The sequence below is a fragment of the Bacillus sp. E214 genome (genome assembly GCF_008087365.1).
GTDB lineage: Bacteria > Bacillota > Bacilli > Bacillales > Pradoshiaceae > Pradoshia.
In genome coordinates this window covers 57,672-288,357 of the sequence record NZ_VENN01000003.1, presented here as the reverse complement: position 1 = coordinate 288,357, position 230,686 = coordinate 57,672, and the positions used below count along the sequence as shown (strand labels likewise).

Annotated in this window: 242 protein-coding genes, 5 pseudogenes, 3 riboswitches and 2 other annotated features (2 of these 252 only partly in view); of the genes and pseudogenes, 71 read left to right on the top strand and 176 right to left on the bottom strand. The window is 36.9% G+C overall.

Annotated features, from left to right (window positions below; all coding sequences use genetic code 11):
• Window positions 1-1,360 carry the 3' portion of a UvrD-helicase domain-containing protein gene (locus tag FHY47_RS13925; protein ID WP_148630894.1) on the top strand. The gene continues 953 nt to the left of window position 1, outside the view, so only the last 1,360 of its 2,313 coding nucleotides appear in the window; the start codon falls outside the window, past its left edge; its stop codon occupies window positions 1,358-1,360.
• A gap of 68 nt (window positions 1,361-1,428) precedes the next feature.
• Here the strand turns inward: FHY47_RS13925 and spoVIF are convergent, their stop codons facing one another.
• Together spoVIF and FHY47_RS13915 are read right to left on the bottom strand one after the other, a co-directional pair.
• Window positions 1,429-1,686: a sporulation-specific transcription regulator SpoVIF gene (spoVIF, locus tag FHY47_RS13920; protein ID WP_066101365.1), complete on the bottom strand. Its 258-nt coding sequence runs from the start codon at window positions 1,684-1,686 to the stop codon at window positions 1,429-1,431.
• 188 nt (window positions 1,687-1,874) lie between these two features.
• Window positions 1,875-2,015 carry a YjcZ family sporulation protein gene (locus tag FHY47_RS13915; protein ID WP_148630917.1) on the bottom strand — a complete coding sequence of 47 codons (141 nt, stop codon included), beginning with the start codon at window positions 2,013-2,015 and terminating at the stop codon, window positions 1,875-1,877.
• A 170-nt stretch (window positions 2,016-2,185) separates the two neighbouring features.
• On the opposite strand from FHY47_RS13915, the gene FHY47_RS13910 reads away from it, so the two are divergent.
• A complete protein-coding gene (locus FHY47_RS13910) occupies window positions 2,186-2,872 on the top strand; it encodes a GNAT family N-acetyltransferase (protein WP_148630892.1) in 687 nt (228 codons plus the stop codon).
• Window positions 2,873-3,358: 486 nt separating this feature from the next.
• Here the strand turns inward: FHY47_RS13910 and FHY47_RS13905 are convergent, their stop codons facing one another.
• From FHY47_RS13905 to mgtE, 13 genes are all read right to left on the bottom strand, one after another.
• Entirely contained in the window at window positions 3,359-7,111 is a 3,753-nt protein-coding gene (locus tag FHY47_RS13905) for an AAA domain-containing protein (RefSeq protein WP_148630890.1), read from the bottom strand.
• Window positions 7,112-7,417: 306 nt separating this feature from the next.
• Window positions 7,418-7,774 (bottom strand): stage V sporulation protein AE, encoded by a 357-nt coding sequence (gene spoVAE, locus FHY47_RS13900; protein WP_066101378.1) that lies wholly within the window; start codon window positions 7,772-7,774, stop codon window positions 7,418-7,420.
• 22 nt (window positions 7,775-7,796) lie between these two features.
• Window positions 7,797-8,813 carry a stage V sporulation protein AD gene (gene spoVAD / locus FHY47_RS13895; RefSeq protein ID WP_066101379.1) on the bottom strand — a complete coding sequence of 339 codons (1,017 nt, stop codon included), beginning with the start codon at window positions 8,811-8,813 and terminating at the stop codon, window positions 7,797-7,799.
• 1 nt (window position 8,814) lies between these two features.
• Complete coding sequence (gene spoVAC, locus FHY47_RS13890) at window positions 8,815-9,294, bottom strand: stage V sporulation protein AC (protein ID WP_066101382.1); 480 nt, start codon at window positions 9,292-9,294, stop codon at window positions 8,815-8,817.
• A 12-nt stretch (window positions 9,295-9,306) separates the two neighbouring features.
• Window positions 9,307-9,777, bottom strand: coding sequence for a sporulation protein (locus FHY47_RS13885; protein WP_139891419.1), 471 nt, complete (start codon window positions 9,775-9,777; stop codon window positions 9,307-9,309).
• 364 nt (window positions 9,778-10,141) lie between these two features.
• Window positions 10,142-10,720 (bottom strand): hypothetical protein, encoded by a 579-nt coding sequence (locus tag FHY47_RS13880; protein ID WP_139891420.1) that lies wholly within the window; start codon window positions 10,718-10,720, stop codon window positions 10,142-10,144.
• A 192-nt stretch (window positions 10,721-10,912) separates the two neighbouring features.
• Complete coding sequence (gene nikC, locus FHY47_RS13875) at window positions 10,913-11,770, bottom strand: nickel transporter permease (RefSeq protein ID WP_066102359.1); 858 nt, start codon at window positions 11,768-11,770, stop codon at window positions 10,913-10,915.
• Between the two features lie 57 nt (window positions 11,771-11,827).
• Entirely contained in the window at window positions 11,828-12,835 is a 1,008-nt protein-coding gene (locus FHY47_RS13870; protein WP_066101395.1) for an ABC transporter permease, read from the bottom strand.
• 75 nt (window positions 12,836-12,910) lie between these two features.
• Window positions 12,911-14,509: an ABC transporter substrate-binding protein gene (locus tag FHY47_RS13865; RefSeq protein WP_066101398.1), complete on the bottom strand. Its 1,599-nt coding sequence runs from the start codon at window positions 14,507-14,509 to the stop codon at window positions 12,911-12,913.
• A gap of 13 nt (window positions 14,510-14,522) precedes the next feature.
• On the bottom strand, window positions 14,523-15,518 hold the full coding sequence (locus FHY47_RS13860; RefSeq protein WP_139891422.1) for an ABC transporter ATP-binding protein: 996 nt from the start codon (window positions 15,516-15,518) through the stop codon (window positions 14,523-14,525).
• Window positions 15,496-16,515, bottom strand: a complete 1,020-nt coding sequence (locus FHY47_RS13855) for an ABC transporter ATP-binding protein (RefSeq protein ID WP_373925457.1) — start codon at window positions 16,513-16,515, stop codon at window positions 15,496-15,498. Before FHY47_RS13855 ends, FHY47_RS13860 begins: the two co-directional genes overlap by 23 nt.
• A 287-nt stretch (window positions 16,516-16,802) precedes the next feature.
• Window positions 16,803-17,582 carry an enoyl-ACP reductase FabI gene (gene fabI, locus FHY47_RS13850; RefSeq protein ID WP_066101403.1) on the bottom strand — a complete coding sequence of 260 codons (780 nt, stop codon included), beginning with the start codon at window positions 17,580-17,582 and terminating at the stop codon, window positions 16,803-16,805.
• 108 nt (window positions 17,583-17,690) lie between these two features.
• A complete protein-coding gene (gene mgtE / locus FHY47_RS13845; RefSeq protein WP_066101407.1) occupies window positions 17,691-19,052 on the bottom strand; it encodes a magnesium transporter in 1,362 nt (453 codons plus the stop codon).
• A gap of 132 nt (window positions 19,053-19,184) precedes the next feature.
• Here mgtE and prpE point away from each other — a divergent pair, with 132 nt between their 5' ends.
• Entirely contained in the window at window positions 19,185-19,931 is a 747-nt protein-coding gene (gene prpE / locus FHY47_RS13840) for a bis(5'-nucleosyl)-tetraphosphatase PrpE (RefSeq protein ID WP_148630915.1), read from the top strand.
• Between the two features lie 90 nt (window positions 19,932-20,021).
• On the opposite strand, the gene FHY47_RS13835 is transcribed toward prpE, so the two are convergent.
• From FHY47_RS13835 to yjbM, 4 genes are all read right to left on the bottom strand, one after another.
• Window positions 20,022-20,345: a hypothetical protein gene (locus FHY47_RS13835; protein WP_139891423.1), complete on the bottom strand. Its 324-nt coding sequence runs from the start codon at window positions 20,343-20,345 to the stop codon at window positions 20,022-20,024.
• A gap of 98 nt (window positions 20,346-20,443) precedes the next feature.
• Entirely contained in the window at window positions 20,444-21,331 is an 888-nt protein-coding gene (locus tag FHY47_RS13830) for an RluA family pseudouridine synthase (RefSeq protein WP_066101416.1), read from the bottom strand.
• A 121-nt stretch (window positions 21,332-21,452) separates the two neighbouring features.
• The gene (locus FHY47_RS13825; RefSeq protein ID WP_066102367.1) at window positions 21,453-22,247 is read right to left on the bottom strand and encodes an NAD kinase; all 795 of its coding nucleotides are present in this window, start codon (window positions 22,245-22,247) and stop codon (window positions 21,453-21,455) included.
• Window positions 22,248-22,269: 22 nt separating this feature from the next.
• Window positions 22,270-22,893, bottom strand: coding sequence for a GTP diphosphokinase (yjbM, locus tag FHY47_RS13820; RefSeq protein ID WP_066101419.1), 624 nt, complete (start codon window positions 22,891-22,893; stop codon window positions 22,270-22,272).
• A gap of 270 nt (window positions 22,894-23,163) precedes the next feature.
• Here yjbM and FHY47_RS13815 point away from each other — a divergent pair, with 270 nt between their 5' ends.
• The 4 genes from FHY47_RS13815 (at window position 23,164) to FHY47_RS13800 (ending at window position 25,932) form a co-directional block, all read left to right on the top strand.
• Window positions 23,164-23,760: a CYTH domain-containing protein gene (locus FHY47_RS13815; protein ID WP_066101421.1), complete on the top strand. Its 597-nt coding sequence runs from the start codon at window positions 23,164-23,166 to the stop codon at window positions 23,758-23,760.
• A 5-nt stretch (window positions 23,761-23,765) separates the two neighbouring features.
• Window positions 23,766-24,437, top strand: a complete 672-nt coding sequence (locus FHY47_RS13810; protein ID WP_066101424.1) for a lytic transglycosylase domain-containing protein — start codon at window positions 23,766-23,768, stop codon at window positions 24,435-24,437.
• A gap of 216 nt (window positions 24,438-24,653) precedes the next feature.
• A complete protein-coding gene (locus tag FHY47_RS13805) occupies window positions 24,654-25,058 on the top strand; it encodes a globin domain-containing protein (RefSeq protein ID WP_148630888.1) in 405 nt (134 codons plus the stop codon).
• Window positions 25,051-25,932, top strand: coding sequence for a ClpXP adapter SpxH family protein (locus FHY47_RS13800; protein WP_066101430.1), 882 nt, complete (start codon window positions 25,051-25,053; stop codon window positions 25,930-25,932). The genes FHY47_RS13805 and FHY47_RS13800 overlap by 8 nt, the downstream gene beginning before the upstream one ends.
• A gap of 587 nt (window positions 25,933-26,519) precedes the next feature.
• Here FHY47_RS13800 and FHY47_RS19315 read toward each other — a convergent pair.
• The 8 genes from FHY47_RS19315 to FHY47_RS13765 all read right to left on the bottom strand — a co-directional run bounded on the left by FHY47_RS19315 (window position 26,520) and on the right by FHY47_RS13765 (window position 34,240).
• A complete protein-coding gene (locus FHY47_RS19315) occupies window positions 26,520-26,747 on the bottom strand; it encodes a GyrI-like domain-containing protein (RefSeq protein ID WP_262366022.1) in 228 nt (75 codons plus the stop codon).
• 77 nt (window positions 26,748-26,824) lie between these two features.
• A complete protein-coding gene (locus FHY47_RS19310; RefSeq protein ID WP_262366018.1) occupies window positions 26,825-27,001 on the bottom strand; it encodes a hypothetical protein in 177 nt (58 codons plus the stop codon).
• Between the two features lie 146 nt (window positions 27,002-27,147).
• The gene (gene pepF / locus FHY47_RS13790; RefSeq protein ID WP_066101435.1) at window positions 27,148-28,959 is read right to left on the bottom strand and encodes an oligoendopeptidase F; all 1,812 of its coding nucleotides are present in this window, start codon (window positions 28,957-28,959) and stop codon (window positions 27,148-27,150) included.
• A 50-nt stretch (window positions 28,960-29,009) separates the two neighbouring features.
• Window positions 29,010-30,155, bottom strand: a complete 1,146-nt coding sequence (locus FHY47_RS13785) for a competence protein CoiA (RefSeq protein WP_066101438.1) — start codon at window positions 30,153-30,155, stop codon at window positions 29,010-29,012.
• Window positions 30,156-30,277: 122 nt separating this feature from the next.
• Window positions 30,278-31,795 (bottom strand): cardiolipin synthase, encoded by a 1,518-nt coding sequence (cls, locus tag FHY47_RS13780; protein ID WP_066101441.1) that lies wholly within the window; start codon window positions 31,793-31,795, stop codon window positions 30,278-30,280.
• A gap of 193 nt (window positions 31,796-31,988) precedes the next feature.
• Window positions 31,989-32,648, bottom strand: coding sequence for an adaptor protein MecA (gene mecA, locus FHY47_RS13775; protein ID WP_066101444.1), 660 nt, complete (start codon window positions 32,646-32,648; stop codon window positions 31,989-31,991).
• 259 nt (window positions 32,649-32,907) lie between these two features.
• Window positions 32,908-33,303 carry a transcriptional regulator SpxA gene (gene spxA / locus FHY47_RS13770; RefSeq protein WP_066101447.1) on the bottom strand — a complete coding sequence of 132 codons (396 nt, stop codon included), beginning with the start codon at window positions 33,301-33,303 and terminating at the stop codon, window positions 32,908-32,910.
• A 355-nt stretch (window positions 33,304-33,658) separates the two neighbouring features.
• Complete coding sequence (locus FHY47_RS13765; protein WP_139891428.1) at window positions 33,659-34,240, bottom strand: GNAT family N-acetyltransferase; 582 nt, start codon at window positions 34,238-34,240, stop codon at window positions 33,659-33,661.
• 293 nt (window positions 34,241-34,533) lie between these two features.
• Between FHY47_RS13765 and FHY47_RS13760 the strand changes: the two genes are divergently transcribed.
• A complete protein-coding gene (locus tag FHY47_RS13760) occupies window positions 34,534-34,722 on the top strand; it encodes a hypothetical protein (protein ID WP_066101454.1) in 189 nt (62 codons plus the stop codon).
• 253 nt (window positions 34,723-34,975) lie between these two features.
• Here FHY47_RS13760 and FHY47_RS13755 read toward each other — a convergent pair whose 3' ends face one another.
• From FHY47_RS13755 to FHY47_RS13730, 6 genes are all read right to left on the bottom strand, one after another.
• Complete coding sequence (locus tag FHY47_RS13755) at window positions 34,976-36,163, bottom strand: putative glycoside hydrolase (protein WP_373925466.1); 1,188 nt, start codon at window positions 36,161-36,163, stop codon at window positions 34,976-34,978.
• A 183-nt stretch (window positions 36,164-36,346) separates the two neighbouring features.
• Window positions 36,347-37,294, bottom strand: a complete 948-nt coding sequence (locus tag FHY47_RS13750) for an ABC transporter ATP-binding protein (RefSeq protein WP_066101457.1) — start codon at window positions 37,292-37,294, stop codon at window positions 36,347-36,349.
• A gap of 1 nt (window position 37,295) precedes the next feature.
• Window positions 37,296-38,366 (bottom strand): ABC transporter ATP-binding protein, encoded by a 1,071-nt coding sequence (locus FHY47_RS13745; protein WP_139891429.1) that lies wholly within the window; start codon window positions 38,364-38,366, stop codon window positions 37,296-37,298.
• Window positions 38,367-38,384: 18 nt separating this feature from the next.
• Window positions 38,385-39,413: an oligopeptide ABC transporter permease gene (opp3C, locus tag FHY47_RS13740; RefSeq protein ID WP_066101462.1), complete on the bottom strand. Its 1,029-nt coding sequence runs from the start codon at window positions 39,411-39,413 to the stop codon at window positions 38,385-38,387.
• Window positions 39,413-40,342, bottom strand: a complete 930-nt coding sequence (opp3b, locus tag FHY47_RS13735; RefSeq protein ID WP_066101463.1) for an oligopeptide ABC transporter permease — start codon at window positions 40,340-40,342, stop codon at window positions 39,413-39,415. The genes opp3C and opp3b overlap by 1 nt, the downstream gene beginning before the upstream one ends.
• A gap of 125 nt (window positions 40,343-40,467) precedes the next feature.
• On the bottom strand, window positions 40,468-42,123 hold the full coding sequence (locus FHY47_RS13730) for a peptide ABC transporter substrate-binding protein (protein ID WP_148630886.1): 1,656 nt from the start codon (window positions 42,121-42,123) through the stop codon (window positions 40,468-40,470).
• Window positions 42,124-42,482: 359 nt separating this feature from the next.
• On the opposite strand from FHY47_RS13730, the gene FHY47_RS19525 reads away from it, so the two are divergent.
• Together FHY47_RS19525 and trpS are read left to right on the top strand one after the other, a co-directional pair.
• A complete protein-coding gene (locus FHY47_RS19525; protein ID WP_077247957.1) occupies window positions 42,483-42,863 on the top strand; it encodes a DUF3899 domain-containing protein in 381 nt (126 codons plus the stop codon).
• A 47-nt stretch (window positions 42,864-42,910) separates the two neighbouring features.
• Window positions 42,911-43,149 (top strand) — a binding site (T-box leader).
• 46 nt (window positions 43,150-43,195) lie between these two features.
• Entirely contained in the window at window positions 43,196-44,185 is a 990-nt protein-coding gene (gene trpS, locus FHY47_RS13720; RefSeq protein WP_148630884.1) for a tryptophan--tRNA ligase, read from the top strand.
• A gap of 529 nt (window positions 44,186-44,714) precedes the next feature.
• Here the strand turns inward: trpS and FHY47_RS13715 are convergent.
• The 4 genes from FHY47_RS13715 to FHY47_RS13700 form a co-directional block, all read right to left on the bottom strand.
• Window positions 44,715-45,476, bottom strand: coding sequence for a YjbA family protein (locus FHY47_RS13715; RefSeq protein ID WP_066101471.1), 762 nt, complete (start codon window positions 45,474-45,476; stop codon window positions 44,715-44,717).
• A gap of 105 nt (window positions 45,477-45,581) precedes the next feature.
• Entirely contained in the window at window positions 45,582-46,352 is a 771-nt protein-coding gene (locus FHY47_RS13710) for a DUF2268 domain-containing putative Zn-dependent protease (protein WP_066101474.1), read from the bottom strand.
• Between the two features lie 121 nt (window positions 46,353-46,473).
• Window positions 46,474-47,715, bottom strand: coding sequence for a beta-ketoacyl-ACP synthase II (gene fabF, locus FHY47_RS13705; RefSeq protein WP_139891431.1), 1,242 nt, complete (start codon window positions 47,713-47,715; stop codon window positions 46,474-46,476).
• A gap of 33 nt (window positions 47,716-47,748) precedes the next feature.
• A complete protein-coding gene (locus FHY47_RS13700) occupies window positions 47,749-48,684 on the bottom strand; it encodes a beta-ketoacyl-ACP synthase III (RefSeq protein ID WP_066101479.1) in 936 nt (311 codons plus the stop codon).
• 185 nt (window positions 48,685-48,869) lie between these two features.
• Between FHY47_RS13700 and FHY47_RS13695 the strand changes: the two genes are divergently transcribed.
• Complete coding sequence (locus tag FHY47_RS13695) at window positions 48,870-49,115, top strand: hypothetical protein (RefSeq protein WP_148630882.1); 246 nt, start codon at window positions 48,870-48,872, stop codon at window positions 49,113-49,115.
• 7 nt (window positions 49,116-49,122) lie between these two features.
• Here FHY47_RS13695 and FHY47_RS13690 read toward each other — a convergent pair whose 3' ends face one another.
• The 3 genes from FHY47_RS13690 to FHY47_RS13680 form a co-directional block, all read right to left on the bottom strand.
• Window positions 49,123-49,311, bottom strand: a complete 189-nt coding sequence (locus tag FHY47_RS13690) for a ComZ family protein (protein ID WP_066101485.1) — start codon at window positions 49,309-49,311, stop codon at window positions 49,123-49,125.
• A gap of 76 nt (window positions 49,312-49,387) precedes the next feature.
• Window positions 49,388-50,140, bottom strand: coding sequence for a Rossmann-fold NAD(P)-binding domain-containing protein (locus FHY47_RS13685; RefSeq protein WP_066101488.1), 753 nt, complete (start codon window positions 50,138-50,140; stop codon window positions 49,388-49,390).
• A gap of 59 nt (window positions 50,141-50,199) precedes the next feature.
• The gene (locus FHY47_RS13680; protein WP_077247958.1) at window positions 50,200-50,922 is read right to left on the bottom strand and encodes an alpha/beta fold hydrolase; all 723 of its coding nucleotides are present in this window, start codon (window positions 50,920-50,922) and stop codon (window positions 50,200-50,202) included.
• Window positions 50,923-51,186: 264 nt separating this feature from the next.
• Here FHY47_RS13680 and FHY47_RS13675 point away from each other — a divergent pair, with 264 nt between their 5' ends.
• Window positions 51,187-51,378: a YjzD family protein gene (locus FHY47_RS13675; RefSeq protein WP_066101490.1), complete on the top strand. Its 192-nt coding sequence runs from the start codon at window positions 51,187-51,189 to the stop codon at window positions 51,376-51,378.
• Window positions 51,379-51,403: 25 nt separating this feature from the next.
• On the opposite strand, the gene FHY47_RS13670 is transcribed toward FHY47_RS13675, so the two are convergent.
• The 7 genes from FHY47_RS13670 to FHY47_RS13640 form a co-directional block, all read right to left on the bottom strand.
• On the bottom strand, window positions 51,404-51,589 hold the full coding sequence (locus FHY47_RS13670; RefSeq protein ID WP_066101493.1) for a YjzC family protein: 186 nt from the start codon (window positions 51,587-51,589) through the stop codon (window positions 51,404-51,406).
• A gap of 46 nt (window positions 51,590-51,635) precedes the next feature.
• Window positions 51,636-52,598, bottom strand: a complete 963-nt coding sequence (gene argF, locus FHY47_RS13665; protein WP_140461155.1) for an ornithine carbamoyltransferase — start codon at window positions 52,596-52,598, stop codon at window positions 51,636-51,638.
• Window positions 52,599-52,655: 57 nt separating this feature from the next.
• Window positions 52,656-53,819 (bottom strand): acetylornithine transaminase, encoded by a 1,164-nt coding sequence (locus tag FHY47_RS13660; protein ID WP_066101497.1) that lies wholly within the window; start codon window positions 53,817-53,819, stop codon window positions 52,656-52,658.
• Entirely contained in the window at window positions 53,819-54,589 is a 771-nt protein-coding gene (gene argB, locus FHY47_RS13655; protein WP_139891437.1) for an acetylglutamate kinase, read from the bottom strand. The genes FHY47_RS13660 and argB overlap by 1 nt, the downstream gene beginning before the upstream one ends.
• 14 nt (window positions 54,590-54,603) lie before the next feature.
• Window positions 54,604-55,830 carry a bifunctional ornithine acetyltransferase/N-acetylglutamate synthase gene (gene argJ, locus FHY47_RS13650; RefSeq protein WP_066101503.1) on the bottom strand — a complete coding sequence of 409 codons (1,227 nt, stop codon included), beginning with the start codon at window positions 55,828-55,830 and terminating at the stop codon, window positions 54,604-54,606.
• 25 nt (window positions 55,831-55,855) lie between these two features.
• Window positions 55,856-56,893: an N-acetyl-gamma-glutamyl-phosphate reductase gene (argC, locus tag FHY47_RS13645; protein ID WP_148630880.1), complete on the bottom strand. Its 1,038-nt coding sequence runs from the start codon at window positions 56,891-56,893 to the stop codon at window positions 55,856-55,858.
• A 535-nt stretch (window positions 56,894-57,428) separates the two neighbouring features.
• Entirely contained in the window at window positions 57,429-57,635 is a 207-nt protein-coding gene (locus FHY47_RS13640) for a twin-arginine translocase TatA/TatE family subunit (RefSeq protein ID WP_066101510.1), read from the bottom strand.
• A 220-nt stretch (window positions 57,636-57,855) separates the two neighbouring features.
• Between FHY47_RS13640 and FHY47_RS13635 the strand changes: the two genes are divergently transcribed.
• Window positions 57,856-58,524: an MOSC domain-containing protein gene (locus FHY47_RS13635; RefSeq protein WP_077247959.1), complete on the top strand. Its 669-nt coding sequence runs from the start codon at window positions 57,856-57,858 to the stop codon at window positions 58,522-58,524.
• Window positions 58,525-58,641: 117 nt separating this feature from the next.
• On the opposite strand, the gene FHY47_RS13630 is transcribed toward FHY47_RS13635, so the two are convergent.
• The 4 genes from FHY47_RS13630 to FHY47_RS13620 form a co-directional block, all read right to left on the bottom strand.
• The gene (locus FHY47_RS13630) at window positions 58,642-59,112 is read right to left on the bottom strand and encodes a GNAT family N-acetyltransferase (protein WP_254654683.1); all 471 of its coding nucleotides are present in this window, start codon (window positions 59,110-59,112) and stop codon (window positions 58,642-58,644) included.
• A gap of 183 nt (window positions 59,113-59,295) precedes the next feature.
• A complete protein-coding gene (locus tag FHY47_RS19305; protein WP_257468970.1) occupies window positions 59,296-59,430 on the bottom strand; it encodes a hypothetical protein in 135 nt (44 codons plus the stop codon).
• 222 nt (window positions 59,431-59,652) lie between these two features.
• A riboswitch (TPP riboswitch) is annotated at window positions 59,653-59,755 on the bottom strand.
• A 65-nt stretch (window positions 59,756-59,820) separates the two neighbouring features.
• Window positions 59,821-59,922: riboswitch (TPP riboswitch) on the bottom strand.
• Window positions 59,923-60,072: 150 nt separating this feature from the next.
• Window positions 60,073-60,381 (bottom strand): metal-sulfur cluster assembly factor, encoded by a 309-nt coding sequence (locus FHY47_RS13625; RefSeq protein WP_066101520.1) that lies wholly within the window; start codon window positions 60,379-60,381, stop codon window positions 60,073-60,075.
• Between the two features lie 71 nt (window positions 60,382-60,452).
• Window positions 60,453-61,217, bottom strand: a complete 765-nt coding sequence (locus tag FHY47_RS13620; protein ID WP_066101523.1) for a prolyl oligopeptidase family serine peptidase — start codon at window positions 61,215-61,217, stop codon at window positions 60,453-60,455.
• A gap of 130 nt (window positions 61,218-61,347) precedes the next feature.
• Between FHY47_RS13620 and FHY47_RS13615 the strand changes: the two genes are divergently transcribed.
• The 3 genes from FHY47_RS13615 to FHY47_RS13605 all read left to right on the top strand — a co-directional run bounded on the left by FHY47_RS13615 (window position 61,348) and on the right by FHY47_RS13605 (window position 62,579).
• Window positions 61,348-62,166, top strand: coding sequence for a Cof-type HAD-IIB family hydrolase (locus tag FHY47_RS13615; RefSeq protein ID WP_066101526.1), 819 nt, complete (start codon window positions 61,348-61,350; stop codon window positions 62,164-62,166).
• A 77-nt stretch (window positions 62,167-62,243) separates the two neighbouring features.
• Window positions 62,244-62,384 (top strand): competence protein, encoded by a 141-nt coding sequence (locus FHY47_RS13610; protein ID WP_066101530.1) that lies wholly within the window; start codon window positions 62,244-62,246, stop codon window positions 62,382-62,384.
• Window positions 62,385-62,579 carry a DUF3813 domain-containing protein gene (locus tag FHY47_RS13605; protein ID WP_066101532.1) on the top strand — a complete coding sequence of 65 codons (195 nt, stop codon included), beginning with the start codon at window positions 62,385-62,387 and terminating at the stop codon, window positions 62,577-62,579. It begins immediately after the preceding gene.
• 47 nt (window positions 62,580-62,626) lie between these two features.
• Here FHY47_RS13605 and FHY47_RS13600 read toward each other — a convergent pair whose 3' ends face one another.
• The 14 genes from FHY47_RS13600 to FHY47_RS13535 all read right to left on the bottom strand — a co-directional run bounded on the left by FHY47_RS13600 (window position 62,627) and on the right by FHY47_RS13535 (window position 78,086).
• The gene (locus FHY47_RS13600) at window positions 62,627-63,766 is read right to left on the bottom strand and encodes a glycosyltransferase family 4 protein (RefSeq protein WP_066101536.1); all 1,140 of its coding nucleotides are present in this window, start codon (window positions 63,764-63,766) and stop codon (window positions 62,627-62,629) included.
• A gap of 27 nt (window positions 63,767-63,793) precedes the next feature.
• Complete coding sequence (locus FHY47_RS13595) at window positions 63,794-64,957, bottom strand: NAD(P)-dependent oxidoreductase (protein ID WP_066101538.1); 1,164 nt, start codon at window positions 64,955-64,957, stop codon at window positions 63,794-63,796.
• Complete coding sequence (locus FHY47_RS13590; protein ID WP_066101539.1) at window positions 64,954-66,390, bottom strand: O-antigen ligase family protein; 1,437 nt, start codon at window positions 66,388-66,390, stop codon at window positions 64,954-64,956. The genes FHY47_RS13595 and FHY47_RS13590 overlap by 4 nt, the downstream gene beginning before the upstream one ends.
• 45 nt (window positions 66,391-66,435) lie before the next feature.
• Window positions 66,436-68,097 (bottom strand): right-handed parallel beta-helix repeat-containing protein, encoded by a 1,662-nt coding sequence (locus tag FHY47_RS13585; protein ID WP_066101542.1) that lies wholly within the window; start codon window positions 68,095-68,097, stop codon window positions 66,436-66,438.
• Between the two features lie 59 nt (window positions 68,098-68,156).
• Entirely contained in the window at window positions 68,157-68,801 is a 645-nt protein-coding gene (locus FHY47_RS13580) for a CatB-related O-acetyltransferase (RefSeq protein ID WP_066101544.1), read from the bottom strand.
• A gap of 66 nt (window positions 68,802-68,867) precedes the next feature.
• Window positions 68,868-69,785, bottom strand: a complete 918-nt coding sequence (locus FHY47_RS13575; RefSeq protein ID WP_066101547.1) for a glycosyltransferase family 2 protein — start codon at window positions 69,783-69,785, stop codon at window positions 68,868-68,870.
• A 13-nt stretch (window positions 69,786-69,798) separates the two neighbouring features.
• Window positions 69,799-70,557 carry a WecB/TagA/CpsF family glycosyltransferase gene (locus tag FHY47_RS13570; RefSeq protein ID WP_066101550.1) on the bottom strand — a complete coding sequence of 253 codons (759 nt, stop codon included), beginning with the start codon at window positions 70,555-70,557 and terminating at the stop codon, window positions 69,799-69,801.
• A gap of 84 nt (window positions 70,558-70,641) precedes the next feature.
• A complete protein-coding gene (locus tag FHY47_RS13565; protein ID WP_066101553.1) occupies window positions 70,642-71,394 on the bottom strand; it encodes a sugar phosphate nucleotidyltransferase in 753 nt (250 codons plus the stop codon).
• Between the two features lie 24 nt (window positions 71,395-71,418).
• Entirely contained in the window at window positions 71,419-72,873 is a 1,455-nt protein-coding gene (locus FHY47_RS13560) for an oligosaccharide flippase family protein (RefSeq protein ID WP_066101556.1), read from the bottom strand.
• An 87-nt stretch (window positions 72,874-72,960) separates the two neighbouring features.
• Window positions 72,961-73,632, bottom strand: coding sequence for a sugar transferase (locus FHY47_RS13555; RefSeq protein WP_066102381.1), 672 nt, complete (start codon window positions 73,630-73,632; stop codon window positions 72,961-72,963).
• A 275-nt stretch (window positions 73,633-73,907) separates the two neighbouring features.
• On the bottom strand, window positions 73,908-75,278 hold the full coding sequence (locus FHY47_RS13550) for a sugar phosphate nucleotidyltransferase (RefSeq protein WP_148630876.1): 1,371 nt from the start codon (window positions 75,276-75,278) through the stop codon (window positions 73,908-73,910).
• A gap of 18 nt (window positions 75,279-75,296) precedes the next feature.
• Window positions 75,297-75,986: a CpsD/CapB family tyrosine-protein kinase gene (locus FHY47_RS13545; RefSeq protein WP_077247960.1), complete on the bottom strand. Its 690-nt coding sequence runs from the start codon at window positions 75,984-75,986 to the stop codon at window positions 75,297-75,299.
• A complete protein-coding gene (locus tag FHY47_RS13540) occupies window positions 75,976-76,785 on the bottom strand; it encodes a YveK family protein (RefSeq protein WP_066101564.1) in 810 nt (269 codons plus the stop codon). The genes FHY47_RS13545 and FHY47_RS13540 overlap by 11 nt, the downstream gene beginning before the upstream one ends.
• 458 nt (window positions 76,786-77,243) lie before the next feature.
• The gene (locus FHY47_RS13535) at window positions 77,244-78,086 is read right to left on the bottom strand and encodes a YitT family protein (RefSeq protein ID WP_066101567.1); all 843 of its coding nucleotides are present in this window, start codon (window positions 78,084-78,086) and stop codon (window positions 77,244-77,246) included.
• A gap of 135 nt (window positions 78,087-78,221) precedes the next feature.
• Here FHY47_RS13535 and FHY47_RS13530 point away from each other — a divergent pair, with 135 nt between their 5' ends.
• The 3 genes from FHY47_RS13530 (at window position 78,222) to FHY47_RS13520 (ending at window position 79,922) form a co-directional block, all read left to right on the top strand.
• Window positions 78,222-79,079, top strand: coding sequence for a DegV family protein (locus FHY47_RS13530; protein ID WP_066101572.1), 858 nt, complete (start codon window positions 78,222-78,224; stop codon window positions 79,077-79,079).
• 91 nt (window positions 79,080-79,170) lie between these two features.
• A complete protein-coding gene (locus tag FHY47_RS13525) occupies window positions 79,171-79,305 on the top strand; it encodes a DUF3941 domain-containing protein (protein WP_077247962.1) in 135 nt (44 codons plus the stop codon).
• 125 nt (window positions 79,306-79,430) lie between these two features.
• Window positions 79,431-79,922, top strand: coding sequence for a YajQ family cyclic di-GMP-binding protein (locus FHY47_RS13520; RefSeq protein ID WP_066101573.1), 492 nt, complete (start codon window positions 79,431-79,433; stop codon window positions 79,920-79,922).
• Window positions 79,923-80,005: 83 nt separating this feature from the next.
• On the opposite strand, the pseudogene FHY47_RS19300 reads toward FHY47_RS13520, so the two are convergent.
• A pseudogene (locus tag FHY47_RS19300) lies at window positions 80,006-80,186 on the bottom strand (hypothetical protein); the annotation flags it as partial.
• Window positions 80,187-80,395: 209 nt separating this feature from the next.
• Between FHY47_RS19300 and FHY47_RS13510 the strand changes: the two are divergent.
• Window positions 80,396-81,268: an SDR family oxidoreductase gene (locus tag FHY47_RS13510; RefSeq protein WP_066101576.1), complete on the top strand. Its 873-nt coding sequence runs from the start codon at window positions 80,396-80,398 to the stop codon at window positions 81,266-81,268.
• A 211-nt stretch (window positions 81,269-81,479) separates the two neighbouring features.
• Entirely contained in the window at window positions 81,480-82,346 is an 867-nt protein-coding gene (locus FHY47_RS13505) for an SDR family oxidoreductase (RefSeq protein ID WP_139891448.1), read from the top strand.
• Between the two features lie 66 nt (window positions 82,347-82,412).
• Here the strand turns inward: FHY47_RS13505 and FHY47_RS13500 are convergent, their stop codons facing one another.
• The 6 genes from FHY47_RS13500 to FHY47_RS13475 all read right to left on the bottom strand — a co-directional run bounded on the left by FHY47_RS13500 (window position 82,413) and on the right by FHY47_RS13475 (window position 90,382).
• The gene (locus FHY47_RS13500) at window positions 82,413-83,432 is read right to left on the bottom strand and encodes a LacI family DNA-binding transcriptional regulator (RefSeq protein ID WP_066101581.1); all 1,020 of its coding nucleotides are present in this window, start codon (window positions 83,430-83,432) and stop codon (window positions 82,413-82,415) included.
• Window positions 83,433-83,450: 18 nt separating this feature from the next.
• Complete coding sequence (locus FHY47_RS13495; RefSeq protein WP_148630874.1) at window positions 83,451-85,130, bottom strand: glycoside hydrolase family 13 protein; 1,680 nt, start codon at window positions 85,128-85,130, stop codon at window positions 83,451-83,453.
• Window positions 85,131-85,207: 77 nt separating this feature from the next.
• Window positions 85,208-86,749 (bottom strand): alpha-amylase family glycosyl hydrolase, encoded by a 1,542-nt coding sequence (locus tag FHY47_RS13490; RefSeq protein WP_139891449.1) that lies wholly within the window; start codon window positions 86,747-86,749, stop codon window positions 85,208-85,210.
• 36 nt (window positions 86,750-86,785) lie between these two features.
• A complete protein-coding gene (locus FHY47_RS13485; RefSeq protein ID WP_066101590.1) occupies window positions 86,786-87,631 on the bottom strand; it encodes a sugar ABC transporter permease in 846 nt (281 codons plus the stop codon).
• A complete protein-coding gene (locus FHY47_RS13480; protein ID WP_066101593.1) occupies window positions 87,631-88,920 on the bottom strand; it encodes a carbohydrate ABC transporter permease in 1,290 nt (429 codons plus the stop codon). Before FHY47_RS13480 ends, FHY47_RS13485 begins: the two co-directional genes overlap by 1 nt.
• A 196-nt stretch (window positions 88,921-89,116) precedes the next feature.
• A complete protein-coding gene (locus FHY47_RS13475) occupies window positions 89,117-90,382 on the bottom strand; it encodes an extracellular solute-binding protein (protein WP_066101595.1) in 1,266 nt (421 codons plus the stop codon).
• A 334-nt stretch (window positions 90,383-90,716) separates the two neighbouring features.
• Here FHY47_RS13475 and FHY47_RS13470 point away from each other — a divergent pair, with 334 nt between their 5' ends.
• The 3 genes from FHY47_RS13470 (at window position 90,717) to FHY47_RS13455 (ending at window position 94,109) form a co-directional block, all read left to right on the top strand.
• On the top strand, window positions 90,717-92,459 hold the full coding sequence (locus FHY47_RS13470) for a glycoside hydrolase family 13 protein (RefSeq protein WP_066101596.1): 1,743 nt from the start codon (window positions 90,717-90,719) through the stop codon (window positions 92,457-92,459).
• A gap of 794 nt (window positions 92,460-93,253) precedes the next feature.
• Window positions 93,254-93,637: a hypothetical protein gene (locus FHY47_RS13460; RefSeq protein WP_066101598.1), complete on the top strand. Its 384-nt coding sequence runs from the start codon at window positions 93,254-93,256 to the stop codon at window positions 93,635-93,637.
• Window positions 93,627-94,109, top strand: coding sequence for a hypothetical protein (locus tag FHY47_RS13455; protein WP_066101599.1), 483 nt, complete (start codon window positions 93,627-93,629; stop codon window positions 94,107-94,109). Before FHY47_RS13460 ends, FHY47_RS13455 begins: the two co-directional genes overlap by 11 nt.
• A gap of 122 nt (window positions 94,110-94,231) precedes the next feature.
• Here FHY47_RS13455 and FHY47_RS13450 read toward each other — a convergent pair whose 3' ends face one another.
• The 4 genes from FHY47_RS13450 to asnB all read right to left on the bottom strand — a co-directional run bounded on the left by FHY47_RS13450 (window position 94,232) and on the right by asnB (window position 97,859).
• Complete coding sequence (locus tag FHY47_RS13450) at window positions 94,232-95,158, bottom strand: aminoglycoside phosphotransferase family protein (protein ID WP_254654684.1); 927 nt, start codon at window positions 95,156-95,158, stop codon at window positions 94,232-94,234.
• A gap of 109 nt (window positions 95,159-95,267) precedes the next feature.
• Entirely contained in the window at window positions 95,268-95,675 is a 408-nt protein-coding gene (locus tag FHY47_RS13445) for a hypothetical protein (RefSeq protein WP_066101603.1), read from the bottom strand.
• The gene (locus FHY47_RS13440; protein ID WP_066101605.1) at window positions 95,672-95,878 is read right to left on the bottom strand and encodes a helix-turn-helix transcriptional regulator; all 207 of its coding nucleotides are present in this window, start codon (window positions 95,876-95,878) and stop codon (window positions 95,672-95,674) included. The genes FHY47_RS13445 and FHY47_RS13440 overlap by 4 nt, the downstream gene beginning before the upstream one ends.
• A gap of 130 nt (window positions 95,879-96,008) precedes the next feature.
• Complete coding sequence (asnB, locus tag FHY47_RS13435; protein ID WP_139891453.1) at window positions 96,009-97,859, bottom strand: asparagine synthase (glutamine-hydrolyzing); 1,851 nt, start codon at window positions 97,857-97,859, stop codon at window positions 96,009-96,011.
• Window positions 97,860-98,080: 221 nt separating this feature from the next.
• Here asnB and FHY47_RS13430 point away from each other — a divergent pair, with 221 nt between their 5' ends.
• A complete protein-coding gene (locus FHY47_RS13430) occupies window positions 98,081-98,650 on the top strand; it encodes a DUF2777 family protein (protein ID WP_066101611.1) in 570 nt (189 codons plus the stop codon).
• 176 nt (window positions 98,651-98,826) lie between these two features.
• On the opposite strand, the gene FHY47_RS13425 is transcribed toward FHY47_RS13430, so the two are convergent.
• The 9 genes from FHY47_RS13425 to FHY47_RS13385 all read right to left on the bottom strand — a co-directional run bounded on the left by FHY47_RS13425 (window position 98,827) and on the right by FHY47_RS13385 (window position 106,354).
• Complete coding sequence (locus FHY47_RS13425; protein WP_066101614.1) at window positions 98,827-99,363, bottom strand: DUF1572 family protein; 537 nt, start codon at window positions 99,361-99,363, stop codon at window positions 98,827-98,829.
• A 228-nt stretch (window positions 99,364-99,591) separates the two neighbouring features.
• Window positions 99,592-100,062 (bottom strand): DinB family protein, encoded by a 471-nt coding sequence (locus FHY47_RS13420; protein ID WP_066101617.1) that lies wholly within the window; start codon window positions 100,060-100,062, stop codon window positions 99,592-99,594.
• 31 nt (window positions 100,063-100,093) lie between these two features.
• The gene (locus FHY47_RS13415; protein ID WP_066101621.1) at window positions 100,094-100,600 is read right to left on the bottom strand and encodes a DNA topology modulation protein; all 507 of its coding nucleotides are present in this window, start codon (window positions 100,598-100,600) and stop codon (window positions 100,094-100,096) included.
• A 182-nt stretch (window positions 100,601-100,782) separates the two neighbouring features.
• Entirely contained in the window at window positions 100,783-101,343 is a 561-nt protein-coding gene (locus tag FHY47_RS13410; RefSeq protein WP_066101624.1) for a DUF2238 domain-containing protein, read from the bottom strand.
• A 442-nt stretch (window positions 101,344-101,785) separates the two neighbouring features.
• Window positions 101,786-102,499, bottom strand: coding sequence for a copper homeostasis protein CutC (locus FHY47_RS13405; RefSeq protein ID WP_066101628.1), 714 nt, complete (start codon window positions 102,497-102,499; stop codon window positions 101,786-101,788).
• Between the two features lie 246 nt (window positions 102,500-102,745).
• Window positions 102,746-103,573, bottom strand: a complete 828-nt coding sequence (locus FHY47_RS13400; RefSeq protein WP_187393493.1) for a GNAT family N-acetyltransferase — start codon at window positions 103,571-103,573, stop codon at window positions 102,746-102,748.
• A gap of 144 nt (window positions 103,574-103,717) precedes the next feature.
• On the bottom strand, window positions 103,718-104,074 hold the full coding sequence (locus tag FHY47_RS13395) for a YisL family protein (RefSeq protein ID WP_066101632.1): 357 nt from the start codon (window positions 104,072-104,074) through the stop codon (window positions 103,718-103,720).
• Window positions 104,075-104,154: 80 nt separating this feature from the next.
• The gene (locus FHY47_RS13390) at window positions 104,155-105,039 is read right to left on the bottom strand and encodes a fumarylacetoacetate hydrolase family protein (protein WP_148630870.1); all 885 of its coding nucleotides are present in this window, start codon (window positions 105,037-105,039) and stop codon (window positions 104,155-104,157) included.
• Window positions 105,040-105,163: 124 nt separating this feature from the next.
• Window positions 105,164-106,354, bottom strand: coding sequence for a DUF418 domain-containing protein (locus FHY47_RS13385; RefSeq protein ID WP_148630868.1), 1,191 nt, complete (start codon window positions 106,352-106,354; stop codon window positions 105,164-105,166).
• Between the two features lie 188 nt (window positions 106,355-106,542).
• On the opposite strand from FHY47_RS13385, the gene FHY47_RS13380 reads away from it, so the two are divergent.
• The 6 genes from FHY47_RS13380 to FHY47_RS13355 are packed head-to-tail and all read left to right on the top strand — an operon-like array spanning window position 106,543 to window position 108,423.
• Window positions 106,543-106,764 carry a spore germination protein gene (locus FHY47_RS13380; RefSeq protein WP_139891460.1) on the top strand — a complete coding sequence of 74 codons (222 nt, stop codon included), beginning with the start codon at window positions 106,543-106,545 and terminating at the stop codon, window positions 106,762-106,764.
• 11 nt (window positions 106,765-106,775) lie between these two features.
• Window positions 106,776-106,997 (top strand): spore germination protein GerPB, encoded by a 222-nt coding sequence (locus FHY47_RS13375; RefSeq protein WP_139891461.1) that lies wholly within the window; start codon window positions 106,776-106,778, stop codon window positions 106,995-106,997.
• On the top strand, window positions 106,994-107,611 hold the full coding sequence (gene gerPC / locus FHY47_RS13370; RefSeq protein WP_139891462.1) for a spore germination protein GerPC: 618 nt from the start codon (window positions 106,994-106,996) through the stop codon (window positions 107,609-107,611). Before FHY47_RS13375 ends, gerPC begins: the two co-directional genes overlap by 4 nt.
• Before the next feature lie 5 nt (window positions 107,612-107,616).
• On the top strand, window positions 107,617-107,796 hold the full coding sequence (locus FHY47_RS13365; RefSeq protein ID WP_066101647.1) for a hypothetical protein: 180 nt from the start codon (window positions 107,617-107,619) through the stop codon (window positions 107,794-107,796).
• Between the two features lie 13 nt (window positions 107,797-107,809).
• Complete coding sequence (locus FHY47_RS13360; protein WP_148630866.1) at window positions 107,810-108,205, top strand: spore germination protein GerPE; 396 nt, start codon at window positions 107,810-107,812, stop codon at window positions 108,203-108,205.
• Window positions 108,205-108,423 carry a spore germination protein gene (locus tag FHY47_RS13355; RefSeq protein ID WP_066101652.1) on the top strand — a complete coding sequence of 73 codons (219 nt, stop codon included), beginning with the start codon at window positions 108,205-108,207 and terminating at the stop codon, window positions 108,421-108,423. Before FHY47_RS13360 ends, FHY47_RS13355 begins: the two co-directional genes overlap by 1 nt.
• Window positions 108,424-108,427: 4 nt before the next feature.
• On the opposite strand, the gene FHY47_RS13350 is transcribed toward FHY47_RS13355, so the two are convergent.
• Entirely contained in the window at window positions 108,428-108,730 is a 303-nt protein-coding gene (locus FHY47_RS13350; RefSeq protein ID WP_148630864.1) for an HNH endonuclease signature motif containing protein, read from the bottom strand.
• A gap of 243 nt (window positions 108,731-108,973) precedes the next feature.
• On the opposite strand from FHY47_RS13350, the gene FHY47_RS13345 reads away from it, so the two are divergent.
• Complete coding sequence (locus FHY47_RS13345) at window positions 108,974-109,882, top strand: 3-hydroxyacyl-CoA dehydrogenase (protein WP_066101657.1); 909 nt, start codon at window positions 108,974-108,976, stop codon at window positions 109,880-109,882.
• Between the two features lie 133 nt (window positions 109,883-110,015).
• Window positions 110,016-110,432, top strand: a pseudogene (locus FHY47_RS13340) (SMI1/KNR4 family protein).
• A 119-nt stretch (window positions 110,433-110,551) separates the two neighbouring features.
• On the opposite strand, the gene addA reads toward FHY47_RS13340, so the two are convergent.
• The 7 genes from addA to FHY47_RS13310 form a co-directional block, all read right to left on the bottom strand.
• Window positions 110,552-114,295, bottom strand: coding sequence for a helicase-exonuclease AddAB subunit AddA (gene addA, locus FHY47_RS13335; RefSeq protein WP_316246007.1), 3,744 nt, complete (start codon window positions 114,293-114,295; stop codon window positions 110,552-110,554).
• Window positions 114,285-117,764: a helicase-exonuclease AddAB subunit AddB gene (gene addB / locus FHY47_RS13330; RefSeq protein ID WP_148630862.1), complete on the bottom strand. Its 3,480-nt coding sequence runs from the start codon at window positions 117,762-117,764 to the stop codon at window positions 114,285-114,287. Before addB ends, addA begins: the two co-directional genes overlap by 11 nt.
• 493 nt (window positions 117,765-118,257) lie before the next feature.
• On the bottom strand, window positions 118,258-118,671 hold the full coding sequence (locus FHY47_RS13325) for a GNAT family N-acetyltransferase (RefSeq protein ID WP_066101664.1): 414 nt from the start codon (window positions 118,669-118,671) through the stop codon (window positions 118,258-118,260).
• Between the two features lie 32 nt (window positions 118,672-118,703).
• Window positions 118,704-119,876, bottom strand: coding sequence for a beta-carotene 15,15'-monooxygenase (locus FHY47_RS13320; RefSeq protein ID WP_262366017.1), 1,173 nt, complete (start codon window positions 119,874-119,876; stop codon window positions 118,704-118,706).
• 101 nt (window positions 119,877-119,977) lie between these two features.
• On the bottom strand, window positions 119,978-121,870 hold the full coding sequence (gene abc-f, locus FHY47_RS13315; protein ID WP_066101673.1) for a ribosomal protection-like ABC-F family protein: 1,893 nt from the start codon (window positions 121,868-121,870) through the stop codon (window positions 119,978-119,980).
• Between the two features lie 129 nt (window positions 121,871-121,999).
• Entirely contained in the window at window positions 122,000-122,119 is a 120-nt protein-coding gene (locus tag FHY47_RS19520) for an RAxF-45 family protein (protein ID WP_368072416.1), read from the bottom strand.
• Between the two features lie 99 nt (window positions 122,120-122,218).
• On the bottom strand, window positions 122,219-122,830 hold the full coding sequence (locus tag FHY47_RS13310) for a TVP38/TMEM64 family protein (RefSeq protein WP_066101678.1): 612 nt from the start codon (window positions 122,828-122,830) through the stop codon (window positions 122,219-122,221).
• Window positions 122,831-123,043: 213 nt separating this feature from the next.
• Here FHY47_RS13310 and FHY47_RS13305 point away from each other — a divergent pair, with 213 nt between their 5' ends.
• Window positions 123,044-123,418, top strand: a complete 375-nt coding sequence (locus tag FHY47_RS13305; protein ID WP_066101681.1) for a YhjD family protein — start codon at window positions 123,044-123,046, stop codon at window positions 123,416-123,418.
• 12 nt (window positions 123,419-123,430) lie between these two features.
• Here FHY47_RS13305 and FHY47_RS13300 read toward each other — a convergent pair whose 3' ends face one another.
• Window positions 123,431-124,027 carry a competence protein ComK gene (locus FHY47_RS13300; protein WP_066101684.1) on the bottom strand — a complete coding sequence of 199 codons (597 nt, stop codon included), beginning with the start codon at window positions 124,025-124,027 and terminating at the stop codon, window positions 123,431-123,433.
• Window positions 124,028-124,285: 258 nt separating this feature from the next.
• Between FHY47_RS13300 and FHY47_RS13295 the strand changes: the two genes are divergently transcribed.
• The gene (locus tag FHY47_RS13295) at window positions 124,286-124,516 is read left to right on the top strand and encodes an IDEAL domain-containing protein (RefSeq protein WP_066101689.1); all 231 of its coding nucleotides are present in this window, start codon (window positions 124,286-124,288) and stop codon (window positions 124,514-124,516) included.
• A 112-nt stretch (window positions 124,517-124,628) separates the two neighbouring features.
• Here the strand turns inward: FHY47_RS13295 and FHY47_RS13290 are convergent, their stop codons facing one another.
• The 5 genes and pseudogenes from FHY47_RS13290 to FHY47_RS13270 all read right to left on the bottom strand — a co-directional run bounded on the left by FHY47_RS13290 (window position 124,629) and on the right by FHY47_RS13270 (window position 128,423).
• Window positions 124,629-125,444 carry an aminoglycoside adenylyltransferase domain-containing protein gene (locus FHY47_RS13290; protein ID WP_140461140.1) on the bottom strand — a complete coding sequence of 272 codons (816 nt, stop codon included), beginning with the start codon at window positions 125,442-125,444 and terminating at the stop codon, window positions 124,629-124,631.
• 22 nt (window positions 125,445-125,466) lie between these two features.
• Window positions 125,467-125,924, bottom strand: a pseudogene (locus FHY47_RS13285) (GNAT family N-acetyltransferase).
• A gap of 46 nt (window positions 125,925-125,970) precedes the next feature.
• The gene (locus FHY47_RS13280) at window positions 125,971-126,435 is read right to left on the bottom strand and encodes an NUDIX domain-containing protein (protein ID WP_308810514.1); all 465 of its coding nucleotides are present in this window, start codon (window positions 126,433-126,435) and stop codon (window positions 125,971-125,973) included.
• Between the two features lie 65 nt (window positions 126,436-126,500).
• Window positions 126,501-127,037 carry a DinB family protein gene (locus tag FHY47_RS13275; RefSeq protein WP_066101702.1) on the bottom strand — a complete coding sequence of 179 codons (537 nt, stop codon included), beginning with the start codon at window positions 127,035-127,037 and terminating at the stop codon, window positions 126,501-126,503.
• 129 nt (window positions 127,038-127,166) lie between these two features.
• Window positions 127,167-128,423: a M48 family metallopeptidase gene (locus tag FHY47_RS13270; protein WP_148630860.1), complete on the bottom strand. Its 1,257-nt coding sequence runs from the start codon at window positions 128,421-128,423 to the stop codon at window positions 127,167-127,169.
• A 197-nt stretch (window positions 128,424-128,620) separates the two neighbouring features.
• Between FHY47_RS13270 and FHY47_RS13265 the strand changes: the two genes are divergently transcribed.
• A complete protein-coding gene (locus FHY47_RS13265) occupies window positions 128,621-129,214 on the top strand; it encodes an SCO family protein (protein ID WP_139891472.1) in 594 nt (197 codons plus the stop codon).
• A 166-nt stretch (window positions 129,215-129,380) separates the two neighbouring features.
• Here the strand turns inward: FHY47_RS13265 and FHY47_RS13260 are convergent, their stop codons facing one another.
• Window positions 129,381-130,283: a patatin-like phospholipase family protein gene (locus tag FHY47_RS13260; RefSeq protein WP_148630908.1), complete on the bottom strand. Its 903-nt coding sequence runs from the start codon at window positions 130,281-130,283 to the stop codon at window positions 129,381-129,383.
• A gap of 541 nt (window positions 130,284-130,824) precedes the next feature.
• Window positions 130,825-131,095: a binding site (T-box leader), on the top strand.
• 64 nt (window positions 131,096-131,159) lie between these two features.
• Here FHY47_RS13260 and FHY47_RS13255 point away from each other — a divergent pair.
• Window positions 131,160-132,365 carry an MFS transporter gene (locus FHY47_RS13255; RefSeq protein ID WP_148630858.1) on the top strand — a complete coding sequence of 402 codons (1,206 nt, stop codon included), beginning with the start codon at window positions 131,160-131,162 and terminating at the stop codon, window positions 132,363-132,365.
• Window positions 132,366-132,435: 70 nt separating this feature from the next.
• Here FHY47_RS13255 and FHY47_RS13250 read toward each other — a convergent pair whose 3' ends face one another.
• From FHY47_RS13250 to FHY47_RS13240, 3 genes are all read right to left on the bottom strand, one after another.
• On the bottom strand, window positions 132,436-133,248 hold the full coding sequence (locus tag FHY47_RS13250) for an alpha/beta fold hydrolase (protein ID WP_066101718.1): 813 nt from the start codon (window positions 133,246-133,248) through the stop codon (window positions 132,436-132,438).
• A gap of 154 nt (window positions 133,249-133,402) precedes the next feature.
• Window positions 133,403-133,792 carry a hypothetical protein gene (locus tag FHY47_RS13245; protein WP_148630856.1) on the bottom strand — a complete coding sequence of 130 codons (390 nt, stop codon included), beginning with the start codon at window positions 133,790-133,792 and terminating at the stop codon, window positions 133,403-133,405.
• 259 nt (window positions 133,793-134,051) lie between these two features.
• Window positions 134,052-134,810, bottom strand: a complete 759-nt coding sequence (locus tag FHY47_RS13240) for an SDR family NAD(P)-dependent oxidoreductase (RefSeq protein ID WP_066101722.1) — start codon at window positions 134,808-134,810, stop codon at window positions 134,052-134,054.
• 136 nt (window positions 134,811-134,946) lie between these two features.
• Between FHY47_RS13240 and FHY47_RS13235 the strand changes: the two genes are divergently transcribed.
• The gene (locus tag FHY47_RS13235) at window positions 134,947-135,375 is read left to right on the top strand and encodes an RrF2 family transcriptional regulator (protein ID WP_066101725.1); all 429 of its coding nucleotides are present in this window, start codon (window positions 134,947-134,949) and stop codon (window positions 135,373-135,375) included.
• A 120-nt stretch (window positions 135,376-135,495) separates the two neighbouring features.
• Here the strand turns inward: FHY47_RS13235 and FHY47_RS13230 are convergent, their stop codons facing one another.
• From FHY47_RS13230 to FHY47_RS13180, 11 genes are all read right to left on the bottom strand, one after another.
• Window positions 135,496-136,482 carry an ABC transporter substrate-binding protein gene (locus FHY47_RS13230; RefSeq protein ID WP_139891476.1) on the bottom strand — a complete coding sequence of 329 codons (987 nt, stop codon included), beginning with the start codon at window positions 136,480-136,482 and terminating at the stop codon, window positions 135,496-135,498.
• Between the two features lie 14 nt (window positions 136,483-136,496).
• On the bottom strand, window positions 136,497-137,165 hold the full coding sequence (locus FHY47_RS13225; RefSeq protein WP_187393492.1) for an ABC transporter ATP-binding protein: 669 nt from the start codon (window positions 137,163-137,165) through the stop codon (window positions 136,497-136,499).
• A 25-nt stretch (window positions 137,166-137,190) separates the two neighbouring features.
• Window positions 137,191-137,952 (bottom strand): ABC transporter permease, encoded by a 762-nt coding sequence (locus tag FHY47_RS13220; protein WP_148630851.1) that lies wholly within the window; start codon window positions 137,950-137,952, stop codon window positions 137,191-137,193.
• Window positions 137,945-138,568, bottom strand: a complete 624-nt coding sequence (locus tag FHY47_RS13215; RefSeq protein WP_066101735.1) for a hypothetical protein — start codon at window positions 138,566-138,568, stop codon at window positions 137,945-137,947. The genes FHY47_RS13220 and FHY47_RS13215 overlap by 8 nt, the downstream gene beginning before the upstream one ends.
• A 381-nt stretch (window positions 138,569-138,949) precedes the next feature.
• Entirely contained in the window at window positions 138,950-139,300 is a 351-nt protein-coding gene (locus FHY47_RS13210) for a hypothetical protein (RefSeq protein ID WP_066101738.1), read from the bottom strand.
• A 194-nt stretch (window positions 139,301-139,494) separates the two neighbouring features.
• Window positions 139,495-139,839: a DUF2178 domain-containing protein gene (locus FHY47_RS13205; RefSeq protein WP_066101743.1), complete on the bottom strand. Its 345-nt coding sequence runs from the start codon at window positions 139,837-139,839 to the stop codon at window positions 139,495-139,497.
• On the bottom strand, window positions 139,829-140,056 hold the full coding sequence (locus FHY47_RS13200) for a helix-turn-helix transcriptional regulator (RefSeq protein ID WP_066102397.1): 228 nt from the start codon (window positions 140,054-140,056) through the stop codon (window positions 139,829-139,831). The genes FHY47_RS13205 and FHY47_RS13200 overlap by 11 nt, the downstream gene beginning before the upstream one ends.
• A gap of 200 nt (window positions 140,057-140,256) precedes the next feature.
• The gene (locus FHY47_RS13195; RefSeq protein ID WP_139891480.1) at window positions 140,257-141,135 is read right to left on the bottom strand and encodes an SMP-30/gluconolactonase/LRE family protein; all 879 of its coding nucleotides are present in this window, start codon (window positions 141,133-141,135) and stop codon (window positions 140,257-140,259) included.
• A gap of 408 nt (window positions 141,136-141,543) precedes the next feature.
• Window positions 141,544-142,731, bottom strand: a complete 1,188-nt coding sequence (locus tag FHY47_RS13190) for an MFS transporter (protein WP_225983657.1) — start codon at window positions 142,729-142,731, stop codon at window positions 141,544-141,546.
• 285 nt (window positions 142,732-143,016) lie between these two features.
• Window positions 143,017-143,517 carry a GNAT family N-acetyltransferase gene (locus FHY47_RS13185; protein ID WP_175354226.1) on the bottom strand — a complete coding sequence of 167 codons (501 nt, stop codon included), beginning with the start codon at window positions 143,515-143,517 and terminating at the stop codon, window positions 143,017-143,019.
• A gap of 100 nt (window positions 143,518-143,617) precedes the next feature.
• Complete coding sequence (locus FHY47_RS13180; RefSeq protein ID WP_262366016.1) at window positions 143,618-143,977, bottom strand: GNAT family N-acetyltransferase; 360 nt, start codon at window positions 143,975-143,977, stop codon at window positions 143,618-143,620.
• Between the two features lie 362 nt (window positions 143,978-144,339).
• On the opposite strand from FHY47_RS13180, the gene FHY47_RS13175 reads away from it, so the two are divergent.
• Both FHY47_RS13175 and FHY47_RS13170 read left to right on the top strand, forming a co-directional pair.
• The gene (locus FHY47_RS13175; protein WP_066101753.1) at window positions 144,340-144,663 is read left to right on the top strand and encodes a hypothetical protein; all 324 of its coding nucleotides are present in this window, start codon (window positions 144,340-144,342) and stop codon (window positions 144,661-144,663) included.
• Window positions 144,664-144,756: 93 nt separating this feature from the next.
• Window positions 144,757-145,032: a hypothetical protein gene (locus tag FHY47_RS13170; RefSeq protein WP_066101756.1), complete on the top strand. Its 276-nt coding sequence runs from the start codon at window positions 144,757-144,759 to the stop codon at window positions 145,030-145,032.
• A 114-nt stretch (window positions 145,033-145,146) separates the two neighbouring features.
• On the opposite strand, the gene FHY47_RS13165 is transcribed toward FHY47_RS13170, so the two are convergent.
• The 6 genes from FHY47_RS13165 to FHY47_RS13140 form a co-directional block, all read right to left on the bottom strand.
• A complete protein-coding gene (locus tag FHY47_RS13165) occupies window positions 145,147-145,761 on the bottom strand; it encodes an FMN-binding negative transcriptional regulator (protein WP_066101757.1) in 615 nt (204 codons plus the stop codon).
• Between the two features lie 79 nt (window positions 145,762-145,840).
• Window positions 145,841-146,551 carry a B3/B4 domain-containing protein gene (locus FHY47_RS13160; protein ID WP_066101760.1) on the bottom strand — a complete coding sequence of 237 codons (711 nt, stop codon included), beginning with the start codon at window positions 146,549-146,551 and terminating at the stop codon, window positions 145,841-145,843.
• Window positions 146,552-146,602: 51 nt separating this feature from the next.
• A complete protein-coding gene (paiA, locus tag FHY47_RS13155; RefSeq protein ID WP_066101763.1) occupies window positions 146,603-147,121 on the bottom strand; it encodes a spermidine/spermine N(1)-acetyltransferase in 519 nt (172 codons plus the stop codon).
• A 24-nt stretch (window positions 147,122-147,145) separates the two neighbouring features.
• Window positions 147,146-147,598, bottom strand: coding sequence for a MarR family winged helix-turn-helix transcriptional regulator (locus FHY47_RS13150; RefSeq protein WP_066101766.1), 453 nt, complete (start codon window positions 147,596-147,598; stop codon window positions 147,146-147,148).
• A 184-nt stretch (window positions 147,599-147,782) separates the two neighbouring features.
• Complete coding sequence (locus FHY47_RS13145; RefSeq protein WP_148630849.1) at window positions 147,783-148,682, bottom strand: alpha/beta fold hydrolase; 900 nt, start codon at window positions 148,680-148,682, stop codon at window positions 147,783-147,785.
• Window positions 148,683-148,877: 195 nt separating this feature from the next.
• The gene (locus FHY47_RS13140; protein WP_148630847.1) at window positions 148,878-149,264 is read right to left on the bottom strand and encodes a nuclear transport factor 2 family protein; all 387 of its coding nucleotides are present in this window, start codon (window positions 149,262-149,264) and stop codon (window positions 148,878-148,880) included.
• Window positions 149,265-149,470: 206 nt separating this feature from the next.
• Here FHY47_RS13140 and FHY47_RS19000 point away from each other — a divergent pair, with 206 nt between their 5' ends.
• Both FHY47_RS19000 and FHY47_RS13135 read left to right on the top strand, forming a co-directional pair.
• The gene (locus FHY47_RS19000; RefSeq protein WP_180349926.1) at window positions 149,471-149,608 is read left to right on the top strand and encodes a hypothetical protein; all 138 of its coding nucleotides are present in this window, start codon (window positions 149,471-149,473) and stop codon (window positions 149,606-149,608) included.
• Window positions 149,609-149,643: 35 nt separating this feature from the next.
• Window positions 149,644-149,925 carry a hypothetical protein gene (locus tag FHY47_RS13135; protein ID WP_066101781.1) on the top strand — a complete coding sequence of 94 codons (282 nt, stop codon included), beginning with the start codon at window positions 149,644-149,646 and terminating at the stop codon, window positions 149,923-149,925.
• A gap of 30 nt (window positions 149,926-149,955) precedes the next feature.
• Here FHY47_RS13135 and FHY47_RS13130 read toward each other — a convergent pair whose 3' ends face one another.
• The 10 genes and pseudogenes from FHY47_RS13130 to FHY47_RS13085 form a co-directional block, all read right to left on the bottom strand.
• On the bottom strand, window positions 149,956-150,795 hold the full coding sequence (locus FHY47_RS13130) for a phosphotransferase family protein (RefSeq protein WP_187393491.1): 840 nt from the start codon (window positions 150,793-150,795) through the stop codon (window positions 149,956-149,958).
• Between the two features lie 136 nt (window positions 150,796-150,931).
• Window positions 150,932-151,396, bottom strand: coding sequence for a GNAT family N-acetyltransferase (locus FHY47_RS13125; RefSeq protein WP_066101788.1), 465 nt, complete (start codon window positions 151,394-151,396; stop codon window positions 150,932-150,934).
• A 79-nt stretch (window positions 151,397-151,475) separates the two neighbouring features.
• Window positions 151,476-152,369, bottom strand: a complete 894-nt coding sequence (locus FHY47_RS13120; protein WP_066101791.1) for a DMT family transporter — start codon at window positions 152,367-152,369, stop codon at window positions 151,476-151,478.
• 206 nt (window positions 152,370-152,575) lie between these two features.
• The gene (locus tag FHY47_RS13115; protein ID WP_066101794.1) at window positions 152,576-153,112 is read right to left on the bottom strand and encodes a GNAT family N-acetyltransferase; all 537 of its coding nucleotides are present in this window, start codon (window positions 153,110-153,112) and stop codon (window positions 152,576-152,578) included.
• Between the two features lie 45 nt (window positions 153,113-153,157).
• Window positions 153,158-153,595: a GNAT family N-acetyltransferase gene (locus tag FHY47_RS13110; protein ID WP_148630841.1), complete on the bottom strand. Its 438-nt coding sequence runs from the start codon at window positions 153,593-153,595 to the stop codon at window positions 153,158-153,160.
• An 85-nt stretch (window positions 153,596-153,680) separates the two neighbouring features.
• Window positions 153,681-154,377 (bottom strand): annotated as a pseudogene (locus tag FHY47_RS13105) (nucleotidyltransferase domain-containing protein).
• 138 nt (window positions 154,378-154,515) lie between these two features.
• Complete coding sequence (locus FHY47_RS13100; RefSeq protein WP_066101801.1) at window positions 154,516-155,052, bottom strand: GNAT family N-acetyltransferase; 537 nt, start codon at window positions 155,050-155,052, stop codon at window positions 154,516-154,518.
• 114 nt (window positions 155,053-155,166) lie between these two features.
• A complete protein-coding gene (locus FHY47_RS13095; RefSeq protein ID WP_148630839.1) occupies window positions 155,167-155,922 on the bottom strand; it encodes an SDR family oxidoreductase in 756 nt (251 codons plus the stop codon).
• 192 nt (window positions 155,923-156,114) lie between these two features.
• Window positions 156,115-156,420, bottom strand: coding sequence for an AzlD domain-containing protein (locus FHY47_RS13090; RefSeq protein ID WP_066101807.1), 306 nt, complete (start codon window positions 156,418-156,420; stop codon window positions 156,115-156,117).
• The gene (locus FHY47_RS13085) at window positions 156,417-157,139 is read right to left on the bottom strand and encodes an AzlC family ABC transporter permease (RefSeq protein ID WP_066101810.1); all 723 of its coding nucleotides are present in this window, start codon (window positions 157,137-157,139) and stop codon (window positions 156,417-156,419) included. The genes FHY47_RS13090 and FHY47_RS13085 overlap by 4 nt, the downstream gene beginning before the upstream one ends.
• 218 nt (window positions 157,140-157,357) lie before the next feature.
• Between FHY47_RS13085 and FHY47_RS13080 the strand changes: the two genes are divergently transcribed.
• Entirely contained in the window at window positions 157,358-157,792 is a 435-nt protein-coding gene (locus FHY47_RS13080; RefSeq protein ID WP_192796831.1) for a hypothetical protein, read from the top strand.
• A gap of 61 nt (window positions 157,793-157,853) precedes the next feature.
• Here the strand turns inward: FHY47_RS13080 and FHY47_RS13075 are convergent, their stop codons facing one another.
• The 6 genes from FHY47_RS13075 to FHY47_RS13050 all read right to left on the bottom strand — a co-directional run bounded on the left by FHY47_RS13075 (window position 157,854) and on the right by FHY47_RS13050 (window position 164,552).
• Entirely contained in the window at window positions 157,854-158,648 is a 795-nt protein-coding gene (locus tag FHY47_RS13075; protein WP_066101815.1) for an ABC transporter ATP-binding protein, read from the bottom strand.
• Window positions 158,614-159,660, bottom strand: coding sequence for an ABC transporter permease (locus tag FHY47_RS13070; RefSeq protein ID WP_148630837.1), 1,047 nt, complete (start codon window positions 159,658-159,660; stop codon window positions 158,614-158,616). The genes FHY47_RS13075 and FHY47_RS13070 overlap by 35 nt, the downstream gene beginning before the upstream one ends.
• Before the next feature lie 45 nt (window positions 159,661-159,705).
• Window positions 159,706-160,695 carry an ABC transporter substrate-binding protein gene (locus tag FHY47_RS13065; RefSeq protein WP_066101818.1) on the bottom strand — a complete coding sequence of 330 codons (990 nt, stop codon included), beginning with the start codon at window positions 160,693-160,695 and terminating at the stop codon, window positions 159,706-159,708.
• A 270-nt stretch (window positions 160,696-160,965) separates the two neighbouring features.
• Window positions 160,966-162,519 carry a fatty acid--CoA ligase family protein gene (locus tag FHY47_RS13060; protein WP_066101819.1) on the bottom strand — a complete coding sequence of 518 codons (1,554 nt, stop codon included), beginning with the start codon at window positions 162,517-162,519 and terminating at the stop codon, window positions 160,966-160,968.
• A 287-nt stretch (window positions 162,520-162,806) separates the two neighbouring features.
• Complete coding sequence (lplA, locus tag FHY47_RS13055; protein ID WP_148630834.1) at window positions 162,807-163,796, bottom strand: lipoate--protein ligase; 990 nt, start codon at window positions 163,794-163,796, stop codon at window positions 162,807-162,809.
• 18 nt (window positions 163,797-163,814) lie between these two features.
• Complete coding sequence (locus FHY47_RS13050) at window positions 163,815-164,552, bottom strand: MBL fold metallo-hydrolase (protein ID WP_066101825.1); 738 nt, start codon at window positions 164,550-164,552, stop codon at window positions 163,815-163,817.
• A gap of 349 nt (window positions 164,553-164,901) precedes the next feature.
• Here FHY47_RS13050 and yhfH point away from each other — a divergent pair, with 349 nt between their 5' ends.
• Both yhfH and FHY47_RS19295 read left to right on the top strand, forming a co-directional pair.
• Window positions 164,902-165,036 carry a protein YhfH gene (gene yhfH / locus FHY47_RS13045; RefSeq protein WP_077247967.1) on the top strand — a complete coding sequence of 45 codons (135 nt, stop codon included), beginning with the start codon at window positions 164,902-164,904 and terminating at the stop codon, window positions 165,034-165,036.
• A 994-nt stretch (window positions 165,037-166,030) separates the two neighbouring features.
• A complete protein-coding gene (locus FHY47_RS19295; RefSeq protein WP_257468976.1) occupies window positions 166,031-166,165 on the top strand; it encodes a hypothetical protein in 135 nt (44 codons plus the stop codon).
• Between the two features lie 303 nt (window positions 166,166-166,468).
• Here FHY47_RS19295 and FHY47_RS13040 read toward each other — a convergent pair whose 3' ends face one another.
• The 4 genes from FHY47_RS13040 to hemE form a co-directional block, all read right to left on the bottom strand.
• Entirely contained in the window at window positions 166,469-166,999 is a 531-nt protein-coding gene (locus tag FHY47_RS13040) for a GNAT family N-acetyltransferase (RefSeq protein WP_066101830.1), read from the bottom strand.
• A gap of 228 nt (window positions 167,000-167,227) precedes the next feature.
• Complete coding sequence (hemY, locus tag FHY47_RS13035; protein ID WP_140461129.1) at window positions 167,228-168,661, bottom strand: protoporphyrinogen oxidase; 1,434 nt, start codon at window positions 168,659-168,661, stop codon at window positions 167,228-167,230.
• Window positions 168,662-168,690: 29 nt separating this feature from the next.
• Entirely contained in the window at window positions 168,691-169,629 is a 939-nt protein-coding gene (hemH, locus tag FHY47_RS13030) for a ferrochelatase (protein ID WP_139891495.1), read from the bottom strand.
• On the bottom strand, window positions 169,629-170,690 hold the full coding sequence (gene hemE, locus FHY47_RS13025; RefSeq protein WP_148630832.1) for a uroporphyrinogen decarboxylase: 1,062 nt from the start codon (window positions 170,688-170,690) through the stop codon (window positions 169,629-169,631). Before hemE ends, hemH begins: the two co-directional genes overlap by 1 nt.
• Before the next feature lie 287 nt (window positions 170,691-170,977).
• Between hemE and FHY47_RS13020 the strand changes: the two genes are divergently transcribed.
• Both FHY47_RS13020 and FHY47_RS13015 read left to right on the top strand, forming a co-directional pair.
• The gene (locus FHY47_RS13020) at window positions 170,978-171,472 is read left to right on the top strand and encodes a hypothetical protein (protein ID WP_066101844.1); all 495 of its coding nucleotides are present in this window, start codon (window positions 170,978-170,980) and stop codon (window positions 171,470-171,472) included.
• 205 nt (window positions 171,473-171,677) lie between these two features.
• On the top strand, window positions 171,678-172,862 hold the full coding sequence (locus FHY47_RS13015) for a M20 metallopeptidase family protein (protein WP_139891496.1): 1,185 nt from the start codon (window positions 171,678-171,680) through the stop codon (window positions 172,860-172,862).
• Window positions 172,863-172,971: 109 nt separating this feature from the next.
• On the opposite strand, the gene FHY47_RS13010 is transcribed toward FHY47_RS13015, so the two are convergent.
• The 3 genes from FHY47_RS13010 to FHY47_RS13000 are packed head-to-tail and all read right to left on the bottom strand — an operon-like array spanning window position 172,972 to window position 175,649.
• The gene (locus FHY47_RS13010) at window positions 172,972-173,697 is read right to left on the bottom strand and encodes an EcsC family protein (protein WP_066101850.1); all 726 of its coding nucleotides are present in this window, start codon (window positions 173,695-173,697) and stop codon (window positions 172,972-172,974) included.
• 19 nt (window positions 173,698-173,716) lie between these two features.
• Entirely contained in the window at window positions 173,717-174,916 is a 1,200-nt protein-coding gene (locus FHY47_RS13005; RefSeq protein WP_066101853.1) for an ABC transporter permease, read from the bottom strand.
• The gene (locus tag FHY47_RS13000) at window positions 174,909-175,649 is read right to left on the bottom strand and encodes an ABC transporter ATP-binding protein (protein WP_066101856.1); all 741 of its coding nucleotides are present in this window, start codon (window positions 175,647-175,649) and stop codon (window positions 174,909-174,911) included. The genes FHY47_RS13005 and FHY47_RS13000 overlap by 8 nt, the downstream gene beginning before the upstream one ends.
• 520 nt (window positions 175,650-176,169) lie before the next feature.
• Here FHY47_RS13000 and FHY47_RS12995 point away from each other — a divergent pair.
• Window positions 176,170-176,592, top strand: coding sequence for an HIT family protein (locus tag FHY47_RS12995; protein ID WP_066101859.1), 423 nt, complete (start codon window positions 176,170-176,172; stop codon window positions 176,590-176,592).
• Window positions 176,593-176,919: 327 nt separating this feature from the next.
• The gene (locus tag FHY47_RS12990; protein WP_139891498.1) at window positions 176,920-177,786 is read left to right on the top strand and encodes a glycosyltransferase family 8 protein; all 867 of its coding nucleotides are present in this window, start codon (window positions 176,920-176,922) and stop codon (window positions 177,784-177,786) included.
• A gap of 279 nt (window positions 177,787-178,065) precedes the next feature.
• Here FHY47_RS12990 and FHY47_RS12985 read toward each other — a convergent pair whose 3' ends face one another.
• Entirely contained in the window at window positions 178,066-179,052 is a 987-nt protein-coding gene (locus tag FHY47_RS12985; RefSeq protein ID WP_262366015.1) for an alpha/beta fold hydrolase, read from the bottom strand.
• A 349-nt stretch (window positions 179,053-179,401) separates the two neighbouring features.
• Here FHY47_RS12985 and serC point away from each other — a divergent pair, with 349 nt between their 5' ends.
• Entirely contained in the window at window positions 179,402-180,481 is a 1,080-nt protein-coding gene (gene serC / locus FHY47_RS12980) for a 3-phosphoserine/phosphohydroxythreonine transaminase (protein WP_066101865.1), read from the top strand.
• 114 nt (window positions 180,482-180,595) lie between these two features.
• Window positions 180,596-181,111, top strand: coding sequence for a tryptophan transporter (locus FHY47_RS12975; protein ID WP_066101867.1), 516 nt, complete (start codon window positions 180,596-180,598; stop codon window positions 181,109-181,111).
• 60 nt (window positions 181,112-181,171) lie between these two features.
• Here FHY47_RS12975 and yhzF read toward each other — a convergent pair whose 3' ends face one another.
• Complete coding sequence (gene yhzF / locus FHY47_RS19575; RefSeq protein WP_066101870.1) at window positions 181,172-181,357, bottom strand: membrane protein YhzF; 186 nt, start codon at window positions 181,355-181,357, stop codon at window positions 181,172-181,174.
• 258 nt (window positions 181,358-181,615) lie between these two features.
• Between yhzF and FHY47_RS12970 the strand changes: the two genes are divergently transcribed.
• The 3 genes from FHY47_RS12970 (at window position 181,616) to FHY47_RS12960 (ending at window position 183,078) form a co-directional block, all read left to right on the top strand.
• Window positions 181,616-181,981: a YtxH domain-containing protein gene (locus FHY47_RS12970; RefSeq protein ID WP_139891499.1), complete on the top strand. Its 366-nt coding sequence runs from the start codon at window positions 181,616-181,618 to the stop codon at window positions 181,979-181,981.
• Window positions 181,982-182,104: 123 nt separating this feature from the next.
• On the top strand, window positions 182,105-182,680 hold the full coding sequence (locus tag FHY47_RS12965) for an HTH-type transcriptional regulator Hpr (RefSeq protein WP_066101876.1): 576 nt from the start codon (window positions 182,105-182,107) through the stop codon (window positions 182,678-182,680).
• A 209-nt stretch (window positions 182,681-182,889) separates the two neighbouring features.
• Window positions 182,890-183,078 (top strand): hypothetical protein, encoded by a 189-nt coding sequence (locus FHY47_RS12960; protein WP_066101879.1) that lies wholly within the window; start codon window positions 182,890-182,892, stop codon window positions 183,076-183,078.
• Between the two features lie 81 nt (window positions 183,079-183,159).
• Here the strand turns inward: FHY47_RS12960 and FHY47_RS12955 are convergent, their stop codons facing one another.
• Window positions 183,160-183,246 carry a YjcZ family sporulation protein gene (locus tag FHY47_RS12955; RefSeq protein ID WP_066101882.1) on the bottom strand — a complete coding sequence of 29 codons (87 nt, stop codon included), beginning with the start codon at window positions 183,244-183,246 and terminating at the stop codon, window positions 183,160-183,162.
• Window positions 183,247-183,280: 34 nt separating this feature from the next.
• The gene (locus FHY47_RS12950) at window positions 183,281-183,367 is read right to left on the bottom strand and encodes a YjcZ family sporulation protein (protein WP_066101885.1); all 87 of its coding nucleotides are present in this window, start codon (window positions 183,365-183,367) and stop codon (window positions 183,281-183,283) included.
• A 282-nt stretch (window positions 183,368-183,649) separates the two neighbouring features.
• Here FHY47_RS12950 and FHY47_RS12945 point away from each other — a divergent pair, with 282 nt between their 5' ends.
• Window positions 183,650-184,498, top strand: coding sequence for a peptidylprolyl isomerase (locus FHY47_RS12945; RefSeq protein WP_066101888.1), 849 nt, complete (start codon window positions 183,650-183,652; stop codon window positions 184,496-184,498).
• A gap of 38 nt (window positions 184,499-184,536) precedes the next feature.
• On the opposite strand, the gene FHY47_RS12940 is transcribed toward FHY47_RS12945, so the two are convergent.
• From FHY47_RS12940 to FHY47_RS12915, 6 genes are all read right to left on the bottom strand, one after another.
• On the bottom strand, window positions 184,537-184,707 hold the full coding sequence (locus tag FHY47_RS12940; RefSeq protein ID WP_066101891.1) for a sporulation YhaL family protein: 171 nt from the start codon (window positions 184,705-184,707) through the stop codon (window positions 184,537-184,539).
• A gap of 109 nt (window positions 184,708-184,816) precedes the next feature.
• Window positions 184,817-185,755: a 3'-5' exoribonuclease YhaM gene (gene yhaM / locus FHY47_RS12935; protein ID WP_066101894.1), complete on the bottom strand. Its 939-nt coding sequence runs from the start codon at window positions 185,753-185,755 to the stop codon at window positions 184,817-184,819.
• A gap of 65 nt (window positions 185,756-185,820) precedes the next feature.
• Complete coding sequence (locus FHY47_RS12930; RefSeq protein ID WP_139891500.1) at window positions 185,821-188,799, bottom strand: ATP-binding protein; 2,979 nt, start codon at window positions 188,797-188,799, stop codon at window positions 185,821-185,823.
• Window positions 188,800-188,817: 18 nt separating this feature from the next.
• On the bottom strand, window positions 188,818-190,065 hold the full coding sequence (locus FHY47_RS12925; RefSeq protein ID WP_139891501.1) for a metallophosphoesterase family protein: 1,248 nt from the start codon (window positions 190,063-190,065) through the stop codon (window positions 188,818-188,820).
• A gap of 192 nt (window positions 190,066-190,257) precedes the next feature.
• A complete protein-coding gene (locus FHY47_RS12920; protein WP_139891502.1) occupies window positions 190,258-191,496 on the bottom strand; it encodes an ABC transporter permease in 1,239 nt (412 codons plus the stop codon).
• On the bottom strand, window positions 191,489-192,388 hold the full coding sequence (locus FHY47_RS12915; protein ID WP_148630830.1) for an ABC transporter ATP-binding protein: 900 nt from the start codon (window positions 192,386-192,388) through the stop codon (window positions 191,489-191,491). Before FHY47_RS12915 ends, FHY47_RS12920 begins: the two co-directional genes overlap by 8 nt.
• 152 nt (window positions 192,389-192,540) lie before the next feature.
• Here FHY47_RS12915 and FHY47_RS12910 point away from each other — a divergent pair, with 152 nt between their 5' ends.
• Entirely contained in the window at window positions 192,541-192,726 is a 186-nt protein-coding gene (locus FHY47_RS12910) for a YhzD family protein (RefSeq protein ID WP_139891504.1), read from the top strand.
• 46 nt (window positions 192,727-192,772) lie between these two features.
• Here the strand turns inward: FHY47_RS12910 and FHY47_RS12905 are convergent, their stop codons facing one another.
• The 5 genes from FHY47_RS12905 to FHY47_RS12885 form a co-directional block, all read right to left on the bottom strand.
• On the bottom strand, window positions 192,773-193,564 hold the full coding sequence (locus FHY47_RS12905) for an enoyl-CoA hydratase (RefSeq protein ID WP_139891505.1): 792 nt from the start codon (window positions 193,562-193,564) through the stop codon (window positions 192,773-192,775).
• 154 nt (window positions 193,565-193,718) lie between these two features.
• Window positions 193,719-195,221 (bottom strand): coproporphyrinogen III oxidase, encoded by a 1,503-nt coding sequence (locus tag FHY47_RS12900; RefSeq protein ID WP_066101923.1) that lies wholly within the window; start codon window positions 195,219-195,221, stop codon window positions 193,719-193,721.
• Window positions 195,222-195,894: 673 nt separating this feature from the next.
• The gene (locus FHY47_RS12895; RefSeq protein WP_066101926.1) at window positions 195,895-196,764 is read right to left on the bottom strand and encodes an HAD hydrolase family protein; all 870 of its coding nucleotides are present in this window, start codon (window positions 196,762-196,764) and stop codon (window positions 195,895-195,897) included.
• A gap of 171 nt (window positions 196,765-196,935) precedes the next feature.
• The gene (locus FHY47_RS12890; protein ID WP_066101929.1) at window positions 196,936-197,286 is read right to left on the bottom strand and encodes a YlbF/YmcA family competence regulator; all 351 of its coding nucleotides are present in this window, start codon (window positions 197,284-197,286) and stop codon (window positions 196,936-196,938) included.
• A gap of 93 nt (window positions 197,287-197,379) precedes the next feature.
• The gene (locus tag FHY47_RS12885; protein WP_066101932.1) at window positions 197,380-198,516 is read right to left on the bottom strand and encodes a DUF445 domain-containing protein; all 1,137 of its coding nucleotides are present in this window, start codon (window positions 198,514-198,516) and stop codon (window positions 197,380-197,382) included.
• A 199-nt stretch (window positions 198,517-198,715) separates the two neighbouring features.
• Between FHY47_RS12885 and FHY47_RS12880 the strand changes: the two genes are divergently transcribed.
• The 4 genes from FHY47_RS12880 to FHY47_RS12860 all read left to right on the top strand — a co-directional run bounded on the left by FHY47_RS12880 (window position 198,716) and on the right by FHY47_RS12860 (window position 201,965).
• Window positions 198,716-198,931: a YheE family protein gene (locus FHY47_RS12880; RefSeq protein ID WP_066101936.1), complete on the top strand. Its 216-nt coding sequence runs from the start codon at window positions 198,716-198,718 to the stop codon at window positions 198,929-198,931.
• Between the two features lie 31 nt (window positions 198,932-198,962).
• Complete coding sequence (locus FHY47_RS12875) at window positions 198,963-199,862, top strand: PucR family transcriptional regulator (RefSeq protein ID WP_066101938.1); 900 nt, start codon at window positions 198,963-198,965, stop codon at window positions 199,860-199,862.
• Window positions 199,863-199,997: 135 nt separating this feature from the next.
• Window positions 199,998-201,098, top strand: coding sequence for an ABC transporter ATP-binding protein (locus FHY47_RS12870; RefSeq protein WP_066101941.1), 1,101 nt, complete (start codon window positions 199,998-200,000; stop codon window positions 201,096-201,098).
• A 651-nt stretch (window positions 201,099-201,749) separates the two neighbouring features.
• Window positions 201,750-201,965 (top strand): alpha/beta-type small acid-soluble spore protein, encoded by a 216-nt coding sequence (locus tag FHY47_RS12860; protein WP_066101945.1) that lies wholly within the window; start codon window positions 201,750-201,752, stop codon window positions 201,963-201,965.
• A 67-nt stretch (window positions 201,966-202,032) separates the two neighbouring features.
• Here FHY47_RS12860 and fumC read toward each other — a convergent pair whose 3' ends face one another.
• Entirely contained in the window at window positions 202,033-203,421 is a 1,389-nt protein-coding gene (fumC, locus tag FHY47_RS12855; RefSeq protein ID WP_148630828.1) for a class II fumarate hydratase, read from the bottom strand.
• 427 nt (window positions 203,422-203,848) lie between these two features.
• Between fumC and FHY47_RS12850 the strand changes: the two genes are divergently transcribed.
• Window positions 203,849-204,145, top strand: a complete 297-nt coding sequence (locus tag FHY47_RS12850; protein ID WP_066101953.1) for an HPr family phosphocarrier protein — start codon at window positions 203,849-203,851, stop codon at window positions 204,143-204,145.
• A 100-nt stretch (window positions 204,146-204,245) separates the two neighbouring features.
• Here the strand turns inward: FHY47_RS12850 and FHY47_RS12845 are convergent, their stop codons facing one another.
• Together FHY47_RS12845 and FHY47_RS18995 are read right to left on the bottom strand one after the other, a co-directional pair.
• A complete protein-coding gene (locus tag FHY47_RS12845; RefSeq protein ID WP_148630826.1) occupies window positions 204,246-206,243 on the bottom strand; it encodes a transglycosylase domain-containing protein in 1,998 nt (665 codons plus the stop codon).
• Between the two features lie 111 nt (window positions 206,244-206,354).
• Window positions 206,355-206,519 carry a hypothetical protein gene (locus FHY47_RS18995; protein ID WP_175354229.1) on the bottom strand — a complete coding sequence of 55 codons (165 nt, stop codon included), beginning with the start codon at window positions 206,517-206,519 and terminating at the stop codon, window positions 206,355-206,357.
• 300 nt (window positions 206,520-206,819) lie between these two features.
• On the opposite strand from FHY47_RS18995, the gene FHY47_RS12840 reads away from it, so the two are divergent.
• Entirely contained in the window at window positions 206,820-207,320 is a 501-nt protein-coding gene (locus FHY47_RS12840) for a universal stress protein (RefSeq protein WP_066101960.1), read from the top strand.
• A gap of 152 nt (window positions 207,321-207,472) precedes the next feature.
• Here the strand turns inward: FHY47_RS12840 and FHY47_RS12835 are convergent, their stop codons facing one another.
• The 4 genes from FHY47_RS12835 to FHY47_RS18990 all read right to left on the bottom strand — a co-directional run bounded on the left by FHY47_RS12835 (window position 207,473) and on the right by FHY47_RS18990 (window position 210,884).
• A complete protein-coding gene (locus tag FHY47_RS12835; RefSeq protein WP_066101963.1) occupies window positions 207,473-207,934 on the bottom strand; it encodes a helix-turn-helix domain-containing protein in 462 nt (153 codons plus the stop codon).
• Window positions 207,935-208,235: 301 nt separating this feature from the next.
• Window positions 208,236-208,826: an energy-coupled thiamine transporter ThiT gene (thiT, locus tag FHY47_RS12830; protein ID WP_066101964.1), complete on the bottom strand. Its 591-nt coding sequence runs from the start codon at window positions 208,824-208,826 to the stop codon at window positions 208,236-208,238.
• Window positions 208,827-208,939: 113 nt separating this feature from the next.
• Window positions 208,940-209,040: riboswitch (TPP riboswitch) on the bottom strand.
• A 64-nt stretch (window positions 209,041-209,104) separates the two neighbouring features.
• A complete protein-coding gene (locus tag FHY47_RS12825; RefSeq protein ID WP_066101967.1) occupies window positions 209,105-210,364 on the bottom strand; it encodes a dicarboxylate/amino acid:cation symporter in 1,260 nt (419 codons plus the stop codon).
• 349 nt (window positions 210,365-210,713) lie between these two features.
• Entirely contained in the window at window positions 210,714-210,884 is a 171-nt protein-coding gene (locus FHY47_RS18990; RefSeq protein WP_175354230.1) for a hypothetical protein, read from the bottom strand.
• Between the two features lie 474 nt (window positions 210,885-211,358).
• On the opposite strand from FHY47_RS18990, the gene FHY47_RS12820 reads away from it, so the two are divergent.
• A complete protein-coding gene (locus FHY47_RS12820) occupies window positions 211,359-212,720 on the top strand; it encodes a hemolysin family protein (protein WP_077247972.1) in 1,362 nt (453 codons plus the stop codon).
• Between the two features lie 186 nt (window positions 212,721-212,906).
• On the opposite strand, the gene FHY47_RS12815 is transcribed toward FHY47_RS12820, so the two are convergent.
• Window positions 212,907-214,004, bottom strand: coding sequence for an AI-2E family transporter (locus tag FHY47_RS12815; protein ID WP_148630824.1), 1,098 nt, complete (start codon window positions 214,002-214,004; stop codon window positions 212,907-212,909).
• 167 nt (window positions 214,005-214,171) lie between these two features.
• On the opposite strand from FHY47_RS12815, the gene FHY47_RS12810 reads away from it, so the two are divergent.
• The 3 genes and pseudogenes from FHY47_RS12810 to FHY47_RS12805 all read left to right on the top strand — a co-directional run bounded on the left by FHY47_RS12810 (window position 214,172) and on the right by FHY47_RS12805 (window position 214,961).
• The gene (locus tag FHY47_RS12810) at window positions 214,172-214,378 is read left to right on the top strand and encodes a hypothetical protein (RefSeq protein ID WP_066101973.1); all 207 of its coding nucleotides are present in this window, start codon (window positions 214,172-214,174) and stop codon (window positions 214,376-214,378) included.
• Window positions 214,379-214,425: 47 nt separating this feature from the next.
• Window positions 214,426-214,641: pseudogene (locus FHY47_RS19290) on the top strand (hypothetical protein); the annotation flags it as partial.
• Window positions 214,642-214,721: 80 nt separating this feature from the next.
• Window positions 214,722-214,961 carry a hypothetical protein gene (locus FHY47_RS12805; RefSeq protein WP_148630822.1) on the top strand — a complete coding sequence of 80 codons (240 nt, stop codon included), beginning with the start codon at window positions 214,722-214,724 and terminating at the stop codon, window positions 214,959-214,961.
• Window positions 214,962-215,122: 161 nt separating this feature from the next.
• Here the strand turns inward: FHY47_RS12805 and FHY47_RS12800 are convergent, their stop codons facing one another.
• Both FHY47_RS12800 and FHY47_RS12795 read right to left on the bottom strand, forming a co-directional pair.
• Complete coding sequence (locus FHY47_RS12800; protein ID WP_066101980.1) at window positions 215,123-216,346, bottom strand: aminopeptidase; 1,224 nt, start codon at window positions 216,344-216,346, stop codon at window positions 215,123-215,125.
• Window positions 216,347-216,463: 117 nt separating this feature from the next.
• Window positions 216,464-217,381, bottom strand: a complete 918-nt coding sequence (locus FHY47_RS12795; RefSeq protein ID WP_148630820.1) for a LysR family transcriptional regulator — start codon at window positions 217,379-217,381, stop codon at window positions 216,464-216,466.
• Between the two features lie 122 nt (window positions 217,382-217,503).
• Here FHY47_RS12795 and FHY47_RS12790 point away from each other — a divergent pair, with 122 nt between their 5' ends.
• Window positions 217,504-218,793 carry an NCS2 family permease gene (locus FHY47_RS12790; protein WP_066101987.1) on the top strand — a complete coding sequence of 430 codons (1,290 nt, stop codon included), beginning with the start codon at window positions 217,504-217,506 and terminating at the stop codon, window positions 218,791-218,793.
• Between the two features lie 138 nt (window positions 218,794-218,931).
• On the opposite strand, the gene FHY47_RS12785 is transcribed toward FHY47_RS12790, so the two are convergent.
• The 4 genes from FHY47_RS12785 to FHY47_RS12775 all read right to left on the bottom strand — a co-directional run bounded on the left by FHY47_RS12785 (window position 218,932) and on the right by FHY47_RS12775 (window position 221,924).
• A complete protein-coding gene (locus FHY47_RS12785) occupies window positions 218,932-219,825 on the bottom strand; it encodes a cation diffusion facilitator family transporter (RefSeq protein WP_262366020.1) in 894 nt (297 codons plus the stop codon).
• A gap of 200 nt (window positions 219,826-220,025) precedes the next feature.
• The gene (locus tag FHY47_RS12780) at window positions 220,026-220,964 is read right to left on the bottom strand and encodes a magnesium transporter CorA family protein (protein ID WP_066101990.1); all 939 of its coding nucleotides are present in this window, start codon (window positions 220,962-220,964) and stop codon (window positions 220,026-220,028) included.
• A gap of 18 nt (window positions 220,965-220,982) precedes the next feature.
• Window positions 220,983-221,105, bottom strand: a complete 123-nt coding sequence (locus FHY47_RS19285; protein ID WP_258187980.1) for a hypothetical protein — start codon at window positions 221,103-221,105, stop codon at window positions 220,983-220,985.
• 294 nt (window positions 221,106-221,399) lie between these two features.
• Entirely contained in the window at window positions 221,400-221,924 is a 525-nt protein-coding gene (locus tag FHY47_RS12775; RefSeq protein WP_066101994.1) for a YusW family protein, read from the bottom strand.
• 232 nt (window positions 221,925-222,156) lie between these two features.
• Here FHY47_RS12775 and FHY47_RS12770 point away from each other — a divergent pair, with 232 nt between their 5' ends.
• The 4 genes from FHY47_RS12770 to FHY47_RS12755 all read left to right on the top strand — a co-directional run bounded on the left by FHY47_RS12770 (window position 222,157) and on the right by FHY47_RS12755 (window position 226,887).
• A complete protein-coding gene (locus FHY47_RS12770) occupies window positions 222,157-224,304 on the top strand; it encodes an MMPL family transporter (protein WP_066101996.1) in 2,148 nt (715 codons plus the stop codon).
• Window positions 224,305-224,384: 80 nt separating this feature from the next.
• A complete protein-coding gene (locus FHY47_RS12765) occupies window positions 224,385-225,173 on the top strand; it encodes a TIGR00266 family protein (RefSeq protein ID WP_066101999.1) in 789 nt (262 codons plus the stop codon).
• 548 nt (window positions 225,174-225,721) lie between these two features.
• Window positions 225,722-226,324 (top strand): tetratricopeptide repeat protein, encoded by a 603-nt coding sequence (locus FHY47_RS12760; protein ID WP_066102001.1) that lies wholly within the window; start codon window positions 225,722-225,724, stop codon window positions 226,322-226,324.
• 185 nt (window positions 226,325-226,509) lie between these two features.
• Complete coding sequence (locus FHY47_RS12755; protein WP_066102005.1) at window positions 226,510-226,887, top strand: GtrA family protein; 378 nt, start codon at window positions 226,510-226,512, stop codon at window positions 226,885-226,887.
• 105 nt (window positions 226,888-226,992) lie between these two features.
• On the opposite strand, the gene glpX is transcribed toward FHY47_RS12755, so the two are convergent.
• From glpX to FHY47_RS12735, 4 genes are all read right to left on the bottom strand, one after another.
• Window positions 226,993-227,967: a class II fructose-bisphosphatase gene (gene glpX / locus FHY47_RS12750; RefSeq protein WP_066102008.1), complete on the bottom strand. Its 975-nt coding sequence runs from the start codon at window positions 227,965-227,967 to the stop codon at window positions 226,993-226,995.
• A gap of 295 nt (window positions 227,968-228,262) precedes the next feature.
• Complete coding sequence (locus tag FHY47_RS12745; RefSeq protein WP_140461124.1) at window positions 228,263-229,366, bottom strand: iron-containing alcohol dehydrogenase family protein; 1,104 nt, start codon at window positions 229,364-229,366, stop codon at window positions 228,263-228,265.
• A gap of 204 nt (window positions 229,367-229,570) precedes the next feature.
• Window positions 229,571-230,395 carry a MetQ/NlpA family ABC transporter substrate-binding protein gene (locus FHY47_RS12740; protein WP_077247973.1) on the bottom strand — a complete coding sequence of 275 codons (825 nt, stop codon included), beginning with the start codon at window positions 230,393-230,395 and terminating at the stop codon, window positions 229,571-229,573.
• 20 nt (window positions 230,396-230,415) lie between these two features.
• A protein-coding gene (locus FHY47_RS12735; protein ID WP_066102014.1) for a methionine ABC transporter permease crosses the window boundary here: on the bottom strand, window positions 230,416-230,686 show its 3' portion. The gene runs 401 nt beyond the window's last position; only the last 271 of its 672 coding nucleotides appear in the window; its start codon lies off the right edge, out of view; the stop codon is at window positions 230,416-230,418.

Sequence of the window (230,686 nt, the reverse complement as noted above, 5' to 3'; positions counted from 1 at the left end):
TTTTGATGATATGCAAACAGGCTGTTATCAACTTTTAAAAGAGAATGAACAGATTCTTAATTTTTATCGAAACCGGTTCAAACACTTTCTAATCGATGAGTTTCAAGATATTAATAAGGTACAATATGAGATTGTTAGACTGCTTGCTTCAAATGCAGAATCTGCATGTTTTGTAGGCGACGATGATCAGGCCATTTATTCATTCCGTGGCAGTGATTCTGCCTTTTTACAAAACCTGAAGCTTGACTACGATTATCTCGAAACCATAATCTTGTCAGCTAATTACCGTTCTGGGCATAAAATCATTCAAACAGCCAACAAGATTGTTTCTCAAAATAAAACAAGAACACCAAAAAAAATGGTGGCTACACATGATCAATCACCTTCTCCGGTTTTATTTTATCCATTTGATGAAGAATCTGAGGCAATCATGATTATGACCGACATAACCGAAAAAATAAGGCATGGAGCAAACCCAGAGGATTTTGCGATTCTTTATCGTACCAATACAATGAGCCGTGCTATTTTTGAAAAGCTTGCATCTTCAAGTCTTCCATTTCGGGTGGATTCTGACTATGATTCCTTTTATACAAGAAAGACTGTGCGCAGTATTTTGGCCTTTATGAAAGCAAGTATAAATCCAGATGATCCGGGAATGCTACAGGATTTATTACCGCCGCTATATTTGAAAAAGTCGGCAGTCCAGGATGCTAAAGCTCTATCCATCCTGAATGATTGCACTTTGCTCGAGGCACTTCGATTCCTCAATAATTTAAAACCGTTCCAAATGCGAGCAATAGATAAAGCTGTCTCTGTCATCCATTCACTTAAGGATTTGTCTCCATCAACTGCTATCGAGATGATAGAAAAAGAACTCGGTTTTGGGGCCTACCTCAAAAAGCGGGGGAATGAAGGCAATAAAATGGACAAAGGGTCGGACGATATCAAGGATGTGAAAATTGCTGCAAGACGCTTTGATACAGTGCTGGAATTTATTCTTCATGCGGATCATATGACAGCCATGTCAAAAGAGATTAAATCAATGTCTAAAAAAACAATAAATGCTATTCAGCTGAGCACCATCCATCGTTCAAAAGGACTTGAATATAAATATGTTTATATTCTTGGCTGCGTAGACGGAAACATGCCTCATGATTATGCTCTGGAATCTTGGCGTGACGGTGACAGGAAACCTATGGAGGAAGAAAGACGGTTATTATATGTAGCGGTAACACGCGCATGCTCGGGATTATATATTTCCATACCGGAAAATAGACGTTCAAAACGGGCAAGATCTTCCCGTTTCTTAACGATTTTAAAAGGGGAGCCCTCTTACAAAGAAGAACTGATTACCAAATAACCGAGTAATACAGATCGGCAGTTTGAGTCAAATCAAATGTTCTTCATATGTAAAGGTGGCTCCTTTACTCATTTTTTATTATTCATCATATTGGCAATTGTATTAAAATCTAATGATTTCCCATCCTTAATGATTGATTGTACCAACTGGTCCTCTACATCCTTCGGTACAGGCTTGTTTGCAATTTGCGAAACCCTCTTAATGACGTTGCGGACTGTTTTTTCATCTTTAAAATTTGCATTTTGTAAGGAATTAGCCAGCTCCATTACATCTTTCATATTTACGCCTGTTTTCTTTTCCATATTTTTAAAGAATCCATTATCCATAATTCAGCCTCCTTATCGTTACTGCTATCATATGAAAGAAAATAGGAAAGGTGAGACTCATTTCTCCATGCAAAAAAGGGATTCAGTATAGACTGAAATCCCTTTCTTTCATTTACTAATTGTAAATACTTAATTAACAGTAGGGCATAGAAGAGGTTTTAGGTCTCTTCTATGCATTTCAATTATTATTAGCAGAAGCTAGCGCCAACAATAATTAACAAGATAAATAGTACAACGATTAGTACGAAAGTAGAACCGTAGCCACCGCCGTATCCATAGCCGCCACCGCAGCTGCTTCCGCCGCCGCCGTATCCATAACAACCAAACATGTAAGTCACCTCGCTTTCGCTTAGTACACTCATAACATATGTTAAAAGTGTTTCCTCGGTTTGGGCTAATCTCCATATAAGAATACCCAAATATTAAAATCGGCAATAATACCTTGAATTACTGTAAATATATCTTTTACACTAAAAGAAAACAGTAAGGAGTCATACACATGGCTATAGAGTGGAAAGAAGTAACAGAATTAGAGGATGAACTATTAAGGAAAGCATTATCTTTATATCATGATTGTTTTCCTGAATACGTGCGTGAAGATGAATGCGTATTTTACGAGTCCATCAGACAACGTGAGAAAAACACACCAAATAATTTCCATTTTTTAGTTGGAATCGTAGACGATAAAGTAATCTGTTTCTCAACTGCCCATTATTTAGCTCAAGTAAATAGCGGTTATATTGTTTATATAGCAGCCGATCCGAAAGAACGCGGGAAAGGCTTAGGGAAACAAACACTTTTAAAAATGGAGAAACTACTTAAAGAAGATGCCGTACATGCTGGGTACCCATCCTTAAAGGGAATCTTCCTCGAAACTGAAAGAGAAATTGATGCGCAAAACGAAGAAGAATACAAAGAAACCATAAATCGCCTTCAATTCTTTAACCATCTTGGCTTTTCACCTATAAAAGGATACCAGTATGTCCAACCACCACTATATACTGGACAAACTCCGGTGCCTTTATATCTCGCATTTAAAAAGTTAACTCGCGGAGAAGATATTAATTATGATCAAGTTGTTACAGCAATCTATCATGAAAAATATCATAAAATGAATAAAATTTCCTTAGCTGTACTTGATGAATGCATAACGTCTCAGAGGAATATTTCGGAAACCATCCAATAGCGGAAACCAAAAAAAAGTTTCTTTGGGGGCACAGGTCCCTGAAAGGTGGTCGGTAGGTGTTTGATAGTAGAACTTTCCACTGGACTTCACCCACCTTTACCCCGGTATGTCCCGGGCATAGGTGCCTCATAGGTCGGTTATAGCTGCTTTTCCCAGGACTTCACCTACCTTTCACCCGCCTATCCCCCGGTATAGCCCGGGCATAGGTGCCTCATAGGTGGGGTATAGCTGCTTTTCCCAGGACTTCACCTACCTTTCACCCACCTATCCCCCGGTATAGCCCGGGCATAGGTGCCTCATAGGTGGTGGGGCATAGCTGCTTTCTCCTGGACTTCACACACCTATCGCACACCTTTGGAGCACCTTTGGCGCATACACAAATACCCCGGCTATCGCCGGGGTATTGCTATTCAATATTTAACTCATTAATGCCAGCCTTTTCATCTGTTATCAATGATTCGCAGCAAAATAAGCAACCTGGATTAATCAGATTGCATTAACTTTCTTTTTTAATTCTTCGTTTCTTAATAGTTCTTTCACCTTTTGATCCATTCTTTCGATTTCTTGAGCAGGGGTTTTCCACCAGTTTCTACTCCAGATTCTTTCGATTGTCCATCCTCGGCTTTCAAGGAATCTTTGACGATAGATATCCCGTTCTTTTGCATTGGCCGAGCTATGGTACATCGCTCCATCACATTCAATCCCTAAAATATATTTGGAAGAATCATTAGGATGGACGATGGCCATATCGATTCTGTACCCGGACATTCCTACTTGTGTGTGGACTTCATACCCTAAATTTCTTAATTGAGTATAGACCTGTTCTTCAAAGGGGGAATCAAAATGCAGTGCCAGTTCTTGTACATGTGTATTTACATTATCATTAATTTCCTGGACAACCGACTGTATTTCCTCCCTGTTAGTACGTGAAACAGCTCTTACATATTTTAAATATGATTTAAGAAGCTTTGGTCCAATTTGTGCTGTGCCCGCAACATTCAGTTCTTCCGGCTCGATACTAGATACTACAATAATACGTTCCTTGGCTCTTGATACGGCTACATTCAATCTATTTTCTCCACCATATTGGTTAAGCATTCCGAAGCGATTATAGACCTTTCCTTCTTCATTTTTAGCATATCCTATGGAGAAAATAATGATATCTCGTTCATCACCCTGAACATTTTCAATATTTTTTACAAATACTCTTTCATCCAGTTCTTTTGCCATCACTTGATTATAAGCAACATTGAATTCTTGATCGCTTGCAGCTGAATTTTCAATGATATCCAGTATTTTTGTTTGCTGTTTGGCATTAAAAGTTATAATACCAACAGTTTTATCGGGCTGCTTAATCAATGTTTCTTTTAATAGTCTATAGACCTCAAGTGCTTCTACTTCGTTTGATTGATTGATCCATCTGCCATTCACTTTTTTCCATTGGATAGCTGGAGGATCTTTTAAAGGCTCGACATTGGGAGCAATCTGAACATGTCCATTATAAAAAGCATGATTAGAAAAGTTAATGAGTTCCTCAAATTTCGAACGATAGTGCCACTGAAGAATTTTTTCTGGGAACCTTCTTTTCGCTAGATTTAATAAACTTTGCGATTCATCAACATCATATTCTTCTTCATCATCTTCATTTACAAAAGATGACTGGAACATATTAAATGGCGGCAATTGCTTTTCGTCTCCAGCGACAATTAATTGTTTTGCTCTAAAAACTGCTGGTAGACCGCTCTCCACTGTACATTGAGAAGCTTCATCGAAAATCACCAAATCAAATAAATCATCATTTAACGGGAAAATCGAAGAAACTATTTCGGGTGATGCCAACCAAACCGGCATTAAATCCACAAGACCCTTCTCAGCAAATTCATTCACCAATTTGCGCAGTGGCCAAATCATCCTCTTTTTCCCTGCCTGATGTTTAAGATCTCTCATTTCCCTCGGGTAAGCTTTCTTAAGCTCCTCGACTGATTGTGTCAATTGATGAATTAAATATTGGTTAGCAACTTCTCTTTTTCGGTCAACCAGTTGACTAAACTTTTCCCGTATCCTTGAAAATTCGCTCGTTGAAATCTTCTTAACTTCAGGATATTTATTTTCCGTTTCATCAATCCAATGAATATATGCCGAGTTTTTAAATAACTGGACCCAGTACTCCGGTAGAGCTTGTTCAGAAGCAGGACTTTTCACGCTGAGTTCTTGAATGATTTTCTTCGTGACCTCTGAACACTCTTCCCAATATGAATCCATTTGCTGTAAGTCCTCAAAATCTTGATGAATATACTCTAATAATTGATCTAATTCCTGTAATGGAATATCTCCATCCGCAATTCTGCTTTGATAATTTTCGATCATTTTCTCATCGAAATATTTTTTTAGCTGGTTGATTTCATTAGACATTTTCTTTGTTTCTTTACCTAATTGATTCATGATTATAAGGGCTTGCTTAATTTTGACCCAGTCCGCAGAACTTGTTCCTTTAAATTTTCCGCCCTCTAATAACTCCTCGATAATTGCTTTACCTGAAAAAGAGGTCCACCACCATATTCTCAAGCCTTGTAGTGTCTTTTTACCAGTACCCTCTAAATCAGGATAGATACTATCTAACTTGCCACCTACTAGCCATGTATACGCAGGTGTAATTTTTTTGTAATCCAAGGAATCCAAATAATCAGAGGCGTTCTTCGCTTTCACAATTAAATCATTTAGAAGTTCTACTAGGTTAAGCTTATCTTTAATGGAAAATTGAGCGAATGATTTACGCTTTTTCAATTCGTAAGACTCGCTGCCGAATCGCTCGTACCATTCAGCATAACTGTAGATTTTTCCGCCAATCTCATCTAGTACATCTTTATTTAACTCACTTAACACAGGTTTTAAATTTAGCATTTTGTCCATATGATCTAATGGTGTTGCTTTTCCGTATAAATCATATAAACGATACCCAAAATCCTGGTACTCATAAAGCCCTTTAGCAATATCATTTAACAGCTTTTCATGAGTAAACAAGCTATTTGATGTGGATTTTAAATCTTCAAGTGACCGATCAAATAATACTTTATTAGTCTCAAGAACAGCACTAATTTTATTATAAAGCGGCTTTCGATCTGTTTTTTCATCATGCACCAAAGCTATATGATTGGATAATCTCAGCCCGTCTAAGCGTTGGTATACTACATCTAGAGCAGCCCTTTTCTGACAAACTACTAATATTTTCTTTCCCTGACTAAGTGCGTCTGTAATTAAATTAACTATAACCTGGGATTTTCCTGTTCCTGGCGGTCCGTGAACAACAATCCCTTTCTTATATCTCGCTTCTTTTAATATTTCCTCCTGTGACCCATCCGTAACAAGCAAATTCATTATATCCGGTTCTTCATTAGTCTGATTATCTTCATTGTTTATATCTTCTGCTGACTCAAACTCTTGTGGTTCTATCAATTCACTGACTAACGATGATAGATTAGATTCTTCTGAAAGGTCTATCAAGGCATCAAAGTCTTTAACTAGTGAAGAACCCCCTTGTGGAAAGTTCCCGATAATCGCATTTTCCAATAGTACAATTCCAGTGGATTCAGGAATTTCATCCCTCTTATATTCTTTTAACTTTGTGAGTCCTTCATTAGAAAATGAAAGATTAATATCATGCGCTTGGAAGAAAGTATCCCATTTTTCCCTCTCATAAGACTTAGCGATTTCTGCAGCCTCTTCGAAAAATTCTTCGGTAAACTGGACACTATTTAATTTCTTAAACGCCAAAAATAAAGTTCGATTGATTTGCGGACCACCTTCTTCCACACGAATGATCCATCTCTGTGTATTTACCTTACTTTTTTCTAAACGAAGTGGATATAAGAATAGGGGAGCCTGAAAAAAAGTCCCATCAGAGAGGCTTCCTGATATAAAGGGGTAGCCTAAATAAAAGTCGTGAATACCTGTTTCTTCTTCAATTCCTTTTATATTTCGCAATAAATCTGTGAGTTTTTTCGAAATGACCATTGAATCTTCATTCTCTATTGTTGGCTTAAGTAACGTAATTTCACCTTTAGACTGCATGACGATTTTCTTTACAATAGCTTCACTGATTTTTTCATTATTGTTTGATAACTTATCTAGTTCAGTTAAATCGAAACTCCATTTATTGTAGATTTTCAATAATCGAATAGAGCGATTACGACGACTAATATCATTCAATTTATCTCTCATATGAATTAGTTTTTCTTTCACCGTTTTACCTTCTTTCCAGATAAAAAATTCTACACCTCAAAAAGGAAGAGCATGCGCCCTCCCCATAACTTATTGTTTTAATACAGAATATATTCAACGGAATTGGAGTGTTAGATCTTCTAAACAGGTATCAATTATCGGCTTTTTCAATTTTATAATACCATGAAAATGGAATTTTTCTTCCAAGTTACACAAATTACCAATCATACATTCCACATGCTGTTACTAGCCCTCTCCAGCCCTCTTACAACCGCTTTTGCATCCATCCATTTAAATTTTAGAATACAATTAATGGGTTCTCTTTCATTAACCTTTTGGTTTAAAAATCAAGGCTGCGATAAATCCAAAGACTATCGCTGCCGTTATGCCTGATGATGTAATTTTAAACATTCCGGTTAACACGCCAACGATGCCATGCTTCTCTGCTTCCTCTAAAGCACCGTTTACAAGCGAATTCCCAAAGCTTACTATCGGAATAGATGCCCCAGCACCTGCAAAATCCAATAATGGTTCATACCATCCAAAACCACCCAATATAGCGCCAATGACAACAAATGTCGAAAGAGTATGGGCAGGCGTTAATTTTGCTACATCAAATAGAAGCTGTCCAATCACACAAATAATGCCTCCTACAACAAAGGCCCAAAAAAACATTGCCAGCATATATGCTCCTCACCTTTCAACGCTATAGTCTTTCAATAGCAACTGCGTGTGCTATACATGGAATGGACTCCCCTTGCTGGAAGGTCAGCGGAGAAAGAAGCGCTCCGGTTGCTGCCAGTAAGATGCGTTTATATGTACCCTTTCTCATTTCATTAAGTAAATGGCCATATAGAACAGTCGCGGAGCATCCTGCACCGCTTCCACCTGATCTTACTGGTTGATCGTCTTTATAAATCATTAAACCGCAATCCCTAAATTTTTCTTTATTTAGCTTTAAGCCCTTCTGCTCCAGTAAGTCAATCGCAGTGTCATGACCAATTTTCCCAAGGTCACCTGTAACAACAAGGTCATAATAGTCCTCGTCAAGGTTTAAATCCCTGAAGTGATGATAAATCGTATCTGCTGCAGCAGGTGCCATCGCGCCTCCCATATTAAATGGATCCTTCAATCCCATATCAACAACTTTACCGATGGTTGCACTGGTTACAACGAGCTTACTTTCAGATGAGTTATCATTCTTCTCCACCAAGGCAACTCCCGCCCCCGTTACGGTCCATTGGGCAGTTGGCGGTTTTTGACCGCCATATTCTGTTGGATACCTGAATTGCTTTTCTACGGTTGTATTATGGCTTGAGGCACCAGTCAATATCTTGTTGGCACCGTCATAATTAATAATAAAGGATGCCAGTGCAAGGCCTTCCATAGATGTTGAGCATGCACCAAACAGCCCAAAATATGGGATGGCCAATGTCCGGGCTGCAAAGCTAGTAGGTGTGATTTGGTTAATTAAATCTCCCGCAAAGAAAAATTGAATATCACGAGTTTGCAATTTCTTTTTATCCAAAGCTTTTTGAACCGCTTCCTCAATTAATACACGGTTCGCTTTCTCATATGTTTTCTGATTTAGCCAAAGATCATCATGAATAATATCAAAATCATCAGCCAAACGGCCATTGCCTTCAAAAGGACCGACAGCTACGCCTGTAGAGGAAATGACAGGATGATTATGCAGCACCCAGGTTTGTTTACCAGTTAGCATATTAACCTCCTATAACCATTAGATAGATTTGCTTTACTAATGCAACGACAAATGCTGAAAAAACACCATATAGGATTACAGTTCCAGCCAATTTAAATATATTTCCTCCTACCCCAAGCACAAATCCTTCTGTTCTATGCTCAATCGCTGCTGAAATGACGGAATTACCAAATCCCGTAACTGGAACAGCACTTCCCGCTCCAGCAAATTGGCCAATTCGATCGTAAACCCCAAAGCCTGTTAATAACATAGCTAAAAATATCATCGTTGCTACAGTTGGGTTACTGGCTGTTTGCTCAGTAAAATTAAAATAAAATATATACATATACGTAATAACTTGTCCTAGTAGACAAAATAGCCCACCTACAAAAAATGCCTTAATACAATTCTTTACAACAGGACGTTTTGCTTCATATTTTTGTTCCAGCTCTTTATATTTTTGTTGTTCAGGGGTTAGTTTTTCATTCTTTTTATTTGCCATATGTACACCTGCCTATGCCATATCCTTCTGTAGTTTCATTATTTTATCAAACCATTTTCCAGCTTTTTTCTTGGAGTAACCTTTATCCTTCACATTCACGATTAACTCGACTGTTTCAAGAAATATTTTCATATCACTTGATACAGTAAAATCAAAGGATTTAAAGTTTTTCTTTAACTCCTTATCTAATTTACTTTCGATACTTTTCATTCGAAAGCGTTGCATATGTTTAACCTTGTACGCAACCAAAATATCTTTATCCTTTTGGACAACAGCCACATCGTAGATTTCTTTATGGGAAGCTACTTTCTCTTTTATTTTCTCTAATGGTGCCTTTGAATGATCACCAAGATAAACGGGATCTTGATCCACGGATTGAATAAGTGACATCTTGGCTTCTTTACTGCTTGAGTCACCGGAACATCCGCTTACTATTGTGAAAAACATAGCTATAATTAAAAATACAGAAATCCTTTTATTCATAGCACCATCACCCCCTCATTACAAATTGAAATTATTATCCTGTATTGTTTGTTAAACACGGCATTTTATCCAATTTATTTGGAATAACATTAGATGTAGCTTAATTGCTGCATAACAACCTAAAATAAAAAAAACTGCTGACTAAACAGCAGGTTATGGTTGTAAACGACCTTTTTTATTATTTTTTGTACATCCACAGTTTTTTTTCTTTTGCTTGGAAGGCGTTCTCTTGATTTGGCTTGCTTTTTGTTTTGGTATCTTCATAAAAGGGGTCCTCCTTCCCTGATTAGGACTCATACAGTATAAGTATGTAGGAAGGTTTGGTTTGTCTAATACAGATAACCAGATCCGATACAGAAGTATTTTAAAAACGAACTATTTTTATTTCTTTTATTTGCTGCAATGTATATTTAATCCATTTCTTCCCAAACGCAACTTTAATATAGACATAATCCCCCTTTACTTTTTCAATCGTTCCCCTCAGCCGCTTCCCATCTTCCACTATAAAATCGCAGACCGGGCTCGACATGAGCGACGGCATTTTGGAGAGATAGGTGACTAATTCCTCCTTCGTCATATCCTCTATACGTTTACGCTTTGTTTTTCCATTCGCTTCACTTACATCCAATAAATCAGGCTCCCGTTCTTTCAGCAAATCAGTATATTGTTTCTTTTCTATCTCAAAGCTTAATAATGGGGGCTGCTGCTGCAAACTATCATCACTATTTCCCTCTTCAAGTCCTTCACGCGAATTATCTTTATCAGCAATATGTTGTTCCCATTCCTGTTGCTGATTAATTTTATGCATCAATTCTTTAGTCGCAGCATTTGTAAAAAAGTCATCTATTTCCACTATTTCTTCTTCACGCAATCGTCTCATTATTTGCTCCTTATCAAGCCAAGCATTTGCTGGCAGTGCACTATTAATCTCATTATGGCTCATATAGTTACCTCCTTAGCTTCTATCTGCTATATATATGTGCAAAAGACTGTAGATATATCTGAGCTCCCCTCTTTGCTGAAAGCGTTAATTATGGTTTATCATGACATTGCCTGCCCATAGCCAATTTTTCACAAAAAAAACCGCTCTCTAACAATTGCAGAGGAGCGGTTCATACTATTTTTATTTTCTTATTTAACGCTGTTTCATTTTTGGATCAAGGGCATCTCTCAGTCCATCACCCAATAAATTAAATCCTAGGACAGTTAACATGATAGCCAATCCTGGGAAAAAGAGCGTTCCGGGAGCCTGTACTAAAAAACCCTTCGAATCCGCCAGCATTTTTCCCCATTCAGGTGTCGGTGCCTGTGCTCCCAAACCGAGGAATCCAAGCGCCGCTGCTTCTATAATTGCTGTTGCAATTGCCAATGTTGCCTGAACAATAATTGGTGTCATACTGTTTGGAAGGATATGACGAAAGAGAATTCTTGAATCCTTCATACCAATTGCGTTGGCTGCCATAATATATTCCTCTTGTTTAACACTCAGTACTCTAGACCTTATGAGGCGGCCAAAATTCGGAATATTTATAATGGCGATTGCAATCAGGGCATTTTGCAGAGATGGCCCTAAAATAGAAATAATCGCGATTGCCAATAAGATACTTGGAAAGGCAAGAAGGATGTCAAAAAAACGTGAAATAATTGTATCAATCCATCCGCCATAATATCCAGCTACAAGCCCCATTATTGAACCTACTATAACAGAACCCAGTACAGAGAAAAATCCAACGGATAAGGATATACGCGCACCATATAATATTCGTGAAAGAATATCCCTCCCAAAGTCATCTGTTCCAAACCAATGTTCAGCAGATGGCGGTTTTAAACGGTCTGTCAAACTAACCTCCTTATATCCATAAGGAGCAATAATCGGAGCTAATAATGCCAATAATATAAAGAATAAGACGATACCAAGGCCCACCATTGCCAAACGATTACGTTTAAAGGCAGCCCATGATTCCCCCCATGGAGAAACCACTTTTTCATCCATTACCAATGGTGTCTCTTCTGTATTTCGTACTAATTCCCCCAATGTCTACACCACCCTTTATTTGGAGTATTTAATTCGTGGATCGACCAATGCATAAAGGAGGTCGACAACTAAGTTAATGAATACAAAAGCAGCCGCAATCAGTAAAATACCAGATTGAATAACCGGATAGTCACGATAGCCGATTGCTTCATATAAATAACGCCCTATGCCCGGCCAAGCAAAAATAGTTTCTGTCAGAATAGCCCCTCCAAGAAGTAATCCTGTTTGCAGCCCTATGACAGTTAAAACCGGAATAAATGCATTTTTCAAAGAGTGCTTGTACACCACCCAAAACATACTGACACCTTTTGCACGTGCTGTACGAATAAAATCTGATTTCATAACTTCAAGCATAGTCGATCTTGTCATCCTAGCAATAATGGCCATTGGAATAGTTGCTAAAGCGATACTTGGCATAATCAAATGCTTAACCGCCACAAAAAATTGATCGAAATCACCTTGCAGCAACGTATCCACCAAATACAAATTAGTTATCGCATTGATTGGATCTCTGATATCTTCACGTCCCGTTGTCGGTAACCAACCCAGCTGAAGGGAAAAAGCCCATTGCTCCATTAACCCCAGCCAAAAAATAGGCATGGATACTCCAATTAAGGCTAAGATCATAGCTAAATAATCAAACCAGGAATTTGAAAACCACGCACTGATGATGCCGGCGTTTACACCAATAACGATGGCAATAATCATCGCAACTAGCGTTAATTCTAGCGTAGCAGCAATATATGGCCATATCTCACTAGTAATCTCTGCATTGGTTCTAATGGATGTACCCAAATCACCGGTAAACAAATTCTTAATATAATCTATGTATTGAACATACCAGGCTTTGTCCAATCCAAGCTCTTGAGTTAAAACTGCAATGGACTCTTTTGTTGCCCTTTGCCCTAAAATAACCTGTGCCGGATCTCCAGGAATGGCTCTGACAATGGCAAATACAATCAGCGTCATTCCAAACAGAACCGGTATAACAGACAGAATCCTTTTCATTGTATAAGAAAACATCTGTATGCACCTCCATAATAAACAGGCGCCCCTATATGAATCATCCATGTAAAGGCGCCCTTACTTAACACAGTTTTACTTGAATTCTACATTCTTTAAAATATCTGATCCGGTCGGATGCGGTACAAGTCCTGTTAAATCAGCTGATGCTGCCAACAAAGGCGTTGAGTGAACGAGCGGAATCCACGGTGCATCTTCATGGATAATTTCTTGAGCCTGTTTATATAGCTCATTCCGTTTGTCTTGATCAACAATTGTTTGCGCTTCAATTAAAATGTCGTGGAGCTTATCATTCGCGTAATAGGAATAGTTGTTAGATCCGATTGAATCTTTATCAAGCAATGTATAGATAAAGTTATCTGGGTCTCCATTATCACCTGTCCAGCCCAGCATATAGGCCGGGAACTCGCCAGCTGCTGCCTTTTCAAGGTATGTAGCCCATTCTACAGTTTGAATTTCTGCCTTAACTCCAATTTTTTCAAAATTTGCCTGAATCGCTTCTGCAATTTTCTTTCCTTCTGGTATATATGGACGCGGAACTGGCATAGCCCAAAGATCCATTTTAAATCCATCCGGATAACCAGCTTCTTTTAATAATTCTTTTGCTTTATCTAAATCAAATTCATAATCCTGAATTTCATCGTTATAGCCTTCCACTGAATCCGGCAGAGGATTTTTCGCTGGTTTTGCCATTCCTAAATAGAAAGCATCAATGATAGCTTGCTTATCAACGGCATGGCTTAAAGCCTGACGGACTTTTGGATTATCAAATGGTTTTTTCGTTACATTAAAGCCAAGATACCCAACGTTCATGGAAGGACGTTCAATAGCCTGTAAATTTGCATCTCCTTTAATTGTTTCAAGGTCTGATGGGTTTACACCGTCCATCACATCAATCTCACCAATCTTTAATGAATTCAAACGTGCCGAGTTATCAGGAATCGTACGGAAAATAATTGTTTTTAATTTTGGCTCTCCGTCTACATAATAATCTTCATTCTTTTCAATAACGATTTTGTCATTTGCTTTTTCTTTAAATTTATACGGACCGGTACCAACTGGATTTTCCCGGAACTTATCACCATCTTTTTCAACTGCAGTAGGGCTGGCAATTCCAAAACAGCTCATTGCAATATTTTTAAGGAAGGTCGCCTGAGGTCTTTTCAAAGTAAATTGAACAGTCGATTCATCAACCGCTTTTACTTCCTTAATGACATGCCCTTCATCTTTTTTATAGCCGCCAAACATGCTGTAATATGGATACTGATCAGCATCGCCATTCATCCATCTGTTAAAGTTGAATACTACTGCTTCTGCGTTAAAATCAGTACCATCATGAAACTTAACGCCTTTTTTCAATGTAAATGTATATGAAAGACCATCATCAGAAGCCTCCCATTTTTCAGCCAATCCAGGTTGCAGCGTCGTATCCTGTTTACCGTAAGTTAGCAGTGTATCAAAAATATTAATCGTGACTTTAAATGACTCTCCTTCGGTTGTCGTGATTGGATCTAACGAAGTGGAATCACCGCCACGCCCAAAAACAAGTGTATCCTTTGTATTTCCTTTCTCTTCACTGCCTCCACCTTCAGTCTCCTTGTCGCCAGAATTACATGCTGCCAGTACAACGCTTAGCATTAGAATACTGACCATAGCCAATAAAAGCTTTTTCATATGAAACCCCCTCTTATATTTGTTTATTATCATTGCTGTCATGTTCACCATGGAGATGACATGCAGCATAATGATCCCCTTTTATTTCTTGGTATACTGGATTAATAGTCTTACAAACTTCCATTGCATGCTGACATCTAGTATGGAATGCACAACCACTCGGTGGATTGGATGCGCTTGGGATGTCTCCAGTTAAGATGATGGATTCACGTTTAATATCAGGGTCTGGTATTGGTACTGAAGATAATAAAGCTTGTGTGTACGGGTGAAGAGGGTGTTCGTATAACTCTTCGCTGCCCGACAATTCTACCATTCTCCCCAAATACATGACTCCAACGCGATCACTAATATGCCTGACAACCCCCAGATCATGTGCTATAAAAATATAAGTAAGTCCAAATTCTTTTTGGATATCCTTTAACAGGTTTAGTACCTGGGCCTGTATGGATACATCAAGCGCAGAAACAGGCTCATCTGCAATAATTAATTTAGGTTTTGTCATTAGGGCTCGGGCAATACCGATCCGCTGACGCTGACCGCCACTGAATTGATGGGGATAACGTTTTAAATGATAGGAACTGAGTCCCACAACATCTATCATTTCTGCTACCCTATTTGCCCGCTCCTTCTTATTGCCAATGCCATGAACAATTAAAGGTTCTTCTAATATTTGCTGGACGGAATGCCTCGGATTTAATGACGCATAAGGATCCTGAAAAACCATTTGAATATCACGTCGCACTTGTCTAAGCTGCTTTTTTGACATAGACATGATTTCCTTATCTTCGAAGACAATACTTCCTTCTGTTGGGTCAATCAATCTCATTAATAATCTGCCGGTTGTTGACTTTCCACAGCCACTTTCCCCAACAATCCCAAGAGTTTCCCCTTTTTTCACATGAAAGGATATATCATTGACGGCTTTTACTTCACCAATCTTCCTGCTCAAAACTCCTCCATTAATAGGGAAAAATTTCTTCAGGCCTTCAACTTTTAATAGCTCCGTCATGATGGATGCCTCCTTCCTGTCCCTGATATAATAGGCACCTTACCCATTGATATTGGGGAGACACCTTTTGTAATTCCGGAGTCATTGTGGCACAGGCAGGCATGGCATATTCACAACGCGGAGCAAATACACAGCCATTTTGAATCATTCCTGGTTTCGGAACATTACCTGGAATGGAATATAATTTACTATCTTTCTGCCGGATGTCGGGTACAGATTTCAGTAATCCTTTTGTGTATGGATGTTTAGGATTTTTAAATATATCCCTGACCGTTCCTTTCTCAACAATTTTTCCTGCGTACATAACAAGAACGCGATCGCATATTTCAGCCACCACTCCAAGATCATGAGTAATGAGAATGATTGATGTTTCAGTTTGATTATTTAAATCTTTCATCAGCTTAAGAATTTGGGCTTGAATGGTAACATCAAGTGCCGTAGTCGGTTCATCTGCAATCAATATGTTTGGTTTGCAAACCATGGCCATCGCAATCATAACCCTCTGTCTCATACCGCCTGATAACTCATGTGGATAATTTTTCATTAAATCAGCAGCCCGAGGCAGCCCTACCTGCTTTAACATTTCCATACATTCAGTACGCGCCTTAACTTTATTACTGTTTCTATGCAGCCTGTATGCTTCAATCATTTGTTGGCCGATTGTAAACAAAGGATTAAGAGAAGTCATCGGTTCCTGAAAGATCATAGATATCCGATCCCCGCGAATTTTCCTCATTTTTGATTCGGATTTTTTTAATAAATTGTCTCCCTCAAAATTAATGACTGCCTGGGGATCAACAATAGCCGGCGGTTGTGGAAGCAGTCCCATAATGGATAAAGAGGTCAAACTCTTCCCACTTCCTGATTCACCAACAATACCAAGAATTTCTCCTTTATGAAGTTGGAAATCGATATTCTCAACTGCAGGAACCAATTTTCCATCATCCATAAAAGAAACGGTTAAATGGTTTACATCTAAAACCACAGTGTCATCCAAGCCATTCCCTCCTGCGTAATATTATTATGTAATTTATTAAAATATTTAAAATATTATGATTTATTATGTCACAGCTTTTCCCAATTGACTATCATTTTATTAGAAATTTATAACATTTTTATTGTATAGGAGAATAATATTGGATCTTAACACAATAATGAAGGGGGAACAGTTCCACTTTATTTAGGTGATTGATTGACTGATTTACACAGTAACACTTTTCATAAAAAAACTCTCTATTTCAAAAGCGGTTATCAAAGCCACCTTGCAATAGAGAGTCATTTTATTTATAAGCTTAAGATGTGATACCCTGAATCCACATGGATATTTTCCCCCGTAATTCCCCGGGACAATGGACTGAACAGGAATAGGGCTGTGTCTCCCACTTCCTCCTGGGTTACTTGTCTGCGCAAAGGTGCACGCTCTTCAAATACTTTTCGAATTTCATTAAAATCGCCGACTCCTTTGGCCGACAAGGTTCTGATTGCTCCTGCTGAAATAGAATTTACTCTTACGCCGTTAGGCCCAAGATCATTAGCCAAATATTTCACACTTGCTTCAAGTGAGGCCTTGGCCACACCCATGACATTATAGTTTTGGACTACTCGTTCACCGCCAAGATAAGTAAGAGTAACGATACTAGCCCCTTCATTCAGGATTTCTTTTGCTGCTTTTGCAACAGCTGTTAATGAATAAGAGCTAATATTTTGGGCCAATAGGAACCCGTCCCTCGTCGTGTTCATATACTCACCTTTAAGCTCTTCCTTATTGGCAAAAGCAATACAGTGCGCAATCCCGTCTATCTTTCCATATTTTTCTCTAATCGTAGCAAAACATCCTTCGATTTCATCATCTTTTGTAACATCACATGGCAGGACGAAGGTCTCTTCTCCACCCTCTAAGCTGTTTACAAGGTCATAAACACTCTTTTCCATTCGTTCCCCTGCATATGTAAAAATTAATCTAGCACCAGCCTGGTAAAGTGAATTAGCTATACCCCAAGCTATACTTCTTTTATTTGCCACACCCATTACAACAATGGTTTTCCCATCCATACTTAAGTTCATAGGAAGGATTCCTCCTTAAATAATTAACACAAGTTATTAGTACCTACTACTAATTTAAACTAAGTAAAGAAGAATCGCAACCATTTTCTGTTTTTTCAGCTAAATATATCATGTGAGATAACCCATAAAGAGAGTAGCCATTCCAAAGTAAATAAGAATACTTATTAAGTCATTAATGGTCGTAATAAATGGTCCTGAGGCTACAGCAGGATCAATATTCATCTTATGCATCAATAAAGGCACAAGGCTACCCGCTAATGTGGCGACAATTAATGTTACCAGTATGGAAATACCAACGAGGGCAGCAAGAATTAGTTCACCTTTCCAAACATAAACGATAATGGTAACCACGATTCCACATGATATTCCGGTTATAAGTCCTGTTCCCGCTTCACGCCAAAGGAGCTTTAGCTTGTTTTCATCCTCAATTTGCCCTGTAGCAATTCCTCTCACTATAACAGCCAAGCTTTGTGTACCTGTATTCCCAGCCATCCCTGCAATTAAGGGGATGAACACCGCCAGAATTGCCTTTTTCGATAAAGTTTCTTCAAATTGACCGATTAAATTAGCGGTAATCATGCCTAGAAATAATAATATAATCAACCACGGGAGTCTTTTACGGGCAGATGAAAAAGGACTTTTATCTATGTATTCCATATCGGATACCCCTGCTAATTTGGAATAATCATCGGAAGCTATTTCATACATAACATCAATCATATCGTCAAATGTTATAATGCCGACCAGATGATGCTGAAAATCAACAACCGGCATCGCAACGAAATCATAGTCTCTCATTTTTCGAGCTATTTCTTCCTGATCATCGCTTACTTTCACCGAATAGACCTGTTTGTTCATTAATTCAAAGACCATTGTATCATCATCTGCCACAATCAAATCACGCAGGGATAGTACCCCTGTTAATTTTTGCTTTTCATCCATAACATAAATATAATAAATTAATTCAGCATCCTGTGCTTCCTTCCTCACTAGTTTCATGGCAGATCCTACTGTTTGATTCTCTGCAATGCTTATAAATTCAGTCGTCATGATACTTCCTGCAGTTGATTCCTCATAGTGAAGCAAATGCATGATATTTTGCGATTGTTCTTCATCCATTAAAGACAAATAACTGATTATTTGTTCCTTATCCAAATTACTGAGCAAATCAACAGCATCATCCGGATGCATTTCAGCTAAAATAGAGGCGGCATATCGAGGATCCATTTCTGCTAAAATTCTCTCTACAATCTCTTCTTCATATTCATAAGCAAGATTCCCTATTAGCTCTGCCATTTCATCCGGTGAGAGAAAGTGATGAACAGTTGCCCGTTCTTTTTCTTCTAAATTCGCATAAAACTTTGCCTGATCATAGGGGTGAATATCTAAAAATATAATCCGAAACTGTTGGAGGTTCTCTTCTTTTAATAAACGCAGTAAATCTCTTTGCTTGCTTTCCTGAATTTCCATTTTAGAGGTCACCATACCTTTTTTTATGTCGTTTAAGGCGTATCTATCATACCCTTTACAATTTCCTAAATAGATATAATTGAAACCCTTTAAAAAAGGGTAATATAGAGGTAATAGAAGGAAGTGATGCAAATGATCTATGATTGTATAGGCGATGTACATGGTTGTTATGGGGAATGTATCGAATTATTCCACAAACTGGGTTATCAATTTAATGAGGATAATATTCCTGTCCATCCAAACGGAAATACCCCTGCCTTTATAGGCGATATTACTGATCGAGGACCTAATTCTATAGAGATGATTAACCTTGTATGGTCATTAACCATACAACGGAAAACTGCCTTATATATACCGGGTAATCATTGCAATAAACTATATCGTTATTTCCTAGGCAATAAAGTAAAGGCTGTACATGGCTTAGAGACAACGATTGCTGAACTTGAGGCTTTATCTAAACCAGTAAGAAAGAAGGTGCGCGACCATTTTATGCAATTATACGAGTCAGCTCCTCTTTATCTTGTCTTAGATCAAGGTAAGCTTGTCCTTGCACATGCCGGTATCAAAAAAGAATTTATAGGAGCAACACATAAGGGTGTTAAAACATTTGTTTTATATGGGGATATAACCGGAAAAACACTGCCGGATGGAAGACCAGAACGAAGGGACTGGGCACTTCGACATCCAGGTGATCCGATTATTGTCTATGGGCATACGCCTGTCCGCGAACCAAGAATTAAAAATAATACGTACAATATCGATACAGGAGCTGTATTTGGAGGAAAATTAACTGCTTTGCGTTACCCAGATATGGCCCTTTTCTCAGTAACCTCCTCTCAACAGCTTGTTCCAGAAAAATTTCATACTTATGACAATTAATTCTAGTAATTAAAGGTGTCTGATTGTCCTATTATGCGACATTCAGCACCTTTTTATTTTCCAAGAAAACTTTTGGTTAAAAAAATCGAATTATCCTCGATCCAGAAGTAACTCATTACATAGGTCAACACATACTCCTTGTGAAAGGTATTGATTGAGCATGGTCTCCAAATCAATTGATATGTCATTGTCTATCAGGATTTTCTCAAGTTTTTGGTATGTTATTTTTGGAGTTATTTCAGCTCTTTTATCAGGAAACATGGTCCTGATCGCCTCATTCATAGCTGTCTTTTTATGTTGGAGATGCCTTACTGTAGAAGCAAAGGTAAGGATTGTTTCAATAAAACCAACTTCGGTTGGATTCAAATGATTATCAGCAATCCATTCATCTATTGTTTTGATGTTATTTACCATTATTTTCACTCCTTTTAAAATACTTATTTGCAAAACTTTATTTATCCTCAGTTTATTTATTTTAAAAATAGATATATCTGCTCAAATACTCATAAGCCCTATATTAATTGCATCATATCTTCTGGTAATTCACTCTCAAACGAAAGTTCTTTCCCCGTTATTGGATGAAGAAATTTCAACGAATAACAATGTAATGCCTGCCGCTTAATCAGTTGTCTGCTTTCCCCATATAAATCATCACCTATTAGCGGATGCCCCAAATGTGCCATATGTACTCGTATTTGATGCGTTCTTCCGGTTTGCAGCTTTAATTCCACAAGTGAATACCGTTCAAATAATTGCAGCGTTTTATATTCCGTGCATGCATATTGGCCATCTTCCCGTACCTCACGTTTAATAATGCTGGTATCCATACGGCCAATAGGTTCTTCCACTGTTCCAGCCAAGGGTGTAATCACACCGGTGACGATTGCTTTATATTTTCTCTCCACCGTTTTTATAGATTTAGACAAACTTAATAAATGGTGTATATGGCGATGCTTGGCTATTAAGACCAAGCCAGACGTATCCCGGTCCAATCTTGTGACAATATGAACGGTCGCTGAATGGCCAATTTGTTCATAATGGCCAATGATTGCATTGGCTAAGCTACCGGCTGGATGCTCTCTAGATGGAATTGTAGACATGCCGGCCGGTTTTTCGACGACCATTACATAGTTATCCTCATAGATAATAGAAAGAGGTATCTTCTCACCTATCAGCTGCTCACTTCCCACCTCTTTCGGGAAGATTACGGTAACCTGATCACCAGTTTTTAATATGTATCGCACCGTCACTTCTTGCTGATTAACAAAAATATAACCACCCTTAAATTTAATATCTGCCAACGCTGATTTTGATATTTTTTTATCCGCCAAATATTCTCTCAAAACTTTATTGCTTTCCTGATTTTCTACTGTCCACTCTAATGTAAATGGCTTCACCATGGAGACCTTCCTTTTCATTATTCATATTTATAGCTTTTTAAGCTAAAGGATTATTTATTCAGTAAAAAAGGTGACCAAAAGACAATTGCATTCTTTTAGGTCACCTACTATAACTTTCTTTTTATTCTGTAACAAAAGAATCACGAACTCTTTTCCAAAATGGGAAAGGTCTAAAACGAGCAAAACGAATTCGTTCATCTGCCACTCTGAATTGAATCGATTTTACCTCTTTATGCAAAAGACTTAAATGGTCAATTGTAATTTGAAAATCATCATTTGTTACTGGTTTCATCATACAGGTATGATGACCTGGCAGTATTAGAGGAGATCCAATTGTACGGAACACTCTATTATTGATTGAAGCCATTTCCGTCAATTGCACAGCAGGGATGGAAGGATGAATAATAGCACCACCAAGGGCTTTATTATAAGCAGTACTGCCTGAAGGAGTAGATACGCACAAACCATCTCCTCTAAACCTCTCAAAGGATTGCCCTCTAATTTCTACGTCCATCACCAATGTGCTCCCCACACTTTTAACAGTTGATTCATTCAAGGCTAAATATTTTGACTCTCTGCCACCGTGACTGTATCGAACAGTAACCTCCAGCAGTGGGTACTCAACAGTTTGGTAAGGCGTCTTAGCTATAGCATTAGCTAGCTTTGTAATCTCTTCAGGTCTCCAGTCAGCGTAAAAACCTAAATGACCCGTATGTACACCTATAAATGCTGTTTTATCAAGACGTGAGCTATAACGATGAAAGGCATATAACAATGTTCCATCACCGCCGACAGATATAACAACATCAGGTTGATCCTCATCATAAATAACACCCAGACTATCCAATTGATCCTTCACTTGCTCCATAAAATGATTGGATTTGGTATCTCCTTTAGACGTAACTGCATATTTCATCATAATCCCCACCTGTAAAGTGTTATTTCCCCCTCTTCTTAAAGACATATTGCTGCGCTTCCTGGATTTCCATTTTGATCTGTGTCATTTCTTCATCCATATGGAAAGCTGCTTCAGCTAATCTCTCTAAGCGATTGCGTAATGTTTCCGGGAACTGTCCGTTATACTTATAATTAAGTGAATGCTCTATCGTAGCCCAGAAATTCATGGCAAGGGTACGAATTTGTATTTCCGCTAATATTTTTTTCTCTCCGTGAATCGTTTGAACCGGATATTCAATAACTACATGATACGAACGGTATCCACTTGCTTTTTTATTTGTAATATAGTCTCTTTCTTCAATAATTACAAAGTCAGTTCTTTGTCGTAACAGCATAACTACCTGTTTTATATCATCCACAAATTGGCACATAATTCGAAGACCGGCTATATCCTGTAATTCCAGTTCAAGTCTTTCCTCAGGAATTTGCTTTTGGTAAGCCTTATCCAGGATACTTGCGATCGGTTTAACGCGACCTGTAACAAACTCAATTGGTGAATGTTCTTTTTCTAAGTCACATTGGGTTCTTATACCCCTTAATTTGATCTTTAACTCATCAACCGCCTGTTTATAGGGGGCTAAAAATTCATCCCATTTTCTACTCATGGATTCCACCACCTGAAATACTTTTCAATATTCTTGTTATTGAGAGCAAGGGAAAACTCAGAATCGAAGACATTATCATGTAATTAGTATGTATTTTATGAATTAATCGTCTTTATTCAACCATGCTAATGAATACATTTAGTACTAATTATTACCCTAAATTGCTCAAACCCATTTTAACACAAAGATTATACGGATATCTAAGATTGATGTTATCTATTCAAAAAGTCATAATAGTTATACATAAGTTTATCATGGAGGAATGTACATATGAGCGAACAAATCGAAATTGAATTCAAAAATTTGCTGACATTTGAGGAATTTAACCACCTCATGCAACGTTTTAAAATAAAGCCAGAACATTTTACAGTACAAAAAAATCATTACTTTGACACAGTTACATTTGACTTAAAAAAATATACCTCAGCTTTACGTATACGTGAAAAAAATTCATCCTATGAGATGACCCTTAAACAGCCTCTTGAAAATCAAAAAGGCTTATTGGAAACCAACTGGGATATAGACCCTGATACAGCTAATAAAATCATAAAAGATGGTGGTATCCCTGATAGCAAAATCTCTGAAAGAATTAAAAATCTAAAAATCAACCCACAAGAAATTCGTTATTTTGGTACCTTGACAACGAAACGGGTTGAGCTTCCTTATAAGAGCGGCTTGCTCGTTTTAGATAATAGCTCCTATTTCCAAATAGAGGATTATGAGGTAGAATTTGAAGTGGACAACTTTGATCAAGGAAAGAAAGAATTTGACCTGCTTTTATCAGAATCTGGCATTCCGGTTCGTCCAACTGAAAATAAAGTTCAACGTTTTTATAATCAAATGATACTATACCTTACTAAGGAGTGAACATAATGAACGTAGGAGACATCAATACGATTATTCAGCTTCAAGCTCTCGGATCCCTGAGGCCAACAGATAGTAATTCTGTAACTCAGGCACCTTCTTCTGCCAATTTATTTCAGGCTCTGCTGAATGAAGTTCTTTCATCCGTCAGCCATCCTACGAATAATGCACTTGCTGCCAATCCGGGATTAGGTACATTGGCTACTATAATCAACAGCAGCATTCCGTCTTCTCCGTCCATTGCGTACAATCCAGTCCCAATTACTAATCAATCAACTACTGGTACAGCAATTATGAATCAGAATACAGAATACGATGACATTATAAAAGAAGCTTCCAATAAATATCACGTCCCTGAAAAATTAATCAGATCCGTCATACAGCAGGAAAGCGGCTATAATTCAAATGCCATTAGCTCAGCCGGGGCATCAGGCTTAATGCAGCTAATGCCCAAAACGGCTTCATCTCTTGGCGTAAACAATATCATGGACCCCTATGATAATATTATGGGTGGAACCAAGTATCTTAAATCCATGATGACTAAATATAATGGAAATATCGAATTGACCTTAGCTTCTTATAATGCAGGTCCAGGAAATGTTGATAAATACGGTGGTGTACCGCCTTTTAAAGAAACGCAAAACTATGTAAATAAAGTCATGACTTCCTATTACGCATAAAATAACCAAACCTGCAAAACTGTTCATAAAATGAACAGTTTTTTATTTCCCCTTATATATGCAAATTGAAGAACTATCAATAACCTTCTACTAAGCTTCTCTGCTAGCATCTACCCTTCAAAATCTTATAAAATCAGGAAAAAAAGCAGTATATTGGATAATTCAAGTCTTGCTTGTTAAAATTATTCTTATCAACTCATGGAGGGAGAATAATGTATGGCAGAAAATCCAACTCCATATGATGCATTAGGGAAAGAGCGGTTATCTGAATTAATAGATGCATTTTATGATCATGTGGGTTCGCATCCGCTGCTAGCTCCTATTTTTCCAGATGATCTTACAGAGACAGCTCGTAAACAGAAACAATTTCTTACTCAGTTTCTTGGTGGACCTTCTTTGTATACTAAGGAACATGGTCATCCCATGCTGAGAGCAAGACATCTTGCTTTTGAAATTACACCTATGCGTGCAAAAGCCTGGCTGAGCTGTATGGAGAAGGCTATGGATAGTATTCAGTTAGATTCTCCTTTAAGAGAGTATCTGCTGGGCAGACTTACCATAACAGCTGAGCATATGATAAATACAAACGATATCCAGCAAAAAGGTGATAGTTATGAATAAGCATGACTCTTCAATTCCAAAATGGCAGGATTGGCTGTCTGTCCATCAATATTTTAAACCGTTGGAAAAACCATTAGAAATCTATTTATTTATAGATCCTACTTGTTCAATTTGCTTTGAGCTGGAACGAATTATAAAACGACTGAAATTAGAATATGGACATTACTTTGCTTTAAAGTATGTGTTTAGCAAAAAAGTGGAAAGAAAGCATACAAATGCTAAGCACCCATTTCCATCATTCCTTTCAGCTGCAAACAGGTCGGGTATTTCCTGTGATGATAATATCTGGATCAACAATCCTGAAAGCTCGTTATATATCACCCCTATCGCGATTAAAGCTGCAGAAATGCAAGGAAAGAAGGCTGGATATCGTTTTTTTAAGAAAATTCAGGAGGCTTTATTTCTTGATCAAAAAAGTGTATCTAATTGGCATACATTGTTAGCCTGCGCTCATAAAGCCAAGATAGATTGTGATGAGTTTTCACGTGATATCAATTCAGAAAGTGCCATAAAAGCTTTTCAATGTGATTTAAAAATCTCATCAGAAATGGATGTCACTGACCTGCCTAGCCTGGTCTTCTTTAATCAAAAGATGGAAGATGAAGGTATAAAGGTAACAGGGGCTTACCCTTATGAAGTTTATGTTCAAATACTTGAGGAGATGTTAGGATTTCCGCCTAAAGCACAATCACTCCCCTCTTTAGAGGACTGTATTAAGGATTTTCAAATTATTAATACTCATGAGATTACATTTATTTACCGAATGGATAAGCAAGAAGTTGAAAGGGAAATGAAAAAATTACTCTTGAAGCGTACGGTTGAGAGGATACCATCATCCAACATAACGTATTGGAGATATGCAGAAAACGATTAAAAACCGTCATTATAATTATTATCCTAGAATATTTTTCCGTATAAATAAGAATAAGACTCTGTAATCGGACAGAGTCTTATTCTTCATACGAACAAAGGGGATGGGAGAAATTTTTCACGGTCAAACAAAGGGGTAAATGTTTGCTAGTGATCAACTTCACAATAGTAATATAACAAATTCTCTTCACATATGCAAGCACTTTGTTCATTAATTCACATTTCTGACATTTTTACTGCATACTTGGTTATCCTCTGCCATATTCTTTAGAAATCAGTACAAATTATCTTATGTAATAAAGGATGATTTCTATGAAAAAAATTTATATTTGCAGTTTAATCCTATTAGTTTTATTTTCTATTCCCCTGCAGCTGTTTGGGATTATGCGGATCATTCCTCTCTATGTATCGTCACCTATTTTGTTTCTCTCTTTTTTCATCTTTATCTATAGTCTTGGTTATCAAAAAAAATTCAAGGGATTCTAAAAGCCTTAAGTTGGCCTAAAACTACCGGTTATAGTTATAAATTAAAGTGAGAGCTCGCAGAAAATTGGCGAGTTCTCTTGATTGGCCTGCACTTACTTTTAGAGTTTAAGATTCTGTAATAGTATCCAATAACTCAATAATTAGATTATCTTTATTATTCCAACTATGATACCTCTCTAAATGCCATTTATCTAATTGTCTTTCATATCCGTTTTTTTCAATCCAAGCGTGTAATCTTGCATATGTATCTCTAATACTATAATTAGCTCCATTATGTTTGCCTACAGCATATCTTTGAGGCGGAATCGTTAAGCAAACCATATCATCCGGTATATCCTCGTACTCGTTAACTTGAACACATATCCAATAACCATCTTCAGTTTCTGAATAGTTATCAACAACAAATGCCCCTATTGTACAGATGAATTGGTAACCTGTTGAATTTCATTCATACGTTCATTAAGAAGTTGTGCTGCTTTTGGAATTTCATTTAGATATTGTTCGCCATCGCATAAAACTCGAAAACCTACTAATTTAATTTCACTAAGATCCTCAATTTTTGGATTGTGTAAAACTTTTTCCTCCAAGGGTTATTTCCCTCCTCTAGAGTTACTAGTACTGGAATCATTAAGTTTAATTTCAGCATTTAATTCCATTTTAAAAAAACCGCCCCTTAAAAGTTAAATTGGTGTCTAACTTCTAAGGGGTGGTTTAAAAAATCCTCGAATTATTTTTATTTATCTAAAAGAGCTTCCAGCTCATTTAATTTATCCTCAAAAACTTTACAAGCTTCTTCAACCGGATTCGGTGAAGTCATGTCTACACCTGCTTTTTTAAGAACCTCAATTGGGAAATCACTTGAGCCTGCTTTTAGGAATTCAATATAGCGCGTAACAGCCGGCTGCCCTTCCTCTAAAATCTGTTTACTTAACGCTGCTGCTGCACTGAATCCAGTTGCATATTGGTATACATAATAATTGTAGTAGAAATGAGGGATTCTTGACCATTCCAAACCAATCTCCTCATCAATAACAATATCATCACCAAAGTATTTTTTATTAAGCTCATAATATTTTTGTGTTAGGCTTTCAGCAGTCAGAGCTTCTCCATCCTGTGCCATCTTATGAATAATGTGTTCATACTCCGCAAACATCGTCTGACGGAATACTGTTCCTCTAAAACCTTCAAGATAATGATTTAATAAATAAATTTTCTTGCTCTCATCATCTATTGTTTTAAGCAAATAATCATTCAACAGGGCTTCGTTTGTAGTAGATGCTACTTCAGCTACGAAAATCGAATAATTACCATATGGATATGGCTGATTTTTGCGTGTGTAAAAACTGTGTACAGAATGGCCGAATTCATGAGCTAATGTGAAAAGATTATTCACATTATCCTGCCAGTTCATTAGAATATATGGATTAGTTCCATATGAACCTGAGGAGTATGCGCCGCTTCGTTTACCGCGATTTTCGTGAACATCTACCCAACGGTTTTCGAACCCTTCTTTTAATACATTGATGTATTCCTCACCTAAAGGCTCAAGCCCTTTTAGAATATATTCTTTAGCCTCATCATAGGAAATATCCATCTTCACGTCTTTCACTAAAGGTGTATATAAATCATACATATGCAATTCATCCACACCTAAAAGTTTTTTACGAAGCTTCACATAACGGTGTAGTAAATGCAGATTGTTGTGAATGGAATTGATTAGATTTTCGTATACGGTTTCCGGAATATTATTATTGCTTAAAGCTGCATGTCTTGCAGAATCATAATGACGTACCTTTGCATAGAAATTATCTTTCTTCACTGTCCCGGATAATGTACTTGCGAACGTATTTCGGTACTGTCCATATGTCTTATACATCGCTTTAAAGGCTTCCTCACGAACTCTACGATCACTGCTCTCCAAAAATCTGCTGTACCTTCCATGAGTCAGTTCAACCTCTTCCCCGTTCTCATCTTTAATTGTAGGAAAACGAAGGTCGGCATTATTTAACATGCCAAAAGTATTGGATGCAGTTCCCATCACTTCTGATGCCTGAGCCAATAAAGCCTCTGCCTCTGCTGATAGAACGTGGGGTCTTTGCAGATTGATCTCTTTTAAAGTTTGTTCATATAAGGAAAGCTCCTTTTTCTCTTGCATGAACCGATTAATTGTTTCTTCTTTAATTGCAAGGATTTCAGGTAAAATATACGAAAAAGCACTGGCAGCCTGAGAATATAAATTCCGGGCGCGGTCGTCCATTCCCTGATAAAATGTATTACCGGTATCCTGGTCATATCTCATGTGAGAATATGTATATAAACGTCCAAGTCTTTCAGTAATCATATCCTGAAATTGCAAAGCCTGCCATAAGGTATCAGCACTCTCATCTAATTTCCCTCTATATTGATCGCCTTTTGGCAATTCAGCCAAAATGCCCTTGAACTCCTTCTCCCATGCTTCATCGCTTGGGAAGATATCCTCCAGTCTCCAAGTATCTTCTACAGGTATATCTTTTCTTTCAGGTAATTGTTTAATATCTGCAGCCATGCAGTTCCCTCCAATCATTTGCTTCTTTCATAAAGTTCTTCATAATACCTTTAATTCCCTTCATAAAAATCGAATAACCTCAATTTGATTATCTCTTCAAAATGATCGTCTAAAATGAAGTCTTCTCTTATTATATAATGATTTACATCTATTTTTTCCAAATAATCAATTTTTTCAAGGAATCTCAGATATTCTTTCAATGCGGTAAATATATCCTGGCTCATTAAAGGGCATTGATTTAAAATTATATCCTTCTTCTTTATTCTTTCCAAAAATCTTGACCGAATCCATGCTTCACTGATTCTTCCATGCAGGTTAAAGCAATTCAGTAAATCGATATAGATTAATCCTTGCCAGACAGTCGCCGGCATTCCATACATACAGCCGCTTAACAATGGAACACCAACAAATTCAGGGATTTTAAACGGAGATATCCCAACCTGATATAATTCTTTAATCAGCTTACTTTGCAAGCCTTTAAAACGGATTTCATTCATAAGTTGCAGAGTACGTTTTTTAAACCAATCGTTTAAATAAGGGATTTCTTGCTTGGGTGGAGATAAGATACTTTCCAGATCCATTCCCTCAGATAACAATACCATCTGACCGAAGCATTGTTCTATTGAGACAGGTATAATATTCACAAATGCCAGTATGGAATTTGCTTGCTTGGGGTTGTGAAAGAGGAGAAAAGGTGATGAAGATTTTCTAAGAGCAGATTTAAGGAGTGAATTTAGCCTCCACAGATAAACTCCGTTTCTTTTAATGAAGTGGCTGTGAAAAATCCAGATAGGCACAACATCTGCATCCAAGTATCCTTTTGTTCTTTTCAAAAATAACTCTTCATGAATAGATGAACATTGATATTCGATTGCATAATATTGATTTTTCCTCTTTACATAAATGTCAGGTCTTTGCTTTATGATAGCTATATATTTCTCCAGTTCAACATCCAACTGACAGCTTCTTAACCAACGGTATAAATTATTTTTCCCTGATAGATGATCTGCTGTTTCAGATTCAGTTGCTGCTTGGCAATTCCCCTTTGTTTGATGAGCAAAATGGGGAATCGTCCGCGGGCCGGAACGGTATATCACACGTTTCCGGCAAGCAGGACAGCGATACTCTTCCTCGTGTCTCTTTATAATTTGGTTGGCATGAATTTGTTTATCTTCTTTATTAATTGCAACCAGCATGTACAGGCTCCTTTTCCTATAGGATACCTATCAAATTCTCGTTATCTATTTAATAAACCTTCATTCTAAATGAACTCTATATGTCCATCTGTTGAACTTTTCAACTAGGCGGAGCTTTTTCATCATAGCATCGGTGATAGTAGTCTAAATAATGATTCCATCATTCTCATACCGAAATGTCTACCTTTAAATACCTCAATATGCAGCTCATTCGAAACTAATAAGTCATGTAGATAATCATTTACTAATGTTTGTACACTATCGGTCTTATAGAGAAACGCATTGACTTCAAAGTTCAAGTGAAAGCTTCTCATATCCATATTTGAGGTACCTATAGATGCAAGTTCTCCATCTACAATGATGATTTTTGAATGCAAGAAACCCTCACGATATTCATAGACTTTAACTCCTGTCTCCAATAAATCAGGATAATAGGACCTCGAAGCATGGAAGACAATTCTCTTATCCGGATTACTAGGTACTAATAAGCGAACATCAATACCACTTAGAGCAGCAATTTTCAAGGCAGAAAATATGTCTTCATCTGGGATAAAATAAGGGGAGGCAATCCAAACTGATTTTTTTGCCGAAACAATCATAGAAAAGAATATATTTTTAATGGTACTGTATTCATTATCAGGCCCACCTGCAATTATTTGTACTCCCCCATGATGCCCTTTTTCATGATCTGTTGTTACAGGAGCAAGATACTCATCTGTTAAGAAACTGTGATTGGTCATGTAATACCAATCCTGCAAAAAGATTAATTGTAAACTGCGGACTCCTTCTCCATTTAACCTCAAATGGGTATCACGCCAAAATCCAAAGTTCTCATCTTTACCCAAATATTCATTACCGATATTTAAACCACCAACAAAGCCAATATCTCCGTCCACTACAACAATTTTTCGATGGTTTCTAAAGTTAAATTTATTATTTAAAAAGGGGAGCTTAACAGGGCCAAACGCCACTACCTCAATCCCCCATTTTCTCATTTCCTTAATATATTCCCCTGAAAGAGTCCATGATCCGACTGCATCATAAAGAAATCTAACTTTCACCCCGTTTTTCGCTTTATTAATAAGTATGTCTTTAATTTCATTCCCCAAGGTATCATGGCGAACAATATAATATTCCATATGTATGTGATGTTTTGCTTGCAATAAAGCTTCTTTAATAGAATTAAATGTTTCTTTTCCATTTGTAAGAACTTTAGTCTCCGTAGATAAAGAGATAGGGGTGTTGGCAATCTGATCAGCTAGATTAAACAATTGGCTATAATCATGATTCTCATTATCTAATCTTAATAATCTTTTCTCACTTTCCCCTGTAATATCCATATACTTTTGCTTATCTAAAAAATATTTTTTCTTAAATATCTTTTCTTTTCTAAAATTCCTTCCAAATAACAAATAAAACAAGAATCCAACTACCGGAAAAGCACCCAAAACGATTAACCATGCTAGTGTCTGTGCAGGATGACGATTTTCCAGGAATATAATAAATCCAATAAAAACAACAGTTATTGTAAATAATATACTTCCATATTGAATATAATCCCCATCGAAATTTTTCTGATATATAAATCCCACAATCCCTAAAATTGCGATAAATAAAAGAACATTAATAAAATTCTTCATAATCCTCACCTTATCCATTTTTCATTGAAAACTTTCATTATCTATACCCCAATATGGTCTGAATGACGCAAACCCTCGATTAGTTTTTCAATCACACTTTCTAAATAGGGGGTCCTCAATGTGGTGATTCCAGACCAATTTAAGAACTAAAAAGCCGACTTCCAAGTGGAAATCAGCTTTCAATTAATGAGTATTAAGAAAAGTATTGGCTTACAGTCGAGAATACATCTTTAGGTATAATGACTTTTCCATATTCTTCAAGACGATGGATTGTAACAGGAGATTCATCAGCATATTCAAGTATAATTGATAGCTTATTATCAATCTCTTCTTCCACAAACTCTCCATCTGGAAATTCTACATACAAATAATATATATTTTCAAAGGAGTATAACTTGGTCACAACTCCTTGAATTCCGTTCGTTTTACTTAATGCAATGACATCTTCAAAGTCTTTAAATGAAAGGACAAATTCCAATGTATCATCCTCTGTTATTTGCTCATCTATTGCTTGGTTAGTTTGAAAATGCTCTTCAAGCATAGACTCTATCTTCACATCAACGGAATTGGCGGGATCATCAATTGGCAAATCGAATTTATGGCCATCCTTGGATAGATGCGCTCGAGTAACTAAAATCTCCAACCCTTTTTCAAGTGCTTGGATTTGAATCCAAAGTGGGCCTTCAACAGTAAAATCCTCTTCTTCATGCACTTCATCCATCATTTCCCAGAAAAGTTCCTCACTTCGATCACGATTATACCAGATCTCTTCTCGATCGAAGCCTCGCTTTTCAATATCCCCATATGAAATGTAGAATTTTACAGTATTCTCATTAATACGTTCGATTTCCATGATTCACTCTCTCCCTTCTGGTTTGAGGTAATTGAAGGGATATACCCCCAAACTAGGTTGTTATATCTTTTCCCTGTTTTTAAAAATGTTAATCATGGATGTTCTTTTTATAAAGCAGGTGGTAGTTATATTTTATGATAAATAGTAAATAGTGGGAAACAAAAAGCCTATATTTCATAAAATAATTATGTCTAATAATTTAAGATACACCAAAACCCCCTTCGCTGTCCAGGAAGGGGGTTTATGAACAATATAAAAATTAATTAACTAAGCGCTGTGCTTCTCGAAGTTGAAATGTTCTTACTTTACGAGGTAAAAATCGTCTGATTTCATCTTCGTTGTAACCAACTTGCAGACGTTTTTCATCAATGATAATTGGTCTTCTTAATAATCCGGGATTCTGTTGGATGATATTAAACAATTCCTGTAAAGGTAAATTATCAAGATTTACATTTAACTTTTGAAAAGTTTTCGAGCGTGTTGAAATGATTTCATCGGTACCATCTTCAGTCATACGTAAAATCTCTTTTATTTCATCAAGACTTAATGATTCAGAAAAAATATTACGTTCTTTATATGGAATATCATGTTCTTCTAACCAAGCTTTTGCTTTTCTACATGACGTACAGCTAGGTGATGTGTAAAGTGTAACCATTCCCTGTCACTCTCCCTATTCTTTAAGTTCCCTTATCCCGTTAGAGCTATATATTTAACATTTCACAATGCTTATGATACTATCTAAATTAAAATAATTATAATTAAGGAACATATAAAATTATTATACATGATTAATAATGGAATGTGTAGAGATTTTTTAGAAAATGTTTCCGGGTTTACTAAACATTAACCTTACTATCATATTATTGAAATAATTGTTATATTACTCCATTCCTTTGCCCTATTTCATTTGGCCTGTGTCTCTTTTTTTAAATAATTTCTATTATTTATATACCCTAGAGCGAAGCCGTTAAACATTTGAGGTAAAAAGAAAACAAGCTGAAGTTAAATCTTCAGCTTGTTATTTCATCTAAAATATCAGATTTATTTTCTTTTATTTTCAAGGCTTTCTCAGTTGGCCGGTATTTCCCTCCATATAATTCTTCATCCTTATAAGTATGCAAATCACGATAGATTTCTTTCATTCCATCTAATACCTCTTGATCCATATGCTTATCTGCTTCCGGACTCCAATAAAGAATCTCCAATTCTACATCTTTATTTGTAGCGAGTGAATTTTTAACATAGGAGACGGTATTCGCATGCTTAAAACCCTCTCGTTTATAAAATCGTAATCTTTTCTCTGAATCCTCTTCCGACTCATTTATCGGCTCTACTTCTAAAAAGATTGGTTTTCCCTTCAATTTCAGTTTGTCCAAAACCTTTTTTCCTGTACCATTTCCTCTTGCATTACCCATCACATATAAGTAATCAACAAAGATAAAGTTCTCTTTCTCTGCATATAATAAAATATGATTTTTCCCATTATCAAGGAAGTAGTCCTTTTGGCCATGATTTAACAGCATGTTTATATGTTCTTCTGATTTCATTTCCTCTTCCGGAAAATATTCACGCAATCTTTTATACCAACTCATCTGATGTATCTGCTCCTTTGTTTATCTAGTTCGTATCTAGTAATTTTGATTTTACATTCATACATATTCTTATAGGTTGTTAAATGATAGGTGTTACCTATCTCATGGATTAATAGTTTAGAACAAGCATCCTGCCTATTCGTATGATTTTTTCTATCTTCTAAAGTGATATATTTTATTAAATGTATAAAATTTAGCAACCAAGTTACCTTTTCCCTTTTCTCCCACTTCTTAATCTATTACAATAAAAATGTAAAGAAATTTACACAGTCGAAATATAAAAGGAGGAACGAATGAGCGAATATATCCTTGATTTTATATTGGTATCCTTTTTAATTATTGGTCTAACTGCTTTTATGGGTCCATTAACAAATGGTATTGGAAATCTGATTTTCGGCAGGCACAAGCGTTCTGAGTTTGTGATACAAACGAACAGATCAACAACCGGATTTAATAAGGTTGGCGGCAAGAAAAACAAATAACCTTTTCAATTTCTTAACCTTCCTAACAGAGCTGTATTCGCGTAGCGAAATAAACTTCATAATCATCACTGGCTTTAAACATTATTATAAATGGCGGATGCAGCCAGTATTCTACTTCTTAAGAACCTGTTGATAAAATTCCCCAAATTATACATTACTAATAAAAATTCTCACCCGATTGGAGTATGAAATAAGCTAAAGAAAAGGATTGGCTTTTTTTAGCCAATCCTTTGTTTCAGCTTATATGATTTTATTATTGTTTATAGTCTACTCCGGAGGTATAACGGTTTCCTGAGTTCCATAATAAATACTCATTGATTCCTTCTTCTTTTAACGCTCTAATTTGATCTTCTACTTCTTTTTTTCCGTATTGCTTATAATTTCCTTTACCTAGCCATGGTGCCGTAAAATCCTGAATCCAAGGCCTGGAGATTGGCGGACTCTCTAAACTGCTCAATTTTTTATTCTCTAGTTTTGCGTATTCTTTTACAAGTTTATATGGTTCTAAATCTGGCTTGGCAATTCCAAAATAGGATGTCCAATGACTCGGATAGATCATAGAAGAAATGACATCAACATGCTCAGATATCTTAGAGAAGTTTTGTCCTATCCCAGGCGCTTCTGGAAGAGTAGCAGAGTAGCCAAAAATATCAACTGATACCTTTACTCCATATGGCTCTAATTCACTCTTAGCATACTCTACAAAGTCTGTAACAGCATTTACTCGATGCTGAACATTATCTACAGCTTTATCTCCGTAATTACCCACTGAGTATTTCAATTCTTTATCGCGATTCTCAAATCCTTCGGGAAAGCGAACATAATCAAATTGAATTTCCTGAAAACCCATTTCAGCTGCTTCTTTTGCAATCTCAACGTTATATTCCCATACATCTTTTACAAATGGGTTAACAAATGATTCTCCTCTGCCATTTTTCCATACTTCTTTTCCATCTAAAAATGACCATTCAGGTTTTTTATTTGCCAAATAACTATCCTTAAAAACCGTCACTCTGGCAATCGGATAGATTTCTCTTTTTTCCATATCCTTTAATAATTTATCTGGATCTTTAATTAGATTTGTTCCAGCTTCAGCATATGGCTTAGATGCATCGGGTTTATAGGTTAATTTACCGAAGTCATCTTTTATATCAATAACCATCGCATTCAAATCTGTTGTATCCACTAATTTTGCCAGTTCTTTATATTTACTGCCCCCTGCAGAATTTCCTGTCACATAGATGCCTCTTACTGCATCAGGATATGTAAATGAATATTTCGATTCTTTTATAAATCGTTGCATCCCATCAGGAAGTTCCTTGTTTTCTAGAACAATACTCTGTCCACTATGTAGTAAAAACTCTTTTTCAGCCTCTGTAGCAGCATATGATACCTCTGTAAACAGTGTCCCTATCATTAGGATTGACATTAACACTGCCATTTTTTTAACCAATTTCATCCCCCACATCACTCCTTCATGTCACTATTATTATACCTCCTATAAATATGAAAAAACATCTCACTTCCCTCTTTTTCCAAAAATACATCAAAAAGGCTATCCACAGAAGGATAACCTTTTTGCTACATATTCCAAATAAGACTCGTGAACCACAAACGGTTCATACTAATTTTTTTTGATATATGTTTTTTTATATTGCTCAAATTCATTTAATGAACACAATACATGATGTCCTGGTGCAATCTCACGCATTTCTAGTTGTTCATTTTCATCATAACCATGAACGTCCGGATTATACGGTTTTCTTCTGCGCGTGCGTTCACTTTCCGGATCCGGCAGAGGAATCGCAGAAAGAAGAGATTGTGTATATGGATGCATTGGGTTTTTATATAGATCTTCACTGTCTGCAACTTCTACCAATTTACCATAATACATAACACCAATACGGTCACTGATGTATTTCACCATTGACAAGTCATGCGCGATGAACAAATATGTTAACCCTTTTTCTTTTTGAAGCTTTTTCAGAAGGTTAACAACCTGTGCCTGAATGGAAACATCAAGCGCTGAGATTGGCTCATCGGCAATAATAAATTCAGGATCCACTGCGAGTGCTCGGGCAATCCCAATCCTTTGACGCTGACCACCAGAGAATTCATGCGGATAACGACTCGCATGCTCACGGTTAAGTCCAACCGTTTCAAGAAGATCGTATACGCGTTTCATACGTTCTTCCTTATTTTTCGCTAATCCGTGTATATCAATGCCTTCAGCAATAATATCGCCCACAGTCATACGAGGATTTAATGAAGCATAAGGATCCTGAAAGATCATTTGCATACCTCGGTTAAATTGCTTTAGATCCTTACCTGATTTTCTGCCATGGACTTCTTTCCCTTTAAAAATGACTTCTCCGCCACTCAAATCATATAAACGGATAATGGATCGCCCTGTTGTAGATTTGCCACATCCAGATTCTCCCACCAGACCGAATGTTTCACCTTTATAGATTTCAAAAGATACATCGTCCACCGCTTTAACCATATTCGGTTTACCAACATTAAAATATTGTTTAAGTCCTTTGACTTCGATAATTTTTTCTTTTGTAGCCATATTAGTTAACCCCTCCTACTTGTACAGGTTTTTCAAAATTGGAGGCCATATGGCGAATACGCTGTTGGACTATCTCCGGTGGATTTACTTTTGGTGCATCAGGATGTAGGAGCCAAGTTTTTGCAAAATGAGTATCTGAAATCTGGAACATAGGCGGTTCCTTTTCATAATCAATTGCTAAAGCATAGGGATTCCTTGGTGCAAATGGACACCCCTTCGGTGGATGAATCAAATCCGGAGGAGTACCAGGAATCGCTGTAAGCTCAACATCCCCACTATTATCTAGGCTAGGCATTGAGGATAATAGCCCCCATGTATACGGATGGCGCGGATCATAGAAAATTTCATCTACCGTTCCAGTCTCAACAATTTGTCCTCCGTACATAACCGCTACACGATCAGCTACGTTCGCAACAACTCCTAAATCATGTGTAATAAAGATAATGGATGTATCAATTTTATTTTGTAAATCCTTCATTAATTCTAGTATTTGGGCCTGAATGGTAACATCCAAGGCTGTTGTTGGTTCGTCTGCAATCAGCACTTTTGGATTACATGAAAGAGCAATCGCTACAACTACACGCTGTCTCATTCCGCCTGAGAATTGGTGAGGATATTGGTTCATACGAATTTCAGGCTGGGCAATCCCTACTAATCTTAAAAGCTCGATAGCTCGCTCACGGGCGGCTGCTTTGCTTAAATTTTGATGCTTGATTAACCCTTCCATAATTTGCTTACCGACTTTCATGGTTGGGTTTAAAGAAGTCATCGGATCCTGGAATATCATTGACATTTCTTTACCGCGAATTCGTTGCATTTCTCTTTCAGTCATTTTAACAAGGTCACGATTTTCTCCAAAAAGTATTTGTCCCTCTTTTATACGTCCTGGAGGATTCGGAATTAATCTCATTAATGCCTTTGTTGTAACGGATTTTCCGGAACCGGATTCTCCAACAATTGCCAATGTTTCTCCTTTGAACAAGTCAAAACTAACTCCACGTACAGCTTTAACCTCACCACCATAGGTATCGAAGGAGACATGCAAATTTTTTACTTCAAGTAATTTCTCCATTATAATTCTCCTTCCCTATTATTTTCGCATTTTTGGATCAAGCGCATCACGGAGACCATCAGCCAATAAGTTAAAGCTTAAGATTAGTATACTGATAGCTAAGGATGGAATGATCAATAAATATGGATATGATTTTATATATCTAAAACCGTCATTTACTAAAGAACCCAAAGAAGCTTCAGGTGCAGCAATTCCCAGACCAATAAAGCTTAGGAATGCCTCGGTGAATATGGCTCCCGGAATTGTAAACATCGATGTAACAATAATGGGTCCTAATACATTTGGTAGTAAATGCTTGAATATTAAGCTTCTATTTGAAGCACCTAGCGTTTTCGAAGCCAAAACATACTCCTGATCTCTTAATTTCAGGAATTGCCCCCTAACCATCCGAGCCATTCCTATCCAACCGGTTATAACCATGGCGAGTGTAATCGAAATTACCCCAGGTTTTTCGAAAATTAGGATCATTAAAATAACAACAATTAGATATGGAATACCGACGAGCACTTCAATAATACGCTGCATGACAGCGTCAATTCTGCCTCCAAAGAAACCGGATATCCCTCCATAGGTTACACCAATGAAAAACTCAATTACGGCTGCCAATATAGCGATATACAAGGAAATCCTTGCGCCGTACCAAACCCTTGTCCATTGGTCACGCCCTAAATCATCTGTACCAAACCAGTGATATCTGTCTTCAATACCATTTTTTTCATAGACATTCACACCATTTTTATCTGTACCATCAAATGGAAGCCAGCTGATATTTTCCAACCCCTGAACACGAGGCGGCAATTTAGAATTTGCTATGTCCTGTTGCTTATATGTGTAACCAGACGTCATTGGTGCAAAGATTGCTAAAAGACCGAAGATCACAACCATGACAAGTCCAAAAATTGCACCTTTATTTTTAAGTAAATGTCTCCATGCATCCTGCCAAAATGTTAGGCTGGGGCGAACGATTTTCTCTGCTTCATGAGATTCTTGCCCTACAACCTTAAATAATTCTGGAGAAAGGTTTTCTGTCTTTAGATTATTTTCCATTATTTTTTCCCCCCAGCAAGGCGGATACGAGGATCAACAATTCCATACATGATGTCCACCAAGAAGATTACAAGAATAAATAGTGCACTATAAAAAATCGTAGTACCCATAATGGTTGGATAATCATTCATATTAATAGAGTTAACAAATTGTTCCCCTAATCCAGGAATAGCAAAGATTCGTTCAATTATTAGTGTTCCAGTCATAATATTGACAGCCATTGGTCCAAGAATCGTAATAATTGGAATCAATGCATTTCTTATACCATGCTTAAATACTACAGCTACACCGGATAAACCCTTTGCTTTTGCAAGAGTAATATAATCCGATCCCATAACTTCTAGCATTTCAGACCTCATAAAACGAGCGATGCTTGCTATAACCCCAGCGGAAAGCGCCAGTGTTGGCAAGATCGTATATTCGAATCCATCCCAGAAAGCAACCGGGAAGATTTGATTTTCTACGGCTAAGAAATACTGTAAAAATCCTGCAAAAACGAAGGATGGGATCGAAACACCCAGGACAGCAATAACAGTGGCACCATAATCTATCCATGTATTATGACGCAGTGCAGCAGCTATTCCTAACATTAGGCCAACAATCGTTCCAAACAGCAAAGCTTGAAAACCCAAATGGGCAGAATTTGGAATACGTGTAGCAATTAATTCTGTAACCGGTCTGTTGTCATATTGGAAAGAAGTACCTAAGTCCCCTTTAACTAAGTTTGTCATATAAGTGACATACTGCTTCGGCACTGGGTCATTCAGTCCATATTTTTCATAAATAATCTCTTTTTGTTCAGCAGTAAGCTTTTCCTGATTTTTCAGCGGAGATCCCGGCAGCATTTTCATCAAGAAAAAGGTAGCAGTTGTAATAACAAATAAAGTAATAATCATATAGAATATCCGTTGTAATGTATATCGCAGCATTATTAGCCCCCCTTTTTCAGTTTATCACAATTATTTTTTTATTCTGAATTTTATTCCATAACTAGGGAAAAGGAGAGCACATGGCCATTTAAGGCATGCACTCTCCCATTCAGGCACACGAGCTATTATTCCTCGATTGATACCCACTTGTAACTGTAATCTCCGCCAAAGGCGTGGTTATATAGATTTTTAACTTTTTCCTTCGATAGGAATGAAAGTCCGCGTTGATAAAGTGGGCTGATGGCCGCATCTTCTTCAATTAGGATTTTTTCTGCTTTTAGAAGAGCTTCCCAACGTGCTGGCAGATCACTTAATAATGTAGATCCAGCTTCTTTAACCAATTTGTCATACTCAGGATTTGAGTATCCCATTTGGTTATGAGCTCCATCAGTTACGAACATATCGATGAAAGTCATAGGATCTTGGTAATCTGGACCCCATCCAGCATAAGAGAAGTCATAATCACCTTTAGATTCTAATTCAAGTTTTTGCTTGAATGGTTGTTGCTTAAGGCTAATTGTAAGTCCTGGAAGAGTAGTTTCAAGCTGTTCTTTGATATACTCACCAGTTTTCTTAGCAGAGTCACCATCATAATTTAGCAATTCAAGTTCAACTTTGGATTCGCCGATTTCTTTCAAACCTTGTTCCCAAAGCTTTGCAGCTTCTTCTTTATTTGTAACGTTCATATCTCCGTTAGCGTCACGGAAATCTTTTCCGTCCGGACCTTTAACAAAATCACTTGGTACCAAGTAGTATGCAGGTACAGATCCGTTATTTAAGATTGTTTTTACAAAAGCATCCTTGTCATAAGCCATATCAATTGCTTTACGGATATTAACATTTGCTAATGCTTTGTTCTTCTGGTTATAACGAATGAAGTATACAGAAGTATCTTTTTCTGTACCGAATTCTTCGCTATCTTTGTAGTTATCAACGTTTTCAGCAGTCAATCCTACACGATCAATTTTACCTGTTTCATATAAGTTTACGGCTGTATTAGTATCTTTTACGATTTTAAAATTGATTGTTTCGAGCTTTACAGTATCTTTATCCCAGTATTGATCATTTTTAGAAAGTGTGAAACTTTCTTCATGTTTCCACTCAGACATCGTGAATGGTCCATTATAAAGTGTTGTATCTGCTTCAAGACCAAATTTTTCGCCTTGTTCTTCAACAAATTTTTGATTTTGTGGCATGAATGTTCCGAAAGAAAGTAGAGATTGGAAATAAGGGATAGCATTTGTTAGTTTAATTTCAAGAGTGTAATCATCAAGCGCTTTAGCACCTAACTCTTCCACTTTCTTTTTACCAGTGTTGATTTCTTCTGCATTTTCAATTACATACATCATGTATGCATATTCAGCAGCAGTATCAGGATTTACAGCTTTTTGCCAAGCATAAATGAAATCGTGAGCTGTTACAGGATCACCATTTGACCATTTAGCATCTTGGCGCAGTTTGATAGTGAAAGTTTTTCCATCTTCACTTACTGTTGGATCTCCCTCAGCAACACCTGCAACAACTTTATCTCCCTCACCTAAACGGTAAAGACCTTCCATCGTATTGTTCATAACGTTGAAAGAAACAGAGTCAGTAGCCATTACAGTGTCCATAGACGGAATTTCAGAAGTTTCCACTAAGTTAAGTACTTGTTCAACGTCTTTCTTGCCTTCACCTTTATCATTGCTACCTGTCTCTTCGTCTCCGCCGGAACAAGCTGCAAGGAAAGTGCTCAAAGCAAGAATCATTACAAGAAATAATGAGATTTTTTTTGCTTTCATACTAGTAAATGACCTCCCTATTTTTTACTCTTCTAATTTTCAGAAGATTTCGTAACCAATCATAAAACGTTTCAGAATTTTTTGCAATCATTTTTTTACATTTTGTTTACGAACATATGTCATTTCGAATACAAGAATTAACAACAAACCTTGATACACCAATGTCTGGGTAAAATATCCTATAAAAACAAAAAAATTATATTTTTCAGATAATTCCAACCAGAAAAGCATATTTAATTAAAATGAAACGTTATGAATATAATAAAATTTTATAAATAAACTTGCAACTTTTAATTTTTAAATTATTGGTATAAAATTTAAATACACTTTATAAAACAACTTATATTCGGAGGAAACCCATGAAGTCTTCACAAAAAAAATTTCTTTTATTAAACGGTATCAGCCTTCTAATTTCAATTATCTATTCAATTAATATAAAAAGTCCCTTTCTGCTTTCATTGATTGATAGCTATTTTATGATAGGCCTCTTTTATGTTTGTGCCGGCGCTCTCCTATATGTAATAGGAGGAGGTTTCTTTTCTTTCTTTTCCTACTCGTTTAAAAAATTCTGGAAAATCAATTCAAAAAAAGAAGAATATATATCTGAACTAGAAGGCGATTCTAAAGATAAAGGCCCGAATATGGAGGTACTTACCTTTTCCTGGACTAGCCCTTTACTTTATGCAGGTATCTTTTCATGTGTCATTACCTTTATTTGCTCAATTATTTTCTTTGGATAGTTGCTTTTCTAATCAGGTTTAAGTAGAATATCATTACTTAATATTTATTATAGGCTATGACAAAGAGTAGTAAGGTAGTACAAGGTTTTCAGAGAGTTTGTGGTTGCTGCGAACAAACAGCCCGTATACCTGAATGGACTTTTAAGCCTCCTGTAGGAAAAATGACAGTATGACAGGACGTTTGCCCGCGTTACTGGGCAAGAATATCTTTTTGGATATTCCTGAGTGGTTTATGTATAGAACGTAAACAATTAGGGTGGTACCGCGAATCCCATTCGTCCCTTTTAATAGTGGAGACGAATGGGATTTTTTATATTGAAAGGAGAATGAAAATGAGTATTATTTTTTCTGGCATTCAGCCAACCGGTCTGGTGACCCTTGGTAATTATATAGGAGCATTACGGCAGTTCGTAGAATTGCAAAATGATTCCCATTGTTACTTTTGCATAGTTGATCACCATGCGATTACGGTTCCGCAGGATCGCCTCGAACTAAGAAAGAACATTCGAAATCTTGCAGCCCTTTATCTGGCTGTTGGGATTGATCCTGAGAAAGCGACAATTTTTATCCAATCTGAGGTTCCCGCTCATACAGAAGCCGGATGGATTATGCAATGTAATACTTCTATTGGTGAACTTGAGCGAATGACTCAATATAAAGATAAATCTAAATCACAGGTATCTGTTTCAGCCGGTCTTCTGACTTATCCTCCATTGATGGCTGCTGATATCCTTTTATATCAAACCAACATTGTTCCAGTAGGCGATGATCAAAAACAGCATGTTGAATTGACACGTGATATTGCTGAACGCTTCAATAAAAAATATGGAGATGTCTTTACAATCCCTGATATCCAACTACCTGCTTCAGGGGCGCGAATCATGGCTTTACAGGAGCCAACCAAAAAAATGAGCAAATCCGATCCAAATAAAAAATCAACTATTTCTTTATTAGATGATCTAAAGCAGGTTGAGAAGAAAATCAAGAGTGCGGTTACGGATTCAGAAGGAATCGTGAAATTCGACAAGGAAAATAAACCAGGTATTTCAAACCTTCTATCCATTCACTCTGCACTAAGCGGTGAAAGCATAGAATCCATTGAAAAACGCTTTGTAGGTAAGGGATATGGAGATTTTAAAGCAGAGGTTGCCAATGTAGTGGTTGAAACACTACTACCTATTCAGGAACGTCATCAGGAATTACTGAATTCCCCTGAATTGGATGAAATCCTCGACAAAGGAGCTCTCGAGGCAAATAAAGCTGCTAATAAAACATTACGAAAAATGAAAAACGCAATTGGTTTAGGTCGTAAAAGAAGATAAAGATTGTTCTAAATTAAAGTGCTGAAGCTAGATTTGTATTGAATCTAGCTTCAGCACTTTTTTATTATATTCGGCTTCAGGGCCTAGGAACTCGAGTCATAAGCAAATACTCTGCGGAGGCCAACAGGATGTTGGTCACAAAGACGTTGCCACACGATGTGGCGCTTTTAGTCTTCGTTCCTTAAGTTAGTTTCAGCTTTTATTCAATCTAGCTTCGGCTCCTAGCTCCTCGAGGTCATAAGTGTAGCCACTACGGAGGCCAACAGCATGTTGGTCACAAAGACGTTGCCACACGATGTGGCGCTTTTAGTTTTCGTTCCTTAAGTTAGTTTCAGGTTTTTATTCAATCTAGCTTCGGCTCCTAGCTCCTCGAGGTCATAAGTGTAGCCACTACGGGAGGAAAGAGCGCCTCCCTACGTGCCTCCTCTTATGCTTGTCGGAGCTGAACAGTCGCCTCAGCTTTTTACTTAATCTAGCTTCGGCTCCTAGGAGCTTGAGTCATAAGCTTTTTATATAAAAAAACCATCCATTACAGCATGGATGGTCGATCTCCTACTTCTATTTCCCAGAGCTTTTCGAAAAATGGTTGGCCTTTTATTAAACGTTCACATAACATGGCGTGTTTTTCTGACCAGCCTATCTTCATTTCCGAGTATAGCTTGTGCCATATTTCATCAAAATCCATTTTTAAAACTGTTGAATATTGTTCAGGCGCCCATTCTGTATACCAATAACGAATTTCAGCTGTATTGCTTGAACTTTTTAATTGATCAAGTACCATGAACAATAATTGCTTTAATTGACGTTCCTTGCGTGTTAACCCCAGCATAAAATCAGGAGATGGGGAAAGGATATGATACTCTTTCTTCTGATAATCTGTAATCATTGACTGATAGTCATACTGATGCGCATCCACATTACGTACCATATCATAAGCCAATTGCTCCTGCCTTGGAATTAATCTACTCTTTCGGATTGGTATGGTGTATCCTATCGTATCAATAGCAATGATGCCTGTCCCATCTGTAGCAACAAAACAATAATCCATCGGAAGTCTTTCATGATTCTTCCGAATATACGCCTTCTTATAAACATCCTGTAGAAGACTTGAAGGCAATTCCAATAAATCATTTTCAATGTAGTGAAAAAGAACCGGCTCCAACTTCAAAAGCGGAACCTGGTCAAGTAACTCAACCGTATCCTCTTTCCTCCACTCGTGAAAGCTGCAAATGTTATAACTGTTTTCTTCACCTTCAAACCAATTTACCCAAACATCATGGAGATACAACATTCCCGAATATCCCTCACTTCTATCCTATTTGTCAATCATTATAGGCAAGTTTCCTGTAAAATATTCCTTGTATGAGTGGCAAATTGATTTTCTTTGCATAGTGAATTATCCATTGATTATTTTATCAGTAGAAAGACCAATCATATCCCTAGTCTTCATGGAATGAAGATCTGCATAATCCTTTACAAGTTTGTAACCTGCCGCATATCCGGCCATTTTTGGCATTGTACCATGCCCAAATAACAACTTATCATGAAGGGGATCAGATCGCTTCATATCAAAGTTCGGTTTGAATTTTTCTGTAATCAGTTCTTCGATTTCCTTCGTTTGATAATTGGTTATCCAAGGCGCCAAATACGATTCACCGCAATATTCTGATACCGCAAATTCTGCAAGACCCTCCATAATAATAGAGTCTGCCAATCTATGCTTAACCTGCCCCCCCAGGGATTCCAATCTCGTTGTATGATGATATTCATGGACAAATAGAGCTTCCAGTTCTTTATCCTTCACCTTCTCCGATATAAATAAAAACAATTTATCAATGAAAGCAATCCCTGATTTATGTTTATTGGGAGAGCGAAATAAGCTGAACACTTCACTTGCCATCGGAAATAGGAAAATAGGAATATCCGGACCATCCCATGCTTTTTTATATTTTTTATGATAAAGTGCGATTCTATGCCACACCTTCCGTTCCTTCATATTTTGATATGTCTTGTTTGTTTTTAGGTTGGGCTGGTATAGGCCAATTCTATTTAAAACTTCAATTAGAACATGTTCTCGCATATTTACTGTGTCTAAAATATTCTCTTCTATTTTTAACCGATCATTAAAGGACTCCTCCAACCATTTATCCGTTCTGATAACTCCCATCCCATTCACCTATCCTGTTTATATTTGAATAGAGCATTATATGAAAGGATATATTTTATGGGAATCAAAATAGCCTCCCTTTTTGGTAGATGAACCAAAAAGAGAGGCCGCTTGAAGTTTTCTATCCGTTATATTTTTTAAAAACGATTGTGGCATTGTGGCCGCCAAATCCAAGTGAATTACTCATCGCACAGTCAACTTGGCGTTTTCTTGCTTCACCCGGGACATAATCAAGATCACACACGGGATCCGGTGTTTCAAGATTAATAGTCGGTGGAATGATACCATTCTTGATTGCCAAAACCGTATAGACTGCTTCAACGCCACCTGCTGCTCCCAATAAATGACCGGTCATCGATTTTGTTGAACTTACTGCCAGTTTATAAGCGTGATCACCAAAGACTGTTTTAATGGCCATCGTTTCATAGGAATCATTGTATTCTGTGCTTGTTCCATGAGCATTAATATAATCAATCTGTTCCGGATCAAGACCTGCATCATCAATAGCCATTTTCATCGCTCTTGCGCCACCTTCTCCTTCAGGGGCTGGAGCGGTTATATGATGGGCATCCCCTGTTGATCCATATCCGACAATTTCAGCATATATCGGCGCATTTCTCGCAATTGCATGTGATAATTCCTCAAGTACGAGAATGCCTGAACCTTCTCCAATAACAAATCCATCTCGATTTTTATCAAATGGACGGCTTGATGTTTTAGGATCTGGGTTAGAGGATAAAGCAGTATTCGCACAGAAACCAGCTACAGACATTTTCGTGATAGGGGCTTCCGCACCTCCTGTAATCATCACATCCGCATCACCGCGCTGGATAACTTTAAACGCATCTCCGATTGAATTCGTTCCTGTAGCACATGCTGTCACCGTACAGGAATTTACCCCTTTAGCTCCGAGAAGTATGGATACTTGTCCTGCAGCCATGTCCGGAATAAGCATCGGCACAAAAAATGGACTGACCCTACGATAGCCTCTTTTTTGAAATGTTTCATATTGCTGTTCGAATGTCTCCATGCCGCCAATTCCGGAACCAATCCATACACCAACACGATTTGCGTTCTCAGGAGTAATCTCCAATTTAGCATCCTCAACTGCCATTTTTGATGCTGCAATCGCATAATGGGTGAACCGGTCCATTTTTCTAGCTTCTTTCCGATCAATAATATCTGTTATCTCAAAGTTTTTTACTTCCCCCGCTGTCTTAGCAGGGTACTCATCCGCATTAACTCTGGTTAATGGCCCGATTCCTGAAACTCCGGCCACTAAGTTTTCCCAGTTCTCCCGGATAGTATTGCCTAAAGGTGATATGGTCCCCATACCTGTCACAACTACACGTTTACTCTCCATTACAATCTCTCCTTGAGTTAATCTCGGCTTTTCTTATTTGCCCCATCGCATCGCAACTGCTCCCCATGTTAAACCGGCTCCAAAACCAACTAATACGAGCAAATCACCGTCTTTTATTTTTCCTGCTTCCACTTCTTCAGCAAGCGCAATCGGAATAGTAGATGACGATGTGTTGCCATATTTATGAATCGTTTTGGACATCTTTTCAATTGGAAGCTCCAATCTTTGTCTCGCAGCTTCCATAATTCGTATATTTGCTTGATGCGGAATTAAAAAGTCTACATCCTCTTTTGTCAAACCTGCTTTATTTAAAACATTGATGGATGATTCACCCATTTGTCTAACTGCAAACTTATACACTTCCCGGCCATTCATCGTGAGATAATCTTGCTTTTTCTCTAAATGAATGCCACCAGAACCGTCCGCTCCAAGCTCGAAAGATAGAATGCCCTTTCCATCACTGACAGGACCCAATACTGCTGCTCCTGCTCCGTCTCCGAATAGTACAGCCGTATTACGGTCATTCCAATCCGTAATTTTTGAAAGCTTTTCCACACCTACTACCAAGATTGTGCGATAGCTGCCTGTCCTAATAAATTGACTTGCAGTTACAATTCCATAGGTAAATCCTGCACAGGCTGCACTAATATCCATAGCTGCTGCATTAACTGCGCCCAATCTTTCTTGAATCATACAGGAAACTGTAGGAAAGGATTGGTCCGGTGTGACAGTTGCCACTAGAATTAATTCAATTTCCTCAGCAGTCACTCCAGCATTCTCCATCGCCCTGACTGCTGCCTCGTAGGCCATATGTGAAGAATCAACGGTATCATCGGCAATTCTTCTTTCTTCTATTCCAGTGCGTGTTCGGATCCATTCATCTGACGTATCAATCTTTTTTTCCAAATCAAAGTTTGTTACCACGTTTTCAGGAAGATATTTGCCAATTCCGATTATGCCAGCATTCATCCTTACACCCCTCTTGCTATATTCATCTGATTATATTATTTGATATTATGACTTGGTACTAATTCTAAAAGAAATCAATCCTTATTGCAACAAATTTTCCGAAAAAGATGAATGAATGTCCATACAAGCCAGCAATATCAACATACATTAATTAGTAAGAATATGTGAAAAACGAGGTGAATGTCTTGAACAATGATCATAGAAACAGGTCAGACAATCAGGAGGCTTTTATTCGATTTATGTTTGGTGATCGTCATACGAAAAATCAGGCGAAGGAAGATCCTCCCCCTGAAGAACAGCAAGCATCCAATATTGATTTCACTAGACTGATGGAACAATCTGATGTTCTAATGTCCACTATCAGCGAATTGAGTCCTTATTTCAAAAAGATTCCATCCCTTATAAGTAAATTTACAAATTTAATCAAGTGAAGGACTTTCACTCACCTTTTTTTAAACGACCATCTTTATATCCTTTTTCATAAGCCTCATCCATAACCGTAAAGAAAATGTCCATAAATGGCTGTAATTGTTGACGATCTATATCTAAGCCCGCTTCACTTAATTTCTTTTTGATTTCTGAATAGTGTTTCATGCCCATTGCCATATATTCAAGCTTCCTCTTCATGTTAACCACCGCCTTTCCAAATAATTGTAAAAACCCCTTAATCATGGTAGAAAGGGGCGATTATATAAAAAGTATTCTAATAGCTCATGAGGTTCCTAATCCTTATATGCTGCTTAACTAAATTGATCCCCACATGCGGGGATATTTTTGTTACCGCTAAATATTCCCTAATGTTCAGCTTTTGAAGGTCAGGATTTCGCTTTTCACCAGTTTCTGCGATAATCCGATAACCAAGCTCTTTTAATAAAAGGTGCCAATGTTCTTTTATATCAGATTGAACCTGGTAGATTCCATGCTCAAATTTTGATATTTCAAAAATAGCTGTAATGGCATCGCTTATATAGATAGCATCTCTTTTGTTTTCTAAATCATATAGCTCAAAAGGAAATTGAGATTGACTAAGACAATTGTAAAAGACGGTATTTTCCGGCTGCCATGGACCGTATACGGTTGGCAATATGATAGTGGTATCCACTCGATTAGGAATATCCTTGTTAACCAATCCCTCTTTATCCATACCTACATAAATAAACGTATCCTCAATTTTTTTAGGGATTTTTTCTACATATTCAAGCCATTTTTCACACTCATTATCCATATCAGTAATATAAAAAAAATAGCCATCCTTTATTTCATTAATAACCTGATCATGTTTCTTTACTTTGAAATTTGAATTTCTACCTAAAAATAATTCTTTTTCTTCCTTTTCTTTTGGATCGACCAAAACAGGTAGATCCACCCCAATAACCTCTACACCCTCTTCCATTAACCTATTGCATATCTCAAATCCAACAAAGGAATACGGAGACAGAACAATATGTTCAGGCATATAAAAACCCCCTGTCGGTTTATATAAATGTATTAAACCAACCCGAGGGTTATTCAGATTTATAAATCTTTTTCATGGTTTTTAAAAAAGGAATTGATTTGATAAGGAATAATATATCTTTTTTCCGGTGTAATATACTTAATTTCTGATGAAGGATGATTGTTAATGAATGAGCTATATTTAACCGGCAGGTTGCTTTCCAGCCTATCGAGGACGTGCACGATTAAGACCGGCATATCTTTTCCTAATGTCGTATCCGGCTTCTTCTCCATCCATTCTTTAAATGTATGATCATCCAAATGGTAGGCTTGGTACAATTCTTTTTTCATTTTCTTAAAGAAAAATTTATTTATTTCTTCTTTTTCATAGCTCTGTTTTACGGATAATATGGGATTTAGTAATACAACAGATCGTACTTTTTCTTTTAATTTATGACAAATTGTATCTAACACCAACGCGCCAGTTCCTTCCGCTATGATATGAATTCTTTCGTTTACGATTTCCTTGCGGATAAAAAATGCATACATTTCCATAGCTAAATCTGCAGCTTCAGCATTACCCCAATGCGCACCGGATAAATAAGAGCTAAAAACCGTATACCCTCTCTTCAACAGATACTCAAGCATTTGTTTTTTGCCTGGATGATCCAGCCAAAAATTAGCTTTTTCATTTATATAATGCTTATCTCCACCGAGTAACATAATGGCAAAGCCACTCGGTTGTTCCGGGTAAAAAATGGTTGTCCATTCTTTATTCAGTTGAAACGTTTTGTGATTTATCATAGCTTTCCCCTCAAATAACCTTAGTCCATGTTAATGTATGTCACTATAAATCAATTTGTCCGGGCTATTTATCTCTCTGATTGCTTAGAATAACCATTTATTTTTTAACTTGTATTCATAATCAATTGCATTTTGGGCTATGTTATGATAAAACCCAAAGTAATAAAGTACAAACCATATTTACCTAAATAATTTAAATTGTTTCCAGTGTTACGTATGGTATGATAAAATAATAACGGATTGTAGATGAACGGGGTGAGAAAATTGAAATATATTTTGACATTTATATGGACATTTGCATTAACACATATGGTGATTTATGTAACAAGCTCAATGGTTGAAGGCGGTAAATACGATTTCAATACAGCTTCCATTCTTAGTGTGGTCATTACCCTATTAATTTTAGTGGTTTCAGCTGTAATACCAAATGATCCGGTACAGGAATCCGGACATTAATTCATTTTCAAAAAAGGGCCGCTAATTAGCGGCCCTTTTTTGATACATATGTCCAATGACGATCATCATTGGTTGTCTCAGGAAAATACTCTCCTGCTTTCAGCTTAATCTTCTTTGGGTTAACGACATTGCTGCCAGTCTCCCCTATTTCGATATATTCACCATTATTTGGTGCCTTTTGTCCATGTTTAAAATGACGATTCTGTCCCAAAAAAATCCCTCCTTTTGTTCTAGAATCCCCAATTATTGTTCAACTATTAGTTAGGTTTGACCATTAAATCAACCAAAAGTGCTTTTTGAGCATGTAAACGATTTCCCGCCTGTTTAATGACAATGGAATTAGATGAGTCAATAATGGAAGATGTCACCTCTTCACCGCGATGTGCTGGTAAGCAGTGCATAAATAAATAATCGAGTTTGGCGCCAGCAGCCAATTGCTCATTTACCTGAAATTTTTTAAAATCTTCCAGCCTTTTTTCATTTTCTTTTTCTTGGCCCATGCTGGTCCAAACATCACAATAAATAACATCAGCTTCCTTAACAGCAGCCTCTGGATCGTGAAACAGTTCTATTTTCCCTCCATTGATTATTGCTTCAGTCATAGCTTTCTCGACCAAAAGAGGATCTGGTTCATAACCAGGAGGCGTTGCAATCGCAATTTGCATACCCGATTTAACAGCAGCCATCATCAAAGAATTGGCAACATTATTCCCATCACCGATATAAGCGAGCTTGATTCCCTGGAGAGTTCCTTTCTCTTCCTTAATCGTTAACAAGTCAGCCAATGCCTGGCATGGATGCTCAAGGTCAGTCAATCCGTTAATAACCGGCACACTGGAGCTTGTTGCCAATGTTTCCGCTCTATCATGGCCAGTAGTACGTATCATGATTGCATCCACATATTCTGATAACACTTGTGCTGTGTCTGAAATCGGTTCACCTCTGCCAAGCTGCGTGTCATTTCTACTTAAGAAAATGGCATGACCCCCTAGCTGAAGCATGCCTGCTTCGAAAGAAACCCGTGTCCTTGTTGAATTTTTTTCAAAGATCATCCCCAATATTTTCCCCTTTAATGGGGTATCCAAATATCCTTTATTTAGCCTTTCTTTTAAATCCATTGCGAGCTCCAATAATTCATTCAATTGCTGCGCCGTAATGGCTTCCATGGATAAAAAATCTTTTTGACTGATTATTCGTTTAGTTCCATACAGTAGTTTCATATCTGCCTTTCCTCTCACTTGAAATTTATAGACTATACGAACGAGGCATCAGATAACTTAGGCCTTCGTCATTGTTAGATTGGTTTTGCATACTTCCTTTAAAATGGCTAAAGCTAATAAAAGCTCATCTCGTGAAACAGTCAACGGAGGAAGCAAACGAATCACATGCGAGCCGGCTTGTAAGACAAATAATTGATGTTCAATTATTTGTTTAATATAGGGAGCTACTTCTTCCTTTAATTCAATCCCGATCATCAGACCCTCTCCCCTGATCTCTTTTATAACCGGGATATCCTCGGCTGCTATCTTCAGTTCACTAATAAACCACTCAGCTTTATCTCTGATTTCTGCTAAAAATTGAGGATTGCTTATTTGATTCAACACCACTTTGCTTGCCGCCAATGATACTGGATTTCCGCCAAAGGTAGAACCATGAACACCTTTGCCGAATGATTCTTTCAGCTCTTTTTTGGCTACCATCGCACCTATGGGCAGACCATTAGCAAGACCCTTAGCTGTGGTCACAATATCCGGTTTGATTCCCTTATACTTTAAATAAGCATAAGGATAGCCTGTTCTCCCATTTCCCGTTTGAACTTCATCAATAATCAGCAATATATTGTTCTCATTGCATAGTTGGTTAATACTCTTTAAAAAGCCCTCATCAATAAGAATAATCCCGCCTTCACCTTGAATGATCTCTACCATAATAGCCGCTACATCTTCATCTATAGCCTTATGGACTGCATCAATATCATTAAATGGAACATAAACAAAGCCTTCCAGTAATGGGCCAAATCCATCATGGATACTACTTTGTCCAGTAGCAGCCATTGCTCCAAATGTACGACCGTGAAAAGATTGTTGGAATGTAATGATTTTCGTTTTTCCAGTTGCTCTTCTGGCCAGCTTTAGTGCCGCTTCATTTGCTTCTGCACCGCTATTGCAAAAGAAAACACCATCCAATCCGGTAAGCTCGTTCAGCTTTAATGCCACTTCTTCCTGGATGGGAAGCTGAAACAAATTGGACGTATGCCAGAACAGTTCCATTTGTGCCTCGACAGATTTTTTGACTTCATCATTTTTATGCCCGAGATTAACCACACCAATACCGGATGTAAAATCAAGATATTTCTTTCCGCCCTCTGCTTCAATCCATGAGCCATCCGCTTTTATTGGTGTGATATCCCATTTTTTGTAGACCGGTAATAGCGCAGACATCACATCACCCTCTCCTCAGCTCCAAGGAATGTACCCTGCCATTTTTCATCAGCAAAGAATCTGGATACACCGCTTGTAATTAATATTGTTGACGCACCTTGCTTTTTAGCAGATAAAGCAGCCTGCACTTTTGGAATCATCCCACCATATATCGTTCCCTGATCAATCATTTGGGTGATTTCTGATTCTGTTATATGCTCAATGGTTTTTGTACCATTCCTTATTCCATTGACATCCGTTATAAAAATGCACATTTCAGCTCTTAGGGCTGCCGCAACAGCACCAGCAGCGGAATCTGCATTTACATTAAGCTTTCGTCCTTCTTTTGACATGGAAATCGGGGTGAGTACGGGATAGACCCCATTCGATAACAGACTCTCTAAAAGATGGCTGTTTACCTTTTTAATCATTCCTACCTCACCAAGCTCTGCTTTATTAATATACTCCGCCTCTAATATGAATCCGTCCGACCCATTTATTCCGATTGTTTGAAACCCTTTTGATTGTAATTTATGCACAAGCTGCCTATTCGTCTTCCCAGCAAGGACAAGCTCTGCTATCTCAAGGACCTTGACAGATGTTTTTCTTAAACCCTTTTCAAACTGAACAGGGATCTCAAATTTAGCGAGCATATCATTTATATCTGGTCCGCCCCCATGGACGAATACAAAGGAATATCCTTTATCCTCCAGTTCCCTTAAACTATTGAAAAAATGATCGGTTAATTGATCAATAATGCTTCCCCCGCATTTGACAACAATTATCTTCATCCAAACATCTCCCCTTAAGTTCGATAGCTTGCATTAATTTTTACATAATCATACGTAAGGTCGCATCCCCATGCAGTTCCGGTGCCGAGTCCATCTGTCAATTCGATTCTGATTTGGACTTCATTGCCTAGTAAATAATCACGAGCTTTTTCCTCATCAAAAATAATGGGTGCACCAAAATGGAGAACCTCCACCGGTCCGAAAAAAATGCTTACCCGGTCCTGATTAAAAGGGATATTGCTTCTCCCCATCGCTCCGACAATCCTGCCCCAATTGGCATCGGCCCCATAAACAGCTGTTTTCACTAAATTTGATCCTATGACTGTTTTTGCAAGTGCTTGAGCCTCTTGGTCTGTTTCTGCTCCTTTTACAACCACTTCAACCAGCTTGGTGGCACCTTCACCATCACGCGCGATTTGTTTTGCCAACGATTCGGAAACCTCTTTTAATAAATATACAAAGCGATTCCACTCCGGATGCTTTTCAGAGAGCATTTGATTTTCTGCCATTCCATTTGCCATAACAACAACCATATCATTGGTTGAAGTATCTCCATCGACTGTAATTTGATTAAACGAAACATTTGTCACAGTTCTTAATGCTCTTTGCAAGGAACTCTGTTCCACATTTGCATCCGTTGTAATAAACCCAAGCATCGTTGCCATATTAGGATGAATCATGCCAGATCCCTTTGCCGCTCCTCCCATTGAAACGACAACCCCATCGATTATAGTTTGAAAAGCACAGCTCTTGGTCTTTGTATCCGTTGTCAGAATAGCCTCTTCAAAATGTTCAGCTCCCGCCTCCTGATCTGTCAGATGAATATTTTCAATTCCAGTGCATATCTTATCAATCTCTAAAAATTCACCAATCACTCCAGTAGAAGCAACCGCCACGTAGGACGGAGGTATGTGTAATTTATCCGCTACATGTGATCGCATACAATAGGCATCCTTCAATCCACGTTCTCCGGTACAAGCGTTAGCGCACGCACTATTTACTACGACTGCCTGCAGTTTTCCTTCTATTTTCAAACTTTCCTTAGTAACAAGGATTGGAGCTGCCTGGTAAGTGTTTAACGTATATACGGCTGCTGCATTCGCTGGAACAGTCGAATATAAAATAGCTAGATCATTACGCGCGTAGCGTAAGCCTGCATGGATTCCTTCTGCCTGATATCCTTTTGGTATAAGAATACCTCCTTTTACTGCCTTAATGTCCCCATTCATTAGCACCTTCATAGATTATCTCCACTCCCTTTGTTCCTTAAGGATAGACTGGATAAAAACGTAAACCTTCTGTTTCTTCAAGTCCCATCATAATATTTGCGTTGTGAATCGCTTGGCCTGCTGCTCCTTTGACGAGATTATCAATTACAGAAACGACGGTGACTCTTCCTGTCCTCTCATCCATTCTGAAACCTATATCGCAAAAATTGGAGCCATACACTTCCTTTGTCGATGAAAAGCTATTTTCACCCCTATAACGAATAAAGAATTCATTTTGGTAAGCTGTTAGAAAAGCATTATGAATATGTTCAGCTGTTACTTCAGGCTTTACCTTTGCATGCATCGTCACCATTATTCCACGTGTCATAGGAATGAGATGAGTAGTAAACATAATAGGCGCCAGCTCAGAGTCCCATTCTGATAATTGTTGCTCTATTTCAGGTACATGCTGATGTTGATGTACTTTATAGATTGATAGGTTATCATTTACATGGGCATAATGTTTCGAATCATTACTCTTTTTACCTGCTCCTGAAACACCTGATTTAGCATCAATAATAATGTCAGATGATTCAATTAATTCATTTGATAAAAGCGGAACCAATCCTAACAAAGTAGCTGTCGGGTAACAGCCAGGATTTGCGATTAAACGGCTCTCACGGATTGCTGCCCGATTCCATTCAGATAGTCCATACACACTATTTTGTAATAAATCGTTTGATGGCGGTGATCCTTTATACCACTTTTCATATAATTCTCCGCTTTTCAACCTATGATCTCCGGATAAATCTATAATTTTCAAGCCTTTCTTATACAGTTCCGGAACAAGTTCCTTTGATACGCCACTGGGCATTGCCAAAAATACAAGTTCACTTTGTTTAGCAATTAGCCCTGGATCCACTTCACTTAAAACATGGGGAATCAGTCCAAAATGCTGTCTATTTTCATGATCAAGTCGATTACCTGCACTCGAAGATGAATATACAGCCGTTAAATGGAATGTTGGATGACTCGAAAGTAAACGTATTAATTCCATTCCACTATATCCTGTAGCCCCTACAACAGATACATTCATGTTTCCACCCCATCCATTGATTGTATATTCTGTAATATCTATCTATTATAGTATGTATATTTATAAAATCAAATGTATTTTTATTTATTTTCAGAAAAATAGTCATCTGCCTAATGTATATAGTTCAAAATATATAACTTCATCATCATTAAACTATGTCAAAGGTAGTATTATGACCTTGATTACTTTTCCATAAATTTTTCAAACAATTACCCCTTACCTTTCATTTTATAGTCTACAAATGCTGTTATTCACTGCCAGACAGGTTAAATAATGACCTAATTATTTATTCGTCGCTTTAAAAGCTATTCATTTAACAAAAAAATAAAAACTCCATTTTGAAAAAAGATTCAAAATGGAGTTTCCTTTATACATAGTTATATAAAAAGATTGTCTTTTACTACTATATCCTCATTACCGTGTACTCTATATATTGCTGCATCTTTGGGCACTACTCTAGGAAGAAACTAAAAACCACCCCTGCCTGCAAAATAAAGGGTGGTTTATCATAGTACTTTTTAATTTTTATGAAACATTAAGGATTTGGCGTTTTCTCAATATTGACCTTATTGTTCTTTTTAACTTCATCATCATCTTCTATTATATCTTTTGTAGCATTTTTAAACTCTTTTAATGTTTTCCCAAATGCCCTTCCTATTTCAGGAAGCTTTGATGGCCCAAATATCATTAATGCGAGAACTAATATAAGAATAAGCCCAGGTACTCCAATATTTGAAAACATATTATTCTCTCCCATCTCAATCTATCTCTACTAAACATTAGCATGTTCACATAGCTATCCTACCATTCTCTTCATTGAAAAACAAATAATGGAATTTCCTTATTATTAGTTTGCCAGGTATACTTTTCCCTAAGGGTATGGCACTATTTTTAATTTTGTAATAAGTTGCGTCTATGCGGAATAGACTGTCTTTATTTTTGCTATTATTAAAGAAATAAAGATGAGAGAGGGGATTAGCTTGATCAGCGGAACAATCGAGTCAATACGTGTAGGAAAACCTGCATCTCTGCATTATAAGAGTAAAATTGTACAATCTGCTATCTATAAAGATGAAGTCCACCATCCCATACATGTTTCAAAGACCAACTTAGAAGGTGATAAACAAAGTGACCTTAATCATCACGGAGGTCCTGATAAAGCAATATGTGTATATCCCTCAGAACATTACCCTTACTGGTCAGAGAAAATCGGACAATTATTTAAAGCAGGGGATTTTGGAGAAAATTTAACTATATTTGGATTAACGGAGGATAAGGTTAGGATTGGCGACATTCTTAAGGCAGATGGCTGCCTATTTCAAGTTACCCAACCACGGGAACCCTGTTATAAAATTGCCGCTCGGCATAATATAGACCAATTACCTTTTTGGATTAGAGCAAGTGGCTATTCGGGCTATTATTTACGAGTTTTGGAGGAGGGTATCCTTACTAAAGGTTCTGTCATTGAAATTATCGATCGAGCCCCACAGAGCATTACGATTGCATATGCCAATCAAATTATGCATCATGACTCCAGCAATAGAGAGGCCATCCAAAGTATCCTTTCCGTCGATGCTTTATCAGAAAGCTGGAAAGAGAAATTTAGTAGGGTCTTAGCTTCGGCTAAATAATATACATCTTTTATGGAGACTGGCCGTCACATTCATATGCCCAGTCTCTAATTCTTCATTTTATAGATAAACTGCAAATATGAAATCACTTCCCAAAATGATATGCGCTACTACCTACTACTTATTTAATTGAAGTTTTCTTTCTAAACGAATCATGTCCCGGCATAACATACCATTTTCATAGATTGGCTCAGGATAATTCCTACTAAAATAATCATGATCGATACCCATAATTCTAAAACCAACCTTTTGATAGAGTGCAAGTTGATAGATACTGGAATTTCCAGTACCTATTTCTGCGATGCGATACCCTTTGGCAGCTGAAAACGAACAAGCATACTCAATCAGGGCCTTCGCATATCCTCTGCCCCGCCATTTTTCATCTACGGATAGATTCATAATTTCTACTCGTTCCGTTGTTTTGGGAGTTACAATAATAATTCCTGCTATATCATCATCACTAAGAAGTTCAAAGGTATAGCCTGTATCGCTATATTTTTCGATTTGCTGTCTTGAAGGATCTGCCTCCATTAACAACCGCCAGTGTTTTTCGGTAATTTCCGTACATATGCGAATATTCCCTATCACTCTTCTCTATCCCTTCTTCTATCCTTCTCTTCTGTGCATGGTTTTAGGATTCATAAATACCTATATTAACTGTAAACCATCTATCTATAATCTTCCTATATTCTTGATCAATTCACCAAATCTTTTTTCTAATATGTAAAAAGGCGATTCATTGCTATATAGCTGATCGCCTTTTTACAGGAATTAAATGCTTTCCTCCTCATCATGATAAGCAATCAGAATAATATCTTGGCCTAATTGCTCGCTGAGTTTTTCCTGGTACTCATTTAATTGCCTTACCTGTTCTTCATTTAATTGGACTAGGTCATATTCACGCATGTTTGTTATGCCTCCTATCAAGAATAATAGCGGAAGAGATTCTCACTCTTTCACTTTTATCCTTCCCATAAACCCTAATTCATTTCATGATACTTAACATACAAACTGCTGCTTAAACGATTCGACCGCTTGAAGTGGATAATCACTTAAAGCAATAGCAGAAACAACAGCCACTCCATCTGCACCAGGTATTTCCTATACTAAAAAAGGGTCTCGCATCAACAAAGTGATGTTATCGCTCCCTACGTCAGTATTAACTGTACAGGTTCAAAGGGTCAGGTTTTAACCTTCTCAACTCGCAATTTGAGTCCCCCCGCAATCAACTATTTAATTGGAAACAAAAAAGCTCTTCTATACATCTTAAAAGAGCTTTTCGCACATATCGAGTAGACTTATGTACTTCATGCTCCCTGCGCCAGTATTAACTGACAGGTTCAAAGGGTCAGGTTTTAACCTTCTCAACTCGTAACAAGAGTCCCCCTGCAAATAATTTGATTATTTTAACTTTATCAGAAATAAAAACCAATTCCAATAGGACCAACCGATTCTATTAACCCAGTTGATATTTGAATATCTTAAAGATATTTTTTTTCATAAAAAAGAGAGCCTTAAACTCAGCTCTCCAAATATATTCAATCTTTATTATTGTATACCCAAGGCAATTTTCGCATAACGTGACATACGATCCTTTGTCCATGCCGGTGTCCAAACAATGTCTACTTCTACGTTTTTCACTTCAGGCAATTCCTTTAATGCATAACGTACTTGATCGACAATGGTACCTGCCAATGGACAGCCCATCGCGGTTAAGGTCATCGTTACTGTCACATCGCCTTCGTCGGTCATATCGACATTATAGACTAGGCCTAGGTTTACTATATCAATTCCCAATTCAGGGTCCAAAACTTCTTCCAATGCACTCATAAGGCTATCTTTCATATCTTGATCCATGTTAAATCTCCTTCCTCAACGTTCTTGTTTCAATCCTACCAAATTTCACTTAATCTGACCATTCTTAATCCTTATACAAGATTCTCTTCTATCCAGTTAACGGCCTGCAGTAATCCACTTCTAGTAACAGCATGACCGGCCGTCTTATCAGATATGTAAGTAATTCTGCCAGAATCTACTTTTTCCTGGAGGTTTTCAACAAACGCACGGCCACCTGCAATCGGTACAATAGGATCCTTTTCCCCATGCCAGAAGAAAAGAGGGCGATTATTTAGTTTATCGGGCTGCAAGGATAAATCAAGTTCTTCAAGAGTACTGAATACTTTCAATTTCTCTTCCTCCGTAAACCCTAAATCAATCCCCTGTTTTTCAAATTCCTCCACTTGATACTGCGCAAACTCTTTATATTCCGGGTTTCCCATCAGACTGACTCCCACACGAATCCAATCATATTGAGTTAGTGCGCCAAGTGTCGTGATTGCACCCATAGATGTACCGCCAAGACCAATACAATCATAAATCGCTAATCCATGCTCTGTAATATATTTTTTGATCATATGCAATTCTTTTATAGAGGAAATAACAATTTTCCAAAATGAACTCGATAAATCCTTCTTCATGTCCCGTTCCTCTCGTTCACCGTGCAAGTATGCTTCAGGCAAAAATACTCTAAACCCCTTTTCCGCCAGAAGATAAGCATAGTGCAGATTATGCTCTTTTGCACTGGTAAAACCGTGAAGAAAAATAAATCCGGGGAGAGGTACATTATTCATATCCTGCTTACCTACTATAAGCATTGGAATATGTTCAACATATACTTTCTCTACTTGTATCATTATTATTCCCCTTCTCTATATATTTTTTTACAAACCAAACGATACCATTAAACGGCTATACTTGTTATGATATATAAAATAGGAATCTAAATGGAATTAATTCAACTTATAATTTTAGAAGGAGAGCCATATGTCAGATAAACATTTAATTGTACTTGATCTAGATGGAACATTATTGAAAGATGATAAAACCATTTCTCCACGTACTAAAAAAGTATTGCAAACATTACAAAATAATGGTCATGAAGTGATGATTGCTACTGGGAGACCATACCGATCCAGTGAACCTTATTATCGTGAAATGCAATTTAAAACCCCGATTGTGAATTTTAATGGAGCTTTTATTCACCATCCCCTCCATACAGGCTGGGGCATGCATCATTCGCCGCTAGATATAAAAGTGGCAAAAGACATTGTGGAAGCTATGGACGATTATCGTTTACACAATATTATTGCCGAGGTAAAGGATGATGTGTATTTCCATTACCATGATGAAAAATTAATTGATATTTTGCATCACGGCAGCAGCAATATAACTACAGGTGATCTACGCCAATTTCTACAGGCTTCCCCTACTTCGATGCTTATTCATTCCGATGAAAATGATGTCGCCGGAATCAGGAAACACCTTTCGGATGTCCATGCTGAAGTCATTGATCACAGACGCTGGGCAGATCCATGGCATGTCATCGAAATCGTTAGAAATGGAATGAGCAAAGCAGTTGGTGTTGATTTGGTATCAAAAGATTTAGGAATTTCCAGAAAAAATATTATCGCATTTGGCGATGAAGATAATGATCTAGAAATGCTTGATTATGTAGGAACCGGCGTAGCCATGGGAAATGGTATTGAACAGCTGAAAAATGTTGCTAATCACATTACATTATCAAATGAGGAAGATGGAATTGCAGTCTTCCTTGAAGAGAAATTTAATATAAAATCTGCGTGACTAACATAATCTCCGTCTGGTTATGATAGATATGACTCTTCCTTTCGAGTCACACCTTGAATGCAGGAGGTACTTCCATGGGAAAAAGAAATAAATCAAAGCGCTTTGTTCAACAAGGTAAAACGGCTGTGTCTAAACATAGTGAGCGATTCCCATATCGTTTAACGATGGCTGAGGCTGAAGAGAATCAAGATTCTTCTACCTGTGGAGGACTGTAAATGCGCAATGAATTATTTAGTCGGGCTCAAAAAGCTGTGGAATTGGCACAGATAGAAAGCTCTAATCAACAGGAACTAATCACTAAAGCACGCAATGAGCTATCTTCTGCATTTGCGAATTCAACACTGGCTGAGCAGGCGCAACTCCATCAAATGCAAGATGTGCTTGACTCCCTAGAAAACAGCATTCAATAATAAAAAGAGAGGGCACCAAGGTACACTCCTTGCGCCCTCTCTTTATTTCACTTGCTTGCCAATTTTGAATGGGTATCATTTGCCTCTTTATGAATAGATTCATACAAATCAATGAACCTTTCCACTACTGCTCCCCAAGAATTTTGCCTAGCCTTCTCTACTCCTGCCCGCCTGACTTTTTCCATATCTTTGTTGAATAAAACTTCCTTAACCTTTTGTTCAACAGAATCGACATCATCGAAAGACAACAAATAGCCATTCTTGCCATCCTGAATCATTTTTTCAAAGGAGGGGATATTGTTCAGCAATGCTACCCTTCCCGCTGCCATCGCCTCTAATGAAGATAACCCAAAACCTTCATATTCGGAAGCGGATATAAAATAGGACGCCTTGGCCATTTCCTTGAGGAGTTCCTCTTCAGATAATGCCTCACAAATAGCCACATGATTTCCAATTTCATATTCATCGATAAGTTTCTCTAACTCTCCCTTTAAGTTATCATAATCCCTTCCCACAATGGATAGGTGCACATCTGGGAATTCTACCTTCAGCTTCTTAATCAAAAGCAGAAGCTTGTCTATTCGTTTGTTCTTCGAGAATCTTCCAACAAAGATAAACCGATTCGGGTACCCATTTTCCTCTGCAATCGTATGATAATGGTCAAAGTTTATTCCGCATTCAATCAAATCTAGCCTCTCAGGACAGATTGGTCGAAATGATTTATAATCATTTTCACTGACAGCGACAATCCATTTCATATTCTTCAAACTATACTTCGTTACAGTATGGAAGTGAAGCTTTTTATAAAGGTAAAACTTCTTCGTGTGAAAGAACCCGCCATGTGTAGAGAGAATCATCGTTTTTTTATGAAATGGTTTTAATCCAGCTAAGTAATCGAGCAGGAAATCAACCCCATGGATATGAATTAAATCAAATTCAGAGATATAGTTGACAGCAGATAACGCAATCGGATATCTCCGCGAACCGAAATAAGGAATTCTCTTGATTTTAATCCCATTTATAATGGCAGAATCGGAAAATTTTTCACCATTTGAAAAATCTGCATTTAACGTTAATACTTCCGAATAAATCCCTCTTTCTTTTAGGTGGACGGCCAAGTTTTCCACATAATTTTCCATACCTCCAATAACTGGTTTGTATTGTCTGATGACATGGAGAACTCTCATGATGATTCACATCCTCTCATATATTCATTAAATTTCCTGCAATAATATGGACTGTTCTTTTATTTCCATCCATGCCCTATAGGCCAGACTATCGTCTATTTCAACATGTGAGAAGGTCAGTATTTCCCCTTCTTCTACAGGTTTTATAATCCTTACCGAATCTAAGAGTCCAATTGGTATATGGTTAGGCTCATCTTCAATCTTTAACGCTTTCCCTCTCACTTCAAAACTTCCAATGCCTCTATTGATGACAGTTCCAATATTCAGCTTCTTCTTAGCAATCGATCCCATGCTATAGGATGGAAAACAGCTATTATTTAATAATACTTCTTTCTTTTCAAAAACCCTTCTTATTGTTTTGACCACTTCAAGATGGCATAAATGAAAAGGCTGGATAATCGTATAATAAGGACCATCCCCTAGCTTCATATATTGAAGTGCATTACGCTGCCCCTGCATATCCAAATGCTTAGCCGTAATAAATACCCCAGCAGGAGCCTTTGACGACAGAACATAATCGCTGATTGGATATCCTAATTGATCGGCTTCTAATGCGAGTGCATTAGCCCCCTCCTGTAAATCTTCCGCGCTTATTCCCATTATCCCTGATGGCAAAAACTTTGTATTAAGCCCATTTGCCACAAGTGTTTGTTCAAACTCCACTTTCGTTCCATCAGTAAACGAGGTAACCATCTCTAAGCTGATTTTATTTCTATTCGACCAATAAAGCATATCCTTGGGTGAAGGATTAGGATTTAAAAATCCTTTTATATTGCCAAAAACCATTGGTTCAAATCCCATCTGAAGAACATTTTCTCTTAAAGCCGCCAAACAACCAGGCTGGTCTCCTTCTGCTTCTGTAATGTAACCTCGTTTGGCAAAATAGGAGCCTGTTGTAACTTGCAGCTCCGTATTCATTGTCACGACAGGAATTCCTGCTTCCATCACCTTAGCAATCATATCGGTGCCAAACAAAACATCCCCTGTACACTCAACAATTACATCTGAATGCTCAATCACCTCATCGACTGAATGGGTCAGTAAATCAGGATATCGGTAATCTCCTCGAGTATCTACCCTACTTCTTGTTAATACCTTTGTCACTTCTATATCATTAAATAAATGTAGTGCATTTACTAAACCTTTCCCAATAAACCCGCTTCCGATAATGCCCACTCTTTGTTTCATCATCTATCCAATTCTCCCCCCGGTATGGTATTAAGTCTTCTCTTTTCTTTTCTTATGAGAAGGAAATAGCTTGCAATTAAAGCAGCATGAAACCACACGAATCCCATTCTAAATCCATTATTGAAATTGAAATCAACTAAGATAAAAATACTAGCTGCTAAAAAGCCAAGAGGTATGAAATTAGATTTATGATAAACAGACAGAATCATCCAGGCGGCCCTTCCAAGAATCAGCAGGAAAATAATCAGACCAATGATACCCGTATCAAACAATACGGTTAAAAAAATATTGGCATTCCCTTTCCCAGCGTTTAATTCCCCTCCATAAATATACTCCTGCCTAATATCATCTCTCATTGATAATTCCGACATTCCGCCGCTGCCATTGCCGACTAGCGGATGCTTCGGGATATAATCAAGCATCAGCTGGATTGATGCAAACCGGCTGTCTGCTGCTCCCTGGTCGGTTTCAAGACTTGTGCTTGGATTGAAGCGATCATATACCTTCATGAAAATGTCCTGGTTTATGATGAAGAGTACCATCGCCCCCACAATCATAATAATGGCTGAACTCGCAAGCAGTTTAATCGCTCTCATATTTTTTGTGATAATTAAAATAAAGAGTATTGCTACAATTAAGGATAGAATGCTTGCTCTGGCCATACTGATAAATACACCTACAAAACACATAAACATGCCAATCAAAATAAAGAGCTGTGAAAATAAACGGGAATCCTTTCTTAAATACATCACGACAAACCAGACAGCGGAATATCCGGCAAATAAGCCATACCAGTCAGGTTCATGGGCAAATGATGAAGGTCTAGGAATTCCTATCTCTTCATAATGGCTGAGCCCAAATTCAAATCCAAAAAAGAATCCAATCCATTGCAGGATTCCGACAAAAGTTACAATAACACCCGAAATAATGGTGTATTTCAAAATCTTGTCAAAGTAAGAAAGTCCTTTACTATAGATGCATTGCACAGAAATAAAATAGAATAGGTTCAAAAATAGTTGCCCAACGACAGATTCCCAGAAATCCCCCACACTGATTAAATGGCCAATACTAAAAAAATAGCTGAAGACCCATAAATTAATCAGGATAAATAAGGGGGCATGTACAATTTCCCGTCTAGAGAGCAAATATTCAATCGCAAACTTTAAAAATAATGCTAGAAACAATATTTGAAAGATCCGTATATATGATCCCTGAAAGGTAATAAACGATCGGTCAATAAAAATGGACAGGGCAATGAAGGTGAAAATTCTCTCAACTGATAATGGAAAGAAAAAAATGACCGCTATAATCAATATGATGATAGGTAAATAGACAAGCGGTAAGGCAGCAAAGACTCCAACGACCATCGCAAGAATGACCGCCATTGCTATTTGAATAAACTGCCGATTATTGGTGTTCATGAGCAAGCTGTTCACCGATCCCCCTCCTTTTAGGAACTCCACCGTTATGATTTCCAATGACTATTCTAAGTAATGGGCCGTACTATTTCTTAATCTTGGATTAGTACCAATGAAGTCCATATTTTCTTGACTGACTGTTGCTGTAGCTTCTGCTATCTGTAAATAATATTTCTGCGTCGGCAATTTTTGGTCATCTTCATATGTATTTTGATTGAGGTTGCCATTTCCAACATGAGAGAGAACGACTGCAGATCGGTTCTTCAGTTCCTCGGATTTTTTTCCATTATTTTTTAAATAATTCCCTTCAAGGAGAAAATCCTCCTGGCTATACATTTCAATCCCAGCCAGCCCATTTTCACTTATTTGATTTTTTCTTACTTCAAGACCAGAGCTCATTACGTTTAAATTTGCAATGAAGAGTCCCGTCGACTGGTTATGGCTGATTTCGTTATCAGAAATGCTGATTCCGTGCGCCTTATAACCTTGGATGTGGATTCCTTCCTTACGCCCATCAGCAATCCGATTACCCTGAACAGTAATGTCATTGAATTGCCTGATTCCATCTGGAAAATCTCCTGTCTGCTTTCCAATCTTGGATGCTTGAATGAATAAACCTTTCCCTCTGCTGGCGATGATTTCATTATTTTCAATGATTGTATTGTCCATTCCTGTCACGTAAATAGCATTGGCATCACCAGTGTTATATGTTTGCTCAACCCTATTATTCAAAACTTTGACATTTACGGACTTATTCTTCCAGCCTTCTACAAAGATGCCATCTCCACCGTATCCGCCTGTTTTTCCATAGCCTTTAATTGTATTGTTTTCAATTACCCCATCGCTGACTGTGCGAAAGGCAATCCCTGAATTCCGTGAGCCAGTTACTTCATTATTTCGAACAACAATATTTTCATGCTGCTCATGGCCGTCTTCAACAAGATGCCCGACTTCAATCCCAAAATCACCGGCATCATCGACCTTATTTCCCTCAATGGTGATATTATGACTGGACTTTCCTTCCTGATAACTGATGAATATACCATTTTGATGATCGGTGTGGTTGATGATATTATTCATGATTTGGACATTTTCCGTACTCTGCAACCCGATTATTCCATTTGAGCCCCCATCAATGATTCTTGAATCTCTGACCTTTCCGTTTTTCGTATTAAAGAGCATGATAGAGGCACTAGGAGAACGAACAACTTCAACCTCGCTAATATCAAAGCCATCCACAAATTGCAAAACAACTGTATGAGAATATCCGTCATTAATTTGCTTTTCCCGTTTTTCCTTCTCCCCATTAAATGTTAAAGCACTGATTTTAATATTTTGAGCATTCGATTCTGATACGAGAATAGAAGAATCATCCGGTGTACCTTTACTCTTTTCTAGATTTAGCTTAAGAATGGTTTTTCCTATCCCTGCACCTTTTAAGTGGACATTTGACTTTAAAATAATTTTTGTATCGACTTCGTAAACGCCTTTAGGCACGTTAACAATCCCTCCCCCATTGGCACTCACCTGGTCGATCTCCTCTTGAAGGTCGATTGACTTGGCCACCTCATCAACTGATGATTCTGGCAATCCATCTGTCTTATCAGGGGGCTTGATTTGGACAGCTAGAAAAAAAAGAGCACTCATAACAATCAAGATAACTAACCAAAATTTCGTATCCTTCAATAGTGAAGTCAAACGAACTTGTATAAGTATGGGCATCATTTAGTCTACTCCCTTTTAGTGGATTGCCATTTAATAAATTCAGTCAAATCTTTGTATTCTTAAATTATTGATTTCGTCTTAGTGACTTCCTTATTTAGCAATTCTTCCGGTGTAATGGCACCGCATAAATTTTCCTTAAGCCATTCTTCACTTCTTTGGTATAATCGTAACTCTAGCAACTGTTCAATCGTATTGGCATCAAAGCGATATTTTAATACTTTTGCAGGTATTCCTCCCACTATGGAATAAGGTGGAACATCCTTTGTAATGACAGAACCTGCGGCACAAATCGCTCCTTCACCTATCTCGATATCATTCATAATAAAGACATTTGCCCCAATCCAGACGTTATCTCTAATATTCACTTTCTTAAATTCCACATGGTAATCCCGATCTACCCAATTGATATTATTAACCACCTTTGAGGTGGAATAAAAAATGGGAGATGTCGATATGAAGTCAGTCGGATGACTGCCGAGACCGATTTTACTGTCTGGACCTATCGAACAAAAGGAACCTATATTGGCATGCATGATACTACAGTTAGCAGAAAAATAGGTGTAATCACCAATAGTTGTCTTCGAAATACTTGTGTATAAATTTATTGCGCAATTTTTTCCGACCTTTGTTGTTGCCGGATCTATTTCAACATAAGGACCAATAAATACTGACTTATTATTCTTCTTAAATATATAGACTCTCAATCCCCTTTTCAGCGAATGGGGGATCAGACCATATAAAAATTTGATAATGAGCTCCTCCTTTATTTATTACATAAAAGGATATTCACGTTTTCCGCTTGCTGACGCAGCAAAATCGGAGAATGCTTTTTGGATGGCAAACGCAACCTTTTTAAATTGTTTGCCCCTTAAAATATACCAACAGTATTTAACAAAATTTTTGCCGATAAAGAACATTAAAAATAGAAGAAAATTTAACTTGTTGGCATAAATGGACATAAACAGCAAATTATTTCTTGTTCCGTAATAATTGGAGAGAGGTGAACGATAGCCGGTAGTTGCTGAGATTTTGTGAAAAACAAGTGAATCAGGGACATATCGTAATTTATATCCAGCCTTTCTTATTTCAAGACTATAGGCTGCATCCTCATAATAAAGAAAATAATCTTCATTCAAGTACCCAACTTTATCAAGAATGTCCACCGGAAATAAAAACACACAACCAGTTAGAAAATTCTCATCACTAGCTATTTTTCCATTCCTCTCCAATGTTTTATGCAGTACTCGTCCTGTTAACCACTTTATATCTCCGCCCCCATACCATGTTTTATTGCGTTTACTGTGGTAATTGATATGGGAACAACAAGCACCAACTTCTTTATCCTTCTCACATTCAGCTACAAGCGGTTCAAGAAAATAGGGATCAACTTCTGTATCATTGTTTAGTAAGAGAAAGTAGTCAATATCAGCAATATGGCTAAGCGCATAGTGAATCCCTTTGTTATTCCCAGCGGCGAATCCGTGATTCCCACCCAGTTCAAGAAAATGGAACCTGGACTCTTCTATAAATTCTTTTAAACTAGCATTCTCTTTTGAAGCATTATCTACGACAACTACTTCATGATTGGCATATGTTATATTGTTCAGTGATTTCAAACAAGCAATCGTATCTTGCGTACCATTAAAATTCACAATTATCGTACAAACCTTTGGCTTCATACGCACCATATTCCTTCCTCTATTAGCGTTGGATCTCCGCTTCCTGATTAACTAACAACTTATTTTTGACGGTGTAATAAAAAAACTGGAAATTGCCAATCAAATATCTCCTCCACATGCGTCTCGGTTCTAACATAAGACGGAACACCCATTCCATCTTCAAGGTCCTTATAAGCTTAGGAGCACGCGGGATCCGACCTGATGCAAAATCAATATAAGCGCCAACGCCAAGTATGACTCTAGCATCAAGTGCATCTTTATTCCGGTCAATCCATTTTTCTTGGATAGGCACTCCTCTGCCAACAATTAAGATATCTGGCGATACATCGTTAATCTGCTGAATAACTTCTTGATTCTCTTCATCACTAAAATATCCACTCCGTTGTCCAACAATCTTAATATTCGGCATGACTGCCTGTATATTTTGTTTAGCTAGTTCAGCAACGCCAGGACCTGCTCCAAGCAAAAACACACTGTACTCTTTTTCGCTCGCTAATTGCAACAGCATTGGGATAAAATCAGTTCCATTCAAATTTTCCTTAAGCTGGATACCGAACAACTTAGCTCCTAATCTAATCCCAAAGCCGTCATTCAGCAAAAAGTCAGCTCTATTGATGATTTCCCTGTAATCATTGTCCCTTTGCGCGATATTATAACAATGGGCATTTAAGAAATAGATTGCTGCTTTCTTTTTGTTTATGAGACGGGATTCTATCACACATAAGCCTTCCTTTATATTAAAGATATCCATTGCAACATTGCCCAAATGGGACTTTTTCATTTGGATCAGTCTCCTTAACCCCTATTTTCAGTCCATTTATCTGCTCATTATAAACTCAATGAATCTATCTATGATTGCTGAATTTTATTTCATGAGCACTGCTTCTTTTTCAAATAAATTGCTGAAATCCATATTTTGAGCCATTATATTAGCCTGTGCATAAGAAGAATGTGTACCAGCATCTGTCCACCGCCCTCTCAGCACATCAAATTTCAGTAAACCCTCCTTAATATAGTGATTATTGACATCTGTAATTTCCATTTCACCTCGCGCTGATGGGGTAAGCTGGTCAATTATCCTATAAACGGTCGAATCGTACATATAAATGCCCGTCACTGCATAGTTCGATTTTGGTACCATTGGTTTTTCTTCTATCGCGATGATTCTGCCGTCATATATAACCGGAACACCGAAACGTTTTGGATCCTCAACCTCTTTAATTAAAATTTTCGCGCCACTCTCCTGTTGCGCAAAATGCTGCACATAAGGTCGAATTGTATCTGTGAAAATATTGTCTCCAAGAATGACGACCATTTTCTCATTTTCAGTGAAATCGCGAGCAAGTCCAAGAGCCTCTGCTATACCGCCGGCCTTTTCCTGCACCTTATAAGAAAATTCAACTCCAAATTCAAAGCCGCTGCCAAGCAAATCAACTACATCCCCCATATGTTCTCTGCCCGTTACAATTAATATTTCTTCAATTCCGGACTCCTTCAGTTTATAAACTGAATGATAAATCATTGGATATTTTCCGATTGGAAGCAGATTTTTATTGGTGACCTTTGTTAAAGGATAAAGCCGCGATCCGGTACCTCCAGCAAGGATAATTCCTTTCATTTACAACACTCCCTATTAAGTTTTTTATCTCCTAACCTTTAAAACAATCGGTTTATTGAATAAGAAGGGAATAGATACTTCTTTTCTCACTAGCGCGATCCCTATGCATAACAGCATGGTGATTATGCCGCCAGAAAAAAAATGGATAAATTGATGACCAGGCAAAAAGGAGATAATTAAATAGACCACTCCTGCGGTGAAACCTGAGGTTCCAAATGTCATCAAAATTGACCTGTAGGGTAGAAGCTCCCTTTGCCGAATTTCAAATACTTTGCATACATCTCTTTGCTGCAGGTAAATACTAATAAAACATGAGATAACAGAAGCTATAGCTACCCCGATGTACCCAAATAACCCCATCAATGCTAGTCCTAGAACGATATTGCAAATAACCGTGATAAGCGCGTTTTTTAAAACTAGCTTTTGATTACCGGATATAAGTAAAGGCGTGTAAAAAACTGTAAAGCGAAGCGGGAATTTCATTAAATATATTAAAAAGATGATGGATCCGCTTAAATAAGTATCAGAGTATAAAAGATCGATAAACTCTTTATGATAGAAAAATAGAATCCAAAAAATAGGGAACATGACTAATGATAGTAATCGGCTTGATTCTGACCAGAGATTTAAGGCTTCTAGCTTCCGCCTTTGTATGCTGTATAAACGACCTAGTCTTGGTAGCATCGCTGTTATAACAGCTACAGTAATAATAGACATGAAAGGAATCTCTTTTGATGATATTGAATAAATTGCAAACAATTCTATTGAGTAGAATAACCAAATGATGACTTTATCACTTGTCTGTGTAATCACATCGATGGCTGTTACTGCTCCAACTGCCGCTGTATATTTAAGCTGCTGTTTTAATAATGGCAGATCTCCTTTTAAAGACATGCCATGAATCTTATGGAAAAACAGATGCAAAATGATGACTCTAACGATTTCAAACAGGGCAATCAGTTTAATTGTTAAGAGTAGCTCCTTTGTCGCATATAATGTATAGCCAATAATCAGGAAATAGGCAAAATAATAAGATAAATTAATAAAGCTATAAATTTTAGCCCTCTTAATAGAAACAAACAAATTTTCTAAATAACAGCCCATTATGGTTGCAAAGCTCCAAAATCCAATCCAAATCTCATATTTGCGCAATGGGCTATCCTTTAATAAAAACTCAATATTGTATAGAGTATACAGGCCGAAAATCATCAGTACACCAAGAATGAACAAAACCCAGAACGTATTGGTTATCACTAATGATTTTTCACGTTCATTATCCGTTTTGTTAAAGAAATAACTGAACGTTGTATGCATCTCAAACGGAATAAAAGCACCTACCATTACTGCAATCAAAAAGATTTGCTGATAAAGGCCCATTTCTGTTAAGGTCAGTAATCTGGCTATAAGAATAGTTAAAAAAACTTGGACAATTGATTTGGCAAATCGATTAATTGATAACAACATTGATTCTTTAATCATCAGTAACTCCCACCGTACGATTTAGAATAAGTCGATATAAAACATAAATATTATTTATGACTATCACTTCTTTCTTATTGTTCTTTCCTAATAAGCATTATTAGGAAAGAACATTACGATAAACGTTTTGCAAATGATTTTTATATCATAAAAGAAATGGCGCTTACGAATATAATAAAGGTCCAGCTCAACCATTTTTTCAAAGCCGACACTGCTTCTACCAGTAACCTGCCATAATCCTGTACAGCCGGGAATAACGGACAAACGCTGTTTATGATAGTCAGAGTAACTTTCTACCTCTCTCGGCAATGGCGGCCTGGGACCGACCAAACTCATCTCTCCTTTCAAAACATTCCACAGTTGTGGCAATTCATCAATACTCGTCTTGCGAATAAAACGTCCTATTTTTGTAACCCTAGGATCCTCTTTCATTTTAAAAATAGCCCCACTGGACTCATTTTGATTGAGCAGTGTCTCTATCAGTTGCTCTGCGTTCATCACCATAGATCTGAACTTATACATACAGAATGTTTTTCCATCCTTGCCTACACGTATTTGTTTAAAGAACACAGAAGCCTTAGGATCTTCAATTTTTATCAAGACGGCTACAATAAAAAATACAGGAATTAACAGCAGAAGACCCACTACAGCTAGAATAATGTCTAAGTATCTTTTAGATACTAGATATAATTTCTTGTTATCAAGCTCATTCGGTTCTGCGAACGCTTCCTGTGCAGTCCCTGCCTTAGAAGAAATCAATGAATTCACTCCTTTTTCCCCTGATATATGGTGGCTTTTACTTTTGGTTTGAGTTGTTCCAGTCCTTTAATTATTTTTCCATTCCAGCCCCCTTTTGTTCTCAATAACGAATTTTATAGGTATACTAAAGAGTGATTGAATTAATCAGAGAAAGAATTTCATTCACTCTTTTTCCCATGAATATGCTTACTTTTACTTTTGGCTTGAATATTCAGTCCTTCTATTACGTTTCTATATAGCTCTCTTTGTTCTTAATAACGAACTATATAAATGTACTAAAGAGTCACTGAGCTAATCATAGGAAGAATTTCATCCCATTCCATGCTAATTCTATGCACATCTTCCTCCGTCAGCGAACTACCTTTTTGAACTTCAATTAATTCCAAGTCGGAAATAGCTTTCAATGCATGTCTTGTGCCAGCTGGAATTTCAATTACGCTTCCCGGCTTCACATCGTATATATATTCATTCAGTACCAAAGAACCCTCACCTTTGAGAATAGTCCAAACTTCCTTTCTCTTATTATGCTCCTGATAGCTTAAATTGCTGCCGGCATGAATGGTTATTCTTTTTGTGAGCACTTCTGTCCCATTATCATAGACGGTTTGATCAAGGACTTTATACGACCCCCATCGTCTCTCTTCATACATCGGCCTTTGATTAAAATGAAATATGAATTTCTTAAGATCATGACTCAAACCTTTATTGGCAACTAAGATGCCATCGGGGCTCGCGACAACCACCGCATCTGGCATACCAAGAACCGCAACTGGAATGTCCAGCTCATTGATGATATGGGTATTATGAGATTTTGGGCAAATAACACCTAAGCCTTGAACAGTCTCGATCATTTGCTCAGTTAAGGTGCTCCAAATCCCCAGGTCCCTCCATATTCCTTTATAGGGGAGAGCGACAATATTCATCGTTTTCTCGACAACTTCAAAATCAAAACTAATACTAGGCAGGAGTTCATAGACATTTTGTAGCTGTTCGTACTCTATAGGCAAATTCATTTCTTCTAAAATCGAAATCATAAAACCTAACTTAAATGCAAATACACCACAATTCCATAATGCCTCTTCCTTTATCAATCTTTGTGCATACTCTTCTGTCGGCTTTTCTACAAAATGGCTAACAAGAACTAGCCCATCATTTTTCTTTTCTGGAACGATGTAGCCAAAACTAGTAGAAGGATAGCTTGGTTCCACTCCCATTAAAGCAATACTGCAATCTGTTGTGTTTAGCGTATCCTCCAATTTTTTCACAGATTCATAGAAATCATTTTCCACGTAAGAATCAATGGGCAAAACGGAAACTACTTCATCTAGGCTAATTCCTTTGATCGAATATAGGTAGGAGGCAGCAAGAGCAATTGCCGGAAAAGTATCCCGCCGCTCTGGCTCAATAATAAGGGGAACGTTTGAGCCGAGCTGATTTTTCAGGATATCCACTTGTTTCTTACTCGTCGCAATAACTGCCGACTTCATTAGTCCTACTTCATCCATTTGTCGCCATACTCTCTGAGCCATTGATTCGTTTGTCTTATCATGCCCTTCCAATACTTTCAGAAATTGCTTTGAACGTGAATCATTAGATAAAGGCCATAATCTTTGCCCCGATCCTCCAGATAAAAGGATAACCTGCATTTAACCACTCCTTAATAATCAGTTATATTGATAAGCCTTTGGTTTTATTGGATTTCCATTTAATGAAGCTCCCAATAATTCCGCTTTGGAATCTTGTAAAACATTTACTGCCTTTCTTGCATCTTCTTTTAATGTCTGACCGCTTTTCACGACCAGCATGGAAGCTTCACAAAGATTAGCAAGTATTTGCGTTTCAGCGGTATACAAGATAGGTGAAGTATCAAATATTATGGTGTCATATTGCTGGCTTAGAATCGAGATAATGTCCTCTATTCGATTTGCTGTTAAGAGCTCGTACGATGTTTTGGTTACGGGACCGCTCTGGATGATATGGAGATTTGGTATATCTGAAATGCATATAGCTTCATCCACAGTCGCTTTGCCAGCAAGAATAGCTGTTAAGCCATCAGATTGTTTAAGGTCAAATAATTTATGAATCTTCGGTCTTCTTAAATCAGCATCAATGACGATGACTTTTTTATCATGCTGGGCCAGCACGATACCCAGATTTGCGGCGGTGGTCGTTTTGCCGTCCCCGTGGTTTGGAGATGTGACAAGCAGAGTCTGGATGTCTTTACCAATTCGAGAAAACGTTATGCTTGAGCGCAGCAATCTGTACTGCTCACTCACAATCGATTGTTTATAAATTTGTGCATATTTCGCTCTTTCCTTGCTCACCAGCAAGTCTTTATTTCTATTACGACTCAAATGTACGTCCTCCTATTTTCACCCGGCTGTCCTCCATCTGCCTTTCCATGCTTTTGCTGCTAACTTTAATTTCCGGGATATTTCCGATAACCGGTATACCTAATTCATAAAGGATATCTTTTTCATCTCTGATTGTAGGGTCGAGGTACTCCAACAAGAAAGCTACCCCAATAGCACAAAATAAGCCTAATGAAAAACCAATCAGTACATTTCTAATCATATCTGGATTAAATATCCCATAAGGCTCTTCAACATTTGCATTCGCGAGAATATGAATATTATCAATATTCATTAATGTAGTAACCTCTTGCTGGAATACTGTCGCAATACTATCGGCCATTTTCGCTGCCAGAACAGGGTCCTGATCCTTGACGACTATTTCAACAACTTGAGAATTTTGAGTCGTGTTTACTGTGACTTGCTCATTTAATTTATCGATGCTTCTGTCAAGGCTGAGCTCACTAATTACATCTGCTAGAATAGCCTGGCTCTTGATCAACATACTGTATGTATGAATCAATTCAATATTCGCACGGACTTGATTAGGGTCGATTAAATTAGTTTCATTGCTATCAGTTTTGGCGTCCTCTTTTTTTGTTTTCTTATCCTGATTTTGTTGTTCGTTCGTGTTCATAGTGTCGTTGACAAGAATTTGTGTGGATGATTCATACGAAGGAGATAAAAAGAGATAGGAAATAATGCCACTGGCCAGAGCCGCTATTAACGTCATCAAAATAATAAGTACTAACCGTCTCTTTAATACACTTAAAATATCCTTAAAACTTACTGTATCTTCCATCCCAACCTCCATACATTTCTTTTTTTGTTCTCAAAAGAGAACTTATTGTTGATTGTAGTATAGAACCTAGAATTAGAAAAGGGTTTAAATTGTCAAAATTTGTATTTTGGTAAAATTTATTTATTTTAGGGTATTTCAGTTTATATTGATTCTAAATAATGAATGTAAGCCTTTTCGTATTTTTATATACTTATCCACCAGTCGATTTAATAATCAAAGGTAATAATTTATAATGAACAGCCCTTGGCCATGTTTTCTTAACACCATTTCAAAATAATTTAAATTACTTTACCTTCGCTTTTTTATAAGATAAATGTTTTTCGCAAAAAAAAGCATTTATTGTAAGCGCTTTCTATATTGAGGATAGTTAGTTCTCTATGCATCTTCATTCTTATCCTACATTCAAAAATAAACCCTTTCCGTTCGCTCTAAAGCACACGGAAAGGGTTTATTCCTTGTCAATCTTTCCGGAAAGAACCGATAACTCCGGTAGATTGAACGATATTTGTAAATGCATGTGGGTCTACTTCCTGAATAACACTTTGTAAATCATATAGCTCATAACGGCTTATCACAATCATTAGCATATTTTTATCTTCGCCCGTAAAGGCTCCAACAGCAGGAATCATTGTTATTCCGCGTACCAGCTTGGAATGAATCGCCTGCTTCAATTCATCTGCATGTCTTGTTACAATCATAGCTGTAACTTTTATATGTCTTGTATGAATAGCATCAATTACTCTCGTAGAAACATATAATGAAATTAATGTATAAAGTGCCTGTTCTTCTGAATACATAAGCCCCGCAATGGCTACAATAGCTCCATTCAGCATTAAAAAGTAAATGCCGATTGGCTTATCATTGATTCTAGAAAGAATCATTGCCACGATATCCATACCACCAGTGGAAGCACCGAATCGCAGTGTGATTCCCACACCGGCCGCTCCAATTACACCGCCGAAAACAGCATTTAGGATAATATCATCTGAATAGGATTGTACCGGTAATATTTCTAAGAATAATGACATTAATACAACAGCTAAAAAGCTGTACACTGTGAAAGACCTTCCAACCTTAAACCATGCAAGAATAGCAATCGGAATATTAAGAGCAAGTAATAATATACCTGTAGATAAATTAATATTCGTAAACATGTCCAATGCTGCTGATATAATTTGGGCTGTACCCGTGAACCCACTCGCAAACACGTTTGCAGGTATCAAGAAATAATTCATTGCGATTGCATTTAATAAAGCTCCAACCACAACAGCCAGTATTTTTTTTGTTTCATTCCAAACCAAATTTAGCTCCTCCTTAAGTTGACAACTGAAAATAAATTCCCCATGATAGATAGATATGTGAACAATTTTTGTTTTCTATAAAAGATAATAGACTTATAATTAAACTAAGTAAATTTTAAAAAAGTAGGTGTCTATATGAGTGTACAAATTTTGGCTGATAGTGCAAGCGATTTGCCATTAGAATACTTCCAGGATAACAACATCATTCTTTTTCCATTAAAAGTACATCTTGATGACAATGAATATGATGATCAAGTTACAATCAAACCAAAAGTAGTCTACGATGCCATGCGCGAAGGAAAAGCACCCAAAACATCACAGGTGTCTCCACAAAGTTTTTACGAAAAATTCGAAGAGCTGGCAAAAAATAAACAACCCGGACTTTATGTCGCATTTTCTTCCGAATTAAGCGGTACCTATCAAACAGCTGTTATGATGAGAGACGAAGTTAAAGCTGAGTACCCGGATCTTCAATTAGAAATTGTCGACAGTAAATGCGCGTCTTTGGGCTATGGCCTAGTCGTCATGGAAGCCGTACGCAAAGCTGCTAAAGGAGCCAGTCTTGAAGAACTGAAAGAAACAGCACAGTTTTCAGCCTCCCATATGGAACATTTATTTACGGTAGACAATTTGGAATACCTGGCTCGAGGTGGCCGAATTTCCAAAACATCTGCTTTTTTCGGCGGGTTATTGAATATCAAGCCACTGCTAAATGTTGAAGATGGCAAACTGGTTCCACTGGATAAATTCCGCGGCCGCAAAAAACTGATGCAAGCCGTCATCGATGTAATGAAAGAACGAGGAGACCAATTAGATAAACAAATAATTGGAATCAGTCATGGCGATGATATCGAAAAAGCTATGGAATTCAAGCGATTAATTGAAGAAAATTTCCAACCAAAATCCGTATATATTTCATCTGTCGGTGCAACTGTTGGCGCTCATGCCGGTCCAGGTACCATTGCGATATTTTTCTTAAATAAACTATCCTGAAATACATTCTGATGTATACATATTTTCCCCTACTTGCAGCATACTACACATATTCGTAGTAAATAATTTGCAAAGGGGTAAGTAAGCACACATGGGATATCATACTTCAGATAATGATAAAAAAGCCAGAGATAACCAAGCTAAAAATGAAATTAAAAATATTCAGGAAGAGAAAAACCGAAAAGCCGGAAAAAAATCTTTTTCAAAAAAGACTGATCACTTATAAGTAAAATCTCCATTTCAACATATTAACTGTGTATAAAGAGGATTTCAATAAAAAATCCTCTTTTTTACTTGTAATTGAACTTATATAGTGCTTTTTTTATAATAAAATAAAAACGGAGGGATCGTATGGCTAAAGAAAGCTCATTTGACGTGGTGTCAAAAATCGATTTATCAGAGGTAACAAATGCTGTAACGATGGCAATGAAGGAAGTAAAAACACGTTATGATTTTAAAGGTAGCAAAAGTGATATTAAGCTGGAAAATGAGGAACTCGTGCTTGTTTCTGACGATGATTACAAAATGGGGCAGTTAAAGGATGTTTTGATGAGCAAGCTCATAAAACGCGGCGTTCCCATCAAGAACCTTGATTATGGAAAAATGGAAGGCGCTTCAGGCGGCACAGTTCGTCAACGAGCTAAATTAGTTCAAGGAATAGATAAAGACAACGCAAAGAAAATTAATTTAATTGTTAAAAATGTGGGTAACAAAGTTAAATCCCAAATACAGGACGATCAAATCCGTGTGACCGGAAAAAGCAAGGATGATCTTCAGCAAGTTATTGCAGCCATTCGGGAAGCGGATCTTTCTATTGAAGTTCAATTTATCAACTTCCGCTAGTAGTTACATAGGTTTGAAGAGCTACTTATAGAGGCATATTGAATTGCATCTAAAAAGCCATCGGCTACACGATGGCTTTTTTTCTATTTTTCAGGTTTAATATAGGGAACTATTTGTGCAGTGATGCCCACTGAAGCCCAGGAATAAAACTCTTATTCTCTAATGCTTTAAAATTTTCAGTCCATCCAGTGAGCATTACCCTTAATAGCCCAACCTTCTCAAAGGGTTTATTTTTAATTCGGTTAAAAAATCCTGAATTTCTTCACTATCACTACTTGGATCCTATTGTTTTGAGCATTAACAAAACGACATTAAAATCAGCAAATCATCACATTTTTTTACATACACCTTATTTTCCAGTGCTTTTTTTGTAAGTAATAAAACATCCTTAACTTTAATCCTATTTCCATGTTTCTTTTTCCATAAATGAGGAATAACAATAGGGAAACATTAATTGGAAAGGATGTTGTGAAATGAATGAAGATATAAAAATCGGTAAAGATGGATTTCCAGCCCAAGAACAGGATACTCAACCTGGTGTAACAAACGAAATGCATCCTGAACCAAAAGAAGTCGATGAAAATTATAAAGGCAGCGATAAATTAAAAGGAAAAGTAGCGATTATCACAGGCGGAGACAGTGGGATTGGCCGATCTGTTGCCCACTATTATGCTAAAGAAGGCGCCAATGTTGCGATTGTGTATTTGAATGAACACGAGGATGCGAATAAAGCAAAAGATTTAGTGGAAAACGAAGGCGTACAATGCATGCTATTGGCTGGAGATATAGGTGACAGTGCTTTTTGCCGCGAAGTCGCCGAAAAAGTTAAAAGTGAATTCGGCAAAATTGATATCTTAGTCAATAACGCAGCTGAACAGCATCCTCAGGAGAGCCTGTTGGATATCAGTGATGAACAATTAGAAAAAACATTTAGAACCAATATCTTTTCACAATTCTATTTAACAAAAGCTGTCCTTCCTCACTTATCTAAAGGAAGCTCCATCATTAATACAACTTCTGTAACAGCCTATCAAGGTAATGCACAATTGATTGATTATTCTTCAACGAAAGGTGCCATTGTATCCTTTACACGTGCGCTTTCCAATAGTATTGCCAGCAAAGGAATCCGCGTGAATGCAGTAGCACCGGGACCAATTTGGACACCATTAATTCCTGCTACATTCGAGGCTGATAAAGTGGCTGAATTTGGTAAAAACGTTCCACTTGGACGTGCTGGACAACCATCCGAATTAGCCCCAACTTATGTTTATTTGGCAAGTGATGATTCCAGCTATGTCAGCGGACAGGTCCTTCATGTCAATGGCGGCTCTGTTGTGAATGGGTAATTAACGATTCTAGATCATATACACAAAGACAGGGTAACACTCTCAATTGAGGGTGTTACCCTTTTCGATTTTCTTTCTATATAGTTTATCGCCCCTCACTTGACGCCGACTATATAATCTTATTCAGCGACCTTCATGACGAAAAATGTTTTGTTTCAACAAACAGTGGAAAAGTATACACATAGATGAAAAATATAGGAGGTATTCAGTTATGAGTGAAAGATTTAATAATGCGCCAGGACAAGAGCAAGAAGTACAACCGGGATTGCAGTATAAAATGGATCCCGAACCTATTACCGTTACTTCTTCCTATAAAGGCAGTGGGAAATTAAAAGATAAAGTGGCTATTATTACTGGCGGTGACAGCGGAATTGGCCGATCAGTTGCAGTCTACTTTGCCAAAGAAGGCGCCGATGTAGCTATTCTTTATGTCGATAGAGAACAAGAAGATGCCGAAAAAACAAAAGAGCTTGTAGAAGCGGAAGGCCGAAAATGCCTGTTAATCACAGGCGATGTTGGATATGAAGATGTTTGCATAAATGCTGTAGAAAAGACCGTTGAAACATTCGGTAAACTCGATATTCTTGTCAATAACGCTGCAGAACAGCATGTTCAAAAAGAATTTACTGACATAACGTCAGAACAATTGGAACGCACATTCCGAACCAATATATTCGGATATTTTTATATGGCAAAAGCAGCCATGAAACATCTTCCGAAGGGCGGCAAGATTATCAATTCTGCCAGTGTAACAGCTTACCAGGGTAATCCATTGTTAATTGATTACTCATCTACAAAGGGAGCGATCGTATCCTTTACCCGTGCCCTTTCCAATAGTGTTGCTCCTAAGGGAATCTATGTGAATGCCGTTGCACCGGGCCCTATTTGGACACCGTTAATTCCCGCATCCTTCTCTGCTGAGCAAATTGAAGAAAGCTGGGGTCAAAATACACCGCTTGGCCGTATTGGGCAGCCTGATGAATTGGCTCCTACTTATGTTTACCTGGCAAGTGATGACTCGTCCTATGTTTCTGGACAAACCTTGCATGTAAATGGCGGCAGTGTCGTTAATGGATAATGGATAAAGATAGAAAACGGTGAAGACACCTTTAAGATGTCTTCACCGTTTCTTTATAAAAGTACCTTATTTTTTTGTAACAGATGATCGAATAATGAATTGATGCGGAATAATCATACGCATTGTTGGTCCCTGAGGGTTCTTTATTTTGGAAATCAGCAATTTGACTGCCTGATACCCCAATTTCTCTATATTGATATCCACAGAGGAAAGAGGAGGCTTTGACAATTGAGAAATTAAGACATTATTAAAGCTTACTACTGAGATATCCTCTGGAACACTGATATCCATTTCATCAAGCATGTTCAGTACACCAAGTGCCATAAAATCATCAGCAACTATCAATGCTGAAGGAGGTTTTTCAAGATTCATTAATTGCTTGACTGCTTCTTTACCGCCTTCAAGCATGAAATCTTCATGAATCGCATATTCTTTTAAAATAGGTATTCCAGCTTCCTTCAATGCTTCCTCGTACCCTCTCATCCGTTCAATCGTGACGACCAGATGGGCACTCCCTCCAATAAAGGCGATATCCTTATGCCCGTTCGCAAGTAAATAATCGGCTACATCCTTGCCGGCCTGAAAATTATCGTTATCCACATACGTAATACTGCTGTCATGCATTGGTGGTTTTCCAATAACAACAAATGGGAAATTTATTTTATATAGATAGTTCAATACGGTATCGTCAACTTTAGAGTAAAGCAAAATAACTCCGTCCACTCTGCCGCCATGTACCATTTTTTCAACTTCATTAAATATTCCTTCATCCGATATCCCCGTAGTAATATGTAAGCCATACAAGTCTTCATGCGCAGCCTGGCTTAAACCCTTCATAACCGTAGAGAAAAATGGATTTAAAAAAGATCCATCTCCAGACTTGGGCATAACGATTCCTAAAACCTCACTTGACTTGTTTGCCAAGCTTCTCGCTATAAAATTTGGATGATAGCCGAGTTCTTCCATTGCTTCTCTTACTTTTCTTTTTGTCTTCTCGCTTATTCTTGGATTGTTGGCAATTACTCTGGAAACTGTCGAAGGTGCCACATTTGCCAATTTCGCTACGTCTTTTATCGTTATCGCCATACGATTGTTCCCCATTTCCTATTCAGCGATCTGTTTGAAGAGATAGACTCTTGATTCATATGGTGATAAATAGATATTACCCTGTTCGTCTGTTTCTTCACTATGATTATTATAATTACTAAGGATTAGCTCCCCTGTCAACCCATTGAACACCGGTAAAGTAATAGCTTCACTATCTTTATTGAAATTACAGATTACTAAAGCGGTTTGTTCATCTGTATATCTGGAGTACATGTACACATTAGGATCATCTTCAAGGTAAAGCTTATATTCACCATAAACAAGACAATCATACTGCTTGCGCAAGCGAATCATTTTTTTATAAAAGGAAAGAATCGAATTGGAATCCTGACGCTGATGCTTTACATTAATCTCCTGGTAATTTGGATTCACCTTCATCCAAGGTATTCCTAATGTAAAACCACCGTTTAACGAATCATCCCATTGCATTGGTGTTCTGGAATTATCACGTCCGTTTTTCCATATTACCTTCATAATTTCAAGATGGTCTCTTCCTTTGGCAGTTTCTAACTGATAGTAATTCTTCATGCTAATATCATCGTAATCATTAATAGAAGGAAAGGCTACATTTGTCATGCCAATTTCCTGCCCTTGATAAATAAAAGGGGTACCCTGCATGAAGAAATACATAGTTCCTAGCATCTTAGCGCTTTCTTGCCAATACTCCTGATCGTTTCCCAGTACGGATACAATACGTGGTTTATCATGATTTTCAATGAACAACGCATTCCAGCCTTTACCATGTAATAAAGTTTGCCATTTTGACAGGATTCTTTTTAATGATACAAGGTCGAGATCAACTTCAGTTTCTTTTTCCCATAGGCTCAAATGCTCGAATTGAAATACCATATCAAAAGCACCTTTTTGCTCTTCTACCCAGGGGTCTGCATCTTCGGCTCTTACCCCACTTGCTTCTCCCACCGTCATAATGTCATAGTTTGAGTATGTTTTCATCTTTAATTCTTGAAGGAAATCATGAATCCCATCCTGGTCCGTATACATCTTGAAACCTTTTATCCCGTTATCATCTAATCCTGCTGCATCTGGAAAACCAGCCTTCTTTTTTATATGGCTAATAGCGTCAATACGGAATCCGTCAATCCCTTTATCTAACCACCAATTGACCATATTATAAACGGCCTCTCTCATATCCTTGTTCTCCCAATTCAAATCAGGCTGTTTTGTTGCAAATACATGCAAATAATATTGCCCACTTTCCACATCATATTCCCATGCACTGCCGGAGAAAATACTCTCCCAATTATTCGGTGGGCCACTAGGGCTTCCATCACTCCATATGTACCAATCTCTTTTAGGTGAATCTACTGATGTTTTGGATTCTAAAAACCACGGGTGCTCATCACTTGTATGGTTAACAACCAGATCCATTATTAATTTCATACCCCGTTTATGAACTTTCTCCAGTAATTCGTCAAAATCCTTCATCGTTCCAAACTCGTCCATGATTGCTTGGTAATCACTGATATCATAACCATTATCCGCATTGGGGGATTGATAAATAGGGCAAATCCAGATAACATCTATCCCCAGTTCGGTTAAATAATCAAGTTTATTAATTACCCCTCGTAAATCTCCAATCCCATCTCCATTGGAATCTTTAAAACTCTTTGGATATATTTGATAACAAACTGCTTCCTTCCACCATTTCTTATTCAAGCACTTTCATCCTCACTTATGCTAGTCTATGATTATTATTAAAAAAAAGGAGAGAAATAACATCCCTCCATTTTCGTTCAATTATGATTGTTTTGCCGTTTGCCTTTTCTTCGTGCCAAATAAAGGAACCCAAAGAACAAGATATTAACTAAAACGATTACAGCAATGAATACATAATTTACGCCGCTTTTTTCTGCTGCCAAATAGACTTCTGATGTTTCACGATCCAAAGTAATTGAATAGGTATCATTACTTTTTCTGACCATATCTGCATTAAGCCTGCCACGTAACTCTTCACTTGCTGGAAGATTAGCTGCATCAAGTTGAATGGTTTTTGTTTTCGAGCTATTATTAATCGCAACTATCATTATTTGGTCTTCATACTCTCTTTTGTAGACGGCCATTCCATCCTGCTCGTTCAAAAGTTCAAGAGTTCCTTTCCTTAAAGCAGGATATTCTTTACGCAGTGCAGCTATTTTACCAATATATTCAATTAAATCCTTATCTGTTCTGAAATCCATCATACGGCGATTATCAGGTATCTCATTACCATTCATGGCTATTTCGGATCCGTAATAAACCATTGGGATACCAGGCATGGTATACATATGGGTCATTAGTAATTCCCATCTCGTTCCAGGGAATTGATTATGATCCTGCATTGACTTAGTGAATCTAGGTATATCTTCTGTATCAACCATAACTCCCAACTGATGTGGCTGACTCATCGTTTGCATTCGTTCATTCCAGATAGTGAATAATGAATTCATCTTCTGATCCGGTTTAGCAAATACCTCTCTCAACGCTTCCATTTGTTGTTTATCTAGTACACCATCAATGCCTGATTCCTGAAGGCCAACCAAATCAGATGTATTTTCTATAGTACCATTACCAAGTAGAAAGAAATCATTTTTAACCGATTTCATTTCTTTACTGAAATTACTCCAAAAATCAACAGAAACATACTCCAAATCATTCAAGCGATAGCCGTCAATATTGGTTTCTGTAATCCACCACTTCGCAGCATCCAGCAAGTAAGCAGATACTTCAGGATTTTCCTGTGCTAAATCTGGTAATCCATCTATCCATCCAGCCTGCTTCCCTTCCTGGTTACTTGCAGAGGTCACATCTTTTCTTTCATGAAACCAATCTTCTTTTGCCGAATCCTTAAGCCATGGATGATTAGGTCCGACATGATTCGCATTAAAGTCAACGATCACTTTCATATTACGTTTATGAGCTTCTTGCACTAACTGTTTAAATTCCTTTAATGTTCCATAATTCGCATTGATCTTTCTATAATCCAGAGCCCAATCTCCATGATAGCCTGATTCTGTGTTTTCAACGATTGAATTCAGTGCAATAGTGGTAAAGCCCATTTCCTGCAAATAATCTAACTTTTGCATAATACCGGCAAAATCCCCGCCTTGGTATGTATTAAGATTATCAAGGTCCACACTATGATCGTTTTTCGTATTACCATTATAAAATCTGTCCACCATGATGAAGTAGATGGACTCATCCTGCCAATCTCTTCCCTCTATTTCCTCCGCAGATACTGGAATTGTCGAAAGTAAGATAAACGGCGCCAGCAGAATGGCCATTACTTTTTTTAACATACTAATTTCCCCCTTATTTCTCCCATCAAAATAACCTTATCCCTTTGTACCGCCAGCCGTCAATCCGGAAACAAAGTATTTTTGGAAGAATAGGAAAAGGGTAGCAATTGGAATAGCAATTAAAACCGAACCTGCTGCAAACTTGGTGAATTCTGCTCCAAATTTCTTACCAACCAGTTCATATAAACCAACTGCAATCGTATACTGATCACTTGAGCTAATTAATATTTTCGCTAAAATAAAATCTCCGAAAGGAGCAACAAAAGCGAATAACGCTACAACCGCTATGATTGGTTTTGCCAAAGGCAGGACGATTTGGAAGAAGATACGTAAATGACCAGCTCCATCCATCTTCGCACTTTCATCGAGTTCACGTGGAATGGTATCAAGATACCCCTTCATCAACCACGTATTCATCGGAATTTGTCCACCCACATACAGTAAAATTAAGCCGATATGTGTATCCAGCAATCCTGTCCGAACGGCCAATACATAAATGGCAATCAAGGCTGCAAAGTTCGGGATCATTTGTAAAATCAAAAAGGTCATTAATCCATTTTTTCTCCCAACAAACCGATATCGTGAAAACGCATAGGCTGTAAAAGAAACCGTAATAACCGTTAAAATCATTGTCATAATACTAATTTTAAGAGAGTTAAAGTACCAAATCAGATAATCACTGTTTTTCATATCAAATAGCTCTTTATAATGGTCGAGCGTTGGATTTTTGGGAAACATCGTTGAACCGGACAAACTGTTCCCCGGATTAAAGGATGAGCCTATAATCCAAAGAATTGGATAGATGACAATGGCAAACATGATGGCTATGACTATATAAGATAAGGTTAAGCGGATCATTTTATTCTTTTTTGAACTCTTCATTACATCATATCCTCCTCTTGGAAAGACTTAGTCCGTTTGAATTGCCATAATGCTACAGACATGACAATTAGTGAAAGAATCATCGTAACTGCGGCAGCTTTTCCATATTGAGCCGATGTCATTGTCAATCTATAAATCCACGAAATTAATATATCCGTACCCCACGCATTTTGACCCGGTATGGCAGGGCCTCCGTTATTAAATAAAAAGATTAAATTAAAGTTATTAAAATTAAACGTATACTGTGTGATTAGTATAGGCGCAGTGGCAAACAAAACGAGCGGTAAAGTAATTTTTCTGAATTTCTGCATCAAGCTAGCCCCATCTATCGTGGCCGCTTCATATAAATCCTCCGGTATAGATTGAAGGACTCCTGTTGTCATGGCAAAAATAAACGGAAATCCTAACCAGCCCTGTATGAGAATTAAAGCAAGTCTTGTCCAGTTTGCTTCCGTCATCCAATCCACTGGAGGTAATCCAAGAGCCGGAAGAATCGTCGTATTGATAATACCAAATGATTCATTAAACATACCTGAAAATACAAGGATGGATACAAAGGCAGGAACGGCCCAAGGCAAAATCAGGACGGTTCTAATGATAGCCTTGCCCTTTAAATCTTTCTGATTAACCAATACTGCCAGAAAGACTCCGAGTGCAATTTGTAAAGTCGTTGCTGTAAATGTCCATACAATAGTCCAGCCAAACACTTTAAAGAATGTGGTTCTCCATATTTCTATTTTAAAAATATCAATAAAGTTCTGAAATCCAATCCAATCGACCAGATTTGCAGGCGGGGAATGATACAAATCATAGTTTGTGAATGCCAAAAGGAAAGAGAAGATAATCGGAAATATAACAACGAAAATTAATAACAAAAATCCCGGAGAAACAATTAGATAGGGGAATCCATTATCAATTAAATTTTGATATTGCTCGCGTATAGAATTTAATGCAATCTCTTGGTCTCTCTTTTTACCATTGTTATAAGCATCGTAAATATTAAAAGCGTAAATACCTAAACCAATAATCGTTACAATTAACGTTAGAATGCCGTCTATCAATAAAATAACAGAATGATCAAGCTTCGGAATTTCACCTAAAGTGACCAATCCCCAAAATCCAATATTTAACATATCTGCAAAAGCAATAAAAAAAGAGGCTGTCAAAATAAGAAAGATAATTCCTTTTATGTATTGTTTATTAAAAAACTGTCCAAACCCTGGAATAATCGAAAATAAAGCAGCCTTTTTAGCATAGTTGGTTTTTGTTTGAGCAGGAATTATATCCATCGTGGGTTTTTCCCCTTTCTACGAAAAGAATTGGCTATATTCTGTGAAAGCCCAGAAACAAACTTTCTAAAGGGAAGATGAACAAAGAGAAAGTCTCTTCCCGAGTTTTCACTAAAATGCAATATAACCAATACCTTGTTATAAAAGGATAGGCCATATCCAGAATAATTGGATACCGCCTAACCCTTACCTAGCATTATTTTTTATGGTTGGTATCAATATTTGTTTTGATTGTCTTCGCTGCCTCATCCATTGCAGATTTAGCATCTGCTTTACCAGTTGCGATTGTCTCTAAAGCCGCTGCCATCGGGGACCAAACTTCTCCCATTTCTGGTATATTAGGCATTGGAATCGCATATTGGGATTGCTCTGCTACTGCTTTAGAAAATTCATTGTCAGCAATAATTGGATCTTCAATCAATTTTTTAACCGGAGGAATCTCCTGTGTTTTTTCATAACGAACTTTCGCGCTATCATAATTAGTTAAGTGTTCAACCAATTTAGTAGCCCAATCTGTATTTTTAGAGTAAGCTGACACGTGCCATCCTTTAACACCCATGAAGGTTTTCATGTGTTCTCCATTTGGAAGTGTCGGCAATGCAGTTGCTCCAATATCTATACCTGCATCTTTATATCCTTGGAAAGCCCAAGGTCCATTTTGTACGGAAGCCAGTTTTCCTTCATTAAATAAACCATCCTGTGCTGAACCGCCGCTTTCTCCAATAATCCCTTTAGGGAACAGGCCTTCTTTATACCATTTAGCAATAAATTCAGCGCCTTCAATTGCACCTTCATTATTTAGTCCTAAATCATCACGGTTTAGAGATCCATCTTTTTCTCCAAACACATAACCACCCATACCGCCAATTACACCATATGCATGATAAAAATCATCCCATTTAGCTGTAAATCCATATGTTTTGCCTTTTGTGTTCTCTTTTGCAAATGTATATAATTCATCCATTGTTGCAGGCGGTTTTTCCATAAGTTTCTTGTTATAAATAAAGACTGGTGTTTCAGTAGCTTTTGGCAAGCCATATAATTTACCATCATAGGTTTGTGCCTGAACAGAAGATTCTGTAAAAGTATCGATTACACTTTGGTCTACTTTTAGTTCAGCTAATACACCTTCAATAGCTAATTGACCAATTTGATCATGCGGCAATGTGATAACATCCGGACCTTTTCCAGCTGGTCCATCCAATCTGATTTGTTCACGAATCTTATCTGCCATACCCATTTCTTTATATTCAACTTTAATTCCATGCTCTTTTTCAAATGCTTTTATAGCCGGCTCTAAGCCAGGTCCTTTATCTGTATCTTCCCAAATGACTAGTTTTTCAGGTTTATCCGTATTCGTATCTTCCTTACTGCCTGTTTCTTTCTCTCTGTCTGGTCCACAAGCAGCCAGTACGCCAATTACGAGCATGAGCACCATTAACATGGAGTATGCTTTTTTCATGGGTCAACCCCTCCTCTTATAATATCGCTAAGTAAACAAACGTTTGCACATAAGAATGCACTTGATGTTCAAATATAATAATTTTTGTATTAATTTTCTAATGAAAACGATTGCAGACTCAACACCTTTATTATACTTATTTATCAAAATTTAACAATAATAAAATTGTGAATTATTTATTAAGTTATTTTACATCGTTTTATGGGTAAAAACACATTGTTATTATCTGAAATTTTCGATATTGAAAATTTATCATTAACTGATATAGTTAATGAATAGAAGGCGCAAGCGTTTGCATTAATATTCACTTGTATATTGAGAGGAGAAAGGTTACATGGAAAAAGCATCTGTTATTCACTTTGCAAGAGATCAATTTATGTATAGTTCATCATTAAACTCCATTACGATTATGATCATGAGTAAAAAAGATGATATTGAAAAGATGGAGTTACTATATGGTGATCCCTATGATTTTCAGGGCAGTGAATGGATTTACAAAGCAAAAAATATGGACTATACCGGCAGTGATGAACTGTATGATTATTGGCGTTCTACCATTGATCTTCCCCACCGCCGAGCTCGCTATACTTTCCGTTTAACAGATAAGAATGCTAAAACAGCCTATTATTCTGAAAAAGGTTTTTACGAGGAACTTCCTAAAGTCGGCCTTCTCTTTGCTTTACCATATCTTCATCATACAGAAGTATTCAGCGCACCAGAGTGGGTTAAAGATACTGTTTGGTACCAAATCTTCCCCGAACGGTTTGCAAACGGGGATGCAAAATTAAATCCTAAAGGTACTTTGCCATGGGGAAGTGCCGCACCGACACCAACCAATTTCTTTGGCGGTGACTTGGCAGGGGTCATCGATCATTTAGATTATCTCAAGGATTTAGGCATTACTGGAATTTATTTCACCCCTGTATTTCATGCTTATTCCAACCATAAATATGACACCATTGATTATATGGAGCTTGACCCACAATTTGGAACGAAGGAAACATTAAAACGACTCGTTGAAGAAAGCCACAAGCGCGGTATAAGGGTCATGCTTGATGCGGTATTTAATCATAGCGGCTATCATTTCAAGCCATTCCAGGATGTATTAGAAAAAGGAGAAGATTCCAAGTATAAGGATTGGTTCCATACGCGCAGCCTTCCAATGGTTGAAGAAAATCTCAACTATGATGCCTTTGGTTTTGTAGAAACAATGCCAAAATTAAATACAAAGAATCCAGAAGTAAAAGAATACTTGCTAAATGTGGCTAAGTATTGGATCCGTGAATGCAATATTGATGGCTGGAGACTAGATGTAGCCAATGAAGTAGATTTTGATTTCTGGCGTGATTTCCGTAAAGCAGTTAGATCTGAAAAAGAGGATGCATACATACTCGGCGAAATTTGGCATGATTCCATGCCGTGGCTGCGTGGAGACCAATTTGATGCTGTAATGAACTATCCATTCTTAACTGCAATCTTGGAAATTTTCGCCAAAAACACCATCACACCTACACAGTTTGCTGAAAAAATGACGAAGGTTTATCATATGTATCCACATATTGTGAATATGGCGGCCTTCAATTTAATCGGAAGCCATGACACACCTAGGATTTTAACAGAATGTGAAGGTAATCTTGATAAAATCAAACAAATTTTCACGATATTACTTACCTTTACGGGAACGCCATGCATTTATTATGGCGATGAAATTGGACTAGATGGTGAAGATGATCCGGGCTGCCGTAAATGTATGCCTTGGGAGGACAAAAATCAAGACCTCGAGCTTCGTAAGCATGTGCAATCCTTAATTAACTTACGTAAAGATCATAAGGTCCTCGCCAATGAAGGTGATCTTCTCTTTGTAGCTCATGATCCTGATGTAGTTATGTATAAAAGAGAAAGCTCTGAATCTCTTGCCTATGTGTGCATTAATCTTGGCAAACAATCAAAGTCTATTTCTTTGAAAGAATGGAAGAGTGCTAAGCCACTTTACATGGATTCTAAAAGTCAATGGAATGATAAAGGTCAGCTTACACTTTCTGAAGACGGATATACGATTCTTTCTGTTTCTAAATAAAGTATCTATAAAGCCGCCTGTTTTTGGGCGGCTTTTTTCAACAAAATGCTTTCCATTCTTCAGCAATTATCTCCATAAAACTTACCATAGATACAAATAATCCACTTAAGGACTGTTTTTATCTTAATTTTTTCCTCATGATAATATCCGTTTCTATATATCCTAATTTCTCATATAAATCTCGTGCCCACTTATTGTGACCAAAGACGTGAAGCCCTATATAGTTAAGACCCTGATTTTGGGCGAAGATTTTAATTTCTTACATTGCCTCTTTTCCATAACCAAGTCCTTGATTATCCTTCCAAATATTAATCGTTGAAAGCTGAGCAAGCCAAATCATACCTACTTCTCTCTCTTCCTCACGAATAGAGAATAGGTGATGATTAGCGGTATCTTTTCCATCAGGTAATAACCTTTTAAATTCTGCAGCAGCCTGATCAATTGCTTCTGCCTCCTTCCAATTACCAGCCTTTACGTGTTCATTTGCATAGTTTTTAATTGCATAACTTGATAATTTTGAAACTCATCTGATTTCATTTCTTCCAATCTAACCATTGCCTTCCTCCTATTAAATGAAACTTATCTATAACTTACCTACTTTAACTCACACCTAAATATTTACTATATTACCAATAAAATAACAAGTTATGTATAACAGTCATCCATATCGCTTGTTAAAGAGCACTTTTTTTGAAAAGAAGATTACAAATTTTTTTCTTTTGGGCAATTTCTGTCGTAAATGCTATTTTTATATGTATAATAAATAGAGGATTTTTATAGGAGGATATAAACAAATGAATATAGCTTTAATTATCTTATTTAGTACAGCTGTCGTTTTACTTCTTATTGCATTTATGAAAATGAAGAAGCAAACGAAAGAGGAAAAAAGGCAGTTAGAAAGTTATTATGCAGTCATGCTCGATGAAACGAACAAACTGCAGGAGCAAATCAATAGACTAGAATTAAATGCAGAGGTTACTGCTCAGGAAGCTGGTATCATGACTCATCACTCTGAAGAACGCCAAGCTATGGTGAAAATGCTAGACTTATATAAGCGCGGCTATTCCACTAAAAGTATTGCCTCTATGCACAAACTTACGGAGGAAGAAGTAGTAGAATTGCTTGCTCCATACGAAGGCCCTAGCCAAAGAAGGAGGAAAGTAGCCAATGACGCCTAAAGTTCTAAGTAGCTTTGCTGCTGGGATCATTGTGGCAGCAGGTGTGTGCGGCGCCGTATATTATTCCTCCTCTGAGGAAGAAACGGTTACTCAAGCTGCAGAATCTCCCAAAAATACCATCACTAAAGAAATGACAGAAAATGAAATGAAAGATGAGCTATCTTCTTTGGGATATGTTATAAAAACAGAGGATGAATATTCCGCTGAACTGAAAGAAGCAGAGCAAACTGCAAAAGAAACCTCTGAACAGCAGGATCAAAAAGTTATCTACAAAACAGTAATAAATGTAGCTAGCGGAATGACCAGTATTGATGTTGCTCAAGCGTTGGTTAAAGGAAAAATCATTAATGATGCTTCTAGCTTTACGAAAACAATTGAAAGCAGAAAGCTGGAAAACAAACTGAAGCCTGGCGTATTTGAAGTTGATAGTACAATGTCCATGGATGAAGTCATTAACCATATATTCAAGTAATATAATGGCCGGGAGCCTTGGAGACTAAATTTACTCTGAAGGTTTCCGGCTTTATATATATTGTTTCATTCTGTTTTTCTTCTAGTATAATGGATTAATCCTCCAATAACTTTCTATTTAGTTCAGAGATTTAAAGAGCAGCTATTCAACAAAGCTTCTGCTAATATAATATCTTTCTTAACACTTGAATATTCTCCACCATCCTCTATACACCAACACACGCTCATAAGAGTTTCGACATATAGGCATTGCCTTATAATAGAATCTGGGATAGTAAGCTCTTTTTCTAAAACTTCAATGATATTGTTTATTTTCTTATACGTTTCCCTATCTTTTTTATTATCAAATTCATTTAATATAAAACGCGGAACATCAAACACTGGGTCACCGATGACACCCTTAGGATCAATAATTATATATTCTCCATCCATACCAAGAAGGATATTATCATGATGTAAATCACCATGAAGCAACGCCTTTTCAGAATACATAGCTGAAATCGATAAATAAATATTCCTCGCTTTTTTCATATATAAATATAGCTCTCTACAATCTTTTTGTTTGCTCATGTATTCTGTTATTCGATCGACCCATTGCATATAACTAGGATAAACCACAGATTTAGATGGGGAGATATGAAGTCCTTTGTAAAAGTGACAAAAAACAGATAATCTTTTTTCAAGTGAATTCTCTTCTCTCAAAGATGTACCAGGCTGTATACGGGCTTCAAGAATGACACCATTTTCAATGTCCGCTTCAATCACTCTACAAAATCCCCGCGCATGATATTGACATAATGTATGATATTCTGAAATAATCTCTCCTAAAGAAGGATCACCTAGTTTCAGGACCACATCACCATATTTTTTAGATTGACACTTAAACACTACCTTTGCGGAATAAGACGGAATGAATTGAATAGCTGTTAAACTCCACTTGTCAGCATAATATACAAGATCTAACAAGACCTTCTTATAAAAATCCAACCCAAAGCGATTAATTATTTTTTCACTTTCGGTTTGACTGAAGCAAAAAGAGAAATCGATCAATATACTACCTCCGTCTCATGTTTTTTTATGTAGAATCACTTTTTTCTTAGACCTTATAAAGCTGCTAAACCATATCTCTATATACTTATTCATCTACAAAATTATTTCCTTATTTCATTCTTAACCGGTAAACATAATACAAAGGTGTAAGACCACAGATAAAAATAACACCTCCTACAAGCAGACCTTCCCCCCATCCATAGCCAGGTGTAATTGAAATGAGAGAGGCAGAAATGACTACAATAGCTGTCAATACTGTTAAACTTATCATAAATGATTTTTTAGGATTAATGTTTTCTTTCTCATGTTCGATACTTACACTCATTGATAAATAAGCAGACACAACAGAAGTTAATATAAATAAAAACCAAAAAGGATTTGAACGCATTTGTTCAAGGCCGCCCTGAAAAAAATCGTATCCAAGTATACATAGAATACCAAGTGTTTGTATGGTATAAGCTATTTTAATATTTTGTAAATTTTTGAAGATAAGCCTCTCATCTGTAATCTTTTTCATTCAATATCCTCCTTTTCAATCCAAAAGATTTCATCTAATTTTGTATTTACTGTATAGCAAATTTGCAAGCATAGCTTTAATGATGGGTTGTATTTCCCTTTCTCAATAAGACTAACCGTTTGCCTTGTAATACCAACAGCTTCAGCCAATTGCTGTTGCGTCAAACCTACTCTTACACGAGCAACTTTTACTAAATTTTCCATAATACACCTCGATGTTAAAGTAACATATATATTCCATAATGTAAAATATAAATTACATAACGAGATTCTTCAGTTATACCGTATTTTGCACGAGAAAAGGCTGCCATGATATAGGCAGCCTTAGTTTTACTTATGAATCCTCCAAAGTAATATTGTAATGCTTAAACCATAAATGTACTTGAATCAAATAAGCAAGTAATTGCGGACCGGACATCAATTGCCCAAACCATGGCTTTTTAAATGAAGATCCTCCAGTATCAACAAGGGCTTTCAGCTGATCTTTATCGAAGAATTCGAATAGGGGGGAATCCCCATCCTCTAATAATTCCTCAAGCCAATCCTTCACAAGCTTTGTATAAAGAGGATTATGCGTTTTCGGATATGGGCTTTTCTTTCTGTATAAAACATCTTCCGGTAGGATTCCCTTCAAGGCTTTCCTTAGAATTCCCTTTTCCCGGTTACCTGCCATTTTCATATCCCACGGTATATTCCAGGCATATTCCACTAGACGATGATCTGCAAATGGAACACGTACTTCTAAACTTGCTCCCATACTCATTCGGTCTTTACGATCCAACAGATTGGTCATAAACCAGGTCATATTTAAATAAAATAACTGCCTTCTTTTTGTTTCTAAGTCAGATTCTCCCGAAAGCAAAGGCGTCTCCTGTAGACTTTCTTGATATTTATGCTTTACATACTCTTCAAGAGATAGCTTTTTTCTCCAGTCTTGTCTAAGTAATTGATTTCGTTCATGGATAGAGCGCATCCATGGAAAAGTATCGTTTGATAATTGTTCAGGATTATGAAACCATGGATAGCCTCCAAAAATCTCATCCGCACATTCTCCAGAAAGACCGACGACATAGTCCTCTTTGATTTTTCTGCAAAACCAAAGCAAAGAAGAATCGATATCTGCCATACCCGGTAAATCTTTTACGATTACGGCCTCTCCCAAATTATTAATCAGTTCTTCCTGACTGATGACACAATAGTGATGTTTCGTGCCAAATTCCTGATTCATTAGTTCAATCCAATGACCATCCGCATTGGGCTGGAATTCATTCGCTTGAAAATGAGCAGCATTATCCTCATAATCAATCGAATACGTATTAAGAGCAGGTTTCCCGTCCATCTGATATTGCTTGGCAGCAATTGCTGTAATGGCACTTGAATCAAGTCCGCCTGATAGGAATGTACATAATGGAACATCTGAAACCAATTGTCTTTTTACAGCATCCGTCACTAGAAAACGGACCTTTTCCACGGTTTCATCTAGACTCTCCTGATGTGTTTCACTCTTCACATTCCAATATCGGTTAATTTTAAGTCCATCTCTATTAAAGGTTAAGGTATGTCCTGGGCGGAGTTCATGAATATTTTTAAAAACCCCTGAACCAGGTGATCGTGAAGGACCAAGTCCGAATATTTCTGCAAGTCCTTCTCTTGTCAGAACCGGCTTGACTCCCGGGTGAGCCATAATAGCTTTTATTTCAGAACCAAATAAAAATTGGCCATTTTGTAGGGAATAAAAAAAAGGTTTTACCCCTAATCGATCTCTTGCCACAAATAATTGTTGTTTGGCTTCATCCCAAATCGCAAAGGCGAATATCCCATTAAAAAAATCCACGCATTTTTCTTGCCATTCCATATAGGCAGTTAACAGAACTTCAGTGTCCGAATGGCCAGTGAATGAATATCCTTTTAATAATAGTTCTTTTCGTATATCTTCTGTATTGTAAAGTTCACCATTATAGCATAGTACAAATTGATTCCCATTTTTTTCACGGATCATAGGTTGTTTTCCACAGAGCGGATCCACCACAATGAGCCTTTTATGTCCCAAACCGACATGTTGGCTATCCCAAATATTCGTGTCATCCGGTCCACGTTTTGAGAGTGTATTTGTCATTTTAATGAGAATCTCTTTCTCTTGATCAATAGATCGATTAAATTCAACCCAGCCAGTAATACCGCACAAAATGCATCATCCTTTCAAACAAGCAAATGGCCCATTCCTGCTAACATGATATGCATCTTACACAAAGTTGTTAATTGTCCAACTTTAAGGGGTGGGGTTATAAAAGAAGATGCTTATGTTAAGAAATAGAAAACAGTGCCATAAATTTTATCATTACAAAACGGATATGCAGTAATTTGAGTTCTACATAGACTCTTTTATCTGCACTTGGAGGCGCACAAATGAAAAATCAACTTAGAAATCAACTATTAAGTAAACAGCTGCGAGCATATACAGAAGGAATCTTTGAAAACATCAATGATCAATGGGTCTTCTTCGATGAAGAAACAGATGAGGCATACCCACTTGAGGAATATATGAATAATGAGATATCCATTTATCGTAATAATCGTTGGAGAAAAGGGACATTAGTAGAAGACGGGAAGCTTTTATCGGGCAAAGAGCTTATTTTTATAAAAGATGAAGACCAGGTTCGTATTAAAAAAAATTTACAATACTCTTTGGAACGTTTACTGGAGGAATTAAGGGATGATGCTTTCTTTCAATTCATCACGACGTTAAACAGCATGGATTTCTCTGCTTATGACTGTATCTATGGCTATAACCAATTATCCTTTTCATCTACAGCCCAGTCATCAGGCACGAACTTTTTCATTTTTGATAATGGTGATTATATCTGCTCTGTCCACCACCATTTTAACGAGCACAACAAAGAACAAAACCGCTTTGAATTTACCCTGAATACTGGAAAACGAATGATCATTGAAAAATTAGTAAAGAACAAGGATTAAGGACACTGGCAGCTCATTTCATTTTCACACATCTCCAATCCATTTTAAATCGTGATAACCTAAAGTACTTTCAGCTCGTGAGCACTTTAGGTTATATACTGTTTACTTCAAGTGAAAGGCTGTCTGCTATAGGCAAATTACTTTTTAGAGGGGTTTTATTAGGAGGATACCCTATTTCAGGATTGATGTTTTTTCAGCATTTGCTGCAAATAAGCTTCTGATTGGCCTTTTGGTATACTAAGACTTTCCCACTCTTTACTCTTTATTTGTTTACCTATATAGACGATTTGTCCAATGTGATACGCATAATGAGCTAATTGTCTCTCAATAGCGTCTATTACCAAATGGCTTTCCGCACGTATATATACTTTCTTTAATAAATCTTCACCGCCTAAATTATGTAATGCTTTAAAGAGAGTATTCCATCCGTCTTCTAAAATACCGATCATTTCATCCTTTGTTAAAAGATGAGTTATAAATTCCTGTTCCCGATTCCGATTAGGCTTCTCTCCATCCGAATTCAAGAAATCGGTCCATCTAGATACCATATTGCCGCTTAAATGCTGTACGATAACAGCTACACTATTGGATTCCTCATTTAAAGCCCAATGTATATCTTCTTCTGATAATTGTGAAATTGCTTTATCTCCAAGACTTTTAACACTTTTAAATCGTTCCTTAATAATCCTTAAATACTCATTCTCCATACTCATCAGTATCCTCCCACATCATAAGTCAGGAAATTTTATATCATTAACCGTAAACAGTTCTTGTTTAAAATCTACTTTGAACAATTTAACCAATATCAATAAAAAAAGTTTTCTATGCTGCGGAAAGAGAATAGACACCCTCCTATCCATCCAACTTTTACATATAAGCTATTCAGTATCATTTTAATTACTGCACTTACAGATACCGACTAAAGTAAATTCAATTTGAATTCATGAAAGACCCCGTCCAATAAGGTTTGCAGAAACCGGCGTTTTTCCGATTCCTCTTGCCCAAATTGATAATTGTCCCATATGGTGAATTTCATGGGCAATGGTATGTCTCATGATTTCTCCCCAAGTATCTGTTACAACTTTTCCATCATATGAGGTACCATACAATAACCGATTTTCCATTGTAGCATTCCAGTTATTCACAAAGCTTGCCACTTCCAGATGAAATTCTGCGTCCAATTTCCGGACCTTATCCAAACTTCTATAACCCTCAAAACTCTCCTGAAATTCTATTTTACCTTCCAATAAACGTATCCAGCTCCATTCAACATCAACTATATGGAAAAGTGTATGTAATATACTTCCCATTCCACCCGTTCTTTTTTGCAGAAGTTCCTGTTCACTTACCCCTTCGCACCAACGATACCATTCTTCTCTTACCATCCAGTTATATTTAAAAAAGATTTGCAAAAAAATCCTCCCCCTTTTTCAGTAAATATAATCATTTAATCTTTTCATAGAACCTTTCAACTTCTCCTTTTGATTTCAAAATGATAATCTCTTTGTCTTCCGCTAGCTGTTTGAGTCTGTTTAAAATTTTTGGTTTTTGCTTTTTTGGATATTCCCAGATCCATTTTAAAAACTCGAAAGAAAATCTCTCCTCACAGCCTTCTCCCATATCTGGTCTTGTTTTATTTCGATATTGGAGCATTCTTTTAAATGCTCTGTAAATGCAGATTGTTCTCGGTATATCAAGAAAGATTATCGTATCGGCTACATTTAACCTTATATCCATCGTGCTACTGTAATTACCATCAATAATCCAATATTCTTTTGTTACTAGCTCATTTTGAACCTGTATTTGTTCCTCTTTAGGAATGCCTACCCATTTAGGTTTCCAAAATAATGAATCGAGATGATAGACATTTATATTCAACTTTCCACCTAGTTGTCTTGCTAAAGTTGATTTCCCTGAACCTCCAGAACCAATAAGCATGATTTTTTTCATATGAATCCCCTGTCAAAATAAAAAGTTTTAGACTATATCCTTCTTCTATTACCGAACTTCAATATTATAATTTCAACAAAATTAGTGTTACTCCTTCTAAAATCAACGTATCTAACTAACTCAAACGAAAAATAATAAAATAGTAAAAATGCCGGCCACAATCATGCGGCCGACTTCATTTATTATTTTCTGATGATAAGGTAAAAAACTGCGCTAATAATCCCACCAATCAATCCATCCATCATATCAAACATCGTATCCTTATGATCTCGCCCTTGAGCGGTAAAATGAAATAATTGATCGCCCGCAAACTCGAGCAGCTCCCATGCACCAGCTAGGCAAAGCGCAAAGATAACCATGATACTAGCCAGAAACGCTTTCGGCAATTTTTGTGTAAGCTTCTCACCAATTATTTGCCTAGTGAGTACCAATGCTGCATACCCAAGCCAAATACCTGAGGTAACATGGAGGAAATCATCAAAGTGCTTAATCGCGTACGCTCCGCCAAATGTACCAATACCTACTGAAATGAAAATAAATAAATACGTCATCATCATAAGCGGCCCGTCAAGCGGCTTTTTTGCTTTCCATTGCCACCCCCCTAATACTACTAAGCTTATACAAGTTAAAATACCCATGAATCCTTTCGTACCGTCACCTTCTATGAACATTATTATCGTTGCAGCCCCCATTAACAGTGTAACTATCCAAAAAGTGATTGTTTCGATTTTAATTCTATGCATCACTGTTTCTCCTCTCGCTGTCAAAAAATTATATTTAGTAATAAAATATGCTGAATGTATGGATGCGTTTTATATTCGTAATAAATAAAAAAAGCCGCACATTTGGCGGCAGCATCAAAGATCCATTTGAACAACTAGCTCAATTAACATTTCTCATTGTTTGGTAAGAAAATATATGAACACCGCTATGTTGCATGATATTCACACACTTCATTATCATAGAAAAATGCTTCTATCCTATTAAATTGATATGAAACTACCAAGTATTTATCCTGACTGAATAATAAAAAAGCGGCTTAGCCATTGCCTCTGACTGTTTCTAGCTACCTTCATTCACTAGGTTATAGAACCATAACGGACAATCCACATAATGACCATATAGTTTTAATAGTTTCTTTGAATATCCAAGATACCGGATAAACTAAAATTAATATTCTAAGAATCATAGAGTAGTATTTCTTCGACATTTACTTTCAAATAACTCGAGCAAGTACTCTATTTTTTCGGTGTCGAACCCATTGGCAAAAGAACGGTCTTTTCGGACCCCGGACCCAAAATGGTATTCCTTTGCATTCAGGAATGAATGCAATTCCTGAATATGCTCCTTATCCAGGCCACCGCCGATTAAGATCTCAGGACCCGACCATCCATCTGATAACGTAATCAGCTGCTGCAGTGTTTCCCTGCCTTCATAGGCTCTACTTTCACCGCCGGAAGTTAGAATCCGCTTTACATGCTGGGAGTACTGACAAAGCACTTCGAGTCCCTCTACATAAGACTTTAGTTCATCGAACGCCCTATGGAACGTAATATCAAAATGCGGTACTTCCTTTATCACTTTCTCCAGTAGATCCTGGTCGATTTTCCCATTCCTCAAGCAGCCAAATACAATCCCTTGTACACCCAAATCTGAAAAGGCTTGAAGCTCTTCTTTCATCGACATCCAATCGAACTCATCATATTCAAAAGAATAGCTATGCGGTCGCAGCATCACCTGAACAGGTATCTTCACATTTTCGATTACACGTTTTATTGTTCCATAACTTGGGGTTAGTCCGCCTTCCGACATGGCAGACACTAATTCCAAACGGTTAAATCCAAGCTGCTCTGCTTTAATGGCATCTTTTTCATTTTCCACTATACATTCCAAAATCATATTATCACCTGCTGCTAGTTCACATTATTTAATCCACGGGATGATATCCCTATAGAGAAAATTATTATTTTATAAACTTCATTATAACAAAACGAACCGAGCGTTATTTTATAAAACAATCAAAATATAACCATTGGTCTAAATAGTAAGATTGAATACTATAAGGGTTTTCACCTTACAAATATAGGTTTAACCCCTTCCCTCTGTAAGTATCTGTAAGTATCTGTAAGTTCAAAATCACAGTCACTAATTCCTTGGAATCACGACAGCATTGCACGCTTTTTCATAAAATTCCAGTGGTCCAGCCTGCCCGATGATTGCATATTCATAGCCTATTTCCTGCATCTCTCTTAAACAATGATGAAGGAGAATGAATCCTATTCCTTGGACTCGATTTGATAGAGTAGTACCCATCGGACCGAACAATCCCTTCCTTTTTCTAACTACATCAAAGCAAGCGAATCCAATAATTTGGTTATCGTCTAAAGCGATGAAAATAGGAATATTATCTTTTAAAAACCCATTTTCAATTGAGTCTAGCCACCTAGCTCCAAATTCACTTTCCACAAAGACTTTTAACGATGCGGCATCATTTGGCTCCGCTTTCCGATAATTTATATTACTTGTTAAAATACTTGGGAATTCATAATCCTTCAGAGGAACAGCCATATCTCTCGGGGAAGACATTATTCCAAGTATGCTGGAAACATCTAAGCCATCCAATATGGAATAGGTTGAAAAATCCTTACTTTTAAATATTGCATCAGAAAGATGTCCTTCATTTAAATAAATCTGGTTAAAGCGTTTCATTCGGTTACTTGCATGTATTAACACCTGATTAGTCGATAAAGAAATGTTCATTTTAAAGGGCTCATAACTGATTCCATGTTCGTAAGTATTCGAGTACACTTCTTTAATCCGCTTAACTAATAGCTCCCGAAGTTCTGGATTCTTAATAGATAGCTCAGCACAGACACCTGTCCTTTCAAGCAACATTCCTAATACTAAATGAACTGGATAAATGATATTAGTTGTCCTTTTGGCTTCTATTTCTGCATATTTAAAAATTCTCAAGGTACGTTCCGTAAATCTCAAGAACTTCATCTCCCTTCTGAATTTAAATTAATTCTAGAAGTAAAATGAAAAAACCTTTTATTATAATAAATTAGGAATTAGATTAAATAAAAAAAGCCCAGTCTCTATCGACTGAGCCACTGCTTATCCGAATAATTGAATACCAATAGGTAATCTAAAGCCTAGCAATAACACTAAAACAAACGCAATCCAAAACTGGATGAAGAAAGATTTGTGATTCTTTCCTTTTGATCGCTTCACGTTTGTCATTTCCATTGCAGCGATTACCCAAACACCAATAATCGTCTTGGCGATGTATTCACCACTAATATTGGAAACATTCATTAACATCATGATACCTGTTGCAATAATTAATATGTATAGTACCCTATTAATCATCATCATTATTTTTAAATTTTTACCTGTCATTTTTAAAGATACTAAGAACACAACAATAGATAATACCCACATAAAAATATGTTCATAAGTAGACCCGCTCATAAAATCCCCCCACTTTCAGCAATATTCAACATAATAGTAGCATACTAGGTTGTATTCTACGAACATTATGTATTTACAATTTATTTAGAAATGATAGATTTTAAAGTCCCAATCGATTCTATAGTTATTTCAATCACATCCCCGTCTTTTAAATAACGCGGTGGTTTAAACCCTTTTCCTACTCCTGCCGGTGTACCGGTCGCAATAATGTCGCCAGGCTCCAGCGTAATTCCCTTCGAAATAGTAGCGATGATTTCGTCAATTGGAAACAAAAATAATGACGTTCTGGCATGCTGCCTTGTTTCCCCGTTTACTTTTGTTTTAATTTCCAGATCATACGGATGTGGCACATGATCTTTTGAAACAATCCATGGACCCATTGGACACGTACCATCCAGGCTTTTTCCCAGGAAATATTGCTGATGCTTTGATTGCAAATCTCTTGCTGTAATATCGTTTAAGATGGTATATCCAAAAACATGATCATAAGCTTTTTCACGGGAAATAGAGGTTCCCTTTTTGCCAATTACAATAGCCAATTCCCCTTCATAGTCCAGCTCATTCGTTACTTCTGTATGAAGAGGCACAACTTGTTTATGGGCATTGACTGCGGTTGGAGCCTTCGTAAATACAATCATATCCTCCGGTGGAACCCCGCCATCAAATTCAGTAGCATGTGCAGCGTAATTTTTACCTACACAAAAAATATTTTTGTGCGGACGCGGCAGAGGAGCCAGCCATATTAAAGAGTCGATTGATTTACCTTCTGTTTTCTCTGCAGCTTGTACCCATCCCTGAAGCTTTGGCAGCCATGTTTCAGATTCTTCAATCAAAGCCTGTAAAGAAGTTGGCAATCCTTTCAGTACCTCACTGGATTGCCTAATTACTTCTAAAGAATAAAATAAATCCTGATCAATCAGTCCTGCTACTGCTTGTCCATTATCATTGACGGTTGAAAATTTCATCCTTCCCACATTCCTTTCATATTGGTTTAAAACCATTTATGCAGCTCTTTTCTGCTACAAAATGATAAATTACTTATCTCTATCCTTTTAAGCTATACTCTTATTAAACTGCGTTCCACCTTTATTAAAATGTATCATATACCTTTTCCCGCTTGAATGATGGTTTGTCCCAGTAAGTAACGATTCTCCAGCCATATTCAATTGGTCCCATTCTAAAAGAGCGTAACCAATATTTTGTAAATACCATTTGAAACAAGATAATCAATACAGCTAATAAAGTACCCATAAAAGCTCCCACTTCGCCATATAATCCGAGGCCGTATGAATAAAAGATCAGCGTACACAGAATGGAGTGCATAAGGTAATTTGTAAGCGACATTCGTCCCAGTCTGACAAAAGGAACAGCCATTTTTCTAACCTTTGGAGATTTCTCATAAATAAGGGTAATCCCTGTTATAATGGCCAGTGTCAGGAAGGGGCCGCCAAAAATATCCTGCCAAAATTCAGCCGCATAATTTTGGCTCGACAGATACGGATACATTTTCAAAAGCAGTCCTATAGGCAATGATACAAGGAACATGATCTGTAACTTTTTCTGATGAACCTTCAGATTGGTGAGCCATTCCAGTTTGGCAAATGCCATTCCTGCCAAAATACATGGAAAAACGGATAAAAATAAAAAAAACATATTTGCCGGTCCATTGACAGCAGCCCAGTCATTAAATCTCAATGTAAAAATCTCTGTAAACGTCCCGCTTGAATAGATTTCAATGGCTTTATTTATTTTCGAAAAATCGGTATTTAACAAACCAGATGTTGGGGTCAATAATTCGAGCAGCAGAATAAGCAACCCAAATATTCCATAAGGAATGGTATATAACCATACCGATAAACGAAGCAATGTTTTACCTTTTAATCGATAAACAAGCAGCAAAAGTAACCCACAAACGGCATACGTGATTAAAATATCACCGTGCCAAATTAAAAATGCATGAATCATTCCCAGCAAAAGCAAAAAGATCATCCGCCTTGTAAATAAAGCAGGAAACGATTTCCCCTTTTGTTCTGCCCTAATCATTAAAATGACCGTACCGAACCCAAACAAAAAGGCAAAAAGCGGGTAAAAATTCCCCTGTGCCAAAATATCAATGAGTGCATATGTATAGAGATCTAGCTTGTTATCCCAATAATCTAATTCAAGATACAAAAAAGGCGAATGAAAATCGAGCATGTTGACCAATAAAATTCCTACAATTGAAATCCCACGCAGAAAATCAACCACATGTATCCTTTGTTTATCCGTTATGGATTGCAATAGAACACCCCATCTCTCCTAAAAATTTCTTATAAAACCAGTTTAGCAGTTTCTGCTAAAATCCCCTATCATAATTATCTGTTTTTTCTAAAGCAAAGAGGTTCTCTCACCTTTCAGCCCATTCCTCATATACTGTTAAAGAATTGTTAAGAAGGTAGATACAGGTATACTCAAGGAAGGTGTTAAATGTGCCAGGTATTGTAGGTATTGTCCAAATTCTCAGTGTAGGGAGCAGCGGTGTATTTAATGTGGGGGATATTTACAAAGTCACTCCCTACTCTAATGCTAAAACATTTTCCGGAGCGGGTTCATTTAATACAGGTGATTATGTAGCTGTAAACAATCCTTACAGTGCTACGAATACGTTTGATGCAGATGTTGTCGATCAACCAATTGCATTTACGTTATAGAGGTGAAGAAAATGAACATCTTTGTTAAGCAAACGATTATGATTAATACCATTAAAATTAATGCAATTGCTAATGCATCCGTGCTGCAAATCGGCAGTGCCGGTATCATCAAATCCAAGTCACTCATAACCAATTCCGGTGGCTTTGAGGCACCTGCTCCGGAAGCGCACCATCCCCTTTTTGAGACTGAAGAAGATTCTCCGCAGGTTCAAGTCCAGAATAGGAAAGGATGAGTCATGTGCAGCAGGATTTAACCCAATTCCTACACTATTTACAAAATACGCTGGAATATCAACAGCAGGCTATTTTCAAACTGGAAGAAGACGTAAAGAAATTAAAAGAAGAATTAACAGAGGCAAAACACCAGGCACCGATTCGTGTCGATCGGATAGAGTATAAATTTGACCAACTGAAAGTGGAAAGATTGGAGGGTACCTTAAATATAGGGCTAACCCCTTCAGATTTAGAAAAAATCGATGAGCTGGCCATCAATAATCATACTCCTTCCGGTCCATTTCTCTTTCCATCCAGGGATGAATTTGTCCATCAACTAACGAGTGAGGTTTTACTTGACCTAAATAATCAGAAGGATGAAATCTTTAAAAGAGCCGAACATATCTGCGAACAAAAAACGGATGAAACCATGCGCTCCTTTATCATGGAGGATCTTGCCCGGCAGCTTCCTCAGCGCATTCATCATTATTTGGACCAAACGCCACCTCATAACCGGACTGAGCAAAAAATCCCGGCAATTCGGGAGCAAATATTAGAAGTACTCAAAACAGATATCGAAAACGCCATCATCAGATTTATAGAGGTTTATCCTGATTCAATGAAGGAGCAGTGAGCAATGTGATGAATTTCCATGTCGTAAACGAACAAATTAAGGTTGGCTGTATAAAGTTGATATCTGTATCGAGCGCCTCTGCTATTAAAGTCGGCGATACAGAAACCATGCAGCTATTTGCCGCCTCTGACACGCCATTAAACGCATTAGAATTTGGACCCTTGCAGCCTATTGTTAATCGTTAAAGAGGACCATGCCATGTGGGAAAGAACATCGATAGTCGATCATATTCATGTATCCATTTTATCAAGGGGATCTACATTTGATATAGGAGAACTTCAATATAGTTACTCAGTTGACAATGTCCTTGCCTATCAGCGGGAACAGGAAATTTTTTACGGACAGGAAGGTAATTTCGGAGATTACAAAGTATTTTACACAGTGCCTGACTTTGAACCAATTGAAGAAATGGTCCATATCAATTTTGAGAATGTTAATCCATACCTTTTTGTTGATTGCATCCGAACACAGGCCATCTCTGCTTCCTCTTTATTACAGGTAGGAAACGGCCGGTTTATCCGATCCGAAACTAGAGTCATGAATGTAAGACAGCTTCTTAATCGGCCCAAAAATGAAAGAAGGGAGGAAACTTAATGCCTGCTCTTGTCGGTTCCGTTCAAGTCCTTAATGCAGGAAGCGGAATTATTCAATTCGGCGACTCTCTGGTTATCTCCCCAAAATATGCAACTAAAAGTGTGAATGGATCAGGTTCTGGAATTACCGGTGGAATTATTTTTGATACAAATGGACTTAGCGGAAACTCCGTTATTGGTATAAATGGGGTTGATCAGCCCATCTCTGCGAATAATTAATCAATCACCTTTTTCCGGCCTTATAGCCGGATTTTTTTATACGCGGTAATTTACCTGCCGGCTGCTTTACAATCCACTTTAAATATTTCTTGATTTCAGGATCATCTCTCAGTTTCTCAATCGTATTAAGTCTGACAGCCAAATCCAAATTTGGATAAAGAGCATGTATCTGTTTATGGCATGGAATGCATAGCTTGGAGGTATCATTGGGGCCCCCACCATATTCGCGTGGAATTAAATGGTGAATCGTCCGTTCGACATAATTTCGTAGACAGAGTTCACATACACCGCTCCTTGCTTTACTCATATAATTCCCTCCTTTTCATACCTTTTCCTAAATTAGCACAATGATCGTATTCATTTATATTTCCATTATTAAGTGACATCCATTCCTGTTTTACTCCTATCTATATCGTTTTATTTCACTTGAACAAGTCTAAAGTCTTACTATTTTTATTTTTAACAATATAGTAGTATATTTTCCTTGAAGGGTATGGATATTTACTGGTAAGAACTTAATATCCAATTTACAGATTGGGGGAAATTAATCATGAATTATAAAAATGTGACAGTTGCAGGCAGTGGGGTTTTAGGGAGTCAAATCGCTTTTCAAACAGCCTTTAAAGGCTTTAATGTCACCATTTATGATATTAATGAGAGCGCCATTGAACAAGCAAAGAATCGTATCACCGATTTAGAAGATACCTACATTGCCTATTTTAAAAATGAACAGGAAGCAGCCCGGTCTGCTCAATCACGTATTCAATATGCAACAGACTTAAAAATCGCAACAGCTAATGCCGACTTGGTCATCGAAGCTATTCCAGAGTTAAAAGAAATCAAAATTAACTTTTACACTGAGTTGAGTAAAGTTGCACCTGAACATACGGTGTTTGCAACAAACTCTTCTACGATGCTTCCTAGTGATTTTGCCGAATATACCGGACGTCCGGAGAAATTCCTGGCCCTGCACTTCGCAAACCGCGTTTGGATGAATAATACTGGAGAAGTCATGCCACATCCTCAAACTGATGACCAAGTGGTTGAAGATGTATTGCAATTCGCAGCCGCAATTGGAATGGTTCCGCTCCATATAAAAAAAGAGCAACCTGGCTATATTCTAAACAGCTTACTCGTTCCATTACTGGATGCAGCCCAAAATCTATGGGGAAATGGAGTAGCGGATCCATATACAATCGATAAAACATGGATGATTGCTACAGGTGCACCTCTTGGACCATTTGCGATTATTGATGTAGTCGGTTTGGAAACAGTTTATAACATCGTCAGTACTAAAGCAGCAAAGCATCCAAATCCAGAGCAAAATCCATTCAAGGACATTGCAGATTTAGTCAAAACAGAATTTATTAACAAAGGCAAATTGGGTATGAAAACAGGGGAAGGATTCTATAAATATCCGAATCCAGCCTATAAGAAAAAAGACTTTCTACAGCCTTAAACCAGATCACTGATACTTCTAAGATAAATCCTATTGGCATAAATGCTAATAGGATTTCTTTAGGTCCACTGAAGAAGGATTTTAAATATATCAAGAATCTTTATATAAGATTAAAAGGGAGGTTATGTATTAAATGAATGATATTGTCGATTTGCTTGATACAAAAAAACCTGGAGTTACAGATTTAGATATAAAATTAGCAGAAGAACACTTAGATGAAATTTCCCCAAACAGTATAAAGATCTCTTTAAACTATCTAACCATGCACAGATTGATGAATGGACGATGAACGCTTTTCCCTATTAAAGATCCTAGAAATTTAAAAAGAACCTGGGATGATATTGTAAGACAAAATAAAGATATGCGAGAGGAAGAAATGGATGAAAATCTCATATCTATTGGCGAGGAAGGTACAGGGGACAAATTATGCTATAAAATTGTGGATACAATCATAGATCATAAAATTTATATTTGGTATCACGAAACCGGCGAATTAGAAGAAGTAGCTTCTAACTTGAAAGAATTTATTATATCGGTCCAATACCAATAAATGATATAGCGGTCCTGTTGGCCATATATTTTCCCAAATTAGACAGTATCGAAAGAGAAAATATAAAAATAGACGACACAACTGCACGGTTTCCCGTCCAAATGTGCCGCCTTCAGCAGTTAAAGCTTCAATACATGTGTACCGTCAAAGAACATCAGATATCTTTCTGAAACTTCTCTTTTCAGGATTTGTTCAATCGCTCTTGTATATAGCTGAATCTGCTTTTCATATCTTTCTTTTAATACAGGCTCAGCTTCTTCAAATCCATTTTTAAATCGATCTGTTATCGCGTCTGTTTTATAGTCAAGCAGTACAATCCCATTCTCATCTTCAAATAGGCAATCCACTATTCCCTGAACAAGAATGTTCTCGTCGCCATCCTGCCAATCCTGATACGCTTCATGTGCAGGAAGTGCCATTGTAAATGGAATTTCCTTGCGTATTTTTTTGGCATGCTGCAAGCGTTGACCCAATTCACTTTCAAAAAAGCTCAAAATCTGGTCAGTTCTTATCTCACTGACTTGTTCCTTCGTAGCGTATTCCTTCATCACCAAATACTCCAGTAACGTCTGAACAGACTCTTCCGTGACTGGCTTTGTAAAGTCCAAATGCTGCATCACTAAATGCATCATCGTTCCCTTTTCTGCAGGTGACATTGTTTTTTGCTGCATAAAAGCCGGTCTCTTTAAATTCATCCGTTTAAAGGTCGCCCGAACCAAATCAGTTGCACTGTATTCATCCTTTGATTCATTTAATCGTTTCAATTCGGACACAGACTGCTTAGAACGCCCAGTTGTCGAGCTTTTAAATCGATAATCCCATTCCATTTGGTCCCTGACCTGTTCTTTAAACTCAGACTCTACCTCAATTGGTTCCATTTGTTCAATTGATTTAAATAATCGTTTACTTTCCAGGTTTTCTTCCTCTTTAACTGATTGCAACGTATTAGATTTCCGGACATGTACCTGCCATTCTGACGGATGACTAGCAATCTCAGCAAGTGAATCACTGGCGATTGCCCCTTCTTTAAAGATACGATGCCGCACTAGAGACGGACCAATCCAATCCATATAGGACGTGGCATTTGCTCTCGTATAATCAGGTAGAAGCCAGCCTTCTTTATTCTCATAGGCAGACCACTTCTTAAAGGATTTTTCAGCATCTGAGAGTGTTCCGATTAAGTACAGCTTCTCTTTTGCACGGGTTAACGCTACATACAGGACGCGCATCTCTTCCGCAATATTTTCAAGGAGCTGCTTCTTTTTAAAGGCAATCTGCGGTAAGGATGGATAGGTTATCCTTAACTCCGGATTCACATATCGAAATGCAAGACCCAGATCCTTATCCACTAAATAGGAACGCTTTAGATCCATCTGATTAAACTTCTTAGACAAACCGCCCAAAATCACGACAGGGAATTCCAGTCCCTTACTCTTATGAATGGTCATAATCCGGACAACATCTTCCTGTTCACCCAGGGCACGTGCCGCACCCAAATCACTGCCCCTTTCTCTCATCCGATCGATAAAACGGAGAAAGCGGAATATTCCTCTGAATGAACTTTCCTCATATTGTCTGGCACGGTTATATAGTGCCAATAAATTGGCCTGCCTTTGTTTGCCGCCAGGCATACCGCCAACAAAATCATAATAGCCCGTATCCCGGTACAGCTGCCAAATTAAACTGGATAGTGCTCCCTCACGCGCCTGGTTTCTCCATTCGTGAAGATAACCAAAGAATCGCTTCACTTTTAAATAGACAGTTCCGTATTTTTCAAATGAACCGTACTGGCAATAGGCCTTTAACGCATCATAGAATTGCCCCTTTGGCAAGGTAATCCGGATATCTGACAAGTTTTCTTCATCCAGCCCCACTATAGGAGAACGCAGCACAGATGCAAGCGGAATATCTTGATATGGATTATCAATAATTTGCAGGAGAGAGATCATAATAGCTACTTCTGTCGCCTCAAAGTATCCTGTTGAGAGATCGGCATAAACCGGGATACCCTGCGCTCTGAATTCATCCATAATTTGAGGAGCCCATGGCATGGAACGCAGCAAGATGACAATATCCCGATAGGTAATGTTTCGGTATGTTTTCGTTTTGGCATCATACACTTTGCGGCGTTCATTAATCATTTGTTTAATTAATTCAGCCATTTGCCTAGCTTCTAACAGTACCGTTTCAAGGTCTTCGTCTGCTTCGTCATCATCCTCAGAACCGTAACCAGCTCCTTCTGCCGATTTATCAATCAAATAAAGTTCCACTGGGTACTCTTCATCCTCAGGATAGGCTGCTCCTCTTTTCAATTCAGCGGGTTCATCATATTCTATTTCACCAACCGTTTTACCCATCAATTGTTTAAATAAAAAGTTCGTACCTGCCAATACTTCACTTCGGCTGCGGAAATTTTTATTCAAATCAATCTTCATTCCGGTATCTGTCGGCTCTGTTAAAAATCTGCTGTATTTCCCCATGAAAAGATTAGGCTCAGCCAGGCGGAATCGATAGATAGATTGCTTAACATCCCCAACCATAAACATATTGCCGGTTGACTCACCGTCCTGTGTAACAAGCTGAAGGATTGTTTCCTGCACCATATTAGTATCCTGATATTCATCGACAAGTACCTCTTTGAATTTATCACGGTACTCCAACGCAACATCTGTTGGCTTTAATGCTCCATCCTCATAAGTCCCCAGAATTTCTAACGCCATATGCTCCAAGTCGGAAAAATCAACAATCCCGCGTTCAAGCTTTTCTGCCAGGAATCGTTTTTGGAACGCTGTGACCAACCCGGCAAGTGTTACTACATACGGCTTCATATCTGATATATCTTTTAAAAAGCTATCTGCTTTCCGGAAGAATAAATCGCTCGAAATTCCATTCAGCAATTTCTTAACATCATCTCTCATTTTCTTGGCTTGCTTTGCCAAGTCCTCATCACAGGTTCCCTTGCGAATCGTTTTTGCTTTTGCAAAGCTAACCGCTGAAAATGCATCTGCCATCGACTGCCAATCTGCTTCAAGCGACTCGGATAACTTGTTAATAAGCTCTTCGTCTAATTTAAATGTTTCGCCCAGGGCTGCTGGACCATCAGGCAGCAAGGTTAATTGATAGCCTTCATGGATCATTTCTTTAGCTGCAGCTAGGCGCATCATGATATCAAATTTCAAGACTGGATAAAATGGCAGATCCTCAATCCTGGTATGTTCCCCTACCTCATACATATCCGCAAGGCTTTCCAGCCATTTCTCAGGATTGGGATTAGATCGTGAAAAATCATCAAGCACTCGGATAATTTCGAGAATCGTACGATCACTGCGGTCATCCGTAAATGCATCGATAAGCCTGAAAAACGGCTCATTATCAGATATTCCATACTGTGTTTCCAATACTTCTTCAAGAATTTCATCTTTAATTAATTCGATTTCCGTTGAGTCCCCAATTCGAAAACCGGGATCAATGTCCAGCAAATAATAATGACTCCGGACTACATCCAAGCAGAAGGAATGAAGGGTTGAGATATTCGCCTTATTCAGCAAACTGAGCTGCTTACGTAAATGTCTGGAGTCCGGATTCTTTTTAATTTCCTTTTCCAACGCTTCCGCAATACGGTGGCGCATTTCAGCAGCTGAAGCATTGGTAAAGGTGGCTATCAATAAACGATCTACATCAAGAGGGTTATCCTCTGAAATAATCTTCCTGATAATCCTCTCAACCAGTACAGCTGTCTTACCACTTCCGGCCGCAGCCGCTACTAGAATATCATTTCCATCCGCAGTGATAGCTTTCCATTGGTCATCTGTCCATAAGGCATCTGCCGGTTTTACGGGAATCTGACCCGGGTTATTCATCATCTTCTTCCTCCTCCCGTATAGCCTCAAAGATTTCTTCTTTTTTAGCTGGTTTAAATACTCTGTACTCGTTGCTCTCAAGAGAAGGGTCAAACTGGCAAACTGTTTTATAATTACAGAAGGTACATGGTAATTTATTTTGCAAACGATAAGGTTTTATATCAGCCACACCGCTAGTAATTGCATTACCTGTATCGGCATACATTCTCTTCACATGCCGGCTTAAAAGAGAGAACTCTCCTTCACTTGCGATCCGTGAAGCTGCCGTAAAATGCCCATCCTTCTTAAATCCAGCAGGTACAATCAGGGATTCCCCATTTTCCAAATCACTGTCCATCATTTTAACAACCTGGTCATCCCCTAAAAGCAATCCCTTCATCTTAAAGCTTTTAAAGACTTCACGTTCAATCTGGTCTAACGTATAAACTCCATTGTTTTTAATTAATGGATTGTGAACATGGAAATAAAGGACACCTGCAGGCTTAGCCTGTTCCCCAACCAACAGTGGTGAGTGTGTGACCACGATATCGAGGTAGGTCAGCATTTGCAAGGCGATTCCATAATAGATTTCCGTGAAGTTTAAATCCTTCGAGCTCGATTTATAATCAATGATTCTCAAATAGGTTCCATCATCTGTCTTTGCCTGATCAATCCGATCAATTCGTCCAGCCAGTTCCATCTTTGTTCCGTTTTTAAGCTCAAAGGTCAGAGGAGGCAATGAACCTCTCCGGCCAAATCCAAGCTCTAGCCCAATCGGTGAAAATTGGCTGTTTTTCGCTTGTCCACTTAAAGTGATTGAGGCTCTCGCCACAATTTGTTCCAGTTTCCTTTTCAAATAATGAAATCTATTGGAAGATAATAAGATTTCATTCTGCAATTTCGGTGCCATTACCTCTACAGCAATTCTGGCTAAGTGGATACATTGCTCCCGTGATAAAGCTCCCCAGCTTGTCCCACGTTCGATAATTTGTTCCGTCATCCATTGCAGAGCACCATGGAACATTTCTCCGATATCAGGAGCTTCTAAACGGTAGATATCCCGTTCCCTAAGCTTTAAGCCGTGTGAGGAAAAATGCGCAAATGGACAGCTATTGAATAGCTCCATTCTCGATACGCTTCCCTGGATTGTATCTCCATACAATTCAACCGCTTTTTGGTCAGGGATTTTCTTCGCTTTATTTTGATACGAAAGCGCTGAAAGAACAAAGACCGCCTGATCCTTCATCGGACCGTCTTTAACATATTCGTTATATACTTCCCACCAAACAGGGGATACCGGATAATTCCTTTTTTTCTGTTGAAGCTGGCTTGCCAGGAATGACAGCGTTGCACTCGTCTGAACCACATACTCCAGTTGCAGCTCATCACTCATTTCAGCCGGATCATGCACAAAGAAAGTTTCTTTCACCGAACCAAATAAATCCTTCACTCGTTTCATATAAGAGGAAGCCAATAATTGCTTTCCTTCGTCATCAGCCAGTGGATAAGAAAAATATACATAGTCGGATGCAAGCAGGAATGCCTTGTATGCAGCAAACTCCTCATCCAACAACTTGGTGCTTGATGTCGGTGCCATCTTTATTCCGGTAGACTTCAGTGTTTCTCTATCCGTATCTGAAAGGATTCCCCCTTCACTTACTTTTGAAGGAATCACCCCTTCATTTAAGCCTGCTATGAAAGCAATCTTTACATTTTGAGGACGTGATAAATCCATATTGGTCACGACTACTTGGTCAAGGGAAGGTGGAATTAAAGAGAAGTTCAGTGTTTCAATCCCGCTTTCTAGGATTGCGCCAAAATTCTTTAGCGTAACCGGCCTGTCCCCAACAATTTCTACAAATTGATCCAGCAAATCCATGACACCATTCCATGCCTGGTCGTGCTCGGTTGCATGGATGAGTCGGCCTTCCTTTTCATCGCTTTGAGCCATTTTTTCAAGCTTTTCCGGTATGTCAAGCTCATCTAAATACATATATAAAGCCTGAGCATAATCCGTTCCGGATGTTGCTTTTTTAAAACGATTTGCAAGTCGACGGATGGGCTCTGCCACTTGTTCCTTCGTTTCATTCAGCAACGCTTCCATTTTCAATTCTTCATCTGTCTGGATACTGGCCACCAGTTCAAGACCGCGATTTCTTTTATACTTCCAGCTCTGCTTCTTACTCCAGCGGTCACCATAATAGCCTCTGGATAATACGTAATTTTCTAGCAGGGCAGCACTCTCACGCTCTTTTGGTATATAGGCATTCTTATCAAACAAAAGGTCTGTTTTTATAGCACGGAACATCGGTTCATAACGCCAATTATTCGTTAAGGCTTCAAGCGTAGAGCGAATAAGCTCGATCAAAGGGTGATTAAGCATAGGTCTCTTTTGATCAATAAAGACAGGAATACCGTAGTCCATAAAGACGGTTTCCACCACTTCAGCATATTCCTGGCTATTTCTCATTAACACAAAGATATCTCTGTATCGATATCCTTCCCTAACACTCTTTAGAATCTTACGCGCGATTCCTTCCACCTCAGCCCTTCTGTTACCAGCCGGGCAAAATTCAAAATTCGGCTCTTGGTCGTAAACTGGTGCCGGTCTGTTGGCAAACCATTTATCCAAATGCTGCATGGATTCATTTTGAATAAATCGATGCGGTTCCTTAAATAAACGATCCTCCTCCACCTTTACTCCGTTTTGGAGCGCAATCTGATACAGATCAAAATAAGTTTCCCCTGTCATCCTAAATAAATGAAGTGAATCAGGCGCCAGTTCTTTAAAGGGTTGATCTAATGTCAACGAAACCGTCACATTCCTGCAGTGTTGCATTAGAGCTGCCATAATGCCGTATTCCTGAGCTGTAAAGCTGTAAAATCCATCTATATAAATTTCAGCATCGCGAAGGTAAGCTGATTCAGGCATCTTTTCTACTAATAAAGTAAAGTAATCCTCTGAATCTACGTACTGACCTTCTAATTCACGCTCAAATCCATTGTATAAAAGGGATAAATCATCAAGCTTTGACCGTAAAATCGGTGATACCTTTCCAGCTGATTGGTTCAACATTTCCTCTGGAGTCAGGCAATATCGCTTACATTCCTTCAGCAAATCACTCAACTGGGTAATAAAGCCCTGCTTATCACTAGAACGTTGAAAGGTCTTTAACTCGTCCTTATTTTCCTCCATGATTTTGCGAATCACCATGTTGACACCGACATTATTTAAATGCCGTCTGCCCATGCCGCCTGTTTCTTGTAGAACCTTCCAAGCAAGCCGGCTAAAGCTAAACACTTGGGCACGTATCATACCGCCTAGATTTGGCGTATTAATTAATTCCAGCTCAGCCTGAAAAGTCATCTGATCTGGAACAATATATATAATCGAAGGACCTTCCGGATCACTCTCCAGCTTGGTCCTAATGTCATTTAAAATAGCCTCTGTCTTACCTGTACCTGTTTTTCCAATATAAAATTGCAAAGACATTAAATGTGCCTCCCCCCTTTATATCTATCTCTCTATTTTATCATAATTAATGGTGTTTTCTCCTCAATTGACTCTATATCCCAGCATTGTAAAAAATGGTTTATTTTAATTGTGATTACAAGATTAGTTTTTGTTATATATCACAGCAGATGAGAGAAAGAGGAGAAGTTAAAATAGGTACTAATATGAAAATTACAATCGGCAAGGGGAAAACTTTCACTGCAAATATAAAACAATGACCATCTGGATTGATGATCATTGTTTTGGTTAGCTTCTTTATTGAATTCTAAGCCACTATTAATTAGCGATATATGGATAAAAGGGTTGTCATTTAATGAAATACTTTAGACCATTTTAAGTTTTAAATGATTTACGACTTTAGAAGTATCTACTGTTACTTACATACGTTGGGATATCTCACTTTATATTTGTTTCTTATTAGGCGCTATCCTTACTTTAAACTTTTCAAAAAAACGAAAACAGATGACTAAAATTACTCACCAAATGTCTTTCTAAATCCATAAAAAGGTCTGTAACCGATTTGGTTATAAAAGGATTGAGATTCACTGCTTGCCAGCATCTCTATTCTCGTAGAGGGATACAATCCATGTACAAACTTTAGCAGATACTGACCAATCCCTAGCCCCCGGTATCTTTTGTCGATTAAAAGTTCGCAAATATAGAGAGTGACATGTTTATCAGTAAAGCCCCTTATATATCCGATAACTTCCTCTTTTGAAAGTACAACAAATGCTATATTAGAATTGTTCCAGGCTTGCTTTGTTTTATCTTTCCCCGCAACCAAGTTTGTCCATTGTTCTTCCGCATTCAGCTTATTTACAGAAACAAAGTCTTGCTCACTATATTTGCGGATTTGTATGGGCTGCCCATGCTCTATGTGAATCATGATATCCCCCAATGCCTTTTTTATCGTTACTCCTAATGATTAGTATCCCTATCTAATGTGACCTTTTCTCTCAGAATAACCTTGAATCTTTCTGGTTCATCTAATCGAATCGCAACTTGTTCATATTCTTTCTTTATGCCCAATATGAGAGTGGCTTGTATGGGGTGTTTTAATTTTAAAATAACATCTGGATAAACTTCTTCTAGATCACGGGAAATGAATTCAATCGTCTTTTCAGTAACTTTTTGCTTAAGTAGTTCTTGTTCATCAATTATGGATTCAATATCTGTCCACTTTATTTCCATACGTTTCATTAATCCAAGAGATATATACATATGGTCCCCCGTAATCTTTAAGGGATTCAAACGGACAGCCTGTATATCTGCCACAAATAGAATGACCGAGTATAAATTTAGAAGGAGTAAGATCATGGACAATAGAAAATATTTTTCATGCAACCACCAATGAATTGCTGCTGTTTCAAAAACAATCGCGTGAATCAACATCACTTGGAAAGCAATATAGCTTGATTTTTGATGCAAGGTATATTGCTTTTCACTCAGCTTCATCTTTTTGTTCCAGCTTGCAAAAGCATAATAAAAAACCAGCATTTCTGAACAAATCATTTGAATAATAACAGGCGTTTTTTTCATTTTTTTCTCAACGGCATTCGAGAATGAAAAAACCACCGGTAGTGGACTATTTTTAACAGCACGGATAATGTACGGCATATATTTGAACAATGAGACGATGAGCAGCACTTCAAAACATACTAATAAACCTTCAATCAGAAAGCCGACCCAAGTGATTGATTCAAATGGCGCCAAATATTCCATTGGAATTAGGAAGCGGACTAAAACGAGACCGCTGGCCGCCAATAAAATCATATTTTTCCATCCCCAGCTTCTCTTCCATGCCATAAATAAAACCGGCAAAACCAATGCCAAATCAATTATGGAGCCTACCACTGCACCATTTGGATTGTATTGTAAAATTTCAACTCCAAACGCTGTACGATATAAACAAACATTAGAGATTAGAACAAGCAGAAACAACATAATCAATAAAAACTCTCGATATAAGGATTTTTTCAAAATCACCGTTTTCACACCTTCCTCCGAAACAATTCCACTTTTTCCTAACTGTCTATATGTATAAAAAAATAGAAATATCATCACTTCGCCTACAACAATCTTATTCGACAAATTTCATTTTTCCCCTGCACAATTCTATTTCAAAGCAAGAAAAAGACGGCAATCATTAGCTTGCCGTCTCTTCAGCCCATATTTGATTTATTTTAGATCATCTACTCTCCACAATCCAACCTATCCAATTCTTCATAAAGATCTTCACGTACCTCTTCTGCTTCTTTCTTTTTTACATATAGTAGTTGAAGTGCTTCTACCGCTGTCTCCTTCTCCATATCACGAATGATTTCTGATAAGCGATGTTCCACTTTATCAATTTTTTTCTCCAGTGATTCGTAAGTCTCATTCGAAATTACATGGTGTACAAGCTTCACATTACTCTGACTCTGAGTCACCAATTGACTTGCTTGCTTTACTTGTAACATATCTGCAAGCATATGCTCTCTCGCCCAAGAGTAATTTCCTAAATAAACCTGTAATATTCGATTTTGTAGCCAATATGTTTTTTGAAATAGCTTATTCAGCAAGTATCGATCATGGCTGACCACAATAATGGTCCCCGAAAATTCACTTAATGCTTCTTCCAGCACTTCTCTCGAATCAATATCCAAATGATTCGTTGGTTCATCCAGTATCAATAAATTAATATCCTGGTACATTAGCTGAGCGAGTCGTAATCTCATACGCTCACCCCCGCTTAATTTTTCTACCTTTTGAAAGACTTGAAAACCATAGAAAAGGAACCGGGCCAGAATATGACGGGCTTCCCCTTCTGTAACATGGACCTCTTGGCGGAAGGCCTCCAAAACGGTCATGTCTTTTCCTTCTTGAAATAGCTGTTGAGACAAGTATCCAATCTTCACATTGCTGCCCAGTTTGACCTCTCCAACGTCAGGTGTAAACTCATTCAGAACCAGTTTAAGAATGGTTGATTTCCCGGTGCCGTTAGCACCAACAATCGCAATTCGTTCACCGTATTGAACAAGCAGGTTCATATTCTCAAACAGTGTTTGCGTACCAAATCGCTTCGTAATTCCATGAAGCTGCAGGACATCTTTACCGCTTCGCTCAGATTGGTCGAAGTCTAGGTCCATTTTACGTCTTTCTAAAATGGGCCGTTTAATTTTCTCCATTCTCTCTAAGGCACGTTCCATATTGCGGGCACGTTTATGCAATCCTTCACTCGGTGGATTCGCCTGATTGGCCCATTCCCGCAATCGTTTTATCGCTTCCTTCATTTTTTTGATTTTCTTCTGCTGTTCCTTATATTGATTAAATTCTTCCAAAAGCCGCTTTTCTTTTGCTTGCACGAATTCAGAGTAGTTTCCTTCGTATACGAATACCTCTCCATCGTCCAAATCTAAAATCCTCTTAACTGTTCGATCCAGGAAAAATCGATCATGCGAGACAATCAGAACTGTCCCATCATAGTCTTCGAGGAATCCTTCAAGCCATTCAACTGCACCAATATCCAGGTGATTGGTTGGTTCATCCAACAATAGGAGATCTGGCTTTTGCAGAAGCAGCACTCCTAAACAAACTTTTGTTTTCTCACCTCCGCTTAAGGAAACAAAACGTTTATCGAGCATCAAATCGAGCATCAGCCCATTGGCTATCTTCATAATCGTGCTATCCATCTCATAGCCACCAAGCCGTTCAAACTGCTCCTGAACTTCTCCATACTGTTCTATACTGCGAGCCAATGAGCTATCATTGGTCTCAGTAGCCATACTATGTTCTAATTTATCCAGTCTCTCCTTCAGCTCAATCATATGGCCAAAAGCAGATTGCAAGCATTCATATACCGTGATGCCGTCAGTAAAGTCAGGGATTTGTGACAGCAAGCCTATTGCTGCACCCTTTTTAATGTGAATAGCCCCCTCATCAATTGTTTCGACGCCTGCTATCATTTTTAGAATTGTTGATTTCCCACAGCCATTCCGACCGACGAATCCAACTCGTTCTCCTTCCTTGATCTCAAACGTAATATTTTCAAATAGCTTTGTTCCGCCATAGTTTTTTTCAATTTGCTGTACACTGCATACAATCATGTGTATGAACCCCTCTCATGCTCATACCCTGTACATGAAAAAAAGCCATAGGAAAGTCGATATAAGACTTCCCCATGGCTTTTGAATTCCTATTTTATCAAGGGTATAGAGACTTATTATCGTTCTTTTTCATATGAAATTTCCTGAAAAGGGCAGACTACCCCCTTGGCGAAATTGCACATGAAAAATGGCACGGATCAATGACAAGTTTTCAAGCCATTGCAAACATACCTTCACAGAACGATTCATCTCTACACCTCCTTTAATGGAATAATTTAGTTATAATTATAAACTTTCAGTCAACTATTAACAACTGCTTTTTTCACTCTTCACAGATATCCTTCCATTCTACGAATGGTCCTTCTGTTCCACCCGATTCAAACGGATTTCTACTTGTTTGCCTACTAGCCATAAAAGGAAAATGACGATACCAACAATAATACTTTTTACTGGTTCGCGAATTAAAGACATAATGTCATGGCCAATATAACTAATAGTAAAGATCATGACCAATTTCCCTGCAAAGACAGCAAGCATATATTGTTTTGGACTAATGTCAGATAATCCGCAAACTATATTTACGATCGCGGAAGGAGTGAATGGGAAACAAAGCAAGATAAACAACGGGCCAAATCCATGATGATTGATCCAGAGCATCGCTTTTTGCACAGCCGAATGTCTATGTAAAAATGAAAGGGCTTTTTTCTTTCCATATTTTCTGGACAAATAAAACACAACCATCGCACCAGCGACAGCACCTGTCCAGGAGAGAAGAAATCCAATCCATAAGCCAAAAGCATTGGCATTAGCCGTCACAAAAACAAACAAAGGCAAAAAAGGAAGGAACGCTTCAACAAACGGGAGCAACAATCCCGGAATGGGACCTAAGTTTCTATAATCACTTATTAATTCGGCTAAATGCTCCAATGTTAGCCATTCTGTTAACCAATTAAGATCCATAGTCTCTCCTCACAAACAAATAACAAATTCAGTCCATACTATATAAATATCCCCATATACATTAGATTGAAACAATCCTTACCCCTATTATATCAGATTGCTGTAAGGAGAGAATTAGTTAGAAAATAAACTTGTCAAAAATGTGAAAAGCGATTATTCTATATAGGAACATACGTTCGTTTTTTTTACAGACATTGAAAGGACGCGATTTACATGACCCGCATCCCTACAGAAGAGCGCAATATAATGGAAAAAGCGATCTATCTACCCATGGTCCTCACCGTACTTGCCCGAGACCTTCAAGTGGTAAAAGCATCGCCCCTTAAATTAAAACAACCATACATATTATTAATTGATGAAACCATGAAACAGGTCCAAGCAGAATTGAAGCAAGCAAGCCACTATATGAGGACACATCAACTCAAAGTGGAAGAAACAAAAAGAGACGAATCATTCACCTCCTTTTTATTTCTGTATAAAGGCTATGAGGAATACCATAATTATTTCAATCCCCGTATTCGAAATAAAGTACAGGAATTACTGGAGTATTATTTTTTGAAGCAGTGGACTGACCAACTGAAAAATTAACAGCAATAAGTTTCATCGACCTTCCTTATAACTATTTGATGAATGCATTAAACCATGCTTTGCTTGGAAATCCGAATTCCTATCATTAACTTGCATGGCGTTATATAAATAATGTGTCTTTCGCTCCGTCTCTGCTAAGGTTTGAAGCAGCTTCGACTTCAGCATTGCAGTTCTGAGCATCTGGTTTTCAATGATACTATATGAAACTGGAACAACGATAGATTGCTTATTATGAAAATTAATTTGGGTTTTAGTCGCGTCAATCTTAACTCTGGATACAATGTGTTCATAAGAAAGCCAAATACATGATTCTTTTGCAGGAGATGTAGTAGGAAAAAAGAATAATCGATTAGCCGGTTCTAACGATATCGGCACTTTATGCGAGATACCGAGGAGCTTTTTCGTCGACTGGCACCTCCCAGGATAATCAGCCCCAAAATAATCACAGCTGGATTTTACTACTTCCGATGGCCTAAAAGGTACTAAAATTTCTTCATCAAATTCAATCACTTTAGAATACGTTTTCGATCCGTATTCTACTGGAACAACAGCAAATGTAAATGGACTTATTTCGTAATCCTCTCTCCTGGTAATCACGTTCTTTTCCATAGCTTCCTCCTTATAAATCCTGCAATTAAACTACAATTTCAATATAACATAATATTTTAAAATAATTGGTTTATTCACCAAAATTTCAATTTTAACCCAGAACCCCCATGATTGTTACGGTTAATTCATTTTATATTCTGGGTATATGATAAATAACTATTTCAAACTACCAAAGTAAATTTTCTGAATAATTTAAATATTTAGTTGATTTTTCTTTTCATCTGACTTATAATAAAAAAAAGCAACGGGGGGATATCCATGAATCACGAAAAAGCAAATACAGATATCGTAAAAGCTGTTGATGTGACTGTTGACCAGGGGACCATGGAAGATCTACTGATGGATATGATGATTTACGAAGCTCAACTAACCCATGCACATAGGAAACTGAAAGAAGAAATCGATCATGCCTTGGACAATAAGGACAAAGAAGCATTTATGAAACTTTCCGCCGAGCTAATTGAATTGGAGAAAAACTTTGGGAATTAATTCAAACAACTTGTAACGAATAAATACGGTGTATAAACAAAATCACAGAGCGAGGATCATTTAATCCCGCCCTGTGATTTTCTTGTTTTCACTCTTTAATCACGGTATTTCCCTAAATAAAATGAAAACGTTGACAGTATTTAATCAAATACTTTGAAAATGTTAGGGTCGAATCCAAACGTTCCTTGTTTGAACTATATAAAGTCTCCTTATCAGTTGTGCGAGCAAGAACAGCTTCATTAATAATCTGATGATACTCTTTTGGCATATGGCTTAAACCATATCTCCCTGCCCCTGTCTTGGAAATGATATCGTCTTCCGCTAACGTATAGTATTGACAAAGCAGCCCAAGAACTGTCCATTCTATTTCCTCCCGTATATCGTGAGCAGGCATGTTCAGCAATTCATCGAATGAGGATTCCAACCACTGAACTCGATCGCCCCAGTATGTATTCATATTCGCGAATACATAGGATTGTAATTGTTTCGAGCGGAATTCCAGTTCAAAATCCGAGGAAGCAGGCCCAAGAACAGTAATTCCTTTTTTAGCAAAAAGTGTCCATGTCACAGGATTGAAATTAAAATAGGGGCCAAAGCTTAAATTTCCGCTATTATAATAAAAATGATTTTGATGATTATTGTTCACTTTCCCTAAGTCTCCCCAAGTAATATAGACACCGTCCATCTCTGGAGTCTTATATTTTTGAGCGATCATTCTATGAATCTTTGAGAGAATACCAGCTTCATCTTCTGTGAAATGCCGACTTGTGACAGAAATAAAATCGATATCACTTTTACCTTTTTCAAAGGCATCCAGTGCAATGGAGCCATGTAAATACAAGCCCTCCAACTCATTTGGCAGATATTCATTGAATAATCCTTCGTATTCATTCAAAATAGTTTCTACGATTTTTGGTATTTTCAACATACCTATCCCTCTATTACTATAGTTAGTATAATTCTATTGTCATAAACACACTGTTCGGGTTCTCTTTGTAATCTGCAAACGGCTTACAATATTGAAATCCAACACTCTCTAAAGCCTTTGGGCTGGTTTAAAGGCAGCCATTGATCCGGTTTCCAGACTTAGTTTCTTATAGTTACGTTCCTTCGCTATATTGATAATGTCCTCTAGCAGCTTTCTAGCTACCCCTTTTCTTAAATGATTCAGTGAAGTTTTCATCGATTTAATCTCTCCATGAGTCATATCAAGTTCTTTCAGGGCCCCACAGCCAACTAACTCCTCATTCTCCCAGACACTCCAAACCGTGATATTTGTTTTTTTCAACTCTTCCAGATTTAAAGCATGTATACTCTCAGGTGGAGAATGCTCGGCCATACTGTAAAGATGGCTACTAATTAAAGCAGCCACTTCAGTTCCTCTTAAATCATCCAATTTAATCTTCATTCAATCATCCCTCACCTTTGACGCCCCAAAAAGAATATACAAATCTTTAATTTATGTCTCCTAAATAGACGGGAACCTTATCACCTTTGTGATAGTTGATTACCTGTTTTCTCATTGCTTGAGGATAGAGTCTGTATGCTAATAAATCACTTAACGGCAGCCATTCTACTCCGATTTGTCCCTCATCAGGATTTAGTCCATTTTGAATCACTGTATTCCTTCCTTTAATCGTACATAAAAACATATATTCAATTTGATGGGTTTCCATATCAAAAGCAGCATGTTCATGATTTTGTCCGATATATTCACGAATCAGGATTAAATCACCAATTTCAACCTCCTGTCCTATTTCTTCTATACATTCTCTTATTAACGCTTGATGAAAGGTTTCTCCATGCTCTTGCCCGCCACCAGGCAATATATAATAGACACCTTCCTGATCTTCTTTTTTTATCGCAAGTAATTGATCATCCTGAATAATAATGGCTTTAGCAGAATTTCGAATCGGCATCATCGTTCATCCCTTTATCTATGTATTTTAAATTACAAAAAGAGCTGAAAATCCAGCTCATATGGTTATTGATTTGGAATTGAGTCAGCGTTCATATATCGTTCACTGATGATACTGCGATGATGTAATTCATGCCCGGCAATGATAACAGCCAGAGCCCGAACCGTTATATCGCAATCATTAGCTGTGCCTCGGCGCAGCCACTCTTCACTGCGGAGACTTTTTAATAATATAATCGTTGACTGACGGACGATAGAAAAGTTTTGTAGGAGCTCTTCTACTGTTTGTTTTGTAAAGGATGCTTGCTGAACATATTCTTCTTCATTAAAACCTGGCAAGTTTCTGCGTTCTCCTCGCGCGATTGCAAGAAGCCTGTATGCCATGATTCTCTCTGTATCAATCATATGCCCAATAACTTCCTTGATACTCCATTTTCCTTCGGCATAACGGAATTCCGCCTGAGTATCAGTTGTTTTTTCCAGATTGGCAATCGTCTGTTTTATTTGTTCGGATAAAATTTGGATCAAATCACCTTCCGGAACTAATTCTACATATGGTTGATAATAAGGAGCATATTCATTTTGTTTTAATTGTTTTCGCATATTCCCTCTCCTTTTATGTATTTCCTCTATTTATTCCACCTTCATTGCTTAAATTCCTTTATTGCACGATAGCAAAAACAGAGCCACTCCGTCTAACGAAGGGCTCTTCATTTTATTCATTATAACTTTTTATTTTTTATACTTCTCTGCCATTTCAATCCGTTCAAGCATGGTTGGATGACTGTTCCGGAATATTTTAATCAGTAAAGGCGGATTCACTTGGCTTAGCCCCTTTTCAGAAAGTTTCTGAAAGGAGGAAATAGCTGCTTCAGGATTATCGGTCATGTTTAATGCATAGGTGTCTGCTCTTGTTTCCTGCACACGGGATACATAATTTGTAACGGGACTTGCTGCGAACAACAGAATGGACGTAATCAGTAAAAAGAGCGGCAATGACCGAATATCACTCATGGATTCTAAGTGATACAATTCCCCTCTGTTCCGTATGGCTCTTTTCATCCATTTATCTGTCAGCCATAAACCAACCAACATGAGAACCAAATACCCGGCAATACCGAGGTATATATGTTTTTCCACATAATGAGCCATTTCATGAGCCATGATAAATAAAATCTCATCATCCTCTAGGCTGTTCAATGTGGTGTCCCAGAGTACAATTCTGGAATTTGAGCCAACCCCTGTTACATAAGCATTTAAAGAATTGGTTTTCTCTGACATATTTACTTCATACACATGCTCAGCCGGAATATTGGCTTTTGCTGCCAAATCAAGGATTTGTTCTTCCAATACTTTATCTTTCAGTGGGTAAAAATCATTGTAAAGCGGATCGATGACAACCGGCTGAATAAACATGACGAATATCGTGAATGGAATGCATAAAAGCCAGCTATACAGCCACCAGCGAGCGGGACTTTTCCGAATGAGCCAATACAAGACAAGAACAACAATTAATGTCATTCCTAGATCCACCCAAAACTCAATAAAATTATCCTTCATCCATGAGGAGAAAACCTGAGAGGATATGCCATAGGCAAGCGATATTTTATATCGAATGTATGAAAGCGGCAGGAAGACAATAAATAAAAGGAGTGAAAGCCAAAAGACATAGGCGCTAATTTGAACGGAATGTCTTTTCCAGGATTGCTTCCCCCATTTCTCTAGCCCTTTGGACAATCCAGATATCAGAACAATCGCATAGAATAGCCACTCAAGCGGTGTACTGATAAAAAAGAAAAAGTTTCGTATTTTAGAATACGTTTCACTCTTTTCTAACAATTCCTTATTCATAAACGTAGAGGGATCTGCATTGGTTCCCCTCATCGATTCAGGAATAGCTGTATTGGCACCATGAAAAAGATAAACATATATCGCCAATGCATAAATTAGAAATAGGCCTAATATGATTAAAATCCATTTTCTCCGCAAATATACCCCTCCTCAAACATTCCATCTATATAGTTTACCGGCATTTGTACAAGTTAGAACCTTAATTCATTCTTTCTCCATACGACACAAAATAGACACTCATTTCTCACAAGTTTCCAACAACTTTACCATAACCACTATCTATATAATGGTAAAATAGGGGAGGAATAACAAACAGAGGGGAACTGTTAAACGATATGAAAAAGTTATATATAGGTTTTACTATCTTATTAATTTTAAGTATCGGTGCTGGTATATACTACTTCACTGGTTATAGGCAGTCACAAATGGAGTTTCCTAATGAAGTTACAATGGAATCCACTACCGGTACGGATTATTCATTCAAGGAAATTCCACAAAAAATACGCCTATTGGAATTTATGTATACAAACTGTCCTGATGTCTGTCCAAATACAACCTATCAAATGGTCGATATACGCGATCGGCTTGTGAAAGACGGTCTGTTTGGCGATAAAGTCGAATTCCTGACAGTCACAATTGATCCAGCTCGGGATACACTCCCGATTATGAAAGAGTACGGTGAGACCTTTAAAACAACTGCTGCAGACGGATGGTATGTATTGCGTGGAGATGCAGAGGATACAAGAAAGCTCGCAGATGCATTCCGTTTCCAATATAAAGACCCCGGTTCAGGATTCCTAATCCACACAAATGCCACTTATCTTATTAATGAAAAAAACCGTGTCATTGAAGTATTTGGAATGGGAGAAAAGGATTTTGACCGAGAAGAAGTTTACAAGAAAATTGTTAAGAATGCTGAAAAGATGTAGCTGATTCCAGAAGATTTGTATATAAAGGTGTAGGCAAAAAAAGACAGCTTTTTTAATTATCAAACCAATCAACCTTCTCCATCCACTCTAAGAGTATAAGAAAAGACTGTCCATTGACAGTCTTGTTCTTATGCGGAAATACTATCCCTCGCACAATTAGAGAAACCTATATTTCCAAGAGAGAAGCTTCAGCTTTGCAGCCTGCATAATCAGCTCCAAGAAAATCTAGTAATTCCTGATTTCGGTCATGAAATTGTTCTAACCCTTTATTATGTGATTTCCACATAATCTCTGTGTTTTTTTCAAAACTCTTAAGTTCAAACGGCGGTCGATAAACGAATGCTTTCCCTTCTTGCTCCAGCTTTTCTATCAAATCCATGGTTTGATTATAATGATGTGCACGGTTCTCCATGGCTTGAACCAGTTGCGGATATTTCTTACGCAATAGCTTCACTGCCCATTTTGTCTGACTGTCGAGCTTCTTCCTGTAGCCCGGCGGCCTGGTCAAGATGATGACATGCTTTTCATAGCCATCTGCTATCGCCTTTTGGATTGGTACCGAATCAGCTAATCCTCCATCATAATAAGGAACATTATTTATTTTAATTTCAGGAAACAGGACTGGAATAGCACATGTGGCCCGCAAAATTGTAGCCCCTTTGTCCATTGTTTTACCATCCATGTATTCTACCTGTCCGGTATAGGCATTTGTCACGCCAAACAAAACTTGACCTTGATAGTTTTGATATGTCTCCCAATCAAAGAAATCCAACTGATTAGGAACCGTATCATAGGCAAACGTCAGCCCAAACAGACTTCGCTCCGTTAGAAAATTGCGCACTCCGACATAGCGCTTATCATTCCGGTAAGTAGATATAAAGCGAATCGTCCTGTTTTTTTGCTCAGAAATATAGGAACAAGCACTAATAGCACCCGCAGAGATTCCCAATATGTAAGGAAACATCATCTCTTTCTCTAAAAAACCGTCTAAGACACCCGCTGTATATACCATGCGGAATGTTCCGCCCTCTAAGATCAAGCTCGTATTTTTTATATTGATAGGAATCATCAAAAAGTCTCCTTTATTCATGCTCATTATAGATGTTTATAGATGTTGTTTAAGCCATAAGCCTCTCTTCATCCACAATCAATTGTAACGTATCAAAACTTCTATAACGCTGGTTAATCTATACTATTTTTCCTAGTAAAAAGGAGCTGTCCCGAAAGCCAGGGAAGTATGGCTAATAAGAGGACAGCTCTTACATTCTATTTAAATGGTAGGATAGTAATAAACTTATTCTTCACTACAATCCGGTCACATAACACCATAATACAAGGACGTTGTTGATATATCTATTGATACCACTAAATAAGTTGAACAACTAATCCTCAACAAGGAAGTTATGCTATGACCCTTTACATTTATTATAAGGCAAATAATATATATTTTTCTAACTGTAATGACTGCCAAAGTGGTGACTGAAAAAAATACTATTTCAATCTTAGTAAATACAAAATTATAAATCAGGAAGTACATCCCCATTTTTATTTTTATTTTAGTATTTCCATATTATTCAAAACAATATATAATGTTATAAATCCATAATAAGGAAAAAGCGATGAAGAGAAGAGTAAGCGCGCTTAAGCATAACAGAGAACTCCAGTAGCTGAGAATGGAGGATGTAATAGCCCGCCGAACCAAGTCTCGGAGCTTCGTATAGGATATTTCATCTGATATTGATTATGCGTCGGTTTCTCCCGTTAAAGAGATAGAGTATAACCAGGCCTTGTCCTGCGTACTCGAAAAGATTTCTGTGGCGACACAGAAATAAACTGGGGTGGCACCGCGAACTTCTAAATTCCAAAAGTCTCGTCCCCAAGGTTGTTAACCTTGGAGGTGAGACTTTTTTATTGGCCTAAAAATCAATGTCTGGGAGTGGATTAAATGAAGTGGAAATACCCCCTTTTACTCTTACTTGGAATTGGAGTATCGAATGTTGGTGCATGGATTTATTTGATTGCATTAAATTTAATTATTTTGGATAAGACAGGATCACCCTTAGCCGTTTCTATCCTATATATCCTATTGCCTATTGCATCCTTATGTACAAATTTCTGGTCTGGGACTTTAATTGATCGGTTCAATAAAAGAAAGCTCATGATTTATCTAGATATCATAAGAGCCATTTTTATTTTTATCTTACCGTTTTTAGATTCACTTCCATTTATTTACTTCATTGTATTTATCATCAATATTGCCAGGTCTATTTTTGAACCAACCTCAATGGTCTACATGACAAAATTAATTCCAAAAACAAATCGACAACGATTTAATGCCATGCGAAATTTTATTAATTCCTGTGGTTTTATACTAGGGCCTTCCATAGCGGGCTTCCTTTTTATCATTGGTTCTCCTAATTTAGCAATCCAAATAAATTCTTTCGCTTTGTTCTTTTCAGTAATTATTATTTTGTTTCTTCCAAATGTAGAATTTGGGAGTGAAGATCGTATATATGAAAAAATTAAACCTTCATTAATGGTGAATGATTGGAGAATCATCCTTCAATTCAATAAAACAAATAAACATATAACATTAATATATATTCTGTTTAGCGGAATTTCTGTATGTATGTCTGCCTTAGATTCATTAGAGGCTGCATTTGCAACCAAAGTTCTCTTTTTATCCGAAAGTACCTATGGATTTCTTGTTAGTATTGCCGGTGCAGGAATCATTGGGGGTTCACTAGTAAATACAATCTTTGCGAATCAATTGAAAATAAATGTACTAATGGGACTTGGAGCGTTCTTCACTCCGATTGGTTATCTAATCTTTGCCTTTTCAAACGATTTTATATGGGCTTCAATAGGATTTTTCGTTTTAACATTTTCTTTATCATTTGCAAATACAGGCTTTTTAACCTTCTACCAAAACAATGTGCCTGTAGATATTATGGGCAGATTCTCCAGTGTCTTAGGGATGCTAGAGGCAGTTTTAATCATCATATGTACAGCCTTAATTGGATTATCTGCCGAACTATTTGATATTCGCCCTGTTTATATCATGGGTTCCTTTATTTTTTTCCTTTTGGGGCTGGTCATTAATTTTGTTATATCTGATCATTCGAAAAGAAGTTATTATATTCAAGTATAAAAAACAATAATAATACAGGTACTTTCTAGAAAAGAGAAAGTACCTGTTTTTTGTATTATTTAATAATCTATCATAATCCTTCAATTCGATCCAACCATTCATTTATTAGAACGTTAAAAATTTCGGGCTGTTCAATTTGTAAATTATGGCCTGCTTTATCCAAAATAGCGAAAGTTGCTCTAGGATACTTTTTAATTAATTCGAGTGCGTCCTGATAGCCAACAGACGAATCTTGTCTGCTCAGCAGGAAAACGCTTGGCTTAATAAAATTTGTTTGGTCAATCTCGAAGGAAAATCCATATTGGTCTATGTACGCCATCAAAAATTTTTCATCACCTAGTTTACTGCCGCTTACAATCTCTCGTTTATACCTCAACCATGTGTATTCATCAAGTATGACATTATTTTTGCTGAAATTCTCTACATCTTCCGTTGTTAATGTGGCTAAAAATTCTTCATCCGTCTTAAATATTTGATGTTTCTCCACTCTTCTGTTTTCTAAATAGGGGAAGATAACCGGACAGATAAAAGCAGCACCTAATAAACTATCATATTGATTTTGAATAACTCCTCTTGCTATATATCCCCCATAGGACTCACCTGCAATGATATATTCTTGGTCAGGCAGGATGGCTTGAATAAAATCTTGAACGGTATTCAGCATATCATCAGCATTTGTAATGTCATCATAGTTTTTCGTCAAACCCATGCCAGGAAGGTCAAAATAAATACGGCGATACCCATTTCTATCAGTAAATATGGGTTCCATACACCCTTTCATTAATCGATGATCGAGGGAATACCCGTGTAACATTAAAATGGGTTTACCTTCACCTATGTCTTCATAATATATTTCTGCCTGGCAGACTTTGCAATATGGCATCCTATTAACCTCATTTCTAAGCAGTAAATCCTACATTCAATATTCTCTATAATTCGTTCCATGGCCTTCTTGCCCAGTTTATAGAATTAGAAAAAAAGAGCTGGTCACATCATATGAAGCGGACTGCTCGGAGTATCACTCTCACCTATACATATCAATCAGTAAGACTAAAGCCCATAATATGATCCGTATAAAGTGCATAGGATTCTAATTCAATGATGTTATCAGGTGCTGAAAATGGAATTATTTTTACATTTCTAAGCAATATCATTCCAGATAAATTGGTAGTATTGCCTTCATTAATAATGCTGTGTATATCATCTTCTGCTTCAAGGATTGATTGTTCCAATAAAGACATCTCACCCATAATAGGTTCTTTTGTATTGATTTTGTCGGCAATGATTAAACAATGAGAAGTCGTTATTTGGATTTTTTTATTTTCTTCTTTATGTAGCTCATCTAAGGTTGCTTGAGTTAATAATAAAGTTATTTTTTTCATATCATGTACCGTATTCAACTCATGACCTGTGACAGTGAAACGCATCATATTTCCCCCTTTATCACGAGCATACTCTTCCAAAAAGTCACTCTAAACAAGTAAATTCTCTATTAGGTTTAAGAAATCCTTCTTCAGCTAACTGTTTCTCCACCACATAAGAGGTTCAACAGAAAAAAGCGTTAATCCTTTTGAATCAACGCAACATTTGGTTCATTATACATATTCAAAGTCAAAGCACCAGTAATGTAAAATATCTCTTTTTATTTACCGTTTTTACCCCGTAAATTCAGTAAGGTAAATAAAACTATTTAGAACTCCATCCACCATCAATGATTAATTCTTCACCAGTAACAAATTTGGATTCATCAGAGGCTAAATATAAATAACCGTTAGCAATATCAATCGCTTCACCTGCGAATGGTGGTAATGGTATTGTACCTTCAAATGCTTTCCCCAATACTTCTCGGGATGTCACACCATGACGCTCGGCAGCACCTGTTAAAATGGCTCCTGGATAAATAGAATTTACTCGGATATTATCTTTAGCAAAGTTGATAGCTGCATGTTTTGATAGGGCACGGACACCACCTTTTGCTGCAGCATACGCAGCTGCACCATTGTCAGCGCTTCCAATAATCGCTGCTAAAGATACACAATTGACGATTGATCCACCGCTATTTTCCTGCATATAAGGAATAACGGATTGCATTCCTAGGAACACGGAGGTTAAATTTAAGTTAATAGTACGATTCCATCCATCTAATGTTTCTTCCAAAAGTGTTTTATGAAACGATACACCGGCATTATTAATTAAAATATCAATTTTACCAAATGCCTCTTTTGTTTGTTCCATTACAGTTTTCCAATCTTCATCAGAAGTGACATCTAAACGAGCACATAGTATATCGCCTTCTATTACAGCAGTTACTTCTTCTAACTTATCAAATGCGATATCTGTTGCTACAACCTTTGCGCCTTCACTTATGAATAATTGAACTGCAGCTAACCCCATACCTGACGCAGCACCCGTGATAATTGCTACTTTATTATCTAAACGTCCCATCAAAATCCCTCCATTCGATTAAATGTGATTTTTTATCACACTTAAAACTTAACAATCCATCCATTTAAGGTCAATCATTTTATCTTTAATTTCAAACAATTCATTGCTAAAATAGTAACAGATTGGACGTGAATGTATGGAAGACCTCTTACAATTAAGCTACTTAGGTAAAACGAACTTCATCGTTGCCATTAAGTCCTTAGCAATACTTGCAAACGAAAAAAAGCTTGTAACTAGCAGCACTTTAACTGAAAAACTAAATGTTGAATCGAGCTTTATTAGGAAGGTATTAGCTAAATTAATGCAGGAAAAAATGGTTGAAGGTTTTGAAGGGCGCTACGGTGGTTATAAGCTGGTTGTTAATCCCGAAAAGACAACTCTTTATGATGTGTATGTTGCCATTGTGAAAGACGCACATCCGACTAAAATGGATAAAGAAATCGATGAAATGGACAAAAATATTTTAGATATTCTACTAGAAGCACAACATAAAATAAAAGATGTCTTGAGCCAATATTCTATTAATGATCTTGCAAATAGTTCTTTAAAAAAGAATCTTTTTTGATTTTACCTTTATATTTTACAATAAAACACCTCTACACTATCAAATTGAGGCCGTTTAGTATTGCCATATCTTTTAATCAAAAAAAGCATGCTTCTTGATACAGAAACATGCTTTTTACTATTATTCTACATCTAAAATTAAGGACTCAATATCTACATCATTTTCGATCATATTATTCTCTTTCATGAATTTCACTGTTTTTTCCATACTCTCGATATCTGATGGTTTGATTTCCATATTGAAGTCATACATTTCATACATTTCTTTTACACCATCTAGAGGTAGTTCGGTTTCCTTTGCTGTAATTTCCATGACTTCCTCATAATTTTCATCGATATATTGCAGTGTCTCTTCTTGTACTTGTAAAAATTTCTTTACTAAGCCAGGATTCTTCGAGTAGAAATCTTCACTAGTTGCAACTACAATTGTTCCATCGACCAGCCCTTCACCATTTGTAACCACCTGGTACCCATCTTGAATCATATTATATGCGGTAGGGCCAGCTAGTAACGCAAAGTCGACTTCCTCTGCTACTAACGCTGCTTGTGCAGAAGGTATATCCATTTGAACAAATTCAATATCCTTTTCTGTTAAGCCTTCAGTTGCTAAATAATTGATAAGCAGTTCATGTAAAATTGTTCCCTTTGGACCAGCAACTTTTTTCCCTGCTAGATCTTCAGGTGATTTAATATCTTTCAGGTTTGTAAATAACATGAAAGCCTCAGGAGAACGGCTATACATGCTCATAATTTTGATATCCGCTCCATTCGATGCAGATAAAATGACAGATGTGGCACCGACTGCATTCAGGAATTGGATATCACCTGAAGCCAAAGCCTGAGTTTGTTCAGGGCCGGTTGTTAAATTGGAATAGCCGAATTCAATCCCTTCTTCCGCAAAAGAATTGGCCAACAATCCTTTTTCCTTTTCTACAATAGAAGGAATATTTAAAGGAGATTGCACATAAGTTGTCTGCACCTTATCAACAGTATACGTGTTCTCCTCGTTATTTTTTGTACTGTTCTTATCAGAATCGGTATCTTTTCCACAAGCAACGATAACTGATATGCTCAGTAAAGCAAGTAAAGATAATAACCATTTTTTCATTTTATGTCCCACTCTCACGCTAGTTTTTCTATGATGTTTTTCTTTATTTCTATTAGAGAAGGCGATAATACATCTCTTGGATATTCATATTGCTCTAAGTTAAATTGAGCATGAATCCTTCCTTCATTAACTACAAAGATATTTTGTCCTATTGCTATGGCTTCTTCGATACTATGGGTAACAAAGATTATACTTTTCTTTTTTAGTTGGTTAATTCTTATTAATTCTTTCTGCATTGCCTCACGTGTGAAATAATCGAGTGCAGCAAATGGTTCATCCATTAAGATAATGGATGGGTCATAGGCTAATGCTCTTGCTAATGCGACTCTTTGTTGCATGCCTCCGGATAATTGGTGTGGATAGGCTTTTTCAAACTTTTTTAATCCTATCAAATTCATTAACTCTTCTATTTCCACATCATTAATCTTTTGTTTTTCTAAACCGAATGTAATGTTCTTAGATACGGGTAACCATGGCATCAAACGGGGTTCTTGAAATACAAAGCTAATTTTTTCATTGCTATTAATGGACACTTCTCCTGCATCGCATTGCTCCAGATTGGCTAATATGCGCAGGAGTGTCGTCTTCCCACATCCGCTTTTTCCGAGAATGACACTGATGCTATTCTGAGGGAATTCGACATTAACATTTTTTAAAACATCATGCTTTTTTCCATCTACCATAAAACTTTTATAAAGTTGATTTATTTTAATCCCAGCTATTGTCTATACCTCCAATACGAGTGAATTTCTTGCTAAAGAACGAGAAAGTTTTATCGCAGATGACTCCCAGGAGGCCGATCACCAGAATTCCCACAATCACTTTATCAGAGCGAGACATCGTCTGCGCATCCAATATGAAGTACCCCAAACCGCTTGCAGCGGCAATCATTTCAGCACCAATAATAGCTCTCCAGCTATATCCCAGGCCAACCTTCATTCCTAAAAGAATATCTGGGACAGCAGACGGAAGAATTATTTTCAGAAAACGTTGCCTTGGATTTAATCCTAAAACTTTTCCGACCTCCAAAAGCTTATAATCACAAGAACCAAAGCCCTTTTTTATATTTAAAAACATTGGAAAAAAGGAAGCTAAAATGATTATGATTGTTTTGGATTCTTCTCCGATACCAACCCATAAAATTAGCAAGGGAATCAGGCTAAGTGGAGGTACATTTCTGAAGAACTCCACAATATGATTGTAATAAGGAGAAAGGGCAGGCTTTAAACCAGCAATGATGCCTAGAAAAAAGGCGAATACAAAGGCAATCGAAAAGCCGACTAGTACTCTATATAAACTTGCAAAGATATGAATAAATAATTCTCCGTTTTGTACCATTGATACAAAGGTATTCCATACTTGCATTGGACTAGGCAGAATATAGGCACTCCAAACTTCGAAATAGCTGCATAAATACCATGCGATTAAAATACAAGCAATCGGTATCAATCTTTTTATAAGATTATTCATTTGTTATCCTAACTCCATCTCCATTATGGCAGCCACCTTGGCAATATAACATTTCTATTAATTGTTTTTCTTGCTTAGGAGTACTCTGGAAAAAGCAATCAATATCATCCTTCGATGCAAGGCTGACTACATTAGGGATATTATCAAAAAAGCCTGGTGGAATCGGACTGTTTTCAGTTGGTTTACTATTAAGCTTGATTTGGTGATCTCTGCAAAATTCAGTCCATGTTTGAAATATCGTATTTTTCAATGCCAAGCTAGTTCCTAGGTCTTTTAAATCTGTACAAGGAGTGATGATATATAGTTCTGCATCATCATCTTTATATCTATTAGCCAGTTCTTCAGCACAATGAATTAAGATTGGTTGGATAGTAGCGTACTCCTGGCCAATTTGATCATAATGAGTTTTTACATAGGAAATTGCTTTAGGACATCTATTATCACAAAGGAGCTGATTACATCCTTCGTATCGCTCTTTGTATTTATTTTTCACAGTCATCAAGTGATTTTCCTCACAAGTAACAACCTGAAAATCTAAGCATTCTAAGGTAGAATATAATTCTTCCTGTTCATACATTTTTAAAACAACAGGATTTAGCCAAATATATTTTTTCACTTCCTTCTCCTTTCTAATTAGAAGTGATAAAGATTAACAAAATTATTTCTGAATAATATTATCATAAATGATAATGGTTATCAATGAAGTTCATATTCATTTATATCATTGCCAAAGAAAGTAAAATCTGTTAAACCTTAAAATATCTACTGTCCTTACAGTTAGCTTTAATTTATCATCACCAAATTTAAAATAGATATATAAATTAAGGACATAACCTATTAGGATAATAGATTATGTCCTTTGTTATTTCTAGAAAGACTTCATTTGTTTAAATACTTTTATCCATAAAAACTTATTATTTCGCTAATAGAGAATCTGTCCCATTAGCCTCCATAATTACTACTCAGTAGCAGTCTTGGTCTTCAACTTTTAACTGCTTCAACCATTTTCTAACTCGTTATATTGTTGTGCTGAACTAGATGGGACAAATACGATTGGATATTTTCCGCGTAATTGTTTCTTCACTTCCTGGAACAGCCGCAATCCTTTTTCATTGTGCCATTCCTCTAGCTTTACTCCATTTTCCTTTAATAGGTCGGTTTCTAACTCAATCCAATTGCCATATTCCGATATCCATTCCAATAGTTCTTCCTGTAATTTATCTGATATAGGGAAATTATCTATCTCCAAATTTACTCCACAATCATTACACCAAATTGGGTCACTCATAAAATCAGCTTCAAATTTATATGAAGTATGGTTGCAATTTCTATTTTGTTTCCAAATCATTAGTTAATCCCCATTTCAACTTTATAAATGAAGCTTGCAAATATACAATACTATGATTATATCTGTTATATACATATTATTACAAAACATCCCCTTTTTGCTGCATAAAAAATAGAGCTGTTCACAGCTCTGGATAGTATTGTAATATCCCGTTTTTTAAATTTGTATGAATTAAATGATCTTCTGTTTCCTACTTAGTTTAAAAAATCCTTTTTATATTGAACAGCTAGAAATATTCCTGAAGCAATGAATGCAAGAGAATATTTAAATAAGAAGAAAATTTGCCACATATATTCTTTCGGGAAAATTACGTCACATAAAATTACTACGCTTAACATAATGAAGGTACTTTTTAAGTGTATTTGATTTGTTCTTTCGTCAGCCTTACCTATTTTTCTATAAAATACGTACAACAGAATTACTCCGACTATAAGCAATAAAATACCGATGCCAATAAGCATATTCCAATTACCAGTTGATGCTTCCGCCCAAGTTTTTAATGGATAAAAAGTTGTATTTGATATTTCCTCACTTTTCATTTTGATCGCACCCTTTCACATAAGTAAAAATATGGTTAATATCTACGTTAAAGAACTCAGCAATTCGAAAAGCTAAAACAAGGGAAGGAGAGTAATTATTCTTCTCCATCACATATATGGTTTGTTTGGATACTCCCACAGCGTCAGCCAGCTCTTTTTGGGACAATCTTTTTAAAACTCGATGCTCATATACTTTATTTTCAACGTAATCCTCCATTTTTTCTTTCAAGGTCAACACCTTCCTTTTTTTACCATAAATATATAATAAACTACACTTTTATAAAAGTAAAGTAAACTTATACAAAGGATAAATATTATTATGCAAATTAAAAAGGGTTAGAATCCTATCATCGATTCTCACCCTTTTTATATTTATAAAAAAACAGCCTAGAGATGTTCTTTCAACAATCAGGTTTATTACCCTTTAAACGAATAAGATGGACTTCCCTTTACATCCATTTTGATCCTGAAAAGTCCTCCTGATAATGGGTAATTCTTAAGTTGTTCTTCACTAAGTCCCGATTTTGCTGTAGTTATATATAATTCATTTAAATCTTTCCCTCCGAAAGTACAAGATGTAACATTTAGTGCTGGGACCTCTATGGAGCCTATCTGTTCACCTGTTTTAGGGTTCCACCTAGATACTTTTGAACCACCCCAATGGGCAATCCACAACATTCCTTCTTCATCTATAGTCATACCATCAGGCATTCCTTCTTCTTCTTTGAAACTGATAATTTCCACGGGATTTTCAATATCACCCGTAACAAGATTAAAATTAAAACAACTAACCTTTTTAGATAGAGTATCTATGTGATACATAAATTTATTATCAGGTGACCATGCCATGCCATTGGATAAGCCAATCTTACTCAGCTTCTTCTCTACTTTTCTATTTGTATCTAAGCAATAAAGGGAACCTTGTTCTTTAATATAAGATTTGTCCATTGTACCTGCCCAAAAGCGTCCATAAGCATCACATTTTCCATCATTAAACCGATTATTAATCAAGTGACTCTCCGGTTCATTTATCAGGGTTACTTTTTCCGTGGAGTAATTCAAAAAATAAAAACCATTTTCTAATGCCACTACTGCTTCGTCTATATTTCGAGGTACTATTGCCCCAATATATTGTTCTAACTGAATTCCGTGGTTTTCATTTGTATTTGGATTAAAGATGTATATCTTTTTTTCTAAAATATCAATCCAATATAACAATTGTCTTTGCCTATCCCAGCATGGACCTTCTCCCAGTGTCGCTTTTACATCTAGAACCAATTCTAAAACTCCTACCAAGCCAAACACCTCGTTTAGTATTATTTTCTCTATGTCCTTTATTCTATAACGATAAGAAGTAATCCTTCTTTCGCTAAACTGGCTCATTTTACTAACTAGAAATTGGCCCGGCAATAAAAATAGGCACGGATTTCATTCATTTAAAGATGAAATCTGTGCCTATTTTGGGTATCTCCTTCAGAGCTTGAAATTGAATGAATGAAATACTTCTCCAATAATTCCTTTCAGCTGGCGGACACCTATATCTGTGTTTGTCATGATGATTAATCCTGTTTCTTTATAATTCTTTAAAAGGTAAAAGTTGCTTGGACTTTCTGTAAGTAAATCAAAAGAAATGATAACCCCGCAAGGTTGTAAAGATTCTCCTTAATGTTCAGATCAGTAAGCACTCATACACCCCAGAGTTTTTTACAACTGTTTAGATAAAGTATCAAACTCAGTTGCTCTTTTCCTCTTTTCAATAATAATGGTTGCCCCAAGTAACGTAAGAGCAAAAATTACTAAAACGACCGGAAATAGATTCATTGTATAATTCTGAAACAGGATTCCTACTAACGGAGGTAAAATGGTTACCCCAACAGAGCCAAAAGCTACTTGAAGCCCAATAATTGCACTTGCACTCCTTTTCCCAAACCTTCTTGGAGTTTCATGTATCATGGTTGGAAAAATTGCCGCACATCCAAGACCAATTAATATGAATCCACCGTACAAAACGCTGCCTGTTCCAAAAGCAACCGTAATAATTCCTATGAGTAGTGCAATTTCGCTAAACAGTAACAATTTCTGATTAGATAGCCAAAACGTAATAAAACCAGAAATAAACCTTCCCATGGTTAAACTTGCAAAGAATACTGATATTATGAAACTAGCAGTAGCTACTGATAATGACTTCATTTCTATTAAATAACTACTTCCCCACAAAAATATTGTACCTTCTAAACCAACATAAAATACAAAAGATAATAGCGCAAAAACAACTCCCTTTTCTTTCAAAACCGAGCCATTGGACACGGGACTCTCTTCAGACTTTTCGGATCCCTTTTGTTGATTTGTCTTCCAGAGAGGAATAGATAGGAAGAGAATAATAGCTAATACAATTTGAATACCGCCAATAATAAAATAACCGTTTCTCCAGGAAAATTGATTATTTAAAACGACACCCATAATAACTGGGCCGAGAGTTGCTCCTACTCCCCAAAAAGCATGTAACCAATTCATATGATGTGCTTTGAAGTTAGCAGCCACGTAGTCATTTACAGAGGTGTCAATAGCGCCAGCTCCAAAACCTAAAGGTAATGCACAGACAATTAATAATAAGAAATTTTGTGTAAACGCAAACCCTATCAATCCAATCACAGTAAGCAATACACTACCTAGAACTAGTCTTCCCGTTCCGATTTTTTTATTAATTCGCATAGTCGACAAGCTAGAAATAACAGTACAAATTGCAATAGTCATTGAGATTAAGCCTGCCGCACTATGTGCTACATTAAATTCTCCCACCATCTCAGGCCAAGCTATCCCTAAAAGGGGATCGGGTAACCCTAAACTAATATAAGTGGCATAGATGATAAATATAAAAATTATCTTCCGCAAAAAGCAGTCCTCCATTATTCGCTTATGTATAAAGTTTTAGCACAGTGAGCGCCTGATTTAGTCTGGTATCAATATAGCGTGTCTCACCATTGTTCTCTATCTTTAATCAGAACCTGATAGTAGTTAACTACATATCGTTAAACTAATATATCTTCATTTATTAACCTATGCACTAAATTCATGTTGAATCAACAATACACATTGTTCATCTTTTTAATAATCACAGGAATTTCAGATAAATCATCCACAATAAAATCTGCATCGGCTTCAGACCAAAAAAGAAAATTAGCAATAGTACACAAAAACATCTTTTCCATTTAATAGTAGTTCTTTTTCTATTCGCATACCAATCTTTTGAGCAACTTTTTGAGAGGCAGTGTTGTCTTTTTGAATAAGGGCAATCATTTTTTCAAGCTTCAGCTTATTCTTCCCATATTCCATTACCCCTCTGGCTGCTTCAGTTGCAAATCCCCTACCCCAATATTCCTGTGAAATCCAGTAACCAATTTCAATCTCTTTTTTTCCATCTATCAATTGGGGTACCAATCCTGCATGACCTATTCTGTTGTTGCTTTCTTTTTCTAAAATGAGCTTCAATCCATAATTAGGATTAATGGCATATGTATCAATAATCCAATTCAAAAATTTTTGAATTCCTTCTTGATCTCTTATTTGTCCGTTTCCTATATATCGCACAATATTAGGATTCGTTAAAAGTGATTCAAGAAAATCTAAATCATGATTATTATATGGTCTCAGCAATAAACGGTCTGATAGTGTTTCCATCATAAACTCCTCTTCAATTGTAACTTATGGGAACATTGCGGTTCCTTTTCGTTCATTTCAAAAAAATTATCAATCTCTCTTAGATTCATACCAAGCAAGTTTAACAAATACTTTCATTTCTAAATTCACATTGAAATCGTTCCACACCCGGATATTTTTCTCCTAAACTTGTTATCATGAAGCCATATTTACGATAAAAATCCACCCCATCCTTATCCGTTTCAGCAGAGATAAGACAGAATTGATTGGACAGGAAATTTATCATTTTGCTGCCAATCCCTTTTTCTCTTTGTTCCGGAAATACAGCAATATGTGAAATGACACATTCTTTTGGACTAATCATTTCAAATCCTATGCACCCAACATATTTCCCATTGCATTCTAAACCAAATAATTTTCGATTTGGAGATTTTAAATATTTATTGTATTTCCTCGTCAATCCTAAATTCTGATGTCGCATAGGAAAGAAGATTCCGTATTAATGGATGGATTTTTTCGGTATTAATTTCTTTCATATCATTATCCTTCAAATGTGTGATGATTAAATAATTCTTCAATTACACGCAATATCCTTCTTGTATTAACCTGGACCATTAGATATATAAATCACATAAAAATCCTTCCTGCAAACAAACAAAAAGACACTAACTCAACACACTCCTAAGTGTTGAATTAGTGTCTCTAGCCATCTATTTGAACCTATATTAACCTCAAGCAACAAAATTGAATCATTCAGCCTTAAACTTCATATTATTACTATTTGTTTACATACTGTAGAAAGTATGAAGTAACATAATTTCCCAAATAATATATAATTAAATTATGGAGGTGAATATAATCAGAAAATATATTATTTTTATAGGTACCTTTTTAATCATTGGAATTATTAACTTTGCATTAACCTCATCGCTTGATGCTTCTTTCTTTGATTACAGTGTGTTTGTTGGCTTCTTTTCTACAATAATTATTTATTTTTTTACTTCAACTGGCGGCTACACAAGTCGCAGTCTTGATGTTCAAATTCAAGGCAGTACTGGCCTACGACCAGAAGGAACTCAAAGTAAGTTTAATCCTTCCTATGTTTTCTTTGGCTCTCTTGCATACTTTTTAACCTCACTTATTGTAACGATTTTCATTTATTTATAATTCTATTGTATATTTGTATCTCTTTACCTAATACAATCTATTCTTAGCGTTTATGAGATTCATATACACCGTTGTCTTGAGGAGAATATAAATATGAGTTTTCTTGACACTATGGATCCTTTTTTATTGCAGCTAGTTATTGTCCCAACCATTGTGATTGGATTAGGCGTATTAGTCTCAGCCATAACCAATAAAATTTTTATTGGCCCGCTAGTGACTTTAATAGCCAACCTGATCTTTGAAGTTTGGCATTCTAAATACTATTATCAATATCCTGATATTTCATTTTCAGAATGGAACATCATATTTCCTAGTATTTCCTTGTTCCTATCAGCAATTATTGTAGCTTATATTAGAACCAAAAATTAAAGATCCTATCAAATCCATTATTAATAAGAGAAATCTTTTGTCCAAATAAAAAGCATTAATCCATATGGACAAATGCTCTCTAAGAAAATCAAATTTTCCCACTATTACCTTCAGTCAATTGTTAATTAAATTTCTCTTTATTAAAGCTGCGATTTGTTTATCATTTTGATCCGGATTGTTTTCCAAATGTTTAATAATTAACTCTTGTCTCTCCACAGGATGATTTTGACTCAGCTTTGCCTGTGCTTCTATTTTGGTAATAATAATCTTAAAGGCGACAAGCTCTCTTATCATACCTTCGATTATACTGGAATCTAAGTCTAGATAATGGTATGAGCTATCTGCCTTTTCATACTTATTAACCAGGCTATTTAAGGTGTGATGGATGACATTCTTTTCACTCACAATCTCCATTCTGCCATATACATGAATAGAAACATAATCCCAAGTAGGTACTGATTTAATAGTTTCATAATAAATAGGAGAAATATAACAATGAGGGCCATGGAAAACAGCAAGGACCTGCTGTTTTCCTGCTTCTTCCCACTGTTTGTTTGCACGCGCCATATGGCCATATAAGGCAAATTGATCTTTATCTAATATTAGGGGTAAATGCGTAGCATATGGTTCGCCGTTATGCTGTGAAAAAAGAGTAGCGAAGCTGTATTTTTCAATAAAATCATAAATGGTTTCTTTGTCATCGATAGTAAAGCACTCAGGTATGAACATCGTGATATTCCTCCTTAAGTTCGTCTATGAAAAGAACAAAGAAGAGTTAAAAAGATATGATTCAAGATATGTAAAAATATTAAAATTCAAAAGCTGAATCTTTTGCCGTCAATATCATATCCGTACTTATAGTGTTGAAATACGAATCAATCAATTGCTTCAATTCATTCATGGCTAGATTAGCACGTTCAGCTTGTTCTTTGTTAATGGATTCAATGAATAGGACAGCATCCGTTGTGTCATCAGTTAGCATCGTTCTTTGAGCTTCTCTCCAGTTTAAGCATCTGCAAATAGCTCCGTCCTGATCATAATAGATGATTTCCTCCGGTAAAGCAGGGGAATCTTGATCAGCACCAAGTGGCAAGAATGGTTCTCCTCCTTTTGCTTTCCCAAGACGTAAGTCCCCAGTGATACAATTTAAATCTTCTCCGCCACAGGGAACAGCATATTTTAGAGAAACACTATTATAGATGTCCACCAAAGGATTAATTGGTGTAAACTCTCTACCTTGATTGGCTCTCTTTAGCAATGCTTCAATCGATGAACGAGTACCCTTTTTCGTTTTAAATTTACCAAATGCTTTACGCCATTCATCAACAACTTGATTTTGGCTAAATGTATCTTCTGTCAGAAACTGAGTAGCCTCCTTAGCCGCTCTGTTAAGTAGTTCAGAGAAATCATCATGGTTTTCTTCCGAACCTCGATTATTAATATTTCTAACAATTAACATATTAATTTGAGCATCCGGGAAAACATCCCAAAATTCAGTATCGACAATAAATTTCACCATCACACAACACTCCACTTCATCGTTTTTAATCATGAAAGGATCTATAAATAGTTATATCAATGATTTACTCATGATAAAGTCGACTTGTTCTTCATCACCCATATAGAAGGAGTGAGCTCCTATTTGAACAAATCCTCTTTTTTTATAAAAATTAAGAGCAATCTCATTCTTTTCCCAAACGCCCAGCCACATAAGCTTCTTCTTTTGTCCAATGGCTATTTCCTCTGCCTTATCCATCAGATAGTTGCCCAATCCGCTTCTTTTAAATTTTGACTTTATATAAATCCGCTCAATTTCTAGTGCCTCATCAGCTATTCTTTCAGTTTGAGCATCATTGAAATTGACCTTTAAATAGCCTGCGAGTTCTTCACAGAAATAGATGAAATAAAATTCAGAGGAAGCATTGGATAATTCCGTCTCTAACTGTTCGCGATTAAATGCCCTTTCTAAATAGGCCTTTAAATTTTCAGGCGAATTCTGATCCTTAAATGTATCAGTGAATGTCTGAATACTAATTTCTTGGAGGATCTGTATATCTTCATGATTGCACTTTTGTATATTTACATTCATTTTATGGATGTCTCCTTTATGTAATCAATACGTTCTCTTATTTCCTTTTTTCACAAATTCCCAATCTACTTCAATATTTTTTCTAACTCTTTGAAGGAGATCAAAAATAATATCTATCTCTGTTTCAGATAATCCAGCTAATGCTACTTTATTAGAATAATCATTCTCTCGTTTTATAAATGGGTAAACCTTTGCCCCTTTTTCCGTTGGAAAGAGCTTTTTTATTTTTTTGTTTTGATGATCAGCTTTCTTTTCAATAAAACCATTCAGTTCAAGTTTTTTTATAGCTCGTGCAGCCGTGGTTCGATCCACTTTTATCATCTCAGCTAACTTCTCTTGAATGATACCAGGATTCTCACAAATGCGGACCAGGTACAAATATTGCCCTTTAGTAAGGTCATATTCCTTAAATTCTATATTACTAATCGAATCTAAAGCCCTGGCAATCATGCCTATTTCCCGTAGAATTTCCTTCATAAATACATCTCCATTACTTTAAGCACTTAAATTATGCTATTATAATTATTATAGTACATTTTGTTGTATATGCAACAAAATGTATGATGAAAAAGACCGCAATGGATGTGCACCCTAAAAGTTAGAGTCAAAAGGCAACTTTTGGGGTCACCTTCAATTTAGCAGCCTTTTCATTACATCTTATTTATGTTAGATAGTCTGTTACCACATCACAGAATTCATCTGCAGCTTCATAATGAGGTGTATGACCGCTATTTTTCATCGTATATATTTCACCTTGTTTAACCTCGGTTATATACGTTTGAACTTGAATCGGGCAGGTCACTACATCATGCTCTCCTAAAATTAAGAGACAGGGGATATTGATTTTTTTCAACAGAGGCAAAACTGACTCAAATATCTTTCCTTCATCTCTTAAGCGGTCGAAATGGATTGCTGATTTATTATAGAAGTTATCCGACTGATCATCTGAATATACGCCTGTATCAGTTGGATTAGTAAAATTATGAGTATAGATTTCCATCCTATTTTCTTCTAGAAGTTCACCAATCTCCATATACCCCTCTACCAGTTCTCGTGCTGAAAGAGTGGCGTCATTATAAAGTTTTATACACTTCAATTCATGCTCGACCATCTTATATTTTTCAAATAAACTAGCCGTTTTTTTAAGAAGTGCTTTAGCTGTTAGTCTAAAATCAAATGTTGGTCCTTCAAAAATTACTTTTTCTACGGAGTTAGGATACCGTGATGCATAAAGTACTGCCAGGTAACCTCCAAAAGAATGCCCTATTATAGACCATTTCTTTATTCTAAGTAATTGCCGAAGCCCCTCACAATCGTCAACCAAGTCATCAAGACAAAATGTTTCTCCAATACTTATGCCTTCAGACCTGCATACCCCTCTTTGATCAGATGCTATTAGTTTGAATTTATCTCCTAAACGAGTCTTTTGGTGATAGGTGAAATCGAAGCAGCCTTCTCCGGGGCCTCCGTGTAAATATAAAATCGCTTTATCACATTTTTTATGGCTGATTTCCACATATATCTTTTTCCCTTTAATATCAATTAATTGTCCATTCTCCATTTAGTTATCCTCCTTATATTCAATGATTAGATTATCTACTTCCTATATAAGGAGGAGCTCTTGTAGAGAAGCATAGAATACAGTGTTAATGAAACGGCTTATTACAGTACCTCACAATTTACCTCCAATCAAGTTTTTAAAAATCCTTTTAGGTTTAAAGAGAAAACTAAGTTATTCTATTGAGAAGCAACTATCCTAATTCGGATTATGGTTTTTAAGAACCTCACTTAATTGTAAAGGAGAGATAGTTCCTTGATGAAAATATAATTGCCATCTGCCACCAATCAATTTCCATATTGAACTTCGATAGGTATTACGATTACGAGTGCTATCAACAATGAAATAAGTAGATAAAACAACATCTTGCGCTAACGGATAAATATTATAGTTATAGAGTGACATCTCAGTTAAAACCACTCCATCTTCCAGACAGGCTTTTTTATCAAACATAAACCCTGAACTGCCAATCTCAAAGAAATCGTCTGCCAGTATGTTATCCAGCTTGTCCCGACTTTTACGAACTTCAAATCCAATATGGCTTTCTTCTAATTCCTTTAATTGTTCCTTTAATTTCACATCCATTTAATCAGTCCCTTTACTAACGCATTATTATTTTAATCCGCTTATTTTATAGCCCTTTATCTACTAATTGTGTTTTTACTATCTAATATTTATTTTCAAATTAGGTGTAGCATTCTCATTTCTGGTGAGGTATCTTAACATTTTGCGCTTGAAATTGAATATTTTTCTGTATTTCTTCAAATGTTAGACAATGGAGGTGAGAGTAAATGAAGAATAATCAAGATCAATCTAAATTCCGGGTACGAAATCAGGAAACGACATCAAAAAACGGTGATACTCCCTTAAAACATATACCCACTGTAAATAGCCGTCACGGTTCAAATATCAAGACGAATGATGAGTGATCTAATGATATCAGCCAAATGAAAGGAGCAATTGGATGACTAACTCTAGCAAGGATTCTATTCAAATAAAAATGGAGCAAATTTTATCTCATACCTGCGGCTCCTTTGAAAATTGTACAGAAACCAATATCCAGACTTTTTTAACCCAATGCTATGAAGAAAATATCGATCCCCAATATTGCTTAAGCTGGATCGCAGAGCATAATGCAAAAATCCCTAATTGGGCTAATGTATCTAAAATCTCACAGGAATGGATTAATGGACATACCTCTACTGGCTCTACGTTTTTTAATAATGAGGGAGATGTACTTCGGTAAAAGCAAAGCTGTCCATAGGGCAGCTTTTTATTACTTACCTTCACTTCTATTTGATGGTAAAAGTTTTTTCAAAATCGCTAAATTTTCTACAAGAAATGCAGCGTTTTTTTCCATTCCACGCTTCTTACACCACCCAATGCTATTGAAGGCATCTGTAAATCGATAAAAGGGCAATACAATATCTAAATCAATTAAAGGTCGGATACTTTTATAGCCCTCTTTATATGCCTGGTAGAGGGTATGATCGCAGCTTAAAATATCACGATAAATTTTAGTGAAATCGATTTCTGTTGAACCAAATCGTACGGATTCAAAATCGATGATTCCTGAGACTTGATTGTCGTCCACTATAATATTGGCGGGGCGAAAATCCATATGTACTAAGCTTGGTCCGTCTGGGGCAGGGAGTTGCCGTTTCATGATTTCAAACTTTTCTATAGCCTGTTCATATAAATGTTCATCCAATACATCTCTTACATCCACAGCAAAACTATAGAATTTTGATTCAAGAAAGTCGGACCAATTCGGGAATTCATTTTGTATGGCAATCAACTCGTTCGTTATCGGCAGCTGAATAGAATGCATTGAAGCATGTATAACTCCAACATGATATACTGCTTTGGGTGAAGCCACAGGTGTTAAAGGTTGTCCTTTTAATTCGGAAAGCAAAAAAGCACTAGGGCACTCCTCATCTCCAAACCAACAATCTAGCATATCAGGAATCGCAATTCTTCCTTTTAAAATCTCATAAGCTTCCAATTCCCGCTGAAACTTTAACTTTGTATAAGGAATTTTAATAAAAACCGTCGCTCCCCTAAGCAACTCACATTTATAGACGTTTGAACTAAAGGAATCTTCAACTTCATTCATTGATATTACCTGCAATCCAAAATGTTCAATGATACGTTTTATAATAAAAATCTCCTCCTCATCGAACTTACTCTATCTGAAAGCTCAAAGACAACGCTCTTTACGATACTCGTTTCTCAATATAAAACAACAAAATTTAACATATGTATTCCATCTTTAAAAACTCGAAAGTGCTGCCATTTGTATCTTGCATAAAAATCTCAACATCTTTAAATCCAACTTTTCTATATACATTAATTGCTCTTTGATTAAATGTAGCAACTGATAAGGTGATTTTTTGAGGGTTCGCTTCAAATTTAATAAACTCCATACCTTCCTTTAAAAATTCTAATCCCATCCCTTTTCCAGTTAAATCAGGCCTCATCCCTAAACCGATATCAACCGTGTTATCGTCAATTCTGTGAATACTCAAGAAAGCTATTAATTCTTCATCTTTTGATACAGCGAACATAGAGTTACCTCGTTTATCAACATCTAAAAATTCCTCTAAATCATCTTTATCCGCTTCCAAATCATAAAAAGAATATTCACTATCATAATGCCAGGTGAAAGCAATTGTTTCTGCTTGTTCTTGTGCCATACTATATATTTCAAATGACATTCTATCTTTCACTCCTCATTATTTTTATTCACCTTAGCTGTAAAAAAGAAAGCAAGATAACTTGCCCTCTTGAAAGAATTTACACCTGTTTTTCCTTTTGAAAAGTAACTATTACAACACCAGCAATAATTAAAATGGCACCTACAAAGAAATTAATGCCCAACTTTTCATTTAGTATGAGCCACCCTAAGAAAGAACCAACCAGTGGCTGAAAAAAGAAAAATAATGAGCCGATTCCTGCATCCATCATTTCTAATCCTTTGTTCCAAAGGAAAAACGCTCCCGCAGTTGAAACTACCCCCAGATAGATAACCCCCATGATAACTAAAGCACTATCATAGTCAGCAGCATTTGATTGAAGTTCCCATATCATTACAGGTGTTGTAAACACAAGCGCAAACATGACCGCATAGGTAGTGATTGTTAATGACGTAAAACGCGCAGAGGCAATTTTTACATAGACGGATAATAAAGCCCAGGTAATGGCAGCTCCCACTAATATCATGCTACCTAAAAAATAATCTCCAGCCTTTGTATCCCATCCAATAACAATGGTGACTCCGATTGATGCGAGTATGACCGAGATAACTTTTCTGCCCGTTAGCTTTTCCTTCAGAATAAGCGTTGCAAAAACAACCATAAAAGCTGGTGTAGCTGATGTTATTAAAGATCCCGTATGGGCATCGGATAATTTAGTACCAATGAATTGAAAAGCAATTGATACAAAGTAACCTATAAACCCAATCCACCCCAGCAGCAGCCAATCTTTCATCTGTATCGTTTCACGAGTTTTACTTTTGACTTGAATGGTCTTTAAAATAGCGTACAAAACAACAAATGCAACTACATACCTTAGCCATACTAGCGTCAATGGCGGAATAAAATCCAAAACATATTTGCTCACTACGTACATACCGCCCCACAAACTGGCGGCCAAGGATAAACAAACAGCTCCGAGTAAACTTTGTTTCATTTTGAAAATACCTCCGTCTACAAAAATAGGATTATTAAAAATCATCTTCAGCTAAGACGAGGTATGACTTTTTTGACTGTTCATTCCTCAACTTATGAATGAACAGCTGGTTGGTCATTTTCTAATAGATTTAATTACAATCTCATTACCGATTACACCACAAATTGCCATTTTGTATTCATCTAAAGTATAAACTATCTCTTCTACTATACGTTTTTAATCTCCAGCCATTCATTTTCTAAAATACTCATTTCCCATAAACTCCAGTATTCATCGCCATTTTTACTTGCATCTCTATGTAAACCCTCTTTTACAAATCCTGCCTTTTCGTAACAATCAATGGCAGAGTCATTAAAGTCAAATACTCCAAGACTAACCCTATGTAAGTGAAGTTCTTCAAATGCGATTTTAAGTATTTCTTTAATCATTTGCTGACCGATCCCTTTACCTCTTGTGTTTTTATCACCGATTAGGACTTTTCCAACTCTTGCAGATTCGTTTTTTCTATCAATTCTCCCCAAAGAGATATGTCCAATAACGTTGCCTGTTTCTTGATCAACCACTTTATAAATCAGAGCTTCTGAGTTAGCATGATTGGCATTCTCCATGTACTTTTCTAATTGAGTATCATTCAAGGGATAGTTAAACCCAGGGCCACCCCATTGAAGTAAAAATGCAGGCGAATCAATCCAATTGATAAGCTGTTTAAAATCAGAGCGTTCAAAATACTTTAGTTCTATCATGATTACCACCTCCCCTTAATACTGGTCTAGATATATAGAACATCTCTAATTTAAAGACTTCTTAAATACATAACTTACTTTGTCATAGTTCATCCGCTCTTCATAAAAACGATGGGTATCTTTACGCTGCAATCCTGATGATAAGGATATCGTTTCATAATTGTTTTCCTTAGCCCATTGATGAACATATGTAAGTAATTGTTTTCCATATCCTTTGGAACGTTTATTTATATCCGTAACCAAATCACATACCCAAACAAATCGTCCATAATAAAGAGTGATCATCGTTTTAAAACCAATTACCGCAACTATTTCACCCGCATCAACCAAAGCAAACATTTTGTATCTATCGCTTTCTTGTGCATCCAAGACGAGTTCAAGATAGGAGTTTTCATCGAGATGAGTACGCAGCTGCTTCATCACAGGGAATGCTTCAACTATTTCATTTACTGATTTAATTTCTTTAATCGTGAACGGATCCATAATCCACCTCTTATTTCTGAATATTTAGTCATTTTATCTTACAATTTGCCTGTTCTACTCTATTCTTTAGTAATTCCGACTTCCTTTATTTTTCCCCCAGTAAAAAGCCATGGAATAACTCCCCTCCAAAAGGTTCTAATATATTTTCAACTAAATGGATTACTTGATCCTTTTCTCCTGTCTTATAAAAACAATCAAATGCTTCTACAAATTGGTTTGCAAATAATTCATCATATTAGAGAACGAACTACCCATTTTGATGTGCCAATCCATTGACGGTTTGCTCTTAAGATAAATTCACTTACCAATTCAGCAAGTGTATTGGCTATAAAGAGTTCCTCTGCCCGATTCGTACAGCCTTTAAAATCATCGAGTGCATCCGTAATAAAATAACGCTTCGTATTGATTATTTCGGCTGTCCATTCTTCTGGACCTTTAGCCAGTATTTCTTTAGCCTCTTTTTTAATCGAATCGATTATTCCGCAATCTTTTAAGATTATCCCTTCAGAAATCATTCTTGACAGTGAAGGTCTTGCCCTTTCACAGTCACTTTCAACAAACAGTTTATAAGAGGTTAAATTATATACGAACATTTCAATAGGCCATCCAAATTCAACTAATGACTCTCGATAGGATGAACTGATATTTTTATCGAAAATAACGATATCCAAGTCAGATGTTTCAGTTGCTTCACCCCGAACAACGCTCCCTGCCAATAGAGCACCCTGACAGTTTGGAAAATAAATTTTAATAAACCGTTGCCCGGCTTCAATTGGACTTATTTTATTAAATCCACCCATTGACTCACCTCTGATTCGACAAATTTCTCAATTATTTGATTCTACATTGAGATATGAAATACCTTCCAAAAACCAAAGCTTTATCGAAAACAAAAAAGAACTGGTTGACAGCTCTTGATTTTATTTAATAGTTTCCCATTCTTCTCGCAATAAGCCCATTCTAATTGAATCGTAATATTCGTTATCATAGAAACGGCATTTTCTTAACCTTGCTTCCATTTGCATACCTAATTTTTCTCCAACTTTGATCATTCGCTGATTACCAGACCAGGTTGTGTACCCTACACGAACTAAAGGCATCGTTTTAAATAAATGGTCAATCCATAATTTTAAAGCTCTCGTACCATATCCCCCATTCCAATATTGAGGATTATATATACCAATGCCCATTTCTAGCCACTTTGACGGCTCATGCTCCCAGTAATAACTGACTGTACCAATTATTTTTCCATCTACTTCTATTCCCCAGTAGTAATCTTGATTGATAATCTTATCCCTTTTCTTCAAGTAATCATCATAGGATATAGACTTATGTTCAAAATAGGGGGCATCCCACTTTTTCCATTCAGGAGATTCTTCTTTATAAACTAATTCCCATAAAGAATATAAATCTTCTTCTCTGATTGGCCGAATAATTAACTCATGATTCTTATACATATGTATAATTGAGCCCCTTTCTCTTTTTAAAACTTAATAAGATTAAGCTATTTGAATGGTATTCCTGTTTATTTATTTTCATCTATATCTCCAATATGAATCTACTATTTCTTTTCAACCTCGTATAAATCCTCCCTCTGAATGTATAATCTGACCGGTTATCCACTCTCCTTCTTGAGAAGCAAGGAAGCCAATCATACGGGCTACATCTTCAGGTACACCTATACGTCCCATTGGAAACTTAGGTAAAAGATGTTCCCGAATCTCATCTGTCATCCATGTTGAATCAGTAGGACCAGGGTTTACAGCATTGACTGTAATTCCTAATGATGCCAGTTCAGCGGACAATGACCGAGTGAACGCTGAAATAGCTCCTTTTGTGGCTGCATAAGCTAATTCGTCAGGCATCGCACCCAAGTCCTGACCTGATGTCATATTAATAATTCTGCCTGATTTATATCCAGCATTCTTAAAACATCGAGCAAATTCTGTACATAACAGAAAAGTAGTCCTCATATTAACGGCATAATGGTCATCCAAAGTTTTAGCGTCCAGATTTAGATACCCATCTCTTGTTGAATGGGCTGCATTATTAATCAATATGGAAGGTACACCTAATTCCTCTGAAATACGCTTAATTGTTTCGGAGGCTGCATTTGCATCTGACAGGTCAATTTCCATGCTTTTGCAACGGACTCCGTTAGTTTGTATTTCATTAAAAAAGATTTCAGGCCATTCTTGTTCTGCTTTCCAGTATGTAAAAAATATATCAGCTCCATGTGAAGCTAGTTTTCTGCAAATGGCCGTCCCAATATCCCTTGAACCACTCGCACCTGTTACTAAAGCTATTTTCCCATGCAAAAAAGTCATGTATTTTCCCTTCCCTAAAGCAATTTGATATTTATACTAGGTATTGTGATTAATCATAATTAAAAACCCATAATTTAACAATAAAAAACCAACCATATATATACTGGAATAAATCTAAATCTGACAAACTAATAATTGAAAATAAAGAAAAAAAGGGGAGAGAGAGTCCCCCTTTTAGGTACGCGAATAAAATTATAAAAAGATAGACAAGACTGTTAAAATACTAATCGATCCCACCACTACAAGCATGACATTGGCTCCAAGCAAAGAAAGAATGATAGCTGACATCCCACCGATTAATCCTATCCAAATGTTTTCCTGTATAAAAAGCACACCAGGAAAAATCAATGCACCCAGCGTTGCATAGGGGATGTTTTGTAAAAAACCTTCCCAAAATGGAGAGAGCTTCATTTCTTTAAACAAAACAAAAGGCAGCATTCTTGGTATGTATGTAACGAGGGCCATCCCTAATATAAGTATAAAACTAGATGCCGTCATTCACTTGTCCTCCTTTTGCCAATCAACGTATACATCCATTCAACCAGAAAGGCTGATAAAAGCGTTGCCACAATAATTGACCAGCCGGTGGATAAAAGACCCGTTACAGATAATATTGTGTTAAAGATTGCTCCCATACCAGCAAGGAGGAGGATTTTACGGCTTTTCGCCAATGCTGGCATTAACAGAGCAATAAACATCGCATAGAGGGCAATACTCATACTTTCCTGTAAGGCATGGGGCAAACTGGCTCCGAACAAATAACCAACTCCCGTACAGAGAACCCAGCTTACATAAGCAATTCCTCCAAGGCCGAACATATAGCCCGCTGTTATTTTCCCCTTTTTAAAGGATGCGACCGAAAACGTTTCATCTGTAATACCAAATGAATAAATAATCTTTTTCCATAAAGGATCATTCACAGATTTTAACTGAATGGATGTCGCCATTAATAAATGCCGTATATTTAAAATAAATGTAGCGACAATAATACCAATTACACCTGTACCGAGTGACAGCAAATTTAATGCTGTGTACTGAGAAGCACCTGCATATACCAATATACTCATAGCTAAGGCTTCCCCAAATGTTAGTCCCGATGATTTGGCAAGCAGACCAAATGTTAGCGCGATTGGAAAATATCCTATCGCAATACTGATTCCTGCCTGAATCCCCTCCTTAAAATCCGATACACTGCGCTCGGCAACCTGCACCTCCATGACATACTCCTTTCTTAGTCTCTTACGTCAAGATAAAATAAGCTATTCCTAATAATTCAAGGGTTTTTACTCTTATCTACCAAGCTTCTGTAAGAGATTTACGTATTTTACTTATTCTTTTAATGGTTATACCAAAAGTCTGTCTTATCGAACTTATCTTTTGTATTGGAATTTTTTGAATATTGTAGAATTACATTCATCCCTCATATAATGGATTTATGATGAAGATGAAAGTAGGGATACTTATGCAAGGTAATGAAAAAACATTAGGATATGTACGAGTAGTTATTGATGAAGTTGGCAAAGTAGCACATATTTGTCCAAACACTCTGCATCATCCTGATCCAGACGAACAAGAACGTTTACAAAAAATAATTTCAGTTAATCACTTAGATGAAGTTTTCTCTAAAATGGGCCATTCCTATAAAGATTGCCAGGTTTTAGTCGTATTCCACGAAAACAATAACCATGTATGTGTAGAGCATTCTATGACGATTCAACCAAATTTCAAAAGCTTCTGGAGAGAGAGAATCACCAAAAAAATCGAAAAGCATCATGAAAGCATGCGCGATGAAATCCATATCCAGAGCCGAATTGATTTGTGGGAAGATACATACAAAGAAACATTTGTTCCAACAAGAAAGGTTGGCTAAAATAGATGGAAACAGCAAGCATAATGCTTGCTGTTTCTGTTTGTTTACTCCTATACATCTATTATCCCAACAAGCTCCTATCAGAAATTTGCGTATTCCGTTTTAGTTTTTGGAATTCATTCAATAACTGATCAATGGTTAACGTTTGTTTAGAGTTTTGATCTGCTTCATAAATAATTTCACCGCTATCCATCATGATTAATCGATTGCCCAAATCAAGGGCCTGCTGCATATTGTGGGTTACCATTAAGGTTGTCAATTTATGTTCTTTTACGATTTTTTTCGTAAGTTCGGTTATAAGCTGAGCCCGTGATGGATCGAGTGCTGCAGTATGCTCATCAAGGAGGAGTATATCCGGCTCTGTAAAAGTAGCCATTAATAAGGATAGCGCCTGTCTTTCCCCTCCTGATAACAAGCCGACCTTCGCAGATAATCGGTTCTCCAAACCTAAATGAAGCTCCTCTAGTTTTTCTTTAAAAAACAGTCTGCGCTTATTTGTAACTCCGAAACTGAGCCCTGCTCTTTTTGTTCTTGCATAGGCAATGGCCAGGTTTTCTTCGATTGTCATCGTCGGAGCAGTACCTGCCAGAGGATCCTGAAAGACCCTTCCTATTTTTCGGGCACGGCGGTGTTCCCCCGCATACGTCAAATCGGTTCCGTTAAGGATGATTTTTCCTGAATCGGGCAGGATTTTCCCTGAAATTAAATTCATAAGTGTGGATTTACCCGCTCCATTACTTCCAATTACCGTCACAAAATCCCCTTGCTTCAATTCAAGATTAATCTGATTTAATGCCATTTTTTCATCAGGAGAGCCTTCATTAAACACTTTTAATATCTGACTTAGTTGCAGCAAGCTGCTCTCCCCCATTCTCATTTATACTAGGTTTAACTGCTTCAGCATTCAAGACTTTCATTCGATTGCGTCTTTTCCGGGATTTTTTCGTACTGTCTATCCATTTTGGAATAAGCAAAGCAATAATAACAATTACAGCCGTAATTAGTTTCATATCTCCCGCTTCAAGAAACTCCACTTTAAGGGAAAAGGCTACAACCAATCGATATAAAATCGCACCGCCAATAACTGCTAGGGTAGCTCTCGCTATGGATTTGGACCCGAAGACTGCTTCCCCGATAATAACGGATGCAAGCCCAATGACAATCATTCCAATCCCCATTCCGACATCAGCAGATCCAATATACTGTGCAACAAAAGCTCCTGATAAAGCGACCAGCGCATTGGCAATTCCAAGTCCCAGCATTTTCGTCATATCTGTATGAACCGAAAAGCTGCGCACCATTTGCTCATTATCTCCAGTTCCTCGAATGGCAAGGCCTATCTCTGTTTTCAAAAATGCATCCAGCAACATCTTGCCTACGATAACAAATAACATCATCGGTAATACGATAGACCATGTATGCGGAATATAGCCTTCTAATCCAATGTTTGTGAAAAGTGATGCAATCCAGTTATCAATTCCAAGACTCGCCCACCATGTACCAAGCTGAGTAAAAATTGTATCCTCTGATAATAAGGATACATTTGGCTTACCTAGAATTCTTAGATTAATAGAATATAAGGCAATCATCATTAAAATTCCCGATAACAGTGGATTAATCTTCCCTTTTGTGTGCAGTAACCCCGTAATTATTCCTACAAAGAACCCTACAAATATCGCCGAAAACGTAGCAAGGATAGGACTTGTTCCGCCTGTAATTAAAATGGAAGCGACGGCCGCCCCTGTTACAAAGCTTCCGTCCACTGTCATATCAGGAAAGTTAAGAATTCGAAATGATAAGTAAACACCTAAGGCCATAATGCTATAAATAATGCCGGCTTCCACCGAACCAAAAACAGATGCAAACACGTATTAACCTTCCTTTCTGTTTGGATTAATTACGGCTGAAGAACCTTATTCCAGAAATTCAGCTTCCTCTTTAATTTTAGTAAGATCTATCTTCATTTTTTCAGCGGCTGATTTATTAATAACTAATTTCAAATCATTCGGTGCTTCAACAGGCAAGTCCTTCACCTCTTTTTCACCCTTCAGTAATTGCACAGCTTGTTCCCCCGCCTGATAGCCGATATCATAATAATTGAAGCCATATGCTGCAAAGCCACCTCTTTTGACTGAATCCAATTCTCCAACAAATAAAGGAATACTTTCTTTTTCTGCAACCTGGATCACAGACTCGAGTGCGGATACAACTGTATTATCTGTAATGATATAAATAGCATCTACTCTACCCACCAAAGAATCTGCAGCTTGCTTTACTTCAGAAGTGTTTGCAACAGAAACCTTTTCAACAGACACTCCATTTTTCTTTGCTTCATCTTCAACAGTTTTGACCTGAACCTCCGAATTTTGCTCACCGGCATTATAAATCGTTCCTATTTTCGTATAGCCCATTTCTTTTATCAACTTCACTGTATTAGGGATCGCTTCAGGGTGAGTATCTGTTGTTCCCGTCACATTTTTATCCGGTGCTTCCATGCTGGATACCAATTTTGCCCCTACTGGATCTGTAACAGATGTAAATACAATCGGTATATCCTTTGTAACATTGGCTGCAGTTTGAGCACTTGGAGTAGCATTAGCAAAGATTAAATCGACTTTTTCACTCACTAAATTAGTAGCAATCGTTTGATTATTATTTAACTCCCCCTGAGCATTCTGTTCATCATATTTAATGGACAACCCAGAATCCTCAAGAGCCTTTTTAAAGCCCTTTGTGGCCTCATCAAGCGATGGATGTTCAACAAATTGAGAAATCCCTACTGTATACTGTTTTCCTTCTCCATTTTTCTCACCTTCGCCGGACGATTTTTCATCCGAACCACAGCCTGCAAGTGCAATGGTTGATATTACAGCTATACTTGCCAATAAACTTTTCCATTTCATGATATGCTCCCCCACCCTTTATCGCTTTTATGCTTTTATTCGTTAAATTATAGCCTGAAAATTTTAGAATTGCAATAAATAATATAGAATATTCAGACAATAAAACAGTGGCATATCTGTAAAAATTGAAACTTAAACTATAATATGCTGTTTTTTAGCTGGGTGAGTAGGTTGATTAGTTTTAGCAGGATAAGACCCATAAAAATGATAGATAAATACGGATTAAGCAAAAAAAATTCCCGCATCACTGCGGGTCCAAAGTTCGTTTTTCTATTTTGTTTGCTGCAGCACAGTATTTCTTAAAGCTCTGCGTAAAATCTTACCTGTCGTATTTTTAGGAAGCTCCTCCATAAATTCAATCGATGTAGGTACTTTATATTTTGCTAAATGCTCATGGCAATAGTTGATTAATTGCTCTTCCGTTAAATCTAGGCTTTTGGATACTACAAAACATCGGATGACTTCTCCAAGATTCGGATCCGGAGCCCCTATTACAGCTACCTCCGATACTTCGGGGTGTGCAAATAAAACTTCTTCAACTTCCCTAGGATAAACATTAAAGCCACCGACAATAACCATGTCTTTTTTCCGATCAACAATATAAAAATATTCTTCATCATCTGCACGAGCTAAGTCACCAGTATATAACCAACCATCCTTAATGGTAGCTGCAGTTTCTTCTGGCATTTTATAATAGCCCTTCATGACATTTGGACCTTTAACAATCAATTCCCCAACTTCACCCGCTGGAACCTCTTCACCCAATTCATTTACGACTTTATTCTCAACATGAATGATGGATTTTCCAATAGAGCCAGGTTTTCTAGGGCGATCAATTGGGTTAAAACAGGTAACTGGAGATGCTTCTGAAAGACCATATCCCTCTGACACAATAACATTAAATTTCTTCTCGAAATTTGTTAATAACGCAACCGGCATAGCTGAACCTCCGGAAATACAGAACCTGAGAGTTTTAAAGCTATCTTGATTAGCCTCGGGATATTGCAATAGATAATTGAACATAGTAGGCACACCTGCGAAAAGGGTTACTTCATATTTCTCGGCCACTCTGAACACTTCTTGTGGACTGAATTTAGGCAGGATGATTAATGTACCTCCATTTATTAGTGGCGCATTTAAAGAAACCGTTAAACAAAATACATGGAACATTGGCAGCACCGTAATAACACGGTCATCTTCATTGATCTGTAAGTAATCTGCTACATCCCGGGCATTACTATAGAGATTTTTATGCGTAAGCATAGCACCCTTTGGTTTACCGGTCGTCCCTGAGGTGTACAAAATAAGGGCGGTTTCATCTTCCTCCACTTTCGGGGCAGAAAATTGTCCGGTAGCAATTTTGAGTATATCTGTAAACGGTTTCATTTTGTCGCTGATAGATAGGTTCTGAGGCAATTCATCTGGTCCTGTACCGGACGGACAAACAATCACATGATTAATATCTGGCAGTATCTTTCTCATCTTATCAAACATAGGAATCAGCAAATCCAATGTGATTACTGCTTTTACATCACCATTTTTCAATATGTAGGCTATTTCATCTGGTGTATACGTTGGATTAATCGGGATAGCCGTTGCACCCAATCTCATTAATCCATATAAACCAATTATGAAATGCGGTGAATTACCCAATAATAGAGCAACATTATCTCCTTTGTTTACCCCTAAACTCTGAAGACCATCAGCAAACCGTGTAACAGCTGCATTCAATTCAGCATAACTCGTTTCCTGATCCATAAAAATATAAGCTGGTTTTGTTTTAAACTTTTCTGCCGTTTCTAGAAGTTGGGTTGATAAATTCATATTATTCCCTCCCCTGTTAGAAAGGTGTAAGTTTTGTTAAAATATTCTAAATACACCCAATTTTTATTATAGAAAAAGAACTAGGTATAAGCAACTATTTAATCGAAATCATAGATTAAGCAATCCCTACATTCACAATATTCATAAACAGGATAATTTACCTATAACCTTTATGTTTTCACAAAAATATCGTATTTTTATTGATATAGTTATTTGTATAAATAAAAAGCTTCAAACGGATTTAACCCATTAGAAGCTTTTTGATAGAAAGTATTTTCACTTTTTATTTAATATAAAAGATTAACAAAATCCTCTTTTGTGATATTTCCAAAATAATGACTGATATTCACATCTTTCAATGCATTTTCTAGTTCAGATTTTGAAAATCTAACACCAACTAATCGTTTTTGGATTTCTTCTACATCACCCACTCCAAAGAAGTCACCAAATATTTTGCATTCCTCAATTTTACCTTTAGCTACCTCTAAGCGAACATCTATTTGTCCAACTGGGAAACGATAAGAATGCTGAATATTAAACTTAGGTGATTTTCCATAATTCCAATCCCATTGTTGATAACGTTCTTCAGAGATTTCCATAATTTTTTTCCAGTCTTCATCAGTCCATTGATATTCTTGTACATTCTCCATTCCACCAAAAATATGTTCAAGTAGCTTTTGGCGGAATTCTTCCATAGTCAATGGTTCAGACAGGAACTCGGAAATATTGGCAACTCTTGAGCGAATGGATTTTATTCCTTTTGATTTAATTTTATCTTCTTTCACCTTTAAGGCCGAAACCACATTTTCAATTTCACTGGAAAGCATTAATGTTCCATGGCTGAACATTCTTCCCTTAGTGGCAAATTGAGCATTTCCTGAAATTTTGCGTTCTCCAACTACTAAATCATTACGACCACTTAATTCAGCATTTACGCCTAGTTCCTTCAATGCTTCCACCACAGGTTCAGTGAACTTCTTATAATTATGGAAGCTTTCACCATCATCTTTAGTGATAAAGCTATAGTTCAAATTACCGAGATCATGGTAAACCGCACCGCCGCCGGAAAGTCTGCGGACAACAATAATATCGTTCTCTTCTACATAATCACTGTTGATTTCCTCAATTGTATTTTGGTTCTTTCCAATAATAATGGATGGCTGATTAATATAAAATAATAAATATGATTCATCAATATCCAAATGTTTTAATGCATACTCCTCAATTGCCAAATTAATACGTGGATCTGTTATTCCTCTATTATCTAAAAATAGCATTACTCAATCCCCCTAAAATTAAATATAAATTTGTAAACCAGTCTTGGCTAAATCAATCTCACCCTTATAGACTTTTGCGGCTTGCTTTACCAGATCATTCTGATTCCCGAAGTGCGGCAAATGGGTCAAGATTAAGGTTTGAACTGCTGCATCCCTGGCTATTTCTCCGGCTTGAATGCTGGTTAAATGGCCGGCCCTTTCAGCCATATCCATGCCCTCATAAAAATTGCACTCGCATAGTAAAACATTCGCATCCCTGAAAAAAGACACGAGTTCAGGAAAATAGGCTGTATCTGCCGTATAAGCCAATCTTTTGCCCCCTGCTTCAATAACATAAGCATAGCATGGAACGGAATGCTTCGTCTTAAGTGCCTTAACATGGAAAGGACCAATTTGAACAGATTTCCCTTCCACAATAGGTTCCCATACAGTCTGGCTTTTATATGTCAGAGTAACAGCTGTAGCTTTATCTTCCGTATGAGCATATATAGGCAATGGCTCTTTTTCAATTCCTACCATTTGATCGATTAATAATGCATGCTGCAGGACCCCTATATCTGCAATATGATCTGTATGAAAATGTGATAAAAGAACGGCGTCCAAATCGCCTGGTCTTATGTATTCCTGTAACTGAGATAATACTCCGCTTCCACAATCAAGCAGCAATTTAAATCCTTCATGCTCAATCAGATAACCCGAACTGGCTTCTTTCTTCCCAGGATAGCCGCCCCAAAACCCGATAACTGTTAAACGCATTTTATCCCCCCATTAAAAATCAATCTAACTTTATATTGTTTGTTGGCAAATGGCTGTAACGAAATCTATAAGCTATAAAATTCCTATCGTTCTTTCTCATAATCTGTCCTTTTCCATTAATTGCATGCAATTATAACCAATTTCATGGTTATGACTTCGCAAAATCTAATATAGCTTCACACTCAATATATAACAATTAGCCTATTTTTTCATCTTTTTCAAAATTGTCTTAAAACAGTGTTGACTTTCCATATCTGTTATAATACAATGACATTATCAAGCAGTTATATAACAGAATCGAAAATGGATTATCTGTTATAAATCAATTAAAAAAACGGAGGTTTTAAACATGGTACGAAACGTTATGGAATTCTTCAGAAATTTGCCCCCTAAGAAATGTTCAGAATGCGGTGAAAACATTGAAGAACAGCACGAATGCTACGGAATCGTCTGTGATAAATGCCTGCGTCATGTATCTGAATAGTCTTTAAATAATGTTAGCAGCAATCCCCTTTAATCCTGGGGTGCTCATATCGACTGTATTCATACAGTCCCTGATTTTTTAAATTCCCTCTATTTTGCGATTTGCAAAAAACCAGCCAATTATATATGGCTGGTTATTTTTTAGGTTATTTTTAAAGAAAACATAAATAAATCATTCATTTATAAATTCACTTGATAAGAGTTCCTATAGTAAGAAATCCTTTATTGATGTTAACTTTTCAACATATAGCTAAACAATGGTCTGCTTCTGCTTTAAACCCTTTATCAATTCGAATTTCGGTTCTATAGAAGAAAGAATTGTTAATCTCCCCTTTGAAAAAAGACAATAATCCATCTTATAATTCCAATCAACACTATAAGAATTCCATTTGCTATTGTAATAAGTCCTAAAAACGCTCCAAGAATAATAAAGATAGCTCCGAAAAATTAGCATCCTATCTACTATGGATTAGCTCTAATAATGAAAATATAGAGATAGTTACCGATAGCGATAAATATATAAAATTATCAAAGCAAGATTCAACAGACCTATATAAAATTTTAACAGGGGAAACATTAATGAAATAATTCTATATCTTTTATTCCTATCATGGATGTAGCGTTTGTTGATAACAAGTATAGCCCTTCCTTTACATCTCAGATTAATAGTAACAATAACAGCAATCTCTATGAAAACAGTCTTTATAAAGAAACGCTCAAACGGTGGTTCACATCATTTGAGCGTTTCTTCGTTATTAGACTGTCTTCATTGTATTTAGATAAGAAATAACTAGGTTCTAAAATGCAATCCCTTCTAAATAATAGATAGCCTATGTTTTTACACAGCTATCTGTTCTCCCCCGTTGCCGCTAGGGATTGAATCATCGTCATATCTCCAATTTTATTATTCAAGGTGATTGCCTCCTTCTGAATGTGGGTATAAAGCTGTAATAGGACTCATATATAGTACTTCAGAAGCTAAGGAGTGATTGAATATGATAACCTGGATGCTGGCCTTTATATTTTTTATCATACTATTAATAATCGGTGAAACGGCAGGTAATATCTATTTAACAAAATTAATACAATCTTCACATGATCTTGAGGATGCAGCATTGAAAGAGAATTAAATATTTTTCAGCTGATTCTTTTTTATAAAACAAAATGCTGTTCGTAGAGGTTATTACTAATAGCTTAATAAAAAGAGACTATTTTGGTGCCATATCCGAAAAGTTAGAGTAAAACTAACTCCTAGGGTGCGACACCTTATTTGCAATCGCCAGCGTTATCTTTATTTTAATTAACCACTATAGAATTATCTAATGTATTCACTGATATTAATAAAATCCCCTTTGAACTAAACTGTCCTTCGTATTATAAAAAGGGCGTTAATCCGTCTTGGGTTAATACCCCACATAGTTGAAGGGGGAAAATTATTTATGGTACTCCATTAACCAACAGTCCTGAAATTTTCCTTCGTGCAATTCATTCTTAGTCAGTATTTTAACCTTTTTAAATCCACATTTTTCATAGCATCTGATAGCCCTTGTATTTCTTAATTGAGGGTCCATCACTACTCTTTCAGCTCCTTTTTCTTCAGTTAAAAAATAAACCATAGATGATACAAGTAATGTTCCAATCCCTTTATTCCAATAATCTATTTCCCCAATAAATTGGTCAGTACCAAAAACATTTTCTTGAAAAAATCCATAGTCATTTTTTGTGTCATCATCCAATTGGTAAAATTGAATATATCCAATTTCGGTATCATCGATTTCCACAATACATCTCACTTCACTATCTTCAGGTGGATAAAAAGCTTTTTCAACTTTTTCTAAATTAAATGGGTTGTCTCTACCCTCATAAAATTCGAGAACCGTTGGGTGTGATAGCCATTTTACCAATAGATATTTATCCTTTTTTTCTAATCTTCGAACCTTTAGATTACCATTTTGAAACAGCATAAATATTCCTCACTTATTATTTATAATAGATAGGTAATTCGTTTCCTTATAGGCAAATTCCTGCAATTAGCTAGCTATCCAGCTAATCCTTCCCCCGATAGTTAAATAAGAAGTAAGTTTAATTGGCAAACAATATCTACGAACAGAGCCCAATAAAAAGATATAAAAAATCCGATTAATTCTTCTCCATAATAAGAGGAATTAATCGGATTTGTTTATTTTGTAAAGTTATAGATTTTTTTCTTTAATAAATGTAAGGACCTGATTCATGGCAGCAATCCCCTGATCAATACAGTCAGGCATTCCAATACCATGATAGGATGCTCCGGCCAGATAAATTCCCGGAAGCTCCTTGTCCATTCTTTCTTTAATCATTTTTAAACGATCTAAATGACCGACTTCGTACTGAGGCATCCCTTCATTCCAACGAGTGACGATGGTGAAATCCGGTTTTTCAGTAATTTGCATGATTCTGTTTAAATCATCCAATACAATTTGTTCAATTTCACCGTCTGATAAGTCTACGACTACCTCATCACCGGCTCTTCCTACATAACAGCGCAGTAAAACCTTGCCATGAGGCGTAGTATGCGGCCATTTTTTATGAGTCCATGTACAAGCCGTAATCGTATAATCACTGTTTCTTGATACAAGGAATCCTGTTCCATCAATATCCTCTTTAATCGCGCTTGCATCAAATGCCATTGATACCGTTGCAACCGATGTGGAAGGTATTACCTTAAACGGCTCAAACATCCCATAATCCGGCAGCATTTGCGGAACAGCCTGATGGGGAGTAGCCAATATAGCTGAAATGACAGGTAACCGATCCCCATTATTTAATGTCAGCATATATCCTTCACCTGTTTTAATAATCCCATCAACTCTCGTCCCTTTAAGGATTTGATTTGCTGGAAGCTTTGCTTCAATGGCATCCGTCAATGATTGCAGCCCTTTATTAAAGGTTCGGAACATACCAATTTTGCTATCTCCTGCTGATTTATTGTCTTGTGATACTGGTTTTTTAGGACGGTTCTTTTTTGTACCCAATACAATGCTTCTGTATTTCTTCTCCAATTTTAGCATATCAGGAAACGTGGACATTGTGCTTAACTTGTCGAGATCGCCTGCATAAATTCCTGAAAGAAGAGGCTCAACCAGATTCTCCACTATCTCATCCCCAAGACGGCGCCTTAAAAATTTCCCTAATGGCTGATCGCCTGGCTCTTTAGAACGCGGCAGGATAAAATCCATAGCTGCTCTCATTTTACCTGATAGAGAAAACAGCCCCGTTGTAATAAACGGCCCTATCTCCGTAGGAATCCCCATAACCGATCCACCCGGAATTGGATGAAGGTTATCCTTTACGAGAATATAAGATTTCCCTGTTGAATTTGGAACAATCGTGCTTTCAAGACCCACTTCTTTCGCCAATTCTGTCATGCTCTTCTTTCGAGCCAAGAATGAATCTGGGCCTCTTTCAATGACAAAACCGTCACGTTCTACCGTTTGCATTTTACCGCCAAGCCTAGTTGTAGACTCTATAAGAATTACATTATATGGAAGATTGTCTTCCTTTACTTTTTTATCAAGGTAATAGGCTGCCGTCAGACCCGCGATTCCACCACCAATGATTGCAATATTTTGTTTCGTTGAATCCAATTTTATCGCCTTCTTTTCATTGTTGGTTATCAGTTAAGCTCCATTTTTTTCATAACTGCATCAACCATGGCATTGATGAAATCAGGATGCGTATTCGGCATGGCAGGGCGATAGTATGTTGCGCCTATCTCATCCGTAACCACCTTACATTCATAATCATTGTCATAAAGAACTTCCAAATGCTCAGCCACAAAGCCAACCGGTGTATAGACAAACGCTTTATATCCATGTTGTTCATAAAGATCTCTTGTCAAATCCTGAACATCCGGTCCAAGCCATGGATCAGGTGTATTTCCGGCACTTTGCCAACCAACCGCATAGTTTTCAACGCCTGCTCCTTCAGCAACCAGTTTTGCTGTTTCTTCTAATTGCTGTTCATATGGATCGCCTAGCTGTTTAATTTTTTCAGGTAAGCTATGTGCAGATACGATTAATACCGCTGCTGATCTTTCCTCCGGAGTCATTTGATTAAATGCTTCTTTTACATGGTCAACCCAATATTTAATGAAGTTTGGTTCTTTGTACCAGCTTTCAACTGAAGTAATTTTCATGCCATATTTATCAGCAACATCTTTTGCACGTCCATTGTATGATTTAATGCTGAAAGTGGAATAATGAGGTGCAAGCACAATGCTAACTGCCTCCGTGATTCCGTCAGCATGCATTTTTTCAACAGTATCTTCAATAAATGGCTCAATATGTTTCAAACCTATATAAGCTACAAATTCATATTGATCCTGTACTTTATTTAGCGCTGCTTCCAAATGAGCTGCCTGATCTTCCGTTGTCTTTCCAAGCGGTGAAATCCCGCCAATCGCACGATATCTTGAAGTCAAGTCTTCAAGCATTTCTTCAGACGGCTTTCTTCCGTGACGAATATGTGTATAATAACGCTCAATATCTTCTTCCTTATAAGGTGTACCGTATGCCATTACTAATAAACCGATTTTTTTCTTTGTATGTGCCATTATTCAGCCTCTCCTTTTGATGTGATGATAGTTGCAGAATACTCATGTATAAATGCAGTCAGGCGTTTTAGAACTTCAGGATTCACCTCTGGGAAGACCCCATGTCCAAGGTTAAATACATGACCCGGTTCCTGTAATCCCTGTTCAATAATCTCTTTTGCTTTCTTCTCAATGGCATCCCAGGATGAGGTAAGCAATGCCGGATCAAGATTTCCCATTACTGTTTTGTTTATTCCGATATTTCTTGCTTCAGTAATGGACAGCCTCCAGTCAAGACCGACAACATCAAGTGGAAGGCTATTCCATTCCTTAGCCAAATGGCTTGCTCCCACACCGAACATAATCAAAGGAACTCGCACTTCCCTAAGTTCTGTGAATATCCGATTCATAATTGGTTTAATATAGTATTGGTAGTCTTGAACATTTAAGGCACCGACCCATGAATCAAATATTTGGATTGCTTTTGCGCCTGCTTTTACTTGAGCTTTCACATAGATAATAATGGTATCTGCCAGCTTATCCATTAATGCAAACCATGCCTTTGGTTCGGTATACATAAATGCTTTTGTTTTTGTATAATTCTTAGAAGGACCGCCTTCAATCATGTAACTTGCGATTGTGAAAGGAGCTCCTGAAAATCCGATTAACGGGACGGATAATTGTTCTTCAGTCAACAGTTTAATCGTATCGAGAATATAAGGAACATCTTCTTCTGGATTTAATTCACCAAGCTTTTCGACATCGGCTAATGATTGAATTGAATTGTCGATAACCGGACCAATTCCTGATTTAATGTCAACCTGTACACCAATTCCAGGCAGCGGAGACATAATATCTTTATATAGAATAGCTGCATCTACATCGTATTGTTCAACCGGTAGTCGAGTTACATAGGCTGCTAATTCAGGTTGATGAGTAATTTCAAATAAGGAATATTTTTCTTTAATTTTTCGGTATTCAGGCTGAGATCTTCCCGCCTGTCTCATATACCATACTGGAGTGTGATTTACCTTCTCTTTATTAATTGCTTTTAGGAAGGTATCATTGAATTTTTGTCTCAAAGCCGCTCCGCCCCTCTTTTTTACTATATATTTTATATTTTTTTCCTGAATTACATCGTTTAGGCATCAATAACAACTATATCCTTTCAGCCTTTCCTTGTATATAATCGTGAAAAAATTGTCAAAAAATAGACTTAATTTAAACCATTATAGTTAAATGCTCCTCACCTAACAGCAATGTAGGTTATGACTTAACTAATAATGGGTAAATAAAATGTTACAAATTAGAATAATTACTATTAACTAACGACTCCATTATACTAAAATATCTAATCAGGGGGCAAATAATGAACTTCTATATAACGACAGGAACCTTCAGCTTTTTAAAAAGGATACAAGATAAACGAGCAAATTTACCTCTTATTTTATTGAACAATCCTAAAACTGCCGCTCTGATTCATGAAACGGATCAGAAAACAATCTTTTCTTCAGCAAGAAAGTTCGAAGTTTTGGATGGATTCGGTCCACTTAAACAAGAAGGATTTTATGCTCTACATAATATACCTGTTTCTATTGAAGATCGGCCTGCATTTGAATTTGACCTTAAAAATAAATTAGTGTCTATCAAAAATGAAACTGGGATCCATGCGATGCGTATACTTAGCCCTATCAAATCTGATACCTATGTTGTTTTGACAAACTGGAAGAACGAACAGGCCTATGCAAAAGGGGATACAAGTGCACTAGTCCCAAATAAGTCCAGCCTTTTTAACACACAGGTATTGTTTACAGGCAGTCCTTACACTGTCACCTTTCATGCTTACAAAGAAGAAAACAAGTAGGGGAAGGCAATTATCATATTTGAAAACCGTCTACAATGATAACCATACTGACATATCATCTATTTGGCTCCTTAATCATTGTTTATCCTTTTTTTAAAATGTCAATCTACTAAACTTATAGAAGTTTTACTAAATTTAGTTTAATAATGGTTAATCATGTAAATAAGGATACTAGGAAACCATGTCATTTAATTAGGGGGATTATATGGAAAAGGAGCTATTTCAAAGATTAGAAGATGATTTCAAAGAAATGGTGGCCATTCGCCGTTATTTGCATAAGCACCCTGAGCTTTCCTTTCATGAAAAGAAAACAGTACAATTCATAAAAAATTTTTATAAAGAATTAAATGTCCCTATCCGAAGCAATGTTGGAGGTGGCGGGATTGTGGCGACCATACATGGTAAATCCCCTGGCAGAACAGTTGCCCTGCGTGCAGATTTTGATGCCCTCCCCATCCAGGATGGAAAAAATGTCTCTTACCGCTCAACAGTCCCTGGAGTCATGCATGCCTGTGGCCATGACGGACACACAGCTTTATTGCTAATATTGGCCAAAGCGATTAAAGAAATGCAGCATCTGTTGGAAGGAACATATGTCTTTATACATCAGCATGCAGAAGAACTTGCTCCCGGTGGGGCAAAATTTATGATTGAAGATGGCTGCCTTGATGGTGTAGATGCCATTTTTGGAACACATCTTTGGTCTCCATTCCCTACTGGATCTATTTATATAAGCCCTGGCCCAATAACCGCCACTGCCGATCGGTTTAAAGTGACCATATACGGTCAGGGTGGTCATGGGGCAGAGCCTCATACTTCAAAAGACTCATTGGTCATTGCGTCAGAAATCGTATCTCTCCTGCAAACTATAACGAGCAGAAGAATTGATCCAATGGAAGCAGCCGTTTTAACAATCGGGAAATTTAAAGCTGGGGAAGCATTTAATATCATACCTGATAAAGCCTTTTTAGAAGGTACTGTCCGAACCTTTGAATCAGAAGTTCAAGAACAAATTATTGAGGAAATTGAACGAATTGTTCAAGGTGTCTGCCTGGCAAATAACTGCCAATATGAACTGAGATACTTCAGAGGATATCCTCCAACCATTAATCATCCATCAGAGACTGACTATATTGAATATAAGGCAACCGAAATCGTCGGATGCGAAAACATAAAAAAACTTACACCCCTGTTGGTAGGAGAGGATTTCTCGTACTATCTTCAACAGGTCAGAGGATCTATGTTTTTTACAGGCGCTGCTCCCGAGAACACAGATCACCCTTATCCACACCACCATCCTTTATTCGATTTTAATGAGAAAGCCATGTTAATTGCCGCAAAGACCTTGGGCAGTGCAGCCATCGGTTTTCAGGAATGGCGCTATTTCTAATCCCCTTACTTCCACCAGCAAATTTTATCTTCGACATTTTAATATGAAAAACAGAAAAAACTGGCATATCTTTAATCGATGCCAGTTTTTAAGCCTAATAATTTTATTTTCAGCCCATTTCCTCTTCAGTAAACCATCTCATTTGATAAGCGTGTTTTGCCGTTTCACCCAATTGTTCAAGCAGCTGATGATTGGCCCAGGCTCCTACAATTGCGCCGATTCCCGGCACCAACTGCATCATTTTTATAAAGTCAATCGAATCCCGGTACTCCTGCTGAAAGCTTTGCCAATCAATTTCCTGGTACAATCCTTTTTTGTTTTCCCAGTCTTCAATCACTGGGAGAAGCTCTTTCCTTTTTTCTAAAGAAGAAAAAGCAAGCTGGAATACTAACAGGATAAATACTCTTTCCTCCCATTTTCTTGGGTCAAAACCATAAAGCTGAGAGATACTAAATAGATACTTTATTTTTATAGATAGAAGCAGTGGAAAGTCCGATAGACCAAGCAATATTCCTCCTGCCCCTGTTCCCGCTCCTTCAATGACTGCTGTTCTTCTATATATATTCAGCATAGATTGAGCCAGCTCTTCCTTTTCCTCGAGCGTATTCCCAACATGGTCTACTTTCTTAAAATAGGTTGAACCGTATAATACGCCGTCCACCATTGTTTTAATAGAAGAGCTAATTATATCATGTACTTTTTGAGGTATCTTTTGATTAATTGCCGTTTGGGCCTGTTTGGAGATACGCATTGCCATACTTGGCTTAGCGCTGATTTTCTTCTTCCATAACATCAAATCCTGCTTGGCTCTTTCCTCGTACCGTTCAGATGACATACAAAACCTCCAATGCCACTCACATTTTTTTCATTGCATACGGTCTGAAAATGAAAATGAACGCAAAACCACTCACTAATGTTACAATTGCCAATTTAACTCCTGCACCAATCAGAACCGTCATAAAGAAAATTAAATTTTGAATAACTAGAACGGTAATGAGCAGTCTAAGAACAGCCTTCCTTCTATAATCTGTATGCAATGGATAAAGATCCATCACCATTTTTTGATCATGATGATGCCAGATTGGCAGGAGCTGTAAACCTGTTATATATAAAAAGAGAATCGCAATAAATAATGTTCCCCATCCCAGATCTGTAAACAGGAATAAAACAGCCGCAATGAAAGTTAACCTCACAAATAAACCTAGATAGTCATTCGCTCTTACAAATGTTCTGGCATATAAATAGCTGAATGGATTGTTAGACTTACCCGAAAGAAGAGTCATAACACCACCAAGCCATCTTCTCTCTGAGATTTTTTCACGTAATTTTGGAACATCCGTAAACAAATTTGCTACTCGATAAAAAGCAGCCATTCTTCCATTCTCTAGCTCAATCAGCTTTTCCCAATGTAAACTTTCCTCTCTTGTGCTTTTCCAATAATAGAAGCAAAGCCCTCCTAAAAGAAGGAGGACAATTCCCATAAAAAGAAAAGACTCATTCTTAACAAGAAAATACACAAAAGCCGCATTTAGGACGAAACGGACTAATCCATCAACGAAAGATGCACTTTTTTCCCTATAGTACAAAACGAACCAGCGCGAACAAAGATTAATCCCCTTTACAATCAACAAAGATAGGAGCATCCACAAGAAGGATACCGTTTGTTCTTGCATTGTTTGCATATACATTGGCATTAATACAGCCAGAACCATGATAAGAATATAGCCCTGCATGACTAAGCTAAATATGATCGATTTTTTTATATAGGATGATAATTTTGACTCGATTGGCAGTAAGAACACTATGTCCGGATCGCGGAAAAACGTTGAAACCGGGCTAATTGTTGTAACTAATCCTAAGAGAATCGCCATAATCCATACGGTTGGAAAATCAGGACTTAATGTTTTAAGCCATTCACTGTAATAGAACCCCGCTCCTCCCAGCAGAATAATCATTACAAAGACCAGATGTCCATTAAATATGAACCGCAAGTATTTAGTTGTCTCCTTCAGATAATTATTAAAACGGTCCTTCCACAATGTTTCCCTATTCATGGCGATCTTCCTTTGTCAATTGCAGATAAATATCATCCAGGGAAGCTCCAGGCATGTTAAATTGATTGCGTAAATCTTCAATATTTCCTTTAGCCCGTACCTCACCTTCATGAAGAATGATAAAGGAGTCACAATATTTTTCAGCCGTAGCCAAGATGTGGGTAGACATTAAGATTCCTGCCCCCTGATTTTTCATATCCTTCATCATATCCAATAAGGATTGGATGGCAATCGGATCAAGCCCAACAAATGGTTCGTCAACAATATATAAAGAAGGCTCAGCAAGAAATGCACACATGATCATTACTTTTTGCTTCATCCCTTTGGAAAAGTGAGCTGGAAACCATTTCAGCCTTTTTTCCATTCGATATTCCTTTAATAGCTTTTCGACTCTTTCTTGATAAACAGACTCTTCTATACCATAGGCCATAGCAGTCAATTTTAAATGCTCTTCCAAAGTCAGTTCTTCATATAAGATAGGGGTTTCAGGCACAAATGAAAATTGTTTGCGATAGTTGTCTTTATCATCCTTAAACTGGCTTCCATTTATCTTGATTTCGCCATTTTTCGGTGTCATTAAACCAATAATATGTTTGATGATCGTTGATTTCCCTGCCCCATTTAATCCAATCAATGCGACAAGTTCATTGGGTTTCACTTCAAAACTCACGTCTTTTAATACAGGTGTTTTTGTGTAACCGCCTGTTATATGATTAATTTCAAGCAATGACATAGAGACAGTCTCCTTTTCTTTTTCTCCCTATCATTGTAACAAACGGTTCCTAAAACGGAAAACGCTAAAAGTAAATGTGGAACTTTTTTGGACATTTAATATGTATATTAGGAAAAAACATGGGCAATCTATAATCAGAGGGGAACAACATTCACTTTACTTCATTGATAAATGGGGTGTTGGTTCGCGATAACGTAAGGCTTTAACCTAGGGTTTGATCAGTGTACTTCTTTCGAAAATGGGGTGTTCGCTAAAGGCCTAGAACCTGAAATTGGGATCAATAATTCCAAGTGTTAAGGGGATGGTTGCATTGGACATAACATGGGAAAACGACAAAATTGCTTCATCTAAACGATTGGAGTAATTGTCAGAGAAGATTCTGTAAGAATATCCAGGAATTAAGCTTCCCCTCGAGGACTTAGGGGCGTAACATTATATGTTGCGTCCCTTTCCTTTTTTCCCGTTTTTGTCTGTGCTACACTAATACATAATGAATCAATAAATAGAAAGGATGTTAACCATGGAAGATTGTATATTTTGTAAAATTATTAAAGGTGATATCCCCTCTGCAAAAGTATACGAAGATGAGCATGTGATGGCATTTTTAGATATAAGCCAGGTCACTAAGGGACATACTCTCGTCATCCCAAAAGTACATAAAGAAAATGTTTATGAATTAACTCCTGAAATAGCAAGCCATGTGTTCCAGGTAGTTCCAAAAATAACTCGTGCCTTGAAGCAGGAATATCAACCGATCGGAATGAATGTTCTAAATAATAATGGTGAACATGCTGGACAATCCGTATTCCACTTCCACATCCACTTGATTCCACGCTATGGACAAAACGATGGGTTTGGCGCTGTTTGGAAAACACATACAAGTGAATATACGGGCGAAGACCTCGCTAATATTGCTGCATCAATCAATCAGCATATACAATAATAAGAAAAATGGCTTCCTTTCAATAGGGGAGCCATTTTTTAATTTTACAGCTAAGAAGGCTGTCTGTCTTATTAGTATACATTCAAACAACCAATGTTCATTTTAAGATACAGGTGTTTTTTGAAAATAACTGTTAACTCAATTGTTAGAATTACAATAAAACGGTATAGTAAGTCGAAATAATGATTTGAGAAATATTTTAAAAATATACTATACTACTTTTATATTATTTATTTATTATTAGATGTAGATGTTACATAATCGTTCAGATAAAAAAGGTGTATTTCTTACAAGCCTATATAAATGCAATTGGAAGGATGATTTACAGTGATTAATATACTGGTAACGCTAAATTCCACTTATTTAAAACCACTTAAAGTAATGCTTCAGTCCTTGTTCCTAAATAACTCACATAAAACCTTTAAAATTTTTATTATGCATACGGATATTAAAACAGAAGAGATTCATTCCTTAGAACAATTTGTCCATAGAAATGGAAGTGAGCTTATAAGTGTTCAGGTGGATGATGGACATTTTCAAGATGCACCGGTTTTAATGCATTATACAAAAGAAATGTACTATCGATTATTGGCCTTCAAGTTCCTACCGAAAAATTTGGACCGAATCCTGTACCTGGATCCGGATATTCTTGTTCTAAACTCTGTTGATGACCTTTATGAGATGGACCTAGGCAATAATTTATTTGCTGCTGCCTGTCATAATAAAATATCAGTAAAAGGAATTAATCAAATCCGTTTATCCCCTTATGAAATAGATGCTTATTACAATTCAGGTGTATTGTTAATGAATTTAAAAGAACAGCGAAAAGTAATAAACGAGGATGAGATTTTTAAATTTGTAGAAGAAAATAAGAAAAAATTAATTTTGCCTGATCAGGATATATTAAACGCACTTTACTCCAAATATATTAAAAATTTAGAAGAAACGATTTATAACTATGACGCCAGATACTACAATTATTATAAATTAATGTCCAATCATAAGATGGATATGGATTATGTAATCCATCACACCGTGTTTCTCCACTTTTGCGGAAAGAAAAAGCCATGGAAACAAAACTACAACGGTAGATTCCATGCTTTATATAAACACTATGATAAAATGGCATTTCGTGGAGCATACGCTATTGGTCAAGAAATCATGCAGCCTTCTCTAAGGAGTAAGCCAATATAAGGCTGTTATTTAAAAGGCTGTTTCGTAAGAATTGTTGCTATTGTTTAATATTTTTTCTGAGTGTGAAAACAGCCACCTCCATACAGGAAGTGGCTGTACTTGTTATTGAACTAAAATGCCCAGATAGTTTAAGGACAAGAAATCAAATGCTCCTCATTGCTTGTCTAAATTCAAACATTACTATCAATTTCCTACGCGAGGTATAAAAACAGCCACCCCTATATAGAACGACTGTATTCCTTATTCAGTTAAAGCCCCTTCAATGGCCTTCGCATGTTGTTATTGCTCAACAGAAAATGAACTTGTGAATTCATTAATTTCTTTGTTCATTTCCTTAGAACGTGTCCAATGAAGATAGTGATGACCCTGTAAGACTACAACTTTACTAGCAGGATGATTAGTTAATTGTGTCTGATAAAAAGACACGTTATTCTTGCCATCCTCTAATCCCTTTTCTTCTTTCGTTGTAAAGAATAAGACTGGAATAGTAGATGGTAACTTAATATCAACGGTTTTATCAATATTTTCTTTTATTTCATTGGCTTCAGCAACAACGTTTTTGTTGTAACCCTTCCATGCGGAAAGTGCCTTGGTCATTTTTAAATTTTTTTCGGAATAGGTGCCGTCATCTGCAATAGGTAAAAAAACTTGAGAATTAATATACAATGCTAATCTAGCGATTCCGGTTGGTGCCAGATATTTTAAAAACTTAGGCATTTTAGGTGCATCCTCACTAAAATATTCTAAAGCATGTGGTAATGTCGGGTCGATTCCTATGATACCTTTAACTTCCTCTGGGTATGTATTAGCAAAATACATACTGTAAATTCCTGAAACTGAATGAGGCATCAGAATATACGGGCCTTGTATGTTTGATTTTTTTAAGGCTACTCTTATTTCCTCTACAATGTTTTCAACTGTCCGTTCTTTTTTGGTTATATCACTCCATCCGTATCCAAACGGCTCTACCACTACTACTTTATTATTTTTTGAGATTTCATTTATTAAAGGGTCAAAATCCAATGCTGGTGCTGCTGTTCCGAGCCCGCTTAATAAAACGATTGTGTCAGCGCCCTCACCCTTTGTATAAATGTGTATATTTTCACCATCCACTTCAACTACTTCCCCTATGGGTTGGTATTTTGTTTGTTCATATACTGTCATAATATTACTAAAGGTAATCCAAATAACAAACGCTGCTAGAATGGAGAATAAAATATTTCTTAAAACTATCCAAATTCGATATCTTTTTTTAGTTTTCTTCATTACTTTTTATGACCCACTTTCTTTTTATCTATCATAAGTTAGCAACAAGATAATAGAAATGAGCCTCAGAAGTATTTTAAGATAAGTCTTAAGCCTTATAAAACTCTACATCTAATTTCATAAAACCCTCAAGATAGAATCTCCCATATTAGAGTTTTAATTTATTCCATTAACCTGTGTTGATCCTAACAAGTTATCTCCACGCCCCCTGCAATTAACCTAATAGTCTGATTATTTATTTATTTTTATCTCCTTTTGTTGTAGAATATGGTGGAATTCACTCACTTTAGTACTGAAAAGTATTATAGGGAATTAAGTAAAGAATCGCGATATCGGAAGGGGAATAATCATGACACGTGCTTACAATTTTAATGCCGGTCCTGCTGCATTACCGGAAGAAGTATTATTGAAGGCTAAACAGGAGTGGATGAACTTTGAAGGCAGCCATATGTCTGTTATGGAATTGAGCCATCGCAGCAAAGAATATGACAAAGTGCATTCAAAAGCTACCCATTTATTGAAAGAGCTATTAGATATTCCTGATAATTATGAAGTACTATTTTTACAAGGCGGAGCTAGTCTTCAATTTTCTATGGTACCTATGAATCTTCTTTCACCCGATAAATGCGCAAGCTATATTTTGACTGGATCCTGGTCTGAAAAAGCTTTAAAAGAGGCTCGTAAAATTGGACACACAGAAATTGCCGCTTCCACTAAGGATATAAATTATAAGCGTATTCCTGAACATAACAATATTTCTTTGAAACCTGATGCTGCCTATCTGCATATCACCAGTAATAATACCATTTACGGCACTCAGTGGCAGGAATTCCCCAAAACAAATACAGTTCCTCTGATTGCAGATATGTCCAGCGACATTTTAAGCAGGCGAATTAACATAACTGATTTTGGACTGATTTATGCAGGTGCTCAAAAAAACCTAGGTCCATCTGGCGTCACAGTCGTGATTATCCGGGATGACTTAATTAAAGAACATCAGCAATTACCAACCATGCTCTCTTATGATACTTATGCGGCTTCAAAGTCTTTATATAACACACCGCCGACTTTGGCCATCTATTTATTGGCCTTAGTCCTTGAGTGGACAAAAGATAAAGGCGGTGTTGACGAAATAGAAAAAATAAATTCACAAAAAGCCCAGATCATTTATCAGACAATAGACGAGAGTAACGGATTTTACAGTGGCCATGCCGAGAAAGATAGCCGCTCAACCATGAACATCACCTTTACTCTTCCTACTAAAGAATTATCCGACCTATTCATTCAAGAGTCCAAGAATGCTGGCTTCGTCGGTTTGGCGGGCCACCGTTCCATTGGAGGATGCAGGGCATCTATCTATAATGCAGTTCCGATTGAGCACTGCCAAAAGCTGGCCGACTTCATGAATAATTTTAAAAATAAGCATTAACATGTGTTAAATATTGCTAATGGGTGATATACTCTATATAACCTTTTCGCGGTTGGCAACGAGTGCACAATCGGAGAAGAAAATGAGATAAGCTTAGAATAGGAGAGATGAGAAGTGAATACGAAGAATTTGGTGACTTTATCACTGCTAGTTGGAATTGGTACTGTATTGCACACTGTCATGCCGGGAATTGTGTTTGGGATGAAGCCAGACCTTATGCTGATTATGATGTTCCTAGGGATATTTTTATTCCCTGATTTGAAAAGCACGGTACTGTTAGGCAGCGTAACCGGGGTCATATCCGGATTGACCACTACTTTCCCTGGAGGATTAATTCCAAATCTGATTGATAAATTTTTCACTGCTTTACTTATATATGCTATTTTTAGTATCGTTCAAAAGTTAGGCAAAACCTTTGCCTTTTCACTTGTACTGACTTTTATAGGTACACTGGTATCCGGCATGCTATTTCTTGGATCGGCCTATCTGATCGTTGGATTACCTGGACCATTTCTAGCTTTGGCAGCTGGCGTAGTCTTACCTGCAACAGTTGTTAATACTGTCGTAATGGCCCTTATACACCCCATTGCCAGCGGCATTTTAAAACGCTCGAATATAGCAGTTAACTAATAGAACAAGAGGATGCAAACCATAAAAGGTTAACATCCTCTTTTTACGTTCCTCTACTATCTACAACTTCCATATTAAGATTAATACCAAAAGAAGAACTGAAGCCCATATTCCACTCATATGAATCCTCTTCTTTAGTACACGTCTAGCTGGATATACGCCTCCTTTTCCCAGAGAAATGATTGAGTAAAACAATATACTTATAAACCCACTGAAGAGAATTAATATGAGTAAAAATAATGACACTTCCTCCTCCTCCTTTTCATCTACATATCTAATTGTATGCACATTCAATATTTATATGAAATAACATAATACTGGATGAAAAATAAGGTATAACCTAAAAACAAATGAATTTTTTTCCAAAAATAGTTTCCGAAAATAGCTTTTTACGTTTAAAATAATATAAAAAAAGGAATTGTTAAATATAAGGAATAATTTTAAAGGGTATTTTAACTTTATGTAGAAATCTGTTATGGAAAGATAAAATTGAGGTGAATAGCAATGAAAGGAAAATCATTATTAATTGGTTTTATTTCCGGGTTTACAGTAGCTGGAGTCTCAGTATTGTTAAGCACTCCTTCATCCGGACAAGAGCTCAGATTGAAGCTTAAACAATCGAAAGATGAGACTATGGACCTTCTTCAGGATGTAAAAAGAAGTATCGTCCAGTTAAAGAACGAATCCGTATCTGCAACCGCGGTCAGCAAGACACAGATTCAAGTGTTCGTAAAAGGTGTAAAAGAAGCATTGGAAGAATGGAAACAAGACAGCCAGGCACACACAAGTGCTATTCAAGTCCAAATTAATGATGTTGAAACAGCCATCCAGGAGCTTGAAACAGCTATATCTCCGCTCACTACAAAATAACTCAGCGCCAAGAAAATCTCGGTAAAAAAACTAAAAATTTGGCAAATTACCATTTTTGTTATTTAATATTTTATAAGGATAATAAATCAGTAAGATAAATTGAGAAAAGTAGGTGAGCGTATTATGACTGAAAATTTAAATTCCATCAAAGAAGCCATGCTATTTACCCAGCGGGTTGCTCAGCTTAGCAAAGCTCTCTGGAAAGCAATTGAAAAAGACTGGCAGCAGTGGATTAAACCCTATAATTTAAATATCAATGAACATCATATTCTATGGATTGCTTATCATCTTAAGGGAGCATCCATATCTGATGTGGCCAAGTTCGGTGTTATGCATGTATCTACAGCCTTTAACTTTTCAAAAAAGCTGGAAGAACGTGGTCTTCTCAGATTTTCAAAAAAGGAAAATGACAAACGTAACACCTATATTGAGCTTACAGATGAAGGGAACGAACTATTGCTTGAAATCGTAAGCGTATTCGATTCATCCAAGAACTCCGTCTATTTAGGTGCTCAACCCTTAAAAGACTTATACGGAAAATTCCCTGATATGATGGAAATGATGGCGATTGTTAAAAATATCTATGGTGACGACTTTATGAATATATTCGAAAAATCATTTGCAAATCTTGAGAATGAATTCACAGACGAAAATGGAATTCTCGAAAAAATTGAAAATCAAAAAGAGCCCATTCAATAATAATAGATAAAAGCGGACACTAATCTATCATACCTCCGCTTTTATCTTGAATGGGCTTGTGTATTTAATCACAATGTTTTATATATCCCTCGTTTTCTTCCCCCTCTTAATTTCCTGAGTAATTAATGTTCTAACGATTCATATTCTTTACAGAATTGATACTTTTTTGATAATGTTAGAGAGATACTAGCGTCAAGGAGGATAACAGGATGATACCTCTCATTTGGTTTTCATTATTTGCACTTTTTATTTTGTATTATATCAATAAATTATCAGACAGCTTCTGTACTAAAAAGGAATTGCCAGAAGCTAAACAGGCCAAATTTTTTCGAACAATCAATATCCTTATTACCATCCTGTTAATCTCTACTTATATTGAAATATTCTACACCATATAAAAGACGAGTGTTACTCACACTCGTCTTTCGTTCAACCTATAGATCATAGGTGACCTTTATGAGGATTTTGCAAATCTTGAATTAGTTAATCCAAGATGCTCCAATGATAACCAACAAGATAAATAAAACTACTAATAAAGCGAAACCTCCGCCGTATCCACCAGACATGTTGTATCCTCCCTTCAGTTACATACTTACTTAGTTAGTACACATATGACGCACCAACAATCACGAGTAGAATAAACAGAACTACGATGAAAGCAAATCCTCCACCAAATCCTTGACTCATGATCACACCTCCTTTTGAGCTGCTACCGTATCATATTCAATTTCCACAAAAAGGAATGGGCCTTTTGCTTAAATAAATGATTTTTAATGAAGACCCTAAACAGACTTAAAAACACATGAGATTCCATGAAAACGCTGATTAGAATTTAAGTAAGATTGTTCCAATTATTATAATTATCAAATAACATTTGTGCTTATCCTTTTTTTAACAGAATTTTTGTGTTATAGTTAGGCTTGTTATGAAATACTTTTACTTGGCAACACGCTAAAAGGAGTGTAATGGATGAAGAAATGGTTAATTACGTTGGCATCAGCAGCTTTACTTGTCAGTCTTGCAGCCTGCAATAATGAATCTGATGAAGCAGTGGTAGAAACGAAAGCAGGAAATGTTACTAAAGAGGAGCTTTATCAACAACTAAAAGATCAATACGGGGATCAAGCAGTAAAAGAACTCGTATATAAAAAAGTTCTCTCTGATAAATATAAAGTAACAGATAAAGAAGTGAATAAACAGGTTGAAGAAGCCAAAGAAAATCTTGGCGAAAATTTTGAAGCAGCTTTGGCACAGTCTGGCTTTAAAGATGAAGAAGCTTTTAAAGAATCTGTGAAATTCAATCTTTTACAGGAAAAAGCCGCTCTTGATACAATCAAAGTAACAGATAAAGAACTTAAGGATTACTATAATAACAAATATAAAATCGACTTAAAAGCTCGCCATATTCTTGTAGCAGATGAGGAAACAGCGAAAGAAGTAAAGGCTAAGCTTGATAAAGGTGAAAAATTCGAGGATTTGGCAAAAGAATATTCAACAGATACAGCCAATAAAGATAAAGGTGGAGACCTTGGTTGGTTTGGGGTTGGACAAATGGTAACTGCATTTGAAGATGCTGCATACGGCCTTGAAGTCAACAAAATTTCTGATCCTGTACAAACTGAGCATGGATTCCATATCATTCAAGTAACAGAGAAGAAAGAAAATGACAATCCTTCTTTTGAAGAATCCAAAGATGAAGTAACTAGAAACGTTAAAATGACCAAGCTAGATTCCGCAAAAGCTCAAGAAGCTATTCAAAAAGTGATTGATGATGCTGATGTTGAAGTAAAAGATAAAGATTTAAAAGATGCATTCTAATAGGTGAAACAGAAAACTCGACCGGTTTGGTCGAGTTTTTATTGTGCCATTGCTCTTTTTCTTTTTTCTTCTTCCATTCTTTCTATATAAACATTCCCCTCCTGTTCAATCCACGATTCATCAACTTTTTGCTCTTCCCTGATTGATTTTATGGTCATAAAGGCACTAAAGAAGATACCAGCTATGATTACTCCAATAAAAATTGACAAGCTTGTCCTCCCCCTCCTTAAGGATTAAGCATCCTTTTTAAAACTATATGCTTTTAAAAAAAAAATATGCTTTCCACTTAAAGGAAAGCATATTTTTAAAATCGATAATCTATTTGATATTCGGTTTATAAAGGCTGCGATTATCGAGAGGGAAGATTCGCTCTGTAAATTCTCCCGGTTTTACCCGATCAAGCGCACGATCCATCATATTCATTTTCGCATCCAAATTATCAATATAATGCAGAACCTCTGCCTCTTTAACCAATGGCGGTTTCGGACTTCCCCATTCCGCTTTTCCATGATGGCTTAAAACGATATGCTGAAGAATAAGAACTTCTTCCCCCTGAATATTTAATTCATCAGCAGCTTTACCGATTTCATTCACCATAATGGAAATATGGCCAAGCAAGTTGCCCTCCACTGTGTAAGTAGTCGCAATTGGTCCTGATAGTTCCTTCACTTTTCCGAGATCATGAAGGATGACTCCCGCATATAATAAATCTTTATTTAATGATGGGTATAGCTCAGCAATTGATTTTGCTAAGTTTAACATCGATACAACATGATATGCCAGACCAGAGAAAAATTCATGGTGATTTTTCGTGGCAGCAGGATATTCCAAAAACTCATTAAAATATTTTTTAACCAAATGTCTAGTAATCCGCTGTATATTAGGATTCGTCATCTCGAATATATATTTTGTAATCGTTTCAGACATTTCATTTTTTCCAAGAGGAGCAGTCGGCAATAAATCAGCAATATTAACCGTCTCATTATCGTACTTTAGGCGAATTGATCGAATCCGAAGCTGAAGCTTACCTTTATAATTTTGTATATCTCCTGTTACCCGTACGATTGCTTCCGGCATATACAGCTGTTCATCCTCAGGTTTTACATCCCAAAGCTTTGCTTCTATTTCTCCGCTTTTATCCTGGAAAATTAAAGATAAAAAAGGTTTTCCATTACTTGCTGTTCCTTTTATAGCATTCTTTATGAATAGATGAAGATCTATCGTATCTCCAACTTCATGATGGGCAATTCCCTTCATGTATATCCCTCCCCGGTCCATTCCAATATTTATTATATCATGCGAAGGCAAATTAATATTAAAAATCATCTTGTTAATTGGATGATATTCTGCCCATTAAACATCGCAGCAATATGATCATGGCAGGTAAAAAAGAGAACCTGATTCCCCTCTTTACTAATATGCTTTAATAGAGAAATCATTCTTTCCGTTCGCTTATCATCAAAATTGACAAACGTATCATCCATGATCAGCGGCCATTCTTTTCTTCCATCAATCGTACCCGCTAAAGCAAGCCTTATAGATACATAAGTAAGTTCTGCCGTCCCTCTGCTCAAATTTTTCGAATGAACCTCTAATCCCCTATGGTCCAATAAAGAGAGTCCCTCACCATTTTCTGAGAATAGGATTTTTTCATATCTTCCATTCGTAAGGTTACGTAGATACCCATTAGCTTGTTCAATAATTGCAGGCAGTTTTTCTTCTTTATACGTCGTTATAGACTCAGCCAGAGTCCCCTTCATGAGGCTGAGCGTTGTCCACTTCTTAGCCAACACTTGAAATTCCTGTTTTAAAAGCTGATGGTTATGAAGCAACGCCTCTACTGTTCCATCCTCCTCAAGCCTATTTATCTCGTACTTTACCTCTGCAAGTCTTTTTCGTAACCGATTTAATGTTGATTCATAGGAAGACTGCTCAGCCTCTTGTTCCTCAATTCTATCCTTTAAAACCAAGTCTGTAACAGAATGGTACTGATCGAGATTTGCATAACGTCCCAGCTGCCCAATCAATTGTCTCTTTGCTATGCTGAGCTGACTTCTTTCTTCGGCATCTCTACCGCGCTGATAGAACCCTTCCACTTCATGACAATCTGCTTCCTGAAGCAATTGCTGCTTTTCTTGATTTAGCTGTCTGCACAAGTCCTTTAAAGGTATAATTTCTTCCTCGAGCTCCTGTATTTTTTCGAGCATATTATTTTTTTGCCTATTGACCAATTCATTCTCTTTGTACTTCTGAACAATAGAGTAGTTTATTTGCTCGATACTTTGAGTGCCCGTAACACCAAATTCCTCTGAAAGCTTCCCTATATAGCGGATATACTCATCCTTTTTCTCCTCTGTATAAGCAAGCAATGAAATGAGTTTGCTCTTCTCCAACATAAGGTTTTTAATTTGTTCAATTCGCTCAAAAGCATCTGAAAGCATCGTACATGACACCTCATTAGGCAATGACCATTCATTTCCGAGCGTAATCAATTTATGTTTACAAAGCGCCAACTCTTTTTCCCATTCTTCAAAGGAATCAATTAAACTGTCAAATATTGCTTCCTGTTGCTCTTTGCGCAGTGATTCCAGCTTGTATTTTTCTCGATTTGCCGTATCCTCTTCAAGCATACTTTTTTGCATTCTGTAACTTTGTTCATCAATTGAAATCGAAGATGATTTTTTTACAATTTCCTCATAGTAGTTAATTTCTTTCGCTAATTCCTCAGATTGCAATTGATTGCCATTCATCGAATTTATATATATAACGAGTACGATACCAACAACCGCCACAATCAATGCAACGCCAAGCTGTCCGCCTAAGATTAATAAAAGAACCGCCAAAATGGAAGCCAGTAAGACCGAGCCCAGAATAACTTTCTGTTTTTTCTTACCCTTTTTCTCTGATTCCAACGCTTGATTCCTTCGTTGCTTTAATCGCTGGATGACTTCCTTGGCTGACTTCTCTTCCTGTGCTGCCTTGTCAGCATGTTCATACTGCTCTACTATTCTTTTAAGCCTTTCTCTTTCATTTTCAGGCAACAATTTTCTCTCATAAATTTCAGTGATTTGCTCGATTTGTTCCAATTTGACTCGTTCTTTTTCAAGCTGAGCATCAAGCTCCATCTTCTTCTTGGCAAGTGTATGCTTCTCTAATTCTATCTGTTTAATTTCTTCTTTCCGAAAGATACTTGTATCAAAACTTTCAACCATAACAGGATCAAATTGTGTATGTAATTCTCCCTGAAGCTTAATGATTTTATCCTCTATATGCTTTAATTCGATCGATTGAGTCCTAATTTCTTCGAGTAGGATGATCAATTTATCACTATAAAGCTCGGCTTGACGTACCCTCTCCCCACTTGCCAGCCACTGTTCATTGACTTGGAGGGAATCCTTTTCATTTTGGAGTACTTTCAATTTATTTAACTGAGTTTGCAGAAATGTTTCCTTTGCCGACCTTTCAGCCTCTATCTTTCCCATGCGCCCCATCCCATTTACCGGAAAAGGAGATTCTTCTAATTCTGACAGGCGCACTTCAATGGAAGCAAGCTCCTGAATGGATGGCAACAGTCTCTTCCAGTCCTTTAAATGAATTAAGTTCGTTTTTATTCGCTCTATTTGTTCTTGAGTGAGCGAAATTTCTTTACTTAGTTCCCTTTCTTCGCTCAAAAAGGTATTATAGCTTTTCTCTTTCTCCCTTGCTTTTTGAATTGCCTGGGAGCTTTGCTTTAATTCAGCCAGCTTTTGATTCAGAATAGGCTTCTTTCCACCTGGCTTAAATAGACTGTCCATTTGCTTTTGCAAGCCTGCTTCCATCTCCCAAAGCCTTTCACTGCCACTCATGCCAGCAAAAAAGAGATATTTGCCCAATTGATCTTCTTCCAGACGATAGATATCCTGCAAGCCGTCTAGATTAAAGGAGTATATAGATTCATAGAAGTTTCGGTCGACTCCCTTCAACCATTCTTTTATTTTCTCCTCCCCCCCTATTCTCCCAAACCTGTTATAAACTCCACATTCTGTACCCTGGTGCCCTTTAACTCTTTCAATCGTTATTTCACCTATTTCAGGGAGCTCAATGACCAGTTTTCCACCATACCGGCCGCTCCCCGACGGTTCGTAGGAGGCTGTTGTTTGGTTCTTAGCAGGGAATCCAAATAACATGGCATGGATAAAGGAAAAAATCGTTGATTTACCAGCCTCATTTTCTCCGTAGAATACATTTATATCTGATGTTAATTCTTGTTTGTAGTCTACAAATTTACCAAATCCATATATATGTATTTTCTTTATAATCAAAGCATTTTCTCCTCATTTTTAACGATTCAGGCGCTTTACTAATTCAAGCGTTGCCTCGTCCAAGATTTGCTGCCACTCGTTTTCCTCCCATGGCTCTATATATTTCCTTGCCGCAGAATGAGTAAAGAGAGCTTCCCCGTATTTCAGATACTGTTCAGAATTCATATTGACAGTTGTCCTCAAAAGTTCATCTATAAATGTATCAGACAGCTCTCCGCCTCCGCTTGCATAGCGGGGTGGAATCAGTGTACAGGAATGAATCCATACAGAAATCTCATCCATCTCCTCATCCTGTAGACCTTCAAGTAAATGATCCATATCCACAAACAGCCATTCAGGATTCATTTTGCAATCAGATGCATCGATCATGATATTCAGCAGAATAGACTTATCCGGCTCATACGCACCCTCTTTTATTTTATCCAGTTCAGCAATAAGTTCGTTTACAGATGAAATATGATCTGCCTGAATGGTTTCCGTTTTCCATTCAACTGTCGATACAGGTACAAATTCTAAAGAAGTATCTGACCCTGACATGGAGACTAGATAGAAGCCTTTTTCACCTGTCTCTTTTTTATTTCTCCCCTGCAAGCAGCCTGGATAAATGGCTGGTGGTTCCTGCAGAATTTCCATTCGTTTATGGATATGCCCGAGAGCCCAGTAATCAAATTGCTTACTAAGCAGCTCACTTCTGGTAAAAGGAGCATAGTTTCCATGAGCACTCTCTCCATCTAAATTACCGTGTAATATACCAATATGATAATCAGCATCGTCTGCCTTTTTATACTCCTGAATAACCCGATCATGTATATGGCGCTTATCATAACTGAATCCATAAAGATTTACGGTAGTTGCATCATTTTCTTTAATAAATTGTTTAACTTCTACTTCGCGTCCATACAGATGAACATTCGCTGGTAAGCTTATATCAAAGTAATTCCCATTCATGTAATCATGATTTCCATGAATTAAATAGACAGGAATCGAATAGTTTTCCAATCTTTCCATTTCAGCCTTAAATTTCAATTGTGCCTTCAAGTTTCGTTCTTCATTATCATAAATATCTCCAGCAAAAATAACAAAATCGATTCTTTCCTGAATTGCCGTATCCACAAGCCTTGTTAATGCTGAATATCCGCTGTTTTTTATTTTGTCATAAATGGCACTATGCATATGCTGAAATCCTGAAAAAACGCTGCCCAAATGCAGATCAGCTGCATGTATAAATTTTACGCCTCGCACTGTACCACACTCCTTCCATGCCATTTTACTACAAACGATTGTTCTTTTAATCAAAAAAAACGTAAATTTAATTATCTCATATACAAATACAATTAGATAAATATGACCTCCCCGTAATGAGCAAGGGGATTGCAAAGGATTCCTTTATTTAGGCAAACTAAATTTACTGCTAAGAACCATAAAAAACTCACTTCCCATTTGGAAGTGAGTCCTTGTTTACTTATTGCTGTTTGTTAAATCAAGTGCTTTTTTAATATCTTTAAAAGAACTTGAATTTCCATACATTAAAACTCCGCCTTTATAGACTTTAGCTCCAAAATAGGCTAATAGTCCAATCGTCACAAGCAGAATACCAATGCTTATCGCAATTTCGATATTGGATATTTCAAGCATTCCTATACGCATAAACATTAGCATAGGCGTGAAGAACGGAATATAGGATGACACCTTTATAAAGGTTGCTTCCGGATTGCCAAGCCCGGTCATGGCAAGCATGAAAGCCAGGATAACCAGCATGGTCATTGGCATGATCATTTGTTGCAAGTCTTCAATCTTACTTACTAAGGAACCAAGAAACGCTGCCATTGTTGCATATAATAAATAGCCTAAGAAGGTAAATATAACCGCATAAACAATCGTCTTCGCTTTCATATTGTCAAAGCCAAAAGCCTCGAAAATTTCTCCCATCCCACTGCTGCTTTTAAATGATAAATATCCAACCAGCACAAATATGGCAAGCTGTGTCAATGTCAGCAGAGCAATTCCAGTGATTTTCGCGAACATTTGCTGAATTGGTGACACACTTGAAATTAAGATCTCCATCACACGTGATGATTTTTCAATGGCCACTTCGTTGGCAATCATACCGGCATACACAATAACAGAGAAATAAATGACAAAGATCATCACATAGACTAGGCCGCGGGCCTGATTAAGCTCTTCCTCTGATTTAGCCTGATTATTTAATGGGACGACTTCAAAGGAAACGGGCTTATAGATAGCTGCCAGCTGCTCATCTGTTATGTTAACCTGCTTTGTTAGAATACTTGTTTGTATTTGCTGCAAAGCATTTTGAATTTCTGTACTTTCATTTGAATTGGCGATGGATTGGGCCTTATAGACACCTATTGGAATACCGTCTTGCTCTTCAAGCAATAAATATCCTTCCAATTCTCCCTCTTCTTCAGCTTTCTTTACTTCAGTTTCAGATTTATATGCTTTCAGGCTTAATTCGCTCCCACTACTATCAAGCTGCTTTTCCAGTGCGGCATAGAAATTGCCTGAATTTTCCACAACTCCAATTGTTGTATCACCTTCATCAAACAAACCGATAATTCGATCCAAGTTCGTAAAAGCGAGAACCATTAATAAAATAACTGCAGTCGAAATGACAAATGACTTACTTTTAACCTTTGATATATACGTCTGAAATGTCATAATCCAAAACTTATTCATATTGAGCACCAACCTTTTCAATAAAGATATCCTTCAAGGATGGTTCTTCCAATTCAAATTTACGTATGAAACCACGCTTAACTGTATCCTGTAAGATTAATTCGGCATTCTTCTCATCCGCAATTTGCAAATGAATTCCTTCCGTTACTTCTACTGCTTTTGTCACACCAGGATAATCAGTCAGGAATTTAAGATCAAAATCAGCATGTATAGATACATTCTTTTTGCCATAGGAACGCTTGATATCCTTTAGTGAACCATTAACGACTGCCTCTCCTTGCTTAAGTATGCAGAGCTGTTCACATAATTCCTCTACGTGTTCCATACGGTGGCTGGAAAAGACGATAGTTGTTCCGTTTTTTCTTAAATCATGAACCGCTTTTTTTAATAATTCAACATTTACAGGGTCCAAACCGCTAAATGGTTCATCCAAAATTAACAATTCTGGCTTATGTATAACAGAGGCAATAAATTGTATTTTTTGTTGATTTCCTTTAGAAAGGTCACCAACTCTTTTATCGAAATATTCCGGGACATTAAAGCGATCCAACCAGACTTTTGCTTCTTGCATTGCATCCGATTTGTTCATCCCTCGCAAACGAGCCAGATAAATTAATTGTTCACCCGTTTTAATCTTTGGATACAACCCTCGCTCTTCAGGAAGATAACCTATCGTCGAGCTTGTGGAATAGTCAATTTTCCTTCCCTTCCAACTAATGCTCCCTTCTGTAGGGTCCAATAAACCAAGAATCATTCTGAAAGTAGTAGTCTTACCAGCCCCGTTTGCCCCGAGCATACCAAACATCGTTCCCTCTCCCACATCAAGTGAAAGATGATTTACTGCTGTAAATTCTCCAAATTGTTTTACTACGTTATTTACCAGTAAAGTCAAAAGCATTTCCCCCTTTTATCAATTTTTATGTCTATATATATTCTAATCTATCCGCCCAGAGAATTGAAAGGTAATTCTAAACTTTACAAATTTTGTCTTCTTATGCGAAAATAATATCAACTGCTGATCAGCTGAATTTAGGAGGAATAAAGATGAAAATCTATAAATTAACCGTGTTTGAAGCAGATGGTGAAAAGATTTTAGAAGAATCGATTCAGGCAGAGAATGATGAAAGCGCAAAAGAACTTGGACAAAAGCTTTTAGCTGAAAAAGAATACGAAGAAAAGACACATCGGTTCACCTCACCGCTTGGCAAGCTACTATTATTCCATAGATAAGAAAGGGTTTGTATGATCCGTTTATAACGGAATCATACAAACCTTTTTATTTCCCTTTAAAATTAGGCTTCCTTTTCTCAACAAACGCCTTGATACCTTCTTCATGATCCTCTGTTTGTCTCATTACATATTGCGAGTATTTCTCCAATTCAAGCATCTTCAATAGCTTAGGACGATTTGTTTCAGCAAGAATTTTCTTCGTCCGGATCATAGACAAAATTGGTTTTGCCTGCCATTCTTTTACCTTTTTCTGAACCTCATCCTCAAGGCTATTCGTTGTTACCAGATCAACCAATCCAATTTCTGATGCCTGCTCAGCGCTCATCACTTTACCTTCCCAGATTACTTCCTGAGCTTTCAATTCTCCCAGTCTTCGTTCTAGAAAGAAGTGCCCTCCGCCATCAGGAATCAAGCCGATCCCAATGAAATTCATGGCTAATTTACTCTCCTGCTCTGCAATAATGCAGTCAGTGGCCAAGGCAAGGCTGAATCCAAGTCCCGCTGCTGCCCCGTGAACTGCTGCAATTGTTAATTTTGGCATCGTATACATGGCCATGGCTAGTTCGTTAATACAATCCATTATTCCATAAAAATCTTTTTCACTGCCTAAATTAAACATCGATTTTATATCGCCGCCTGAGCAAAATCCGTTGCCATTTCCTTTAAGAATAATAATTGTAATTTCCTCATCAAGACTCAATGCTTTTAATTCCTTGTTTAATTCAACAAGCATCTCTTTATTAAGAGCATTTAATACTTCAGGACGGTTTAATGACACGGTAGCTACAGTGCCTTCCTTTTCCACAAGCACGCTCTTGATAATAGAGGCAGGTTTCACTGGCAAAATCCCCTTTCAAATTTGATATATATTTATTATAAAGGTTTATGTAAGCGTTTTAACACAAAAAAGGTGTAATTTATTAGAATTATTTGTATATTAGAAGAAAAAATAACCGAGTTCTTCATCCAAACAAGAACTCGGTTTGTTAATTTCAGCGCAAAAATAATTCTTTTAAGTAATCAATTTTTTTAGTTGTATAATGCTCATAACTATCATTATAGGATTTTGGATCTTTTGGGTTGGCAAAGTGCGTGATTTTTCCAGTATCAGGATCAATGAATTTACTTGCTGCCCCACATCCAAGTCCTATGATCGTTTGCTGCTCCTCCATAATCAGGATATTATACAAGCTCTCCATTCCAGGTAATGAATATCCGACATTCTCCAGGTTACCCAGTATATTCTTTTGTCTGTATAAATAGTATGGATGGTATCCATGGGCTGCAGTCCACTTTTCAGCTTCATTCATCATTTGTTCTACTTCCGTACGATCCGCAACCTTATAGCGCATTTTATTTCTCGTCATCTCAGAAGCCCGTTTAAAGGATAACGTATGAACAGTCAATGATTCCGGCATCAATTTTTCTGTTTCGTGTAAACTATTCTTTAATTCAGGGACACCTTCACCCGGAAGCCCTATAATTAAATCCATATTCACATTATTCATACCGGCCTCTTTAGCCAGTTTATATTTTTCAATTGTTTCCTCTACCGTGTGATGTCGCCCAATCGCCTTCAATGTTTCCTGTGTATAGGACTGTGGATTAATACTGATTCGATCAATATTCCATTTTTTTAAGACCTTCAATTTTTCCGGTGTAATCGTATCCGGCCGACCTGCTTCCACCGTAATTTCCCGTACATTTTTAATATCAGGGAATGATTCATATAGTTCCTCGTAAAGAATGTCCATTTCTTCAGCTGATATACTCGTAGGTGTACCGCCGCCAAAGTAAATAGTAGTAATTTTTATATGATTGTCCTTCAGCCATTTACCGATTTCTCGCATTTCATAATGCAGTCCACCCAGAAATGATGTTACATTTCCCTGACGTCCATTAATTGCATAAGCGGGGAATGTACAATAGGCGCATTTAGTAGGGCAGAAAGGAATTCCTATATAAATGCTCACTTCCCTTTTCAAATCATATAAATCTGGAATGACTTCTAATTGACGGTCAGCAATTTCCTCCAGTAAATTTAATTTCTCGTCTGTAATGGAGTAGGAGGCGCTCAGCTCTCTCTTGGCAACAGATGCATCTATATTCTTTTTCACATATTGATGCCACAATTTTGTGGGACGAACACCTGTCAACAATCCCCACTTCTGAATCATTCCTGTATGTTGTTCCAAAACCTTTAAAAAAACATAAGAATAGGAATGCTTTTTTTGCTTAAAAAGAGCCTTTTCATCCGTCTGATTCAAGACATCTCTTTCAAATGTGGATTCATGTACTTTATTAGATGTAGAATCCTCTAGTATCGCTTTTGTATATAATGTATGATTAATCATTTCTTGTTTTAATGTAATTGATAAATCCGATGGTGATTCATCGCTATTAAGCAGTGTTGCCTCTTCAAAAAATAAGTCCGCAATTAAAGATAAGGGCCGATACAGCCTTTCATCCTCAATGCCATTTATTAAAATACGCATGCCTATCCCCTTTTCAAAAATTCAATCCATATCAGTTTACTGAACATCAAGACAGCGGTCAATCACAAATAAACCATCTCTTCCTTATCATGACTATTTGGGAATGAAGCTATTCAGCCAATAAAAAAGCTTAGGAGACTGCCTAGGAGCGACAAGCATAAGAAGAGTACTGAGAGGAAGGGTCCTATTGAGCAAAGACTAAGAAGCACCACATCGCGTAGAAAGATCATTGTGAACTAAATCCTGCAGGCCTCCGCTGAGTATTTACTGATGACTTGAGTTCCTAGAAGCCGAAGCTGGATTCCATCAAAAGAGTAAAGGAATGGCCCCATTTAGGCGTTTGGCTCGATTATTGTTTGAATCGGCTGGATTATTACGGAGTTTGGCTGGATTTTCAGCTGAATCGGCCGGATTATTACGAAGTTAAGCTGAATCTATGCTCAATTCGGCTGGATTCATCCTCGTTGGGCTGAATATCCTACATCTCTTGCCAAGAATTAAGTACACAAAATTAATTTAATTGCCAAGAAAACTGTTTCAGCCCTACATAGCACCTTTATCATCATAACGAAACCCTAAACCGACAATATTTATTACCGAAGCCCAATAAAAAAGGATAACCCCAGAGGAGCCATCCTTTTGGTAGGTGGTAAAAAACACCTTCAACACCTATTTAGTCAGTTTTGATATTCATCTTTTTTAAGAAGCCAATTGGATGCTGTCTTCTGAATACCTCTTTAATGAGATAGGCCACACCCAGTTCATCATTACTGCGGGTAATCCATTTGGCTGAGCGCTTTACCGCTGCATCAGCATTTGCCACAGCTACACCAAGTCCCACATTTCTTACCAGCTCCGATTCATCTTGATCACTGCCAATTAAGACCACTTCATTTGCTGCTATACCCCTGTTTTTTAATAAGTAGTTAAAAGCCTTCTCTTTTGTGACTTGTTCTGGTAAAATCACAAGTTTATTCGGATGACTCTCCTGGATCATTACGTTTTCAAACATCGCTTCAAGACCAGACTTTGCATCTATTCTGTCCTGTTTCTTATCTATATATATATCAATTTGCAATGGAGACATCGGATGGGTGCGTAAATACTCATCTAGAGAATCTACAAATTGCTGGGCATATATATTGGTCTCTCCCGGCGTCCATTTGATTCTTGCAAAGAGCGGTGTTGGAAGATCCATTCTATTTCCGATTGTCATATCCTCATGAATTAAACGGATGTGCCCGCTTAATTTTTCTAAAAAACGAATGATATCGAGGGTAGTGTTCTCAGGTATTCGCTTAACAAAAATCGGATTATGAAGATTCTCCAAAATAAAGCCACCCTGATGCGCAATAATATGCGGATTACATCTAAGAGCTTTTCCGGTTCTTTGTGTATAGTCATAATTTTCAGAGGTCATCAGAGCTACTTCTACTCCCTTTTTAGCAACGTATTCAATTGATTCTCTTGTATGAGTGTGGAGTTTTCCTTTTGAAGATAATAGTGCACCATCCATATTAATCATTAACAGTTTATATACCATGATGTCCAATCCACCTTTCATGATGCCCATATACATTCTGTATGAGGATTTTGGCAGAAATAGAACAGTTATAAAGAAAAAAGAACCGATTTAGCGCCCTGAACTTCCCTTCACCAATTAAATAAATCTAACTGGCAGAGAAGCTTCGACACTAATCGGTTCCATATATGCTTAGGATTGTGTTCCGTACAAGTCTTCCAATGGTTTTGTGATAATACGATTGAGATCTGTAAGGATGACGCTCATTTTTTGTTCAGCATCCATTAATTTAGAAATCGCTTCATGTTGTTGCACAAGCGCAACAGTTTTTTGAGCCTGCATTACTTCTTCTTCAGTAATTTCCTGACCCATCATTTGTTTTTGCTGAAGATTTAGCTGAATATCTCTGAAATTGTTAAACATCGTTCTTGCTTGCTCATCAGCCATTATCGCATTGTATTGATTCTTTAGTTCTTGGTATTCTGCACTTTCACGTATTCCTTTTTCTACTGTATACGCTAAATCATATAAATTAACTGACATCATATACCTCCTGTTTTCTATTACACTGAAGTCTCTCTTACTATACCATTATCGAAAGCATTATACATCCATTGTATGTTTACTGGAATGGTTTTAATTCATCAAAATCATAAAGATTCCCTGGAAAACTCCAATCAAGCCTCCTAATAGGGCTCCTAAATACGTAATCATTTTCAATTCACTTTTTGTGATAGACAGTACCATTTCTTCCAGACGAGCCACCGGAAAAGAAGCAACCTGATCACGGACAATTTCCTTTAGTTTCAATTTTTCCATTATGCTTGGTACTTTTTCAATTAAAATCGCTGCAACCTCTTCAATAACATTTGGCAGCAATCTTCCCTTGATGGTCTCATTCCATTCACCAGTTATCTGATTAAGTGTCAGATTCGATAAATCCACTTTTTTATAGCCGGTTATAATTCCTTTATAGAGTAAACTTCTCATTTCATCCAATGAATAGAATTCCTCCACGTCTGAAATCTGCTTATGTTTTATTTTATGCCACTCACTATGCAGGAGTTGTGTCAGCGTATCCCTAGTCCCAGGATTTGAGAGAAATTTAATAATCTCCGGCTGAAGTTTCTCGCCAAGATTTACATTTCCTAATAGCATCTGCATAATTCCACCGAGTTTTCCCCGTTCCCTCATGAAATCATCTGCCATTTTTTGAAGTCTTTCCTTACCTTGATTGCTGGCAAAAAAAGCGATTCCCTTATCCAAGATATAATGAGATACATCCGGTATTTTGTTCTCTATTTTCTCCTCAACACTTGCTGGTATAAAGGTTGCTATAGGTTTATTTTTATGCTGCAAATACCAATCCTCTAACCAATTTGTTGAATGCGATTCAATTTTTCTTACGATTAAATCCGGAATGTCAGCCAACCCAGCTTTTTCAAGCGCCTTTTCTATAGAGATCTCAGAAAAAATTGTTTTATCTAATATATTTTCTCCAATTCTCTTAGCTTCCACTTTGACAGTACCAGTAAGCAGTTTATTTTTAATACTCTCTGGAGTGATTAAGTGTTCTACAACCATCTTCCCCATCTGCTCAGCCAATTCGTCTCGTCTTTTCGGTATTAACCCAGGCGTAAATGGCAAGCGTTTACCAAAGATATAAATAGCCTCGTAGGGGTGGAATAGCATTTTTATGGCCAAGGCGTTTGTAATACCGCCTATTAAGGCCCCTACTACAACCACTGTGATAATCGTTATAAATGTACCCATAAGTAGCTCCTTTTTAAAACTTCCTGTTTGTAAGAAATAGTTTAGTCTTTTCTACTATTAAATTGCAACCATCGGTGTCCATTTTTCAAAGATTTTGATGCTAGCTTTCCTTATACGAGGTTGTAATTGGATATAAATGCTTATTTAAAGTGTATAATTATGATTATTGCTATTAAATTTAGATTTGAGGTGCAATCTATTGATTAATCATTTTGAATGGAAATCATTATATGAAACAGAAAAAATACCTGGTTGGAAGTTTTCCTTCTACTTTGAAAAAAAACGGTATAAAGGAGTTTACCATAAAGATGGTTCTATTACCTGGATTGAAACACAACCATCTGACTATGCTAAAGCAGAATTAGAATCTAGAGTACACGAATTGATGCTTTATCATGTATATGATAATCAATAGACTATGATACAAAATATTTGGAGGATTACTCATGAACACTGACTTACTTATACTCTTTCCCAACGCAATCCGTGTTTCATATCCGTTGGAGGATCAATCCTATTATTGGTACATAGAAAATGCGAATCAATATATCGGTATTCCAAAAAGGTCTGTATCATCTGATCAATTGGCTCTATTAAATATTTTTTTAGAACCCTTTTTGCTTCATACTGAAGAACTTAATAGATCTGCCCAGCAAATGCATTGGCACAAATTATTATACCAACAGGATTCTGCACCATTGCCGAAAATTGAAGATGGGTCATACCGCTTTATTCATTATAATCTTCCAAACAATGATATTAATATTACAGACTTCTCCGATGCTATAAATGGCTTTTTTCATGACCCGGTCATTTGCTGGAAGGACCCATCTAGCGGAGTCATTATAGAAAACACCAAATCCACTTTGCTCACAAATCAAGATTTTAATGCTGTCATTCATACCCTTGAAAGCGATTTATACGCACATTTCCGTTTATTTATAGGAAATAATTATCCGCTTTCGAATGAAATCATAACGTATTTTTCTTCAGAAGATACTTGCTTTAAAACCATACGTCTGTATAACTCAAAAGATAAAGTCATTACTTTTTCTTCAGCTTTTTTGGATCTTTTATTACTAGGTAAAAATCAAACTTTATGTATAACTCTAGCTAAAAATCTACTCGGCACTTTAGAAAATGAAAAAGATCTACTCCAAACTATTATGATTTACATTAAAGCTAATGCCAATGCTACTGTTGCTGCAAAACAGCTTTTTCTTCACCGTAACAGTCTAAAATATCGTCTTGATAAATTTTATGAAATTACCAATCTCGATGTTCGAAAATTCGAAGACAGCTTATGTGCCTATTTAGCCATCCGGTTACTGGAGAATACAAATTAACTATAAGTGCAACCAGCCCATTTCATAATCATTTTATTTGTGCAAATTGAACATATATTTTTAACTATTAGACTAGTAAAATTATTTGTGAAAAGGGTTTCATTATTACATAGTTATCAAGGAGGACATTTAAAGATGGCTCAGTTAAAATTAGAAAATATTTATAAAGTTTATGATAATAAGGTAACTGCAGTAACCGATTTTAATTTACACATAAAAGATAAAGAGTTTATCGTTTTCGTAGGTCCATCTGGATGTGGTAAATCCACAACCTTACGTATGATCGCCGGATTAGAAGAAATCTCTAAAGGTGACTTCTATATTGATGATAAACGCGTGAATGATGTACCTCCAAAAGACCGTGATATTGCAATGGTTTTCCAAAACTATGCATTATATCCTCATATGAGTGTATATGATAATATGGCTTTTGGACTAAAGCTTCGTAAATTTGATAAAGCTGAAATCGATCGCCGCGTTAAAGATGCAGCACGTATTCTTGGTCTCGAGGAATATTTAAATCGTAAACCAAAAGCTCTTTCCGGCGGTCAACGTCAGCGTGTTGCATTGGGCCGTGCTATCGTTCGTGACGCAAAAGTTTTCCTTATGGATGAGCCTTTGTCTAACCTGGATGCTAAATTGCGCGTACAAATGCGTGCTGAAATCGCTAAGCTTCATCAAAGATTAAATACAACTACAATTTATGTAACACATGACCAAACAGAAGCAATGACAATGGCTACTCGTCTGGTAGTTATGAAAGACGGCTTCATCCAACAAGTCGGTGCACCGAAAGACGTTTATGAAAATCCAGAAAACATCTTTGTAGGTGGATTTATCGGATCTCCTGCCATGAACTTTATTAATGGGAAATTAGAAGATGGATATTTTGTAACCGGCAGCACTCGCATCGCCGTACCTGAAGGTAAATTAAGCTATTTGCGTAAACAAGACTATATAGGTAAAGACGTTGTCCTTGGCATTCGTCCTGAGGATATCCATGATGAACCTATATTCATGGATGCATCCCCAGAAACTACAGTCAGCTGCATAATTGAAGTGGCAGAATTAATGGGTGCTGAAACGATGCTCTATACTCAAATTGAAGGTCAATCCATCGTAGCACGTATCGATTCCCGTTCTGATATCAGTCCAATGGATACCATTAAATTAGGATTAGATATCAACAAAGCACACTTCTTTGATAAAGACACTGAGTTAAGAATTCGCCCATAATTAATTATAAAAACTCAAAGCCAAATCTCTCGGGATTTTGGCTTTTTTGTTTCCTGATATGGCTTTAATTCAGTTTTCAGGAATTATAATTATTCTCAAATATACATTTCGTGAATAGATACTACCTCGTCGTTTCCACATTGACTGCAGGATAAAAGATGTTTGCATATATTTTGTCTTACCGATTGAGGATCTCCGTCCGTTTGTTTTTGTATATTGGTTTCCAGGTATGCACTATAGTCGTCATAGTAATCCATTACCTTCCCAAAGTCCTCCATATTTATATCACAATTTTTACATAAGTATTCTATAGAAGTTAGACCATTACATAAAGGACATTCCATATTATCCTCTCCAAACCTTTTCTTTTCCTTAGCGTTTCACCCATGAGATTTTTTATGTTCATGGAATCCAGATAATATTTTCCTGCTTGTACACCCTTACGAATCTTATCAACTCCAGCTTTTACCTTTTTATATCTATGTATAAATTAAAGTGTGACCTTCCATACTAGCTAGTAGAAAGACGCACTCACATCAATGGGTCAAGCCGTTTAGGGCTTAGGAGATTTCATACGATAATCTCCTGTATGTCGGTTCAAATCCGACTGACCCAGCCAAATAAATCATTTTTTTAAAGGAGATTAACATCATGGCTCAAAACAGCTCAAACAATAACTCTAATCAATTGGTTGCTCCAGGTGCAGCAGAAGCAATCAATCAAATGAAATACGAAATATCTACTGAGTTTGGAGTACAACTTGGTGCTGAAACAACAGCTCGCGCAAACGGATCTGTTGGAGGGGAAATCACAAAAAGACTTGTTCGTATGGGTGAACAACAAATCAGCGGCAGATCTCAATCTTAATTAAAAATTTCATATAAAATGGCTAAAACCCCCTTCCGAACAATTCGGAAGGGGGTTACGAATGTTTTTAGGATTTTTGTTTGACCATATCTTTTGGATTTACCCATTGATCAAATTCTTCCTCAGTTAAATAACCCAATTTCAAGGCTGTTTCTTTTAACGTACTGTTATCTTTAAAGGCAAGCTTAGCAATTTCAGCTGCTTTCTCATAGCCTATATGCGGGTTTAGTGCCGTTACGAGCATAAGGGAGGACTCTACATTTTTTTGAATGCTTTCAATATTAGCCTCAAGTCCAACCAGGCAATTAACCCTGAAGGATTTAAGCGAATCTGACAATAATCTGGCAGATTGCAGGAAATTATAAGCAATCACGGGTTTAAATACATTTAATTCGAAATTCCCCTGGCTTGCAGCAAATCCAATGGATGTATCATTTCCCAATATTTGAACAGCTACCATTGTTAAAGCTTCACTTTGCGTCGGATTTACTTTACCAGGCATAATCGAACTCCCAGGTTCATTTGCAGGAATGGTAATCTCCCCAATACCACTGCGAGGGCCGCTTGCCAACCAGCGTATATCATTGGCCACCTTCATCGCATCCATAGCCAAAGCTTTTAATGCACCATGCGCATAAACAATCTCATCATGGCTGGTCAATGCATGAAATTTGTTTGGTGAAGAAATGAAGTTATAACCGGTTTGTTCAGATATATATCCCGCTGTTTTATCCCCAAATTCGAGATGGGCATTAATGCCTGTACCAACAGCAGTACCTCCTATCGCAAGGCTAAGCAGCTTCTCGGCACTTTCCCTAATCATCTGTTCTGAACGTTCAAAACTGAATCTCCATCCGCTTATTTCCTGGCCAAGTGTTAATGGTGTAGCATCCTGCAGGTGAGTACGTCCAATTTTAACAATTCCCATAAACTCCTGCTCTTTTTCTTGAAGTACTTTCCTAAAAGCAATAATTTCAGGCAAAACATTTTTATGTATAGTTTCATAAGCTGCAATATGTAAAGCCGTTGGGTATGTATCATTGGAGCTTTGAGACATGTTTACATCATCATTAGGGTGCAGCGTTGCTTCAAACCCATTATTCTCCAGCCATTCATTCCCTTTACGTGCTACTACTTCATTCACATTCATATTGCTTTGGGTTCCACTTCCAGTTTGCCAAACTTTTAGAGGAAATTGACTATTTAAATTTCCTGCGATAATCTCATCACATACGTATGATATCGCATTCTTTTTTTCTTCCGATAAATTACCTAAATCAAAATTGGAATAAGCAGCGGCTTTTTTTAGGTGGGCAAAGGCATATACAATCTCAATTGGCATTAATTCTTGTCCAATTTTAAAATTGTTGCGGCTACGCTCTGTTTGAGCCCCCCAATAGCTATCAGCTGGAACACGCACTTCTCCCATCGTATCTTTTTCAATCCGATATTCCACCTTCATCATCCCCTATAAAGTATTATCTTACTATTAAGAACATACTCTCTATTATAGCAGATGGTCAAATGATAGCGCTTAAATCTAGCCCCCTTGACTGTTAGCTTTTAGGAGATATTAGGTTTACGCATCCCAAAGCATGTGCCCGATAAAAAAGCCTAAAGTCATGATACTAGCTATAGCAAGCGTTACAGTATAATCAATCATTTTCCCTACCTCCTCATATCCTTATAATGATAAAAATAGCACATTTAACTCTGGGCTGACCGGTTAAAAAATGAAAATATTTTACAATTCTATGACTATCACTCATGTTGATTCCAATCCATCATTAATTTCCCACGTTATCTATATTTTGTTTAATTAATTTAACACAGGGTAAATAGTATATAAATTAGCTCAATAACAGAGGAAAAGGTGAGACAAAATGCAAAAATATGAAATCGGTTCTTCTGAACTTTCCATTCAAAAACAAATAACACTTCCACAATTAATGTGTATAGCACAATATGCGAAAAACTTTAATGGAACAATCAAATTGGTAAGGAATACACAAGAAATTAACGTAAAGGATATTTCTTCTTTAACAGCTTTTTTCCTAACATTAGGTACGGATGCACATGTTAAAGTCCTTGTTAAAGGCGAAAATGCTCAAGGGGCAATTGAGCAAATCGAAACAATATGTCTGACAGAAAATACTGAGTTAACACCCTCTATGTCTTAATTACAGCATAGTAGAAAAGCCCATTTGAGACCGTAAAATTTACGATTTCAAATGGGCTTTTTTCATTCCTATTGAATATGGAAGGCAACTTATTTTTTAATTAATTTTTCCAGCGATTGATCCATTCATCAAAGTTTTTCTGAATCTTTTCCTTTTGCTCAATCCAATAGTTTTTAAAACGGTTCTTTTCTACTTCCTTTTCCATATCATCTATTGTTGGAACATCAAATGTTTGATTTTCGACATTTTGTAAGGCTTTTGTCATGATTTCCTGAAAAACAATATTTGCACCGCTTATTTTATCTTTGTAAAGATACTGATTGGCTGTTGTTTTATCATAGCCCATCCACACGGCACCAACGAGGTTGGGAGAATAACCGACAAACCATTGGTCCTTTACCGCGTCCTGTCTAGACACATTATCTACCTGAGTTGAACCTGTTTTTCCAGCGATATCTCTATTTTCAACCTTTGCATTTGTTCCAGTTCCACCTTCATAATCAACCACACCCTTTAGCATGGCAGTCATATTTTTTGCTACTTCCTTGGTCGTTACTTTAATTTTTTTCCCTTTAAAGACAGCAACTTCTTTGCCGCTCGCATCTACAATCTTCCGGATAAGGTGTGCTTCCTGACGTACACCTCCATTTGCAAATACAGAATAGGCTGAAGCCACCTGCAGTGGAGATACTCCCTCGTTTAGCCCACCTAAAGCAAGACCCAGTGTTCGGTCATTCTTTCCAAGTTTAATGCCAAATTTCTCTGCATAATCCATTCCAGCTTGTATGCCTATTTCATTCAAAAGCCAGACTGCAGGGATATTTTTCGATTTATACACAGCCTCGAACATCGGAACTTCTCCTTCATACTGATCATTATAATTCTTCGGTGAATAACCTCCTGCAAATTCCATCTCCGTATCTTTAATCAAATCTGTAGGTTTATATCCTTTTTCAAGGGCAGGTGTATAAACTGCGAGCGGCTTCATCACTGAACCTGGCTGGGCTTTTAATTGTGTCGCTCTGTTATATCCAAGAAAAACATGCTCTCCCCTTCCCCCAATAAGGGCTCTGACACCGCCAGTCTTTGGATCAAGCAAAACGGCACTGCTTTGTACTAATTCATCTGCATTTGAACCTTTTGCAAACAAATCATCTTGTTTATATACTTCTTCCATATCTTCCTGCATACCTTGATCTAGTTCTGTGTATATTTTATATCCACCTGTTAACAACTCGTCCTGCTTTATTCCATATGTTTTGTCAGCTTCCATAATCACCTGGTCAACATAGTAGGGAAACATTCCTTTTAAGGGATCGCTTAACTCTGTGAAACTTATTTCTTCTTCAGCTGCTGATTCCCTCTCTTCACTCGTAATAAACCCACTATTTTCCATCTGAACCAACACTACTTCTTGCCTTTTTTTTGCCGCCTCAAAGTTTTTATAAGGATCCAGAACAGAGGGAGCATGTATTAAACCAGCTAACAAAGCTGCCTCAGATAGATTGACCTTTTCGATTTCTTTTCCAAAATATACTTTGCTGGCATTTTGAATTCCCCAAGCGCCATGCCCAAAATAAATTTGATTTAAATACATCTCCATGATTTCATCTTTTGAGTATTCACGTTCAATCTGGCTGGCTATCGAAACCTCCTTCAGCTTTCTCTTCAAGGTTTGTTCAGGCGTTAAAAGTGTTATTTTTGCTAGTTGCTGCGTGATAGTACTTCCACCCTGAACAACAGTTCCTGCAGTGAAATTCTCATATGCTGCTCGAATAATCCCTATATAATCAATCCCACTATGTTCATAAAAACGTCGGTCTTCTATTGATATAACAGCATCAATCACATGCTCTGGAATCTGATTAATTGAAACCCCTTCTGTCTTATTTGCTGAAATTTTACTAGCCTCTTCTCCATCCATATCATAAATGATGGTTGGCTGCATAAGCTCAGTTTTCAGATGAGACAAATCAACTTCCTGATTTAAGAGCAGATAAAGGAATGAACTTATGATAAGGGCTATGAACGATAGACCAAGCAGAAGAATGTGTACTAAACGAGAATGGTCAAATATTTTTAAAAACTTATAACCCATCCAATTCTCATCCTCTCTAAAAATCAACTAAATTTCTATCCATTGTTACATATTATACACAAAAAATAAAAAACAACTGATAGACAGTTGTTTTAGGTTTACCTATATCTTTCACTTGTTAATCTCATTATTCGAGTTTCCAATTTCTTTATGCAATGTTTCCATATACATATAAACAATTTGCTTTAATTTTACATCTGCTCCCAAAACATCCAAGTGAGTTAAGCATTTTTTAATAATTGGGTGAATATCCTGGGGTTGTTTTTCATCTAACATCCTCATCACCTCTTTTTTCTATAATACAAGAATACAAGATATTTGCTGGTATGACCATTGGTCTTTTGGCATATTTATCTATTTTTCGAACTTCTAAATAGGTAATCTTGATTTGACCCTATTTCACAACAAATTAAGACTAATTTTCCAAATTATCCCAAAAATAACATACCTACTCTTTTAAGGCATAAGGTCACTATATAGGATATTGGATTGACAGGTTCCCTTGCCTGATGTTTCCAAAAGCCAAATAAAGGATAAATAATAACGAGTGCAAATAAAATGAAGGGACTGAGTTATATGTTTAACCATATATTGGTGGCGTTCGACGGCTCAGATTCGGCTAAATTGGGTTTATCAATGGGATTAAATTTTTGTAAGAGTAAAGAGAACTCCTTATTATCAGTAGTTTATGTTTATGAAGAAAATAATGAAGGATTAATTCCTGAGAATACATTTGTAGCCTCAACCAATAGCACATTTTACGCAGACTCCAGCCAGGGGCAGGCAATCGTTCCAGAAACTAATTCTTTAATAAACAATAACTCTGCGAATAACAATCGACTTGAGGAAATTGAACGCTATGTAAACAGCTTGGAAGGTAATAATCTTATCCATTCACATTTTGTAGTACTTGAAGGGACAATTGATGATATGATTCTTCAATATGCTGAAAAAGAGGGAGTCGATTTAATTATTGTCGGCAATAGCAGCACTACCGGTCTTCGTAAATTGTTTCTCGGCAATATCTCTGAAAAAATCATTAAAAATGCCTCATGTCCTGTGTTAGTGGCAAAATAATTAATTGTTCCTTAACTATATAAGGCCTCCTGCCTCATAGAGAGCAAAAGGAGGCCATTTATTTTGCTAGAAAATCCAAATCTAAAAAAAGAGACATTCCAGGCAACTTCATACACACGTACGTTCAACAGGAATCTCTCAATATCAGAGTATTATTGCAACACTTTATTAACCAATTCTTTATATTTATTATGTGCATCATTCTCGTTTAATGAACTATAGATTCGATACTGATCCCCATCTAAAATACGATAGTGCTCACTAATCATATTTTGCTGCAGAACATACCCGCCATCATTAAGAATATCTTTCCACCATACCTTACCGCCAAGCATTTTTTCTTTCCTGTAATCAATTCTTTCTCTTGAAACCGTTTCAATGACCTCGAGAGGGTCCCCGCCAAATAAAGTCTGCACTGTTAATGTTTCACGAAATAATGAAACGACAGCCACGACAGTAGTCCAGCTTGCTTCATTACGCTCTTTTTCAATTTGTACCAATGTTTTTTTAGAAATACCGATTATTTCGGCCATCTTGTCTTGTGTATAATCAACTTCCACACGGATTAATCGCATACGTTCAGATATTAGACGAATAATTTCATCCTTACTCATAATCATCCCACTTCCCATCAATATAAAATATAATATTTATACTCCAAATTTAATGTTCACTACTATCATTATAATAGAAATAAATGGAAGATAGGTATTATTATGTATAAATTTACTAATTTTTTTATATTCTCTTCTTCTTTTTACAAAAAACTGCTTTCTATTAATTAAAAAGGACGATAGAACTATAACTCTTTCAGGAGCGAAGCCAAGATGGGTCGGGTTCAAGTACATGGAATGAGAAAAACTCAAAAAGACTTTCGACTATGTCGAGAGCCCTAAATTCAAATTATTAATCTTTTTAGGAATGATGTACAGATTTCCGCAAGATAACCCGTGGTGCTGCTGCAAATAATAGCATCATTACCATTCCGCTTACAATAACACTTGGCAGCATATAGGATAAATTATAAAACAATGAGAAAACTGCGACTGATTGGCCATCTGCTGCGCCAGTTCCAAAGAAAACCATTCCAGCAATAAAGTGTGCAAAAAAACGCATCGTACTTCCCAGTAGTATTCCTAAAACAATAATACCTGATGTTTTAATATCCTTTTTGCCAATTCGTTCTCTATCTGCATATTTAAATACAATCCCAGCTAAGCCAACAACCGTATAAGCGACAATATAATCGAGAAAACCTTGTACAGGATGCATGATATAAGCAGTTCCTGATAGAATTTGTAGCAAACCCAACAGTAATCCTGTGGTTACGCCACCTTTAACACCCCATCGATAAGCCATTAAAAAAACAGGTACCATAGCGATTGACACGCTGCCACCCTGCGGCCATAAACTAAAAGATACAACAGTGGCCAACAAATCAAAAATAAATGCCAAAGCAGAAAAAACAGCAATCTCCACCATAAATAATAATCGTTTGTTTCTCATCTTACTTCCCCTTTCTAATCAAGAGCTCCTGAATCGTAACCTCCATCTTGATCGGGCATCCAAAAATGCAAAAAAGCAATGCTCGCACAAAAATGGCTCGCATTGCTTACATTACATTCATTCAGCCACATTCCTACGCTAGTGCTAACTAACAGGTTCGAAGGGTCAGAACTCGATCGTTCACTCTCAGCCATAGGCTCCCCTTGTGGAATACTATTCATTTCTTACATCGTACTAATTTTTCCATACATTAGCAAGTATTATTAATCCAAATCTAACTAAGCAGTCATTTCTTCTATTTTTATTGTATCTGCTTTATCTTCTTTTTCTTCACGTTTCTTTTCAGATTCGGCAATAATTACAGCACAAGATGCATCTCCAGTAATATTAACTGCTGTTCTCGTCATATCAAGTAAGCGATCAATACCGAGGATCAAACCTACACCCTCAACTGGAAGGCCAACCTGGCCAAGAACCATAGTCAACATGATTAATCCTACACCCGGCACACCTGCTGTTCCAATACTTGCAAGAACAGCTGTCAGGATGACAGTAATTAATTGCGTCATTGTAAGGTCCACACTATATGCCTGGGCAATAAATACAGTAGCAACCCCTTGCATAATAGCAGTTCCATCCATATTAATGGTAGCGCCAAGCGGCTGCACAAAGCTGCTGATACTTTTTGGTACATTCAGCTCTTTTTGTGTAAGCTCCATAGCTACCGGCAAAGTTGCACTGCTCGACGAAGTACTAAACCCGACTGTCATAGCTGGGAAAAACTTTTTGAAAAACTCTATTGGATTACGTTTCGCGAATATTGCAATCGCTCCCCCGTATATGACAATTGTATGAGCCAATAATGCCAAAAGAACTACGATCATATAAAGACCCATATTTTTAATAGCCGGAAGACCTTGGCTTCCGACAGCAGTTGCTATTAAGGCAAATGTTGCATAAGGTGCTGCCTTCATAATTAGGTTAACTAAATACATCAGTACTTCATTACCTTGCTCCAAAAGGTTGATAATACCTTTTGTTTTTTCTCCAAGAGCCGTAATTGCGATCCCAAAGAAAATAGACATTACAATTACCTGAAGCATATTTCCATCCGCCATTGCCTGAATTGGATTCTTTGGAATGATATTAATGAGAGTTTCAGTTATAGAAGGGGCTGTAGTGGCTGTATATTCAGCTGAGGCAATATCAAAATTACCTCCGTTCCCTGGTTTAATGACTAAGGCCAGGAATATACCAATTGTGATAGCAAATGCAGTCGTTGAAAGAAAATAAAGAATGGTTTTACCACCAATTCTGCCGAGTTTTTTAGGATCCCCTAAACCCGCCGTACCTAGAGTAATTGAGATAAGTACAATAGGAACAACCAGCATGGTAATAGCGTTAATGAACAGACTGCCGATTGGTGAAAATACTAAAGCATTTAAGATTTCAAATGATTGAGGTGAAAAAATGTTAAGCATCAATCCAACAATCGCACCAAAAAACAATCCTAATATAATTTTAACTGTAAGGTTCATAGATGCCCTCCTTCAATTATCTATTAGAAAAAATCTACTATACTCCACATAAAAGGAGAATTTAACGAAAAAACACCCCACAAATTAGAATGGTTTTTCTTATTTCTATATAATAATAGTAGATTATTCCTAAGATGACAATGGAAAGAATTACAGGGAGGTGTGTACAATCTTACTCTTAGCTTGAGTGAGGGCCTGTTTTTCCTCGTTTTGTCCCTTGATCACATAAATATAAATTTTTATATTTCCGTCTTTTCTGCATATCCTCATACAACAGCAAAAAAAGACGCATACATGCGTCTTCTGTGAAATGATCGTATTTTTAACTAATATGTATGTATGAGATTGATTAATGACTTTTTAGTTCTACTTCCTTCTTGGACTCAGATGCTTCCTCAGCCATTAATTCATGACCCAAATCAGAGAACCCTGAAATAAATACATTTGAAAATATTTCATTACGTGATTTTGTCTTTTCAATGATAACTCCCTGCACCTTAAATTTAGATACGATATCCATACACACTATCTCCACCTCTAATTTATACTAATCCATACAAATATACCCTTATATTAATCCCTCAAACCAAAATACAAGCATTTTATTTGACATTTATATCTGTTTTATTTACTAACTGATTTTATGTAAATAACACTATAATTATGTTACTTATGTAAATAATTCCACAACTTAAATTTTACTAAATTGCTGAAAAAAAGATAGTCCCAAATTTCATATTTATTGAAAATATAGTCAAATTATTAAATTAGGAATAAAAACAAATGCTATTCATTTATAAATTTAATATAATGGATAGTAATAACTCTTTTTCAAATACTTCTCTTTTATAATCCAAGGGGTGATTCACATGGGAAGTTGATGACCAAAAACATTCATATAGTCGATCTTTTATATTTAAACCATTTAGCTGATAGCAGCTTATTACTACAGGAGGTGACTCCTTGACCGTCATAAACGGTTAAAGGAAATTTATTGGACATATGGAATTTGGTTTTTATAGCCATTTTGATTGCATTAACCGCATTTTTTGTTGCATCGGAGTTCGCAATTGTTAAAATTCGTTCTTCACGGATAGATCAATTACTTGAAGAAGGAAATAAAAAGGCAATAAGTACAAAAAAAATCATCACAAATCTGGATGAATACTTGTCTGCCTGTCAGCTTGGCATAACGATGACAGCACTGGCACTTGGCTGGATCGGAGAAGAAACCTTTGCCACTATCATATCTCCAGTAATATCATTCTTGACATTACCGGATGCTGTTGCCAAAACACTGACCATCATTCTCTCTTTTATGTTAATTACATTTATTCACGTAGTCATTGGTGAATTGGCACCAAAGACTGTTGCCATTCAAAAAGCGGAATCAATTGCTCTTCTTACTTCAAAGCCACTTATGACTTTCTATAAAATCATGTATCCTTTTATATGGGCTCTTAACGGGTCAGCAAGGCTGATTGCCAAATCAGTCGGAGTTGAACCCGCATCAAAATATGAGATTGCACATACAGAAGAAGAACTGCAAATTATTTTGTCTGAGAGTTTGAAGAGCGGCGAAATTAATCAATCTGAGTTTAAATATGTGAACAATATATTTGAATTTGATAACCGAATTGCAAAAGAAATTATGGTACCACGAACAGAAATGATTTCCTTATCAAAAGATGACCTCGTAAAGGAATTTATTGATGTATTTCATGCTGAGAAATTCACTCGTTATCCTATTATTGATGGAGATAAGGATCACATCATTGGATTAGTAAATGTAAAAGAAATACTGACAGATATCGTCCAGCATAAACAGGTGACAACTGTCACCCTTGATCCCTACATTAGGCCGATAATCCGTGTCTTAGATACCATGCCGATTCATGACTTATTAGTCAAGATGCAAACTGAACGCATTCACATGGCTGTTCTGATGGATGAGTATGGCGGAACTTCAGGTTTAGTCACTATTGAAGATATAGTTGAAGAAATTGTTGGAGAAATCCGCGACGAATTCGATGCTGACGAGATACCTGAGATTCGTAAAAATCCAGACGGCTCCTATATCGTTGATTCAAAAGTACTTATCAGTGAAATTAATGACTTGCTTGGAACTAATTTGGATGACTCAGATATTGATACAATCGGCGGATGGGTTCTAACCGAAAATTATGATGCCAAGTTGGGGGATACGATTGACCTCGAAGGATATGAAGTAACCATCATCGATATGGAAGACCATCATATCCATTATGTTGAAATTAAGCAAAAGGTTAAAGAATATCAGATAATCGGTATACCACAAAAAAACGTCGCTGAAGAAGATAATGTCCTCTTCTCTTAATATTTAAATTATTTATAGAACACCAACCAACAAACCGCTTCTCCAAATTGGAATTTAATTTCCTTAGAGAAGCGGTTTTTATAATGTATGCCTCTTTTCCTGATTAGCTACAAGATCCTTTCGAGCTAGCTTATTTACTTCAGGAAAACAAAATTAAGCAGAACCTTAACAGGTCCTGCTCAATCATTACTCGGTTATAACAGTCGTTTTCGTCTTATACAATCTATAGAGCCTTACAATATTTTTGGTGATCGTTTTTACAACAGCATAGGTCGGCACGGCTAATATCATCCCCATTATACCAGCTAAACTTCCTGCAACCAATAATATCAAGATAATGGTCAATGGATGAATATTAAGTGATTTCCCAATAATCAACGGAGAAATCAGATTACCATCAATTTGTTGAACTATTACAATCACTAAGATGACCAAAATAGCTGTTAGCGGCGATTGGAATAGACCGACTACCACTGCCGGTGCAGCCCCAATAAACGGGCCTACATAAGGAATAATGTTTGTAATTGCAATTACTAATCCCAGCGTCAGTGCATATGGTAAATCCAGTATTAAGAAACCGATAAAACAACACGTACCGACAAAAATACAGACAATAATTTGTCCCTGTATATAGCTTGCCAATGTCTCAGAGGTTTCCTGAATAATAACCATTCCTTCTTTCCTAAAAGAAGATGGTAAAAATCTCATGATTGCATTGGGAAGTTTATTCCCATCCTTCAACATATAAAACAGGATGAACGGAACTGTTATGATAATTAATGTCAGATTTGTGATAAAGGAGAAGACGACCGAGACTCCAGTCGTTATATTCTTTGTCACAGTGGTTGTGAATTCAAGCAATCTGTCCTTCAGTTCGTCTATTTTAACTATATCCTGTTGAATTACATAATTAACCAAAGGGGAATCAGATGCATCCTCAATGATTCTTCCAATATCATCAATGATTTTAGGCGTATTCTCGACTATATCTGTTATTTGATTCGAAACGATTGGCCCAACTGTTGCTCCACCAAATATAAATAAACCAATCAGGGCTATGTATACGATCAAGATTCCAATGATTTTTGGTACTTTCCGCTTTATCATAAATTTTAAAAGTGGATTTAATAAATAAAACAGAAATCCTGAAATCAAAATTGGGAAAAAAAGCGTAGATATGAAGATCCCAATCGGATTAAATAAGAAGGAAATTTTTGTACTTACGAATATAATCAATAACAGTAACAAGATTTCCAATGTCCAAAAATGTAATTTTGATTTCAATTGTATCCTCCTCTCCTCATATTCGGTTATTCCCCATTATATCGTATTTATTCGTTAGAAAAAACATTCCCATTAATATAATGTTTTAATACATTAGATGTCATACTTTTTATAAAAATCTGTTTTCCTACTGATTGTTGTATAATATTGGTAAGGCGGTGTTTAAATTGAAGAACTACACAGTGATGTTTCTGTTGCTATTTGTTGCAAGTATCGCAGGTGGTATGGCGCTAAAAAACATTTTCGGATATTCAATGTTAGTTGGAGTTGGGTTAGCATTCATATTTTTGCTTTGTTCAGCTTTTTCACTAAGCATAAACAACCATAAGAACCAAAACACAGAAATGGGAGATGAAATTAGAAGATTGTCTTAATATTCAATTCCCGAACTTTGAAAAGGGTATAACAATTCACCAGCTATTACGGAGTATGGATAGAGAAACATAATGATGAGATTTTCAAATATCATATTATGAGTTATGACCCGGGAGTTAGTTTCCATTCGGCATTTTATCCTAAGATGTCAATCACAGCCGTAATATGTTCTAACAAATCTAAAGGTGCATATGATATTACGCAGGAAATTGAGAAAGAAATTTTAACCCTTTGGGATCATAGAAAGAGTAACTCAGGTTGAAGTGAGGTTAATCCATAACAATGTTTAATGTAGAATTAATGGACTTATAGAAAAATACTATGTAAAGGAGTGACACTATAGTGGAAACAGTAAAGCCAGAGGTGGAAACATCGAATTTTGTAGATATCTTTACGAATGTTTTACCTTTTTTTCTATTGGCGGTAATGATTTTAATTATTATCGCTATTATATATATTGTTAAGATTTTTAAGCGTTATCTAACTAACAGTAAAATGGTTGAGCAAAAACTAAAGCTGATAGAAACAGATATACAGGAGACTAAACAACGTCTTGACCGAATTGAAAAAAATCTTAAATAAAATTTAATATATTTTTTAGTATGCTAGCTAGGGGCTTCAAACAAAGTAATGACAGCACAAAAGCTGTCTTTTTTTATTGAGATATCAGCAATATACTATTAGAAAAGAACTAATACAAATAAACCGGAACTTTTATGTTCCGGCTCTATCTCCAGCTTTGTTTAGAACGCCCAATTCCCTTTTCGGAAAATAGGTTCTTTTGTTCCATCCGCCAATTCTCCATCAATGTCCATTTCAGCAGAACCAATCATAAAATCAACATGATTAATACTTATATTGACACCATCATTCGCTAATTGATCTTCATTCATCTCTTTGCCTCCTTCAAGACAAAAAGCATAGCCTGAGCCAATAGCCAAGTGATTGGATGCATTTTCATCAAAGAGAGTATTATAGAATAAAATATTTGTATCAGAGATTGGTGACTGATGAGGTACTAGGGCAACTTCACCAAGATAGCGAGATCCTTCATCAGAGTCAAGAAGATTCTTAAGAACATTCTCACCTGTTTCTGCCTTTACATCTACAACTTTTCCTTTTTCAAATGTTAACGTGAAATTGTTAATGACATTTCCGCCATAGCTTAAAGGCTTCGTGCTTGTAACAGTTCCATTCACGCCTTCTTTATAAGGAACCGTAAAGACTTCCTCTGTTGGCATATTAGCCATAAACGATATACCTTTTGAATTCACACTACCGGCTCCGCACCATATATGTTTATCAGACAGCTCAATGGATAAATCTGTTCCTGGCGCTTTATAATGAAGAACTTTATATTTTTTTGAATTTAAATAGTCTGCTTTTGTACGCAGGGTTTCATCGTGTTCCTTCCAAGCAGCAACTGGATCCTCACTATCTACTCGGACTGCTTTAAAAATCGCATCCCAAAGTAATTCCACACTGTTTTCGGAATCAGGGAAAATCTTGTCAGCCCAGGCCTTCCCTGCAGCAGCTGTTACACACCAGCTCACTTTATCAGATTGTGTAGCTTGTCTAAATTTATTTAATGCAGTGCCTGCCGCTTTTTGAAAGCTAGCAATTCGATTCGGATCGATTCCTTTTAATAGGTCAGGACTCTGAGAAACAATTGATAGGAAAGCACCACCTTTTTCTACCAACTCCTCTCGTTGAGCCACTATCCATTGCGGAAATTCATTAAAGGCTTCATCTGGAGCCAATTCATATTTGATTCTGCTAACCTCTTCATCAGCCCAATCCACGTATACATGCTTTGCACCGGCTTCATAAGCTTTTTTAACAACTTGGCGTGTAAACGATGCTGATTCAATTGAGGATGAGATTACCAAAATTTGCCCTTCTTGAATATTGACTCCCACTTTAACAACCAATTCTGCATATTTGTTTAATTTTTGTTCAAAATTCATTCTTTCAGCTCCTTTAAAACATCATTCCCATTCGTTACTATTTTACCACTCCTTGTTGGAATACACAGTTGAACGAATTGGTTTTTTTGAAAATTATAAAAAAAGAGAATACCTTTATCAATACTGGTTATTATCACTTGATTCAGTAACTGGACTTCCCGCTGTTCTTTGTTTAATCATACTCAGGAAATTTTCCACTGTCTTTGCCAGATATCTTTCTTTGGACCAAATAACACCCACCGTAGATGTTAAATCTTTTTCTTGAAGCTGATAACTGTATAATTGGTGTGTATCATATGTCTTTACAACTGATTCCGGTACAACAGTGACCCCAAATCCCTGCTTTACCAATTGAAGTAATAGCTTGATGTCTGAGCATTCGCTTTTCACTAACGGTTTTATGTGCAGCCTTGAGAATTCACTGACAATCATTTTGTAGATTCCTAATCCTTCATTGCTTGGTAGAATTAATGGTTTTTTACTAATGCTTTTTAAAGAAACGATTGTTTCAGAGCTCTCTATTTTTTCATTTGTTAAATAAACAAATGGCTCTGTTTTAATGGGCAGTATATTCACCTCATGAGACTCAATTGGAAAGATGACATATCCAATGTCAAGCAGCCCCTCCTTAATCATTTTCGTCAATTCCACTGAATTCCCTTGATAAACGGTGTAATAAACATTAGGATATTTTTGATGAAAGTCATTTAGATAACCTGCTAATTGATAATCAGAAAATGTATTTACTCCAATGCGGAGATTACCACTTAATCCTTCCACCACTTCTTTCGTTTCAGTTATCATTTCTTCAAATACTCTAATGATATCCACTGCTTTTTGATAGAGAGAGGCTCCTGCCTGAGTTAATTCAAGAGTGTTTCCTTTCCTATTAAAAAGGACAACTTCTAATTCATCTTCCATTCTCTTTAATTGTTGACTGAGCGGCGGCTGAGCCATATGCAATCGTTTTGCCGCTCTAGTAATTTGTTTTTCTTCTGCAATGGCTACAAAATAGCGTAACTGTTTTATATCCATATCCTGTCCTCATTTCCGTTATATCAAAAAGATATACTTATCATACAAAATAAATATTTTTCATATATTACACACAATGATAGCATGGGAAGGTAGCTTTTTAAAAAGGAGAACGACACATCATGGAAAAATTATTTAAATTGGATGCGCACGGTACTACCATAAAACGTGAAATCCTCGCTGGCTTTATTTCTTTTATCACCATTGTTTATATCGTAATTGTCAATTCCAAAATCCTATCAGAAGCCGGAATACCATATGACGCAGCTATGATCGGAACTATACTTACCTGTGTATTCGGTTGCATGATTATGGGACTTTGGAGTAATACTCCCATCATCGTCGTCCCGGGCATGGGAATTAACGCAATGTTCACATATACAATTGTTATCAATGGTAACTATAGCTGGCAGGAAGCACTTGGAATTGTTTTTCTTTCAGGTGTGCTTTTCATGCTTATTGCGTTCACACCGTTAGCTAAAAAAATTACTGAAGCAATCCCGCATTCCTTAAAAGCAGGAATTACAGTTGGGATTGGAATTTTATTAATGTTTATAGGGTTTGAGCAAAGCGGAATTATCGTTTCCTCACCTGAAACTATTGTTGCTCTTGGTGACTTAACAAATGCGGAAACCTTGTTAACCATTCTTGGTCTTATAATTACCTTTATTCTATTTACTCGTAATATTCCTGGAAATCTCCTAATCAGTGTCGCTATCATCACCATCCTGGCCATCTTTCTTGGAGTGGTAAACCTTGATGGGTTTGAATGGACTCAACCATCATTTAACTCGTATGGAGAAGTTTTTGGAGCCATGTCATTTACCAATATCTTCTCAATCGGTTTTCTGTTAACTTCTTTTTCAATGGCCATGGTTGTAACCTTTGAAAATATTGGTTTAATTCATGCGCATACCGCATCAATTAAGCAACCAGAAAAAAATAATAAAGCACTTAAAGCGAATGCTATATCTGTCCTGACATGCGGTATATTTGGATCTAGCCCAACTGTTGCCACTGTCGAAACAGCTGCTGGAATTACAGCAGGCGGACGTACCGGTTTAACTGCAGTGACTACAGGTTTGTTTTTTTTAGCTTCATTGTTTTTATTACCTATAATTAAAATCATTCCAAATGCAGCTATATCCCCTATTTTGATTTTAATTGGGGCATTAATGATTCAAAATATCGCAGAAATCGATTTAAATGACTTAACTGAAAGCTTCCCTGCTTTATTGGTAATTGTTTTAATACCATTGACATTCAGCATTGCCAACGGAATGGCTATTGGTTTCATAGCTTATCCATTAATTAAGCTATTTATAGGGAAAAAGCGCGATGTTTCAGTACCACTTTATATTATCGCTCTTTTATTTACGCTCAATTTTGTCTTTCAATATACTTCGATATAACAAAAAAACCGGACAGGTGTGAGATGGCTGTCCGGTTTTTTAATGTTAATTAAATTTTGAACGTTGGATAACTAAAATATGCGGTGGGACAGAACGAAAAAAGGCCAATTTACAATTAACATGTAAATTGGCCTTCGTTTATTCCGGAAAGTATGGATTTAAATGAATGAGCACTTCTTCAATATGATCAAATTTCTCCTTTAGAGAGTTCTTAATCTCTCTTGATAGGTCATGACCTTCTTTAATTGTTTTATCTTGATCAATTGAGATACGAATATCCATTATTATGTAGTGACCGTGTTCTCTTGCCCTTATTCGGTCAATACGTCTGACTTCATCAAAACTAAGGATAACAGCCTCAAATTGCTCCATCATTTCCGGCTGTACATTGCGTTCGATTAGAATATGGAAGGCTTCTGTCAGCATTTCCCTTGCAATTTTGAAAATCAAATAGGCTACAAATATACTTGCCACTTTATCCCCATATAAGAGAAAGGTGATTCCTAATTTATCCCCAAGATAAGATAAAAGTATACCTATTGCTGCAGCCAATGATGCCACTATATCCGCCTGATGATCATATGCTACCGCTTCAATCGCTTTACTGTTTACCCGTTTACCGACATTCATGGAATAACGGAATAAGCATTCTTTCGCTACATAAGAAAATAAAGCAATCCAGAAGGCAATCATACTTGGGGTTTCAATAGGATGGAAAAATCCCGCTACACCTTCATACACAATATAAAGGGATACTAATAATAACAAGATTCCAATTACCCCGGAAACAATTACTTCAGCTTTGCCATGTCCGTATGGATGCTCAAGATCCGCAGGTTTATTTGAAACTTTAAGTACCAATAATACGATAACCGCTGCAAAAACATCTGCTGCTGAGTGTATCCCATCCGCGAATAAGGCATCACTGCTTGCGATTATTCCGATTACGATTTTTCCAACCGTAAGAATTATATTGCTCCAAATACTAATCCAGGCTACCCTTTTTGCCATTGACTCTCTAAGTTCCAAAATAATTCACCCCATACTTTTACACCTTTATGAAATAGTCCATACATTAGTGCAGAAAAATGTTATATCACTTTTTTATCGAACTGTACAGAACATGTTACCAAACAAATCAATTATGAACACAAAACAATATTTTATCTTTTTCACGAAAGAGACTCAACATATTTAGCTTACCCCAAAAAAAGAGATAGCTTTTGCTATCTTCAAAAGTATCTCTTTTTCCAAAATATTATAGTTGTAATGGATGATAACAATAGGGCAACACAAATAACACCTATAAACGCATACGGGTTATTTTGAAATGGTAAATTAACGTTCATCCCATATATACTTGCTACAATGGTCGGGAATGATAAAATAATTGTAATGGAAGTTAAAAATTTCATTACGATATTCAGGTTATTAGAAATAACTGAAGCAAATGTGTTCATCATACTCGTTAAAATGGAATGATACGTCTCAGCCATCTCAATCGCCTGGGTGTTTTCAATAATAACATCTTCTAAAAGATCCTTATCCTCTTCATACATTTTCAAATGATTCAACCGCAAAAGTTTTTGCAATACGATTTTATTGGATTTTAGCGATGTCGTAAAATACACCAAACTCTTTTCTAATGAAAGGAATGCATAGAGCTCTTCATTTTTCATAGATTGGTGTAATTCTTTTTCGATGTCATCTGTTTTACGATTGATTTGTTTTAAATATCTTAAGTAATAGCTAGAGATATTAAACAGTATTTGAAGAGCAAATCTTGTCTTTTTATACGTAAAAAATCCCTTCATTTTCTTACTCACAAAATCAGTAATAATGGGATTTTCAATGAGTGAGATTGTAATAAAGCATTCGTCCGTTACAATCAGACCAATTGGGAGAGTTTCATAAAGCGGGAATCCCCCATCATCATACGTAATGTATGGAAAGTCTACAATGATTAATATATGATTATCTTCTCTTTCAAGCCGAGACCTTTCTTCATCATCCAATGGGTCTTTAATGAAATCTTCCGGTATATCCAAACGATCCGAAATTAACTTGATTTCAGCTTCACTTGGCGCAACCATATTGACCCAGCACCCTTTTTTCAGTTCATCAATTTTCTGTAATTTACTATCTGTATCTGAGATATAATATTCTAACATTGATTTAACCTCCTCTCATTATGAGGAAGCAACAACTCTTTTTAATGGAATGACAATTATCTTTCCCCACCTTTTATAAAAAGCACTGTTGGTTTCCTCAGGCAAGCTCGTGTCTGGGTCACTCGAATCGTAGTTACTCAATAATTTCAACTCCTTTGAAGATAGTTTTGCCTCTTACATCTTATACCTAACATTCAAAGCTGTGCAATGGGAAATTAACTATTCATAAAAAGATTACCTTAGTCTGACTGTCATACTCCCTTTTTTTATAATAGCCTTTGCTCTTTCGTTCTCTAAAAAGACAATTAACCCCCTTACTTATCCCAACTGATTGGAAAAAGCATTTCTTACACCCTAAATAATAAAAAATAAAATCTACATAAAAACAAAGCATCCCCTTTTAATCTTAAGGGATGCTCTGATTGCGTATATCAATTACTTATTATTTCTATATTCTTTTTCTGTTCCGTCATTAAATGAAATATCTATATCAATCGCCTGATAATTATCATCTAATTCAAATGCTGAAATAACTTTGGATATAACATCATCCTGTGATGTATTAGAATCAATATCTAATTTTTTAAATATAGGATTTAAGCGGTCAACTGCATCATTACCATTTACTCGCTCATTATTTCGATCATCTTCAATCGAAGCTTCTACTCCATCGTTATCATTTTCGTAGCTAACCTCATAATCCTTATTATTTTCGTATTTCACTTCAAGATCAAAATCTCTAAAAGAATAAGCTGAATCATTTGTATTAGTACCCGTATTATTGTCTGTTGCTTGATTGTTTGCGTTGTTATTGTCTGTCGCTGTATCATTCGCATTGTTATTTTCTGTTGTTTGATTGTCATTTGCTTGATTATCTTTTTGTGCATCATCATTATTATTGCACCCTGCTGCAAATACTGTTAAAACGCACATACACATGATTAATGATAATTTCTTCATAATGTCTCCTCCTAAGTTTGTTATGTAACTGTTGTTTTAGTATTTCCCCACTTAGCTTCTAAATACACTATCTTTTCATATTTATAGTGATAATTATTTCATTATACTTACCGGGTAAAACCTATGATAAACTGCTTTTAAAGTTTAAAATGTTATATAGCGGGAGGATATATCTTGTATACATGGGTATAGAGAATTGTGGCACATAGAGCTAAAAGAGGAGGTTTATTGAATGATGTATACATATCGTAAAATAATCTTAGTGATTTGGATTATTTTCACATTGGTAATGGGATTCTTCGCTCTAAAAATGCCTGGTATTCTGCAAGGCAGCGGCTTTGAGATGGAAGAGTCCTCCTATGATAAAACAAATGAGCTATTAGAGGATCGGTTCGGCCAATCAGCCTCACCTTATATCATTTTATTTGAAAATAAGGATAATTTAGAGGAAAAGGATTTTAAACAAAAGATAAACTCAGTATTGAATGATGTGAAAAAAATCGACGGGTTTAGCTCAGTAGAATCCCCCTTAGAAAATGATTCACAATATAAAAAGGAGATTGCCTATGCCTCTATCTCTTTTGACGAAGACACACAAGAACCTGCAGATTATATTAAAGCTTTAAACCAAGAGATTGCTGGCCAGGATATATCCGCTTCTCTGACTGGTAGCCATGTCATTGAAGAAGATATGAGCAAAGCATCTCAAACTGATTTAAAAAATGCCGAAATGATTGGGATTCCAATCGCCATGATTGTATTGTTATTAGCTTTTGGAGGATTGGTTGCTGCTTCCATTCCCCTGATGACCGGGATTGTAGCCGTTGTATCCTCGATGGGGATTATTTATTTTATTGGTCAGAGTATTAATCTTTCCGTGTTTGTTTTAAATGTTGTTCCCATGATTGGGTTAGCAGTCAGCATTGATTTTGCCCTTCTCTACATCCATCGATTCAGAGAAGAACTGCAGCATCATGAAGTCAGTAAAGCCGTGAGCATTACAAACAAAACTGCCGGGAAAGCAATTGCTTTTTCTGGAACCTGTGTTGTTCTTGGTCTTGCAGGGATGTTTTTCATTAATATTGATATATTCCGAAGTATAGCTGTCGGCGGTATAGTCGCTGTTTTCATTTCTGTCATTTCTGCCCTTACCTTCCTGCCGGCCTTATTAGGCATTATCGGTAAAAACATTAACAAAGCTATGATTCTAAAAACTAAAGAAAACTCGGACAGTAAATGGAGAAGTTTCGCAAACTTCGTAATGAAACGCCCTATAATTATGGCCTTAGCCGCTTTACTCATTTTAATGATTGCAGCCACCCCTATTCGCAATATTGATTTAGAAATACCTAATGCTGATTCTTTGCCGGCTGACAGTCAAACAAGAATTGCATATGAAAAATTTGAAGACTCTTTCCTTCCAAGCAATCAGTCAAACGTACCGATTGTTTTAGAAACAAAAAATCAAGAGGACATATTATCAAAGGAATCCCTTGAGAACATAGAAGCATTTATAAATGAGCTTAAGGAAGATGAGCTTGTCGATCAAGTTGATTCAATATTTACGTATACAAACACAAACTCCGCTGAAGAGTTATATCAAACCTTACAATCTGATGCGGCTAGAGAAAAAATGGCTCCTGTCCTCGAAAAGCTAGTGAATGAAGATACAACCCACATAACGGTTAAACTCGATGCAGCATACAAAACCGCGAAAGCAAAAGATTGGGTTCGAGAGGCTGAGAATCAAGACATACATCCAGAGCTGACTCACACTATTGGCGGTCAGGCAAAATTCACACAAGAAATTTTTGATGAAATCCTGGAGCAGGTCCCAAAAGGTTTATTACTGATTATCGGGGCTACTTATTTGATTTTATTAGTTGCATTCCGGTCTGTACTCATTCCGGTGAAAGCTATTCTGATGAATATCCTTTCCCTTGGAGCTGCCTTTGGTATCATTGTATGGATTTTCCAGCATGGGAATTTAGGAGTTGATCCTAACCCAATTGCACTAATGATACCTATCTTAACCTTTGCAATTGTTTTTGGATTAAGTATGGATTATGAAGTTTTCTTAATCTCCCGTATCCAAGAGATTTATCTCGAAACTGGAGATAACGATAAAGCTACCCTTGAAGGCTTAACTACAACAAGCAAAATTATCACCTCGGCAGCCGCCATAATGATTGCTGTTACAGGTGCCTTTGCTTTTACAGATATTGTACCGGTAAAGCAAATCGGGGTTGGTGTGGCCTTAGCTATTTTTATAGATGCCACCCTTGTCCGTATGGTCCTTGTTCCTTCTCTAATGAAATTGCTGGGCAAATGGAATTGGTGGTTCCCTGGACAAAAAAGGGCGAAAAAAAGCAATAATTGATTGTATACCAAACTCGCATCCTCAATTGTTTTGGATTACACTTTAACTGAAGAGATTTATCAATTTGGAGGTGTTTGGCAATGAACAACCATGAAATTGATTACAAGATATACGGAGACGATATGCAATTTGTAGAAGTGGAATTAGATCCGAAAGAAACAGTCGTGGCCGAGGCCGGAAGCTTAATGATGATGGATGAGCAGATTCAAATGGAAACCATTTTCGGTGACGGTTCTTCTTCCCAATCTGGAATGATGGGCAAATTATTCAGTGCCGGAAAAAGAGTCCTGACTGGAGAAAGTTTATTTATGACCACCTTTACAAATGAAGGAACTCAAAAAAAGCATGTATCTTTTGCTTCTCCATATCCGGGAAAGATCGTTCCTTTGGATTTAAGTGAATTGGATGGAAAGGTAATCTGCCAGAAGGACTCCTTTTTAGCAGCTGCGAAGGGTGTATCAGTAGGTATAGAATTCCAGAAAAAAATTGGGGCTGGCTTTTTTGGCGGTGAGGGATTTATCATGCAAAAACTCGAGGGTGATGGGATGGCTTTCGTGCATGCCGGAGGGACATTACATCAAAAAGTATTAGCTCCAGGAGAAAAAATACGAGTAGATACCGGCTGTATCGTTGCAATGACCAGAAATGTCGATTACGATATTGAATTTGCCAAAGGTATTAAAACCGCGTTATTTGGCGGAGAGGGTCTGTTTTTTGCTACATTGCAGGGTCCTGGAACAGTCTGGGTTCAATCACTCCCCTTCAGCCGCCTTGCAAGCAGAGTGTTTTCCGCTATGCCGTCTAGAGGCGGGTCAAGCGATGAAGGCAGTGTAGCAAAAGGTCTTTTCGATATGTTTGGTGGAAAATAGAAGAATAGCAAATTAGTAGCCCAATAGAAAAGTCTATTGGGCTTTTTTTGTTTTATCCCCTATTCATTTGAATTATATGGTAATTTAAAGTAAAGGGAATATTTTCATAGTCTCTAATCCATAAATTGCTTCCAAAAAATACGCACTTCAATCCCTTTACAATCACGTTTTTAAGTCCTTATTTTCGGGACAACTCCTCTCCCACATAGGAGGTGTTATAACTTCCGTAATTTTACCTGTCATTATTCTTGAGCAAACCCGTTCTATAGCAATGGGTAGAGTAATCTCCATTAATTCCTTACTCTTTATCAGTATCCTTTCTTTTTTCAGTATCCTTGTTAATAGATTGAATCGTGTCTAACTTATCCTGCTTGTCGGTTTGGCTGTGAAACGATTCATATGGCTCTAAGTATAGCTATTTTAAAATCGTGTTTCTTACATTCCAGCACAATGAAGTTCGCATTTTTAATTAAATTAGGAAAGATGAAAACAGGAATAACATGTTATAATTATATTAATATAATAAATTTTCTGAAAGGTGATGCTATATGAGTATCTTGAATAAGTTTCACCATACCAACCCAACTGAAGAACTTTTATATAAAGCACTTAATGCTGATGAAAACACAGAAACGGATACAATTATTAAGCTTTTAGAAACCGCCCTGCAATCCATCTCGGGTAAAATGCCAAAGAGGGTCAGTAAAATGGTGTTTCCTGCTACAATCCTTTTGGCTGATCAATATATAAAAGTGAATAACCTGCAAAAAGCTAGAGATACATATGAAGCAGCCTTATCACTGGCTAAAACAGACATGGATAAAATGCGTGTTCATGAATCAATCGGGAAGATGAATTACTTACTTAATGATTTTGAAAAATCAGCAAGCCATTATCTTAAGTCCCTGCACTATGCCGCTAAGTACACACCTAAAGATGCGATAAAAAATGTCCACTCCCATTTATTGCATCAACTAGGTCACGTATTACTCGATAACCATCGTTCTGTTACGGAGGAACAAAAAAAGCAAGCTGATGAGTTTCAAAAATATTTACTGAATCAACCTAACTCCTATAACTTAACAAAATTAAATTTTTATCGGGATATTGGAATGGATTGGTGGAAAGAGTTTCATCTATTTAACCAGTAACTAAGTAAGACCGCGAATGACCATTTCCGGTCTTACTTCTTTTTATATCCATATAGTAATCAGTCATTTACTTCGCATCTATCACTAATAACCCTTATCCATTTTTATGGAATATTTTAGCTGACTGTTAAATTGAGTATAATAAGAGAACCTAGAAAAAAAGCGAAGAAAGCTGGTTGTACTCGATGATTTTATTTGAAAAGGAATTTTGGAAATTTAATATGGTTGGCATTGTAAATACAATCAACTATTATATTTTGTATTTACTTTTTAAAGAAGTGTTTCAGATGAACTATATGACTGCCCATTTACTTGGTTTTTTTATCAGTATGATTGGCTCCTTTTATCTGAATTCCTATTTTACCTATCGAACGAAACCAACTTTAAAAAAATTCCTTCAATTCCCATTAACCTATGTCGTTAATATCTTAGTGTCCACGCTTGCCATTTATATTTTAGTCCAGTTGCTTTCCATACATGATAATATAGCACCTATAATCGCTACTATTATTGCGATTCCTTTTACCTTTTTACTCTCAAAAATGATTCTTGCAAAGGATTAATTTAATTCGGGATTAAGATTTGAAAGTATTGATCAACCTTGAAATAAAAAAATCCTATAAAAGCATATCATCACTGCTTTTATAGGATTTTATTTTTAGAAAGCATTAATGGTGGTGTGTATGGATAAATTTTGTATTTCTTGTATTTGCGCCTACCAGTAACAAGGAGTGGGTACTCATTTTCCCGCTTGGTAACTTCCTGACTCCATTCAAAAACATACCGTCGGTGATTGCCGTTGCAGAAAATAAACAATCATCTGTACGAATAATTTCATCCAGCTCGAAAATTTTAGTTGGATTTTCAATACCCATTTGTACACATCGGTTATATTCTTCCTGATTCATAGGAACTAGCTGCCCCTGAAAATCTCCTCCCAGACATTTTAGTGCAGTTGCAGTGATGACACCCTCTGGAGCTCCGCCTGTACCGACAAGCATATCAATATCCATTCCATCGATTCCAGTTGCTATAGCGCCCGTTATATCAACATCAGAGAATAACTTCAACTTCGCTCCCAGTTCGAGAACCTGTGCCATTAAAGTACTATGCCTGTCGCGGTCCTGAATCATAATGGTCAATTCTCTTACATCTTTTCCAAGGGCCTTCGCAACTGATTGCATATTCTCTTTTAAGGAGGCATTTATATTAATACATCCTTTTGCATTTGGCCCAACTGCGATCTTTTTCATATACATATCAGGAGCATGAAGCATGCTTCCACTTTTCGCAGCAGCCAACACAGCCATTGAATGATTTTTCCCTTTAGACATTAACGTAGTACCTTCCACCGGATCAACAGCTATATCAATTGCCGGACCGTTCCCATTTCCCAGCATTTCATTGATATAAAGCATTGGCGCTTCATCCATTTCTCCTTCACCAATTACGACTCTTCCACACATATCGATTGTATTTAAATGATGCCTCATAGCCCTTGTCCCTGCACCATCTGCTTCAATCTTATTTCCCTTTCCTATCCAGGGATATGAAGCAATAGCTGCCTGTTGAGTAACATGTAGCAGATCTTCTGCAATTTGCTGTACGGTGTGTTTCTTACTCGCATACTTGGTGAATTCCATAATCAACTTCCTTCGTTTAATAGTAAATTTCCCTATCCATTTTAGGGTTCATTTATACAAATAAACAAGTTTATAATTTTGGTAATAAACTATGCAGCCAGATAAGCATTTTAATTAGGAAAAAACAACTTTATTTACATGTAAAGATAAGGCTGTTTTCATAAACATTATTGCTAACGACTAATAAAAAAAGTAGACAGCTTTTTAACTGTCTACTAAGAAACCTGCACAATCAACTAATCCTAAAACACCTTCTAATTCCTAGAGTGGATGATGACCGTTTATGTAAACAACTTTAGCAAGATTTCTCACTCTCACAAACAAATTGCTCCAACTTCTGAATTGCTTCCACTACCCTCTCAGCTGTAACCAATCCAATTGACATTACATGAATCGACTCACCCGTAACTGTTGCTTTTTCAGCAACCTCAGCAATCAGCGCTTCCGTTATATCTTCCACACCTAAATCTGTTAAGGATAATGGAAGGCCCAACTCCTCATAAAACAGTCGAAGCTCTTCAATTTCTGTCCATTTGTCTTCCAGCACTAGCTGAACTAAAATGCCATATGCCACCTTATCACCATGCAAGGCGTGATGAGTTTCTTCAAGTACCGTTAAACCATTGTGAATCGAATGAGCGCCAGCAATTCGACCGTAATAATCACCATAGCCCCCAACCATGCCACCAAACATAATAATCGTTTCCACTACTTTGACGAAATCATCATTTACTTCCCCAGCCTTTGCAGCTTCAACAGCTCCACGGGCGAATTTTAGCAATAAATCCTTACATTCTCTTGCAGCAAAATGAGCAATTTGCAGTGGAACAGTCTTATTATCAATTACAGCCATCTGTACATCCGCTTCGTACCATTTCGCAAGAGTATCTCCAATACCGGCAATTAACATTTCTATTGGAGCATCAACTAAAATTTGCGGCTCCACTAGCACCAGACTGGTACAAACCGGATATATATCATAACGAATGAAAGCTCCGGAATCATCATATATAACGCTTAAAGGCGTCCATGGCGAACAATTAGATGCCAATGTCGGAATGAGAATGGACTGCCTTTCAGTCGCATCGCAAACCGCCTTAACAAGATCGAGTATCTTTCCGCCTCCGACACCTATTACCGCATCCAATGAATGATGCTTGACCAGCTTAGTAACCGCCTCGATTTCGGCAAATGAGCACTCGCCTCCGTACGTATATTCTTCCAATTCTACCTCTGCCATTTGCGGCCAATACGGCTTTACTGCCTCCCAGGACTTTTTGCCACGAACCACAAGAACTCTGCGGAGATTGCGTTCCAGCAGCTTAGCTTCCAATAAATCTAAAGCGTTATCTTTCAAAATATATTCACTTGGAGCACCATGAACTGAAAAAACAGTCATTTTCATCACTCATTTCTATTTGCTGTTAAAAACATTAATAAAGTGGGAAGTGTTATCTTTATATATTCTGTATGTCTAACCTTACACCCGCCATGCTCCTTCTATGGTTTTGTATTGTTTACGAATTAGTTGTTTAATCTAAGGGATATACAGCCTTAGTATTTATACATAAAACAAAGAGAGAACTGAGGACATTTTTTCTTATTATTTCATCCATTCAGGCTTGCCGAAGCCGACAAATTCTTCATCGATTATTTTTTCGAATTCATCAGATTCTACCACTGATAAAATATCCTTAGCTAGCTGTGAATCATCATTATTAGCCTTTACAGCCACTAAATTTCGATACGGATCAAGCATATTCTCAAGCGCTAATGCACTTAATAAGTCCATATCTGCAGCTAATGCGAAGTTTCCTGGTACTGCTGATAAATCTGCACTGTCAATAGATCGAGGTAGCTGTCCTGACTCTAGCGGCTGGAATTTTAAGTTTTTCTTGTTTTCGATTATGTCCTTTTCAGAAACTTTAAGGGGTTCTGCATTTTCATCTACTACAATTAATCCTTCATCTTGAAGTGTATTGAATGCGCGAGCTGCATTTACCGGATCATTCGGAATTGTAATCGTCGCTCCGTCCTTCACTTCATCCAAAGATTTATACGTGTTTGAATAAATACCCATCGGCGCAGTCGGTACTTTAATTAACCCTGTCAAATCCATGCTGTTCTCTTTTTCAAAGTTTTCCAAGTAAATAGTATGCTGAAAAAGGTTCGCATCAATATCTCCACCATCTAACGCTTTATTCGGTTGAATATAATCACTGAACTCCACCACTTCTACTTTGTATCCCAATTCTTCCAAGCCTGGCTTGATTGCTTTCGTTGCCATATCACTATAAGGACCAGAAGTAGCTCCAATTTTAATATCCTTTGACTCTGAGCTTGCATCCTCAATGCTTTCATTGCCGCTGCAAGCTGCCAATGTACCTACCACTAAGAATAAAATAAATGCTGTTAACCCCTTTTTCATGAAATAATTCCCCTTTTCTATTATCTTTTATCTATAACTTTTGCGATGAAATCACCGGCAAGTTGGATAACCTGAACCAATACGATTAAAATAATAACAGTTGCAATCATAATGGTATTATCATAGCGATAATACCCATAGCGAATCGCTAAATCACCAATACCGCCACCACCGACCGTTCCTGCCATAGCAGAAAACCCAATCAAGCTAATTAATGTAAGTGTAATACCCGAAATGATACCTGATCTCGCTTCGAGCAATAGTACTTCCTTAATAATCATCCACGGTGTC

Excerpts from the sequence above, each read along its gene's own strand:
- spoVIF (WP_066101365.1), bottom strand. The coding sequence starts at position 1,686 with ATGGATAATGGATTCTTTAAAAATATGGAAAAGAAAACAGGCGTAAAT.
- FHY47_RS13915 (WP_148630917.1), bottom strand. The coding sequence starts at position 2,015 with ATGTTTGGTTGTTATGGATACGGCGGCGGCGGAAGCAGCTGCGGTGGC.
- FHY47_RS13910 (WP_148630892.1), top strand. The coding sequence starts at position 2,186 with ATGGCTATAGAGTGGAAAGAAGTAACAGAATTAGAGGATGAACTATTA.
- spoVAE (WP_066101378.1), bottom strand. The coding sequence starts at position 7,774 with ATGCTGGCAATGTTTTTTTGGGCCTTTGTTGTAGGAGGCATTATTTGT.
- spoVAD (WP_066101379.1), bottom strand. The coding sequence starts at position 8,813 with ATGCTAACTGGTAAACAAACCTGGGTGCTGCATAATCATCCTGTCATT.
- spoVAC (WP_066101382.1), bottom strand. The coding sequence starts at position 9,294 with ATGGCAAATAAAAAGAATGAAAAACTAACCCCTGAACAACAAAAATAT.
- FHY47_RS13885 (WP_139891419.1), bottom strand. The coding sequence starts at position 9,777 with ATGAATAAAAGGATTTCTGTATTTTTAATTATAGCTATGTTTTTCACA.
- FHY47_RS13880 (WP_139891420.1), bottom strand. The coding sequence starts at position 10,720 with ATGAGCCATAATGAGATTAATAGTGCACTGCCAGCAAATGCTTGGCTT.
- nikC (WP_066102359.1), bottom strand. The coding sequence starts at position 11,770 with ATGGATGAAAAAGTGGTTTCTCCATGGGGGGAATCATGGGCTGCCTTT.
- FHY47_RS13870 (WP_066101395.1), bottom strand. The coding sequence starts at position 12,835 with ATGTTTTCTTATACAATGAAAAGGATTCTGTCTGTTATACCGGTTCTG.
- FHY47_RS13865 (WP_066101398.1), bottom strand. The coding sequence starts at position 14,509 with ATGAAAAAGCTTTTATTGGCTATGGTCAGTATTCTAATGCTAAGCGTT.
- FHY47_RS13860 (WP_139891422.1), bottom strand. The coding sequence starts at position 15,518 with ATGACGGAGCTATTAAAAGTTGAAGGCCTGAAGAAATTTTTCCCTATT.
- fabI (WP_066101403.1), bottom strand. The coding sequence starts at position 17,582 with ATGAACTTAAGTATGGATGGGAAAACCATTGTTGTAATGGGTGTGGCA.
- mgtE (WP_066101407.1), bottom strand. The coding sequence starts at position 19,052 with ATGGAAATTCAGGAAAGCAAGCAAAGAGATTTACTGCGTTTATTAAAA.
- prpE (WP_148630915.1), top strand. The coding sequence starts at position 19,185 with ATGATCTATGATTGTATAGGCGATGTACATGGTTGTTATGGGGAATGT.
- FHY47_RS13835 (WP_139891423.1), bottom strand. The coding sequence starts at position 20,345 with ATGGTAAATAACATCAAAACAATAGATGAATGGATTGCTGATAATCAT.
- FHY47_RS13830 (WP_066101416.1), bottom strand. The coding sequence starts at position 21,331 with ATGGTGAAGCCATTTACATTAGAGTGGACAGTAGAAAATCAGGAAAGC.
- FHY47_RS13825 (WP_066102367.1), bottom strand. The coding sequence starts at position 22,247 with ATGAAATATGCAGTTACGTCTAAAGGAGATACCAAATCCAATCATTTT.
- yjbM (WP_066101419.1), bottom strand. The coding sequence starts at position 22,893 with ATGAGTAGAAAATGGGATGAATTTTTAGCCCCCTATAAACAGGCGGTT.
- FHY47_RS13815 (WP_066101421.1), top strand. The coding sequence starts at position 23,164 with ATGAGCGAACAAATCGAAATTGAATTCAAAAATTTGCTGACATTTGAG.
- FHY47_RS13810 (WP_066101424.1), top strand. The coding sequence starts at position 23,766 with ATGAACGTAGGAGACATCAATACGATTATTCAGCTTCAAGCTCTCGGA.
- FHY47_RS13805 (WP_148630888.1), top strand. The coding sequence starts at position 24,654 with ATGGCAGAAAATCCAACTCCATATGATGCATTAGGGAAAGAGCGGTTA.
- FHY47_RS13800 (WP_066101430.1), top strand. The coding sequence starts at position 25,051 with ATGAATAAGCATGACTCTTCAATTCCAAAATGGCAGGATTGGCTGTCT.
- pepF (WP_066101435.1), bottom strand. The coding sequence starts at position 28,959 with ATGGCTGCAGATATTAAACAATTACCTGAAAGAAAAGATATACCTGTA.
- FHY47_RS13785 (WP_066101438.1), bottom strand. The coding sequence starts at position 30,155 with ATGCTGGTTGCAATTAATAAAGAAGATAAACAAATTCATGCCAACCAA.
- cls (WP_066101441.1), bottom strand. The coding sequence starts at position 31,795 with ATGAAGAATTTTATTAATGTTCTTTTATTTATCGCAATTTTAGGGATT.
- mecA (WP_066101444.1), bottom strand. The coding sequence starts at position 32,648 with ATGGAAATCGAACGTATTAATGAGAATACTGTAAAATTCTACATTTCA.
- spxA (WP_066101447.1), bottom strand. The coding sequence starts at position 33,303 with ATGGTTACACTTTACACATCACCTAGCTGTACGTCATGTAGAAAAGCA.
- FHY47_RS13765 (WP_139891428.1), bottom strand. The coding sequence starts at position 34,240 with ATGAGTTGGTATAAAAGATTGCGTGAATATTTTCCGGAAGAGGAAATG.
- FHY47_RS13760 (WP_066101454.1), top strand. The coding sequence starts at position 34,534 with ATGAGCGAATATATCCTTGATTTTATATTGGTATCCTTTTTAATTATT.
- FHY47_RS13755 (WP_373925466.1), bottom strand. The coding sequence starts at position 36,163 with ATGGCAGTGTTAATGTCAATCCTAATGATAGGGACACTGTTTACAGAG.
- FHY47_RS13750 (WP_066101457.1), bottom strand. The coding sequence starts at position 37,294 with ATGGCTACAAAAGAAAAAATTATCGAAGTCAAAGGACTTAAACAATAT.
- FHY47_RS13745 (WP_139891429.1), bottom strand. The coding sequence starts at position 38,366 with ATGGAGAAATTACTTGAAGTAAAAAATTTGCATGTCTCCTTCGATACC.
- opp3C (WP_066101462.1), bottom strand. The coding sequence starts at position 39,413 with ATGGAAAATAATCTAAAGACAGAAAACCTTTCTCCAGAATTATTTAAG.
- opp3b (WP_066101463.1), bottom strand. The coding sequence starts at position 40,342 with ATGCTGCGATATACATTACAACGGATATTCTATATGATTATTACTTTA.
- FHY47_RS13730 (WP_148630886.1), bottom strand. The coding sequence starts at position 42,123 with ATGAAAGCAAAAAAAATCTCATTATTTCTTGTAATGATTCTTGCTTTG.
- FHY47_RS19525 (WP_077247957.1), top strand. The coding sequence starts at position 42,483 with ATGAAGTCTTCACAAAAAAAATTTCTTTTATTAAACGGTATCAGCCTT.
- trpS (WP_148630884.1), top strand. The coding sequence starts at position 43,196 with ATGAGTATTATTTTTTCTGGCATTCAGCCAACCGGTCTGGTGACCCTT.
- FHY47_RS13715 (WP_066101471.1), bottom strand. The coding sequence starts at position 45,476 with ATGTTGTATCTCCATGATGTTTGGGTAAATTGGTTTGAAGGTGAAGAA.
- FHY47_RS13710 (WP_066101474.1), bottom strand. The coding sequence starts at position 46,352 with ATGGGAGTTATCAGAACGGATAAATGGTTGGAGGAGTCCTTTAATGAT.
- fabF (WP_139891431.1), bottom strand. The coding sequence starts at position 47,715 with ATGGAGAGTAAACGTGTAGTTGTGACAGGTATGGGGACCATATCACCT.
- FHY47_RS13700 (WP_066101479.1), bottom strand. The coding sequence starts at position 48,684 with ATGAATGCTGGCATAATCGGAATTGGCAAATATCTTCCTGAAAACGTG.
- FHY47_RS13690 (WP_066101485.1), bottom strand. The coding sequence starts at position 49,311 with ATGAAGAGGAAGCTTGAATATATGGCAATGGGCATGAAACACTATTCA.
- FHY47_RS13685 (WP_066101488.1), bottom strand. The coding sequence starts at position 50,140 with ATGCCTGAACATATTGTTCTGTCTCCGTATTCCTTTGTTGGATTTGAG.
- FHY47_RS13680 (WP_077247958.1), bottom strand. The coding sequence starts at position 50,922 with ATGATAAATCACAAAACGTTTCAACTGAATAAAGAATGGACAACCATT.
- argF (WP_140461155.1), bottom strand. The coding sequence starts at position 52,598 with ATGAAACTACTGTATGGAACTAAACGAATAATCAGTCAAAAAGATTTT.
- FHY47_RS13660 (WP_066101497.1), bottom strand. The coding sequence starts at position 53,819 with ATGTCTGCGCTATTACCGGTCTACAAAAAATGGGATATCACACCAATA.
- argB (WP_139891437.1), bottom strand. The coding sequence starts at position 54,589 with ATGAAGATAATTGTTGTCAAATGCGGGGGAAGCATTATTGATCAATTA.
- argJ (WP_066101503.1), bottom strand. The coding sequence starts at position 55,830 with ATGAAGGTGCTAATGAATGGGGACATTAAGGCAGTAAAAGGAGGTATT.
- argC (WP_148630880.1), bottom strand. The coding sequence starts at position 56,893 with ATGAATGTATCTGTTGTAGGGGCTACAGGATATAGTGGAATGGAATTA.
- FHY47_RS13640 (WP_066101510.1), bottom strand. The coding sequence starts at position 57,635 with ATGTTTTCAAATATTGGAGTACCTGGGCTTATTCTTATATTAGTTCTC.
- FHY47_RS13635 (WP_077247959.1), top strand. The coding sequence starts at position 57,856 with ATGAGAGAGGGGATTAGCTTGATCAGCGGAACAATCGAGTCAATACGT.
- FHY47_RS19305 (WP_257468970.1), bottom strand. The coding sequence starts at position 59,430 with ATGCGTGAATATGACCTAGTCCAATTAAATGAAGAACAGGTAAGGCAA.
- FHY47_RS13625 (WP_066101520.1), bottom strand. The coding sequence starts at position 60,381 with ATGGATCAAGATATGAAAGATAGCCTTATGAGTGCATTGGAAGAAGTT.
- FHY47_RS13620 (WP_066101523.1), bottom strand. The coding sequence starts at position 61,217 with ATGATACAAGTAGAGAAAGTATATGTTGAACATATTCCAATGCTTATA.
- FHY47_RS13615 (WP_066101526.1), top strand. The coding sequence starts at position 61,348 with ATGTCAGATAAACATTTAATTGTACTTGATCTAGATGGAACATTATTG.
- FHY47_RS13610 (WP_066101530.1), top strand. The coding sequence starts at position 62,244 with ATGGGAAAAAGAAATAAATCAAAGCGCTTTGTTCAACAAGGTAAAACG.
- FHY47_RS13605 (WP_066101532.1), top strand. The coding sequence starts at position 62,385 with ATGCGCAATGAATTATTTAGTCGGGCTCAAAAAGCTGTGGAATTGGCA.
- FHY47_RS13600 (WP_066101536.1), bottom strand. The coding sequence starts at position 63,766 with ATGAGAGTTCTCCATGTCATCAGACAATACAAACCAGTTATTGGAGGT.
- FHY47_RS13595 (WP_066101538.1), bottom strand. The coding sequence starts at position 64,957 with ATGATGAAACAAAGAGTGGGCATTATCGGAAGCGGGTTTATTGGGAAA.
- FHY47_RS13585 (WP_066101542.1), bottom strand. The coding sequence starts at position 68,097 with ATGATGCCCATACTTATACAAGTTCGTTTGACTTCACTATTGAAGGAT.
- FHY47_RS13575 (WP_066101547.1), bottom strand. The coding sequence starts at position 69,785 with ATGGTGCGTATGAAGCCAAAGGTTTGTACGATAATTGTGAATTTTAAT.
- FHY47_RS13570 (WP_066101550.1), bottom strand. The coding sequence starts at position 70,557 with ATGAAAAAGTCCCATTTGGGCAATGTTGCAATGGATATCTTTAATATA.
- FHY47_RS13565 (WP_066101553.1), bottom strand. The coding sequence starts at position 71,394 with ATGAAAGGAATTATCCTTGCTGGAGGTACCGGATCGCGGCTTTATCCT.
- FHY47_RS13560 (WP_066101556.1), bottom strand. The coding sequence starts at position 72,873 with ATGATTAAAGAATCAATGTTGTTATCAATTAATCGATTTGCCAAATCA.
- FHY47_RS13550 (WP_148630876.1), bottom strand. The coding sequence starts at position 75,278 with ATGCAGGTTATCCTTTTATCTGGAGGATCGGGGCAAAGATTATGGCCT.
- FHY47_RS13540 (WP_066101564.1), bottom strand. The coding sequence starts at position 76,785 with ATGGAAGATACAGTAAGTTTTAAGGATATTTTAAGTGTATTAAAGAGA.
- FHY47_RS13530 (WP_066101572.1), top strand. The coding sequence starts at position 78,222 with ATGAGTGTACAAATTTTGGCTGATAGTGCAAGCGATTTGCCATTAGAA.
- FHY47_RS13525 (WP_077247962.1), top strand. The coding sequence starts at position 79,171 with ATGGGATATCATACTTCAGATAATGATAAAAAAGCCAGAGATAACCAA.
- FHY47_RS13520 (WP_066101573.1), top strand. The coding sequence starts at position 79,431 with ATGGCTAAAGAAAGCTCATTTGACGTGGTGTCAAAAATCGATTTATCA.
- FHY47_RS13510 (WP_066101576.1), top strand. The coding sequence starts at position 80,396 with ATGAATGAAGATATAAAAATCGGTAAAGATGGATTTCCAGCCCAAGAA.
- FHY47_RS13505 (WP_139891448.1), top strand. The coding sequence starts at position 81,480 with ATGAGTGAAAGATTTAATAATGCGCCAGGACAAGAGCAAGAAGTACAA.
- FHY47_RS13500 (WP_066101581.1), bottom strand. The coding sequence starts at position 83,432 with ATGGCGATAACGATAAAAGACGTAGCGAAATTGGCAAATGTGGCACCT.
- FHY47_RS13490 (WP_139891449.1), bottom strand. The coding sequence starts at position 86,749 with ATGTTAAAAAAAGTAATGGCCATTCTGCTGGCGCCGTTTATCTTACTT.
- FHY47_RS13485 (WP_066101590.1), bottom strand. The coding sequence starts at position 87,631 with ATGAAGAGTTCAAAAAAGAATAAAATGATCCGCTTAACCTTATCTTAT.
- FHY47_RS13480 (WP_066101593.1), bottom strand. The coding sequence starts at position 88,920 with ATGGATATAATTCCTGCTCAAACAAAAACCAACTATGCTAAAAAGGCT.
- FHY47_RS13475 (WP_066101595.1), bottom strand. The coding sequence starts at position 90,382 with ATGAAAAAAGCATACTCCATGTTAATGGTGCTCATGCTCGTAATTGGC.
- FHY47_RS13470 (WP_066101596.1), top strand. The coding sequence starts at position 90,717 with ATGGAAAAAGCATCTGTTATTCACTTTGCAAGAGATCAATTTATGTAT.
- FHY47_RS13460 (WP_066101598.1), top strand. The coding sequence starts at position 93,254 with ATGAATATAGCTTTAATTATCTTATTTAGTACAGCTGTCGTTTTACTT.
- FHY47_RS13455 (WP_066101599.1), top strand. The coding sequence starts at position 93,627 with ATGACGCCTAAAGTTCTAAGTAGCTTTGCTGCTGGGATCATTGTGGCA.
- FHY47_RS13445 (WP_066101603.1), bottom strand. The coding sequence starts at position 95,675 with ATGAAAAAGATTACAGATGAGAGGCTTATCTTCAAAAATTTACAAAAT.
- FHY47_RS13440 (WP_066101605.1), bottom strand. The coding sequence starts at position 95,878 with ATGGAAAATTTAGTAAAAGTTGCTCGTGTAAGAGTAGGTTTGACGCAA.
- FHY47_RS13430 (WP_066101611.1), top strand. The coding sequence starts at position 98,081 with ATGAAAAATCAACTTAGAAATCAACTATTAAGTAAACAGCTGCGAGCA.
- FHY47_RS13425 (WP_066101614.1), bottom strand. The coding sequence starts at position 99,363 with ATGAGTATGGAGAATGAGTATTTAAGGATTATTAAGGAACGATTTAAA.
- FHY47_RS13415 (WP_066101621.1), bottom strand. The coding sequence starts at position 100,600 with ATGAAAAAAATCATGCTTATTGGTTCTGGAGGTTCAGGGAAATCAACT.
- FHY47_RS13410 (WP_066101624.1), bottom strand. The coding sequence starts at position 101,343 with ATGCATAGAATTAAAATCGAAACAATCACTTTTTGGATAGTTACACTG.
- FHY47_RS13405 (WP_066101628.1), bottom strand. The coding sequence starts at position 102,499 with ATGATTTTGGAATGTATAGTGGAAAATGAAAAAGATGCCATTAAAGCA.
- FHY47_RS13395 (WP_066101632.1), bottom strand. The coding sequence starts at position 104,074 with ATGAGCGGGTCTACTTATGAACATATTTTTATGTGGGTATTATCTATT.
- FHY47_RS13390 (WP_148630870.1), bottom strand. The coding sequence starts at position 105,039 with ATGAAATTTTCAACCGTCAATGATAATGGACAAGCAGTAGCAGGACTG.
- FHY47_RS13375 (WP_139891461.1), top strand. The coding sequence starts at position 106,776 with ATGAACATCTTTGTTAAGCAAACGATTATGATTAATACCATTAAAATT.
- gerPC (WP_139891462.1), top strand. The coding sequence starts at position 106,994 with ATGAGTCATGTGCAGCAGGATTTAACCCAATTCCTACACTATTTACAA.
- FHY47_RS13360 (WP_148630866.1), top strand. The coding sequence starts at position 107,810 with ATGTGGGAAAGAACATCGATAGTCGATCATATTCATGTATCCATTTTA.
- FHY47_RS13355 (WP_066101652.1), top strand. The coding sequence starts at position 108,205 with ATGCCTGCTCTTGTCGGTTCCGTTCAAGTCCTTAATGCAGGAAGCGGA.
- FHY47_RS13350 (WP_148630864.1), bottom strand. The coding sequence starts at position 108,730 with ATGAGTAAAGCAAGGAGCGGTGTATGTGAACTCTGTCTACGAAATTAT.
- FHY47_RS13345 (WP_066101657.1), top strand. The coding sequence starts at position 108,974 with ATGAATTATAAAAATGTGACAGTTGCAGGCAGTGGGGTTTTAGGGAGT.
- addA (WP_316246007.1), bottom strand. The coding sequence starts at position 114,295 with ATGATGAATAACCCGGGTCAGATTCCCGTAAAACCGGCAGATGCCTTA.
- addB (WP_148630862.1), bottom strand. The coding sequence starts at position 117,764 with ATGTCTTTGCAATTTTATATTGGAAAAACAGGTACAGGTAAGACAGAG.
- FHY47_RS13325 (WP_066101664.1), bottom strand. The coding sequence starts at position 118,671 with ATGATTCACATAGAGCATGGGCAGCCCATACAAATCCGCAAATATAGT.
- abc-f (WP_066101673.1), bottom strand. The coding sequence starts at position 121,870 with ATGATTGTATGCAGTGTACAGCAAATTGAAAAAAACTATGGCGGAACA.
- FHY47_RS19520 (WP_368072416.1), bottom strand. The coding sequence starts at position 122,119 with ATGAATCGTTCTGTGAAGGTATGTTTGCAATGGCTTGAAAACTTGTCA.
- FHY47_RS13310 (WP_066101678.1), bottom strand. The coding sequence starts at position 122,830 with ATGGATCTTAATTGGTTAACAGAATGGCTAACATTGGAGCATTTAGCC.
- FHY47_RS13305 (WP_066101681.1), top strand. The coding sequence starts at position 123,044 with ATGACCCGCATCCCTACAGAAGAGCGCAATATAATGGAAAAAGCGATC.
- FHY47_RS13300 (WP_066101684.1), bottom strand. The coding sequence starts at position 124,027 with ATGGAAAAGAACGTGATTACCAGGAGAGAGGATTACGAAATAAGTCCA.
- FHY47_RS13295 (WP_066101689.1), top strand. The coding sequence starts at position 124,286 with ATGAATCACGAAAAAGCAAATACAGATATCGTAAAAGCTGTTGATGTG.
- FHY47_RS13290 (WP_140461140.1), bottom strand. The coding sequence starts at position 125,444 with ATGTTGAAAATACCAAAAATCGTAGAAACTATTTTGAATGAATACGAA.
- FHY47_RS13280 (WP_308810514.1), bottom strand. The coding sequence starts at position 126,435 with ATGCCGATTCGAAATTCTGCTAAAGCCATTATTATTCAGGATGATCAA.
- FHY47_RS13275 (WP_066101702.1), bottom strand. The coding sequence starts at position 127,037 with ATGCGAAAACAATTAAAACAAAATGAATATGCTCCTTATTATCAACCA.
- FHY47_RS13265 (WP_139891472.1), top strand. The coding sequence starts at position 128,621 with ATGAAAAAGTTATATATAGGTTTTACTATCTTATTAATTTTAAGTATC.
- FHY47_RS13260 (WP_148630908.1), bottom strand. The coding sequence starts at position 130,283 with ATGATTCCTATCAATATAAAAAATACGAGCTTGATCTTAGAGGGCGGA.
- FHY47_RS13255 (WP_148630858.1), top strand. The coding sequence starts at position 131,160 with ATGAAGTGGAAATACCCCCTTTTACTCTTACTTGGAATTGGAGTATCG.
- FHY47_RS13250 (WP_066101718.1), bottom strand. The coding sequence starts at position 133,248 with ATGCCATATTGCAAAGTCTGCCAGGCAGAAATATATTATGAAGACATA.
- FHY47_RS13245 (WP_148630856.1), bottom strand. The coding sequence starts at position 133,792 with ATGCGTTTCACTGTCACAGGTCATGAGTTGAATACGGTACATGATATG.
- FHY47_RS13240 (WP_066101722.1), bottom strand. The coding sequence starts at position 134,810 with ATGGGACGTTTAGATAATAAAGTAGCAATTATCACGGGTGCTGCGTCA.
- FHY47_RS13235 (WP_066101725.1), top strand. The coding sequence starts at position 134,947 with ATGGAAGACCTCTTACAATTAAGCTACTTAGGTAAAACGAACTTCATC.
- FHY47_RS13230 (WP_139891476.1), bottom strand. The coding sequence starts at position 136,482 with ATGAAAAAATGGTTATTATCTTTACTTGCTTTACTGAGCATATCAGTT.
- FHY47_RS13225 (WP_187393492.1), bottom strand. The coding sequence starts at position 137,165 with ATGGTAGATGGAAAAAAGCATGATGTTTTAAAAAATGTTAATGTCGAA.
- FHY47_RS13220 (WP_148630851.1), bottom strand. The coding sequence starts at position 137,952 with ATGAATAATCTTATAAAAAGATTGATACCGATTGCTTGTATTTTAATC.
- FHY47_RS13210 (WP_066101738.1), bottom strand. The coding sequence starts at position 139,300 with ATGATTTGGAAACAAAATAGAAATTGCAACCATACTTCATATAAATTT.
- FHY47_RS13205 (WP_066101743.1), bottom strand. The coding sequence starts at position 139,839 with ATGAAAAGTGAGGAAATATCAAATACAACTTTTTATCCATTAAAAACT.
- FHY47_RS13200 (WP_066102397.1), bottom strand. The coding sequence starts at position 140,056 with ATGGAGGATTACGTTGAAAATAAAGTATATGAGCATCGAGTTTTAAAA.
- FHY47_RS13185 (WP_175354226.1), bottom strand. The coding sequence starts at position 143,517 with ATGGAAACACTATCAGACCGTTTATTGCTGAGACCATATAATAATCAT.
- FHY47_RS13180 (WP_262366016.1), bottom strand. The coding sequence starts at position 143,977 with ATGCGACATCAGAATTTAGGATTGACGAGGAAATACAATAAATATTTA.
- FHY47_RS13175 (WP_066101753.1), top strand. The coding sequence starts at position 144,340 with ATGGAGGTGAATATAATCAGAAAATATATTATTTTTATAGGTACCTTT.
- FHY47_RS13170 (WP_066101756.1), top strand. The coding sequence starts at position 144,757 with ATGAGTTTTCTTGACACTATGGATCCTTTTTTATTGCAGCTAGTTATT.
- FHY47_RS13165 (WP_066101757.1), bottom strand. The coding sequence starts at position 145,761 with ATGTTCATACCTGAGTGCTTTACTATCGATGACAAAGAAACCATTTAT.
- FHY47_RS13160 (WP_066101760.1), bottom strand. The coding sequence starts at position 146,551 with ATGGTGAAATTTATTGTCGATACTGAATTTTGGGATGTTTTCCCGGAT.
- paiA (WP_066101763.1), bottom strand. The coding sequence starts at position 147,121 with ATGAATGTAAATATACAAAAGTGCAATCATGAAGATATACAGATCCTC.
- FHY47_RS13150 (WP_066101766.1), bottom strand. The coding sequence starts at position 147,598 with ATGAAGGAAATTCTACGGGAAATAGGCATGATTGCCAGGGCTTTAGAT.
- FHY47_RS13145 (WP_148630849.1), bottom strand. The coding sequence starts at position 148,682 with ATGGAGAATGGACAATTAATTGATATTAAAGGGAAAAAGATATATGTG.
- FHY47_RS13140 (WP_148630847.1), bottom strand. The coding sequence starts at position 149,264 with ATGGATGTGAAATTAAAGGAACAATTAAAGGAATTAGAAGAAAGCCAT.
- FHY47_RS19000 (WP_180349926.1), top strand. The coding sequence starts at position 149,471 with ATGAAGAATAATCAAGATCAATCTAAATTCCGGGTACGAAATCAGGAA.
- FHY47_RS13135 (WP_066101781.1), top strand. The coding sequence starts at position 149,644 with ATGACTAACTCTAGCAAGGATTCTATTCAAATAAAAATGGAGCAAATT.
- FHY47_RS13130 (WP_187393491.1), bottom strand. The coding sequence starts at position 150,795 with ATGAATGAAGTTGAAGATTCCTTTAGTTCAAACGTCTATAAATGTGAG.
- FHY47_RS13125 (WP_066101788.1), bottom strand. The coding sequence starts at position 151,396 with ATGTCATTTGAAATATATAGTATGGCACAAGAACAAGCAGAAACAATT.
- FHY47_RS13120 (WP_066101791.1), bottom strand. The coding sequence starts at position 152,369 with ATGAAACAAAGTTTACTCGGAGCTGTTTGTTTATCCTTGGCCGCCAGT.
- FHY47_RS13115 (WP_066101794.1), bottom strand. The coding sequence starts at position 153,112 with ATGATAGAACTAAAGTATTTTGAACGCTCTGATTTTAAACAGCTTATC.
- FHY47_RS13110 (WP_148630841.1), bottom strand. The coding sequence starts at position 153,595 with ATGGATCCGTTCACGATTAAAGAAATTAAATCAGTAAATGAAATAGTT.
- FHY47_RS13100 (WP_066101801.1), bottom strand. The coding sequence starts at position 155,052 with ATGTATAAGAATCATGAGTTAATTATTCGGCCAATCAGAGAAGAAGAT.
- FHY47_RS13095 (WP_148630839.1), bottom strand. The coding sequence starts at position 155,922 with ATGACTTTTTTGCATGGGAAAATAGCTTTAGTAACAGGTGCGAGTGGT.
- FHY47_RS13090 (WP_066101807.1), bottom strand. The coding sequence starts at position 156,420 with ATGACGGCATCTAGTTTTATACTTATATTAGGGATGGCCCTCGTTACA.
- FHY47_RS13085 (WP_066101810.1), bottom strand. The coding sequence starts at position 157,139 with ATGGAGGTGCAGGTTGCCGAGCGCAGTGTATCGGATTTTAAGGAGGGG.
- FHY47_RS13080 (WP_192796831.1), top strand. The coding sequence starts at position 157,358 with ATGATGAAGATGAAAGTAGGGATACTTATGCAAGGTAATGAAAAAACA.
- FHY47_RS13065 (WP_066101818.1), bottom strand. The coding sequence starts at position 160,695 with ATGAAATGGAAAAGTTTATTGGCAAGTATAGCTGTAATATCAACCATT.
- FHY47_RS13060 (WP_066101819.1), bottom strand. The coding sequence starts at position 162,519 with ATGAATTTATCAACCCAACTTCTAGAAACGGCAGAAAAGTTTAAAACA.
- lplA (WP_148630834.1), bottom strand. The coding sequence starts at position 163,796 with ATGCTATTTTTAGATAATAGAGGAATAACAGATCCACGTATTAATTTG.
- FHY47_RS13050 (WP_066101825.1), bottom strand. The coding sequence starts at position 164,552 with ATGCGTTTAACAGTTATCGGGTTTTGGGGCGGCTATCCTGGGAAGAAA.
- yhfH (WP_077247967.1), top strand. The coding sequence starts at position 164,902 with ATGGTACGAAACGTTATGGAATTCTTCAGAAATTTGCCCCCTAAGAAA.
- FHY47_RS19295 (WP_257468976.1), top strand. The coding sequence starts at position 166,031 with ATGATAACCTGGATGCTGGCCTTTATATTTTTTATCATACTATTAATA.
- FHY47_RS13040 (WP_066101830.1), bottom strand. The coding sequence starts at position 166,999 with ATGCTGTTTCAAAATGGTAATCTAAAGGTTCGAAGATTAGAAAAAAAG.
- hemH (WP_139891495.1), bottom strand. The coding sequence starts at position 169,629 with ATGGCACATACAAAGAAAAAAATCGGTTTATTAGTAATGGCATACGGT.
- FHY47_RS13020 (WP_066101844.1), top strand. The coding sequence starts at position 170,978 with ATGAACTTCTATATAACGACAGGAACCTTCAGCTTTTTAAAAAGGATA.
- FHY47_RS13015 (WP_139891496.1), top strand. The coding sequence starts at position 171,678 with ATGGAAAAGGAGCTATTTCAAAGATTAGAAGATGATTTCAAAGAAATG.
- FHY47_RS13010 (WP_066101850.1), bottom strand. The coding sequence starts at position 173,697 with ATGTCATCTGAACGGTACGAGGAAAGAGCCAAGCAGGATTTGATGTTA.
- FHY47_RS13005 (WP_066101853.1), bottom strand. The coding sequence starts at position 174,916 with ATGAATAGGGAAACATTGTGGAAGGACCGTTTTAATAATTATCTGAAG.
- FHY47_RS13000 (WP_066101856.1), bottom strand. The coding sequence starts at position 175,649 with ATGTCATTGCTTGAAATTAATCATATAACAGGCGGTTACACAAAAACA.
- FHY47_RS12995 (WP_066101859.1), top strand. The coding sequence starts at position 176,170 with ATGGAAGATTGTATATTTTGTAAAATTATTAAAGGTGATATCCCCTCT.
- FHY47_RS12985 (WP_262366015.1), bottom strand. The coding sequence starts at position 179,052 with ATGAAGAAAACTAAAAAAAGATATCGAATTTGGATAGTTTTAAGAAAT.
- serC (WP_066101865.1), top strand. The coding sequence starts at position 179,402 with ATGACACGTGCTTACAATTTTAATGCCGGTCCTGCTGCATTACCGGAA.
- FHY47_RS12970 (WP_139891499.1), top strand. The coding sequence starts at position 181,616 with ATGAAAGGAAAATCATTATTAATTGGTTTTATTTCCGGGTTTACAGTA.
- FHY47_RS12965 (WP_066101876.1), top strand. The coding sequence starts at position 182,105 with ATGACTGAAAATTTAAATTCCATCAAAGAAGCCATGCTATTTACCCAG.
- FHY47_RS12960 (WP_066101879.1), top strand. The coding sequence starts at position 182,890 with ATGATACCTCTCATTTGGTTTTCATTATTTGCACTTTTTATTTTGTAT.
- FHY47_RS12955 (WP_066101882.1), bottom strand. The coding sequence starts at position 183,246 with ATGTCTGGTGGATACGGCGGAGGTTTCGCTTTATTAGTAGTTTTATTT.
- FHY47_RS12950 (WP_066101885.1), bottom strand. The coding sequence starts at position 183,367 with ATGAGTCAAGGATTTGGTGGAGGATTTGCTTTCATCGTAGTTCTGTTT.
- FHY47_RS12945 (WP_066101888.1), top strand. The coding sequence starts at position 183,650 with ATGAAGAAATGGTTAATTACGTTGGCATCAGCAGCTTTACTTGTCAGT.
- yhaM (WP_066101894.1), bottom strand. The coding sequence starts at position 185,755 with ATGAAGGGAATTGCCCATCATGAAGTTGGAGATACGATAGATCTTCAT.
- FHY47_RS12925 (WP_139891501.1), bottom strand. The coding sequence starts at position 190,065 with ATGGCATGGAAGGAGTGTGGTACAGTGCGAGGCGTAAAATTTATACAT.
- FHY47_RS12920 (WP_139891502.1), bottom strand. The coding sequence starts at position 191,496 with ATGAATAAGTTTTGGATTATGACATTTCAGACGTATATATCAAAGGTT.
- FHY47_RS12910 (WP_139891504.1), top strand. The coding sequence starts at position 192,541 with ATGAAAATCTATAAATTAACCGTGTTTGAAGCAGATGGTGAAAAGATT.
- FHY47_RS12900 (WP_066101923.1), bottom strand. The coding sequence starts at position 195,221 with ATGCGTATTTTAATAAATGGCATTGAGGATGAAAGGCTGTATCGGCCC.
- FHY47_RS12895 (WP_066101926.1), bottom strand. The coding sequence starts at position 196,764 with ATGGTATATAAACTGTTAATGATTAATATGGATGGTGCACTATTATCT.
- FHY47_RS12890 (WP_066101929.1), bottom strand. The coding sequence starts at position 197,286 with ATGTCAGTTAATTTATATGATTTAGCGTATACAGTAGAAAAAGGAATA.
- FHY47_RS12885 (WP_066101932.1), bottom strand. The coding sequence starts at position 198,516 with ATGGGTACATTTATAACGATTATCACAGTGGTTGTAGTAGGGGCCTTA.
- FHY47_RS12875 (WP_066101938.1), top strand. The coding sequence starts at position 198,963 with ATGAACACTGACTTACTTATACTCTTTCCCAACGCAATCCGTGTTTCA.
- FHY47_RS12870 (WP_066101941.1), top strand. The coding sequence starts at position 199,998 with ATGGCTCAGTTAAAATTAGAAAATATTTATAAAGTTTATGATAATAAG.
- FHY47_RS12860 (WP_066101945.1), top strand. The coding sequence starts at position 201,750 with ATGGCTCAAAACAGCTCAAACAATAACTCTAATCAATTGGTTGCTCCA.
- FHY47_RS12850 (WP_066101953.1), top strand. The coding sequence starts at position 203,849 with ATGCAAAAATATGAAATCGGTTCTTCTGAACTTTCCATTCAAAAACAA.
- FHY47_RS12845 (WP_148630826.1), bottom strand. The coding sequence starts at position 206,243 with ATGGGTTATAAGTTTTTAAAAATATTTGACCATTCTCGTTTAGTACAC.
- FHY47_RS18995 (WP_175354229.1), bottom strand. The coding sequence starts at position 206,519 with ATGTTAGATGAAAAACAACCCCAGGATATTCACCCAATTATTAAAAAA.
- FHY47_RS12840 (WP_066101960.1), top strand. The coding sequence starts at position 206,820 with ATGTTTAACCATATATTGGTGGCGTTCGACGGCTCAGATTCGGCTAAA.
- FHY47_RS12835 (WP_066101963.1), bottom strand. The coding sequence starts at position 207,934 with ATGAGTAAGGATGAAATTATTCGTCTAATATCTGAACGTATGCGATTA.
- thiT (WP_066101964.1), bottom strand. The coding sequence starts at position 208,826 with ATGAGAAACAAACGATTATTATTTATGGTGGAGATTGCTGTTTTTTCT.
- FHY47_RS12825 (WP_066101967.1), bottom strand. The coding sequence starts at position 210,364 with ATGAACCTTACAGTTAAAATTATATTAGGATTGTTTTTTGGTGCGATT.
- FHY47_RS18990 (WP_175354230.1), bottom strand. The coding sequence starts at position 210,884 with ATGGATATCGTATCTAAATTTAAGGTGCAGGGAGTTATCATTGAAAAG.
- FHY47_RS12800 (WP_066101980.1), bottom strand. The coding sequence starts at position 216,346 with ATGAATTTTGAACAAAAATTAAACAAATATGCAGAATTGGTTGTTAAA.
- FHY47_RS12795 (WP_148630820.1), bottom strand. The coding sequence starts at position 217,381 with ATGGATATAAAACAGTTACGCTATTTTGTAGCCATTGCAGAAGAAAAA.
- FHY47_RS12790 (WP_066101987.1), top strand. The coding sequence starts at position 217,504 with ATGGAAAAATTATTTAAATTGGATGCGCACGGTACTACCATAAAACGT.
- FHY47_RS12780 (WP_066101990.1), bottom strand. The coding sequence starts at position 220,964 with ATGTTAGAATATTATATCTCAGATACAGATAGTAAATTACAGAAAATT.
- FHY47_RS12775 (WP_066101994.1), bottom strand. The coding sequence starts at position 221,924 with ATGAAGAAATTATCATTAATCATGTGTATGTGCGTTTTAACAGTATTT.
- FHY47_RS12770 (WP_066101996.1), top strand. The coding sequence starts at position 222,157 with ATGATGTATACATATCGTAAAATAATCTTAGTGATTTGGATTATTTTC.
- FHY47_RS12765 (WP_066101999.1), top strand. The coding sequence starts at position 224,385 with ATGAACAACCATGAAATTGATTACAAGATATACGGAGACGATATGCAA.
- FHY47_RS12760 (WP_066102001.1), top strand. The coding sequence starts at position 225,722 with ATGAGTATCTTGAATAAGTTTCACCATACCAACCCAACTGAAGAACTT.
- FHY47_RS12755 (WP_066102005.1), top strand. The coding sequence starts at position 226,510 with ATGATTTTATTTGAAAAGGAATTTTGGAAATTTAATATGGTTGGCATT.
- glpX (WP_066102008.1), bottom strand. The coding sequence starts at position 227,967 with ATGGAATTCACCAAGTATGCGAGTAAGAAACACACCGTACAGCAAATT.
- FHY47_RS12745 (WP_140461124.1), bottom strand. The coding sequence starts at position 229,366 with ATGACTGTTTTTTCAGTTCATGGTGCTCCAAGTGAATATATTTTGAAA.
- FHY47_RS12740 (WP_077247973.1), bottom strand. The coding sequence starts at position 230,395 with ATGAAAAAGGGGTTAACAGCATTTATTTTATTCTTAGTGGTAGGTACA.